Source organism: Streptomyces durhamensis (assembly GCF_000725475.1).
Classification (GTDB): Bacteria; Actinomycetota; Actinomycetes; order Streptomycetales; family Streptomycetaceae; genus Streptomyces; species Streptomyces filipinensis.
On the sequence record NZ_JNXR01000021.1, the window covers coordinates 1 to 168,262 of the forward strand.

129 protein-coding genes and 8 pseudogenes are annotated in these 168,262 nt (G+C 71.4%); 78 read left to right on the forward strand and 59 right to left on the reverse strand.

The window, feature by feature from the left end:
- Positions 1 to 434: 434 nt before the first annotated feature.
- The 14 genes from IO33_RS50585 to IO33_RS0129560 all read left to right on the forward strand — a co-directional run bounded on the left by IO33_RS50585 (position 435) and on the right by IO33_RS0129560 (position 14,964).
- The gene (locus tag IO33_RS50585) at positions 435 to 1,268 is read left to right on the forward strand and encodes a hypothetical protein (protein WP_157857928.1); all 834 of its coding nucleotides are present in this window, start codon (positions 435 to 437) and stop codon (positions 1,266 to 1,268) included.
- 532 nt (positions 1,269 to 1,800) lie between these two features.
- Entirely contained in the window at positions 1,801 to 2,655 is an 855-nt protein-coding gene (locus IO33_RS0129500; protein WP_245235915.1) for a diiron oxygenase, read from the forward strand.
- A complete protein-coding gene (locus tag IO33_RS0129505) occupies positions 2,652 to 2,900 on the forward strand; it encodes an acyl carrier protein (protein WP_229854548.1) in 249 nt (82 codons plus the stop codon). Before IO33_RS0129500 ends, IO33_RS0129505 begins: the two co-directional genes overlap by 4 nt.
- Positions 2,894 to 3,781, forward strand: coding sequence for an aminoacyl--tRNA ligase-related protein (locus IO33_RS53600; protein WP_031170765.1), 888 nt, complete (start codon positions 2,894 to 2,896; stop codon positions 3,779 to 3,781). Before IO33_RS0129505 ends, IO33_RS53600 begins: the two co-directional genes overlap by 7 nt.
- Positions 3,781 to 5,337, forward strand: coding sequence for a nitronate monooxygenase (locus IO33_RS51790; protein ID WP_051927037.1), 1,557 nt, complete (start codon positions 3,781 to 3,783; stop codon positions 5,335 to 5,337). The genes IO33_RS53600 and IO33_RS51790 overlap by 1 nt, the downstream gene beginning before the upstream one ends.
- Positions 5,324 to 6,196, forward strand: a complete 873-nt coding sequence (locus IO33_RS0129520) for an alpha/beta fold hydrolase (RefSeq protein ID WP_031170522.1) — start codon at positions 5,324 to 5,326, stop codon at positions 6,194 to 6,196. The genes IO33_RS51790 and IO33_RS0129520 overlap by 14 nt, the downstream gene beginning before the upstream one ends.
- Positions 6,189 to 6,443, forward strand: coding sequence for an acyl carrier protein (locus IO33_RS0129525; RefSeq protein ID WP_031170524.1), 255 nt, complete (start codon positions 6,189 to 6,191; stop codon positions 6,441 to 6,443). The genes IO33_RS0129520 and IO33_RS0129525 overlap by 8 nt, the downstream gene beginning before the upstream one ends.
- 14 nt (positions 6,444 to 6,457) lie before the next feature.
- Complete coding sequence (locus IO33_RS46120) at positions 6,458 to 7,024, forward strand: 4'-phosphopantetheinyl transferase superfamily protein (RefSeq protein ID WP_051927038.1); 567 nt, start codon at positions 6,458 to 6,460, stop codon at positions 7,022 to 7,024.
- Between the two features lie 79 nt (positions 7,025 to 7,103).
- Positions 7,104 to 7,331 (forward strand): acyl carrier protein, encoded by a 228-nt coding sequence (locus tag IO33_RS0129535; RefSeq protein WP_031170528.1) that lies wholly within the window; start codon positions 7,104 to 7,106, stop codon positions 7,329 to 7,331.
- Positions 7,328 to 10,114, forward strand: coding sequence for an aminotransferase class III-fold pyridoxal phosphate-dependent enzyme (locus IO33_RS0129540; protein ID WP_031170530.1), 2,787 nt, complete (start codon positions 7,328 to 7,330; stop codon positions 10,112 to 10,114). Before IO33_RS0129535 ends, IO33_RS0129540 begins: the two co-directional genes overlap by 4 nt.
- Positions 10,111 to 11,829 (forward strand): fatty acyl-AMP ligase, encoded by a 1,719-nt coding sequence (locus IO33_RS0129545; RefSeq protein ID WP_051927039.1) that lies wholly within the window; start codon positions 10,111 to 10,113, stop codon positions 11,827 to 11,829. The genes IO33_RS0129540 and IO33_RS0129545 overlap by 4 nt, the downstream gene beginning before the upstream one ends.
- Before the next feature lie 19 nt (positions 11,830 to 11,848).
- Positions 11,849 to 13,594 carry an APC family permease gene (locus IO33_RS0129550; RefSeq protein ID WP_063765797.1) on the forward strand — a complete coding sequence of 582 codons (1,746 nt, stop codon included), beginning with the start codon at positions 11,849 to 11,851 and terminating at the stop codon, positions 13,592 to 13,594.
- Positions 13,595 to 13,596: 2 nt separating this feature from the next.
- Positions 13,597 to 13,770 carry a hypothetical protein gene (locus IO33_RS50595; RefSeq protein WP_157857930.1) on the forward strand — a complete coding sequence of 58 codons (174 nt, stop codon included), beginning with the start codon at positions 13,597 to 13,599 and terminating at the stop codon, positions 13,768 to 13,770.
- 231 nt (positions 13,771 to 14,001) lie between these two features.
- Positions 14,002 to 14,964, forward strand: coding sequence for a chlorinating enzyme (locus IO33_RS0129560; protein ID WP_031170537.1), 963 nt, complete (start codon positions 14,002 to 14,004; stop codon positions 14,962 to 14,964).
- Positions 14,965 to 15,074: 110 nt separating this feature from the next.
- Here IO33_RS0129560 and IO33_RS0129565 read toward each other — a convergent pair whose 3' ends face one another.
- From IO33_RS0129565 to IO33_RS0129600, 8 genes are all read right to left on the reverse strand, one after another.
- Positions 15,075 to 16,073: a beta-ketoacyl-ACP synthase III gene (locus IO33_RS0129565; protein ID WP_031170539.1), complete on the reverse strand. Its 999-nt coding sequence runs from the start codon at positions 16,071 to 16,073 to the stop codon at positions 15,075 to 15,077.
- Positions 16,073 to 17,854 carry a fatty acyl-AMP ligase gene (locus tag IO33_RS0129570; protein WP_245235916.1) on the reverse strand — a complete coding sequence of 594 codons (1,782 nt, stop codon included), beginning with the start codon at positions 17,852 to 17,854 and terminating at the stop codon, positions 16,073 to 16,075. The genes IO33_RS0129565 and IO33_RS0129570 overlap by 1 nt, the downstream gene beginning before the upstream one ends.
- A 41-nt stretch (positions 17,855 to 17,895) precedes the next feature.
- Positions 17,896 to 18,855: an alpha/beta hydrolase gene (locus tag IO33_RS0129575; RefSeq protein ID WP_063765815.1), complete on the reverse strand. Its 960-nt coding sequence runs from the start codon at positions 18,853 to 18,855 to the stop codon at positions 17,896 to 17,898.
- Between the two features lie 21 nt (positions 18,856 to 18,876).
- Complete coding sequence (locus IO33_RS0129580; RefSeq protein ID WP_031170545.1) at positions 18,877 to 19,911, reverse strand: aldo/keto reductase; 1,035 nt, start codon at positions 19,909 to 19,911, stop codon at positions 18,877 to 18,879.
- A gap of 29 nt (positions 19,912 to 19,940) precedes the next feature.
- Entirely contained in the window at positions 19,941 to 20,936 is a 996-nt protein-coding gene (locus IO33_RS0129585) for a 3-oxoacyl-ACP synthase III family protein (RefSeq protein ID WP_209438933.1), read from the reverse strand.
- A gap of 8 nt (positions 20,937 to 20,944) precedes the next feature.
- A complete protein-coding gene (locus IO33_RS0129590; protein WP_063765799.1) occupies positions 20,945 to 22,012 on the reverse strand; it encodes a ketoacyl-ACP synthase III family protein in 1,068 nt (355 codons plus the stop codon).
- Between the two features lie 251 nt (positions 22,013 to 22,263).
- Complete coding sequence (locus IO33_RS0129595; protein WP_051927042.1) at positions 22,264 to 23,844, reverse strand: acyl-CoA carboxylase subunit beta; 1,581 nt, start codon at positions 23,842 to 23,844, stop codon at positions 22,264 to 22,266.
- A gap of 296 nt (positions 23,845 to 24,140) precedes the next feature.
- On the reverse strand, positions 24,141 to 24,845 hold the full coding sequence (locus IO33_RS0129600) for a TetR/AcrR family transcriptional regulator (RefSeq protein WP_209438934.1): 705 nt from the start codon (positions 24,843 to 24,845) through the stop codon (positions 24,141 to 24,143).
- Between the two features lie 132 nt (positions 24,846 to 24,977).
- Between IO33_RS0129600 and IO33_RS0129605 the strand changes: the two genes are divergently transcribed.
- The 8 genes from IO33_RS0129605 (at position 24,978) to IO33_RS0129640 (ending at position 36,292) form a co-directional block, all read left to right on the forward strand.
- Positions 24,978 to 26,426 (forward strand): MFS transporter, encoded by a 1,449-nt coding sequence (locus IO33_RS0129605; RefSeq protein ID WP_051927043.1) that lies wholly within the window; start codon positions 24,978 to 24,980, stop codon positions 26,424 to 26,426.
- 285 nt (positions 26,427 to 26,711) lie between these two features.
- Positions 26,712 to 27,302, forward strand: a complete 591-nt coding sequence (locus IO33_RS0129610; protein WP_157857931.1) for a response regulator transcription factor — start codon at positions 26,712 to 26,714, stop codon at positions 27,300 to 27,302.
- A gap of 1,111 nt (positions 27,303 to 28,413) precedes the next feature.
- Entirely contained in the window at positions 28,414 to 30,363 is a 1,950-nt protein-coding gene (locus tag IO33_RS0129615) for an AfsR/SARP family transcriptional regulator (protein ID WP_063765802.1), read from the forward strand.
- 53 nt (positions 30,364 to 30,416) lie between these two features.
- On the forward strand, positions 30,417 to 31,502 hold the full coding sequence (locus IO33_RS0129620) for a ParB/RepB/Spo0J family partition protein (RefSeq protein ID WP_051927044.1): 1,086 nt from the start codon (positions 30,417 to 30,419) through the stop codon (positions 31,500 to 31,502).
- A 366-nt stretch (positions 31,503 to 31,868) separates the two neighbouring features.
- The gene (locus IO33_RS0129625; protein ID WP_051927045.1) at positions 31,869 to 32,570 is read left to right on the forward strand and encodes a ScbR family autoregulator-binding transcription factor; all 702 of its coding nucleotides are present in this window, start codon (positions 31,869 to 31,871) and stop codon (positions 32,568 to 32,570) included.
- 70 nt (positions 32,571 to 32,640) lie between these two features.
- Positions 32,641 to 33,888: a cytochrome P450 family protein gene (locus tag IO33_RS0129630; RefSeq protein WP_031170565.1), complete on the forward strand. Its 1,248-nt coding sequence runs from the start codon at positions 32,641 to 32,643 to the stop codon at positions 33,886 to 33,888.
- The gene (locus tag IO33_RS0129635; RefSeq protein WP_031170567.1) at positions 33,885 to 34,730 is read left to right on the forward strand and encodes an SDR family oxidoreductase; all 846 of its coding nucleotides are present in this window, start codon (positions 33,885 to 33,887) and stop codon (positions 34,728 to 34,730) included. Before IO33_RS0129630 ends, IO33_RS0129635 begins: the two co-directional genes overlap by 4 nt.
- Before the next feature lie 80 nt (positions 34,731 to 34,810).
- Positions 34,811 to 36,292, forward strand: a complete 1,482-nt coding sequence (locus IO33_RS0129640; protein ID WP_078963950.1) for an FAD-dependent monooxygenase — start codon at positions 34,811 to 34,813, stop codon at positions 36,290 to 36,292.
- On the opposite strand, the gene IO33_RS0129645 is transcribed toward IO33_RS0129640, so the two are convergent.
- Positions 36,242 to 37,069: an AfsR/SARP family transcriptional regulator gene (locus IO33_RS0129645; protein ID WP_063765804.1), complete on the reverse strand. Its 828-nt coding sequence runs from the start codon at positions 37,067 to 37,069 to the stop codon at positions 36,242 to 36,244. The genes IO33_RS0129640 and IO33_RS0129645 overlap by 51 nt on opposite strands.
- 471 nt (positions 37,070 to 37,540) lie before the next feature.
- Between IO33_RS0129645 and IO33_RS0129650 the strand changes: the two genes are divergently transcribed.
- Positions 37,541 to 38,158: a ScbR family autoregulator-binding transcription factor gene (locus tag IO33_RS0129650; protein ID WP_051927047.1), complete on the forward strand. Its 618-nt coding sequence runs from the start codon at positions 37,541 to 37,543 to the stop codon at positions 38,156 to 38,158.
- A gap of 272 nt (positions 38,159 to 38,430) precedes the next feature.
- Positions 38,431 to 39,444, forward strand: coding sequence for a ScbA/BarX family gamma-butyrolactone biosynthesis protein (locus IO33_RS0129655; RefSeq protein WP_063765806.1), 1,014 nt, complete (start codon positions 38,431 to 38,433; stop codon positions 39,442 to 39,444).
- Between the two features lie 204 nt (positions 39,445 to 39,648).
- Here IO33_RS0129655 and IO33_RS0129660 read toward each other — a convergent pair whose 3' ends face one another.
- The 12 genes from IO33_RS0129660 to ccrA all read right to left on the reverse strand — a co-directional run bounded on the left by IO33_RS0129660 (position 39,649) and on the right by ccrA (position 69,038).
- Complete coding sequence (locus IO33_RS0129660) at positions 39,649 to 40,485, reverse strand: SDR family NAD(P)-dependent oxidoreductase (RefSeq protein ID WP_031170576.1); 837 nt, start codon at positions 40,483 to 40,485, stop codon at positions 39,649 to 39,651.
- A 49-nt stretch (positions 40,486 to 40,534) separates the two neighbouring features.
- Entirely contained in the window at positions 40,535 to 42,094 is a 1,560-nt protein-coding gene (locus IO33_RS0129665; RefSeq protein WP_209438935.1) for a class I adenylate-forming enzyme family protein, read from the reverse strand.
- Positions 42,091 to 43,317: a thiolase family protein gene (locus tag IO33_RS0129670; protein ID WP_031170580.1), complete on the reverse strand. Its 1,227-nt coding sequence runs from the start codon at positions 43,315 to 43,317 to the stop codon at positions 42,091 to 42,093. Before IO33_RS0129670 ends, IO33_RS0129665 begins: the two co-directional genes overlap by 4 nt.
- A 157-nt stretch (positions 43,318 to 43,474) precedes the next feature.
- Entirely contained in the window at positions 43,475 to 44,443 is a 969-nt protein-coding gene (locus tag IO33_RS0129675; protein ID WP_031170582.1) for a beta-ketoacyl-ACP synthase III, read from the reverse strand.
- Positions 44,444 to 44,516: 73 nt separating this feature from the next.
- A complete protein-coding gene (locus IO33_RS0129680) occupies positions 44,517 to 45,296 on the reverse strand; it encodes a thioesterase II family protein (protein WP_031170584.1) in 780 nt (259 codons plus the stop codon).
- A 59-nt stretch (positions 45,297 to 45,355) separates the two neighbouring features.
- Complete coding sequence (locus IO33_RS0129685; protein ID WP_031170586.1) at positions 45,356 to 45,553, reverse strand: ferredoxin; 198 nt, start codon at positions 45,551 to 45,553, stop codon at positions 45,356 to 45,358.
- 35 nt (positions 45,554 to 45,588) lie between these two features.
- A complete protein-coding gene (gene fabG / locus IO33_RS0129690; RefSeq protein WP_031170588.1) occupies positions 45,589 to 46,332 on the reverse strand; it encodes a 3-oxoacyl-ACP reductase FabG in 744 nt (247 codons plus the stop codon).
- Positions 46,329 to 52,049 carry a type I polyketide synthase gene (locus IO33_RS0129695; protein ID WP_245235917.1) on the reverse strand — a complete coding sequence of 1,907 codons (5,721 nt, stop codon included), beginning with the start codon at positions 52,047 to 52,049 and terminating at the stop codon, positions 46,329 to 46,331. The genes fabG and IO33_RS0129695 overlap by 4 nt, the downstream gene beginning before the upstream one ends.
- 5 nt (positions 52,050 to 52,054) lie before the next feature.
- Complete coding sequence (locus IO33_RS0129700) at positions 52,055 to 55,384, reverse strand: non-ribosomal peptide synthetase (protein WP_031170592.1); 3,330 nt, start codon at positions 55,382 to 55,384, stop codon at positions 52,055 to 52,057.
- A complete protein-coding gene (locus tag IO33_RS0129705) occupies positions 55,381 to 58,680 on the reverse strand; it encodes a type I polyketide synthase (RefSeq protein ID WP_037686273.1) in 3,300 nt (1,099 codons plus the stop codon). The genes IO33_RS0129700 and IO33_RS0129705 overlap by 4 nt, the downstream gene beginning before the upstream one ends.
- On the reverse strand, positions 58,677 to 67,376 hold the full coding sequence (locus IO33_RS0129710; protein WP_037686276.1) for a type I polyketide synthase: 8,700 nt from the start codon (positions 67,374 to 67,376) through the stop codon (positions 58,677 to 58,679). The genes IO33_RS0129705 and IO33_RS0129710 overlap by 4 nt, the downstream gene beginning before the upstream one ends.
- 318 nt (positions 67,377 to 67,694) lie before the next feature.
- Complete coding sequence (ccrA, locus tag IO33_RS0129715; protein WP_031170596.1) at positions 67,695 to 69,038, reverse strand: crotonyl-CoA carboxylase/reductase; 1,344 nt, start codon at positions 69,036 to 69,038, stop codon at positions 67,695 to 67,697.
- Between the two features lie 689 nt (positions 69,039 to 69,727).
- Here ccrA and IO33_RS0129720 point away from each other — a divergent pair.
- The 6 genes from IO33_RS0129720 to IO33_RS0129745 all read left to right on the forward strand — a co-directional run bounded on the left by IO33_RS0129720 (position 69,728) and on the right by IO33_RS0129745 (position 84,172).
- Positions 69,728 to 70,405: a hypothetical protein gene (locus tag IO33_RS0129720; RefSeq protein WP_031170598.1), complete on the forward strand. Its 678-nt coding sequence runs from the start codon at positions 69,728 to 69,730 to the stop codon at positions 70,403 to 70,405.
- Between the two features lie 545 nt (positions 70,406 to 70,950).
- Positions 70,951 to 80,265, forward strand: coding sequence for a non-ribosomal peptide synthetase (locus tag IO33_RS0129725; protein WP_051927048.1), 9,315 nt, complete (start codon positions 70,951 to 70,953; stop codon positions 80,263 to 80,265).
- Between the two features lie 96 nt (positions 80,266 to 80,361).
- Positions 80,362 to 81,552: a cytochrome P450 gene (locus tag IO33_RS0129730; RefSeq protein WP_031170602.1), complete on the forward strand. Its 1,191-nt coding sequence runs from the start codon at positions 80,362 to 80,364 to the stop codon at positions 81,550 to 81,552.
- Entirely contained in the window at positions 81,549 to 81,782 is a 234-nt protein-coding gene (locus tag IO33_RS0129735) for an MbtH family protein (protein WP_425347983.1), read from the forward strand. Before IO33_RS0129730 ends, IO33_RS0129735 begins: the two co-directional genes overlap by 4 nt.
- On the forward strand, positions 81,779 to 82,978 hold the full coding sequence (locus tag IO33_RS0129740; RefSeq protein WP_031170606.1) for an MFS transporter: 1,200 nt from the start codon (positions 81,779 to 81,781) through the stop codon (positions 82,976 to 82,978). The genes IO33_RS0129735 and IO33_RS0129740 overlap by 4 nt, the downstream gene beginning before the upstream one ends.
- Positions 82,979 to 82,996: 18 nt before the next feature.
- A complete protein-coding gene (locus IO33_RS0129745; protein WP_051927049.1) occupies positions 82,997 to 84,172 on the forward strand; it encodes an acyltransferase family protein in 1,176 nt (391 codons plus the stop codon).
- A gap of 66 nt (positions 84,173 to 84,238) precedes the next feature.
- Here IO33_RS0129745 and IO33_RS0129750 read toward each other — a convergent pair whose 3' ends face one another.
- The 3 genes from IO33_RS0129750 to IO33_RS0129760 form a co-directional block, all read right to left on the reverse strand.
- Positions 84,239 to 85,228 (reverse strand): transketolase family protein, encoded by a 990-nt coding sequence (locus IO33_RS0129750; RefSeq protein WP_037686279.1) that lies wholly within the window; start codon positions 85,226 to 85,228, stop codon positions 84,239 to 84,241.
- The gene (locus IO33_RS0129755) at positions 85,225 to 86,055 is read right to left on the reverse strand and encodes a transketolase (protein WP_107069403.1); all 831 of its coding nucleotides are present in this window, start codon (positions 86,053 to 86,055) and stop codon (positions 85,225 to 85,227) included. The genes IO33_RS0129750 and IO33_RS0129755 overlap by 4 nt, the downstream gene beginning before the upstream one ends.
- A gap of 181 nt (positions 86,056 to 86,236) precedes the next feature.
- On the reverse strand, positions 86,237 to 87,589 hold the full coding sequence (locus tag IO33_RS0129760) for an ATP-grasp domain-containing protein (RefSeq protein WP_078963951.1): 1,353 nt from the start codon (positions 87,587 to 87,589) through the stop codon (positions 86,237 to 86,239).
- A gap of 227 nt (positions 87,590 to 87,816) precedes the next feature.
- On the opposite strand from IO33_RS0129760, the gene IO33_RS0129765 reads away from it, so the two are divergent.
- A complete protein-coding gene (locus IO33_RS0129765) occupies positions 87,817 to 88,824 on the forward strand; it encodes an aldo/keto reductase (protein WP_031170617.1) in 1,008 nt (335 codons plus the stop codon).
- A 51-nt stretch (positions 88,825 to 88,875) separates the two neighbouring features.
- Here the strand turns inward: IO33_RS0129765 and IO33_RS0129770 are convergent, their stop codons facing one another.
- Positions 88,876 to 89,565: a response regulator transcription factor gene (locus IO33_RS0129770; RefSeq protein WP_063765811.1), complete on the reverse strand. Its 690-nt coding sequence runs from the start codon at positions 89,563 to 89,565 to the stop codon at positions 88,876 to 88,878.
- 483 nt (positions 89,566 to 90,048) lie between these two features.
- Between IO33_RS0129770 and IO33_RS0129775 the strand changes: the two genes are divergently transcribed.
- From IO33_RS0129775 to IO33_RS0129815, 9 genes are all read left to right on the forward strand, one after another.
- A complete protein-coding gene (locus IO33_RS0129775) occupies positions 90,049 to 91,143 on the forward strand; it encodes a fatty acid desaturase family protein (RefSeq protein ID WP_031170621.1) in 1,095 nt (364 codons plus the stop codon).
- A gap of 11 nt (positions 91,144 to 91,154) precedes the next feature.
- On the forward strand, positions 91,155 to 92,336 hold the full coding sequence (locus IO33_RS0129780) for an aminotransferase class V-fold PLP-dependent enzyme (protein ID WP_031170624.1): 1,182 nt from the start codon (positions 91,155 to 91,157) through the stop codon (positions 92,334 to 92,336).
- 17 nt (positions 92,337 to 92,353) lie between these two features.
- Positions 92,354 to 93,607, forward strand: a complete 1,254-nt coding sequence (locus tag IO33_RS0129785) for an ATP-grasp domain-containing protein (protein WP_031170626.1) — start codon at positions 92,354 to 92,356, stop codon at positions 93,605 to 93,607.
- Positions 93,604 to 94,830 carry an MFS transporter gene (locus IO33_RS0129790; RefSeq protein ID WP_031170628.1) on the forward strand — a complete coding sequence of 409 codons (1,227 nt, stop codon included), beginning with the start codon at positions 93,604 to 93,606 and terminating at the stop codon, positions 94,828 to 94,830. The genes IO33_RS0129785 and IO33_RS0129790 overlap by 4 nt, the downstream gene beginning before the upstream one ends.
- A gap of 14 nt (positions 94,831 to 94,844) precedes the next feature.
- Positions 94,845 to 96,158 carry an aspartate kinase gene (locus IO33_RS0129795; RefSeq protein ID WP_107069404.1) on the forward strand — a complete coding sequence of 438 codons (1,314 nt, stop codon included), beginning with the start codon at positions 94,845 to 94,847 and terminating at the stop codon, positions 96,156 to 96,158.
- 341 nt (positions 96,159 to 96,499) lie between these two features.
- Positions 96,500 to 97,453, forward strand: coding sequence for an MBL fold metallo-hydrolase (locus tag IO33_RS0129800; protein WP_078963953.1), 954 nt, complete (start codon positions 96,500 to 96,502; stop codon positions 97,451 to 97,453).
- Positions 97,454 to 97,684: 231 nt separating this feature from the next.
- The gene (locus IO33_RS0129805; RefSeq protein ID WP_157857932.1) at positions 97,685 to 98,686 is read left to right on the forward strand and encodes an aspartyl/asparaginyl beta-hydroxylase domain-containing protein; all 1,002 of its coding nucleotides are present in this window, start codon (positions 97,685 to 97,687) and stop codon (positions 98,684 to 98,686) included.
- 17 nt (positions 98,687 to 98,703) lie between these two features.
- Complete coding sequence (locus IO33_RS49610; protein WP_031170636.1) at positions 98,704 to 99,900, forward strand: peptidogalycan biosysnthesis protein; 1,197 nt, start codon at positions 98,704 to 98,706, stop codon at positions 99,898 to 99,900.
- Positions 99,897 to 101,150, forward strand: a complete 1,254-nt coding sequence (locus IO33_RS0129815) for an MFS transporter (RefSeq protein ID WP_031170638.1) — start codon at positions 99,897 to 99,899, stop codon at positions 101,148 to 101,150. The genes IO33_RS49610 and IO33_RS0129815 overlap by 4 nt, the downstream gene beginning before the upstream one ends.
- A gap of 66 nt (positions 101,151 to 101,216) precedes the next feature.
- On the opposite strand, the gene IO33_RS0129820 is transcribed toward IO33_RS0129815, so the two are convergent.
- Positions 101,217 to 102,554, reverse strand: coding sequence for a KamA family radical SAM protein (locus IO33_RS0129820; RefSeq protein WP_031170640.1), 1,338 nt, complete (start codon positions 102,552 to 102,554; stop codon positions 101,217 to 101,219).
- A complete protein-coding gene (locus IO33_RS0129825; RefSeq protein WP_051927051.1) occupies positions 102,551 to 103,837 on the reverse strand; it encodes an aspartate aminotransferase family protein in 1,287 nt (428 codons plus the stop codon). Before IO33_RS0129825 ends, IO33_RS0129820 begins: the two co-directional genes overlap by 4 nt.
- Before the next feature lie 349 nt (positions 103,838 to 104,186).
- Here IO33_RS0129825 and IO33_RS0129830 point away from each other — a divergent pair, with 349 nt between their 5' ends.
- From IO33_RS0129830 to IO33_RS51795, 5 genes are all read left to right on the forward strand, one after another.
- Positions 104,187 to 105,146 (forward strand): TauD/TfdA family dioxygenase, encoded by a 960-nt coding sequence (locus tag IO33_RS0129830; protein WP_037686282.1) that lies wholly within the window; start codon positions 104,187 to 104,189, stop codon positions 105,144 to 105,146.
- 17 nt (positions 105,147 to 105,163) lie between these two features.
- On the forward strand, positions 105,164 to 106,258 hold the full coding sequence (locus IO33_RS0129835; protein WP_245235918.1) for an alpha-hydroxy acid oxidase: 1,095 nt from the start codon (positions 105,164 to 105,166) through the stop codon (positions 106,256 to 106,258).
- 77 nt (positions 106,259 to 106,335) lie between these two features.
- Positions 106,336 to 107,277, forward strand: coding sequence for a DMT family transporter (locus IO33_RS0129840; protein ID WP_063765822.1), 942 nt, complete (start codon positions 106,336 to 106,338; stop codon positions 107,275 to 107,277).
- A gap of 161 nt (positions 107,278 to 107,438) precedes the next feature.
- Positions 107,439 to 107,774: a helix-turn-helix domain-containing protein gene (locus IO33_RS47925; protein WP_245235919.1), complete on the forward strand. Its 336-nt coding sequence runs from the start codon at positions 107,439 to 107,441 to the stop codon at positions 107,772 to 107,774.
- A gap of 287 nt (positions 107,775 to 108,061) precedes the next feature.
- Positions 108,062 to 108,376 carry a putative quinol monooxygenase gene (locus tag IO33_RS51795; protein WP_031170649.1) on the forward strand — a complete coding sequence of 105 codons (315 nt, stop codon included), beginning with the start codon at positions 108,062 to 108,064 and terminating at the stop codon, positions 108,374 to 108,376.
- 16 nt (positions 108,377 to 108,392) lie between these two features.
- Here the strand turns inward: IO33_RS51795 and IO33_RS51800 are convergent.
- From IO33_RS51800 to IO33_RS0129855, 3 genes and pseudogenes are all read right to left on the reverse strand, one after another.
- Positions 108,393 to 108,579 (reverse strand): annotated as a pseudogene (locus IO33_RS51800) (winged helix-turn-helix transcriptional regulator); the annotation flags it as partial.
- Between the two features lie 127 nt (positions 108,580 to 108,706).
- Positions 108,707 to 109,660 carry a PDR/VanB family oxidoreductase gene (locus tag IO33_RS0129850; protein WP_031170651.1) on the reverse strand — a complete coding sequence of 318 codons (954 nt, stop codon included), beginning with the start codon at positions 109,658 to 109,660 and terminating at the stop codon, positions 108,707 to 108,709.
- Positions 109,661 to 109,709: 49 nt separating this feature from the next.
- Positions 109,710 to 110,729 (reverse strand): aromatic ring-hydroxylating dioxygenase subunit alpha, encoded by a 1,020-nt coding sequence (locus tag IO33_RS0129855; RefSeq protein WP_031170653.1) that lies wholly within the window; start codon positions 110,727 to 110,729, stop codon positions 109,710 to 109,712.
- Between the two features lie 297 nt (positions 110,730 to 111,026).
- Between IO33_RS0129855 and IO33_RS0129860 the strand changes: the two genes are divergently transcribed.
- Both IO33_RS0129860 and IO33_RS0129865 read left to right on the forward strand, forming a co-directional pair.
- Complete coding sequence (locus tag IO33_RS0129860; protein WP_063765813.1) at positions 111,027 to 111,890, forward strand: 2-amino-3,7-dideoxy-D-threo-hept-6-ulosonate synthase; 864 nt, start codon at positions 111,027 to 111,029, stop codon at positions 111,888 to 111,890.
- Between the two features lie 22 nt (positions 111,891 to 111,912).
- The gene (locus IO33_RS0129865) at positions 111,913 to 113,022 is read left to right on the forward strand and encodes a 3-dehydroquinate synthase II family protein (protein ID WP_031170658.1); all 1,110 of its coding nucleotides are present in this window, start codon (positions 111,913 to 111,915) and stop codon (positions 113,020 to 113,022) included.
- Between the two features lie 80 nt (positions 113,023 to 113,102).
- Here the strand turns inward: IO33_RS0129865 and IO33_RS0129870 are convergent, their stop codons facing one another.
- Entirely contained in the window at positions 113,103 to 113,942 is an 840-nt protein-coding gene (locus IO33_RS0129870; protein ID WP_031170659.1) for a helix-turn-helix transcriptional regulator, read from the reverse strand.
- Positions 113,943 to 114,358: 416 nt separating this feature from the next.
- Between IO33_RS0129870 and IO33_RS0129875 the strand changes: the two genes are divergently transcribed.
- Positions 114,359 to 115,576, forward strand: a complete 1,218-nt coding sequence (locus IO33_RS0129875) for an MFS transporter (RefSeq protein ID WP_031170661.1) — start codon at positions 114,359 to 114,361, stop codon at positions 115,574 to 115,576.
- Here the strand turns inward: IO33_RS0129875 and IO33_RS0129880 are convergent.
- The 8 genes and pseudogenes from IO33_RS0129880 to IO33_RS0129915 all read right to left on the reverse strand — a co-directional run bounded on the left by IO33_RS0129880 (position 115,573) and on the right by IO33_RS0129915 (position 122,887).
- Positions 115,573 to 117,012 carry a purine-cytosine permease family protein gene (locus IO33_RS0129880; protein WP_051927053.1) on the reverse strand — a complete coding sequence of 480 codons (1,440 nt, stop codon included), beginning with the start codon at positions 117,010 to 117,012 and terminating at the stop codon, positions 115,573 to 115,575. The genes IO33_RS0129875 and IO33_RS0129880 overlap by 4 nt on opposite strands.
- Before the next feature lie 239 nt (positions 117,013 to 117,251).
- Complete coding sequence (locus IO33_RS0129885) at positions 117,252 to 117,452, reverse strand: ferredoxin (RefSeq protein ID WP_031170665.1); 201 nt, start codon at positions 117,450 to 117,452, stop codon at positions 117,252 to 117,254.
- Positions 117,453 to 117,457: 5 nt separating this feature from the next.
- Complete coding sequence (locus tag IO33_RS0129890) at positions 117,458 to 118,702, reverse strand: cytochrome P450 (protein WP_031170667.1); 1,245 nt, start codon at positions 118,700 to 118,702, stop codon at positions 117,458 to 117,460.
- Positions 118,703 to 119,157: 455 nt separating this feature from the next.
- Positions 119,158 to 120,033: an SAM-dependent methyltransferase gene (locus tag IO33_RS0129895; protein WP_031170669.1), complete on the reverse strand. Its 876-nt coding sequence runs from the start codon at positions 120,031 to 120,033 to the stop codon at positions 119,158 to 119,160.
- Positions 120,034 to 120,258: 225 nt separating this feature from the next.
- The gene (locus IO33_RS0129900) at positions 120,259 to 120,426 is read right to left on the reverse strand and encodes a helix-turn-helix transcriptional regulator (protein ID WP_031170766.1); all 168 of its coding nucleotides are present in this window, start codon (positions 120,424 to 120,426) and stop codon (positions 120,259 to 120,261) included.
- A gap of 714 nt (positions 120,427 to 121,140) precedes the next feature.
- Positions 121,141 to 121,356 (reverse strand): annotated as a pseudogene (locus tag IO33_RS52815) (helix-turn-helix domain-containing protein); the annotation flags it as partial.
- Positions 121,357 to 121,365: 9 nt separating this feature from the next.
- The gene (locus tag IO33_RS0129910) at positions 121,366 to 121,698 is read right to left on the reverse strand and encodes a hypothetical protein (protein WP_031170671.1); all 333 of its coding nucleotides are present in this window, start codon (positions 121,696 to 121,698) and stop codon (positions 121,366 to 121,368) included.
- Positions 121,699 to 122,293: 595 nt separating this feature from the next.
- Positions 122,294 to 122,887 carry a DUF4291 domain-containing protein gene (locus tag IO33_RS0129915; RefSeq protein ID WP_031170674.1) on the reverse strand — a complete coding sequence of 198 codons (594 nt, stop codon included), beginning with the start codon at positions 122,885 to 122,887 and terminating at the stop codon, positions 122,294 to 122,296.
- Between the two features lie 369 nt (positions 122,888 to 123,256).
- On the opposite strand from IO33_RS0129915, the gene IO33_RS0129925 reads away from it, so the two are divergent.
- Entirely contained in the window at positions 123,257 to 123,835 is a 579-nt protein-coding gene (locus IO33_RS0129925) for a type-2Aa cytolytic delta-endotoxin (protein WP_031170677.1), read from the forward strand.
- A 176-nt stretch (positions 123,836 to 124,011) separates the two neighbouring features.
- Here the strand turns inward: IO33_RS0129925 and IO33_RS0129930 are convergent, their stop codons facing one another.
- Positions 124,012 to 124,425 (reverse strand): hypothetical protein, encoded by a 414-nt coding sequence (locus IO33_RS0129930; protein ID WP_157857933.1) that lies wholly within the window; start codon positions 124,423 to 124,425, stop codon positions 124,012 to 124,014.
- A 96-nt stretch (positions 124,426 to 124,521) separates the two neighbouring features.
- Here IO33_RS0129930 and IO33_RS0129935 point away from each other — a divergent pair, with 96 nt between their 5' ends.
- The 3 genes and pseudogenes from IO33_RS0129935 (at position 124,522) to IO33_RS47940 (ending at position 127,540) form a co-directional block, all read left to right on the forward strand.
- Positions 124,522 to 125,862, forward strand: coding sequence for a hypothetical protein (locus IO33_RS0129935; protein WP_245235920.1), 1,341 nt, complete (start codon positions 124,522 to 124,524; stop codon positions 125,860 to 125,862).
- A gap of 149 nt (positions 125,863 to 126,011) precedes the next feature.
- On the forward strand, positions 126,012 to 126,359 hold the full coding sequence (locus IO33_RS0129940; RefSeq protein WP_031170683.1) for a VOC family protein: 348 nt from the start codon (positions 126,012 to 126,014) through the stop codon (positions 126,357 to 126,359).
- A 475-nt stretch (positions 126,360 to 126,834) separates the two neighbouring features.
- A pseudogene (locus IO33_RS47940) lies at positions 126,835 to 127,540 on the forward strand (IS5 family transposase).
- Between the two features lie 182 nt (positions 127,541 to 127,722).
- Here the strand turns inward: IO33_RS47940 and IO33_RS0129955 are convergent.
- The 3 genes from IO33_RS0129955 to IO33_RS0129965 form a co-directional block, all read right to left on the reverse strand.
- Positions 127,723 to 128,448: a nucleoside/nucleotide kinase family protein gene (locus IO33_RS0129955; protein WP_031170688.1), complete on the reverse strand. Its 726-nt coding sequence runs from the start codon at positions 128,446 to 128,448 to the stop codon at positions 127,723 to 127,725.
- Between the two features lie 175 nt (positions 128,449 to 128,623).
- Complete coding sequence (locus IO33_RS50600) at positions 128,624 to 128,776, reverse strand: hypothetical protein (RefSeq protein WP_157857934.1); 153 nt, start codon at positions 128,774 to 128,776, stop codon at positions 128,624 to 128,626.
- A gap of 40 nt (positions 128,777 to 128,816) precedes the next feature.
- Complete coding sequence (locus IO33_RS0129965; protein WP_031170690.1) at positions 128,817 to 129,638, reverse strand: lipase family protein; 822 nt, start codon at positions 129,636 to 129,638, stop codon at positions 128,817 to 128,819.
- A gap of 341 nt (positions 129,639 to 129,979) precedes the next feature.
- Between IO33_RS0129965 and IO33_RS0129970 the strand changes: the two genes are divergently transcribed.
- Positions 129,980 to 130,300, forward strand: a complete 321-nt coding sequence (locus tag IO33_RS0129970) for a PadR family transcriptional regulator (RefSeq protein WP_031170691.1) — start codon at positions 129,980 to 129,982, stop codon at positions 130,298 to 130,300.
- Positions 130,297 to 131,142 carry a hypothetical protein gene (locus IO33_RS0129975; RefSeq protein WP_031170694.1) on the forward strand — a complete coding sequence of 282 codons (846 nt, stop codon included), beginning with the start codon at positions 130,297 to 130,299 and terminating at the stop codon, positions 131,140 to 131,142. The genes IO33_RS0129970 and IO33_RS0129975 overlap by 4 nt, the downstream gene beginning before the upstream one ends.
- Before the next feature lie 196 nt (positions 131,143 to 131,338).
- Here the strand turns inward: IO33_RS0129975 and IO33_RS50605 are convergent, their stop codons facing one another.
- Together IO33_RS50605 and IO33_RS0129990 are read right to left on the reverse strand one after the other, a co-directional pair.
- Positions 131,339 to 131,746, reverse strand: a complete 408-nt coding sequence (locus tag IO33_RS50605; protein WP_031170698.1) for a hypothetical protein — start codon at positions 131,744 to 131,746, stop codon at positions 131,339 to 131,341.
- Positions 131,747 to 132,073: 327 nt separating this feature from the next.
- Positions 132,074 to 132,544 carry a hypothetical protein gene (locus tag IO33_RS0129990; RefSeq protein WP_031170700.1) on the reverse strand — a complete coding sequence of 157 codons (471 nt, stop codon included), beginning with the start codon at positions 132,542 to 132,544 and terminating at the stop codon, positions 132,074 to 132,076.
- A gap of 638 nt (positions 132,545 to 133,182) precedes the next feature.
- Here IO33_RS0129990 and IO33_RS0129995 point away from each other — a divergent pair.
- Positions 133,183 to 133,389: a hypothetical protein gene (locus tag IO33_RS0129995; RefSeq protein WP_031170702.1), complete on the forward strand. Its 207-nt coding sequence runs from the start codon at positions 133,183 to 133,185 to the stop codon at positions 133,387 to 133,389.
- 210 nt (positions 133,390 to 133,599) lie between these two features.
- On the opposite strand, the gene IO33_RS0130000 is transcribed toward IO33_RS0129995, so the two are convergent.
- Complete coding sequence (locus IO33_RS0130000; protein ID WP_051927054.1) at positions 133,600 to 135,072, reverse strand: sialidase family protein; 1,473 nt, start codon at positions 135,070 to 135,072, stop codon at positions 133,600 to 133,602.
- Between the two features lie 239 nt (positions 135,073 to 135,311).
- On the opposite strand from IO33_RS0130000, the gene IO33_RS0130005 reads away from it, so the two are divergent.
- Positions 135,312 to 135,851 carry an ArsR/SmtB family transcription factor gene (locus IO33_RS0130005; protein WP_031170706.1) on the forward strand — a complete coding sequence of 180 codons (540 nt, stop codon included), beginning with the start codon at positions 135,312 to 135,314 and terminating at the stop codon, positions 135,849 to 135,851.
- Positions 135,848 to 137,143, forward strand: a complete 1,296-nt coding sequence (locus IO33_RS0130010) for an MFS transporter (protein ID WP_031170708.1) — start codon at positions 135,848 to 135,850, stop codon at positions 137,141 to 137,143. The genes IO33_RS0130005 and IO33_RS0130010 overlap by 4 nt, the downstream gene beginning before the upstream one ends.
- Before the next feature lie 79 nt (positions 137,144 to 137,222).
- On the opposite strand, the pseudogene IO33_RS54190 reads toward IO33_RS0130010, so the two are convergent.
- A pseudogene (locus IO33_RS54190) lies at positions 137,223 to 137,363 on the reverse strand (aromatic-ring hydroxylase C-terminal domain-containing protein); the annotation flags it as partial.
- 452 nt (positions 137,364 to 137,815) lie between these two features.
- On the opposite strand from IO33_RS54190, the gene IO33_RS0130015 reads away from it, so the two are divergent.
- From IO33_RS0130015 to IO33_RS0130025, 3 genes are all read left to right on the forward strand, one after another.
- The gene (locus IO33_RS0130015; protein WP_031170710.1) at positions 137,816 to 138,307 is read left to right on the forward strand and encodes a DUF2975 domain-containing protein; all 492 of its coding nucleotides are present in this window, start codon (positions 137,816 to 137,818) and stop codon (positions 138,305 to 138,307) included.
- Positions 138,307 to 138,528, forward strand: a complete 222-nt coding sequence (locus tag IO33_RS0130020) for a helix-turn-helix domain-containing protein (protein ID WP_031170711.1) — start codon at positions 138,307 to 138,309, stop codon at positions 138,526 to 138,528. The genes IO33_RS0130015 and IO33_RS0130020 overlap by 1 nt, the downstream gene beginning before the upstream one ends.
- A 1,606-nt stretch (positions 138,529 to 140,134) precedes the next feature.
- Positions 140,135 to 140,611 (forward strand): hypothetical protein, encoded by a 477-nt coding sequence (locus tag IO33_RS0130025; RefSeq protein WP_031170713.1) that lies wholly within the window; start codon positions 140,135 to 140,137, stop codon positions 140,609 to 140,611.
- 38 nt (positions 140,612 to 140,649) lie between these two features.
- Here IO33_RS0130025 and IO33_RS0130030 read toward each other — a convergent pair.
- The 3 genes and pseudogenes from IO33_RS0130030 to IO33_RS46125 form a co-directional block, all read right to left on the reverse strand.
- A pseudogene (locus IO33_RS0130030) lies at positions 140,650 to 140,829 on the reverse strand (ATP-binding protein); the annotation flags it as partial.
- Between the two features lie 307 nt (positions 140,830 to 141,136).
- Positions 141,137 to 141,373 carry a hypothetical protein gene (locus IO33_RS50610; protein WP_157857936.1) on the reverse strand — a complete coding sequence of 79 codons (237 nt, stop codon included), beginning with the start codon at positions 141,371 to 141,373 and terminating at the stop codon, positions 141,137 to 141,139.
- Positions 141,374 to 141,781: 408 nt separating this feature from the next.
- A complete protein-coding gene (locus tag IO33_RS46125; RefSeq protein WP_051927055.1) occupies positions 141,782 to 142,243 on the reverse strand; it encodes a hypothetical protein in 462 nt (153 codons plus the stop codon).
- Between the two features lie 215 nt (positions 142,244 to 142,458).
- On the opposite strand from IO33_RS46125, the gene IO33_RS0130050 reads away from it, so the two are divergent.
- The 4 genes and pseudogenes from IO33_RS0130050 to IO33_RS51805 form a co-directional block, all read left to right on the forward strand.
- The gene (locus IO33_RS0130050) at positions 142,459 to 144,804 is read left to right on the forward strand and encodes an LPXTG cell wall anchor domain-containing protein (RefSeq protein ID WP_037686285.1); all 2,346 of its coding nucleotides are present in this window, start codon (positions 142,459 to 142,461) and stop codon (positions 144,802 to 144,804) included.
- Between the two features lie 389 nt (positions 144,805 to 145,193).
- The gene (locus IO33_RS0130060) at positions 145,194 to 145,649 is read left to right on the forward strand and encodes a VOC family protein (protein WP_031170723.1); all 456 of its coding nucleotides are present in this window, start codon (positions 145,194 to 145,196) and stop codon (positions 145,647 to 145,649) included.
- A 319-nt stretch (positions 145,650 to 145,968) separates the two neighbouring features.
- Positions 145,969 to 146,403 (forward strand): class I SAM-dependent methyltransferase, encoded by a 435-nt coding sequence (locus tag IO33_RS50615; protein WP_031170725.1) that lies wholly within the window; start codon positions 145,969 to 145,971, stop codon positions 146,401 to 146,403.
- 9 nt (positions 146,404 to 146,412) lie between these two features.
- Positions 146,413 to 146,526, forward strand: a pseudogene (locus IO33_RS51805) (IS5/IS1182 family transposase); the annotation flags it as partial.
- 361 nt (positions 146,527 to 146,887) lie between these two features.
- On the opposite strand, the gene IO33_RS0130070 reads toward IO33_RS51805, so the two are convergent.
- From IO33_RS0130070 to IO33_RS52820, 3 genes and pseudogenes are all read right to left on the reverse strand, one after another.
- Entirely contained in the window at positions 146,888 to 147,211 is a 324-nt protein-coding gene (locus IO33_RS0130070; RefSeq protein ID WP_209438936.1) for an LppU/SCO3897 family protein, read from the reverse strand.
- 73 nt (positions 147,212 to 147,284) lie between these two features.
- On the reverse strand, positions 147,285 to 147,692 hold the full coding sequence (locus tag IO33_RS0130075; RefSeq protein ID WP_031170729.1) for a VOC family protein: 408 nt from the start codon (positions 147,690 to 147,692) through the stop codon (positions 147,285 to 147,287).
- Positions 147,693 to 147,861: 169 nt separating this feature from the next.
- Positions 147,862 to 147,999, reverse strand: a pseudogene (locus IO33_RS52820) (VOC family protein); the annotation flags it as partial.
- A 233-nt stretch (positions 148,000 to 148,232) separates the two neighbouring features.
- On the opposite strand from IO33_RS52820, the gene IO33_RS0130085 reads away from it, so the two are divergent.
- Positions 148,233 to 148,559 (forward strand): TfoX/Sxy family protein, encoded by a 327-nt coding sequence (locus IO33_RS0130085; RefSeq protein ID WP_031170733.1) that lies wholly within the window; start codon positions 148,233 to 148,235, stop codon positions 148,557 to 148,559.
- Between the two features lie 20 nt (positions 148,560 to 148,579).
- Here IO33_RS0130085 and IO33_RS44610 read toward each other — a convergent pair whose 3' ends face one another.
- Positions 148,580 to 148,906 (reverse strand): hypothetical protein, encoded by a 327-nt coding sequence (locus tag IO33_RS44610; RefSeq protein ID WP_107069407.1) that lies wholly within the window; start codon positions 148,904 to 148,906, stop codon positions 148,580 to 148,582.
- 533 nt (positions 148,907 to 149,439) lie between these two features.
- Here IO33_RS44610 and IO33_RS0130095 point away from each other — a divergent pair.
- The 3 genes and pseudogenes from IO33_RS0130095 (at position 149,440) to IO33_RS0130105 (ending at position 151,410) form a co-directional block, all read left to right on the forward strand.
- On the forward strand, positions 149,440 to 149,838 hold the full coding sequence (locus tag IO33_RS0130095; RefSeq protein ID WP_078963958.1) for a DUF4232 domain-containing protein: 399 nt from the start codon (positions 149,440 to 149,442) through the stop codon (positions 149,836 to 149,838).
- A 79-nt stretch (positions 149,839 to 149,917) separates the two neighbouring features.
- Positions 149,918 to 150,325 (forward strand): annotated as a pseudogene (locus IO33_RS0130100) (transposase); the annotation flags it as partial.
- Positions 150,326 to 150,675: 350 nt separating this feature from the next.
- Entirely contained in the window at positions 150,676 to 151,410 is a 735-nt protein-coding gene (locus tag IO33_RS0130105) for a GNAT family N-acetyltransferase (protein ID WP_031170739.1), read from the forward strand.
- Positions 151,411 to 151,580: 170 nt separating this feature from the next.
- Here the strand turns inward: IO33_RS0130105 and IO33_RS47965 are convergent, their stop codons facing one another.
- Entirely contained in the window at positions 151,581 to 152,315 is a 735-nt protein-coding gene (locus IO33_RS47965) for an RNaseH domain-containing protein (RefSeq protein ID WP_078963959.1), read from the reverse strand.
- Between the two features lie 176 nt (positions 152,316 to 152,491).
- On the opposite strand from IO33_RS47965, the gene IO33_RS0130115 reads away from it, so the two are divergent.
- The 6 genes from IO33_RS0130115 (at position 152,492) to IO33_RS52825 (ending at position 158,883) form a co-directional block, all read left to right on the forward strand.
- Positions 152,492 to 153,076 carry an RNA polymerase sigma factor gene (locus tag IO33_RS0130115; protein ID WP_031170742.1) on the forward strand — a complete coding sequence of 195 codons (585 nt, stop codon included), beginning with the start codon at positions 152,492 to 152,494 and terminating at the stop codon, positions 153,074 to 153,076.
- Between the two features lie 150 nt (positions 153,077 to 153,226).
- The gene (locus IO33_RS0130120; RefSeq protein WP_051927059.1) at positions 153,227 to 153,697 is read left to right on the forward strand and encodes a hypothetical protein; all 471 of its coding nucleotides are present in this window, start codon (positions 153,227 to 153,229) and stop codon (positions 153,695 to 153,697) included.
- A 148-nt stretch (positions 153,698 to 153,845) separates the two neighbouring features.
- A complete protein-coding gene (locus IO33_RS0130125) occupies positions 153,846 to 154,577 on the forward strand; it encodes a prepilin peptidase (RefSeq protein WP_031170746.1) in 732 nt (243 codons plus the stop codon).
- A gap of 67 nt (positions 154,578 to 154,644) precedes the next feature.
- On the forward strand, positions 154,645 to 154,794 hold the full coding sequence (locus IO33_RS50620) for a hypothetical protein (protein WP_157857937.1): 150 nt from the start codon (positions 154,645 to 154,647) through the stop codon (positions 154,792 to 154,794).
- 1,902 nt (positions 154,795 to 156,696) lie between these two features.
- Positions 156,697 to 158,040 (forward strand): NsdA family TPR-like regulatory protein, encoded by a 1,344-nt coding sequence (locus IO33_RS0130145; RefSeq protein WP_031170750.1) that lies wholly within the window; start codon positions 156,697 to 156,699, stop codon positions 158,038 to 158,040.
- 453 nt (positions 158,041 to 158,493) lie between these two features.
- Positions 158,494 to 158,883, forward strand: coding sequence for an endonuclease VII domain-containing protein (locus IO33_RS52825; protein ID WP_051927060.1), 390 nt, complete (start codon positions 158,494 to 158,496; stop codon positions 158,881 to 158,883).
- A 359-nt stretch (positions 158,884 to 159,242) separates the two neighbouring features.
- On the opposite strand, the gene IO33_RS0130155 is transcribed toward IO33_RS52825, so the two are convergent.
- The gene (locus IO33_RS0130155) at positions 159,243 to 159,719 is read right to left on the reverse strand and encodes a MarR family winged helix-turn-helix transcriptional regulator (RefSeq protein WP_031170754.1); all 477 of its coding nucleotides are present in this window, start codon (positions 159,717 to 159,719) and stop codon (positions 159,243 to 159,245) included.
- Positions 159,720 to 159,829: 110 nt separating this feature from the next.
- On the opposite strand from IO33_RS0130155, the gene IO33_RS0130160 reads away from it, so the two are divergent.
- The 3 genes from IO33_RS0130160 (at position 159,830) to IO33_RS50625 (ending at position 163,198) form a co-directional block, all read left to right on the forward strand.
- Positions 159,830 to 160,912 (forward strand): substrate-binding domain-containing protein, encoded by a 1,083-nt coding sequence (locus IO33_RS0130160; protein WP_031170755.1) that lies wholly within the window; start codon positions 159,830 to 159,832, stop codon positions 160,910 to 160,912.
- A 303-nt stretch (positions 160,913 to 161,215) separates the two neighbouring features.
- Positions 161,216 to 162,913, forward strand: a complete 1,698-nt coding sequence (locus IO33_RS0130165) for a purine-cytosine permease family protein (protein WP_031170757.1) — start codon at positions 161,216 to 161,218, stop codon at positions 162,911 to 162,913.
- Positions 162,914 to 163,060: 147 nt separating this feature from the next.
- Positions 163,061 to 163,198 (forward strand): hypothetical protein, encoded by a 138-nt coding sequence (locus tag IO33_RS50625; protein ID WP_157857938.1) that lies wholly within the window; start codon positions 163,061 to 163,063, stop codon positions 163,196 to 163,198.
- 43 nt (positions 163,199 to 163,241) lie between these two features.
- Here IO33_RS50625 and IO33_RS50630 read toward each other — a convergent pair whose 3' ends face one another.
- Positions 163,242 to 163,430, reverse strand: coding sequence for a hypothetical protein (locus IO33_RS50630; RefSeq protein WP_157857939.1), 189 nt, complete (start codon positions 163,428 to 163,430; stop codon positions 163,242 to 163,244).
- 300 nt (positions 163,431 to 163,730) lie between these two features.
- Positions 163,731 to 163,895, reverse strand: a complete 165-nt coding sequence (locus IO33_RS54195) for a hypothetical protein (protein ID WP_425347985.1) — start codon at positions 163,893 to 163,895, stop codon at positions 163,731 to 163,733.
- Here IO33_RS54195 and IO33_RS47975 point away from each other — a divergent pair.
- A complete protein-coding gene (locus IO33_RS47975; protein WP_425347984.1) occupies positions 163,894 to 164,709 on the forward strand; it encodes a methyltransferase domain-containing protein in 816 nt (271 codons plus the stop codon). The genes IO33_RS54195 and IO33_RS47975 overlap by 2 nt on opposite strands.
- Positions 164,710 to 164,905: 196 nt before the next feature.
- Here the strand turns inward: IO33_RS47975 and IO33_RS0130200 are convergent, their stop codons facing one another.
- Complete coding sequence (locus IO33_RS0130200; RefSeq protein ID WP_031170763.1) at positions 164,906 to 167,290, reverse strand: DEAD/DEAH box helicase; 2,385 nt, start codon at positions 167,288 to 167,290, stop codon at positions 164,906 to 164,908.
- Positions 167,291 to 168,262 lie beyond the last annotated feature (972 nt).

Here is a 168,262-nt window from a genome sequence, read left to right on the forward strand (position 1 = left end):
CATGGTGGCGGTGTAGGGGGTGGGCTGTCCTGCCTTGCGGTGTGGGCTGTGGTGGTTGTGGAGGGTGTTGTCCGTTGGTTGTGTCGGGTGGTGTGGCCCGTTGTGTTGGGGCGTTGGTGTTTTCTTGGTTTTTGGTGGTGGGGTGTCGGGGGTGGGGGCTGGTTTTTTCAGGGGTGGTTGTGTGGAATGCATGGTGGGGTGTGTGGAGTGACTGTTTCGTTTTGTGTGTGGGGGGTTGTACGGTCGGGGTTGTTGGTTCTGGGTTTTGGTGTGGTGGTTGTCCGGGGAGGGTGGCTGTGGTTTTCAGGGGTGTGGTGGCGGGGGGTTCGTGGGGTGATGTCGCGGGGTTGGTGGAGTTTGTTCCGGAGGGTTTTGCGGATTGGTCGCGGCCGGAGTCTGTGGCGTGTCAGATGCTGCGGTGTGAGCCGGCTGATGTGGATGTGCTGGTGGGGGCGGGGTTGCCGTTCGAGTACCGGTCGGGTGTGCGTTGTTTCGATGTGAATGATCTGTACAACCTGGGGATGTATTCGGGGCGGTCGGATACGCAGCCGGAGCTTGCGTTTCGTATGTTGTTTCGTTTCGCGGGGCGTTCGGTGGCGGATTTGCTGGGGCCGCGGGTGTGGGATTTCCGGGTGCGGTTGGAATGCGAGGGGTGCCGGGGGGAGGCGCCGTGGCGTTTCGAGGCGCCGGATGTGGTGCGGTTCGGGGGGCGTCTTGAGGATGTGGTGGTGCCGGTGGCGGGGCGGGGGCCGGCGTCGTATGCGGCGCGGGTGACGTCGGTGGGGGCGAGGACGCCGTTGGTGTCGCCGGTGTTGCGGAAGCTGACGGGGGAGTATCTGGAGGCGGGGTATCGCTGGCAGATGGTTCCGGTGGCGATGCAGGCCGATTACGCGTTGGTGCACCGGCTGGGGGTGACGAGTTGTATCGCGGCGAGTCTGCTGCTGGCGGAGCGGTTCAGGGCGGCGGGGTATCGGGCCGAGGCGAAGCGGGGCTGGTTTTGCGGGGTGCTCGGTGGTGCGCTGGATCTGCCGCACGCGTGTGTGGAGGTCGAGGACGATGACGGGGTGTGGAAGACGGTCGATATCGCGAAGGCGCAGCTGGCGGCGCGTCTTTCTCCCGACACGGCTGATTTCCAGGACTTGTGTGTGGGGTCGGTCTACAACAAGGTGATTGCGTCCACCGCGTCGGGTAACGCGCCGTTCGCCTCTCACGCGTGCGGGTCTCAGCTGCCGGCCGAGGTACGGGCGGACATCCGTGCCGTGCGCTGACCGCCCGCCGTCCGCTGTCCTGACTGCGGGGATTTCGTCGCCCGCGCCGGCAACAGGGAAGGTGTGGTCCGCGGTCGCGGCATCAGGGATTTCGTCCGGCGCCGGTGCCGGGAATGCCGCCGGGTGCGGCGGTGAGGCCGGGAACAATCCGGTGCCGCATACATCCGGGACACGCAACGCGGGTGCGCCCCGGGCCCGCCGGGTGGGACAGGGTCCGGGTGCCATGGGCCCGCCGGGAGGGCGAACGGAGCCGGTGTGTCATGGGCCGGTCGTGACTGACAAAGACGGTGCGTCCGGGTGTGCCGGGCCGGACAAGGTCTGTGTGTCATAGGCCCGCCGGGGGTGAACGATGCTGGTGCGCTCGTGTGTGCCGGAATGAATGAATTCCGGGGTGCCGGTGTTCGCCCGGGGCGGCGGAAAAGGGCTCCGTGTGGGTGTGTTGCGCGGGGCGGTGGAATGTTCGTGTGGGTGTCGTCGTATAAAGCAGGGCCGGAGAGGGGTGTTGGTTGTGGTGGTGCGTGGGGTGGAGCCGGTGGTGCTGGATCTGGGCCGGCTGGAGAATCTGGCGGAGTCGGGTTATTACAATCCGTATTCGATGTTCGACTGGCCGGATGTGATCGAGCCGGGTCTGCCGTGGATGTCGGAGTCTTTGACGACGCTGGCGGGGACGGAGATGTGGGAGGGGTTGAGCCGTGAGCAGCAGGTGGCGTTGACGCGGTTCGAGGCGATCAATTTCTTCAGTCTGAATATTCACGGTATCCGTGAGTTGATGAGTGAGGTGGTGATGCGTATTCATGAGCGGACGTATGCGGGTGTGTCGGAGTTCTTGCACCATTTCATTGGTGAGGAGAACGAGCACATGTGGTTCTTCGCGCAGTTTTGTCTGCGGTACGGCGGGAAGCTGTATCCGGCGCAGCCGGCGTTGAAGGCGGGTTCGGTGGATCATCTGTCGCCGGTGGCGCGTGAGCTGATCGTGTTCGCGCGGATCCTGATCTTCGAGGAGATCGTGGATTACTACAACGCGCATATGGCGACGGATGCGTCGTTGCCGGCGATCGCGCGGGAGATCAACCGGGTGCATCACCAGGATGAGAGCCGGCATGTCGCGTTCGGCCGGATGATCTTCACGAATCTGCTGGGGCAGGTCGCTCAGCGGGATGCGGGGGAGGTGCCGGTGATCGCGGAGTATCTGGAGAGTTATCTGCAGTACAGCATCGCGACGCTGTACAACCCGCAGGCGTACCGGGATGCGGGGATCGCGGATGCGTTGGGGGTGCGGCGGCGGGCGCTGGCGCATCCGGTGCGTCGTGCGGCGCATGACGAGGTGCTGAAGCGGACGAGGAAGTTTTTGACCCGGGCCGGTGTGGGGCGGGAGGTGATCAAGTGAGTGTGGAGCCGATGCAGGCGGTCCGTGAGTTCATTGTGGGCCGTAATCCTCAGCTGGGTGAGTTGTCGGAGGAGTTGGATCTGATCGACAGCCGGGCTATCGATTCGCTGGCGTTCGTGGAGTTCATCTTCCTTCTGGAGGAGCTGACGGGGCAGGCGATCGATCCGGAGGATCTCGATCTCGATGATTTTCGCACGCTGAGGACTCTTCAGTTGCGATTCTTCACGAAAGAGGCGGCATGGTGACGGCAGCGACGACGCAGACGACGGCGGCGGCTACGGCGGCGGCGGGGGTGGTGCGTGAGAATGGTCTGGGGGTTCTCGATGGCAGCCAGTTGAGGCTGCTGCGGGCGGTCGACGGGGTGTTTTTGCGTCTGGCGGGGGACTGGCAGGCGCCGGAGTTCCGGTTCCCGTTCCTGATGCGGTGCAGGGATCTGGACACCTTCGACTACTACGACAACTTCCCGCATCTGGGGCTGGCCGCGGTCCGGTTGGATCCGGCGCGTCTGGGTGCGGTGCTGGGTGAGCAGGCGCGGCCGGTCGAGCGGATGCCGGCCGCGGTGATGGAGCCGGCCGCGTTCGCGTTGCCGTCGGCGGCGTGTTACTCGGTGTATGTGGACCTGGCGGGGTCGGTGCTGCCCGGTGAGGGGGTGCTGCGGACCACGGTGGGCACGTGTTTTCGTAACGAGGAGCATTACCGGGGGCTGCAGCGTCTGCTGGGGTTTTCCATGCGCGAGATCGTGTGTGTGGGCCCGGAGCAGACGGCGAAGGCGCATCTGGTGCGGGCCAAGCAGGCCGTTGAGGCGCTGTGTGGCGAGCTGGGGCTGGATCTGCGGATCGAGGCGGCCACCGATCCGTTCTTCGACAAGAACAGCGGCAAGGCGAAGATGCAGCGGCTGTTCCCGGTCAAGGAGGAGTTCGTGGTGGAGGGCCTGGCGATCGGCTCGGTCAACTACCACCGCAACTTCTTCGGTGAGCGCTGCGACATCCGCGTCGAGCAGGAGAGGGGGCAGGCGACAGCGCACACCAGTTGCCTGGCGTTCGGGCTGGAGCGGTGGGTGCACACCCTGACCGAGCGGTTCGGTGGCACGGACGCCGCGGTGCGCGCGGTGGAGAGTCTGAGCTGATGCGGACCACGGTGGCCCAGGCGCTGGGCTGTGAGGTGAGTCTGCTGCAGTCGGGCATGGGCGGGGTGGCGGGGCCGGAGCTGGCCTGCGCGGTCTCCGATGCCGGGGCGGCGGGCTGCGCGGGCGGCTACAAGCTGTCGGGTGCGCCGCTGTCGGCGATGCTTGAGCGGCTGGTGGCGCACACGGCGCGGGTGGTCGGGGTGAACCTGATCCCGGAGGTGGTCGGGCCCGGGCCGCTGGGCCGGCAGGTGGCGCAGGTGCTGGAGCAGACCCCGCAGCGGGTGTACCTGTCGTTCTTCGGGCTGCCGCCGGATGCGGTGCTGCAGCGGGTGGTGGGGGCCGGGCGCCGGGTGGTGGTGCAGGTCGGCACCGTCGAGGACGGTGTCCGTGCGGCCGGTCTGGGTGCGGTGGTGGTGGCGCAGGGGATCGAGGCGGGCGGTCACCTGCTGGGCGAGTGGCGCCGGGACGAGCTCGTGGCGGCGTTGCGGAGCCGGCTGCCCGATGCGGTGCTGGCCGCCGCGGGCGGGATCGGCTCGCCCGAGCAGGCCGGGCGGGCGCTGGCCGCGGGCGCGGACGGGGTGCTGCTGGGCACCGTGTTCGTCGCCGCCCGTGAATCACGCGCCCACCCCCGCTTCAAGGCGGCGGTGGCCGGCGCCGAGGCGGGTGACACCGTGATCAGTGACGTCTACGAGATCGGCTGGCCGGGCCGGCGCCACCGGGTGCTGGCCACGGCGGTGACCGCCGATCCGGGGCAGCCGGCGAGGTTCATCGGCCGCACGGTGGTGGAGGGAAAGCCGTATCTGGTGCCGCGGTTCAGCGCGGCGGTGCCCACCGACGCCACCAGCGGCCGGATCGAGGAGATGGCCCTGTACTGCGGCCTGTCCTGCAGCGCGGTGGCCGGTGAGGCGGCAGCGGCCGATGTCGTCGCCGCGTTCGCGCCCGTCCTGGCGGACGGCACAGGAGCCACCCCCACCCACCCACACACGGACCCGCGCACGGACACACACCCGCACGCGGACACACACCCGCACCCGCACGCGGACCTGCACCCGGACCCGCGCACCGGCACGGACCCGCATCTGCACCCGTGCACGGACCCGGACACACACCCGCACGCGGGCACGGGCACGGGCATGGACCCGCATCTGCAGCCGTACACGGACCCGGACCCGGACACGCACGCGCACGCGGACCCGCACCCGCACTTGGGCACGGACATGCGCACGCACACGGATCCGCGCACGGGCACGCACCCGCACATGGGCACGGGCACGGACATGGACCCGCACGCAGGCACGGGCACGCACGAGGGCACGCACCCGCACCCGCACCCGCACATGGACACGGACGCGCACGCGGGTACGGACATGGATCCGCACGCGGGCACGGGCACGCACGAGGGCACGCACCCGCACCCGCACCCGCACATGGGCACGGACGCGCACGCGGGCACGCACCCGCACGCGCACGCGGGCACGGGCACGCACGCGCACGCGGGCACGGGCACGGACATGGACCTGGACATGGAGAGGGAACTGAGCGATGCCGGCCGATGAGGCACACGAGGACTATCACCACGATCTGACCTACCGCGAGGACGCGCCGCTGGTCGCGACCCGGCCGGGTGTGGAACTGTACTGCGAGTCCACCGGCCAGGGTGTCACGATCACGACGCTGAACAACTTCTTCTTCTGCGCCCCGTTCTGGCGCGAGTACACCGACCAGCTGGTCGAGCACTACCGGGTGCTCAGCTACGACCTGTGCAACCACGGACGTTCCACCCGTACGCCGGCCGAGCCCACCTGGGCCGAGCACGCCGAGGACCTGATCCGTCTGCTGGACGCGCAGGGCGTGGACTCCACCTACCTGATCGCTTCGTCGGCCTCCACCCAGCTCGCCCGGGACGTGGCGCTGGCCCACCCGGACCGGGTGCGGGGCATGGTGCTGGCCGGACCGGTCATGGGCCCGCAGGGCATGCGCCGCCACCGGATGCTGCAGCGGGCCTGGCTGCGGACCCTGAACAGCCACGGCATGCCCGAGCTGTACAGCCACATGTACCCGGAGGTGATCAGCACGGACATGAACGAGTCCACCCGTACCCCGGGTTTCCTCGGGCTGCGCGAGAGTTTCCTGGCGATGTCCTCCCCGGAGGAACTCAACAACGGTCTGCGTCTGGCCCAGGAGGGCGATGCGAGTCCCGAGCTGCTCACCCGGATCCACACACCGACGCTGATCGCCCTGGGCGACGACGACATCCTGCTGGGTCCCACGGCCGGCCGTGAACTGGCCGCGCTGTTTCCCAACGGCCGCTGCGCCATCATGCCCAAGGCCGGGCACGTGCCCTTCCTCGACGACCCGGCCGGTTTCCAGGAGCTGGTGCGCAAGTTCATCGACGAAGTGGAATCACATGCCTGACACGGCAACCGATGTGCGCCGGCGTATCCGCGAGCTGCTGGCCGAGGTGTTCGGCGGATGGGGTTTTGTCAGCACCGTCCCCGCATCAGCCTCGCTGCGTGAGGCCGGCGTGCCGTCCACCGCGCTGGTCGCGCTGCTGGTCGCGATGGAGGACGCGTTCGGATTCGAATGGGACGACGACGTGCGCCCGGAGGTACTGCGTTCGATCGACTCGCTGGCCGGGCACATCCAGGCGCTTCACGCCTAGGAAGGAACCTGCGGATGCCGGCCCTGACGGCGGGCATGCCGGCCGCTGTGGCCGCGCAGATGTCCCTGGCCACCCATCCGGTGCCGGCACCCTACGGTGCGGCCCAGCAGTTCACGGCGGGCCGCCGCGCGGCCGCCCGGGCCCTGGCTCTGGCCGGCTCGGCCTGCCGGGCGGTGCCCCGCCAGGCGGGCGGCCGGCCGCTGTTCCCGCCCGCCTTCGCCGGCTCCATCTCCCACACCGGCCGTCTGGCCCTGGCGGTGGTGGTCCCCGGCGCGAGCGCGGTCGGCTGCGACATCGAAGACGCCGCCGTCACCGCCCGGATGACCCGGTTCGTCCTTTCCACCGCGGAAAGACGAGCGCTGCTGGAGCAGGCCGGCTACAGCGCACGCGATCTGTTCGCCGCCAAGGAAGCCGCGTTCAAAGCCCTCAGCGGCACGGCCGGCACCGGCCGGTTCTGGTTCTGGCAGATCCGCCTGAGCCAGGACGGCGGCGCACTGACAGCCGCCTATGGCGGCATCACGGTACCGGTGTGGATGAGCTCCAGGGCCGGCCTGTCCGTCGCCGTGGCGATACGGCACTGAACCACACGATCTGAACCTTAACCGCACGGGAGGGGACACCACCTTGAGGGGCCACGACATCCGTCAGACCGTCGATGACATGTTCCGCCGCGAACTGCACGTGGCACAGATCAGCCCCGACGTCCCGCTGGTGGACTACGGCCTGGACTCGATCAGGTCCATCAGCCTGGTCGTCGACATGGAGGCCACGTTCGACGTGCGTATCTCCGACGAACAGGCGGCCTCCATGCTCACGCTCGGCGACGTCGTGGACCGCATCACCGCGTTGCTGAGCGTGAACGCCGGTGCCGGGGAAGGGGACGCATGAACGCCGAAGGTGACTTCGAACGCTTCACCCGGCCCGAACTGGCCCGCCTGTTCCGGGCCCTGCACCTGGAGGTGACCTACCGGGCGGGCCGCGGCGACTACCTGATACGCCAGCGCGATGAGCACCCCCCCGGCCACACGGACACGGCCGCCGCCGGCACGGACACGGGCACGGACACGGGTGCGGCCGCGGGTAGGGGTGCGGATGTGATCCTGGATCTGGTGGGCGGCGCGGGCTCGTCCCTGTTCGGGCACAACCACCCCGACCTCCTCGCCACGGCCCGCCGGTGTCTGGACGAGCAGGTCCCCTTCAACGCGCAGATCAGTATCCGCCCGGCCACCGCGCACCTGGCCCGGCGGCTGTCGCAGACCGTCGGCGCCACCACCGGGGCACGCTATGTGGTCACCCTCGGCAACACCGGTGCCGACGCGGTGGAAGCCGCGGTCAAACACGCCACGGTCGAACACCGCCGCCGCCTGGCCGCTCTGCAGCAAGACGTCGAGACCACCCTGCGCCGCCTGCACCGCGACCAGCTGGCCGACACCCCCTGCGCGAGCGGACCGGCCGTGGGACGCCCCTGCCACACCGTGCTCGGCGAGGCGCTCACCCGCATCGAGGCCATGCGCCGCAAGGACCCCGTCTTCGTCTCCCTGCGCAACGCCTTCCACGGCAAGTCCGCCGGCGCCGGCACCCTCACCCACGGCGCCAACGTGCCCGGCGACCTGCACGTGCCCGGCCCTGGCCACCGCCGGCTGACCGACTGGACACCCCAGCGGGTGATCAGCGCCCTGGACGCCGACTTCGACTCCGTGTGCCTGCTCACCCTCGACACGGCCGGCCGCGCGCACTCGGCCGTGCGCCGCCTGTCCCCGGTGGCCGCCGTGTTCGTCGAACCCATCCAGGGCGAGTCCGGCGTCCACGAGGTACCCGCCGCCACCCTCGCCGCGCTGCGCGAGCTGGCCGACCGGCACGACGCGGCCCTGGTCTTCGACGAGATCCAGTGCGGCATGGGCCGCACCGGCACCTTCCTGGCCTCCGAACCCTCCCAGGTCAGCGCCGACTACTACCTCTTCTCCAAGTCCCTGGGCGGCGGACTGGCCAAGGTCTCGGCCCTGCTGGTCGACGAACGGCGCTACGTGCCCGAATTCGGCCGCCACCACACCTCCACCTTCGCCGACGACGACTTCTCCTCACTGATCGCCACCCAGGCCCTCGAACTCGCCCACACCTACCGCCAACGCATCACCGAAACCGGCGACCTGCTGCGCCGACGCCTTGAGCAGGCGGCCGCCCGCTGGCCCCAGGCGATCGCGGCCGTACGCGGCCGCGGCCTGCTGCTGGGCGTCGAGTTCGTCCTGCCCCAGCCCGCCTCGGGCCTGCTGCGCGAGGCGATCGACTCCGAGTCGCTGGGATACCTCATCGCCGGCCGGCTGCTGCACACCCACCGCATCCGGGTCATGCCCACCCTGTCCGCCCCCACCACCGTGCGCGTGCAGCCCTCGGCGCTGCTCGCACACGAGGAGATCGAACGCATCGGCGCCGCGTTCGAGGACGCCGCGGCCCTGCTGGCCCGCGGCCAGTACGCCACCTTGCTGCAGCACCTGACCGTGCCCGCCACCAGCCCGTGGCAGCCCAAAGCAGCCATCCCGCTGCCCCGCGGCCTCCACCGCGCCCCGCACCCGCCGCGCCGCACGCACCTGCCGCGGGTCGCGTTCCTCGCCAACATCGACAGCCCCGCCAAACTCGCCTCCCTCGCCCCCGAACTGGCCGCCTGGTCCACCGAGCAGTCCGCGGCGGCACTGGACCGGATGTGGGGCGAACTGGACCCCTTCGAAGTCACCCGGCACACCGTCACCTCCCACACCGGCACCCAAGCCGAAGTGATCATGGTGGCCGCGCCGTTCACCGCCGCCCAGGCCGGCGCCGCCCTCAGAGCCGGCCACGGCGCCTGGCTGCGCCGCACGGTCCTTGACAGCGTGGACCTGGCCGTCTCCCTGGGCGCCGAGGTCATCGGCCTGGGCGGCCACACCTCCATCGTCACCAACGCCGCCCGCGACGTCGTCGAAAGCGGCATCAAGGTGACCTCCGGCAACTCCCTGACCGCCGCCTGCGCCGTGGACCTCCTGCAGGCCCAACTGGCCGAATCCGGGCCCCGACGCCGCGTCGGCCTGGTCGGGGCGATCGGCAACATCGGCGCGGTGATGGCCGAACTCATCGCCCCGCACTGCGAGTCGATGGTCCTCGTCGGCCGCCCCGGCTCCCAACGACGCCTGGCCGCGGTCGCCGCCCGGCTCACCGGCTGCCTGGACATCCACATCAGCGAGGACATGTCCGACCTGGCCGACTGCCCGATCGTGATCAGCGCCACCAACGCGGCAGAACCGGTGATCTACCCCCACCACCTCGCCGACGACCACAAAGTCCTGCTGTGCGACCTGGCCGTCCCCGGCGACGTCCACCCCAGCGTGGCCCGGCTCGCGAACGTCACCCTCGTCTCCGGCGGCCGCATCCAGCTCCCCGGCCTGCAAACCCCCCACTTCCCGGGCCTGACCCTGCCCCCCGGCATCGTCTACTCCTGCATGGCCGAGACGATGCTGCTCGGCTTCGAGGCCGGCACCCGCAGCCCCTCCTACGGCGGCCTCACCGCCCCCGGCGTCCTGGCCGCCCGCGACCTGGCCGCCCGGCACGGCTTCCACCCCGCCCGCATCGTCTTCGACGACATCTGCGTACAGCCGTGGAACGCGGACCCCACCACCACCCCTACCAAGGAGCGCAGCAGATGACCGCCTTGCGCACACGGTCCGCGACCGTATGGCACGCACTGCTCCAGCACGCCGAACAAGGCCTGGACGCACCGACCATCACCCTGATCCCCGAACCCGGCCGCCAGCACAGCCTGCGCGTGGACACCCTCGTGGAACACACCCAGCGCGCAGCCGCCCACCTGGCCGAACACGGCGTCGGCCACGGCGACCGGGTGGTGCTGTGCCTGCCCACCGGCCAGGAGTTCCTCACCGCCTTCTTCGCCACCCAACTGCTGGGCGCCATGCCCACCGCGATCTCCCTGCCCATGCGCTTCGGCGGCGCGGCCGGCGTCGAAGGCCAGCTCAAAGACCTCACCGGCTACCTGCGCCCGGCCGCCGTCATCACCACCACCGACGTCATCCAGGCCCTGCCCCACCTCGTGGACACCTGCCTCATCGACGGCGAAGACCTCCTGGCCCGCGCCCACCGCGCCGACGCCCCCCAACACCCCCTGCGCCGGCCCCGAAGCGAGGACCTGGCCCTGATCCAGTGCACCTCCGGATCCACCGGCCGCCCCAAAGGCGTCATGATCAGCCACGCCAACATGGCCGCGAACTGCGAACAGTTCACCAGCGCCGCCGGCTGGACAAAGGCCGACACCACCGTCAACTGGGTCCCCCTCTACCACGACATGGGACTGTTCACCGGCCTCCTGTTCCCCCTGTACGTCGGCGCCGACACGGTGCTGATGCCGCCCAGCCGGCTGCTGCGCCACCCCGCCGACTGGCTTAGGCACATCAGCGACCACCACGGCGCCGTCTCGGCCGCCCCCAACTTCGCCTTCGGCTACGCCACCGCCCGCATCCGCGACGAGGAACTCGACGGCGTCGACCTCTCCAGCTGGCGCATCTCCATCTGCGGCGCCGAACCCGTCCAGCCGGCCACCATGGACCGCTTCTTCACCCGCTTCGCCCGCTGGCACCTGCCCCCCACCATGCCCCTGCCCTCCTACGGCATGGCCGAAGCCTCACTGATCATCACCACCACCCGCCCCCAGGCCGCCCTGCGTTTCGACTCCATCGACCGCACCCGCGCCGCCGTCGACCACCACGCCGTCGACGTCGACCCCCACAGCCCCCACGCCCTGCACATCGTCGACTGCGGCACACCGGTGGCCGGCACCGAGATCCGCATCGTCGACGACACCGGAACACCCCTGCCCGAAGGCCGCATCGGGCACATCCAGTTCCGCGGCCCCTCCCGCACCCTCGGCTACTTCGACCTGCCCGAGGAGACCGCCCAGGCCATCGACGGCCCCGGCTGGTGGAAGACCGGCGACCTCGGCTACCTGCGCGAGGGCGGCCTGCGCATCACCGGCCGCTCCAAGGACCTGGTGATCATCCGCGGCGCGAACTACTTCCCCTCCGACTTCGAACAGGCCGCCGAAACCGTGCCCGGGGTCCGCCTGGGCGCCGTGATCGCCCTCGGACACCGCCGCCCGGACGCGGACTCCGAGGAACTGCACCTGCTGGTGGAAACGGAACTGGACCGCCACCAGCACGAGGCGCTGCGCCAGGCCGTGCGCAGCTCGGTCACCTCCCGCACCGGCGTGACACCCGCCCAGGTGCACCTGCTGCCCAAGAAAAGCATCCCCAAGACCACCAGCGGCAAGGTCCAGCGGGCCAAGGCACGCCGGCTGTTCCTCGACCCCACGCCGCACACCGAAGCCGATGCCCGCCCCGCCGCGTCCTAGCCCCCAAGGAAAAACCCTCATGTCCCAGACCAGCTGCGCCCCGCCACCGGCGCCCGGGCGGCTCCAACCGACCCTGACCACCCCCAAGATCGTGTTCCTGATCATCGCGGCCGCCGCCCCCCTGGCCGCCATGGTCGCCACCGTCCCCCTGGCGTTCGCCCTCGGCAACGGGCCCGGCGTGCCCGCCCTGTTCGCCTTCGCGGGCCTGACCCTGATGTGCTTCTGCGTCGGCTACGCCGCGATCAGCCGCCGCGTCGTCAACGCGGGCGGCTTCTACACCTACATCTCCTGCGGACTGGGCCGCCCGCCCGCCGTGGCCGCAGGCCTGATCGCCGCCCTCGCCTACAACACCGCCTCCACCGGCCTGCTCGGCTCCTTCGCCTACTTCACCCACCTCATCGCCGCCCAGCACGGCATCAGCCTGCCCTGGCAGCTGTGGGCGGCAGCTGGCCTGCTCGCCATCGCCGTACTGGGCTACCGCCAGATCGACCTCAGCGTGCGGGTCCTGGGCCTGGCCATGTGCTGCGAAGTGGGGATCCTGCTCATCCTGGCCGCGGCCGTCCTCCTGCGCAACGGCCACCACGCCCTGCCCGCCACCTCCTTCAGCACCCACACCCTTGCCCACCCCGGCATCGGCGTCACGATGATGTTCGCGTTCATCTCCTTCATCGGGATCGAATCAGCCGCCCTGTACGGCGAGGAGAGCCACCACCCCGAACGCAGCGTGGCCCGCGCCACCTACATCGCCATCAGCCTCATCGCCCTGTTCTACGGATTCATCAGCTGGATCGCGGTCGGCGCGGTGGGCCCCGGCCACATCCGTGCCGTGGCCGGCCAGGAACTGGGCGACCTCTTCTTCCGCCTCAGCGACGACTACCTCACCTCCACCCTCACCTCCCTCATGCAGATCCTGCTGTGCCTGAGCCTGTTCGCCGGCTGGCTGGCCCTGCACAACGCCGCCAACCGCTACATGTTCGTCCTGGGCCGCGAGAAGATACTGCCCAGCGCCCTGGGCACGGTCCACCCCCGCCACGCCTCCCCCTTTCGCGCCAGCCTGGCCCAGACACTGTTCAGCCTGCTCTTGGCCACCGCCTTCGCGCTCGCCGGAGCCGACCCCTATCTCGGCCTGACCACCAGCATGCTGGGCATCGGCACCCTGGGCATCGTCCTGCTGCAGGCCGTGGCATGCCTGTCGGTCATCGGCTACTTCCGGCGCCGCCCGGACGCGCACTGGTGGCGCACCACCCTCGCCCCGGCGCTCGGCTTTCTCGGACTCGCCGCCGCCACCTTCCTCGTCGTGGACAACTTCGCCACCATGACCGGGACCGACAACCCGGTGGTGGGCCTGCTGCCGTGGCTGATCCCCGCCGTGGCCGTCGCGGGCATCGCCTACGCGCTGTGGCTGCGCCAGGCCCGCCCCGCACGCTACGCCCGCCTGGCCGGAGTACAAACACGCCAGGAGAACACCACCCCGGCCCGACACGAGCCGGCCCGGCACACCGAACACGCCGAGCACACCGAACCGCTCGAACACGCCGGACACACCGGGCAGGCCGGACGGGCCGTGCGGAGCGAGGCGGCCGAACATGTCGAACGGGCCGAACATGTCGAACCGGCCGAACATGTCGAGGCGGCCGAACATGTCGAGGCGGCCGAACATGTCGAGGCGGCCGGGCGGGCCGGACATGCCGGGCACGGGGAACCGGCCGAAGCGGCCGGGCAGGCCGGGCGGGCTGTCACCGGCCGGGCGAGGGCGGGGAGGTGACCATGGCCGCCATCACCGTCCAGCCGGAGCACCGTGACGCCGACCTTTTGGCCTGGGGCGTGTGGGACTTCGTGGCTCTTTTGACCACACCGACCTGCATACCGGCCCACGACGTCACGCTCGCTGCGCCACCGTCCCGCCAGCCGCCGCCCGCCCCGCCGGCACCCGCCGGGTGAGGCAGAGCAGGGCACGTGCACCCCAGCGGGAGACCTGCAGGAAACCGGCCAGCAACGCACCGCGCACCGCGGCGCCCCCCTGGCAAGCCCCCTTGAGCGCCTGCACACTTCCTCCCACCACACCCCAGGACGGTCCACGTGCCCGACACGGCACGTGGACACCGTCATTTTTTCACCCAGGCCGGGCTCACAGCCCCCACGCGAAGCCCCAGCCCGCATGCGAGGAGACACATGTTGCGACAGCCACACGACTTCCGGCTCACCGCACACGAGGTGGAGCAGTTCCACCACAACGGCTTCGCGGGCCCCTTCACGCTGTATGAGCCCGAGGAGATCACGCAGCGGTGGGAGCGCACCCGCCGGGAACTGATGGACCGCAGCGGCGCGGTGTACCGGGAGGACGACGACGGCGAGACGGCGTCGACCCTGTCCAACTACGACCGGCACCTGGACAACGCCTTCCTCGCCGACCACATCACCCAGCCGGGCATCGTGGACCGTCTCGCCGGCGTGCTGGGCCCCGACGTGCTGTGCTGGCGCAGCGACTTCTTCCCCAAGTACCCGGGCAACGAGGGGACCGACTGGCACCAGGCCGCCACCTTCGCCAACGCCTGCGGGCGCCCCCAGATCCGCTGGCCGCAGGGATCCGGCCGCCGCGGCACCCTCACCGTGTGGTGCGCGTTCAGCGACGCCACCATCGAGACGGGGTGCCTGCAGTTCATCCCCGCCAGCCACCGCACCCTGCACTACGACGAGACCAAGCCGATGCGCTACGACCCCGACCGGAACATCTCCGTGGTCAAAAACGGTGTCCGGCGCGGCTTTTTCGGCTACGACTACCGCGAGCTGCAGATCGACCCCGGCTGGCAGGTGGACGAGTCCAAGGCGGTGTCCGTGGAGATGCGGGCCGGGCAGTTCGTGATGTTCTGGTCGACGCTCCTGCACGCCTCGCACCCGCACGCCGGCCGCACCAAGAAGATGCGCATGGGCTACTCGGCGCGGTACGTGCCCACCTGCGTGGCCGTCTACCCGGGCCTTTCACAGGTCGAGGAGTACGGGGGCAGCGCACGCCTGGACCGCTACGCGACGGTGCTGGTCAGCGGCCGTGACGACTTCGGGCACAACCGGATCGCCCGGCACACCACCAAGGGCCATCCCTTCCGGCGCCGCGACGGCGCCGGCGCCTGGGCGTGAAACACCCCCGCCCGCGCCCGGATCCGCCCCCCGCCGCCACGACCACGGCGCCGCCCCCTCATCGAAGAGGGGGCGGCGCCGTCGCCATGGCGGAGGGGGCGGGGCGGGTGTCAGGGCACCACCACGACCTGGGCGGCATGGGTCAGCCCCGCCCCGAAGCCGACCAGCAGGGCCAGGTCACCGCTTGCCACCTGACCCCTGGACAGCAGCTGGTCCAGGGCCAGCGGGATCGAGGCGGCGCAGGTGTTCCCCGCGCTCTCCACGTCCCGGGCCACGACCGTGTGCGCGGCCAGGCCCAGGGAGCGGGCGGCGGCGTCGATGATGCGGGCGTTGGCCTGGTGCGGGACGAACGCGGCGAGATCGGCCACCGTGACGCCCGCCTTCTCAAGGGCCTGCCGGCCGACCTGCGGCACCACGCGGGTGGCCCAGCGGAACACCTCGGGCCCCGCCATCCGCAGATACGGCCAGGGCCCCTGCCCGCCGCGCAGCTCCAGCCAGCTGCGGTCATGGGCGATCAGACGGTGCTGCTCACCGTCGCAGCCCCACACCGCCGCGCTGATACCGGGCTCCTTCGACGGGCCCACCACCACCGCCCCGGCACCGTCACCGAAGAGGAACGCGGCACCGCGGTCCGTGGGATCGACGATGTCGCTCATCTTCTCGGAGCCGGCCACCACCACGAAACGCGCCTGGTCCGAGCGCACCAGCGCATCGGCCAGCCCCAGCGCGTAGGAGAAACCCGAGCAGGCGGCGCTGATGTCCAGGCCGCCCGCACCGCGGGCGCCCAGCAGGGCGGCCACCCGCGGCGCGGCGGCCGGCGCCTGCTCCAGGAAGGACATGGTGGCCACCAGCACCATCGAGACCTCGCCCGGATCGATGCCCGCCTGGGCCACCGCCTTGCGGGCCGCCTCCGCCGCCATCGTGATGACCGTCTCCTGCTCCCCGGCGAACCGCCGGCTGACGATCCCCGAGCGGCGGCGGATCCACTCGTCGCTGGAGTCGATGCGGGCACAGATCTCGTCGTTGCCCACCACCCGGGTGGGCCGGTACACCCCGGTGCCCAGGATCCGGGCCCCCGCCGCCTGCCCGGCCACACGCAGCACCCCCATCACGCCCCGCCCTTCACCGCGCCGCCGGCACCGACCGGCACCCCCACGACGGCCAGCTCGCCCCTTTCGTAGCGCTGCTTGCACGCCCGGCGCTGCACCTTCCCGCTGGAGGTGCGGGGCACCGCCCCGCGCCGCACCAGGACGACCTCCTCGGGGGTGATCCGGTTGCGTTCGGCCACGGCCTGCCGCACCCGGCGGCGTATGGCCTCACCGCCCAGCTCGCCCAGCAGCCTGCCGTCGGCCTCGACGACCACCACCAGCCGCTCGCGCTGTCCGTCGTCGCTGGAGAAGGCCGCCGCGCAGTTCGGGTGCGCCCCCGGCAGGGCCCCTTCCGCGGACAGCTCGATGTCCTGCGGATAGTGGTTGCGGCCCTTGCGGATGATGACGTCCTTCACGCGCCCGGTGACATACAGCTGCCCCTCGTGCAGGAAACCCAGGTCCCCGGTGCGCAGATGAACACCGCCGGCCTCCTGCCCCGCCACCCGCGCCCGGAAGGTCTCCTCGCTCTCCTGGGCCCGCCCGTGGTAACCGCCCGCCACACAGGGCCCCTGGACCCAGATCTCCCCGACCTGCCCGTCGGCAAGGACACGGCGCGCGCGGGGGTCCACGATCCGCACCCGGCTACGGCCGACCGCCGTGCCGCTGCTGACCAGCGGCACCGCGCCGCTGGTGTGCTCGCCCACCGGCTGCGCGGTGCCGTTGCGCAGGGCCTCGCCGGACAGCCACACCACGCGCGGCTCCTCGTCCTGGCGGCCGCCGGTGGCCTTGAGGGTGTTCTCCGCCAGCCCGTAACCGGGGCACATGGCCCGCGGATCGAAGCCGTGGGGCGCGAAGGCGTCGGCGAACGCCCGGACGGTGGCCCAGCGCACCGGCTCGGCGCCGTTGGCGGCCACCCGCCAGCTGGAGAGATCACCCACCGCGCCCATCCTGCCCTCCCGCGCCGCCCGCGCGCACAACTCGTAGGCGAAGCTGGGCGCGGCGGCATGCGTGCCGCCGAACCGGGCGATCGCCTCCAGCCACCTGGCCGGGCGGCGGATGAACGCCTCCGGCGCCATCAGGTACGAGGGGATGCCCGCCCACAGGGGCATCACCACCCCGAACATCATGCCCATGTCATGGAAGAGGGGCAGCCAGTTCACCACGGCGCCCCGCGGGGCGCACGGCCACAGCTCGTCGGTCTCGGCCGCGTTGGCCAGGAAGTTGGCGTGGCTGACCACGACCCCCTTGGGATCCCCCGTGGAACCCGAGGTGTACTGCAGCAGCGCCACGTCCTCAGGTTCCGCGTCCGCACCCGCCCCGGGCGCGGCCTTGACGCTCTGGGGCAGCGCGTCGGTGGCCAGCAGCCGCAGCCCCTGCAGCGCGGGCATACCGGCGAACCGCTCGCCCAGCTCCCGCATGACGTCCGTCGTGGTCAGCACGGTGGAGGTACCGGCGTCATCGGCGATCCGGCGCAGCCGCTCGACCTCCTCGCGGCGCCGGGGCACCTGCACCGGAGCACCGGCCACCCGCGCGTACATGCATCCCGCAAGAGCCCGTACGAACTCCAGGCCCGAGGGATACAGCAGCACCGCGCTGCGGCCCGCGAGCCCGGCGGCGGCGAACGCGGCGGCGCGCCGGCCGGCCTCGGCGTGCAGCTGGCCGTAGGTGAGCGACTCGTGCGGGTCCTCGCCGTTGCGCAAGAAGACATAGGCCCTCGCGTCGGGTTGCTCCTGGGCACGCAGCCGCAGGGCGTGGGCAAGGGTGCGCACGTGCGCGGTCGAATACGCTGCGGTGGTGGTCACGGTCGGATCTCCCAGATGTCGGACGTGAACAAGGGGCGAGGTCATCGCGGCGGGCAGCCGGCCCCGAAAGGGCGGGGCGCGGCCGCCGGGGGGGCCAGCAGCTCCTCCACCGCCGCCAGGACGTCCCCGGTCACCGCGGCGGCGGCGGGGACGATGTCGGCCATGAGGAGATATCCGTGCACCAGGCCCGGGGCGGGCACGTGCCGCACGGGCACCCCGGCGGCGGCCAGACGCGCCGCCAGCCGCACCCCCTCGTCGTGCAGCGGGTCGAATTCGGCGGTGCCGATCACGGTGGGCGCCAGATCGCCGAGGTCGGCGTTGAGCAGATCGACCGCCGCCTCGCTACGCGCGGCCGGATCGGGCAGGTACTGGTCGTAGTACCACAGCAGGTCGTCGAGTTCCGACAGGTAGCCCGAGCCGTAGCGGGCGACCGAGGGCGACTGCAAGGACGGGTCGGCCGGCGGGTAGACCAGCAGCTGCGCGGCGAAGGGGGCACCGCCGTGATCGCGGCGGTGCATCGCGATGCCCAGGGCCAGCGCCCCTCCCGCACTGTCGCCGGCGATCACGTGGGCGCGGCCGGGAAAGGCCTGCTCGGCCCACCGGGCCGCGGCGATGCCGTCGTTGAGCGGGCCGGGGTAGGGGTGTTCGGGCGCCCGCCGGTAGTCCACGGAGACGACGACCGCGTGCAGCGTGCCGGCGATACGACGGCACACGGGGTCGTGGGTGTCGACGTCACCGACCGTCCAGCCGCCGCCGTGCAGATAGGTCACCAGACGGCCCCGGTCGGTCTCGGGCAGGTACATCCGCACGCGGAAAGTACCGTCGCCGCCGTCGACCAGCCGGTCCGTGCTCTGGGCGACCGCCGCGAGCGCGGCACCCTGCCGCACCCGGGCCGCGTTGTCGGCGTAGCGGCGGCGCAGCTGATCCACACTCAGCGTGCGCGCCGGGGCCGGCCGGGCGGCGGCCTGCCACTGGATCAGCGCGTTCACGAAACGGTCCATGGCCACGTCGCTCTCCTTGCCTCACACCAGCGGAGGATTCAACGGCTTGAACCCCCGCAGCCGGCTGTACATGTGGTACGGGTAGGGCGCCGTGACGGAGCTGGCCTTGTCCAGCCGGGACAGCTGCTCGGCGTCCAGCTGCCAGCCGATCGCCCCCAGGTTGTCGCGCAGCTGTTCCTCGTTGCGGGCACCGATGATCACCGTGGCCACCGTCGGCCGGGTCAGCAGCCAGTTCAGCGCCACCTGGGGCACCGTCCTGCCCGTCTCGGCGGCGATGTCGTCGAGCACGTCGACCAGGTCGTAAAGACGTTCCTCGTCCACGGGCGGCGCCGCCGCGGCCGTGCGGTGCAGCCGGCTCGCCTGCGGCAGCGGCTGACCCCGGCGGACCTTGCCCGTCAAACGCCCCCAGCCCAGCGGACTCCACACCACCGCCCCCACCCCCTGGTCGTGCGCGAGCGGCATCAGCTCCCACTCGTAGTCACGGCCGGCCAGCGAGTAGTAGACCTGGTGCGCGACGTAGCGGGGCAGGGCGTGCCGGTCGGCGGCGGCCAGGGACTTCATCAGCTGCCAGCCGGCGAAGTTCGAGGCCCCCACATAGCGGATCTTGCCCGCACGCACGAGGTCGTCCAGGGCCGCCAGCGTCTCCTCGACAGGAGTGCCCGCGTCGAACAGATGCAGCTGGAACAGGTCGATGTGCTCCACCCGCAGCCGGCGCAGCGAACCCTCGACCGCCTTGATCAGCCTGGAGCGCCCCGTACCCCGCTCGCCGGGCCCGCTCCCGGTGGGCGTGCCCGCCTTGGTGGACAACAGCACCCGGTCCCGCCGCCCCGCCACGGCCGCCCCGAGCAGCTCCTCGGAGGCCCCTTCGGAGTACACGTCCGCGGTGTCGAACATCGTCACCCCCGCATCCAGGCAGATGTCGACCATGGCACGGGCCTGCTGCGCGTCGGTGTCGCCCCACGCGCTGAACAGGCTGCCGCGGCCGCCGAACGTGGCCGCGCCCAGACTCAGTACCGGAACGTGCAGACCAGAGGCCCCGAGCCGGCGGTATTCCATGACCGTCCCCTCTCCGTCAACTGCCCGGCTCACCAGTCGATCAGCGCCAGGGAGACGGAGAACCCGCCGCCCATGCCCAGCAGCAGGACCCGGTCCCCGGGCCGCAGCGCCCCCGAACGGGCCGCCTGATCCAGCGTCAACGGCACCGAGGCGGCACCCACGTTGCCGAACTCGCCCACCGTGCGGTGCAGCGTCGCCCCCGGCAGATCCAGCCTCGACCACAGCTCCTCGAGCATCCTGCCGTTGGCCTGGTGGGGGACCAGATGGGTGATGTCGGCCGGCAGCACCTCGCACTCGTGCAGGAACTCCTTCACCAGCCCCGGCACCGTGTTGACGATGAAGTCCCTGACGGTGCGCCCCTCCATCGAGAAGTACTGCAGGCCCGCCTCGTGCACCGCGGGGGCGTAGGGCTGCCGGCTGCCGCCCGCGGGCACCACGACGAGATCGGACATGTCGCTGTACATGTGGAACACGCTCCGGCGGATCCCGCGCCCGGGGCCGGCCGGCCCGATGACCGCCGCGCCGGCACCGTCACCGAACAGGATCACGGTCTTGCGGTCGGCCGGATCGAGGATCTGGGAGTACAGGTCGGCACCGATGACCAGCCCGTAGCCGCCGGACTTGGCGATCATCCCGTGGGCGACGTCGAGGGCGAAGGAGAACCCGGCACACACGGCGTTCACGTCGAACGCCGCCACCCCCGTGGTGGCCCCGCCCAGGTTCTGGTGCACGAAGACCGCCGTCGCCGGCTGCTTGTGGTCCGGTGTCGAGGTCGCCACGACGATCGTGGACAGCTGGTCCGCCGTGATCCCCGCGCTGCGAAGGGCGTTGCGCGCGGCGCCGGTGGCCAGATCGGAGGTGGCCTGGCCCGGCCGGGCCCAGCGGCGCTCCCGGATCGCCGTCTTGCGCACGATCCAGGCGTCGTCCACCCCGGCGTGCGCACCGGCCTCGGTGTTGGACACCACCCGGTCGGGGACGAAGGACCCGGTGCCGAGTATGGCGACAGGTGCAGCGGACACACTCATGGGCGCTCTCATTCCGTGACGTCGGCGGGCAGGGGGAAGTCCGTGGTGGCCTCGGGCCAGTGGGGCACCGACTCGATCTCGAGCACCGCCGCGGTCAGCGAGTAGCCGCCGCCGGCCGAGGCCAGGAGCACCAGATCGCCTTCGCGAACGAGTTTCTTCTCCACCAGACGCGCCACACCCGCGCTCAGGTCACCCGCACCCAGGTGCCCGGTGTAGCGGCCCCAGTCCATCAGCGAACGGTCGGCCGAGATGCCCAGCGGCTTGAGGAACTGAACGTCCATCAGCCCGTGCCCCATGTTGGGCATCAGGATCTTGGCGAAGTCGTCCAGGGTGTGACCGCTCTGCTCGAGCACCGAACGCACCAGCTCCTGCAGCGCCACCTCGCAGCGCTGCAGCACCGACTCCTTGCCGACCCTGGCCAGATAGGACTTCTTGGGCTCGCGCAGATCGTCGACCTTGGGCTGGGGGGAGGTGGTGAAGGGGTGGCTGCCCCGGTGCAGCGGTTCCAGGGAGGCGTCGGTGTACGACGCGATGGCCCGGACGCGGGCGAAACCGCCGGCGGTGGAGAGCACCATGGCCGTGGCCCCGTCCCCCAGGACGATGCCGTACGCCCCCCGCCACCGGTCCATGCCGGGCAGACAGAACCGGTCGGCGGTGGTGACCATCGCGCTCCTGGCACGACCGGACTGCAGCTGGGAGACCGCCAGGTCCATCGCCACCATGCCGCCGTTGGACAGCTGCTGCACGTTCACCGCGAAGGCACCGGTGACCGCCAGCTCACGCTGGATGTACGGCGCGCTGGTCCAGCAGTAGTCGCGGCCCTGGTGATACACCGAGGCGTGCACGAGCGCATCGAGCCGGCCCCCCACCACGTGGGCGGCCCGGTCCAGAGCGCGCCGCCCCGCGAACGCCGCCATGTCCGGGACCGACGTCTCGTCCGCGACGACCGGCAGGCAGACCATCTTGTTCTCTTCGAAATCCTCGGCGGCATACCTGCCGTCGGCCACCGCTTCCTTTGCCGATTCGGCGGGCGGAATCCAGGCGGCAGCCGACGTGATGTAGACAGGAGTGCTCATTCTTCGCTTCCTCCGAGTTCCATCCACCACGGGATAGGAAATGTTCGGGCAGTGAAATGCCAGGCCGGCCCGGATGCTTTTCCGGAATAAACTCCACGCTACCAGCGCCCCACCGATCGCCCGCATATTAATTTCTCACGCCTCGCCCTTAATAGTGCACGGCGGTGATACGGGCGGCGGCGTATTAGCGGACGCTCCTCACCGGCAATTGAACGGGCAAGGCGAAGGATGTTGCCGCGGCCGGCGACCGCTCACAGGGGGATGTTGCCCCGCCCGGCCCGCGGCGAGGGCAGCGCCTCGTTGCGCAGCGCCCGCAGGGCCCGGGCGACGTGCACCCGGGTGGACGAGGGCGTGATGACCGCGTCGATGTAGCCGAGCTCGGCGGCCACGTAGGGCGTGCAGTAGCGGTCCTGGTACTCCTGCTCCAGTTCCGCCCGCACCTTGTCCACGTCGCCGCCCTCGGCCTGCACCTGCGCCAGCCGGCGCCGGTGCACGATGCTCGTCGCGCCCTGCGCCCCCATGATCGCGATCTCCGCGCTCGGCCAGGCCAGGTTGACGTCGGCGCCCAGGTGCTTGGAGCCCAGCACGTCGTACCCGGCGCCGTACGCCTTGCGCGTGATCACGGTCACCATGGGGACGGTCGCCTCCGCGTAGGCGTAGATCAGCTTCGCGCCCCGGCGGATGATGCCGTTCCATTCCTGGCCGGTGCCCGGCAGGAAGCCGGGCACGTCCACGAAGGTCAGGACCGGCACGTTGAAGGCGTTGCAGGTCCGCACGAAGCGCGCCGCCTTCTCCGCGGCGTCGATGTCCAGGCACCCCGCGAAGTGCAGGGGCTGGTTGGCGACCACGCCCACGCTCCTGCCCTCGATACGGGCGAAGCCCACGATGATGTTCTGCGCGAACAGCTCCTGGACCTCCAGGAACTCGCCGTCGTCGACCACTCCCTCGATCGCCTCGTGCATGTCGTAGGGCTGGGTCGGCGCATCGGGCACGAGGCGGTCCAGCTTCTTCGCGAGCTGCGTGGGCGCACGGTCGAGCAGGGGCCGGCCCGCCGGGTCCAGGGCGTCGAAGACGGGGGCCTCGCCCGCGTTGTTGTCGGGCAGGTGCGACAACAGCTCCCGGACGTAGGCGATGGCGTCCTCCTCGTCGGCGCCCAGGTAGTGCACGTTGCCCGACCGCGTGCTGTGCGTCCTGCCCCCGCCCAGCTCCTCGAAGTCGACCTCCTCGCCGGTGACCGTCTTGACCACGTCCGGCCCGGTGATGAACATGTGCGACGTGCGGTCGACCATGACCACGAAGTCGGTCAACGCCGGCGAGTAGGAGGCGCCGCCGGCGCAGTAGCCCATGATCAGCGATATCTGCGGTATCTGGCCCGAGGCCTGCACGTTGCGCCGGAAGATCTCCCCGTACATCGCCTGGGACTCCACACCCTCCTGGATGCGGGCCCCGCCCCCGTCGTTGATGCCGATGAGCGGCCGCCCCGCCTTCATGGCCAGCTCCATGATCTTGAGGATCCGCCGGCCGTGGACCTTGCCCAGCGAGCCGCCCCGAAAGCTCGCGTCCTGGCTGAACACGCAGACGGTACGGCCGTCGATCTCCCCGTACCCCGTGATCACGCCGTCGCCGTAGCCGCCGCCCCCCTCCTCCTCGCCCTCGGGCCGGGCGAACGTGTCGATCTCGACGAAGGAACCGGGGTCCAGGAGGAGTTCGAGGCGCTCCTGAGCGGTGAGCCTGCCCTGGGGATGCTGCTTGCCGGCCATCCGGACCGATCGCCCGGCAATGGCCTCACGACGTCGGTACAGGTCGTCGATCGCGTCCCGAATGGTGCGCATGTGCCCCCTCCACTGGGTCGTCAAAGGTCCCAGTCACGCGACGTGCGGGCTAAACCCGGCGCGGAATCCAGCGAGGTGATTGGGATTCGGATGCTATATCTCGGAGTTCGCCGAGGGAACGCCGAAATGAATTCCCAACGCAGAGACGTGAGGAAATCACGCGATGATGTGTGATATGCATGCGGTGAAAAGCGGTGCGATATTTGTGCCGGCGCCCGCGGCGCTGCCCGGACGCGTTCAACTGCCCGTGCACGGCAGTTGAACGCCTTCGGGGGCCGCACGTGCGAGGGGACCGGTCAGCGCGAGGTCGCCTGCGGCGGTGTGGGCCGGGCCTGGGCGAGCAGGCCGTCGACGAAGGCCCGCAGCCCCTGGGCGTAGGTGTCCTGCCCGGCCAGCGCCCCCCACCGCTCGGCCACGGCGGCCAGGTGCGGAAGCCGCCCCGGGGTGTTCGAGGCGCCGAAGTAGGCGTTGAGGTGGGCGGGGTGCTCGTCCAGCCGCCGGCTGCGCGAGTGCGTGCGCACGAGGATCTCGCCGACCGTGTAGTACCAGATGCTGCGGAAGACGCGGACGGACTCCTCCGGCGTGCAGCCGTCCTCGACGGCCCCGGCCAGGATCGTCTCCACCAGCGACAGGACCGAGTCGCCGAGCCGGGCGATGAACCCGTCGGCGGTCAGGACCTCCGCCGCCCAGGGCCACGCCGCCAGGCCGTCGTGGATCGCGACGGCGGCCGTGACGATCCGCTCACGCGGCTCGCTGGGCAGCGGCGGATGCGGGATCTGCTCCGCGTACTCGTGGATCAGCAGGAACAGCAGGTCTTCCTTGTCGCGCACATGGGCGTACAGGGTCGTCGCCCCGACACCGAGCTCGGCGGCCAGCCGGCGGATCGTCAGCTTCTCCCAGCCGTAGTCGTCGATGAGCCCGCGGGCCGCGGCCAGGATCTGCGCACGGGAGGTCACGGGCGGCCGGCCGACGCGGCCGCGCGGTTCGTTGGATCGGGGCATCGTCCCATCATGCCCCGCGCCCGCCACCGCCCGCCCCGCGGTCCCCGGTCGACAGCGCACCGGCCCGCTGCTAATTTCAGAACGTGTTCGGAAACTCTATGGCGCGAGCAGGGGCAAAGGGGTTGGGTTGCAGTGGCAAGTACGCAGTTAACGGATGAGAAGGCGATCGTCACCAGCGGCGCCCGGCCCGGGGTCACCCTCGCCGCGGTGTCCGTCGTGCAGTTCATGGTGTCCCTGGACCTGTCGGTGGTGAACGTCGGACTCCCCGAGATCGGCAGCGGCCTCGGCTTCAGCGAGGTGGGCCTGACCTGGGTGATCCACGCCTACGCCCTCACCTTCGGCGGGCTGCTGCTGCTCGGCGGCAAGATCGCCGACCGGTACGGGCACAAGCGCGTGATGCTGTTCGGGCTCGGCCTGTTCGGCCTGGCCTCCCTCGTCGGCGGCCTCGCGCAGGCCCCCGGCCAGCTGGTGGCCGCCCGCGCCGCACAGGGCGTCGGGGCCGCCGCCCTGGCACCGGCCGCCCTCGCGCTGCTGGCCTCGACCTTCCCCGGCGGCCGGGAACGCGTGAAGGCCTTCGGCGTGTGGAGCGCGGTCAACGCCTCCGGCGGAGCCGTCGGCGTCCTCGCCGGCGGCCTGCTCACCCAGTACGCCGGCTGGCAGTGGGTGATGTACATCAACCTGCCGATGGCCGCCCTCGCGCTGGCCCTGGCCTGGCGCGGCATCGCCGCGGACCGGCCCGCCGCCCGCCGCGGCCGCCCGGACGTGCTCGGTGCCGTGCTGGCCACCGCGGGCGCCGCGCTGCTCGTGTTCGGCGTGGTGCGCACCGACCGCTACCCCTGGTCCTCGGCCACCACCCTGGGGACCCTGGCCCTGGCCGTCGTGCTGCTGGCGGCGTTCGTCTACGTGGAGAAGACCACCAGCCGGGACCCGCTGATCCGGCTCGGTCTGTTCGCCAACCGCTCCGTGGCCGGGGCCAACGCCTACACGCTGCTGTTCGGCGGCGCCATGGCCTCGGCCCTGTACTTCGTCTCCCTCTACCTGCAGCGGGTGCTCTCGGGCAGCCCGGCCCGCACCGGGGTGGAGTTCCTGCCGTTCGCGCTGGGCGTGGTCCTGGGCTCCACCCTCGCCGTCAAGCTCGGCTACCGCTTCGCCCCCCGCACCATCCTGATCTGCGGCGGCCTGCTGGCAGCGGCGGGCTTCGCCTGGTTCGGCCTGATGCGCGCCGAGGGCACCTTCCTCGTCGACGTCCTGGGGCCGTCGATCGTCTCCAGCGTCGGCATCGGCCTGTGCCTGGCGCCGGCCGTCTCCATCGCCACCGGGGGAGTGGCGCCCGGCGAGGCGGGCGTCGCCTCCGGCGTGCTCAACAGCACACGCCAGATCGGCGCCTCGCTGGGCCTGGCGGCCCTGGGCACCGCGGCCGCCGACCGCACCGGCCGCTCCGTCACCCCCCAGGCCCTCAGCGACGGGTACGCGCTCGGCATGACGGCCGGCGCCGTGATCCTCGCCGTCGCGGTCCTCATCGCCGTCGTCGTCCTGCCCCGGCCCCAGCGCCCCGGCACCGACAAGGCGGGCGTCGGCTGACGTCGCACACCCGCCCGGCGTGGTACCCATAGGACAGCACGGCGCACGCGGCCCCTGACGGTGAAGGTTGTCGAAGCCTTGACCGTGAACAGGGGCCGCGTTCGCATGTCACCGCCGCGCCGGCCCGGCCGGCGCCGTGCGGGCGGCACGCACGGCGCCCACCGGGCCGCCGGCACCGGATCCCTGACGGGCCGCCATGCAGACGACGTCCATATTTCACCCAGTCCGATTCCCCAGAATGGCGAGCGACGAGGAACTACATAGGGGGCTCGCGTGGGAATCGATGTGCTGGTGTCCGACGGCCTGCATCTGTCCCGTTTCGCGCTCGCTGCATTGCTGGAGCGGCACGAGGGGGTCCGAGTCGTCGGGTCCGCGGAAAACAACTACGCCGCCCTGGAGTTCGCCGAGCTGCACCGGCCCGACGTGGCGATCATCAGCTTCGAGGGCGAGGACAGCGAAGCCGTCTCCAGTGCGGAGAAGATCGCGAACCTGGGCTGCAGGAGCATGCTGCTGACCACCGCGGTGACGCGCTCGGTCGTCCGCCAGGCCTTCGCCACCGGAATCGGCGGTATCGTCGAACGGAGTGTGTCCCCACGCCAGTTCGTCGACGCCATCCACCGGGTGCACCAAGGCGAGCGGGTCTTCGACGCGGAACTGACGGTCGCCGCCCTGAACAACAGCGACTGCCCTTTGAACCGCCGTGAGTTCGCCGTCCTGGAGTATGTCGCCCGAGGCGACACGGTCGCCGAGATCGCGGCAGGCATGCACCTCTCTCAGGGAACCGTACGCAACTACCTTTCCTCCATGGTGGCGAAGCTGGGAGCACGCAACCGAATCGACGCCCTGCGCATCGCCAGGGATTCACGCTGGATCTGATCCATCACCCGCCCGCTTATGGGCGCAGACGTTCAACTGCCCACCGGAAATCAGTTGAACTCGTTTCCTCCCCGTCACGGTCCCACGACCGGCGGCCGGCGATCAATTGAGGCGGTCACCGCAGAGCGCGGCTAGTGCGCCAAACCGTTCTGTGTTTCTAATGGACGGGCCTTCGTCGGACAGTCGTGCACAGGCCCGTGCCGCGCTCGTGTCGCTCGTCTTGAGCCGCCCCGGTGAATCACCATGTCCCGCCATACCGGCTGATGTGATGCGCTCAGGATGGGATCTACGATGCCTACGCCACACCATGCAAAGACAGCGCGGCGACCGCCGTCGCATCGCGCGCGAAAAACGCCCGGCCATGCCGCGCACAGCCCTTCGCGCGGATTCGGCCGGCCCCCCGCCGCACCCGAGCCCGCACCCGAGCCCGCGCCGCAACCGGCCGCACCCGCACCGCCCGGTGCGATGTCCGCCGCCGGCGGCGCACACCCCCCGCGCGACACCGCCGGCCACCGCGGCCACCGCGCGCAGCACCCCGCCGCGCCCGCCCGCGCCCTGCCCGCCGGTGGCGCCCGCCCGGCCCTCGGCGCACGGCCGGCCCGCTCCCGCACGCCCGGGCCGCACGCGGCCGGCCCCCGCCCAACGCCCGGGCGGGCCCCGGGCGGCGCGGCACCCGCGGCACCCGCGGCACCCCCGGCACCCGCGGCACCCGCGGCACCCGCGGCACCCGCGGCACCCGCGGCACCCGCGGCACCCGTGGCACCCGTGGCACCTGTGGTGCCCCTTGCGTCCGGCAGCGGCCGCACCCCGGCGCGGGCCCCACGCGCCGCGCGGCACCCCCGTCCCGCACCGGACGGGCCACCGGCGCGGCACCCCCGTACGGCACCGGTGGCGCGGTGAAGCGCCCCGGCACACCCCGCCCGCTCCCCGGCACACTGCGCCGGCTCCCCGGCGGCGACGGGCCGGCCGGCTGGGGCGTGCGCCCCGGTCCGCGGGGCGGACGGCGTCCGGGTCCCGCGCCCGCAGGCCAGGGCGGTGCGCGCAGCGCCCCCGGTCCGGGGGAGCGGATCCACAAACGGGCAGAAACGGTACTTCAGGAGGTGAATGACTCATGGTGAGCACGGCCCTGCGCATACAGCTCCTGGGACCGGTGCGCGCGTGGTGGAACGAGGCGGAGGTGGCGCTCGGCCCGCCCAAGCAGCGCGCCGTGCTGGCCCTGCTCGCCAGCCGCGCGGGCGACGTCGTGGGCGTGGAGAACATCGTGGACGCCGTGTGGGGCGGCGACCTGCCGCACACGGCCGCCAACGGCGTGCACACCTACGTCGCCGGACTGCGCCGGGTGCTGGAGCCCGGACGCAGGAAGAGAGCGGCCGGCGTGGTGCTCGCCTCCGAATCGGGCGGGTACTGCCTGCGGGTGGACCCCACCGCCGTGGACGCCGTGCTGTTCACGCGAAGCCTTGGCCAGGCACGCGGCTCACGCGGCCAGGGCGACGCCCCGGCGACCCTGCGGCTGTACGAGCAGGCCCTGTCCCACTGGCACGGCGAGGCGTTCTCCCGCGTCCCCGGCCCGTTCGCGGCGATGGAGCGCACCCGGCTGCGCGACCTGCGCCTGGCGGCGGTGGAGGAGTGGGCCGAGGACATGCTGGCGGCCGGCCGGCACACCGAGCTGGTCACCGAACTGCCGCAGACGGTCTCCGAGGAGCCGCTGCGGGAGAAACTGCGCTGGCTGCTGATGCTGGCGCTCTACCGCAGCGGACGCCGGGTGCACGCGCTGTGGGTGTACGAGGAGACCCGGGAGCTGCTGATCAGGGAACTGGGCATCGAGCCCGGCGCCGACCTGCGCACCCTCTACCAGCAGATCCTGTCGGGGCACCCGGAGCTGCGCCTGCCCGGCCCGGACCTTCACCCCGCGCCGCCCGCCGAGCGGCCTCCCGCCTTCGGCGGCGCGCCCAAGCCGCTGCAGCTGCCGCCCCTGGCCCGCGGGTTCGTCGGGCGCGCCGGGCAACTCGCGCAGCTGGAGCAGTGGGTCGCCGGCGAGCGGGCGCGCGGCGGCGCCAGCACACCGGTCGTGGTGGTCGACGGCCCGGCCGGCGTCGGCAAGTCGGCGTTCGTGCTGCAGCTGGCGCACCGGCTCACCGACCGCTTCCCCGACGGCCAGCTGTACGTGGACCTGTGCGGCACCGGGCTGCAGGGGCGGCCGGTCAGCGCCGCCGACGCCCTGGCCCAGCTCCTGGGCGGCCTGGGCGTCGACGGCTCGCGGATGCCTTCGGGCGTGGCCGCCCGCGCCTCCCTGTACCGCAGCCTGCTGCACGGCCGGCGGATGCTGGTGGTCTTCGACGACGCGCACCACGCCGACCAGCTGCGACCGCTCATCCCCCGCGGCCCCTCCTGCGTCCTGGCCACCAGCCGCCAGCGCCTGAGCGGACTGGCGGCACGCGACGGCGCGCACCTGGTCACCATCGGAGCGCTGACCCAGGAGGAGGGCGCGCACCTGCTGATCCGCCTGAGCGCCGGACGCCTGAGCGAACCCGGCCCGCTCACCGACCGGCTGATCGCGCTGTGCGGCGGGCTCCCGCTGGCCCTGCGCATCGTCGCCGAACAGCTGGCCGTCACCCCCGACGTCCCGCTGAGCACCCTGGTCGAGCAGTACGCGAGCGCACCCGGCCGGCTGAAACGGCTGACGGTCAAGGACGACGCGGCGGCCGACATGCCCCGCATCTTCGAGGCCTCCTACCGCCTGCTGCCCGAGGACGCCGCGCGGATGTTCCGCTATCTGGGCCTGGACACCGGCCCCGTGACGGTGGCCGGCGCCGCGGCGCTGGCCGGAACGGACCCGGACACCGCCCGCAGGCTCCTCGAGCTCCTGGCCGCCCACCACCTGCTGGAGGAAGGACCGCAGAACGAGTACCGCTTCCACAGCCTCATCGGCATCTACGCCGCCGAGTGCGCCGAGCACGAACCGCCCGCCCTGCGCCGCGCGGCCCTCACCCGGCTCAGGCGCCTGCGATCAGGCCCGACGCCCCCGCCCCGCCCGCTCGAAACCAGCTCTACAGGCGCTTGAGCCCCGCCCAAATAAAACGGAGTAGTCGGTTTATTTTCAGTATCATCGGCGCCATGAAGCCTGAACCGGAGATGCCTCAGGAGGCGCTGATGCTCGACGCGTTAACGGCAGGCACGCCCAGATCACCGGCGCCCGGCGCCTGTCACCTGCCGGTCACCCAACTGGTGCCCATCGCGTCCCTGGTGACGTCGGACTCGCCGCGGATCGCGGGGGAGGACGCCGAGCACGTCGAGGCACTGGCCGAGACACGCAGTGCGCTGCCGCCCATCGTGGTCCACCGGCCGACCATGCGGATCGTCGACGGGGTGCACCGGCTGCGGGCGGCGGTGCTGCGGGGCGAGGACTCCATCGAGGTCCGCTACGTGGAGGGCTCGGCCGAGGACGCCTTCGTCCTGGCCGTCAAGCTCAACGCCGAACACGGCATGCCGCTCTCGCGCCGGGACCGGCTCTCGGCGGCCGAGCGGATCATCGACAGCCACGCCCACTGGTCGGACCGGCGCATCGCGGAGGTGACCGGCCTCGCGCCGGCCACCGTCTCCCAGCTGCGCCGGCGTTCAACTGTCCAGGCCGAGCAGTTGAACACCCGCACCGGACGCGACGGCCGGGCCCGGCCGGTCAACAGCGCCGCCGGCCGGCGCCGCGCCGGCCAGGTCATCGCCGAACGCCCCAACGCCTCGCTGCGGGAGATCGCCCAGGAGGCGGGCATCGCCCTGGCGACCGCCCGCGACGTCCGGCTGCGCATCCGCGAAGGCAAGGACCCGGTCCCGCCCAAACTGCGGGAAGCCGCACAGAAAGGAGACCTGCCGCAGCGGCCCGCGGTACGCAGGCCCGCCCCGGCCCAGGAATACGAGCGCGCCGAGCACAAGGGGCCGGAGCCGGCCCTCATCTCGGACGCCGGACGCCTGGTGAACCTGCGTAAAGACCCCTCCCTGCGTTTCTCCGAGGCGGGCAGGGCACTGCTGCAGCTCCTGGCCACCAACGCCCTCGACGACGAGAAATGGCGGTGGCTGATGGGCGCGGTACCGGAACACCGGTACGCCGATATCGCCCGGGCCGCCCGGTACTGCGGCGAGCGCTGGCTCAGTTTCGCCGAAGGACTGGAAAACGGCAGCGGCGCGCGCACGGGCCGGGCCGTGTGAACCCGGACCTGTCTTGCGCCGCCCAGTTCGGCCTGGGTACCGTCAATTCCGAAATCCCCCGGGCGAGTTCGCCGGTGAAGCGCAATGCTTCGTCGGCGAACTCGTTTTTCATCCCGCACCCGTTTCGACGCCGGCCCCGATGCGCCGGCGCCGGCGGACACGGGCCGCGCGGAAAAACCCCACCGAATTTCGCGCACGCCGCCCTGCGGCCCTTGCCCGGCGGCCCCGGGCGCCGGCCGGGCCGCGGACCGGCCGCACCGCACGGATCACCGCCCGGGCGTGAACACGGGCTGATAGCATACGAACTCGACGGTTTCTTTTTCTTCCCGGGTGTGGGGGACCCGGGTCAGGGTGAGGAGGTGTGGCGTGGCGCAGCAGGAACGGGCCTTTCGGACGCGGCGTACGATCCTGACCGCTGCGGCCGAGGTCTTCGATGAACTCGGCTACGAGGCGGCCACCATGTCGGAGATCCTGGGACGCTCCGGTGTCACCAAGGGCGCGCTGTACTTCCACTTCCCCTCCAAGGAGCAGCTCGCCAAAGAGGTGCTCCAGGAGAATGTGCAGGTGGTCCCGGCGGTCCCGCCGCAGCGGCTGAAGCTGCAGGAGGCCGTCGACCGGGGCCTGCTGCTCGCCTACCTGATGGTCCGCGACCCGGTGCTGCGCGGCGGCGTCCGGCTCGCCCTGGAGCAGGCCGGGCACGGCAAGGTGGACCGCAGCGTGCCCTTCCTGGCCTGGTCCCAGGAAAGCCGGCGCATGTTCGAACAGGCCAAGCTGGCAGGGGAACTGCAGCCCCACATCGACCCCGGTGAGCTCGCCGACGTGTTCGTCGGGGCGTTCGCGGGCGTGCAGCTGATGTCGCAGGCCCTGACCGGGCGGGCGGACCTGGACGAACGCGTGGCCGCGCTGTACCGCGTCCTGATGGCCGGTGTCGCCGTGCCCAGCGTCCTGGTCCAGCTGGACGTGGCCGTGGACCGCGGCGCCCGGGTGAACGAGGCCGTCGAACAGCAGCGGCACGGCAAGGGACAGTCCCCGCCCGAGCGCACGGGCCGCCTCGTCGAGCACGGTTGAGTACGGCCGGATCAGACCCGCGCGGCGATCACACACCACCGTGCGGGTCCACCCAGGACGGAGTGCATCAATGGTGGTATCGGCCTGCCCCTACGCCCTGGACCTGACGGGCAGTCACTTAGCGGAGGAAGCCGCCCGGCTCAGGCAGCACGGCCCCGCCGCCCGCGTGAGTCTGCCCGACGGCGTGCCGGCCTGGGCCGTGACGCGGCACTCCAGCGCCAGGCAACTGCTGGTGGACCCCCGCATATCCAAGGACGCCCGCCGGCACTGGCCGCCCTTCGCCGACGGGCGCATCGGCGAGGACTGGCCCCTCTACCACTGGGTCAGCGCACAGAACATGCTCACCGCCTACGGGCCCGAGCACACCCGGCTGCGCAGACTGGTCTCCGGGGCGTTCACCCCCCGCCGCAGCGCGGCCATGCGGCCCCGCGTCCAGACGCTGACCGCCGCCCTGCTGCAGGCGCTGGCAGCCCGCCCCGCCGGCCAGAGCGTGGACCTGATCGCCCACTTCGCGCTCGAGCTGCCCGTCCAGGTGATCTGCGAACTGTTCGGGGTCCTCGACGAAGGCGACCGGCACACACTGCGGCACGGGCTCAGCGAGTCCGTGCGCACCTCGGCGCGTGCCGAGGAGGTGCGCCAGGCGCAGACGAGCGTGCATCAGGCACTGGCCCAGCTCGTGGCCGTCAAACGCCTCGCGCCGGCCGACGACCTGACCTCCGCCCTGATCGCGGCGCGCGACGAGGACGGCACCCGGCTGAGCGAGAGCGAACTCGTCGACACCCTCATGCTGGTGATCGGCGCCGGCTACGAGACCACGGTCAACCTCCTGGGCAACGCCATCGTGGAACTGCTCTGCCACCCCGACCAGCTGCGGCAGGTCCGCGACGGCGCGGTGGGCTGGGACGCGGTGGTGGAGGAGACACTCAGGATGCGCGGGCCCGCCGCGTTCGTCCCCCTGCGGTTCGCGCTGCAGGACATCGACCTCGGCGAAGGAGTGGTCATCCGCCAGGGCGATGCCGTGCTGATCTCCTTCGCCGCCACCGGCCTGGACCCGGACGAACACGGCAGCGACGCCGCACGGTTCGACGTGACACGCGGCGAGCGACGCGACCACCTCGCCTTCGGGCACGGCGTGCACTACTGCCTGGGCGCCTCCCTGGCCCGCCTCGAAGCGGCCGTCGCCCTGCCCGCGCTGTTCGAGCGCTTCCCCGACATGCGCCTGGCCCGCCCCGTCCACGAACTGGAACCGACCGTGTCCTTCGTCACCAACGGTTACCGCAGCGTCCCGGCGGTCCTCACCCCGGAGCCCGGCCGGTGATCGCGGTGACCGGCGCGACCGGGACGGTGGGGGGCCTGGTGGCCCGGCTGCTCGCCGGCACCCATCCGCTGCGGCTGCTCGTGCGCCGCCCGCAGCGGGCCGGCGAACTGGGCCTGCCCGGCGAGGCGGTGGCGGCCGACTTCGACGACCCCGCCTCGCTCACCGGCGCACTGACGGGCGTGCACGCCCTGTTCATGGTCACCGCGAACCCGCTGCAGCCCGCACACGACCCCAACCTGCTCAGCGCCGCCCGCCGAAGCGGGGTGGGGCACATCGTGAAACTCTCCGCCCTCGCCGTGGCGGACGAACAGGCCGACGACCTGATCACCCGCTGGCAGCGGCACAACGAGGCCCTCCTGCGGGCCAGCGGAGTGCCCTGGACGATCCTGCGGCCACGGTCCTTCATGTCGAACTCCCTGGCCTGGGCCCCCTCCATCCGCACCCGGGGCGTCGTCCAGGCCCCCGTCGGCACCTCACGCAACGCCTGCATCGCCCCGCAGGACATCGCCGAGGTCGCCGTCCGGGCCCTGACCGGCGCCGCGGGCGAGGGCATGACCTACCCGCTGACGGGCCCGCAGGCACTGTCGGCGGCCGAACAGAGCGCGGTACTGGCCGAGGTCCTCGACCGGCCGGTGCGCTTTGTCGACATGACCCTCGACCAGGCCTACCAGGCCTGGTCGGCGCGCTATCCCGAGCCCATCGCCCAGGCCCTGCTGCACAGCGCCCGGCGCCAGCAGGAAGGCGCCAAGCAGCTCACCGACCCCACGCTCGAAAAGCTCCTGGACCGCCCGGCGCTGACCTACCGCGACTGGGCCCGCCGGCACCGCCACCACTTCACCTGACCCCACCCGCCCCCGCCCCCGCTCCCGCCCGCGGCCGCGCACGCACCGGCCCGACACCGACGCCGACGGAAAGGACGACCATGTCCAGCCTCCCCAGCGAAGTGGTGATCGTCGGCGGCGGCCCCGTCGGCATGCTGCTGGCCGCCGAACTCGGTGCCCACGACATCGCCACCGTCGTCGTCGAGGCACGGCACGGCACCCGCACGCACCCCCGGGCCGCCACCCTCCACCCCCACACCCTCACCAGCCTCGCCCGGCGCGCACCGGCCGCCGACGCCGCGCCCGCCGCCCCGGCCGGCCGGCCACCGCTCCTCACCCACCACAGCCAGGCCGGCCTGGAACGCCGCCTCGAAACCGCGGCCCGCCGATGCGGGGTACAGGTGCTGCGGGGCCATCGCGCCGTGCACATCGAGCAGGACCCCGACCAGGTCCACGTCCAGGTCCGGTCGGACGGCGGCACCCACCGGCTGCGCGCCTGCTACGTGGTGGGCGCGGACGGAGCCCACAGCACCGTGCGCGAGATGGGCGGCTTCGCCGCACACACCCGCCCCGCGACCGTCTCGGCCCTGAGCGGCCAGGTACGTTTCACCGACCCCGCCGGCGTGCCGCTGGGCTGGCGGCGCACCGAACGCGGCTGGACCTGCGCGAGCTGCGACGAACAGGGCGAGGGCCGGCTGCTCACCGTGGACTTCTCGGGGCCGCACCCCGCCCACGCCGCTGCGCCCACCCTCCAGGAGCTCAGCGCCGAGGCCGCACGGATCACGGGCCGCCCCGTGCCCCTGGCCGGCGCGGCCCACCTGTCCCGGCTCAGCGACTTCTCCCGGCTGGTCACCAGCTACCGCCGGGGCCGGATCCTGCTGGCCGGCGACAGCGCCCACACGCACTTCCCCGTGGGCGGCCAGGCGCTGGACGCCGGCCTGCAAGACGCCCTCAACCTGGGCTGGAAACTGGCCCACACACTCCGGGGCCGGGCGGGCAAGGACCTGCTGGACACCTACGACCGTGAACGCAGGCCCGCCGCGCAGCGCGCGCTCGACGACATGCGCACACGGCTCGCGCTGATGCGCCCCGACCCCGAACTGGCCCCGCTGCACGACCTCATGGCGGATCTGCTGCCGGTGCCCGAGGCCGGCCGGCCCGGCCGGATCACCGGCACCCGGGACCTTCCCCGCCGCCCCGGGCCCGCCCCGCGCTCACGGTGGCAGGGGCGGCTGCTGGCGAACCGCCCGCTGGCCGCCGGCGGCGACCTGGCCCAACTGCTCAGCCAGGGCCGGCCGGTGCTGCTGCTGAGCGAGCACGCCGTCTGCCCCCGTGCCGCACAGCAATGGACCCACGTCCTGCGCACCGCCCGGGCCGCCGCCGCGCTGCCGGGCGTCGACGCCATGGTCGTACGCCCGGACGGGCACGTGCTGTGGGCGTCCGACGGCGGGGACCTCGGCGCGGCGCTGGGGCAGTGGTTCGGCCGGCCGGCCACCACACCCCCGCCTGCCCACGGGGCCTCGCCTCAGCGCTCAGCCGACCTCAGCCGGTGCCTTATGGGCCTCACGCTGGAATTCCTGTGACACCTCCAAGGACGCCTTCAGGATCGACTGCTGCAGCCGCTGCACCGGCGCACTCGGCTCCAGCCCCAGCTCCCGCACCAAAGTGCCGCGCAGCCGCTGGTAGACCCGCAGCGCCTCGCCGGGACGCCCGGCCCGGTACAGCGCCAGCATGAACTGGCGGTACAGGCTCTCGTGCAGGTGGTACCGCTCGACCAGGACGGTGAGTTCGGGCAGCAGCTCGCGGTGCCGCCCCAGCAGCAGATCCACCTCGATGCGCCGGTCCAGCGCGCACAGCCGGGCCTCCTCCAGCCGCCGCGCCTGCACCTCCAGATGCCGGCCGGGCTGGATGTCGACGAACGCGGGCCCCGTCCACAGGGCGAGCGCCGCGTGCAGCAGGCGAGCCGCGCCGGTGTGGTCCCCGGCCTCCATGGCCCGGTAGCCCTCGGCGCTCAGCCGGTCGAACTCGCGGAAGTCCAGCGTGCCCGCGCCCGTCTCCAGCAGATAACCGCCCGGCAGCGTGACCAGCACCTGCTTGGCCGTGCGCCGCGGCGCGCCCGCCGCCCCCGGAAGGGCGGAATCGATCAGCTCCCGCAGCCGCAGGACGTACGTCTGCAGCGTGGTGCGGGCACTGCGCGGCGGCCGGGCGCCCCACAGTTCCTCCACCAGGACGGCGGCCGGTACCGGCTGGCCCGCGTTCAGGGCGAGCAGGGCGAGGACCTGACGCGGCTTCGGCGCGGTCGGCACGATCCGCGTGCTGCCCAGCCGTGCTGCAAAGCCGCCGAGTACTTCGATGTCCATCTCTCTCCCCCAGATCCGTACGCGCGGGGCCCGTCAGGGACGCGCGGGGTGTGGCGTAGCTCAGGGAACTCGGGACTTGCTTGACCACCAAATTAAACAGCATGGCCGGTTCTTTCTCCAGCGGAACCCGAGGATCCGTGCCGGCGCCGTGCGCGCCCGCCCCGCCGGGCGACGGTCCGCACGGACGTCCTCGCAGGTCTGTCCGTGTGCGGGGGTGGTGTGCCAGGGTGTGGGGGGAGACTCATTCCTCCTACCCGGCCCGGGGTTCCCGGGGGCCGTGGATTCGCGGGCTCCGGCCCGGCGCCTCCCGCGGGCCCATGTCCCGGAGCCCTAACAAACCGCTGATGCGGTTTGTTAATCTTGGGGGAGTTGCGGGCGCGTTCTGCTGCCGGGCAGAGCCGCTTGGACGGGGGTGTCATCTCCGTGGCCGTACGCGGCCACGGAACGGCTCGGGAGCTACGGAGCACCTCGATGGTCAAGCAGGAACGTGCCCTACGGACCCGCAACGCGCTGATCGCCGCTGCGGCCGAAGACTTCAGCAGGCTGGGGTACAGCCCTTCCTCGCTGCTGTCCATCAGCCGTCACGCCGGCGTGACCAGCGGGGCACTGCACTTCCACTTCCCGACCAAGGTCGCGCTCGCCTCCGCGGTCATGGCCGCCGCCAGCCAGCGCCTGCACCAGATCGTGGAGCGCTGCGAGAAGCGGATCCCCCCGGGCGGCGCGCTGCAGCTGCTGGTCGACGCCGGCCATGAACTGGTCCAGCAGCTGCGCGAGGACGCGGTGCTGCGCGCCGGGTTCGACCTGGAGGGCGACCCGGGGTGCCCGCGGGGCGTGGGGGAGGTGCGCCGCCACTGGCACCAGTGGGTGCAGGCGACCCTGCAATGCGCCGAGGAGGCGGGGCAGTTGCGCCCGGGCGTATCGGTCGAGCAGGTGGCCAGCGCGGTGTTCGTGTGCACGGTGGGCATCCAGATGCTCGGCAGGCGGGACACGCAGTGGGTCTCGCGCCGCACACTGAGCAGGTTCTGGTACCTGGTGCTGCCCCGGATCGCGGCCGGCGAGGGCGAACTGGACGCCGCGGGAACCTGCTGAGAGCCACCGCCTTCGCACGGACCGCGCAGGTCTCCCGCTTTTTTACCCAGAACCGCGCCGGCCGCTTGTGTGAATACAGCGTTTCACGGCCCGCCGAATGGCTTTACCGCCAGAAGCGGGCCTTCCGCTTCCACTCGAAACGGTTACCCGCCCGAGCGCAAATTTTTCTCCGTGGTCGCCCCAAACTAAACCGGTGAGCCCGTATATTTCGTGGGGACCCTTTCGAACCACGTCGTCATCCAACCTTTGAACCGTCGGGAAGAGGGGAACCCATGACCCTGCTCGTTCGCCAGCAAGAGCCCACCCGCGCTCCCGCCTGGCAGGGTGTCCAGGACCTGCCGCAGCTCACCACCACCGTCCCGCGGGAGTATGTGCACCGCGCCTCGCTCGCCGAGGTCTTCCTCACCGGATGCCGCCAGCTCGACGGCACCCGCTTCGAGCTCACGGGACAGTGGCCGCGCGCGCACACCTTCTTCACCAGCAGCGACGGGACGCAGCACGACCCCATGCAGGCGGCCGAAACCATTCGCCAGGTCGGTCTCTTCCTCGCCCACTCGGAGTTCGGCGTGCCGCTGGGGCATCACTTCCTGCTGCGGGACATGGAGTTCTCCGTGATCCCGGACCACCTGGGCATAGGGGCACGTCCCAGCGAGCTGACACTCCAGGCCGCCTGCACCGACGTGAAGTGGCGGGGCAACCGCCTCGTGCAGTTCGCCATGCGGATCACCATCGAACGCGACGGACGCCTCGCGGCCCGCGGCAGCGGGCACTTCACCTGCATCGCCCCCGCCGCCTACCACCGCCTGCGCGGAGCGGGCCGCACCGAGACCGGCACCGTGCCGATACCCCGGCCCCTACCCGTCGAGCCCTGGCGGGTGGGCCGCTCCAGCGTCGCCGACGTCGTGCTGTCGGCCACCGACCAGCCGGGCCGCTGGCTGCTCAGCCCCGACCCGCGCCACCCCATCCTGTTCGACCACGGCGGCGACCACGTACCGGGGATGGTGCTGATCGAGGCCGCCCGGCAGGCGGCCTGCGGGCTGCTGGAGGGCGGCACCTTCCTCCCGGTCAGAGCCATCACCGAGTTCCACCGCTACGCCGAGTTCGCCACCCCGTGCTGGATCGACGCGGTCCTCGCGCACCCCGAACAGCCGGGCACCCGCAGTGTGTACGTCACCGGGCACCAGGACGGCAACGAGGTCTTCCGCACCCGGCTGGACGGGGAGTGCGCCCCCCACGGCGCACCCCGCGATCAGCCGGCCGGGGCGGCACAGGACGTGGGGGCCTGAGACAGGACGCCGGGCTGTGCGCCGATGTCCTGACCGGGTGTGCGCAACTTCCCCCACCTCACCTCAACCCCGTCCGCCGTCGCCGGGCCGGCACGCCCCGGCACATCCGGCCGGCGTGTCCCTGGGCGCGGGGCCTCGGGCTGTGGCAGGCCTTTTCGGGCCCGGTCACCGCCCCGAGCCCCGCGCACGTGCGCCGGCTTCGGCTCACGGCCGCCGTGCCTCCCGCGGGCCGCCCGCGGAGGTCACCGACGGTGCGGCGCCCAGGGTCGCGGTCAGGCCGGCGTCGACGGGCAGCACGACCCCCGTGATCCAGCGCGACCTGGGGCCGGCCAGGAACAGCACGGCGTCACCGACGTCCCAGCCGGTGCCCTCGATCGCCAGCGGGGCCGCGAGCCTGCGCTGTTCACGGGCGTGGTCGTCGACGCCCTGGGAGTGGACCATCGGGGTGTGCACGTAGCCGGGGGCGAGCGCGTTGACCCGGATGCCCTCGTGCCCGTGGTGGGCGGCCATGGTCCGGGTGAGGCCCACGACCGCGGCCTTGGTCGTGGGGTAGGCCACCGTCGGGTGCCCCCCGGCGAGGCCGACCGCCGAGGACATGTTGATGATCGACCCCCCGCCGGCGGCGCGCATGCGGGGGATGGCGGCACGCGACATCAGCACCATGGAGCTCAGGTTCAGGCGCAGGCACCGCTCCCACGCATCGAGGTCCACATCGACCACGGTCCCGGGCGGGCCGGCGACACCGACGTTGTTGACCAGGACGTCGAGCCGGCCGAAGGCGCCCACCGCTTGCGCGACCACGTCCGCGCACGCGTCGGGGGAGGTCACATCGGCCGTCACCGCGAGCGAGCTGCCGCCGCGCTCGGCGATGAGCTTCTGCGTCTGCGTCATGTTCTCGGGCACGGAGTCGACCACCACCACGTGCGCCCCGGCGCCGGCGAGCAGCACGGCCGCGGCCCGCCCGTTGCCGACGCCCGGCGCGCGGGATCCACCGCCGGTGACGATCGCGACCTTGTCCTCGAGGCCGAAGCCGATACTCATGCTTGCCTGCCCTTCCGCACGGGTGACGGGGCGTCTCGGCCGCCCGCCTTCACACCTGCCGGGCCCGCCCGGCCCAGTACCGCTCGCGCAGGGTGCGCTTGAGCACCTTGCCGTTGGCGCTGCGCGGCAGCGAGTCGACGAACTCCACCAGCTTGGGCGCCCGGATGCTGCCCAGCGTCTGCTTGCACCACGCGATCAGCTCCTCGCCGCCGATCCGCGCACCCGGGTTGGGCTCGACCACCGCGGTGACCGCCTCACCCCAGTCCTCGTGCGGCACACCGATGACGGCACAGTCCTGCACGCCCGGGTGAGCCCAGATCACCTGCTCGATCTCACTGGGGTAGATGTTCAGCCCCCCAGAGATGATCATGTCCTTCTTGCGGTCGGTGATGAACAGATAGCCGTCCGCGTCGAGATGGCCGATGTCACCGGTGTGCAGCCATCCGTCGACGATGGTCTCGGCCGTCTTCTCGGGCGCCGCGTAGTAGCCCTTCATGACCAGATCCCCGCGCACGCAGATCTCCCCGGACCGCCCCGCGGGAACCGCGCGCCCCTTTTCGTCCTGGATCTCCACGGCGACCAGCGGGTAGGGACGCCCGCACGACGCCAGCCGGGAGTCGGGGGCCACCCTGCCGTCGGCCATGTGCTCCTCGGGCCGCATGAAACACACCCCGGCGAACGCCTCCACCTGCCCGTAGCACTCCATCATGACCGGGCCGAACAGGGCGATGGCACGCCGTAGCTTCTCGGCCGACATCGGGGCCGCGGCGTAGAGCAGATAGCGCAGGCACGACAGGTCGCGGCGCGCGAGCCCCGGCGTCTCCATCAGCCGGTAGACGACCGTGGGCGCCAGGAAGAGCTCGGTGACGCGGTACCGCTCGATCGCGTCGACGATCGCCTCCGGATCGGCCCTGGGAAGAAGGACCACCGTGCCGCCGCGCGCGGTGGCGGCCAGGCTGATCACACCCGACGCGTGGGTCATGGGCAGCGCCGCCAGGTCGACGATCGCCTCGTCACCGCGGTACTGGAACGCCATCATCAGATGGGCCAGACACGTCGACAGGGACCGGTGCGTGTTCATCACACCCTTGGGCGCACCGGTCGTCCCGCCGGTGGACGAGATCGCCACCACGTCGTCCATCTCATAGCGCACAGCGGGCCTGGTGTCGGGCAGGCGGGCCGTCCACTCCTCCAGCGACCGTGCCCCCACCGCCTCACCGTCCAGACACACATAGTGCGCCACCTTCGGCAGCGACGGCGCCAGCTCGGCCACCATCTGCGCCATCGAGCGGGGGAAGAACAGCACCTCGCAGTCGAACGCGTCGATCACACGCCGCAGGTCGCCCGGGGGAGTGGTCGGGTTCAGCGGCACCCAGGCCAGGCCGGCCCGCCAGATGCCCAGCACACTGATCCAGGCCCGCGCGTCGTTCGGGGACAGCACACCGGCCTTGGCCTCCCGGGCGAGGCCCGAGCGCAGCAGGGCGTGCGCGATCCGGCACGACAGCCGCCCCGCCTCACCGAACGTCCAGGACTGCCCACCGGACACATAGGCGACCGCCTGCGGGCTGTGCCGCCACCCCCGGTCGAAGAAGTCGATGATCGCCATCATGCCCCCAGCACCGTGACCGCCGCGACCGCTTCCTCACCGGCATAGAACCCGCCGCCGTTCTCCGCGACCGCGATCCGCGCACCGGGCACCTGCCGCACACCCGCCTCCGCCCGCAGCTGGCACACCAGCTCGTACACCTGGGCCAGACCGGTCGCCCCCAGCGGATGCCCCCTGGACTCCAGACCACCCGACGGGTTGACGGGCAGCCGCCCGCCCAGCGCGGTCACCCCCGCCTCCGCCGCCGCACCGCCGGCGCCCGGCTCGCACAGGCCGAGCAGTTCGCTCTGCTGGATCTCCCCGAACGCCGTGGCGTCGTGCAGCTCGGCCACATCGACGTCCTTGGGGCCCACACCCGCCTGCTCATAGGCCCGCAGTGCCAGCAGCCTGCCGATGTGCTGCTCCCACGCCTCAAGCGGATGTGCCACACCCGTACCGACCACACTCGCCAGCACCCGCACGCCGCGCCCGCGCGCGGCCAGCCGCCGCAGCCCGCCGCGCCCGCACACCACCACCGCCGCCGCCCCGTCGGTCAGCGGCGCACACATCGGCACCGTGAGCGGAAACGACAGCGCACGGGCCGACAGCACCTCCTCGACGCTGAACTCCTTTCGGTGCTGCGCCTTGTCGTTGTGCACCGAGTGCCGGTGGTTCTTGGCCGCGACCGCGGCGATCTGCCGCTGCGTGGTACCGAAACGACGCATGTGCGCGCGCGCCATGGCCGCGTAGATGTCCATGAAGATGCTGCGCTCACCGACGTGGGCGTCATCGGCCGCACCGCCCAGCGCGGTCAGCGCCGCCGTCAGAGCGGCCGGATCCGACACGTCGTAGGCGCCGTTGAAGACCGCCATCGCCCGGTCACGGTCGGCCACGTTCATCTTCTCCGCGCCGACCGCCAACGCGATGTCCGCACCGCCCGCCCGGACCTGACTGACCGCCAGGTGCAAGGCCGTGGCACCGGTGGCACACGCGTTCTCGACGTTGAACATCGGAATCCGCTCGAACCCCATACCGCGCAGCGCGATCTGGCCACCCACCATCAACTGCCCCTGGAGCGCACCCTGGGTGGTGCTGCCGAAGAACGCCGCCTGCACATCGCGCCGCTCAAGACCGGCGTCGGCCAGCGCGTCCCGGACCGCCTCGGCCGCCAGATGCGGCACGTCACGGTCGGTGTGGCGGGCGAATTTCGTCATCCCCACCCCGGCGATCCACACCTGCTCCGCCACGGGTCAACTCCTCATGTCCGAAGGAATTCCTCAATCAGCCCTGCCGCGCGAGGACGACACGAAAAAGATGTCCCACCCGCAGAAAAGCCGTCAATATTCGTTCTTCACCATGCGCTGGGAAAAGCAGCTGCCGCTTTCGGTGAAAAGACCGGGCCCGTCACGGGCAGGCGACCACCTGGGCCGCGTACGACAGGCCCGCACCGAAACCCAGCAGGAGCACGGGGGCACCGCTGGGCACCTCGGCGCGCTCCACGAGCTTGGACAGGGCCATGGGGACGCTCGCGGCGGAGGTGTTGCCGGAATCGACCACATCGCGCGCCACGACCGCGCCCGTGGCGCCCAGCTGCTTGGTCACGGCCTCGATGATCCGCAGATTCGCCTGGTGCGTGACCACCGCGGCCAGCTGGGAGGGGTCGATGCCGGCCCGCTGACAGGCCTGGCGGGCCACCGGGGCCAAAGAGGTCACCGCCCAGCGGTAGACGACGTGCCCGTCCTGCCGGAACAGGGCGGGCGGACCGGCCGGACCGGAGGTCTGCAGGGTGATCGCCGAGCCGCGCTGCGGCTGTGAGCCCCACACCACCGGACCCACGCCACCGGCCGTGCCGCCCTCGGTGGCCACCACGACCGCCGCACCGGCACCGTCACCGAAGATGACGCAGGTGGAACGGTCCTGCCAGTCCAGGAAATCGCTCATCTTGTCCGCACCGACGACCAGCGCGGTACGGCTGCTGCCGCCGCGCACGGCCAGATCGGCGGTGGCCAGCGCGTAACTGAAACCCGCACAGGCGGCGTTGAGGTCGAAGACGGCCGCGGCGGGGACCTCCAGGTGGCGGGCGACCCGGGCGGCGATGCTGGGCATGCGGTCCACGGCGGTGCAGGTCGCGACGATCACCAGGTCGATGCCGGCGGCGTCCACCCCGGCCCGGGCCACGGCCTTGGCGGCGGCACCGGCCGCCATGTCGGCGACGCTCTCGTCCTCGGCGGCGATGTGACGCGTGGCGATGCCCACCCGGGATCGGATCCACGCGTCGGAGGTGTCCACCAGGGCGGCGAGATCGTCGTTGGTGAGCACACGCGTCGGCTGGTGGTGGGCGAGGGAGAGTATCCGGCTGCCGGTGACGGTCACGAGTCCTCCAGAAGGTCACGTTCACAAGGGGCACGTTCGAACAAGCGGCGCGCCGCGGGGGCGGCCCCGGGCGTCAGGCCACGCCCCGGGGCACGGGGGGACGGGCCCCGGGCGCCTGCGCGGCCAGGGCGCCGGCGATCGTCGCCATCACGTCGGCCACCGCCGAGTGCACGAAGAAGTGCTCGCCGGGAAGCACGACCAGCCGCGCTGCGGCACCGCTGTGGCGCAGCCACCGGTGCAGCCTGCCGTGCGCCACCAGCGGGTCGGCGTCGCCGCCGAACACCGTCAACGGCATCCCCAGCGGCGGTTGCGCCTGGTACCGGTAGGTCTCCAGCAGCGAGAAGTCCGCACGCAGCGCGGGCAGTACCAGCTCCATCAGCCCGGGATCGTCCAACAGCTCGGCCGGCGTACCGCCGAGGAACCGCAGCTCCTCAAGCACATCGGCGTCCGGCGCCGCATGGATCGGCCGCCGGGTGCGCGGCAGGTCCGGAGCGGCCGAGCCGGAGACGAACAGGTGCACCGGCTGCGCGACACCCCGCCCGCGCAGGGTCCGGGCCAGCTCGAAGGCGATCAGGGCACCCATGCTGTGGCCGAACAGCGCATAAGGCCGATCCAGGTACCCCGCCAGGGCGTCGGCCAGCATCCCGGTGATCGACTCCATCCTCGCGACCGGTGTCTCCCCCCAGCGGGCGCCGCGGCCGGGAAGCTCCAGCGGATACACCCGGACATGCTCGGGAGCCAGATCCCGCCAGGCCCGGTACGCCGACGCGCTGCCGCCCGCGTACGGCAGGCAAAACAGGCGGACCCCGGCCTCGTCCTGCGGCTCTGCCTGGGCAAACCATGGGTTGCGCATGGGTGTTACTCCTTCGTCTCACGGTGGCTCACCGCGGCGCGGGCGCCGCCTCAAGGCGGTCAGTCGGTCAGGGACAGGGCACCCGAGGGGCAGTGCGCCACCGCCGCACGCGCGGCGTCGGCGGCCTCCGGCCCGCACACACCGGCCCCCAGCAGCACGACGGTCCCGTCGTGATCGCACTGGTCGAAGAGCGCGGGCGCCGTCAGCGCGCACATGCCCGCGCCGACGCAGCGTTGCGTATCAGCCTGGATCTGCAAGGTTCGTCCCCCCGGGTGCCGTGGTGTCCGTCCCGTCAGACGGCCACACCGCCGTCGATCTGGAAAGTCGTGCCGGTGATGTACGCCGCCCTGTCCGAGAGCAGGAACGAGACCAGGTCGGCGACCTCGTCCGGCTCGCCGAACCGCCCCAGCGGGATGCGCTGCGTGAACCGCTCACGCACCTCGGCCGGCAGGTCCATGACCGGATCGGTGGCGACGAAACCGGGCACGACCACGTTCGCCCGGATCCCGTACCGGCCTACCTCACGGGCCAGGGACTTGGTGAACCCGACGATCCCGGCCTTGGACGCGGCGTAGTTGGTCTGCCCCGCGTTGCCGTACAGACCGGCGATGGAGGACATCGTCACGATCGCCCCGCTCCTGCGCTCGATCATGCCGTTGATGACGGTCCGGCACACGTAGTACGTGCCGTCGAGATTGACCCGCTGGACCTCGGCCCAGTCCTCGTCCTCCATCGCCGCCAGCGGACCGTCGCGCAGCACGGCGGCCGAGGTGACCACCGCCGCGACGGGCCCGAGGGCGTCCTCGACACCGTCGATGAGTTCCTGGACCGCGGCGCTGTCGCCGACATCGCTCCGGCGCACGTACGCGCGCCGGCCCAGCGCACCGATCTCCTCCTCCAGGCTGTGCGCGGCGGCCGCGTTCGAGGCGTAGCACACCGCCACGTCGAAGCCGTCTTGTGCCAGGCGCAGCGCCACCGCGCGGCCGATCCCGCGTGAGCCGCCCGCCACCAGCGCCACCGGCGCGAGCCCGCTCATGCCACGCCCTCCTGGTCCTGCGCCGCGAGCAGACGGCGCAGTTCCGCCTCCACCTCGTCGTCGGACAGGTCCGCGAGCGCGTCCGGGTCCGGCTGCGTATCGTCACGGCTGAGCACCTCGATGGTGTTCTCCGCATCCGCCGCCGCCCCCGGGCCCGCCTCCAGCAGCTGCGCGGTGTGCGCGACGGTGGGCCGCTCGAAGAAGGCCCGCAGGTCGAGCTCCACGCCCAGGCGGTTCTTCAGGCGGGTGCCGATCTGTACCGCGGCCAGCGAGTGGCCGCCCAGCGCGAAGAAGTCGTCCTGGGCACCGACCCGGTCCAGACCCAGGATCTCCTGCCAGACCTCGGCGACCTCCCGCTCGCGCTCCCCGCGCGGCGCGAGGTAGGGCGTGTCCAGCTCCGGGCGGGGATGACTGCCGGCCGGCGGCGCGAGCTGCTGCATCTCCCGCTCCAGCAGCGCGGGCGTCAGCGAGCGGGCCAGCTCGCGCACCGCCGTGAAGTCCCGGTGCGAGACCACGAGATGAGCGGGCAGGGCGGGGGCGGCGAGCAGCCGGGCGAAGACGTCCTGGCCCTGCTGCTCGGTGATCCCCTCGGCCAGGGTGCGCAGCACCCCGCCGGGACGCTCCTGCCCGGCGCCCGCCGCGTCCTGCGCGGGCGCCTGGGCGGCACGCACGATCTGCTCGCGCAGGCCCTCCAGGTCGTTGATCCGCTTGATGGTGAAGTCACCGATCCGGGCCAGCAGCCGGCCGTCCGGGTCGAGGATCTCGATGTCGCAGGTACTGGTCTCGCCCGCGGAGTCCGCCGCCCCCTTCACCTCGACATACGCGTGCACGGTGCCGGTCAGGCCGCCGAAGACACGCAGACTGCGGTAGCTGAAGGGCAGGTAGTACGTGTCGGGCGCGTGGACCCGGGCGGTGCCGCCGGCCGCGTCGAGCAGCGCCGGATGCAGCAGGTAGTGCTCCAGGTCGCCGTGGAACTCCTCGTCGAGCCGCAGCGTCGCCATCACCCGCTCAGGACCGACCAGGATCTCCCGCATGCACTTCCAGCGCGGCCCGAAGGAGAACTCGATCGGGCCGCCCTTCTCGAACCGGTCCAGACGCAGCCCGAGCTTGATCGACTCGTCCGTGTCGAGGACCTCCGTCACCGCGCAGCGGGCGCGCAGCTCGGCCAGATCCCGCACCGTTCGGGGCGCGGGATCGTGGAAGTCGACGGTGCCGCGCGCATGGTCGGTCCAGGTCACCGCCCCGCCCGTCCCGGCCCGGCTCTGCACGGCGAAGTGCCAGCGGCCCTCGCGCTCCTCGATGGTGGTGAACACCTCGCGGCTTTGCCCGTCGGGAACGACGACCGGGATCATGTACTGCACGTCACCGATCTCGATGTCCCGCCCGGCGGCCTGCTCGGCGACGGCGGCCCGCACCAGTTCGAGATAGGCGGTGCCCGGCACGAGGCCGTGCTCCTGGATGCGGTGATCGGCGACGATCCAGCTCTCCTCGGTACTGAACACCGTCGTGTACGTACGGGACGTGGGCGTGGAGCGCACCAGACGCCGCAGCAGCGGGTGCCCGGTGAGCGGGGTGCCGGCATCCAGGCCGAAGCGGGAGCCGAGCCCGGCCGCCATACCGACGTCGCGCCAGGTGTCCCAGCCCACGGCGGTGACCGGCAGCCCGCTCTCGCGGCGCTTGTACTGCGCCCACGCGTCCAGGAAGGCGTTGGCGGCGGCGTAGTCGCTCTGCCCGGGACCGCCCAGGACGGCGGTCACCGACGAGCACAGCAGCATGAAGTCCACATCGTCCGCGCCGCAGACCGCGTCCAGGACGAGCAGTCCGTGCGTCTTGGCGGCCAGGACCTGACCGGCGTCGGCCGGGGACTTGGTGACGATCATGCCCTGGGAGGGCACTCCGGCGGCGTGCACGACACCGTTGAGCCCGCCGCCCGCCGCCCGCAACTCGCCCACGGCGCGCCGCATCTGCTCCTCGTCGGTGACATCGGCCTGCAGCACCACGACGCGGGCGCCGAGCGAGCCCAGCCGCCGCAGCCGCCGGATCCGCACGCTGGTGGCGTCGGTGCCGTCATGGGCGGCGAGGTGGGCGTCCCACTCGGCGGGCGCCGGGAAACCTGAGCGGCCCAGCAGACCCAGGACCGGCCGCTCGGCCGTGGCCGCGATCTGCTCGGCGAGCGCGAGACCGATGCCGCCGAGACCGCCGGTGATGAGGTAGACGCCGCCGTCGCGCAGCCCGGTGCGCTCGCCGCCGGCGGCCGCATCGGCCCACTCCACCCGGTCGAAGCCGCGCACCCACCAGTGCCGCCCGCGCAGGGCGAGCTCGGCCCCGGTGTGCGCGGCGAGCGCAGCGAGCACGGCGCGGACCGCGTCCTCGGCCGGGGCGTTCATGTCCGTGCCCGTCACGTCCAGGACCCGGCAGGCGGTGTTGGAGGTCTCCTGCGGGATCACCGTGGCCGCGCCCAGCAGCAGCGCGTGCTCGGGCAGCAGCGGCTCCTCGCCGGTGACGTCGTACACGCCGCGGCACAGCACGTCGACGGTGACCGGGGCCGGCAGCCGCTGCGCGCCCAGCGCCTGGGCGAGGGCGATCAGGCTGTCGAAGCCGCCCCGGCGCGCGGCCTCCAGCCGCTCCCGGGCGGGCGTGCCGTCCGCGCTGTCCCCGGTGGTGCTCCACAGGTGCACGAAGCGGATGCGCCGCCCGTCCCCGGCCGCGGTGGGGGGCACGGCCAGGGACCGGACGAGCGCGCACAGATGGTCCCGGTCGGCGGGATCCAGGCTCCAGGAGTCCTCACCGCTGTGCTCCAGGGCGGTGCCCGCGCCGACCCGCACGACGCGGTCGCCGCCCGCCGCCAGCCGCGCGGCAAGGGTGTCCGCGAGGGGAAGCCCGGCACCGAGGACGACCCAGGTGTCCCCGCTGCCGGCGGCCGCGGCGGGCAGGGCGAGCCGCTGCCAGCCGGGAGTGTAGAACCAGCCGTCCGCGGTGGCGACGGCGGGCTGCGAGGCACTCGGCCGTGCGGCGGGCTCGACCCAGTAGCGGCGCCGCTGGAACGGGTAGCCGGGCAGCCGCACCGGGCGGTGCCGGCCCGGGCCCTGGACTGCCGTCCACTCGACGGCGACACCGGCGCTCCATGCCGCCCCGAGGCCCGCCAGCAGGTGGGCGTCGTCCGCGACGTGCTCGCCGGGGTGGCGCAGGGAACCGACGACCCTGCGGTGCGCCGTCCACCGAGCATGGGCGCGGGCGAAGTTGGCCAGGTTCTGGCCGGGGCCCACCTCCAGCAGGACGAGCCCGGGGTCGGCGAGCAGCACGTCGAGGGCGTCGCTGAACCGCACCGGCCGGCGCAGATGCGCGCCCCAGTACTCGGGGCTGGTCGCCTGCTCGGCGGTGATCCAGGTGCCGGTGACGTTCGACAGGAACGGGATCGCCGGGGGCCGCAGCGCGATGGTGCGGACCTCGTCGACGAACGGGCCGACGGCGCCGTCCATGTCGGGCGAGTGGAAAGCGTGCGAGGTGTGCAGACGGCGGCAGCCCACGCCCTCGTCCGTGAGCCGCTGCTGGAGGGCGTCGACGGCCTGCGGGGAGCCGGAGACCACGCTCAGCGCCGTGGAGTTGACGGCGGCCAGCGCCAGGCCGTCGCCGAGCCGGGCGGCGACCTCCTCCTCGGGCAGGAAGACGCTGAGCATGGCGCCGTGCGGCATCTGCTGGACCAGCCGGCCGCGTGCGGCGACCAGACGTACCGCGTCCTCCAGCGAGAACACGCCCGCCAGGCAGGCGGCCACGTACTCGCCGATGCTGTGGCCGACCATGGCGCGCGGCTGGACACCCCACGACTGCCACAGCCGGGCCAGGGCGAACTCCACGCAGAACAGCGCCGGTTGGGCGAGCCGGGTCTGCCGCAGCCGGTCGGCGGCCGCCGGGTCGTCCGCACCGAGCACCAGGGCGCGCAGGTCATCTGCCACATACGCGTCGAACAGCTGCGCGCAGCGGTCGAACTCGGCGGCGAAGACACCCCCTTGGGCGTACAGGTCGCGGGCCATGCCGGGATACTGGGCGCCCTGCCCGGGGAAGAGGAACGCGACCGGGGCGTCGCCGGTCGCGGCGGCCGGGGCCGGGGCCGGGCCCTGCGCCAGGCGGCGCAGCGCGGCGACGGCCTCGCCGGCGGTGCGGGCGACGACCGTGCCGCGGTGGTCGAAGGGGGCACGGCGCTGAGCCAGCGTGTGGGCGACGGCGTCAAGGCAGACGCCGTCGTCGGCTTCCAGATGGTCGGCCAGCAGCGCGGCCGCCTCGGCCAGCGCGGGCGCGGACTTCGCGGACAGCGGCAGCAGCCGGGCCGGGGCCCCGGCCCGGGCGCCGGCGGGTTCCTTCGGCTGCTCGGCGGGCGCCTCCTCCAGGATGACGTGGACGTTCGTGCCGCCGATCCCGAAGGAGCTGACGCCGGCCCGGCGCGGCTCGCCCTGGCGCGGCCAGGCGCGCAGTTCGGTGTTCACGTAGAACGGGCTGCTCTCCAGCTGCAGGCCGGGGTTGGGCCGCTCCCAGTGCAAGGTGGGCGGGATCGCCTCGTGCTTGAGGGCGAGCACCGCCTTGATCAGGCCGGTGACACCGGCGGCGGCGTCGAGGTGACCGACGTTGCTCTTGACCGAGCCGATCGCGCACGTGCCCCGGGCGTCGGTGCCCGCACGGTAGGCGCGGGTGAGCGCGGCGATCTCGATGGGATCCCCCAGCGGGGTGCCGGTGCCATGGGTCTCCACGAAGCCGACACTGGCCGGGTCGACGTCGGCCAGGGCCAGCGCCTCGGCGACGACGTCGGCCTGCCCGTCGACACTCGGCGCGGTGTAACCGGCCTTCAGGGAACCGTCGTTGTTGACCGCACTGGCCAGGACGACCGCATCCACGCTGTCGCCGTCGGCACGCGCGTCGGCGAGGCGGCGCAGGACGACGAGGCCGACCCCGTTGCCGGGCACGGTGCCCTCGGCGTCGGCGTCGAAGGCACGGCAGGTGCCCTCCGGGGACAGGATGCCGCCCGGCTCGTACTGGTAGCCGCCGCGCAGCGGCGAGCTCACCGACACACCCCCGGCCAGCGCGATGTCGCACTCGCCGTTGATCAGGCTCTGGCAGGCCAGGTGCACCGCGCTCAGCGACGTGGAGCAGGCCGTCTGGACGGTGACCGCCGGACCCGTCAGGTCCAGCTTGTACGCGGCGCGCGTGGCCAGGAAGTCCTTGTCGGAGGCCAGCATCACCTGGTACATGCCCGAGGAGTCCAGGACCTGCTGGTTGTTCATGAGGTTGAACAGCAGATACGTGTTCAGGCCCGCGCCCGCGAAGACACCGATGCGGCCGCTGAAGCGCGTCGGGTCGATTCCGGCGGACTCCAGGGCGTGCCAGGCGCATTCGAGGAAGACCCGGTGCTGGGGGTCCAACAGCTCGGCCTCGCGCGGGCTGTAGCCGAAGAAGCCCTCGTCGAACAGGTCCGCGCCCTCCAGCACGCCCTTGGCCCCGACGTAGTCGTCCCGGGCGATCAGGGCGGGGTCGACGCCGCAGGCGGCGAGTTCCTCGTCGGACGAGACGGTGATGCCCTCGCGTCCCTGCGCGAGGTTGGTCCAGAAGCTGTCCACATCGCCCGCGCCGGGGAAGCGGCCCGCCATCCCGATGATGGCGACGCGATCGAGGTCCTGGTCCTGTTCCGGCGCCTGGGCCCGGACCTGGTCGTGGTGTGGCTGTGACACGTGGATCACCTGTCTCCGCGAGAGGAAGCCCGGCGTTCGGCCGCCTGTTGCCGCCGGTTACGGGACTGACGTCGGTTCTGTGCGCGCTGCCGGGCGCCGTGCGCGGCGGCCCCGGGCCCGCTGTCCGAGCCGCCGAGGAAGGCGGCGAGGGACTCGATCGTGGGGTGCTGGAAGAGCTCGACCATGCTCAGGTCGTGGCCGAGCGCGGCGGCCAGCCGGGTCCGGAACTCGGCCATCAGCAGCGAATGCCCGCCCAGGTCGAAGAAGTTGTCCCGCAGCCCGACGCGCTCGACGCCCAGCAGGGCGCGCCACATGAGGGCGAGCTCCTGCTCCAGGCCGTCCTGGGGGGCGACGAAGCGGGTCGTCAGGTCGGGGCGGTCGTACTGCGGCTCGGGCAGCGCCTTGCGGTCGGTCTTGCCGCTGGGGGTCAGCGGCAGGGCGTCGAGCACCGTGAAGGAGGCCGGGATCATGTACTCGGGCAGGTGCTCGCGCAGGTGCGCGGCCAGCTGCCCGGCCGTGGGCGCTTTGCCGTCGGCGGCGGTGACGTAGGCGGCCAGGCGGACGTCCCCCAGGGAGTGCTCGCGGGCGATGACGACCGCTTCACGCACCGCCGGGTGCCGGCTCAGCACGGCCTCGATCTCCCCGAGTTCCAGGCGCTGGCCGCGAAGCTTGACCTGGTGGTCCAGGCGGCCGAGGAACTCCAGAACCCCGTCGGCGCGGTAGCGGGCGAGGTCACCGGTGCGGTAGATACGGGCCCCGGCGACGAACGGGTCGTCCGTGAAGCGCTCGGCGGTCAGCTCCGGGCGGTTCAGGTAGCCGCGGGCCAGATTCCGCCCGCCGATGCACAGTTCACCGGGGACACCGGCCGGGACGGGACGGCCGTTGCGGTCCAGGACGTACATACGGGTGTTGGCGATGGGCCGGCCGATGGGCACCGGCCGCGGATCGTCGCCCTGCGGGCGGCAGTGCCAGAAGGTGACGTCGATGGCGGCCTCGGTGGGCCCGTACAGGTTGTGCAGCTCGGCCCGGTGCAGGTCCAGGAAGCGGTCGTGCAGGTCGCGGGGCAGTTCCTCGCCGCTGCAAAAGACGCGGCGCAGACCGGCCGACTGCTCGGCCGGCTCGGCCAGGAACAGCTGCAGCATCGACGGCACGAAGTGGACCGTGGTGATCTGCTCGGCGGCGATCGCAGCGGCCAGGTAGGCGCTGTCGCGGTGCCCGCCGGGCCGCGCCATGACCAGCGTGGCGCCGCACATCAGCGGCCAGAAGAACTCCCACACCGACACGTCGAAGGAGAACGGCGTCTTCTGCAGCACCCGGTCGGTGGCATCCAGAGCGTAGGCGTCCTGCATCCACAACAACCGGTTGCGCAGGGCCGCGTGGACGTTCATCACGCCCTTGGGCCGGCCCGTCGAGCCGGAGGTGAAGATGACGTACGCCAGATCCTCGCCGTCCACGGCGACACCCGGATTCGTCGGACACTGCCCGGCCAGCTCCGCGGCCAGGTCCTCCAGCCGCAGGACGGGGCAGTCCAGTTCGGGCAGCGCGCCGGCCTGCGCACCATGGGTGAGTACCACGGCCGGCCGGGCGTCCTCGGCCATGGCGGCCAGCCGGGCGGGCGGCAGAGCGGTGTCGAAGGGGACGTACGCCCCGCCGGCCTTGAGGACGGCCAGGAGGGCGACGACGAGATCGAGCGAGCGTTCCATGGCGACACCGACCAGGCCGTCCGGGCCCACCCCGCGGGCACGCAGCAGGTGGGCGAGGCGGTTGGCCCGCTCGTTGAGCTCGGCATACGTCAGGCACACGCCGTCGTAGCGGACGGCCTCACCGCCCGGGGTGCGGCGCACCTGCTCCTCGATGATCTCGTGCACCAGGCCGCCGGGCCACTGCCGTTCGGTGGCGTTCCACTCCTCGACGATGCGCCGGTGCTCTGCCGCGTCCAGGAGGTCCAGGTCGCCCACGGGCGCCTCGGGACGCACCACGACCTGCTCGACCAGGCGGCGGAAGTGAGCGGCGAGGCGGACGATGGTGGCCTCGTCGAAGAGGTCACGGTCGTACTCGAACCAGCCGGTCACCCCGCCGTCGGTGTCGAACGCCTGCAGTTCCAGATCGAAGCGGGCGCCGACACTGCGCACCGGGAGCCGGGTCAGCCGGGCACCGGCCATGGCGAGGGTGGGCACCGGTTCCCTGCCGTAACTGAAACTGACCTGGTACACCGGCGGACGGCTGAGGTCACGGGCGGTGTTGAGGTCGGCGACGATCAGCTCGAAGGGGACGTCCTGGTGGGCGTACGCGCCCAGGCAGGCGTCGCGGACACGGGCCAGGACCGCCTCGAACCCCAGATCGCCGGACAGTTCGGCCCTGATGGGCAGGGTGTTGACGAAGTAGCCGATGAGCGGCTCGACCTCGGCGTGCCCGCGCAGCGCGGTGGGCACGCCGACGACGATGTCGTCCTGGCCGCTGTAGCGGTGGAGCAGGATCTGGAAGACGGCGAGCAGTGCCATGTACGGGGTGGCGCCGTGCCGGCCGGCCAGCGCCGCCAGCTCCCCGACCAGGGCGGGCGGCAGGTCGACGGGGACGGAGCCGCCGTTGAAGCCCTGCACGGGCGGACGGGGCCGGTCGGTGGGCAGGTCCAGGACGGCGGGGGCGCCGGCGAGGTGCTCGCGCCAGTACGCCAGGCCCTGCCGCCAGCCGCCGTCATCGAGCTGCTGGTGCTGCCAGGAGGCGAAGTCACCGTACTGGACCGCCAGTTCGGGCAGCGGTGAGGGCCGGCCGGCGGCGAAGGCCTCGTACAGCTCGGACAGTTCGTTCAGGAACACCGCGAGGGACCAGCGGTCGGAGACGAGGTGGTGCATCGCGACGACGAGCACGGACCGGTCGCGGCCGGTGCGCAGCAGCCGGACCCGCAGCAGCGGGCCGGTGGCGATGTCGAAGGGTTCGGCCAGGGCCTCGTCGATCCACCGCTTCCGGTCGGCGTCGGTGTGGTGCGGGCCGCTGAGATCGGTCTCGGGGACGTCGACGGCCACCTGCTGGTGGACGACCTGGACGGGGGTGCCCGCACGCGACTGGAACGTGGTGCGCAGCGCCTCGTGGCGGCGGACGATCTCGGCGACGGCGGCACGCAGCAGGCCGGTGTCGAGGGGGCCTTCGACGCGGACCGCGCCGGGCACGATGTAGCCGGGGTTGCGGGGCCGCAGCTGTTCGAGGAACCAGGTGCCGCGCTGCAGGACGGCCAGCGGGAAGGTGTCCTCGGCCGGGCGCTTTGCGAGCAGGGCCTCGAAACGGGCACGCTCTTCGGGCGTGAGCGCGGCCAGCCGCTGGGCGAGGTCGTCGGTCACGAGCCTTCCTCCGCTGTGGGCACGGATGCGACGGAACCGGTCAGTTCGTCCAGCAGGGCCTTGGCGGCATCGGCGGCCCGGGGCATCCGCTGGATCGCAGCGGGAGCCCCGGAGCCGTCGTGCACGGTGCCCGTCAAGGAGGGTCCGCCGGTCGCGGCCAGCTTCTTGACGATGCTCCTGGCGACGCTGGCGATGGTCGCGCCGCCCAGGAAGTCGGTGATCTGCAGGGTCAGGCCGAGCCGGCTCTGGATCTCGTTGCGCAACTCCACGGCCATGAGGGAGTCCAGCCCGAAGCCGGTCAGCGGCTCGTCCACGCCGATGCGGGTGGAGGCGGAGCCCAGGACGTCCTGCACGCTGAGCACGAACTGGGTGCACAGGGTGTCCAGGCGCTCGGACTCGCCCAGCTCCAGCAGCTCGGCGGCGGTGGGGATGCGGCTGGCACGGCGCCGGGTGCGCGAGGCACGGCGGGCGGAGCGGGCCGGCCGGGTGCGCGAGCCCGCCGCTTCGCCGGCCCCGGCGTCCGCGTCGTCGGCGACGGCCGGGGCGGTGCCGTCCCAAGGACGCGGGGGCTGCCAGCAGCGCACCGGGTCGAAGGGGTAGGTGGGCAGCGGCACGCCGACACGGGTGTAATCACGGTCGAAGCCGGCCCAGTCGACCGGCGCGCCGGCCGCGTACAGCGCGGCGACCGTGGGCAGCAGCACCTCCCAGTCGTCCTGCTTGGGCCGCAGGCTGGGCAGCAGCAGGTCGTCGTGGCCGGGCGGCAGACTGTCGCTGATCACCCCCAGCAGGGTGGGAGCGGGGCCCACCTCGACGAAGGTGCGGTAGCCCATGGAGCGCAGGGTCTGCACGCCGTCGGCGAACCGCACGGTGCCCCGCACGTGCCGGCACCAGTAGTCCGGGTCCGGCGCCTGGTCCCACGGCCACAGCTCACCGGTGACGTTGGAGACCAGGGGGATGCGCGGGGCACGGAAGGTCAGCTTGTGCGCGGCGCGGCGCAGCGGCTCCAGGACGGGGTCCATCAGGGGGGAGTGCCCGGCGGAGGCGATGTGCAGCTGCTTGGCCTTCACCCCGCGGGCGCTGAACGCGGCGCACACGGCCTCGACGGCGTCACGCTCACCGGAGATCGCGATGTTCGCCGGGCCGTTGACCGCGGCGACGGCGATCCGGCCGGGGTGCGCGGCGATCTCGGCGGCGACCTCCTCCTCGGAGGCGAAGACCGCGGCCATGGTCCCGGGCAGCGAGAACTCCTGGATGACACGGGCGCGTTCCACCGCGAAGGCCAGGCCGTCCTCCAGCGACATCGCGCCCGCCACACAGGCCGCGACGCACTCGCCGAAGCTGTGGCCGAGGACGGCCGCGGGCGTGATGCCCCACGAACGCCACAGCTGGGCCATCGCGTACTCGACGACGAAGGTGGCGGGCTGGGCGTAGGCGGTGTCGTTGACCTGCCCGTCGTCGGGGTCGTCGGGGAACAGCACGGACAGCAGCGGCCGCGGGAGCAGCGGGCGCAGGATCTCGGCGCACGCGTCGACGGCGCGCCGGAAGGTGGGCTGCGTGTCGTACAGGCCGCGGGCCATGCCGGGGCGCTGGGCGCCCTGGCCGGTGAACAGGAAGACGACCTCGGTGCTGTCGGCCTCGCCCTGCACCCGGCCGGGGCCGTCCTCACCGCGGGCGAAGGAGGCGAGCTGGGCGGCGACCTCCTGGCGGGTGGCGCCGACGGCGGCCAGCCGGTGGCGGAAGTGGGAACGCCCGGTGCCCGCCGCGTGGCACAGGTCCGCCAGCGAGGCGTCGTCGTCGCCGGCCAGCCGCTCGGCGTAGCGGCCGGCGAGGGCGGCCAGGGCGCTCTCGCTGCGGGCGGACAGCGCCAGGACGGAGGCGGGCCTGCGCTCGTCCGGGGCGGGCGGCGCGGGCAGGGAGGGGGCCTGCTCCACAATCAGGTGGACGTTGGTGCCGCTCAGCCCGAAGCTGCTCACCGCGGCCGTGCGGCGGCCGGGGCCCTGCGGCCACGGGGTGAGGCGGGTGGGCACCTGGAAGGTGGTGCCGTCGAAGGAGATGTTGGAGTTCAGCCGGGAGAAGTGCAGGTTCGGCGGGATCTGGGCGCGCTCCAGGCACAGTGCGGCCTTGATCAGACCGGCGATGCCGGCGGCCGCCTCCAGGTGACCGATGTTGGTCTTGACGGCGCCGAGGTAGACCGGCGAGCCGTGGCCGCGGCCGTAGACGTCGGCCAGGGCCTCGGCCTCGATGGGGTCGCCCAGGCGGGTGCCGGTGCCGTGCGTCTCGATGTAGCCGACCTGGTCGGCCTCCACCCCGGCGGCGGCCAGGGCGCGGCGGAACACATCGCGCTGGGCCGCGCCGTTGGGCGCGGTGATGCCGGCGCTGCGGCCGTCCTGGTTGACCGCGCCGCCGCGTACGACGGCCAGGACGCGGTCCTGGTCGCGCAGGGCGTCGGAGAGCCGCTTGAGGACGACGACGCCGCAGCCCTCGCCGCGCACGTAGCCGTCGGCGCTGTCGGAGAACGTCATGGCGCGGCCCTGCCGGGAGACCGAGCCGAACTGCGACTGGGAGATCATCAGCAGCGGCGACAGCACCACGTTGACGCCGCCGGCCAGCGCCATGTCGCACTCTCCCAGGCGCAGGCTCTGGCACGCCTGGTGGACGGCCAGCAGCGAGGCGGAGCAGGCGCTGTCGACGGTGAGGTTGGGGCCGCGCAGATCGAGGAGGTAGGCGATGCGGGCCGGTATGAAGGACTGGGCGGCGCCGGAACTGGTGTAGGCGCTGACGTCGTCGGGGTGGCGCAGTTGGGCGGTGATGTAGTCCCAGGAGGCGGCGCCCATGAACACACCGGTGCGGCTGCCCGCCAGGCTTGAGGGGGCCTGGCCGGCGTTCTCCAGCGCCTCCCAGCACACCGTCAGGCTCAGCCGCTGGGCCGGGTCCATCGCCACGGCCTCGCGCTGGGAGATCCCGAAGAAGTCGTGGTCGAACAGCTCCAGGTCGTCGAGGAACGCGCCGGAGCGGGTGTAGATCTTCCCCGGCTTGCCGGCCTCCTCGTCGTAGAACGCCTCGTGGTCCCACCGTCCGCGGGGGATGTCGCCCACGGCGTCGGTGCCCTCGGCCAGCAGCCGCCAGTAGGAGGCGGTGTCGGTGACGCCGCCGGGCAGCCGGCAGCCGGCACCCACGATGGCGATGGGTTCGCTGCGGGCCCGCTCGTACTCCTCGACCTGGCGCTGGAGGCGGTCCATCGTCAGGTAGGCGCGTTTGAGCGTGTCGGCCGCTACCAGATCCTGTCCCGGTGTCATCGCTGGTCCCCCTCGTCGATCTGTGTGGTCTTGGCCATCAGGAGTGCCTCGAGTTGCGCGGCGGACATCGCGTCGAGGTCCGGCGGGCCGTCCGCGGCGGGCGGGCCCGCACCGTCGCGGGGGGCCGGCGCCGGCACCGTCACAGCGGGCGCGGCGGGTGTGCCGGCCCGGTCGCCGTCCGCCGCCTGGCCGGGCTCCAGCTCGATCTCCATGCGGTCGGCCAGGTACGGCACCAGGGCGTCGACGGTCGGGAAGCGCCAGGTGACGGTGGAGGGCAGCTGGATGTGCAGCGAGGACTCCAGGGACTTGCGCAGCTCCAGGGAGAGCAGCGAGTCGAAGCCCATGCTGCTGAGAGGGGCGCTGGTGTCGATCCTGGCGGGGTCCGTGCCCAAAAGGCCGGCGGCGGCCGCCCGGCAGTGCTCGCTCAGCACGGCCCTGCGGCGGCGGCCGGGTTCGACCGCGAGCATCAGCCGGCGTACCTCCTGGCGTGCTCCCGCCCCGCTCCCGGTGTCCTCGCCGGGCTCGTCGAGGAGGGTGCGCAGCAGGCCGTGGCCGGGGTGGTCGCGGAGCGTGTCGCGGTCCACCGGCAGCACGCACACCTGGGTGGCGCCCCCGCTCAGGATCCGGTCGAGGGCGGCGATGCCCTGCTCGGGGCTGATGCTCTGGATGCCGCGGGCGGCCAGGGTGGCGCCGCGGCCCGGGCGGGCGGCGAGGCCGATCTGCGACCAGGGACCCCAGTTGATGCTCAGCGCGGGCAGGCCGCACGAGCGCCGGTGGTGGGCCAGGGTGTCGAGGAAGGCGCTCGCGGCGGCGTAGTTGCCCTGGCTGGCCGAGCCGAGGACGGCGGCGGCCGAGGAGTACAGGACGAAGAAGTCCAGCTCGCGTTCGAGGGTGGCCTGGTGCAGGTGCCAGGCCGCGGCCGACTTGGGGCCCGCGACGCTGCGGAACCTGTCCCCGTCGAGGCCGGTGAGCAGGCCGTCGTCGAGGATGCCCGCGGCGTGCACGATCCCCGCCAGCGGCGGCAGGCCGTCGTCGATGCGGGCCAGCAGCTCCCGGACGGCGTCCGGTTCGGACACGTCGGCGGCGACGACCAGCACCTGGGCCCGCGTGCGCAGTTCGGCGAGGACGTCTTCGGCGTCCGCGCCGGGGGCGGCGCGGCCGACCAGGACCAGGTGGCGGGCGCCGCGTTCGGCGAGGTAGCGGGCGGTCTGCAGGCCGAGCGCACCGAGACCGCCGGTGATCAGGTAGGTGCCGAAGGGGCGTACCGGAGCGGCGCCCGCCGCGGTGGTGACGACTTCGCCGGCGGCCGGCACCAGCACGAGCTTGCCGGTGTGGCGGGCCTTGGCCATCGCGGTGAACGCGGCGGGGGCGTCACCGAAGGAGTGGACGGTGACGGGCAGCGCGGTGAAGTCGCCGCGGTCGAAGCCCTGGACGACGTCGGCGAACAGCTCGGCGATCCGTTCGGGTTCCTCGCGGATGGTGCGTTCCAGGTCCACGGCGAGGAAGGCGCGGTTGTCCTTGAAGAACTCCAGACCGATGTGGCTGTTGTCGTAGATGTCGCGCTTGCCGATCTCCACGAAACGCCCGCCGGGCGCGAGCAGCCCCAGGGAACGCACCAGCGTCTCGCCGGAGGCGGAGTTGAGGACCACGTCGACGCCGCGGCCGCCGGTGAGCGCCATGATCTCGTCGGCGAAGTCGAGGGTGCGCGAGTCCATGACGTGCTCGACGCCCAGGCCGCGCAGCAGCTCGCGTTTGGCGGGGGTGCCGGCGGTGGCGTACACCCGGGCGCCGCGGCGGCGGGCGACCTGCAGCGCGGCGAGGCCGACACCGCCGGTCGCGGAGTGGATGAGCACGCTCTCGCCCGCCCGCAGGCGGCCCAGCTGCTCCAGGCCGTGCACGGCGGTCAGGAACGCGATGGGCACGGCGGCGGCCTGCTCGTCGTCCAGGGACGGCGGGGCCGGGGCCACCAGGTCCTCGTCCAGGGTGATGAAGGCCGCCATGCTGCCGGGTCCGGCGGCGATGACCCGGTCGCCGACCCGGTGCCCGCCGACGCCCTCGCCCACGGCGGTGATCCGGCCGGCGCACTCGGCGCCGAGCGGCACGACGCCTTCGGCGCCGGGGTAGGAGTCGAGAGCCTTGAGGACGTCGCTGAAGTTCAGGCCCGCGGCGCTGACCTCGATCTCGACCTGGCCGGGACCCGGCGCGGTGCGCTGCCACCAGGTCGGGCGGAGGCTGGCCAGGCTGCCCGGGCGGGCGGCCAGCAGCTGGTGGTTGCCGTCACGCGCGGCGTCGAAGGGCCAGGCGGGCCGGTGGTCCTCGGCCGTGCGGCCGGCGGGTGTCCAGGGCTCCAGCGCGGGAGTCAGCCGCGCACCGGCCCGCAGGGCGACCTGGTCGTCGTCGCCGGGGCGCAGCACTTCGGCGAGCAGCTGGGCACTCTCGGCCGGCGGGCGGGCCGGGTCCAGGTCGACGACGGTGGTCCGCAGCTCGGTGTGTTCCAGCCCGATCACCCGGGCCAGACCCCACAGCGGCGCCTGCGCGACGGCCAGTTCGTCGCCGTCCACGACGCGCTGGGCACCGCGGGTGAGCAGGACCAGGCGGGGCGCGGGGTCCTGCCCGGCGCGGGCGAGTTCCTGCACGAGGTGGAGCACCGGCAGGCAGACGGCGTCGTGGGCGGCGGACAGCTGCCGGGCGCCGCCCTCCTCCTCGCCGAGGCCGGCGTCCAGCGGCCAGGCGTGGACGATCCCGTCCGGGCGGACGCCCGCGGCGGCCAGGTCGGCCAGCAGCGCGGCGACGTCCTCGCGCTCGGCGCCGAGTTCGTAGTGCGCCGCGTCGACCTTGCGGTAGGCGGCACCGGCGGTGACGGTCAGGCAGGTGGCGCCGCGCGAGCGCAGGGCGCTGCCCAGGCCGGCGGCGGCGGTGCCGGTGTCGGCGAACAGCAGCCAGGTGCCGGGCGGCCCCTGCGGGGCGGGGGAGTCGGCGGCGGGGCGCCAGGCGATCTCGAGCAGCGCCTCGCCGAGCGGGTCGGCGGCCTCGGCGCGGTCCAGGCGCCGCAGGGTGATGCCGCTGACCTCGCCCACGGCGCCGCCCGCCTCGTCGTACAGGACGACACGGGCGCCGGTGATCGTCTCGGCGCCGGGCTGCGGCGCGGTGACGGCGGCGTGCGCCCAGCGGGGTTCGCCGCCGTCGGCGAAGAGGGTGAAGGCGCCGACGGCCACCGGCAGGTACGTGCCCTCCAAGGGCGTCTCCTGCGCGTCGAGGGCTGCGCTGAGGACCTGCAGGGCGCTGTCGAGCACGGCCGGGTGCACCAGGTGCTCGCCGCGGTCGGCGCTCAGCGCGGTCCGCTCGCGCAGCCGGGCGACGGCCTCGGCCCGGCCCCGCCACAGCTCCTCGATGCCCTGGAACGCGGGCCCGTAGGCCAGCCCGGTGCGGCGCAGCGCGGCGTAGTGGTCCGCGGCCGCGGCGGCGGTGGTGCAGCGCGCCCGTACGGCACCGAGCGGTTCGGCGCCGGCCCGGGAGGGGGCGCGGCCGAAGCTTGCCCGCGCGGCCTCGCTCCACTGCGCGTCGGCGCCGGCGCGGGTGAACAGCCGCACCGTGCCGGTGTCGGCGGTGCCGGGCTGCAGGACGAGCTGCAGTGTGGTGTCGTCGGCCTGCTCGGGTACCACGGTGAGCCGGGTGAAGGCGACGTCGGCCAGGGCGGCGCCGCCACCGAGGTGCGCGCGGGCCGCGGCCAGTGCGGCGTCCAGCACCAGGGCGGCGGGCAGGACGGGGCTGCCCCCCACCTGGTGATCGGTCAGGTAGGGGAACTCGGCGAGGCCGACGGGCGCCGACCAGTGCACGGCGTGCGGCGGCAGCGCCGACGCGGTCCGCTCGCGCAGGACCGGGTGGCCCCGGTGCGCGGCCCGGCGCCCCGGCCGCTGCTCGTGCCAGCTGCGGGTGCGCTGCCAGGGGTAGGTGGGCAGGTCGGCCATGGGGCCGGCGGGGCCGTGGACGCGGGTGAAGTCGATCGGGTGGCCGCTGCTGTAGAGGCGGCCGAGTTCGGCGAGCACGGTGGCGCGGCCCGGCTGGTCCCGGCGCAGCGAGGAGACGGCGATGGCGCCGTCGTAGGACGACAGGCGCTCGGTGACGGCGTCGGTGAGCATCGGGTGCGGCGAGATTTCGACGAACGCGTTGTGCCCGGTGTCGGCGAGCGCGGTGACGGCGGTGTCGAACAGCACCGGCCGGGTGAGGTTGGACGCCCAGTACGCGGCGTCCAGGCGGTCTCCGGCAACCGGCTCGCCGGTGCCGGTGGAGATCATCGCGATGGCGCCGGCGCGGGGCCGCAGGGGGGCCAGCTGGCGCCGCAGTTCGGCGGCGACGGGCTCCATCAGGGGGCAGTGGGAGGCGAACTCGACGGACTCCAGGATCTTGCAGTAGAGGCCGTCGTCGGCCAGGGACTTGGCGAACTTCTCCAGGGCGGGGCCCTCGCCGGAGAAGACGGTGGAGTGCGGGCTGTTGGCGGCGGCGACCCACACCGGTCCCGGTTCGCGTTCGGCCAGCAGGGCGTGGGCCTGGTCCAGGCCGACGCCCGCGACGGCCATCCGGCCCTTGCCGGTGGCGGCGTGCAGGACGGTGCCGCGGTGCAGGGCGATCAGCAGGGCGTCCTCCAGGGAGACCGCACCGGCGACGTGGGCGGCGGCGATCTCGCCGACGCTGTGCCCGACGACGGCGGCGGGTTCGATGCCCCAGGAGCGCCACAGCCCGGCCAGCGCGATCTGGACGGCGGTCAGGGCGGGCTGGCCGACGGCGGTGTCGAGCAGCCGGGAGCGGGCGGGGTCGGCCGTGAGCTGGTCGAGCAGCGACCAGTCGGTGTGGCGGCGCAGCAGGGCGTCGGCCCGCTCCAGGACGGCGCGCACGGCCTTCTCCCCGGCGAGGTCACCGATGAGCAGGTCGGCGGCCAGCGGCCACCAGCGCGGCCCCTGGCCGGAGAAGACGAACACCGCCCTGGCCTGCCGGCCGGCCCGGCGCACACCGCAGCTGAGGCCGGTGGTGTCCTCGCCGCGGCCGAACGCGGCGAGCGCGCCGCGCAGTTCGGCGGCCGAGCCGCCGACGCAGGCCAGCCGGTGCTCGTGGTGGGTGCGCCGGACGGCGGCGGCGCAGGCGAAGGCGGCGACGGGCGTGGTGTCGGTGAGCTTGTCCGCGTAGCGGACGGCCAGGTCGCGCAGCGCCTGCTCGTCGCGGGCGGAGACGGTCAGCAGCACGGCGCCCTCGGACACGGTGGGGGTGCCGGCGGCCGGCGGCGGCTCCGCCACCACCAGGTGGGCGTTGGTGCCGCCGAAACCGAAGGAGCTGACGCCCGCGAGGGCCGGGGCGGGGGTGGGCCACGGCTGGAGGGTGTCGGCGACCCGCAGCGGCAGGTCGTCGAAGGGGATGTGCGGGTTGGGGGAGCGGTAGTGCAGGGTCGGCGGCACCATCCGGTGGCGGACCATGAGGGCGGCCTTGATCAGACCGCCGATGCCCGCGGCGGCCTCCATGTGACCGAGGTTGGACTTGACCGAGCCGATCAGGCAGGGCCGGTCGGGGGAGCGGCCGTCACCGAGGACCGCGCCGAGCGCCTTGGCCTCGATGGGGTCGCCGAGGATGGTGCCGGTGCCGTGGGCCTCCACGTAGCCGATGTCGGCGGGGCGCACCCCGGCCTTGGCATGGGCGGCGCGCACCACCGCCTCCTGGGCCTTCGGGTTGGGCGCCATCAGCCCGTTGCTCGCGCCGTCCTGGCCCACCGCGCCGCCGCGGATCACGGCGTGCACGGGGTCGCCGTCGGCCAGGGCCCGGCTGAGCGGCTTGAGGATCACCACGCCGGCGCCCTCGGAGCGCACGTAGCCGTCGGCGCGGGCGTCGAACGGCTTGCAGCGGCCGTCGGCGGACATCACCCCGGCCTTGCTGAAGTTGATGGCGAAGGCCGGGGACAGCACCAGGTTGACGCCGCCGGCGACGGCCAGGTCGCACTCGCCCCGCTCCAGGCTCGCGCACGCCTGCAGCACCGCCACCAGCGAGGAGGAGCAGGCGGAGTCGACGGCCATGCTCGGGCCGCGCAGGTCCAGCAGGTAGGAGAGGCGGTTCGCGGCGATGCTCAGCGCGCTGCCGGTGCCGGTGTAGGCGTCGATGGCGTCGAGGTCGCCCAACTGGCCGGTGGCGTAGTCGAAGGTGGAGATGCCGACGAACACACCGGTCTGCGAGCCGGACAGCGACCCGGTGGGCACGCCCGCGTTCTCCAGGGCCTCGAAGCAGACCTCGGCGAGCAGCCGCTGCTGGGGGTCCATCCGGGCGGCTTCCGCCTGCGAGATGCCGAAGAAGCCCGAGTCGAAGCGGTCGACGCCGTCGACGAAACCGCCCCAGCGGCTGTTGGTGCGGCCCGCGGCCGCGGGGTCCTCGTCGGTGAACTCCTCGGTGCTCCACCGCTCGGCGGGCACCTCGGTGACCGCGTCGCGGCCTTCGCTCAGCAGCTGCCAGAAGCTGTCGGGGCCGTCGACGCCGCCGGGGAAGCGGCAGCCGATGCCGATGACGGCGATCGGCTCGTTTGCGCCGGGCACGTCCGCGGCTGCGGGAGCCGCGGCGGGCGCCGGGGCCGTCAGGGTGGTGGCGGGCTCGTCGGCGGCCGTGGGCGCGGCGGGGCCGGCGGACGCCTGGGCCAGGTGGCCGGCGAGCTTGGCGGCGGTGGGGTACTCCCAGACGATGCCGGGGGCGAGCGGGATGCCGAGGCGGCCCTCCAGGTCACCGACCAGCGCGACCAGCTCCACCGACCGCAGCCCGTACCCGGCGAACGGCAGCTGCGGGTCGATGGTGTCGATGTGCCGCCCGGTCGCGGCGGCCAGCGCCTCGCGCAGCCACCGCTCGATCGTCGAGGCGTCCGGTGCGTCAGGCCGCGCCACGGCCTTTGGTACGCGCCGCGCCGCGGGCGCCTGCTGCGGCGCCGGGCCGGCCTGCGCCTCGTCCGCCCGCCACAGCGCCAGCGGTTCGAAGGTGCCGTCGAGGACGGCGCTGATGCAGGCGGCGCGCTGGAGCTTGCCGCTGGAGGTCTTCGGCACCGTCCCGGTGCGGGCCAGGGCGATGATGTACGCCTGCAGGCCGTGCTCGCGGGCCACCGCGGCGCGTATCGCGTCGATGACGTGGGCGCGGTCCTCGGGCGAGCGGCTGCCGCGGTACTCCTGGACGACGATGAGCCGTTCCTCGCCGTCGATCTCGCGGGCGCCGGCCACCCCGCAGCCCTGGCGCAGGCCCGGGGCGGCGCTCTCGACGGTGCGCTCGATGTCCTGCGGGTAGTGGTTGCGGCCGGCGACGATGACGACGTCCTTGATACGGCCGGTGACGTAGAGCTGCTCCCCGTCGGCGAACCCGAGGTCACCGGTACGAAGGAACGTTCCTTCCCCGGTGTCGAGGCGGGCCCGGAAGGTCTCCTCGGTGGCCTCGGGGCGGCGCCAGTAGCCGTGCGCGACGCTCGGCCCCGACACCCATATCTCGCCGACCCGGCCGTCGGGCAGCGCGGCGCGGGTGTGCGGGTCCACGATGACCACACGCTGGTCGTCGAGGGAGACGCCGCAGCTGGGCAGGTTGCGCGCCGCTTCGCCGGGGGCCGCGTCCTCGGCGGCACCCGTCAGGAGCGCCGCGGGCCGCAGGTCGCGGTGGACGGGCTCGGCGGCCGGGTCCCCGGTGGAGACCACCAAGGTGGCCTCGGCCAGACCGTAGGACGGGGCGTGGGTGGCGGGCCTGAAGCCGCACTCGGCGAAGGTGCGCGAGAAGCGCTCCATGGTCTGCCTGCGCACCGGCTCCGCGCCGTTGAGGGCGACGCGCCAGGTGCTCAGGTCCAGGCCCTGCCGGTCCTGTTCGGTGACCTTGGCCACCGCGAGGTCGTAGGCGAAGTTCGGGGCGGGGCTCGCGGTGGCGCCGGTGTCGGAGATCGCGCGCAGCCAGCGCAGCGGCCGCTTCAGGAACGAGTACGGCGACATGAAGGTCACCGGGTACCCGCCGTGGGCGGGGGTGAGCAGGCCCATGATCAGGCCCAGGTCGTGGAAGGGCGGCAGCCAGCTCACCATGTGCTGGTGCGGGTCGCCGGCGAAGAACTGCCGGTTCATCTCCGAGATGTTGTGCATCAGGTTGCCGTGGCTGACCATCACGCCCTTGGGGCTGCTGGTGGAGCCGGAGGTGTACTGCAAGAACGCGAGGCTGTCGCGGTCCGTGCCGGGCTCGCGCCAGTTGCCGGCGGCGGCGGTGTCGAGGTCGTCGACGGCGATCCAGACGATGTCCCGCAGCGCCGGGGCGTGCTCGGCGAAGCGGTCGACGAGGGCGATCGTCGCGGCGGGCGCGAGGACCACGGCGGGCTCGGCGTCCTCGACGATGGCGGTCAGCCGCGGCAGCGTGCGCATCGGGAACGCCGGGTCCGGCGGGTAGACCGGCACGGCGACGACGTCGGCGTACAGGCAGGCGAAGAACGAGGTGACGTAGTCCAGTCCGGCCGGGCACATGATCAGGGCCCGCTCCCCGGCGGGGAAGCGCTCCTGCAGCACCGCGGCGATCGTGCGGGCCCGCAGGTCCAGCTCGGCGTTGCCCAGGGGCTGCGGCTCACCCTCGCCGTCCACGAGGAACCGGAAGATCTGCTCCTGCGAGTGCTCGCCGAAGACCGTGCGGAAATGGTCGACAAGCGATCGTGCGTCCCGGCCCGGCATCCGACCGTCCTCTCCGTATCGAACGTGCGTGAACTCATGTCGAAGACGCGGATCGTGCCGCGCTTTCCTGCTGATTACTTCGTGTGTGCCGCGCCCGGCGAAGAGGCCGTAGGGCGGCCGGGAGAATCAGAGAACCTGATGCGAAAGAGGCGGTCGGGAAAACGTCGGCCGGTAGGTCGCCGACCGGAACTCCCGGTGGAATCCCGCCATTTACCGTCAGCATCCAACAGTTGCCGCCGGACCGTCAAGAAACAGCCGGTGCAGGGAAGTTGACGGTGTCTCGGGCCGCGGCGGCGTCGTTTTCGCGGCCGGATCCGTTCAGGTGCCCGCCGGCCGGGCGCGGAACCGGTTGATCGCCGGCTCGTGCCGGGCCCGCAGCTCGGGGTCGCTGACCCCGAGCCCTTCCCCGGGGGCCAGGCACAGCACCCCGACCTTGCCCTGGTGCAGGTTGTGGTGCACGTCGTGCACGGCCTGGGCGGTGCCCTCCAGCGGCACCACCTGCGACAGCGTGGGATGCACATGCCCCTTGGCGATGAGCCGGTTGGCCTCCCACGCCTCCCGGTAGTTCGCGAAGTGCGTGCCGATGATCCGCTTGAGGTTCATCCACAGATACCGGTTGTCATAGGCGTGCTCGTATCCCGAGGTGGACGCGCAGGTCACGATGGTGCCGCCGCGGCGGGCCACGTACACGCTCGCGCCGAACGTCTCCCGGCCCGGGTGCTCGAAGACGATGTCCGGGTCGTCGCCGCCGGTCAGTTCCCTGATCCGGGCGCCGAACCGCCGCCACTCACGCGGGTCCTGGGTCTGCTCGTCCTTCCAGAACCGGTAGCCCTCGGCGCTGCGGTCGATCACCAGCTCCGCGCCCATCCGCCGGCACACCTGCGCCTTGTGCGCACTGGAGACCACACACACCGGTGTCGCCCCTCCGTTGAGTGCCAGCTGCACGGCGTAGGAGCCCAGTCCGCCGGTGGCGCCCCAGATCAGCACGGTGTCGCCCTGCTTGAGGCGGGCGCCGGCCGGGGACACCAGCTGCCGGTAGGCGGTGGAGTTCACCAGCCCCGAGGCGGCCGCCTCCTCCCAGGTGAGGTGACGCGGCTTGGGCATCAGCTGGTTGGCCTTGACCAGCGCCAGCTCGGCCAGCCCGCCGAAGTTCGTCTCGAACCCCCAGATCCGCTGCTGCGGGTCGAGCATGGTGTCGGCATGCCCGTCGGGGTGGTCCAGCTCCACGGACAGGCAGTGCGCGACCACCTCGTCCCCGGGGCGCCAGGACGCCACCCCCTCGCCGCAGCGCAGCACCACACCGGACAGGTCCGAGCCCAGCACGTGGTAGGGCAGGTCGTGCCGGGCCGCCTGCGGCGAGGTGCGGCCGTAGCGGGACAGGAAGCCGAACGTCGGCACCGGCTCGAAGATCGACGACCACACCGTGTTGTGGTTGATCCCGCTCGCCATCACCGCCACCAGCACCTCGCCCGCGGCCGGTTCGGGGGTGGCCACCTCCTCCAGGTGCAGCGAGCGGCGCGGGTCCTTGTCGCGGCCCGCCAGCCCCTCGAACATCGTCGTCTCCTCGGCGTGCAGGACCACCCCTCGGTAGAACTCGGGCACCGGCAGGTGGCCCACCTCGTCGAGTTCGCCCGCGAGGACCGCGTCGAGAATCTTTTGCATTGTCTCCGGACCTCTTTCCGGCTCAGTCTGCAAAACAGGACGCGAGAGGTTCGCGTTTCCTGCGGGGAGAAACGTGAGGGAGCCATGTCGGGATGTCCGCTCCGCCGTCACCTGCCGAATTGCCGAGGCAAGCGCGGGATGCATGCTGGCACCCGGACCATGGCCGAGTCCAGTGGCCAGGGGTTCGCGCACGGTGTGCCGAAACGCGTGCGGTCACGGGTGCTCGCCCGGGATGTTCAACTGGCCGATACGAGCAGTTGAACGCCCCCCGGCGGCTTTCGCAAAACCCGCCGGCCCCCGGCGTTCACGGCGCCGGAAATCCCGGCCGGACGCCGGCCCGCACGCCGCGTCCGCCCCGCCGCCCCGCCGGTCCCGCGCGCGAGTGTTCAACTGCGCGATCCGCGCAGTTGAACACCTCCGGTAAAGCGGCGGGCGGGCATTTCTCCAGCGTGCAGGAGTTCGTAGGGGATATCCCTGGTATCCGTGTAGGGGATACCCCTGATGCCGGAGGGTCCTCGTCCGGTTACGGTGTGCCAGGTGGGCTGAACAGGGGATCTCCGGGTCGCCTTGCATCGGCCGTCCGTTCAGGAAAAAAGCACCGTGCACCCGGATTTGACCGCCCGGGTGACGAGACCGAGGAGGAATCAGTGACCGACAGGGGTGCCAAGGATTTCGTGGAGGGGGCGAATATGCGCACCACATCCGCCGGCTGGACCGCCGGGCGCATCGCCGCCGTCGTGGTCGGTGCGATGTTGTCCCTCGTGGCGCTGACGCTCGTCGGTGCGGGCGGCACCGCTGTGTACATGGCCTCCCACGACGGCGGCTACATCGATCTGGGCACCGGCCGCTACGCGCACCGCACCGACACCTACGCCATGACCACCGACAGCTGGCGCGCCGACAAGCAGATGGCCGGCCTGACCGACGACCTCCGGATCACCTTCAAGCCGGACAACCCCTCCGACCCGGTGTTCGTCGGCCTCGCCGACGAGGGGAAGCTGCGTCAGTACCTGAACGGCGTCCAGCACGTGACCATCCACGACTCCAGCGGCAAGGGCGACACCGAGAGCAAGCACCCCGGTGGCACGCCCGGCACACCGCCCGCCAAGGCCGGCGTATGGGTCGCCCAGGCCAGCGGGCGGGGTGCGCAGACGCTGAACTGGTCGGTGAAGTCGGGCGACGTCGCGGCGGTCGTCATGAAGGCCGACGGATCGCGCGGCCAGGCCGGCCATGTGACCGTGGCGGCGAAGATCGCCTGGCTGCCCTGGATCGGCGCCGCCTCGCTGGTCGCCGGCCTGCTCGTGCTGGCCGGCTCGGTGCTGCTGATCGTGCGGCCCCTGCGCCGGGCACGGGGGCGCACCGCCTGACCCGAGAGCGCGGACAGCGGACGGCGCAGGCACGGATCTTCCGTGCCTGCGCCGTCCGCTGTCCGCGCCCGCCACCCTCCACAAGGAACGTTCACCCTCCCCAACTCCGCGTTCACCGCAGGAAGTTGATTCACCGCGCCCGGCAGGGCGACCATCCCCTGACGCAGCTCGACCACATCCCGCGCACGACGCGTGGCCGGCCGGCGGACGCGGTGGCGAACATGGACACAGCGATCACCGGTGGGTAGACAAGCACGTGAAGCTCCGGGCGGAAGGCTGATCGTGGCCCCACACCCTGGCGGCTCCATCCCTTCTCAGGCACTCGCCCCCACCAGCCCCCGGCGCACCGACCGAGTCGAACAGGTCGCGACGCGGCCGGATCCGCTGCTCGCGGCCCCCCACACGCCGCGCACGCAACGGCCCGACGCCGCGGGTGCCGCCGCGGCGCCGGGCGCCCCACCGACGCCGGCACCGCGACCCGCCAGGGCGACAGCACAGGTGCGGGAACTCCTCGCCGCCGAGACCAACGATCAGGAGACTGGCGCATGACCGACATCGACCTGACCAGCCTCACGCCGGAGCAGAAGCGCGCGCTGCTGGCAGAGCGGTTGCGGCGCGGCAACGGCCACCGGCCACCGGCACGCGAACGGCGCTTCGCCGCATCGTTCCCCCAGCAGCGCATGTGGTTCCTCGACCAGCTCAACCCGGGCAGCGCCGCCTACAACATCCCGGCGGCGGTACGCGTGCACGGCCCGCTCGACGTGGAGCTCTGGCGCCGCAGCCTCGCCGAGATCGTCCGCAGGCACGAGTCGCTGCGCACCACGTTCGAGGAGGCCGACGGCGAGCCCGTGCAGGTCGTGCACGAGAGCGGCGAGCTGGAACTGACCGTCGAGGAGTGCGAGCACCTGCGCGGCCCCGAAGGCGAGGAAGGCGTCAAGGCACTGGCGCGCCGGGAGTTCGCCCGCCCCTTCGACCTGGGCACCGGGCCGCTCATGCGGATGAAGTTCCTGCGCCTGGCCGCCGACGAACACATCCTGCTGCTCACCATGCACCACATCGTCGCCGACCTGTGGTCGACCTCCGTGCTGTTCGGCGAGCTGGTCGCCCTGTACCAGGGCGCGGTCAGCGGCACCGGCGCCGAACTGCCGAAGCTTTCCGTCCAGTACGCCGACTACGCCGCCTGGCAGCGCAAGCAGCTGGCGGGACCGGGCTTCACGACCGAACTGGAGTACTGGAAGACGACCCTCGAGGGCGCCGCACCCATCCTCGAACTGCCCACCGACCGGCCACGGCCCGCGGTGCTCGGCACGGCCGGCGCGTCCCGGCCCTTCCACCTGCCCGCCTCGGTGATGAGCGGCGTGCGCGAGCTGAGCCGGCGCACCGGCACCACCGCGTTCATGACCCTGCTCGCCGCCTACGTCGCGCTGCTGCACCGCTACAGCCGCCAGGAGGACGTCGTCGTCGGCGTGCCGGTGGCCAACCGCGGCCAGTCCCAGGTCGAACACCTCATCGGCTACTTCGTCAACACGCTCGCCATCCGCAACGACGCCTCCGGCAACCCGACGTTCACCGAGCTCCTCGGCCGGGTACGCGGCGCGGCCCTCGGCGCCTTCGCCCACCAGGAAGTACCCTTCGAACGGCTGGTGGAGGAGCTGCGCCCGGAGCGCGACCTGTCCCGCTCGCCCATCTTCCAGGTGTCCTTCGTCTACCAGAACATCCCGGTGCCCGAGTTCGGCGCCGGCGGGCTGCGCCTGGAGCTGATGGACGTGGAGAGCTCCACCGCACGCTTCGACCTCGAACTGCAGGTGTTCGAGCAGGGCGAGGAGCTCAGCGGCTGGTTCGAGTACAACACCGAGCTGTTCGACGCGGCCACCATCGACCGCATGAGCGGCCACCTCAAGGTGCTCCTGGACAACGTGCTCGCCGACCCGGACCAGCCCATCCTGGACGTCGCGCTGCTGACCGAGGACGAGCAGCGCGCCCAGCACCAGGAACGGGCGGACACCCGCCACGAATGGCCCGACCAGCTGCTCACCCACCAGCGCATCGAGCAGCAGGCGGCGCTGCGACCCGACGCCGAGGCCGTGTACTGCCAGGGCCGCACCCTCACCTACGGCCAGCTCGACGCGGCCGCCAACCAGCTGGCCCGCAGGCTGCGCGGCCTCGGCGTCGGACGCGATGTGATGGTCGGGGTCTGCCTGGAACGCTCGCTCGACATGGTCGTCGCCGTCCTGGCCGTCCTGAAGGCGGCGGGCGCCTACGTGCCCCTCGACCCGAAACTGCCCAAGGACCGCATGGCGTTCATGATCGAGGACGCCGAACTGCCCGTCCTGATCACCCAGAGCTCGGTGCTGCCCAGCCTGCCGCACTCCGCCGCCACCACACTCTGCGTGGACGAGCTGCGCGAGGAACTCGCCGCCGAGTCCGCCGAGGCCCTCGACGCGCCCGTCGAGAGCCAGGACCTCGCCTACGTGATCTACACGTCCGGATCGACCGGACGCCCCAAGGGCGTCCAACTGCCCCACCGGGCCCTGCGCAACCTGTTCTGGGCGATGAAGCAGTGGCCCGGCATCGACGCCGACGACAGCCTCCTCGCCGTCACCACCCTGTCGTTCGACATCGCCACCCTGGAGCTGCTGCTGCCGCTCGTCGAGGGCGCCCGCGTGGTGCTCGCCACCCGCGAGGTGGCCACCGACGGCACCCTGCTGGCCCAGGAGATGGCCACCACCGGCGCGACCATGATGCAGGCGACCCCCTCCACCTGGCGGATGCTGCTCGACGCCGGCTGGCCCGGCCGCCCGGGACTGCGCGGACTGATATGCGGCGAGGCACTGCCCCCCGACCTGGCCCGCCGCCTGCTGGCCAAGGGCGTGGACCTGTGGAACATGTACGGCCCCAGCGAGACCACCATCTACTCCCTGGGCACCCGCATCGTGGACGACACGATCACCATCGGCCGGCCGATCGCCAACACCGAGGTGCACATCCTCGACCCCGAGGGCCGACCGGTCCCGCCCGGCGTCCCCGGTGAACTGTGCATCGGCGGCAGCGGACTGGCCCGCGGCTACATCAACCGGCCACAGCTGACGGCACAGCAGTTCATCGCCAACCCCTTCGACTCCGACCTCACCGACCGCCTGTACCGCACCGGCGACCTCGTACGGCGCCGGGCGGACGGCACCGTCGACTACCTCGGCAGACTCGACCACCAGGTCAAGCTGCGCGGCTACCGGATCGAACTCGGCGAGATCGAGTCGGTGCTGATGCGCCAGGAACAGGTCAAGGACACGGTCGTCGTGGTTCGCGAGGACCAGCCGGGCGACCAGCGGCTGGTCGCCTACGTGGTGCCCGGCCCGGCCCTCGGCGCGAGCGACGAACTGCGCCGCCACCTGCGCACGGCACTGGCCGAGAAACTCCCCGACTACATGGTCCCGTCCGCGTTCGTCTTCCTCGACGCACTGCCGCTGACCCCCAGCGGCAAGACCGACCGCGGCCGGCTGCCCGCGCCCGAAGGACAGGAGACCCGCACGGCGGCGGCGTACGCCGCACCCCGCAACGCCGAGGAAGAAGCCCTGTGCGAGGTGTTCGCCCAGGTGCTCGGCGTCCCCCAGGTGGGCATCGACGACAGCTTCTTCGCCCTGGGCGGGCACTCGCTGCTCGCCACCCGCCTGGTGGCCAGGATCCGCGGCGCACTCGGCGTCGAGCTGCCGGTGCGCGCCCTGTTCGAGAAGCAGACCGTGGCCGAACTGGCCGAACTGCTGCGCCAGGACGCGGGCCACGCACGGCCCGCACTCGGCCCCATGACCCGGCCCGACCCGCTGCCGCTGTCCTTCGCCCAGCGCCGGCTGTGGTTCCTGCACCAGATGGAAGGCCCCTCACCCACCTACAACCTGCCCGTGGTGCTGCGCCTGAGCGGAGCACTGGACGTCGACTGCCTGCGGGCCGCCCTCGCCGACGTCGTCGCCCGCCACGAGGCGCTGCGGACCGTCTTCCCGGACACCGGCGCGGTCGCCTGCCAGCAGATCCTCGACCCCCACCAGGCACGCCCCGCGCTGGCGGTGCGCGAGGTCGACGAGGCCGGCCTGGAGGAAGCGGTGACGGCCGCCGTCCGGTACTCCTTCGACCTGACCCGGGAGATCCCGCTGCACGCGGAGCTGTTCTCCCTCGGCGACGACGTGCACGTGCTGGCCGTCGTCGTCCACCACATCGCCGCGGACGGCTGGTCGCTGGCACCGCTGCGGCTCGACCTGGCCACCGCCTACCGGGCACGGCTGGCCGGCCACGCACCCACCTGGACACCGCTGCCCGCGCAGTACGCCGACTACGCGCTGTGGCAGCGGGACTACCTCGGCGACCAGGACGACCCCGACAGCACCTGGTCACGTCAACTGCACTACTGGCGCGGCGCGCTGGAGGGCCTGCCCGAACGGATCGCCCTGCCCGTCGACCGCCCGCACCCGGCCGAGGCCTCCCACGACGGGGACACCCTCACCTTCCAGTGGGACGCCCACCTGCACGAGGGCCTGGCCCGGCTGGCCCGCACCTGCGACGTCAGCATGTTCATGGTCCTCGACGCGGCACTGGCCGTACTGCTCAGCCGCCTGGGCGCCGGCCCCGACATCCCCATCGGCGTGGCGAGCGCGGGACGCGACGACCAGGCCACCGAGAACCTGATCGGCTTCTTCGCCAACACCCTCGTGCTGCGCACACAGGTCTCGGACCGCCAGACGTTCAGGGAACTGCTCGCCGCGGTACGCGAACGCACCCTGGACGCCCTCGCCCACCGCGACATCCCCTTCGAGTCCCTCGTGGACAGCCTGCGGCCCACCCGCTCGATGTCCCACCACCCGCTCGTCCAGGTCATGCTGTCCTGGCAGAGCGTCACCGACGAGGCCCTGGACCTGCCCGGCATCGAGGCGGCACCGGTGGTGCGCAGCACCGGCACGGCACGCATGGACCTGGTCCTGCTGGCACACGAGCACCTCGCCGGCGACGGCACACCGGGCGGCATCGACGGCGGCATCGAGTACAACGCCGACGTCTTCGACCCGGAGACGGTCCGCACCATGCTGCGCAGGCTGCGCCAGGTGGTACTGGCGATGATCACCGACCCGGACCAGCCGATCGGCGACGTCGACCTGCTCACCCCGGCCGAGCGGCACCGCGTGCTCACCCAGTGGAACGGCACCGCCGGCGAGCAGCCCACGGCCGGCCTGCCCGAACTGTTCCGGGCACAGGCGGCCCGCACCCCCGACGCCGTCGCGGTCAGCTGCGGCGACGAGCGGCTGACCTACCGCGAGCTCTGCACGCTCACCGACCGGCTCGCCGCCCGGCTGCGCGCCCGGGGGATCGGCGCCGACGGCGCCGAGGACGCGGTGTGCCTGCTGATGGAACGCTCCGTGCGGGTGCCCGTGGCGATCCTGGCCGTCCTCAAGGCCGGCGGCGTGTATGTGCCGCTGGACCCCCGCTACCCCGCCTCCCGCATGCGGCTGATCATGGCCGAGACCGGGGCGAGCGTTCTCCTCGTGGACGGCGAGCACCTGCAGCACCCCCACGCCGACGCGGTGGACGTGCTCGACGTCGCCGCCGAACTGGCCGCCGCCCCCCACGCGGCGGACGTCACCGGCCCGCCGCCCGCGGGCGGCCCCGACCGGATGGCGTACATCATGTTCACCTCCGGCTCCACCGGACGCCCCAAGGGCGTGGCGGTCACCCACCGCAACATCGCGAGCCTCGCCGCCGACCACGTGTGGCGCGGCGGCAACCACAGCCGCGTACTCATGCACGCCCCCACCGCGTTCGACGCCTCCACCTACGAGCTGTGGGTACCGCTGCTCAACGGCGGCGAAGTGGTCCTCGCACCGCCCGGAGAGCTCGACCCGGACGCCCTGGTACGCACCATCCGCGAACGCCACGTCACCTCGGCCTTCTTCACGGCCGCACTCTTCAACCTGCTCATCGAACGCGACCCCGGCGCCCTGGCCCAGATGCGCGAGGTGCTGGCCGGCGGCGAGGCGCTCTCGCCCCCCGTGGTCGCCAAGGCACTCACCGCCTGGCCGCAGACCGTGCTCACCAACGGCTACGGCCCCACGGAGACCACGACGTTCGCCGTGCTGCACAGCACCCGCGAGGTGCCCGAGGGCACCGTGCCGATCGGCACGCCGATGGACGACACCCGCGCCTACATCCTCGACGAGCGGCTGCGACCGGTCCCGGTCGGCGTCCCCGGAGAGCTCTACCTCGCCGGATCGGGCCTGGCCCGCGGCTACTTCGCACAACCCGGCCTGACCGCCCAGCGCTTCGTCAGCTGCCCCTACGGCACCCCGGGCGAACGCATGTACCGCACCGGTGACCTGGCGCGCTGGCGCACGGACGGACGGATCGACTACCTCGGCCGCACCGACGACCAGGTCAAGATCCGCGGCTTCCGCATCGAACCGGGCGAGATCGAGAACACCCTCGCCGCGCACCCCGCCGTGGCGAACGCCGCCGTGGTGGTGCACGACAAGCCCTCCGGCGGCAAGGACCTCGTCGGCTACGCCGTGCTCGCCGACGGCGCCGGCGCCGAGCCCGCCGAACTGCGCTCGTTCGTGGCCGAGCGGCTGCCGCAGTACATGGTGCCCGTGGCCGTGATGGTCCTCGACGCGTTCCCGATGACCGGCAACGGCAAGCTCGACCGCCGTGCGCTGCCCGCACCGGACCTGGGCGCCAACACCGTGTCCCGGGCCGCGCACACACCGGTCGAACAGACCCTGTGCACCGTGTTCGCCGAGGTGCTCGGGCTGGCGGAGGTCGGCGCCGAGGCCGGCTTCTTCGACCTGGGCGGAGACAGCATCCAGGCCACCCAGCTGGTCGCCCAGTCCCGCACGGCCGGCCTGGTGTTCACCGTCCGCGACGTGTTCACCCACCAGACGGTGGCGGGCATCGCCCAGGTGGCGCGGCTGGCCGACGAGGACGCCGCGGCCCGCGTCACGGACATCGGCACCGGCCCCATCCCCCCGCTGCCCGTCCTGGAACGCCAACGGCAGCTGGGCGGCTCGACGGCCGGCTTCGACCTGTCCGCGACCGTCGGTCTGCCCCCCGGCATCGACGAGGCCCGGCTGCTCACCACGCTCCAGGCGGTCGTCGACCAGCACGACGCCCTGCGCACACGGCTGGTGACCGCCCCCGACGGACAGTGGTCACTGCACGCGGACGAGCCCGGCACCCTACGGATCGCGGACGTCCTGCGCCGCGTGGACACCAGCGCCCTGTCCGAGACGGACACCCGGGAACGGATCGCCCAGGAGACGGCCGCGGCCAAGCGGCGCCTGGACCCGGCCACCGGCGCGATGCTCCAGCCGGTCTGGTTCGACGCCGGCCCCACCCGCCCGGGCCGGCTGCTGCTCGCCGTGCACCACTTCGCCGTCGACGGCGTCTCCTGGCGGATCCTGCTGTCCGACCTGGCCGTCGCCTGGGACGCGGTGGCCGCGGGACGCGAACCCCTCCTCGCACCGGTGACGACGTCGCTGCGCGGCTGGGCCCAGCGCGTGGCCACCGGCGAGGGCATCACAGGCCACCGCGCCGAGCTGCCGGTGTGGCAGGACGTCCTGCGCGACGCCGAACCGCTGCTGGCCGGGCAACTGGACCCGCAACGCGACGTCACCGGCACCGAGGGACGCCTGTCGCTGACCCTGCCCGCCCAGGACACCGCACCGCTGGTCGCACAGGTCCCCGCGGTGTTCCGCCGCGGCATCCAGGACGTGCTGCTGACCGCCTTCGCCCTCGCCGTCGGACGCTGGCGCGCCCGCCGCGGCCACCACGGCACCCCGCTGGTGCTGGACGTGGAGAGCCACGGCAGGCACGAACACCTGGTCGACGGCGCCGACCTGTCCCGCACCGTGGGCTGGTTCACCAGCGTCCACCCCGTCCGCCTCGACTGCGCCACACTGCCCTGGCACGAGGTGACGGCGGCGGGCACCGAGCTCGCGGCCGCCCTCGCGCACACCGGCACACAACTGCGCGCGCTGCCCGACAACGGCCTCGGCTACGGACTGCTGCGCTACCTGGACCCGCAGAGCGCGCCGCTGCTCGCCGCGCTGCCCGCCCCACAGGTGCTGTTCAACTACCTCGGCCGGGTGCCCGTCACCGACGAGGAGACGCCCTGGCTGCCGCTGCGCGACGACCACGCGCCCACCCCCACCGGTGTCCGCCCGCTGTCCCACCCGCTCGAAGTCAACGCCGTCACCCAGGACGGACCCGACGGCCCGCAACTGGTGGCCCACCTCAGCTGGGCGAGCTCGCTGCTCACCGAGGACGAGGTCCACGAGATCGTCACCGCCTGGTTCGACGCGCTGCGCGCCCTCGCCCGCTGCGCCGACGCCGTCGAGCAGGGCACCGTCACACCGGCCCGCGACGCCGACCCGCACGCCGCCGCCGCCGTCGGCGCGGCCGACCTGCTGCACGCCCCCATCCCCAAGGCCGACCGCAGCGACGGCACCGGCCTGTCCTTCGGACAGCTGGAGTTCCTGCTCCAGCCGGTCGGCCCCAACCACGCGCACCACGCCGTCATCACCGCCTTCCGCCTGCACGGGAAGCTCGACACCATCGCCCTGCGCCGCTCCCTGGACGACCTGGTGCGCCGCCACGACATCCTGCGCACCCGCTACGTCCAACGCGGCTCGGCGACCGTGCAGTTCGCCGACGGCCGCCCCCAGTGGCCGCTGCAGACGGCCGACCTGCGCGCCCACCACGGCCAGGACCAGCACGAACGGCTGCGCGACCTGCTCACCCGCCAGACCCAGCAGCCCTTCCGCATCGAGGACGGCAACCTGGTCCGCGCCCTGCTCGTACAGCTCGCCGACCAGGAACACGCGCTGGTCCTCGTCGCCCACCACATCCTGGTGGACCACTGGGGCTTCCTCGTGGTCTTCGACGAACTGTCGACGCTGTACGCGGCCCACGCGGCCGGCCGCCGGCCACAGCTGCCCGAGGTGCGCGTCCAGCACCTGGACTACGCCGCCTGGGAGCAGGGGATGCTGGCCGGCGGCGCCCTCGACGAGCACGTCGAGCACTGGCGCACCGAGCTCGACGGCGCCGCACGCGTCCTCGACTTCGAGGCGCCCGAGCACCAACTCGACGACTTCATCGAGGGCTTCAGCCACAGCGTCGTGGTCGACGCCGAGGTCATGGCGGCGGTGAAGGAAGCCGCCCGCCGCGAGGGCGTCACCCTGTTCATGATGCTGATGGCGGCGTTCCACGTACTGCTGCACAGCTACTCGGGCGCCACCGACATCGCCGTCAGCCACCCGCTGGCCGGCCGCGAACGGCCCGAGACCAAGACGATGGTCGGCCCGTTCATCAACATCATCCTCAACCGGTCGCGGATGGCGGACGACCCCACCTTCCACGAACTGCTCCAGCGGGTCCTGCAGGGCGAACTCGACGCCTACTCGCACCAGAACGTGCCGGTGCGCGCGCTCGTGCACGACGGCGTCGTCGGGGACGGCAACCAGCTGCCCCTGCGCGTGATGCTCAACCTGCTCGGCGTGCCCAGCAGGACGCTGACCCTGGACGGGCTCCAGGTGGCACCGCTGGGCGTGCAGGTCGGCGACGTGACCCCGCTCCCGGAACTGATCACCGCCATCGAACCGCACAACCTCGACCTCTACCTGGTCGCCCGCGACGTCGAGGGCGAGCTGCACGGCCTGTGGGTGTACTCACCCCACTACATCGCGCCGCCTGTCATGGGCGCACTCGTCCGCCAGTGGCCGCGCCTGCTCGAACTCGTCGCCCACCACCCCCAGCTGAGGATCTCCCAGCTGCGGACCCGGCTGCTGGCCGAAACACCGCACGACACCGACACCGGACACGACCACTGACACACCCCCGGCCGGCCGGACCCCGCTCCGACCGGCCGGCCCCATCCCACCCCCGGAACAGCCGTTGCACCCGACCGACGGCGGAATGCAGAAAAAATGACTGAAACCATCCATGCCGTCACCAACGGGCTGCCGACCCTCAGGGAACGGCCCCTCGACCCGCCCCAGGTGCTGCGCACCCAGGGCCCGATCGGCCGGATGACCTTCCCCGACGGATACCAGGGCTGGCTCGTCACCGGCTACGAACAGGGCCGGCAGATCCTGTCCGACAAACGGTTCAGCTCGGCCGCCTCGCACAAGCACCTGGCATTCCCCTCCGACCGCCCCTCCGATCTCGAGGCGGACATCCCCGGCCTGTTCGAGCACATGGACCCCCCGGACCACACCCGCTTCCGGCGGCGTCTGGCCGGCCAGTTCACCCTGCGCCGGATGCGCCTGCTCGCCTCCCGGATCGAGGAGATCACCGCGCAGTACGCCGACGCGATGCTGCACAAGGGCCCGCCCGCCGACCTGGTCGCCGACTACGCGGTGCCGGTCTCCTCCCAGGTGATCTGCGAACTGCTCGGCGTGCCGGTCGCCGACCGGGACCGGTTCGTGGGCGACTCGGAGAACCTGCTGCGCCTGGACATCGACCCGCAAAAGGCGCAGGCCGCACTGAAGGACCTCGTCGACCTCACCGGCGAACTGCTCCTGCGCAAGCAGGCCGAACCGGCCGACGACGTACTGAGCGTGCTGGTGGCGGGGGACGACATCACCCTGGAGGAGTCCATCGGCGCCACCCTGCTGCTCCTGGTCGCCGGGCACGAGACCACCGCGAACATGCTCTCCCTGGGCACCTACGCACTGCTGACCAACCCCGACCAGATGGACCTGCTGCGCGCGGACGAATCACTCGTCGAGAGCGCGGTCGAGGAACTGCTGCGCTACCTCACCGTCGTCCACGTCGGCGTGCAGCGCACCCCCACCGAGGACGTCGAGATCGACGGGGTGAGGCTGCGCAAGGGGGAGACGGTCCTGGTCCACCTCCCCACCGCCAACCGCGACCCCCGGCAGTTCACCGACCCCGACCGCCTCGACGTCACCCGAGGCGGCCACAGCCACCTCACCTTCAGCCACGGCATCCACCAGTGCCTGGGACAGCAGCTGGCCCGCCTGGAACTGCGCATCGGCTACACGGCACTGCTGCGGCGCTTTTCGAACCTGCGCATCGCCGCACACCCCCACGACATCCCGATGCGCTCCGACATGACCGTCTACGGCGTCCACCGGCTGCCGGTGACGTGGTGAGCGCCGGCAGCGACAAGGAGAGCACGATGGCCCACCCCTTCGACGACCCCGACGGCGTCTACCAGGTCCTGGTCAACGCCGAACAGCAGCACAGCCTGTGGCCCCGCCACATCCCCGTACCCGCGGGCTGGACACCGGTGTTCGGCCCGGACACACGCGAGGCCTGCGTCGACCACATCGACTCCCACTGGAGCGACATGCGCCCGGCCTCGGCACGGGCGACCCGGTGACGACCGCGACGGCGGTGCGCCCGCCCCTGCACAGCCGGCAGTTCCGCCAAGTCGTCGCCGCGGAGTTCACCTCCTCCGTCGGCACCCAGATGACCACCCTGGCACTGCCCTGGTTCGTCCTGATGACCAGCGGCTCACCGGCACGCATGGGCCTGGTGTTCCTCATCCAGATCCTGCCGGTGCCCCTGCTGAGCATGCCCGCCGGACTGCTCGTGGCCCGCTGGGGCGCCCGCCGCGTCACCATCGCCGGCGACCTGTGCAGCGCGGCGCTCACCGCGGCCGTGCCCACGCTGTACCTCGCGGACACGCTGCCGTTCTGGGCGCTCGCGGCGATCGTGGCCCTGGTCGGCTGCGTCGCCTCGGCCTACCTGTCCGCGCAGCGCCTGCTGCTGACCGAGACCATCGGCTTGGACGAAGGGGTCGTCACCGCGGGCAACGCCCTGTTCGAGACCGCCACCTCGACCGCGCGCCTGGTCGGCCCGGCGATCGCCGGCTTCCTGATCGCCCAGCTCGGCGCGCTCAACGTGCTGTGGATCGACGCCGCCTCCTTCGCGGTGTCGGCCGCCCTGCTGACCGGGCTGCCCCGCCACGCGCCGGCCCCCGCCCAGTCCTCGGCGCACCACATGGCCGACGGCGTGCGCCACCTGTTCAAGGACCCGGTGCTGCGCACCATGTCCCTGGCCGCGCTCGGCTACGGCACCCTCATGCCCGTCGTGATGCTCGCACTGCCCGTCATGGCCCAGAGCCGCTACCACGCCGACCCCCATGTGGCCGGCTGGCTGCTGGCCGCGTGGGGCGGCGGCACCGCGCTGGGCACCGTCGTGGTCGCCCGGCTCGCCCGCCGCATCCCACCCGTGCGGCTCGCCGCGGCGGGCGGCGCGGGCGCGGCGGCCGTGCTGTGGCTGCTGCCCTGGAACCAGCCGGTCACGACACTGGCGCTGACCGTCGCGGCCAGCTGCATGTTCCTGCCCGCGGTGACCGCGCCCGCCGTCGCACTGATGATGCTGCGCCCGCCACCCCACCTGCGCCCGCACGTGGTCCCGGTGTTCGGCGCCGCCGTGTTCGTGGCGAGCCCGATCGCCTACGGCGTGGGAGGGGTGCTGTTCGAGCACCTGAGCGTGGGCACCGTACTCACCGCGGTCGCCGCGGGGGCCAGCCTGTGCGCGCTGCTGCTGCTGAGCCTGGTGCGCCGCTGATTCACGAGAGGAACCATCATGCCGATCCAGCATGCCGGCGAGGTCAGACACAAACACAGACCGAAACTGCCCTCGCTCACCGGACTGCGGTTCCACGCCGCGGCGTTCGTCTTTCTCTACCACGCCTCCCGCCCCGAAATACTGGGCGTCTTCCAGGACGGGGCATTCGCCGACGGATACGCGCACACGTTCAGGAAAATCGGCTTCGCGGGAGTGTCCTTCTTCTTCATCCTCAGCGGATTCGTACTGGCCTGGTCGGCGCGGCCGAACGACACACTCCGCGACTTCTACCGGCGCCGGCTGCTGAAGATATTCCCCAACCACGTGGTGATGTGGGCCGTCGCGCTCTGGTACTTCTCCACCACGGCCCTCGCGCACCCCATGGTGTGGTGGCCCAACCTCCTCCTCGTCCACTGCTGGATACCCCGCCCGGACACGGTCGTCAGCCTCAACCAGCCCAGCTGGTCGCTGTGCAGCGAACTGCTCTTCTACCTTCTCTTCCCGCTGCTGTGGCGCGTGGTACGCGGCATCCCGGCCGGCCGCCTGTGGATGTGCTTCGCCCTCACCTTCGCGGCCCTGCTGGCCACCCAGATGAGCATCGACGCATGGGTCTCGCCCACCCCCCGCCTGCCGGACTGGCCGATGGGCCAGACACAGGCGTGGCTCGGCTACAACTTCCCGCCGCTGCGCCTCTTCGAGTTCGTCCTGGGCATGCTCATGGCCCGGCTCCTGGCGCAGGGACACCGCATCTCCTGGGGCATCGCGCCCACCCTGGCCCTGACCGCGGCCGGTTACGCGCTCACCCTGGCCGTGCCGTGGCAGTACGGCTTCAACGTGATCCTGGCCGTCCCGCTGTCCCTGCTGGTGGGGGCGATCGCGACCGCCGATCTCACCGGGCGCCGCACCGGCCTGCGAGGCCGCTGGCCCACCCTGCTCGGCGAGGTGTCGTTCGCCTTCTACCTGGTGCACTTCATGGTCCTCGTCGCCGTCCACGACCTGCTGCGGGGACGGACGTTCCACCCGGCGGCCGGGCTCGCCGTCATCGCGCTCGCCTTCGTCGCCGCCCAGCTGCTCAGCTGGCTGCTCTACGCGTGCGTGGAACGCCCCGTCATGCGCCGGTGGGCCGGCGGCGCCAGGAGCGGCGGCCACGACCCGGCGCCCACCCGGCCACAGCTGGTGGACCAGCAGCTGTGAGGTCCGCACCCCACCCAGGCCGCCCGCTGCCCGCCCGCGCCCCCGGCGAGCGGCGGGCGGGCCGCCTCAGGCCAGGACGTCCAGCGCCTGCGCGACCGCGTTGTCCACGTTGATCCCGGCGTGGTGCAGCAAGTACTCCTCCCCGCCCACCAGGTCGTAGTGCACGTCCGGCACCCCGATCCGCCGCACCGGCGGGCCCCCGGCCTCGGCCACCACCTCACAGACCGCGCCCCCCAGGCCGCCCAGGGCGCGGTGGTCCTCGATGGTCACCACGACCTCGGCGTTGGCGCTCGCGTGCAGCACGGCCTCACTGTCGAGCGGCTTGACCGTGTGCATGTTCAGATGCCCGGCACTCACGCCCCGCCCGGCCAGTTCGCGCGCCGCCCGGGCCGCGACCAGGTTGGGGTGGGGGCCGGTGGCGATGAACAGCACCCGCCCGCCCTCGCGCAGCACGCTCGCCCGGCCCAGCACGAACTCGGTGCGCTCCGCGTACAGCGCGGTCGTGGCCTGCCGCCCCAGCCGCAGATACACCGGCCCCGGATCCTCGGCGATCGCCACGGTGGCCTGCGCGGCCTGCCAGGCGTCCGCCGGCACCACCACCGTCATGTTCGGCAGCATCCGGATCACACCGATGTCCTCCAGCGAGTGGTGCGTCGGCCCGTAGTGACCCGACGCCAGGCCCGCGTGCGTCCCCACGATCTTGACCGGAAGGTCCGCGCCGGCCACATCGATCTTGATCTGTTCGTAGGCCCGGGCGATCGCGAACGGGCTCATGCCGTTGGCGAACACCGGCCGCGCGGACACCGTCATCCCGGCGGCGACACCGATCATGTTCTGCTCGGCGATACCGAGGTCCACGTGCTGGCGCGGCAGTTCGAGCGCGAAGTGGTCCTCGAAGTTCATGTCGGCGCTCACACACGCCAGGTTCGGGTTCTCCCGCCCGAGCGCGAGCAGCATCATGGCGTACGCGTCACGGCTCTGGATCGTCGAGCGGTTCTCCCAGACATGGTCGAGGACCTCCGCGACGGTGCGGCGCACGGCGATGTCGGAGCTCATGCCTGTCCGCCCTCCAAGACCGCCAGGGCCGCCCGCCGCGCCTGCTCGTCCAGGGTCGCCGAATGACTCTGCTTGGTGTCCTGCAGGCCGGGAACCCCGCGCGCCTTGACCGTGTCCGCGATGACCACCGTCGGCCGGCCCCGCTCCACCGGCCCGGTCAGGGCCGCACGGATCTGCTCGTGGTCGTGCCCGTCGACCGTGAGCACGCGCCAGCCGAAACCGGCCCACTTGCCGGCCAGCGGTTCGAGCGACATGCACTCGTCGGTACGGCCGCTGATCTGCCAGCCGTTGCGGTCGACGATCGCGATCAGGTTGTCCACGCCGTGATGCGCCGCCGCCATCGCCGCCTCCCAGTTGGAGCCCTCCTGCAGCTCCCCGTCGCCGAGGATCACAAAGGCCCGCTTGTCATGGCCGAAGCGCCGCCCGGCGAGCGCCACCCCCAGACCCAGCGGCAGCCCGTGCCCCAGCGCACCGGTGGAGAAGTCCACCCCCGGAAGACGCTTCATGGGGTGCCCGCCCAGCCGGCTGTCCTCCTCCGCGTAGGTGGCCAGCTCCGACTCCGGGATGACCCCCGTCGAGGCGAGCACCGCGTACAGGCCCGCGGACGCCTGACCCTTGCTCAGGATCAGGTGGTCACGGTCGTGCGAGGTCCCCACGCCCGCCGGGTCGCGCAGCACCTCCGCGTACAGCACGGCCAGCAGGTCGGCGATCGACATGCTGCCGCCGATGTGCACACCGTTGGGCGATGCGCTCATCTCGATGACCTTGCGCCGGATCTGCACGGCGAGTTGTTCCGCCACGGTCTGCGGTGGCGTCTGTGTGAGCATGCTTGATCCCTCCGAAAGCCGTCCGGTGTCTGTGTGCTGCGGCGGGCGCCGCCGCGCCTTCAAGGGCCGCGGGCGCCCGGGGCGCCGCACGCGAGCGCCGCCGGCCCGCGGCCGATCCGCGGTTCGCCGGCGACGCTCGCGCGCGGCCCCCGAAAGGGGGGTGCGCTGTCGTGGCAGGACGTCACACGACGCCGCACACCCTGCGCGGAGACGCGGTGCGGACCTCGAAGAGCGATTCCCGCACGGACTCGATGAACACGTAGTCCAGCTCCAGCGTGACCGGGTCCTCGTGCGTCAAGAACACCCGCAGCGGGCTGGTGAGCAGGTCATGGGTGGGCACGATGACGTCGCCGGGCCGGCGCTTGACCACGAGGTCCACCACCGAGGGCCGCTCGCGGATCTCCTCCACCAGCGCCTCGTCGACCGAGACCACCGTGCCCGACAGGGTCGTCGGCGCGTTGTACACGACGGCCGGCTGACGCCTGTCGTACACCCCGTCGCCGTACCGCGCGAGGAACTCCCCGGGACGCAGATAGGCCAGGGCCGTCAGATCGGCGCTGTTCACGCCGATCGCCGTGTCGTGGAACGCGGGGTGCAGGTGCCCGTTGACCCGCGCACCGACCTCCACCAGAGCCGGCCCCTCGTCGGTGACGATCAGTTCGGTGTGCGCCGGCCCGTTACGGATGCGCAGCACCTCCAGCAGGCTGCGGGTGTAGCCGATCAGCGTCTGGACCACGGGAGTGCTCGCCGGCAGCAGGATGTCGCGGTTGTACAGCGGCTTCCCGTTGGGCAGCAGCCGCTTTTCGTACTGCCACACACCGCACACGAAGGCATGGCCGTCGACGCTCACGGTGTCGACGATGTACTCCGTGCCCTCCAGATAACTCTGCACGAGCACCTCGGTGTTGGCCCCGTTGAAGACGGTCGTGCTCGACAGCACCGACCGGAACGCCGAGCGCAGCGTGTCGGCGTTGCGGCAGACGGTGACCCCGTCCGTGGAGGCGGAGGCCAGCGGTTTCGCCACGCACGGCCAGTGCCCGTTCGCCTCGGCCCACGCGACGGCCTCCTCGGCGTCGTCGGTGAGCAGCTGCCGCGCGGTACGCAGCCCCGCCGCCGAGACCGTCTCGATCATCTTGTACTTGTCGCGGCGCGCATCGGAGAACGTCGTGCCGTTGGTCCGCACGTCCAGCGCCTCGCTGAGCCGGTCCGCGAGCAGGACACCCGGCTCCTGGCCGGGCAGCACGAACAGCGGCTCGATCTCCTTGAGCGTCCGCTCGGTGCTGCCGTCCGCGGCGTAGACCAGCTGGTCGAGGTAGGCGGTGCGGTCCCACGGCTGCATACGGGTGATCGGTTCGGCGGAGCTCTGCACATGGATCACCTCCGCCCCCAGCCGGTTGAACGCCGCAGGCAGGTAGTTCCCGGTCCCGTAGGCGTCGACGAGGACACCGACCGCACGGCCCCTGGCCCTGCGCACCACCTCCGCGGAGCGCTCCGCCAGCTCCTCGGTACCCCTGCCCACGGTCAGCTCAGTCATCGGGTCCTCCCGCTGTCGGGTCATCACGGTCTGCGATCACCCAACGTAGGAACCGGGACATGCGGGGGAGCACCGGTCTACGACTTGAGTCACATGAGGTCACCCCCAAAGGCACACGCCCCGCGCCCCGGTGACCGGTTTTCACCCGAACACCGCCCGCCACCCCCCACGCCGGGTAGCGTGGCGGGCACTTCGCGGATCCCCCCACCCCCCTTGAAAGGTGCCCGATGTCCTACTCGGCCGACGTGAGCCGCTACGACCGCATGTCCTACCGGCGCGCCGGGCGCAGCGGGCTGCTGCTGCCACCGCTGTCCCTGGGGCTCTGGCACAACTTCGGACCCGACCGCCCGGCCGACACCCAGCGCGCCCTTCTGCTGCGCGCCTTCGACCTGGGCATCACCCACTTCGACCTCGCCAACAACTACGGCCGGCCGGTGTTCGGATACGCGGAGACCCGCTTCGGACAGGTCCTCAAGAGCGACCTGCACGGCTACCGGGACGAGATCGTCATCTCCACCAAGGCCGGCTACGAGGGCTGGCCCGGCCCCTACGGCATCGGCGGCTCCCGCAAGTACCTGATGGCCTCGCTCGAACGCAGCCTGCGCCGGCTCGGCGTCGACCACGTCGACATCTTCTACTCCCACCGCCCCGACGCGGACACCCCCGTCGAGGAGACCATGGGAGCCCTCGCGGACGCCGTACGCCAGGGCAAGGCCCTGTACGCGGGCATCTCCAACTACTCCCCGGACCAGACCCGCCAGGCCGCCCAGGCGCTCGCCGCCGGCGGCGTACCCCTGACACTGCACCAGCACCGCTACTCGATGTTCGACCGGACGCCCGAGCAGGGACTGTTCGCCGAACTGGAACGGCTCGGCACCGGCGCCACCGTCTTCTCCCCGCTCGCCCAGGGCCTGCTGACCGACCGCTACCTGGGCGGCACCGTGGCATCGGACAGCCGCGCCGCGACCAGCATGTTCCTGTCCGCCGACGACATCACCGACACCTACCTGCAGCGGGCCAAGGCACTCAACGCCCTGGCCGGCGAAAGGGGCCAGAGCCTGGCGCAGCTCGCCCTCAGCTGGGTGCTGCACCGGCCGCAGGTCACCTCCGCGGTCATCGGGGCCAGCAGCGTCGCCCAACTGGACGCCAACGTCGCCGCATTGGACGCCCCACCGCTGAGCGAGCAGGAACTGGCCGCCATCGAACCGTACGCGGTCCACAGCACCCAAGCGTGACCCTGTGCCGCGGCCCGGCGGGCCGGTGCCCGCCCGGGCCGCGGACGTCCTTCAGGTCGCCACGCGCAGCCGGCGCGCACCGGGGGTGTCACCGGGGTGGATGAGCCGCATGGAGGCGGCCTTGTTCACCGCGTCCAGCCGGCTGACCGCGCCGAGCTTCTCGAAGATGTTGCTCAGATGCCGCTTGACGGTGCCCTCCGCGATCCCCAGCCGGACGGCGATCTGACGGTTGCTCAGGGCCGCCGCCGCATGCGTGAGGACCTCCACCTCACGCGCCGACAGCTCCGCCCCGTACGCCGGGCCGGTGCCGGCCGCGCGCAGCGGGCCCTGGTGCAGCGGCAGCGTCACCGTCTGGTACAGGCGGGCCCCGCGCTGCGCGCGCACGGCGTCCACGACCGTGCCGTAGCCGATGCTCTTGTGCAGGTAGCCGTGGATCCCCAGATCCAGCAGGCACTGCACCAGACGCGGCTGCTCCAGCATGGACAGCACCAGCACCCGGCAGGCCGGTATGCCGTGCAGCAGGCGGTTGACGAGGGCCTCCCGGTCGTCGACGGGGGCCATCTGCACGTCGAGGACCACCAGGTCGGGACGCACCCGGGCGACCAGAGTGAACAGCTCCGCCACCTGACCCGTCTGGCCCACGACCTCGATGCCGGGCTCCGTGTCCAGCAGCGCGCACAGGGACTCGCGCAGCAGTCTCTGCTCGTCCGCGATCACAATGCGCAAGGATGCGTGGGGCATGGCAGGCAGCACTCCTGTTTTCCGAGTGAGTGGTCTGGTTTCGGCGTCGGCAATCGGCCCCATCGAATTGGCCATCGCCGGTGCCGGCAGGCCGGGGGCGGAATCCATTCGGGGTGACGGAAAATCCCGCGTCCCCATCGAAACCGTGGATTTCCACGTCCGCGGTGCGCCCGAATCACGTTAGTGGCGTCCACTACGCGGGCCTATACGCGCACATCACCAATACCTGTGAAAGGTTCCCGGATCGGTCCCGATCCGTCAACGGCAGGCGAGCGCAAGGGTATACGGCTGCGTCGTGACCGTGCCGGACCCGGCCGGCCGCCGCACCCGGATGTGCCTTTGAGCGCGGTGGCGTGTGCCGGAAGTCGTAGCACCGCCGGCCGGGACCGTTCAGGCGCCCTACGTTCCTGGAGTTCCCGGGCCGGCGAGGTCCGCCGATGACAGGGAGGAATGCCGATGGCGCCCTCGAGTCAATCTCCCACGATGCGAGGACACCTCGACTACGACTTCAGCAAGATCACCCCGGAGGTCCGCAAACGACTGCGGCCCCTGGGCACACTCGACAACTGGCACGCGGTCCTCGCGATCCTCGCGGACTACGCGGGCGTCGCCGTGGCGGTCTGGGCCTGCCTGACCCTGTCCTGGTGGCTGTATCCGCTCGCCCTGATCCTCATCGGCTCGACGCAGCGCGCGATGGTCAACCTGCTGCACGAGTCGTCGCACAAGGTGCTCAGCCGCAACCCCGTCCTCAACCTGATGCTGGGCACGGTCTTCTCCGGCTACCTGGTCTTCCACCTGTACTCGCCCTACCGGACCAGCCACATCGGCTTCCACCACCGCTACCTGGGCGACCCGGACAAGGACCCGGACTACGAGTTCCACCGGGACCTGGGCCTGTACGACCCGCACAAGTCGGACGGGCGGTTCTTCCTGGAGAACATCGCCTTCGCCGTCCTCGGCCTGCGCACCCTCGCGTACCTCAGGTACATCGTCCGCGACCGCATCTTCTACAAGGGCCCCCAGACCAACGTCTCCATGCCGATCAGCCTGCGGGCGGAACGGGTGGTCTTCGCCGCGCAGTGGCTGCTGATCACGGCCGTGTGCGCCGCCACCGCCACGCTCCACCTGCTGCTGCTCTTCTGGATCGTGCCGCTGTTCACCAGCGCGGTCGCGGTGGGCTGGCTGTCGGAGCTCGCCGAGCACTACCCCATGCCCGAGAGCGAGCGCAGCCAGCTGCTGATGACCCGCAACCGTCATGGCTGGGCCGTCGAGAACTACCTGCTCGGCCGGCACCACGACAACTACCACCTGGTGCACCACCTGAACATGAGCATCCCGTTCTGGAACATGAAGCGCGCCCACCGCATCCTGCTCGACGACCCCACCTACGCCCGCTGGGACGCCCTGTGGGGCGGCATCGTCACCCGCGCCAAGGACAGGGCCGGGGCGGAGACGGTGGTGACCTACGCCGCGAAGTACCGTGCCTGGCGCCGCGCCGGGGGCGACCCCCAGGCGGCCTCACCCACCTTCGCCGAGGTGCTCGCCCTCGCGCACACCCAGCCGGCCGAGAGCGTGTGAGGGAGGCGTCGGTGACCGGACAGACCTACACCACCGAGTGGCGTTCCTACCTCAACACGGCCGGCTCCGGCCTGCAGAGCCGCGAGACCCGCAAGGCGGTGGCCGACTACCTCACGCTGGAGGGGGTGATCGGCTCCTACTTCGCCGAACGCGCCTATGCGGAGGTGACCGAGGACGGCGTGTACCGCAGCCTCGCCGAGTTGTTCAACTGCCCGCAGGACGCGGTCGCGATGTCGGACTCGGCGACCCGCGCCTGGCACAGCGCCGTGGCCGGTCTGTCCCTGACCGAACGCGACATCGTGTGGACGACGCCGTACGAGTGGGCCGGCAACCTGCTCTTCCTGAAGAACGCGCAACGAGCGGCCGGCTTCTCGATCCAGGAGATCCCGCTCACCGAGGCCGGCGACGTGGACGTGGAGTGGTGCCGGCACCACATCGACGACCGGGTCGCCCTGCTGTCGCTGACACACATGCCCTCGTGCACCGGCGTCGTCACCCCGCTGGCACCGTTCTCGCAGCTCGTCCGCGACCGGCGCACCCTGCTCACCGTCGACGCCTGCCAGTCGGCCGGGCAGATCCCGATCGACCTGGCGGCCACACCGGTCGACCTGCTCACGGCCACCGGCAAGAAGTCACTGCTGGGCCCGCGCGGCACCGGCTTCGCGGTGATGTCCGAGCGCTTTCGCCAGGCGGCCGAACCGGTCAGCGTCGATGTGCACACCCATGCCTTCGTCCCCGGCGGCGACATCCGCCACCTCACCGGCAGCGCCCGCCGCTTCGAACTCGGCGAGAAGAGCGTGGCGTCCTTCGTCGGCCTCGATGTGGCCCTGCGGCAGGCCCGCTCCAACGACTTCGACCGGATGGCCGGCCTGTCGCGGCAACTGCGGGAGAGGGCCGGGCAGATCCCCGGACTGCGGGTGCACGCCCCCGGCACCCACCACACCGGCATCATCTGCGTCACCCACGCCCGCCTGGCCTCCGAGCCGCTGTGGCGGCAACTGTGCCGGGCGGGCGTCGCCTGCTGGCTGATCGACGGCGCGCACACCCCCCGCTACCTGCTGCGCCGCGGCATCCGCCAGGCGGTGCGGCTCGCCGTCGGCCCGCGCACGACGCCCCAGGAGATCGACTACGCGATCGGAGTCCTCGAAGAGATCGCCGGCCGTACGGCCGCGGTGCCCGTCTTGGCCCGGTGACAGGAGAAGAGGCCGACATGAAGAAGATCATCATTCTCGGAGTCAACGCGACAAGCGCCAAGTACGTACCCGCCGCGCTGCGTTCGGCGGGATTCGAACCCGTCTTCCTGGCCGACGCCGACGCGTTCGCCGGCGCGGCCGCACAAAGCCTTGGCGACTGCGCCTGCTACCCGGTGGACATCCAGGACCGGGCCGCGGTCCTGCGCCTGCTGGCCCACGACACGTCGATCACCGACGAGGCGTTCGCCATCACCGGCCTGTACGACGAGAAGTTCCCGCTCATCGCGCAGATCGCCGCCACCTACGGCCTGCACGGCCCGGAACCGGTCGCGGTGCGCCTGGCCTCCAAGGCCGAAGTCGCCGCGCTCATACCGGAGTTCAGCCCCCCGACCATCCGCTTCACCGGCGCCCGGGCGGCCCGGCTGGCCGTCGACCCGGCCGCCCTGACCCCGGCGCCCCACGGCTACGTCCTCAAGCCGGCCGAGCAGGCCGGCGGGCGCGGGGCGACGCGTCTGCCGCAGGGCGCCGGGCCCGTGGACGTGTGGAACGCGGTGGCCGCCACCGGCCTGGCACAGGACGCGGCCCAGCCCTGGGTGGTACAGGCGGACATCCGCGGACCGCTGTTCAGCCTGGAGGGCTACGTCAGCGACGGCCGGATCGTGTTCATCGACTTCTCCCAGCGCGGGCGCATCGCCTGGACGGAGGTGAGCAACCTGCTGCCCGCCGACCGCCGGCTGCCGCGCGGCGTCGAGGACCGGTGCAAGGCGGCGGTCACGGCGCTCGTCGAGCGCTCCGGCCTGTCCCAGGGCTACTTCCACTGCGAGTTCCTGGTCGACGGCACACGGCCGTACCTCATCGACGCCAACGTCGGACGCCTCGGCGGCGGCGCCATCGTCGAGCAGCTCGCGCTCTCCCACGGCCTGGACCCGGTCGAGATCCTCGCCCATGTGCTGACCCTGGGCCTGCCGGCCGCCGGGACCAGCCCGGCACCCGCCTACGGCACCTTGGGCAGCGGCCGGTCCACCCTGTCGTACTACTACGGCCTCGAAGGAGGCGGGCGCGTCACCTCGGTGTCCGTGCCGGACGACGGGAGCTGCCTGCACACCCAGGTCGTCCCGGACGGCCACCGCGTGGGCCCCGTGGGCACCGGCGACGCCGTCTGGATCGGGATGCTGACCGGGCTCACCAGCGACGTGGCCCGGGAGATCGAGAACGTCGTGGTCCACACCGACGACGGTCCGCGCCGGCCGGCCTGGGCGGCGCCGTCATGACCGGCCTGCGCGGCGCGCCGCCCGGCGGCTGGACGATCTACGTCGTCCGCTTCCTCACCTACAGCACCTGGGGCGTCCTGTACCCGTTCTTCACCGTGTGGCTGCTGGACCAGCGGCTGTTCTCGACCGCGGACTGCGGGCTGGTCACCGGCGCCGCGGTGCTGGCCAACCGGCTCGGCTCGCTGGCGTTCGTCCGCGTGCTGCCACCGGGCGGGGAGCGCCGCTCCATCATCGGTTCGCAGATCGCGATGGGGCTGGCCGCGGCCGTGATGTGCGCGATGGCGCTGCTCGCCGTTAGCTCCCTCATCGGCTGGATGCTGGTCTCGGCGGCCTTCGGCCTGGCCGGCTCGCTGGCCACGCTGGCCCAACTCACCCTGATCGTCCACCAGTTCGGCCCCCAGGAGGCCCGCCGGGCCTTCTCCTACGAGAACGTCGCACTGAACGCCGCCGGCGGCCTGGCCCCCTTCGTGTCCTCGCTGGCCTACGCCGCCACGGGCCGGCTGTACGCACTGGCCCCGATCGGCTTCGCCGTGCTCGCGGGCGTCCTGGCCACGCGCCTGGCCCCGGCCGCCGGCCCGGCCGCCCGGACACCCGCCACCACGCCGGACACCCCGGCCCTGCCGCGCGGCGCGGTCCTGCTGCTGGGCGCCAAGTTCCTGACCACCGTGACCTACGCGCAGTTCTACGGCCTGTTCGCCGCCTACGCGAGCCCGCGCCTGGGGCCGCAGAGCGTGGGTGTGCTCTTCGCCTTCGCCTCCGTCGCCATCGTGGTGCTGCAGTCACTGGTGACCCGGTGCTCGCGCGGCGCCGGGGAGCCGGCCCTCATCGTGGTCGCCAACCTGGCGTTGGGGGCGGGAACCGCGCTGCTCGTGGCCCCCGAGGGCGGCATGGCGCTGATGTTCCTGGCCGTGATCGCCATCACCATCGGCGAGATGATCTACGTCCCGGTCTACCAGGCGCTGGCGGTGGCCGTCGCCGGCGGCCGCACCAGCCTCGCCGTCGGCGCCCTGACCTTCGTCGCGGGCCTGGCCGAATCCCTCGCGGTGATGACGGGACTGTGGCTCATCGGCGCCGGCCTCGGCGCCGTGCCGTTCCTGGCCGGAGCCGGCACGGCCGCGGCCGTCGTCGTGCTCGCCGCCGTCTTCCACCACCGCTTCGCCGCCATGGCGGCCACCGCCGAGGCCGCGCCCGCGGCCCGGCGCACCGCCACCACCACTACGTGACAGGAAGGGGCATCGTGGCATCCGCACCCTCCCTCACCCAGCGCCCCGCCGGGCGACGGCCGATCCGCGTCCTGAAGTTCGGCGGGACCTCGATGGGGAGCACCCCCGAGCGGCTCGCCCGCATCGCGGGCATCGTCGCCGACGCGCACCGGCACGCCGGTGTCGTGGTGGTCGTCTCCGCCCGGGGGGACATGACCGACCGGCTCATCGACGAGGCCCGCACCGCGAGCACCGCACCGCCGGGCAGGGAACTCGACCAGCTGCTGGCCACCGGAGAAGCACGTTCGGCCGCCCTGCTGGCCATGGCCCTGCACGAGGCGCACGTACCCGCCGTCTCCCTGCTCGGGGCGCAGGCCGGCTTCGAGGTGTGCGGCAGGCACACCGACGGGCGCATCAGGCACATCGACACCGCCCGGGTCCGCCAGGTGCTGGAGCGCGGCGAGGTCGCCGTCGTGGCCGGCTTCCAGGGCCGCAACGCGGCCGGCGACGTCACCACCCTGGGCCGGGGCGGCTCCGACACCTCCGCCGTCGCCCTGGCCGTCGCGCTCGGCGCCGCCGACTGCGAGATCTACACCGACGTCGACGGGATCTACTCGGCCGACCCGCGCCTCGTGCCCGGCGCCCGGCTGCTGCCGGTCGTCCGCAACAGCGTCATGGCGGAGATGGCCTACGCCGGCGCCCGCGTGCTGCACACACGCTCGGTGGAACTGGCCGGCCGCGCGGGCGTCGACATCCACGTACGCAGCGCCTTCAACCATCGCCCGGGGACCGTCGTGGTCTCCGAACCGGAGGGAGCAGACACAGCCATGCTGGAAGCCGAAGACCGCGTGGTCGCCGTGTCCCACGAGCCGGGCAACGCCCGGATCACGATCGTCGCCGTGTGCCCGGACGCCCCGCTGCGCGGGACGGAAGTCCTCGCCCTGCTGGCCGACGTGTCCGTGCCGGTCGACGTGATGACCAGGTTCACCGACAGGTCGGGGCGGCACGGCTGGGACTTCACCGTCCCGGCCAAGGACGTCGAGACGGTGACGAGCCTGCTCACCACCCTGCCCGGCCGCCTCGCCGTCGACGCCGCCGTGGCGAAGGTGTCGCTCGTGGGCACCGGTTTGATGAGCGACCCGCGCACCGTCGGGCGGATGCTGAACGCGCTGCTCGCCAGGGGCATCGACCCGCTGTCCCTGGCCACCTCCCAGAGCCGTATCTCCGCGACGGTGGCCGAGGCGGACTGCGCCCGCGCCGTGACGGTCCTGCACGAGGAGTTCCTGTCCGGCCCCGTCCTGCGGGAGGCGCTGCTCCCGGCGACGGTCGCGGTCGGCCCGCGCGCCTGAGGCGGTGTCCGCGGCCGCGGGCGCGCGGCCACCCTGAGGCACCCGCCCGCCGGTGACGGCCCGGCCCGCGCACCGGCCCGATGCCCCGCTGCACGCCGGGGCGTTGCCGCACACCGCGGCGGCCGGCTCCACGCGGCCCGAGCCCGACGCCGAGGGGATCCAGCCGCCGCGCGCGTCGGTGCCGGCCGCACCGGATCACGGCCCGCGGCGCGGGCCCGCCCGCAAGGGGGCGGCCGCCGGGCCGGCGGGACAGGGCGGCGACGGCGCCGCCGAGGGGGTCGCCGGACACGTCCCGCAGCTTTCCAGTGTGCTTCCCCGCCCGTGGCTGAAAGGGGCCCTTCATGACCAAGCCGGAACTGCTGCGCACCGGGCACCGCCGCCACTCGCCGGTGCCGCAGGCCTGTGGGACCGAGATCGCCGACGGAGTGTTCGCCTGCACCCCGCCCGGCGAGGGCTGGTGTCTGAACAACGCGGGCCTGATCACGGGGCCCGAGGGGGTGACCGCCATCGACACGGTGGCCACCGCACCGCGCTCGCTGGCCCTGCGCGCGTTCACGGAGGCGCTGCGCGCGGGCCCGGTCCGCGCCGTCGTCAACACCCACCACCACGGCGGACACACCTTCGGCAACGCGCTCTTCCCCGGCGCGACCGTCATCGCGCACTCGCTGGCCCGCAGCGAGATGGCGGAGAGCGGCCTGGCCCTGACGCAGCTGTGGCCCGACGCGGAGTGGGGCGAGATCCGTCTCGTTCTGCCGTCGGTCGTCTTCGACGAGCGCCTGACCCTGTACAGCGGGGACCGCCGGATCGAACTCGTCTTCTGCGGACCGGCGCACACCACCAACGACGTGGTCGCGTGGCTGCCGGACGACGGGGTGCTGTTCACCGGGGACGTGGCGCTGTCCGGGGCCACCCCGTGCACCCTGGCGGGGTCGGTGGAGGGGGCGCTGCGGGCCGTGGCGACACTGCGGGCCTTCGGCGCCCGCACGATCGTCTGCGGACGCGGCCCCGTCTGCGGCCCGGAGGTCCTCGACGAGACGGAGGCCTATCTGCGGTGGGTCCAGATCATCGCGATGGAGGGCTGGCAGCAGGGGCTGACCCCGATGGAGACCGCCAGGGAGGCCGGAGCGGGCGACTTCGGCCATCTGCTCGACCCCGAGCGCACCGTCGGCAACCTGCACCGCGCCTACGCCGAACTCGACGGCGGCGCGCTGGGCCGGCCCCTGGAACTGCCGCCGGTCTTCGCGGAGATGGCGGAGCACAACGGGGGCGTCCTCCCCGCCTGCCTGGCCTGCTGAGCACCACCCACACCGCCCCCATACACAACCGGATGGTCGGTTTAAATAAAAGGGTAAATGCCTCCGAAGTTCCCGTCAACGCCCCGACCAGCGCGACCAGATGCCGGGCCGGCGCAAGTCGAACCGATTGACACAAACCACTTGGTTGGTTTTATGTGGGGTGGGTCGGTCGCCTCGAACAGCTATTTCACGAGCGTTGTCAGTCGCCAGAAGCGATGGAAGGAAACAGTCGTGTCTGCTCAAACCGTTGCGGATGCACAGGCCGGGATCCCCGATGTGGTCCGCCTGACCCCGAAGTTCGACGTGGCCAGCCTGGTACGCGACGTCAAGTCGCTGCGCACGGAACAGGCCGCCGACTGGAAACTGCAGAACACCTTCGTCACCGATGACCACCTGATCGAGACCGAACTCGACTGGCACATCATGCCGCTGCGCAGCACCGGCGGCGACAAGACGCGCACCGACCCCGGCGGCCCCGGCCTGGCCCCGTTCGCCGACACCGCCCACGTCCAGCACGCGCCCTACCTGCACTCGGTGATGCGCGCGATCCCCTCGCCGCTGCGCTCGGTGCGTCTGATGGCGCTGGGCCCGGACACCTACGGTCCCGACCACTTCGACAACAAGTACGCGCTCACCTGGGGCATCGCCCGCCTGCACGTGCCGGTGATCACGCTGCCGGAGGCGAAGCTGTTCTTCGGCGAGACCCCGTACGTGTGGGAGGCCGGCTCGCTGTGGTTCGGCAACTTCGCCCGCACGCACCGCATCGAGAACAGCGGCCGCACCCACCGCGTCCACCTCGTGCTGGACGTGCAGGTGACCGAGGAGCTGTTCGGCCTGTTCCCGGCACCGGTCCGCGCCGCCCTGCCCTTCGACAAGATCATGGTCAACCGCGCGGAGCAGCCGGTGCGGCCGGCCCCGCTGCACCAGGTCGCCTTCGAGGTACCCAAGTCCTTCACCGACTGGGAGGAGGAGGACGGGCAGTTCCTCAACGACCAGCCGACGGTCGGCGCCGAGATCAGGGCCCAGGACGACGGCCTGGTGCTGCACTACGACGGCGCGCCCTACGCGGGACTGGTCCACATCGGGGACAACGAGTTCCGCTTCCAGGGCTGGACCGACGAACGCACCGTCCAGGTCGTCGACGAGGCCGGGCAGCGGCGGGTGGTGCTGCGCACCAGGGTCGGCAAGCAGGTCCGCACGCTGGCACTCCCCGCAACCGCGCTCAGCGCGTGAACACGGGGGAGGGCGAGATGGCTGTGACGGTGAACAGGCCGCACATGACGGGCTTCGGCTGCCCGACCGAGGGAGTGGACACCGAGGAGTGGGACCGGCTGGCGGGCAACCACCTCTACGCCGCCAGCGGGTGGCTGGATTTCTGCGTGCACGATCCCGGCGGGCGCACGCTCACCGGGAACGTGCACGCCCGGCTGCCCGACGGCGGCATGGCGGCGGTCCCGGTCACGGCCGTCTGGGAGGAGAACAACGCCTTCTACCAGTGGAGCCGGCTCCTGGAGCGGGCCGGCCTGCCCCCGGCGGCCCCCCAGGGCCTGCTCGTCGGCCCCCACCGGGGCTACCAGACGAACCTGCTCGTCAGCGAGGGCACCGACCGCACCGAAGCGGCCGCGGCCCTGCTGGACGAACTCGCCGCACTGCGCAGACAGGCCGGCGCCCAGCGGCTGTTCGACGACGCCCGGCCGCAGAACATCCCGTGCCACGGCATGTTCCTCGACAGCACCGACGTACGGGCCCTGCGCGCGGCCGGGGTACGCGCCGAGCCCGTCCTGTGCGCCGCCGACGCCTGGATCCGGACCGAGGGCGAGGACTGGAACGGCTGGATGCGCACGCTGCCCTCCAAGCGGCGCGGTGAGCTGATCCGCCGGGACCAGCGGCGCTTCGACGACGCGGGCTACCACTTCCTCGAAAAGCCGCTGTCGGAGTGCTACGAAGAGGCGGCCCTGATGTCCCGCGGCACCCAGGCCCGCTACGGACAGCCCGCGGACGTGGAGGTGCTCGCCGAGTCCCTGCGCGTCCAGGCCGAGGCGATGGGCGACGCCGCGCGCGTGCTGATGTGCGCCCGTGACGGCGAGAGCCCGGTCGGCTTCCTGCTGTTCTACCGCTGGGGCGACGCGACGTACCTGAAGGGCGCCGGATTCCACTACGACCGGCTCGTCGGCGTCGCGGAGTACTTCAACCTCGTGTACTACGAGCCGATCCGCGACGCGCTGCGCGCCGGCCGGCGCCGGCTGCACGCCGGGATCGCCTCCACCGACACCAAGGCGATGCGCGGCGCCGAGATCCGCCCCCTGTGGATGATCGACGTGTTCGGCGACGGCACCGGCAACGACGCGGCGCGCGCCTACAACGCCGCGCAGCTGCGCGAGCTGACCGAGTCCTCCACGGCGGTGGCCAAGGCAGTGGTCGAGGACGACTGGTTGGAGTTCTGTTGAGTACCCGCCTGCTGCTCAACCGGGACTTCGGCCGCTTCTGGGTGAGCCAGGTGCTGACCAGCGTCGCCTCGAAGAGCATGACGATGGTCTTCCCGCTGCTGGCCACCCTCTCGTTCGCGGCCTCGCCCTTCGAGGTGGGGGTGGTCGCGGCCGCCCAGTACGTGCCGGTGCTGGTGGTGACCCTGTTCATCGGGATGTGGCTGGACCGGCGGCCCAGACGGCCCACGCTGCTGTTCACCGACGTCGCGGGCGGGGCGGCGCTGCTGGTCGTACCGGTGCTCAGCGGCCTGGACCAGTTCCGTATCGGCGTGCTCTACGCGGTCGCGTTCGCCTTCGGGTCGCTGGTCGCCATCGCCGAGGTCTGCGCGCAGGCGTATCTGCCCAGCCTGGTCGAGGAGTCCGACCTGGTCTCGGCGATCGGCCGGCTGGAAGCGGTGTTCACACTGGTCGTGGTCGCCGCGCCCGGCCTCGGCGGCCTGCTGATGAACTGGCTGGGCGGCTCCGGCGCGGTGCTGACCGGCGCGGTGCTCTACCTGATCGCCGCGCTGATCCTGGTCACCGTGACCAGACGCGAGCCCCCCGTCCTCGCACCGCCCACGCGTGAGCGGATCAGCGCCGAGATCGCGGCGGGAGCACGGTTCCTGCTGTCCGCGTCCCTGCTGCGGACCCTGATCGGGCAGGCGGCGCTGTTCAACTTCTTCGAACAGGCCATGCTCACCCTCTACACCGTGTACGCGGCCTCCGTCGTCGGTATCACGCCCGCGCTGCTCGGCCTGACGGTGACCCTCGGCGCCATCGGTTCCATGCTCGGCGCGGTCGCCGCCGCGCAGGCCGAACGCAGATGGGGGCTCAGGCGGGTGGTGGTGGCGAGCATGGCGATCGCGTCCCTGGCGCCGGTGCTGATCCCCCTCGCCGCCGACCCGACCCCGCTCACCGTGACGATCTGGTCGGCCTCCTTCGTGCTGTACGGCTTCGGCCTGACCGTCTACAACGTCTTCAGCACCTCCACCCGCCAGCGCCTGACCCCCGACCGGCTGCGCGGCCGGGTCGCGGCGACCACCCGGCTCGTCGCCTACGGGCCGCTCAGCGCCGGCACGCTGCTCGGCGGCGGCCTCGGTTCGCTCTTCGGCGCGCGCACCGGACTGTGGATCGCGGTGGCCCTGCTGGTGGCCGCGTTCGTGCGCTTCGCGGTGACGGTACGGCGCACACCGGTCCCCGACCTGCACAGCGAACCGGTACCGGCGAAGTGAGCAGGCATGACGAATGGCCCGGGCCGCACGGCCCGGGCCATTCGTCATGCCTGCCGGGTGTCCCTCCTACAGCGGCGCCCCGGCGCCGGCGGGCACGTCGCTCTGCCAGAACCACGGCTCGTCGAAGGCGGGCTTGAGGTCGTCGAACCACACCGCGTGCTCGTCGAACTTCGCGAAGAAGGGCCGCCCGACCCAGTCGGGGTTGCGTGCCTGCAAAAACCGGCAGCAGAAGACGTCCTGGCCGGCGACCTGGACGATGCCGTCGATGACCACCTTGCCCGGTGAGGCGGACATGACCGGCCCGCGTGCGGTGCGCTCCAGCCCGGAGACCTGGCTGATCGCGTCGCGGTAGACGGACACCGCCCGGTGCAGCGGCAGCTCGAAGTACTGGCTGGCCCCGGTGTCCCGCTCCACGAACATGTAGTAGGGCACCACACCGAGGCCGGTCATCGTCCGCCACATCTGTGCCCACACCGAGGCGTCGTCGTTGACGTGACGCACCAGGGGCGCCTGGGCCCGGATGACCGCACCGGTGTCCCGGATGCGCCGGATGGCCTGCCGGCAGGCGTCGGTCTCCAGCTCGCGGTGGTGGGAGAAGTGCGCCATCACGGCGACGTGCCTGCCCCGCGCGCTCGCCTGCTCCATGAGCCGCAGCAGATCCCCGGCGTCGTCGTCGGTGGTGAACCGGTAGGGCCAGTAGGACAGCGCCTTGGTGCCGAAGCGGATGTTGCGGATGTGCTCGAAGCGGGGCTCCAGCAGCGGCGCGAGGTAGGCCCGCAGCCGGTCGGTGGACATGATCATCGGGTCGCCGCCGGTGAACAGCACATCCGAGACCTCCGGGTGCTGGGCGAGGTAGCGCAGCGCCTGTTCCGGTCCGGACACGGCCTGCTTGAGTTCCGCGACGCCGATGAACTGGGCCCAGCGGAAGCAGTATCCGCAGTAGGCGTGGCAGGTCTGGCCCTGGCCGGGGAAGACCAGCACGGTCTCCCGGTACTTGTGCTGCAGGCCGTTGAGCGCCCCGCTCTGCGACCGGGGGACGTTGGCCTGCAGCTGATCCCCGGGATGCGGATTGAGCTGCCGGCGCGCCCGGTCGACCGCGCCGCGCAGTTCCTCCCGGCCGGCCCCCTTGCCGACCAGCGCGGCGATCTCCTCGTAGACCGGCTCCGGCAGCATGCCGCGGTCGGGGAAGGTGAGCCGGTAGAGGGGATCGTCCGGAGCCCGGTCCCAGTCGATCAACTCCTCCAGGACGTAGTTGTTGACTTTGAACGGCAGGACGGAGCTGACGATCTCGATGTCCCGGCGGACGGCGGCGTCCAGCCGCTGCACCTGCGGCAGCCTGGCCAGCCGTGCTCCGGGGACCGCCCGCATCTTCATCGGGCGCGTGGTGGTGGTCTGCACGTTCATGTTCGCTCCTTCGCCCGGTGCGCGTGGGGGAGTGGGGTGGCCGTGGCGACGGCCCGGCCAAGCGCCTGCAGGGCCTCGTCGACCTGGTCGGCGTTCACCGTCAGCGCGGGCAGCAGCCGCAGCACGTTGCGCACCGGCCCGCCGATCTGCAGCAGCAGCCCCTGGCCGATCGCCTCCTGCTGCACGCGCAGCGCCGCGGCGGCATCCGGCTGCCCGTCCGCGGTGGACAGCTCCCAGCCGAGCATGAGGCCGAGCCCGCGCACATCGCCGGTGATGCCGTTGTCGGCTGCGATACGCCTGAGGCCGTCGGCGAGCGCACGGCCCCTCAGGGCCGCGTTCGCCACCAGCTCTTCCCGCTCGATGACGTCCAGCGTGGCCAGCGCCGCCGCGCACGCCACCGCGTTGCCGCCGTACGTCCCGCCCTGGGAGCCCGCGGGTGCCGCACTCATCAGCTTGTCCGAGGTGGCCATCACGGACAGCGGAAGCCCGCTGGTCATTCCCTTGGCCGCCACCAGGATGTCCGGCTCGACACCGAAGTGCTGGTGCCCCCAGAAGCGTCCGGTGCGGCCGAAGCCGGTCTGCACCTCGTCCATCACGAGCAGGAAGCCGTGGCGGTCGGCGCGCTCGCGCAGCCCCTGCAGGAAGGCGGCGTTGGCCGGGATGAACCCGCCCTCGCCCAGCACCGGCTCCACGATGAGGGCCGCGGTGTCCTCGGGGGCCGTCACCGTCGCCAGCAGGAAGTCGAGCTCCTGCAGCGCGAAGCGGGTGGCCTCCTCCTCGTTCCAGCCGTACCGGTAGGCGGCCGGGAACGGCGCGATGTTCACCCCGCCCATCAGCGGCGCGTATCCGGTGCGAAAACGCGGGCTGGAGGTGGTCATCGACGCGGCGCCCACCGTACGGCCGTGAAAACCGCCGTGGAACACGATGACGTTCGCACGCCCCGTGGCCTGCCGGCACAGCCGCAGCGCCGACTCCATGGCCTCACTGCCGGAGTTGGCGAAGAACAGGGACTGCAGGTGTGCCGGAAGCACCTGCCCCAGCCGCTCGCACAGATCGAGCAGCGGGCGGTGCCGCACGGTCACGTACTGACCGTGGATCAGTTTGCCGGCCTGCTCCGCTATCGCGCTCACCACCGCGGGGTGGCAGTGTCCCGTGCTGGTGACGCCGATCCCCGCGGTGAAGTCCAGATACCGCTGTCCGTCCTCCCCGAAAACCTCCAGCCCTCTGGCACGGCTGACGGTCACCGGGGTCGCCTGTTTGAGAACGGGTGATAAGCGTGCCATGGCCTGGCCTTCCCCTCCGCGTCGTCGCACCCCTGTGGCGCTCCGCCGCCAGCTGACGGTAGTCAGACCGATCACAAAAGACAACCGGATAGTCGGTTTTAATACTGGGTCAGGGGAGGTTCACCGAGGATGCGCCAGGGTGGATACCGGCCGTTTCCGTCGTCGACGGCCCCGGAACGCCCGGAAGTACGCCGATCAAGTGTGCAGCACGGCCAGTTGACAGAACCACATGGTCGGTTTTCGATTGGTGGTCGGCCACCACGCCGCCTCACACCCACCCGCGGCATGGCACCAGGAGCACCCGTTGTTGACCACCTGCCGACGACGCAGGGGAATTGCGAGGCACCCGATGACTGCGCCGCTATTGGAACTGACCGACCAGGAACGCTCTGTCCTGTGGGACCGGGCCGAAGACGTCGTGCACCACGGCCCCCAGGCCGCCGGCGCCGACGCCCTGCCCCAACGGATCCGCCACACCGTCCAGCGCTTCGGCGAGGACTCGGGCAAGACGGGTTACCTGCTGCTGCGCGGGCTTGAGATCGGCCAGCTCCCGCCCACCCACCAGGGCGGCCACCCCGCCACCCTGCCGCACCACGGCACCGCCGGCCTGGGCATGCTCATCGCCGAAACCCTCGGCACCATGATCGGCTACGCCGACGAGAAAAGCGGTGAACTGGTCCACAACGTGCAGCCCCTGCCCGGCGAGGAACAACGCATCGAAGGCTCCGGATCGGTCGCGTTCGACTTCCACATCGAAAACGTCCACCACGCGCTGCGCCCCGACTTCATCGGCCTGATCTGCCTGCGACAGGACCACGACCGCGTCGCCGCCACCCGCATCTCCTCCTGCCGGGAAGCCGTCGAGCTGCTCAAACCCGAAACGCTGGAAACACTGCGGCAGTGCCAGTTCTACAGCAACTACCCGGGCTCCTTCACCAGGGACACCACCGTCGAACCCGCACCGGCCGGCCCCCACCCGGTCCTCTTCGGCAGCGCCGACAAGCCGTTCATGCGCTTCAACTCCCACAACACCGTCTCCCTGAGCAAAACGGGCCGCACCGCCCTGCGCGCGCTGACCGAGGCACTGGAGGAGGTCTGCCACGAAGTCATCATGCAGCCGGGCGACTGCGCCCTCCTGGACAACCACGTCGCCGCCCACGGACGCTCGGCGTTCACCCCCCGCTACGACGGACACGACCGGTGGCTGCGACGCTTCTACGCGATCAAGTCCATCCCCCGCTCGGTGCTGCACATGATGGACGGATCGCGCGTCATCCCGCCGATCCCGGCGATCAACGGCATCTGGTGAACGGGCAGGAGACACCGGTGAACGAACTCGACTCGCTGCTCTCGCTGGCCGACTTCGAGCAGCAGTGGATGGCCGAGGCCGACCCGCCCATCGCCCAGTACGTGGCGGGCGGGGCCGGCTCGGACGGCGCGGTCGCCGCCAACACCGCCGCGTTCGACGAGGTGTGGCTGCAACCGCGAGGGCTGCACGACGGCCCCGACGCACTCGACACCTCCGTCACGGTGCTGGGCCACACCCTCGCCATGCCGCTCCTGCTCGCCCCCACGAGCCCGCAGCGGCTGGTGCACCCGGACGCCGAACTGGCCACCGCCCGCGCAGCCGCCGGGCACGGCCTGCTCTCGCTCGTCAGCACCGACTCGCACTACCCCTACGCCGAGATCACCGAGGCGGCACCCGGACGCACCTGGTTCCAGCTGTTCGCCTACCGCTCCCGCAGGGACGTCGAGGCCACCTTGGAGTACGCCGAGACCTGCGGGGCCTCGGCGATCGTCGTCACCGTCGACGCGTCGTTCGCAGCGCGCCGGCTGACCACCCGCCGGGCCGGGTACCGGCTGCCCGGGACGGTCGACTACGGCACCCTGCGCACACTGGGCATCCTGCAGGGCGCCCCACCGGCCGGCGGACGGCACGACAAGCTCCCCCTCACCTTCGCCGACCTGGAGTGGATCCGCGGCCGCACCCGCCTGCCCCTGCTGGTCAAGGGCGTGCTGCGGCCCCTCGACGCCAAGCGCTGCCTCGACCTGGGCACGGACGCGACCATCGTCTCCAACCACGGCGGCCGCCAGCTGGACGGCGTCGTACCCGCCCTGTTCGCCCTGCGCGCGGTCGTCGAATCGGTACCGCAGGATCACCCGGTGCTCCTCGACGGCGGAGTCCGCTCCGGGACCGACCTCGCCAAGGCGATCGCGCTCGGCGCACGGGCCGTGTGCATCGGCAGACCCTACCTCTGGGGCCTCGGACTCGGCGGCCGGCACGGGGTGGAACGCGTACTGGACATCCTGCACGCCGAGTTCAGCGACGCGCTGCTGCAGCTGGGCATCACCACGGTGGACCAGCTGGACGAGACGTTCGTGACCGCAGCGCGCCGCCTGGCGCCCGTGGCCGCCGGCTGACCCGGCCCACGAAGACCCGAGGAAGCGACAGCGCGGTGGCGGCTTCGAAGACACACAGCGGTACACCCCCCTCGACCGTGGGCACCCGCGGCGAGCCCGAAGAGGGCCGGACCCTCCCCGGGCTCGCCCTGGCGGTCGCGGCCGCCGTCGCCATGGGCGGCGCGGCACCGGCGCTCAAGGCCCTGGGCGCGGCCGGCCTGTCGGCAGTCAACATCATCCAGGCCCGGGCGGTCGTGGGCGCCGCGCTGCTGATGCTCCTCGCCGCCGCGGTGCACCGCAGCCGCCTGCGCATCCACCCTCGTGACTGGTGGCTGGTCCTGCTGTACGGCGCGGTCAGCCTCGCCCTGAACCAGGTCGCCTTCACCATGGCCGTGACCCGGCTCCCGGTGGGCATCGCCCTGCTGGTGGAATACCTCTCCCCGGTGCTGGTCGCCCTCTGGGTACGGCTCGTCCAGCGCAAACAGCTCTCCCGCCTCATCTGGGCGGGCATCGCGCTCACCCTCGGCGGCCTGGCGCTGACCGGGAAAGTCTTCTCCGGCGGCGGCCCCGACCGCCTCGGCCTGGCGCTGGCCCTGCTCGCCGCACTGACCCTGGCCGGCCGCTTCCTGCTCGCCGAACGAGGCCTGCGCAGATACGAACCGCTGGTGATGTCGGCATGGGGCACCACCGTGGGCGCCGCGACCCTCACCCTCGTCGGACTCTTCGACCCCTTCCCCTTCGACGCCCTTGACCGCACCTCCCCCCTCAACGGCTGGTCCGTGCCCCTATGGGTGCTGGTGATCTGGGTGGGCGCGATCGGCATGGCCGCAGGACTGGCGCTCGCCGTCGCGGCACAGCGCCGCCTCCCGCCGACCTCGGCCAGCCTGATGCTCACCCTCGAAGTGGTGGCCGGAGCCGTCCTCGCCTACCTCGTCCTCGGCGAGGTCCTGACACCGGCACAGCTGATCGGATCCTCGCTGATGCTCGGGGGCATCGTGCTCGCCCAACTCGCCACCACCCGCCGCCGCCCGCCGCGCTGACCCACCCCGAAGCCCCGGCCCCGCCCCACCGGGCCGGCAGACGCCGCACCGGCCACACCAGCTTGGAGGGCTGAACCTTCGGCGGGTAGTGACGGCCGGTGTGCACGTCGGGATTCGCATTCCAGCGTGGTCACGTGAACCACGTATGTAGCGTGATCGTCATGCGGCTCAGGTACGGGTTTCGCCTGTACCCGAACGACGCTCAGCGCACCGCGCTGGCAAGGGCGTCCGGGTGCGCCCGGGTGGTCTTCAACGACGCGCTTCGCGCTCGTGAGGACGCCCGCGCCGTCCGGGCTGCCGTTCCTCACCTTGGCCGAGTTGTCCAGGCGGGACACCCGGCAGGCGATCCGCTTCACCGCGAACGCCGGATGGAAGGTCACGCCCGGCGGGAAGCTGCGTCTGCCCAAGGTCGGCGACGTGCGGGGCGGGCGGGACCGTCCTGGACCGGGACATCAACGCGGCGGTCAACGTCGCCAAGGCGGCCGGACTGGCCGTGACAGCCCGTGAGCGCAGGTAAGACCGGCACCCGTACCGGCACCGCGCGATGAAACAGGAACCCACCCGAAGCCGCACCGGGAAACGGCGCGGCAGGCGGGAATCGCCCTCCTTCAGGTGGGCGAGGATGTCAACGGCGCATCGGATACGTCCCGGTCGCCGAATGGACCGTGTACGACTTCTCCCACGCCACACCACAGACCGGTCCCGGCGGGTGCCTGGCATAGGGTGGTGCCGGCCCATTCGATCATGTCCGTGATGCGGACAGGCAGGAACCCGAGGAGCCTTCGTGCCCATCGTCGTCGCCACCCTGCGGACCAGGCCCGGCCGCCGGGAGGAAGTGCTCGCGGCGTTCCGTCGGCACGCTCCCGCCGTGCACGCCGAGCCCGGCTGCCTGCTCTACGCCGTCCACGCCGGCGAGGACCGTGTCACCGTCGTGGAGAACTGGGCCGACCAGGCCGCCCTCGACGCCCACTCGGCCGGAGCGGCGCTGGCCGCCCTGGGCGGGGAGATCGTCGACGCGCTGGCCGGCCCGACGGATGTCGCGGTACTGCAGCCGGTGCCCACCGGCGACCCGGCAAAGGGCCTGCTGCCCACCACCTGAGCCGGCCCCGCCCAACGAGCAGTCCGTCCCGCTCCAGCCGGCGCAGGTTGAGGGTGAGCATCCGCCGGCTGATGCCGTGGACGGAGCATTCGAGTTCGGTGAAGCGGACGGGGCCCGTGGGCTGCAGCGACCAGGATCCCGATGCTCCACTTGCCCGGCACGCGGTCGATTACCTCGGTGACCGGGCAGGCCTCGTCCCTCAGCGACCGCCGTCCGCCACAGTGCTTCGTCACGGTCCCGCCGCCGCTCGGGTCGCGGCCGGGCCGGCCACCGCCCGCCGCGGCACCCGGCACGGCACCAGCCCCGCCGCCCCGCGCACCGCCGGCGCGCTCACAGGTCCAGCACCAGGCGAGGGCCCAGGGAGCGGGAGACGCAGATGAGCATCAGGTCGCCGGCCGCCCGCTCCTGCTCGGTCAGCAGGCTGTCGCGGTGTTCCACGGCGCCCTCCAGCACGGTGGTCTCGCAGGTACCGCAGGTGCCCTCCTCGCAGGAGGCCAGCACGGCCACCCCCGCCGCACGGACCGCCCTGAGCACCGACGTCCCGGCAGGGACCAGCACCGACGTGCCGCTGCGCCTGAGGACGGCCTCGAAGCCCGCGCCGGCCCCCGCGGGCGCGGCGGCGGGCGCCGCGGCGGCGAACCGTTCGGTGTGCAGCGTCAGCCGGGGCAGGGCCGCACAGCGTTCCCGTACGGCGGCGAGCAGCGGCTCGGGACCGCAGCAGTACACGCGCGCCCCCGCAGGCGCCGGGGACAGCAGCGCGTCGATGTCGAGCAGGCCGCACTCGTCCTGCGGATGGACCGTGACACGCTCGCCGTAGGCCGCCAGTTCGGGCAGGAACGCCATGGACGCCCGGGTCCGGCCGCCGTAGGCCAGCCGCCAGCGGCTCTTGTCGCGCTCGGCCTGGGCGAGCATGGGCAGCAGCGGGGTGATGCCGATGCCGCCCGCGATGAACAGCAGGTCGTCGGCGGGCAGCAGCGGGAAGCGGTTGCGCGGGCCGACTGCCCGCAGCCGCATCCCCTCGACCACCTTGTCGTGCAGCTCCGCCGACCCGCCGCGCCCGCCGGCCTCGCGCAGCACGGCGATGCGCCAGGTGCCGGGCCGGTCGTCCCGGGCGCACAGGGAGTACTGGCGCACGAGCCCGGAGGGCAGCACCAGATCGATATGGGCTCCCGCCGGCGCGGCGGGCAGTGCGCCGCCGTCGGCGGCCACGAGCTCCAGGCCCACCACGCCCGCGGCGAGTTCGCCGCGTTCGCCGACCATCACCTCGAACGTGCCGTCGGCCATGTCCTGCTCCCACCCCTTCGAGGCTCCTCACCGGCCGTGCGCCGGCCGGCTACCGGCTGATCCTGCGGATCATCTCGCGTGCCGCCAGGCCGCCCGCGTCGATCGCGACGCTCAGTTCCTGCGTCCCCGCCGGCTCGCCGGCCACGACCTGTTCCAGGACGGTCAGGGCGTCCAGGTCCTGCTGCACCACTTCCCTGTTCATCGTCAGCAGCGCCTGGCTCACACCGTCGTCGTCCAGGGCGAAGTCGCGGACCACCGCCCAGAAGTCCCAGGTGCTGTTCTCGGTCTCGGGGGTCAGACCGTGCACGATCTTGACGTGGGCGCCGCCCTCGTCCCCCCCGGGACCGACCGGAGTGCCGTGCGGCGCGACCCGCACGTTGTTCACCCAGAACGCGGGCGGCTGGAAGAACACGTCCTGCCAGCGGTCGATCGGTGTGGTGTACCCGGTGGTCTTCTCGTAGAAGGGCGGGCACGCCACGGCCTCCATGTGGCGGGAGAACGTGACCTGGTCGCGCTCGTCGTCGACGCGGGTGGTGAACGGGGTGCGGGCGACCTCCGGTGTGCCGATCAGGTCGGCGTGCAGGTAGGTCTCGTGGGACAGGTCCATGAGGTTGTCCACCAGCAGGCTGTGGCGGAACGGCGAGTGCGCCATGTCCTCGACCGACGCCCACGCGGGATCGTCGAGCCAGTGCGCGTCGGGCACCAGGCGGGGGTCGGCCTCGCTCGGGTCGCCGATCCAGATCCAGATCCACTTGTCCCGCTCCACCAGCTGGTAGCGCGGCACCCGCGCGGTGCGCGGGACACGGTCCTGGCCCGGCACGAAGGTGCAGGTTCCGGAGCAGTCGAAGACGAAGCCGTGGTAGCCGCACTCGATGGAGTCGTCCGTGAGCCGGCCCAGCGACAGCGGGTAGCGGCGGTGCACACAGCGGTCCGCCAGGGCCACGGGCTGCCCGTCCCGGCTGCGGTAGAGCACGACCGGCTCGCCGCATATCGTCCGGCTCAGCAGCGTCCGGCCCACCTCCTTGCTCCAGGCGGCGACATACCAATAGTTCTGCGCAAACGCACTCATGGGGTCTCCTGCACGTCGTTTTCCAAACGGGCTGCCAATGGGGGAGGGGCGGCCAGTGCAGCGCAATTGGCAGGGACCAACGATACGGCTGCCGAGTACCGTGTCAATCGCCTCCCGGACGCTCAACTCGGCGCCATTGATGGGAACTTGACTTTCCTTAATCATTACGACTTCCTTGAGGCACGTCCCGTCGACCAGGCGTTCGTGCGCACTGTTCCGGGACGTTCTCGCATCCATCTGCCGCCGCGACGGCCTCAATTGCGCCACGCGGTCCTGTCCGGCGTGAGAGGAGTCCCCATGGAAGTGGTCCACCACTCCTCCGGAAAGAGCCTGCGGCTGAGCCGCCTGATCAATCCGGTGTCCGGCCGGACCTTCGTGGTGCCTCTTGACCACTCGGTCGCCGACGGCCCGGTCGCCTCCGCGCCGGCCTTCCGCGACATCGCCCGCGCGGTGTCCCGCAACGGCGGCGACGCCCTGCTGGTCCACAAGGGCCGCATCCGGTTCCTGCCGACCGACGTACTGCGCGAGACGGCCCTGGTGATCCACCTCAACGGCATCACCCGGCACGCCCCCGACGCCAACGCCAAGGTCCGGCTCGCCGAGGTCGAAGAAGCCCTGGAGCGCGGGGCCGACGCGGTCAGCATCCACATCAACATGGGCTCCGACACCGAGGCCGAGCAGCTGGGCGACCTGGCCCGGGCCGCCGACGGCTGCACCCGCTGGGGCCTGCCGCTGATCGCCATGGTCTATCCGCGTGGGCCCCGGGTGGGCGACCCGACCGACCCCGCGCTGGTGGCGCACGCCGCGAGCCTGGCCGCCGACATCGGCGCCGACATCGCGAAGGTCCCCTACACCGGCTCGCCGGTCACGATGGCCGAGGTCGTGCGCAGCTGCCCGATCGGCATCATCACCGCCGGCGGTGCCCCGGTGGGCGACCGGCAGCTGACCCGGACCGTCGGTGAGGTCGTGGCCTCGGGCGCGCTCGGTGTGGCCATGGGCCGCAACGTGTGGGCCTCGCCGGACGTCGCGGCCACCGTGCGCCGCATCGCCGCCGCCCTGCACCAGCCGGCCGCGCCCCGCACCGGCGAACGTGCCCACGCCCCCGCCGCCCCCGCCGCGCAGGTGCGCACCGCGCCCCTTCCCGAGCCAGTCCAGACCTGACCGAGTTGCCGAGGAGTTCGCAGTGAAGCTCACCTGGATCGACGTCCGTGGTCTCAAGGACATCACCGCCCCCGTGATCGAGGAGGCCGTGCACGTCGGCGTCGACGCCTTCGTCTCCGACGACCCGGAACTGCTGGTCTCGATACCGCCGAACAAGCGCAAGGTCGGCCTGATCCTCCCCGGCACCCCGAAGCCCGCCGCCGAGAAGCTGGCGCAGACCGCCGACCTGCTGATCGTCGACCACACCCTGGCCGGACAGTACGAGCCCGCCTCGCCCGACGCGCAAAAGGGCGTCTTCGTCACCGTCACCGGCGAGGAGTCCCTCGACGTGGCCTGCCAGGTGGCCTCCAGCGCCGCCTGGACGGTGGTGGAGTTCCAGCAGGACCCCAGCAAGATCCCCCTGGAGATCCTGCTCGGCGCCACCGACAAGGCCGAGGGCAACCTGATCACGGTCGTCACCGACCTGGAGGACGCCGAGATCACCCTCACCGTGCTGGAGCGCGGGCCCGAAGGCGTCCTGCTCAAGCCCGCCGCGGTGGGCGAGGCGACCCGGCTCACCGACATCTGCCAGGAGAGCACCGAGCAGCTCCAGCTGCAGGAGCTGACGGTGACCCGGCTGGCCCATGTGGGCCTGGGCGACCGGGTGTGCGTGGACACCTGCTCCCACTTCAGGCAGAACGAGGGCATCCTGGTCGGCTCGCACGCCACGGGCATGATCCTGGTGAGCAGCGAGACGCACCCCCTGCCCTACATGCCCACCCGCCCGTTCCGGGTGAACGCGGCCGCGCTGCACTCCTACAGCCTCACCCCGGCCAACCGCACGCGCTACCTCGCCGAACTGCGCTCCGGTTCCGAGCTGCTGGCCGTGGACACCGACGGCCGCACCAGGCGTGTCGTGGTCGGCCGTATCAAGATGGAGAGCCGCCCGATGCTGCTGATCGAGGCCGCCTCGCCCTCGGGCGCCAAGGTGAACGTGATCGCCCAGGACGACTGGCATGTGCGGGTGCTCGGCCCCGGCGGCAGCGTCCACAACATCACCGAGCTGAAGCCGGGCGACGTCATCCTCGGCTACGCGCTCACCGACCAGCGTCATGTCGGCTACCCGATCCGGGAGTTCCTGCACGAGCAGTGAACCCCCAACCCGCACCCCGGGCCCCCTCGACCGCACCCGGTCCGAGGGGGCCCTGCTGCGCTCCCCGTCGTCGCGCCGCGTCAACGCAGCAGCGCGAGCGCGTCCTTCGTCGCCTCGTCGGCCGGCAGGCGCACCAGCAGGTGGACGCGGGGGTCGTCCGCGACGATCAGCTTCGACTGGCGCAGGGTGAGCCGTCCTGCCCTCGGGTGCGTGAAGTGCTTGTGGACACTGCGGTAGTCGGCGACCTCGTGCCGCTGCCAGAACCGGGCGAAGTCGGGTGTGTGGGCCAGCAGATCGGCCACCACCGCCCGGTAGCGGGGGTCCGCGGGCTCCTCGTCGGCGCGCATCCGGAACTGGGCGAGCACCTGCGTGGCCTGGGCCTCCCAGTCCGTCATCAGGGAACGCGCCGGCGGCCAGCCGAAGATGACCCAGAGCATGTTGCGGCGCTCGACGGGCAGCGCGTCGAAGTCCGTGAACAAGGCCGCCTCCGCCGCGTTGAAGGCCACGACGTCCCAGTGGTGGTCCAGCAGCAGCGCCGGGTTGGGCTGCAGGGCGTGCAGCATGGCTTCGAGCTGCTCGTCGCGGCCGGGGCAGCCGCGCACCTCGCCGATGTCCGGGGGCAGTTCGTCACTGAGCCGGTACAGGTGCCGGATCTCCGGTGCGGACAGCTTCAGCGCCCGCGCGAGCGAGGCGAGGACCTGACGGGAGACCTTGATGTCCCGGCCCTGCTCCAGCCACGTGTACCAGCTCAGGCTCACCCCGGACAGTGAGGCGACCTCCTCGCGGCGCAGCCCGGGAGTGCGCCGGCGTGAGGAGTCGCAGATGCCCACCTCGTCGGGCGACAGACGCTCGCGCCGTGACCTGACGAACGCTCCGAGCGTACGGCGGCCGGTGTCCGCAAAACCCGTCATGGCTGCCATCGGCCCAGGCTAGCAGCCGAAGGCGGGCCGTCCCGGAACGCCCGGCACCGGGCCGAATCCGATCCGGCCAGGAGATTCATTCCGAAATACGCGGGCAGGGCCACCGAAAGCGTTCCGCACTTGTTCAAGTGTTCTTTATGAGCGGTTGAACAGCCCAGGCAGCCCGCAAGCACAGTGATTCATTGCCGAACGTTTGCATCGCTGTGGCGTGCGCTTTTGGCGAATGAATTCAGATGGCGCAAAAAAGGCGGATACCTGGCCGAAGCCGAACGGGCCCAGGACACCGGCCCGGTGCCCCTCGGCAGACCGCTTCCCACGACGCCGCAAGGCGGGGAGTTTTTGTCTCCTGGCTGTCCGCCCCCCGACACCCGACCCTTGAGTCAGCCCCCGAGCGCACGCCGCAGAAAGGCCCAGCGATGTCCCAGGACGTACAGCCCACCACGACCGGATCCGGCGCGCCGGCCGGCACGCCACCGCAGCCGCAGACGGCCGCGCGGGTGCCACCGGCTCTCGCCGCGGCCTGCTTCCTCAGCAACTTCGACCGCTTCGCCATCACCCCCCTGCTGATGGCCATCGCCACCGGATTCCACGTACGCCTCGGCCAGGTCGTACTCGTGGCAAGCGGCTACTTCTTCGCCTACGGATGCGCCCAGCCGTTATGGGGCATGCTGTCCGACCGCTACGGGCGCATGCGCGTCGTCCGCTTCACCCTCGGCGCCGCAGCCGTGTGCGCCCTGGCCTCCGCAGCCGCCCCGACCCTGACCGTCCTGGTGATCCTGCGCATCCTCACCGGGGCGTTCTTCGGAGCGGTCGTACCCGCCTCCCTCACCTACGTCGGCGACACCGTCCCCGCGGCCCTGCGCCAGCGGGCCCTGTCGGACCTGCAGGTGGCCCTCGCCATCGGCACCGCGGCCGCCACCGTGGTGGCCGGCGCGGTGGCCGCGGTGTCCAGCTGGCGGGCGATGCTCGCCCTGTCCGCCGTACTCGCCGTGATCACCCTCCTCGCCCTGCGCCGCCTGGCCGAGTCCCGCACCGCCACCACCCTGCGCCGGCCGTCCGAACAACTCGCCTCCGTGCTGCGGCTGCGGTGGTCCTGGCTGGTCATGGGCTTCGGCCTGATCGAAGGCGCGGTCCTGCTGGGCTGCTTCACCTTCCTGGCCCCCGCCCTGGAGAACCGGGGCATCGGCGCGCTGGGCGCGGGCGGCGTGACCGCTCTCTACGGCGCGGGCACCCTCGGCTTCTCCCGGCTCCTCAAGCGGGTGGCGCTGCGCCCGGCATGGCAACTGCTGGCCGCGGGCGGCGTGATGATGACCGCGGGCTTCCTGGTCGCCGCCGCCGGCTTGAACGTGGCAGGAATCGGCGCGGCCGCGATCCTGCTGGGCGGCGGCTGGTCCTTCTTCCACTCCTCACTGCAGAACTGGGCCACCACACTGGTGCCCGCGGCCCGCGGCACCGCCGTCGCCCTGTTCGTCGCCTCCCTCTTCGTCGGCAGCGCCATCGGCTCGGGCCTCGGCGGCCCGCTCGCCCAGCACGGCCACTACCCGCAGCTGTTCGTCCTCGCGGCCGCCACGGCCGTCCCCCTGACCGCCCTCGCCGCCTGGCTGCGCACCCGCTACACCCCGGCCGGCTCCTAGAGCTCGACGGGATCGGGCACGAAAGACTCCAGGGCACCGTCCTTTCCCCCGGGGACGGTGCCCTGGTCACGCCGTGCCACAAGCCAGTACACGAGGGCCGGCAGCACCAGGCCCACGATCCAGGAGATGTCCGCGCCACCGAGCCGTGCGACGAACGGCCCCGTGTACAACGCGCTGGACAAAAACGGCAGCTGGACGAGGACACCGAACCCGTAGGCCGTCAGCGCCCGCACGTTCCAGGCACCGTAACGGCCGCGGGGGTCGGCCAGCGCCTCGACGTCGTACCCCGTGCCGGACAGCACATAGAAGTCGACCAGGTTGATCGCACTCCACGGCGTGAAGAAGATCAGCAGGAACAGCAGGAACGTCGAGAACGACTCGAGGAAACGCCCCCGCCCCAGCAGCGCCAGCGCCGTCCCGGTGAGCATGATCGCGCCGACGCAGACGGCCCGGGCACCGGGCCCCACCCGGCCGATCCGGCGAAACCCGCCGACCCCGGTGACCACGCTCATGAAACCGCCGTAGGTGTTCAGCACATTGACCGTCAGCTTCCCGAAGGCGACCGCGAAGTACAGCAGCAAGGTGACGGCCGCCGACCCCGACATACCGACGACGCGCCCCACCTCGTCCCCCTCCCCGCCGCCCTGCCACGCCGCCGCCAGCGCCCCGAAGCCCATCGACCACTGCGCACCGAGCACACTCCCGCCCAGCGTCGCCCAGAACACCGAGCGCGGCGCGGTCGTGCGCGGCAGATAGCGGGAGGAGTCCGCGACGTACGGCCCGAATCCCAGCTGCCACGACGCGGAAAGCGACATCGCCAGCAAGAACAGCGGCGCCGAGAAGTGATGCGCCGCCAGGATCCGCCCCAGCGGCGCCGCATCGGCCATCCGCACGCCGAGGTAGAGGAAGGCGACGGCGCCGACCACCGCCGCGGCCTTGGCGACACGGTGGATCAGCCGGTAGCCGACCGCCGCCGTCACCGCGGTGGCCACAGCGAACACCACGATGCCGGCCGTCTCACCGGTGTGCGCGAGGTGACCCACCGCCTGCCCCGCCAGGACACTGCCGCTGGCGAAGAACCCGATGAACATCGTCACCGAGCACACCAGCGGCACCACCGCCCCCCGCACCCCGAACTGGGCCCGGGAGGAGATCATCTGCGGCAGCCCCAGCCGCGGCCCCTGAGCGGCATGCAACGCCATGACCGCCCCGCCCAGGAGATTCCCCGCCAGCAGCGCCACCAGCGACCACAGCGCATCGAGCCCGAACACCACGGCAAGCGACCCCGTCACCACCGCACTGATCTGCAGATTGGCGGCGAACCACAGACCGAACAGACCGGCCGGCCTGCCATGCCGCTCACCGTCGGGTATGAAATCGATGGAATGCCGCTCGACGAGCCCACCCGGCCGCTGTAACTTTTCATCCCTCGGCATGAAAACTCCACAGAAGAAATCCGGCGAACAGTGAGCGCTATGATGGCCACGTTCTCGACACGAGTGTCAAGAACCGGCCGAACTCAAACCGCCACCGCCCAGACGCATTTCAGCGGCCGCATGTGCCGCATTCCTTCCGGTGGAGAAAAGCGACAGCGGTGGCGGCCGGTGAGGAACCGCGAAGTCCCCGAACCGACAACACCGCCACCGCCACCGCCCGCCCGCAACAGGCGGCAGGCTCAGTCCTCGTCCAGCAGCGCCACCGCGCTCACCGGACAGGCCCGCACCGCCTCCCTCACCATCGGATGCTCCCCGGCCGCCGACTCACGGCCGGCCAGCACCTCGCTGAACCCGTCGTCGTCCTGCGTGAACACCTCCGGCGCCGTCAGCGCACACATGCCCGCGCCCACGCACCGCTCCCTGTCGACCTCGATCCGCACCGCGCTCACCAGGCCACGGGCAGTTCGAGCAGACCGTCGATCGTCGAGGTCGCGGGCTTGGAACGGACCTCCTCGACGGCGACCGCGAGCCGCAGCCCCGGCAGCCGCTCGAACAGGCAGCCCAGCGCGATCTCCAGCTCCAGGCGCGCCAGATTCTGGCCCAGGCACTGGTGCACCCCGAAGCCGAACGCCAGATGGTGGCGCGCGGAACGGTCCCAGTCCAGGCTGTCCGGCGCCGCGAAGACCGTGCCGTCCCGGTTGGTGATCGCCGTCATGATGATGACGCCCTCGCCGGCCCGGATCGTCCGGCCGGCCACCTCGATGTCCTCCACCGCCACCCGCAGCATCCCGTTCTGCACGGACAGATACCGCAGCAGCTCCTCCACCACGACGGCCATCGGCGTCCTCCCGGACCGCAGGGCCGCCAGCTGCTCGGGATGGCGCAGCAGCGTGAACACGCCGAGCGAGATCATGTTGGCCGTCGTCTCGTGACCCGCCGCCAGCAGCATCCCCGACAGCGCCACCAGCTCCTGACGGCCCAGAGGACCGTTCGGGGTGTCCATCCGCATCAGCTCGTCGAGCAGCCCGTCGCCCGGCTCACGCCGCTTGCGGTCGACCAACTCGCCCATGTAACGCTCGAGTTCCTGCCGGGCCCGGGCGACCTCCTCCACCGTCTGGCCGCGCAGCAGCCGCTCGGAGGCCGCCTCGAAGAACTCGTGATCGTCGTAGGGCACACCGAGCAGCGAGCAGATCACCATGGACGGCATCGGCAGCGCGAAGGCCGAGACCAGCTCCGCCGGCGGCCCCTGCCGCTCCATCGCGTCGAGCAGCTGGTCCACGATCTGCTGGATCCGCGGGCGCATCGAGGCGTTCTGCTTCAGCGTGAAGTGCGGGATCAGCAGCCGGCGCTGGGCGTTGTGCGCGGGGTCGTCGACGGAGATCAGCGGCACCCCCCGCGCCCTGACCTTGGCGAACTGCTCGCTCGGCGCCGGGAACCCGGGCTGTGTGCGGTCGCAGGACAGACGCGGGTCGGACAGCAGGTCACGGGCCAGCGCGTGCCCGGTGACGGCCCAGGCCGCCCGCCCGTCGTACAGCGTGACCCGGCCGATCGGATACGACTCGCGCAGCGGGCCGTAACCCGCGGGCGGCTGGTAGGGGCAGCTGCGGGCCTGCGGGAAGGGGACGGGAGTCTCCTGAGCGGCGGTGGCGCCGGGGTCCTGAATCCCCGTGTGCGTCGTGGACTGCGTCATGGCTCGGATCGCCTCGCAATTGCTCGGTAGGGGGGGGCGGAGTCGGTGGTTCCGTGCTCCCTCGACATTTGATGCTCGGTGCACCCATCCAGCACACCCGAAGAACCAGCCAGTTCCGCACCACGCGGGACAAGACCAAAACCGGCGGTGACGATGGCGAGGATTACGGCAACGCCGCACACGGTGACGGCGTCCGCTGCAGCAGATCTCCAACCAAAACCGAGCGGACCTCCAGAAGAAACCCAGACCGAGGTGCTATGGATCCAGACGAGAACCAGATATGCAAAGGAAAAGACCCCGCAGCAGTGCTCCTTCCACGGAGCCGTTTGGCGCATAACAGATCCGCCCGCCCCCCATTCAGCCCTTCTCGGACGACGTCGAGCGCTGTGCCTGACACAGGGCGCGCACCCCTTGCCGGACCGGGCCGGCCGGCGGCGGGCGGAGCCGGCCGCCCTTCAGCGCCTGGGGGAAAGGCTCGCGGTGCGGCGGGCGTGGAAGAGGCCCCAGCGCAGCAGTCCGCGGCGGGTGATGTCCGTCCACAGGGGCAGGTTGGCCAGCAGGTCGTCGAGGTAGGCGGCGCTGATGGCGCCGCGCAGCTCGGGCGTGCGGCGGCGCACCTCCTGCTCCAGGCGTGCGTAGTGGGTGGCGAGGTCTGCGCTGCGGTCCTCGAAGTCGCTCTTCAGACCGAGTCCGGACAGTGTCTCCAGGTAGGACGAGGGCGTTGCCAGGCTCTGCACGCCCAGTCGGGACAGCGCGGGCAGGATGGCCCCGGCCGGGGTCTCCTCGGCCGCCATGATGTCCGAGAAGACCAGCGCTCCGCCCGGTTTGAGGACACGCACGGCCTCGGCCAGCGCGCCGCCCCGCTCCTCGACATGGCACAGGACCTCCAGGGACCAGACCACGTCGAAGCGCCCGGCCTCGTAGGGCAGGTGGTTGAGGGAGCCGGTGACGACCTCGATCAGGCCGTCCAGCCCGCGCCGGGTGTTGGCCGCGCGGTGGCGCCGGTTGTGCCCCTCGCTGAGGTCCACGGCCACCACCCGGCAGCCGAACCGCTCGGCGAGCGCACGGGCCGAACCGCCGTACCCCGAACCGAGGTCGAGCACGGTGGCATCGGGGCCGAGCAGGTCCGCGACCCGGTCCGCGGCGTGCTGCACGGTGCGGTGCGAAGCGCCGGCGATCGCCTCTTGCGGGTGGGCGTACACGCCGACGTGGATGTCCTCACCACCCCAGACGGCGTCGTAGAAGGCGTCGACATCGCCGCTCTCGTAGTAGCGGCGGGTTGATTCCTCATGGTCCGCTGCGCTGCCGCCACCCCTGGTGTGATCACTCATGACGGCTGCATTCCCCGCACCGGCGAGCGCGATTCACCCCACCGGTGAGTGCCCGCGATCGGCGCATCGGCGCATCGGCGAGAGGCAGGAGCCGAAAGCCGGGTGTGCCCGGTGCCGCCACCGCCCAGGGCTCCGGCCCGCCCCGAGCGGCTCAGCCACCCGCGCGGCCAGGCATGCCGGAGCAGCAGGCGCGGTTTTGCGGCCGGCCGCTGCGAGTGTGCGGGCTCAGCCGTCCCTGCGCGCGCGGCCGCCCGGGCGGGAGGCGACCCAGGCACGGATGGTGTCGGCGTTCCAGCAGGGCCTGCCCCACTTGACGTGGTCGGGCGGGGGCAGCAGCCCGTGCTTGCGATAGGACCGTACGGTGTCCGGCTGCACCCTGAGGCGTGCCGCGATCTCGTTGTAGGACCAGGAGGAAGCGGTGGCGGCCCGGGCCGCTCTGGGCCGGCGCTGGTGGTGCGTGACGTCGTAGACCTCCGTAAGTCCGTCGACAATGCGCGAGATGCCGTCGTCTCGGGTGGGGTGGATGAGGGCCGCGAGGGTGACGATCAGCTCGGGAGTGACCGTCCCGTTGCGCTGCGCCTCGCGGCCGGCCTTGTGGGCCAGTGCCGTGACGAGCAGTTCCTCGACCGTGGCGGCCGGCAACCGCTTGACGATGGCGGCGGCCAGGCCGGTGAGCTCCAGCCGCTCGGGACGCCCCTCGACGTCCGGACCGAACCGGCCGCTCCGGCCGGAATCCCGCGGCGGGGGAGTGGGGCGGATGCCGCGCTCGGCGATGATGCGCTCGTAGGCCGTGACGTACGGGCACTGCTCGGCCGGGCCGATGCCGCAAGCGGCCAGGAACGTCACGAGCTGCTCGGCGGTGGGCGGCAGTTTCCTGCGCGCCACGATCCGCCAGGCGGTGGTGCGCGGCAGGGGCCTGCGCCCGGGGGTGAGGCGGGCGTCGCTCAGCGAGGGAGCGCCGGCCTGCTCGTAGGCGGCGGCCAGAGCGGCGCCGAGGTCGTCCTCGGTGTGGATGAGGTGGGGAGCCGGGGCCTTGAGGTGGCGGAGCCGGGCACGCTGGGCGGTGCGGCCGCGGGTGCGCAGAAGGCGCGCTCGCGCATGGTCGGCCGGGTTGCCCGAGCAGGCGCGCACGTAGGCGTCGAGAACGGTCGTCGACGGGGCCGCGGCGCCGGATTCGGCGCGCTGGACGGCACCGCGGGAGACGTTGGCGGCCTCGGCCAGGGCGCGCTGGGGCAGCCGTGCGGCCCGGCGCAGGGCGACCAGGTGTTCGGCGAGATGGGCGAAGGGGCGTTCCGGGGCACCCCCGGCGGGGGAACGGGCCACGGCGGCCGCCTACTTGCCCGTGCCGGAGCGCACGGCGGCCTCCACGAAGACCGCCGCCAGCCGCCGGCCGCCGCCCGCCGCGGCCAGGGTGGCCGCGCCGATCGCCCCGCAGCCGCTCAGCAGCGCGAACACGGTGTCCAGCGGGGTGCCGGCCAGGAACAGGCCGCTGCCCAGCGCGAGGAAACACAGGAGCAGGATCAGCGCGTGCGTGGGGCCGAACCGCACCGCGGCCGCGGTCGCTGCGGCGGTGCCCGCCTGCCCGGAGCCGGGGGTGCAGGAGCACGGCGGGCTGCTGTCGGCCGCAACCGGGCCGGCCGGGCGGGGGACGAAGAGGTTGGTCATGGTGCGCAGGAATCCGTCCTGACGGGGCCGCCGGCCGGACGCCGGGACCCGGGCTACTGGTCGCAAAAAAGGCGCGGCCCAGGGGCAGTTGGACCCTGCCGGTACAGCGGGCCGCGCGGCACACAGCCTTCCACGCACCGCCCCCGCCCCGCCTCACCCCGACTCCCCGTTTGCCCGTTATGGGAAGGTCCGGCCTTGTCGGTGTTCCCCGCACCGCCACTGAAGCGGCCACCCGGCCGGCAGACGAACCCCGCGGTGGCGACGACGCCTTCGGCGACTGCCGGGCCCGCGGCGGCCCACCGTTTGTTCCGGAGGACTTGCCATCCGGGCCCGATCGGCAGACGGTGGTGGACAGCACGACACCGACGGCGATCCGCCGGTGTCCTCCTGACGGCTACCGGTCGCAAGCCCGAACCCGTTCCAGGACCCCGGCAGGCGCGTTGGACCCGCGCCCGCCGACACGTCGAGCCGACACCGCCCTCGGCGTCGCCGGAGGAGCCGGTGAGTCCGGCCGGCGCTCATCGGGCAGGCCGGCGTTCGCGGCGCTCCCGCCGGCACGCCCGTGCCCAGGCGTCATCCCGGCGGGCGGACAGGCTCACCGACGGAGATGAGCCAGGGCCCCTTCGGCCACGGGGTAGGGGCGTTCACGGGGCAGGAGTTGCCGTGCGGCGTCCAGGTGTCCGTCCTGTACCTGTGCGTGGACGGTACGGGCGAGCGGGGTGATGTCGGTGATGGAGACGATCCACTCGTCGGCGTAGAGGCGTGCGGCTTCGCCGGCGAGGCCGAGCTGGAGCGAGCGGTGGGCAAGCGGCTGAAGGCGCAGGTCGCGCTCGGGGTCCCATTGCACCCGGGCCAAAGCCCGCTTCAACTGGCGCTTCCATGTGGCGTGATCGGCGTGGAGTCCGTGCTTGTAGTGGGACAGGCAGGCGTGTTCCAGCGCCCACTCGAAACCTTCCCGGGAGATCTCGACCGCGAGGACGGTCTCCTGCCCTTCCTTGGTGCCCCACCCGCAGCGGTACATCATCCACAGGAACGACGGCTTGATCCAGGTCATCCGGTCCCGCTGCCACACCGCCGGGAAACGGCCCTCCCGGGCCGCCGGCAGGCCGATCCTCGGGGCGTACGCCTGGTAGACGGTGACCGTGGAGTCCGTGTGCAGGGCTCGGATCTGGTACTTGGGTTCTGCCACAAGGACCAGGGTGGGCACACCGGTGCACGCGCGCCATCGAATTACCGCGATGCACGGCTCCCGGTCAGCGCTGCGCCCAGCCCCAGCGTGAGCAGCATTGCAGCCACCCAGATCGCCCCGACCATCGTGCGGCTCCTCGGCCTCGATGCGCGGGCCCTGGACGCCGTACGCACCGGGCACACCCCCGCCCTGCCCGCGCGCTGACCTCGCGCCATCAGGCGAAGAGAGAATCCGCCGCGGAATCCGGCTCTTCGATGTGCACGCCTTGCGGACTCCGGGACCGGCCGGGGTGGGCGGCCTCATGTGGTGGCGCACCGCTAGGGCATACTGACGCCCCACCCGTGCAACAAAATGTTTAAGGAGGGGCAGTTGGCAGCCTGTTTCAGGACGGTCACCGAGGTGGCAGAGGCCCATCTCGCCCAAGCGGACGCCCTCGGGCGCGCCTTCCAGGAGGCGATCGCCCCCGCCACCGTCAACTACGACTTCGCTCACATCCGCGACGCCGCCGCCCTGCTCCCCGACAGCGACATCGTCAAGGTCGTCCGTGGCTGGGGGCTCCAGGAGGAGGCACCGATCCTGGTGATGGCGCTCTCCCTCAAGGAAGCGGTCCGCCAGGCGCTCCCGCCCGAGGCGGCTCAGGCGTCGTTCTGGGACACCGTCGAACGCGGCCTCGTGGACGCCTTCACCCACCTCGCGGCGCAGGAGGGCGAACCGGGGCTGGCCTACTACGAGGAGGAACCGGACCGCACGAGCTACTACCGCGACCTGTTCTTCGCCCTCCAGGACGAGGAAGCCGGCGCGTACCTCTACGCCGTCGCCTTCTGCGCCGACGTCACCGTCGGCCTCGCCAAGTCCCGTGCGGGGACCCTGGACCTCATGGACACCGCACCGTTCGCGGTCCGGCTCAACGCGATCGTCGTGCGCCAAAAGCTCACGAACACGGTCTGACCCGCCAAGCGCAGGTCCCTACGACCAGTCACGGCCCGCCGTCCCGGGCCGCGAAACCGCACACCGCCGCGCGGCGCCGGCACACAAGGCTTCAGACGGTTGAGGCCCTGTTCGCGGAAGGCCGCGTACCGTCCGCGGGAACCGAGAGGGCACCGGCCCCCCGTACCGTCGGTCGTTCATCCGTTGCGGCTGATGAAGTCCCGCAGTCTGGCGCGGGGGTCGACGCGGTGCGGCTCCTCCCGGTGGCCGTAGAGCTGTTCCGCCCTGCGGATGCCGTCCAGGAGGAGGTCGCGCATCTGGCGGACCGCCTGGTCCTTCGCCCTGGCGATCCGCTCGCAGCTCTCGTCGGAGCCGGCGGTGGCGAGCGCCTCGGCCAGCTGCCGCTCCCAGGTTTCGAGTGCGGCCCAGGCGTACATCTCCATGTGTCCGGAACCGGAGTGCTGCAGGCCCACCAGCGCCCATCCGCGCGTCTGCGACAAGGCGGTCGTGGCGGAGACCCAGCTCGTGGCCACTTCGGCTGCTCGCCGGGCCAGCTCCTCGTCCGTCATCCGGGAAAGGTCGGAAGGCGTGTGCGGCGTAGGGCTGTTCATGATCCTCCTGTTATCGTCATGGAGACGATAAACGATGCGCGGCGACGGCACCAGGGCCGGGCCGGCCGCCGAGTGGGCGCGAAGGAGATGATCGCCGTGTCCGACACCGAACCGACACCCGGCTGCGAAGTCCGCACGACGCCGCGGGAGCTGGCGAGGGAACTCACCGTACTGACCGAGGTGGACTGGCAAAAAGTCTGGCCAGGAGCGGGTACGGGCTACGAACCGGACCCCGCATGGCTCGCCCGGTTCGACTGGAAGGTGGTCAACTTCCAGTGGCGGACCAACGACTGGGGCCCGATCACGGTCCAGACCCGCACCGGAAAACAGCACCACCTGTCCACCACCACATCTCACTCGCAGACGTACGCGCGCGCCTCCCACCGGCTGTGGAGCGGCGCCACCCCCGACCGGCGCGACGGGGCGCACGAGAGCGAAGCGGCACAGGCGGCCGACGTATGGGCCGAGTACCTCGTGGCCGCCCGGAGCGTACTCGGCACACCGACCTGGTCCGGCGCCTGGGACGGCGCGGACTTCCCCGTCGGCTTCGGCAGCAGATCGGGGCCGCTCGAAGAACGGCGCAGGTACAACCCGTACCGGCTCGCCGTGTGGAATCCACCGGGTCCCGAGTCCGCGGTCATCATCCTCACCGTCTTCCGCGACGGCTACGGCAGGCACTCCGTCGAGCTCGAACTCCTCGATCCCGCGAACATCGCCCTGGACGACGGCTACGCCGAAGTAGAGGCAAAGGTCCGCGCCGTCGGCCCATGGGGACCGGCCCCGCAGGACAGACCCCTCTACGGCGATCCCGAACCGGAAGACAAGCCGGAGACGACCTGGCAGGAGGTGGCCGCACAGCTCAAAGGGGTCTCCGCATGGGACTGGGACGCGATATTCGGCAGCCACTCGTGGAACCGGGCGTTCGCCACAGTCGGCGAACTGGAACGCTGGGCGCGGCGACTGGGCTGGACGGTGTGCGGCACCCACAGCTCCGCGTGCGTCTGCGTCACCACGCGGGAAGGGCTGTCCCTGTGGCTGCCGCCGCTGCTCCGGTATCCCGCACGCGTGAACTGGCTGGAGTCGAAGCTGTGGAGGATCAGCTCCAAGCCCTCCTCCCCGCACCACCGCAATGTGCTGGAACCCGCCGCCGCTCTCTGGGCGGACTGCATGAGGGCCGCCACCGAGAACCTCGGAGAGCCCGGATACCGCGGTCATCCCGACGACCCGGGCCTCCCCGAGGAATGGCACGGCTGGCGCCGGGAGACACGGGGCTTCAAGATCCGCACCCGGTGGCTGGCGCTCTGGCCCTCGTCCGGCGAACCGGCCCCGGCGATCGGGCTGTTCATGCAAGGCGGCTTCATGGAACGGGGCTACGACCATGAAGCCGCGCAGCTCGACCTGCGTATCTGGCGACCGGCAACACCCCGCACGATCTGACACCGCCGTTGCGCGAGTGAGCCCGATCGCGACATCCGGCTTCCTCCCACCCGGCCCCACCCCGTGGCCCGAGGTGCGTGCGAGGGCGGACTGGCCGTAGTACTCCTGGGCAGGCATGGAAACACCTCTGTTCTTCCCAGGAGTCCTTGATGGCCGTTCGCCGTGTCGTACCCAACATCCAGTCGCAGAGCGCGCACAAGAGCCGGGAGTTCTACGGCCTGCTGGGCTTCGAGGAGGTCATGAACCACGGCTGGATCATGACGCTCGCCTCCCCGTCCGGCCCGACAGCGCAGATCAGCATCATGACCAGCGACAAGACCGCGCCCGTGAGCCCCGACATGAGCATCGAGGTGGACGACGTGGACGCGGCCTACGCGGTCATGACGCACAGCGGCGCGGAGATCATCCACCCCTTGCAGGACGAGGAGTGGGGCGTGCGGCGGTTCTTCGTCCGCGACCCCGACGGACGGGTGGTCAACGTGCTCGGCCACCGCTGACGTCCCCTGATGACCGTACTGCTCAGAGCCACCGGCGGCAGGGGCCTGGCGCGCGGCCCCCGGGAGTGAGCGCCGCGTTCTCCTCGCCGGCGGAAGCTGTTGGGGCTGCTGGCGGGTGCTGGGGTGCGTTGCCGGACGGGAGCGCCTGTGCGCCCTGCACGCCCTCTCCACGAACACGGCCTGTGCGCCGCACGGTCAGATCGTGGGGGATACCTGGGAGCAGGAGTGTGTGGGGCGCGGTGACGGCAGCGGATGCCCGGATGCGGCCGTACTGACGATCGACGCGGGGATCGCGGTGTACCGGTGCGATGACTGCCGGCACTACTGGGAGCTGGACGAGACGGAGCCGGGACGCCGGGCGGACGGGGACGATGGGCGGACCCGGCCGCTCGGGGATCCGAGGGAGGCAGGGCCGGGAACAGCGGCCTAGGCCGTGTATCGAAAGTGGATCTTGAGCTGTGAATGATCTCGGTTCATGGGTCGGGGAGATCTCACGGACGAACAGTGGGCGGTGCTGGAGCCGTTACCCATCTGGCCTCGGCGGCAGTTGATCGACGGCATACGGTTCCGGGTCCGGACCGGTGTTCCGTGGCGGGACGTGCCCGTCGAGTACGGACCGTGGGGCCGGATCTACGACCTGTTCCGCCGATGGCAGCGGAATGGCACCTGGCACCGGATCCTCACCCGTCTCCAGTGCCTGGCCGACGCGGACAGCGCGATCACATGGGACCTGAGCGTCGACTCCACGGTGTGCCGAGCTCATCAGCATGCGGCCGGGGCCCGCAAGCAGGGTGACCTGCAGAAAGAACCACCGACCAAGCTGCACCTGGCTGTCGAGCACGGTCACGGCCGGTCAGCGCGGCGACTCGCCTCAGTTCGAGCCCGTGCTGGGGAAGATCCGCGTGCCTCGCATCGGGCCGGGCCGGCCACGCCTCCGCCCCGACCGGGTGCGGGCCGACAAGGCGTACGCCTCCCACAAGAACCGCGCCTACCTGCGCCGACGCGGGATCCGCTGCACCATCCCGGACAAGGCCGACCCGGCCGACTACCGCGAGCGTCACGCGGCCGAGTGCGGGATCAACCGCCTCAAGAGACATCGCGCTGTCGCCACGCGGTACGACCAGCTCGCCGTCCGCTACGAGGCGACCGTCCTCATCGCGACCATTAACGAGTGGCTGTGACCCGCGGTCTCGCGCAGCGGGATCCACGTTCCACGGCGCGGGCAGATCGCTCCCGCAGAAGACGCAGACGAAGTCGTCCTCACGCACGATGTTGCCTCGGCACCAGCCCGAGACCCCGGTCTCTGCCTCCTCCTCCCAGGGGCTGCGACAGCCCCTGACCGCAGGCCCTGTGCGCGGAGAGGTCACGACTCCACGATGCGCGGACTGGCGAACGACGAGTTATCGATGACGACGTCCATCATCGGGATCGGGTCGACTTCCTGAAGATAGAGACGTTCTGCCACCAGATACCGGTTGCGGTGGATCGACTCCGCATCGTTCCCGGCCCAGCCCTGATCACGGTCAGCACCTCGCTGAACGGACAGTTCCGAATCCACCTGCAACCAGAGACGGAAGTCCCAGTACCCGTTGATCTCCGGCCGGAAGGCGAAGACGCCGTCCACGATCAGCACCGAATCCGAAGTAAGGGGCGCCGCATCTGAGGAATGATCCTGCTGCGTCAGCGGGTCGATGCTGCACAGCACACACGAGGTCGCCTCCGGCGACTGGCAGGGTCCAAGCAGCAGCCGCTTGACCGCGTCATAGTCGAACGCGTTGCGGTAGTACCCCTCACCTGACTCCCGGTCATACAGGTGCCGGTCCTTCCATGGTTTCTTGAAGTCATCAAGAGTCGCCCGGAGCACGGGCCGTCCCGCAGCGCTGATCCACTCAGCCAGTTCGTGCCCGAAACTCGTCTTGCCCGCGGCGGTCAGACCGTCGATCCCCACCACCAGACGCCCCTGACCGAGAGCCAGGATCCGCTTCGCGACCCATTCGACCAGCGCACTGCGTTCGTCAGAGGTCGCCGCAGGACACGGCTGCTGCCAAGTCGAAACCGAATAATGCACGCCCGCCTGCTGCAGTCCCATGAGGTGAACCTACCGGCTCTCTCAACGCCGATAAAGATCACCCTGCCCGACCTCCTACGGAGACACAGGCAAGCGCATAGAGCAAGATCCAGTGCGACGGGACAGCTGGGCTCTCGGATGGGTTCAGAAGCAGGCACTGAACCCGCCCATGCATGTCCTGGCCGGTGTCGCCCGACTACACCGAAGCCTCCGCCCCTGCGCTGGGGGCGAACCCGCTCCCCTGCTCGGCGAACACCTTGATCGCGGCGCCCAGGAACTCCACCAACCCGGGGTGGTAGGAATCGGGCGCCGAGGCCCCGCCCGACACGGGGCCGGCGCCGACGGACACGCGGCGGCCGCAACGCCGCTGTGGCGTCGCTGTACCGGGGTCAGGTGAGGTTCTTCTCCAGCGCGGTCAGGTAGCTGTGCATGAAGTGGTCGCGGACGCCGTCGCCGGCGGGTGCCAGTGGGTCGGCGAGCAGGCCGGCGGCGTGGTCGGTGAGGCCGCCGATCAGAGGCATTGCTTCGCGGACCTTGCCGTGGGAGTCGATGTAGCGCAGCGCATCGACGTGGGTGTAGGGAGGCGCGGGCGGCATCTGGGGGACGATGTCGTTGTTGTTGACGAACCGGTACATCCGGTCCTTGAAGCCCTTGTTGTAGGCCTTCGCCAGGACGCTGTCGCAGGTGCGGGGCTGGCCGTAGGTGTAGACGCCGTCTGCGGCCAGGCGCGGGTCCTCCAGGTACATGCGGGCGCCGGCGAGCATGGCGAGGGCCCCGCCGAGGCTGTGCCCGGTGAACCAGACGGATTGCCCGTTGGTGCGCAGCTCGGCGTGGGTGTTCTTCACGTCGGGCCAGATCGACTCCAGCGCTTCGCCGAAGCCGTCGTGGACGTAGCCGGTGCCGGCCGGGCCGGTCCGGGGCGGGGTGGTGGCATCGGAGAGCCAGTCCTTGATCTGCTGCGGTTCTGTTCCGCGGAACGCGGTGACGATCATGTCGTCGCTGGCCATGGTGTAGGCCTGCGTGTCCTGCAGCGGGAACGGCGGTGTGAACCGTGTCTGGTGGTGCCGGACGGTGTCGAACCCCCACTGCCGGGACTGTGCCTCGATGGTGGCCTCGTCCTTGTACGCCAGGTCCGAGGCCAGTGCGAGCCAGTAGGCGCGCTTGAGGCTGTAGTCGGTGGAACGGTGATCGATCTCTACGGGTACGGCCACAGCGGCATCCTCCTGGCTCGGACCGGGCGTCGACGGGCCGGCCGCACGGGCGTCGGCAGCCCTTCGGCCGGACTTCGCCTCGCCGGAGGCATGTGCCTCCGGCGCTACAGCCCTTCCACGTCGAAACGCCGACGGCCTCACGGTTCACTCAGATGGAGAGAGCGCACCGGGCGGTGAGCGCGAGAACCTGCGCCGGCGCGCACCGTTGCAGCGGGTGGCGGAGCTCGGCGGGCGGGGCGCCGCGAGAGGCATCGTGTGCGGGTCCTGCCGCATCGGGCCACTGCAACGTACTACGTAGTATCGTATAACGTAGTAGTGGGGAGGAACGAAGGAGGTGCCTGATGCCGCGTCAACGAGACCGCGTCGGATGGGCCGAACCCGCGCTGCTGATCCTGGCCAGCCTGGCCGACGGACCCAAGCACGGCTACGCGATCACCAAGGACGTCGAGGAACAGACATCCATCAAGCTGGGACCGGGCACGCTGTATGCCGCCATCGCGCGGCTGGAGGAACGCGGCCTGGTCGCGCCGCTGGACGAGGACGAGCGCCGGCGGCCCTACCGGCTCACCGCGCAGGGCCAGACCGTGCTCGACGACAAACTCCGGGCGATGGCCCGCTTCGCACGCACCGGGTTGACCCGGCTGGGGGTGGCAAACGCGTGATCAACATGGCGGCCCGGATGGCCTTGCGGGCATACCCTCCCTCGTTCCGGGAGCGCTACGGCTGCGAGCTTGAAGCACTGGTCGAGGATACCGGCGCCGGCCCGAGCGTCGTCGCGGACCTCTTGGGCGGCGCGCTGCGGGCATGGCTTCGCCCGGTGATGCCCGATGAGTCCGCCGAACGGCGCCGCCGCCGCATGCAGGCAAGCGTCGCCACCACCTGGGTCACCTGGTGCGCCGCACTGTATGCCCTGCCGATGCTGCGCTTCATCCTGTCCGAGGAGCCCTGGCCGACTCCGGATTCGGTACGCCGACTGCTCGACGTCGCGCAGTACGCCATGTACGGCGCCGGCCTCATCCTGCTGGTCGGCGCCCTCGCACTCCTTGCGGAATCCTCCAGAACCGGCAACTGGACCGCGTGGCGCCCGCTGGTGGCTCTGATCCCGACGCTGCCCACGTGGCTGATCGCGCCGCTCCTCCTGGCATTCGCCTCCATCGATCCGGTCTCCTACTGGGTCGGGGCCCTGGGGATGCTCGGCCCGGCAGCGTTCCTCATCACCGCGGCGGTCACGCCGGCCGTCGTCGTCACCCGGTGCCGGCCATCTGCCAAGGTGTTGCGGCTGCTTGCCCTGTCCGGGGTCGCGGTGGCGTTCGCCGTGACGACGACAGGCATCGCCTGTGCTGCGACGCTGGCCATGAACACCGATGACGCAGCCCAGCTGGTCACGATCCCCCTACTCGCCGTCACCGTGGCCGCATCCGCAGCAGCCCTGGTCAGCTCCGGCCGCGGAGCCAAGGCCGCGCTCCACAGAGAGCATCCGGTGGATCTCGAGGCTGATGTGTGAGTGAGGCGGTGACGCTCTCACTCCAGGCGGGCGCAGGCCGGCTGCCGCCGCAGCTGTTCGGCGCCGGGCTTCACCCGCCGGCCCGCGCCCTCCTGCTCCGCGCGGCCGAGACGGCCGGGCTTTGCCCGCCCCAACCGCCCGCGGTCCGCCGCCAAGGCCCGTTCGAAGGTCCTGACGTCGATGCCGGGATGCGGCGTCAGGACCGGAGCCCGCATCCTGATGCGAAGTTCCGGGCCGTCGATCCGAGGTGAACAACCCTCCAGGGGGTTCGAGAACACCCCGCCGCGCCGCTTCCGACCTCGTCGTCGGCGCGGACGGGCTCCACTCCAACGTGCGCTGCCTCGTCTTCGGCGACGAGTCCCGCTTCAGCGCCTTCACCGGGGCCTACCTCGGAGTGCTGACCCTGCCGAACAGCGCCGCGCTCGGCGGCGAACTCCTTCTCCACGTCGGCGTCGGCCGCACCGCCGGCATGTACGGCGCGCCGCACCTCGGCGACGCGCGGGCCCTGTTCCTGTTCCGGAGCGAACGGGAAGTCGACCACCACCACCACCACGACAGGCCCCGGCAGCAGGAGCTGCTGCGCGGTGCGTTCGACGGCATGCACCCTGAGGTGGACCGCTGGCTGGACGAGCTCGACCGCACCCCGGCGTTCTCCTTCGACTCGATCACCCAGCTGTCCCCGGGCCGGGAGAAGGCGGCTCCGCCACCTGAGTGTGGATCAAGTCGAGGAGGTCACGGGGCCGGTGGAGGAACGTGCGAGTCGACGGCGCCCGCGTCAGTGTGCTCGGCCTGGCGTCCGTGCGGAGCGGCGGAGCCTGACACGGGTCCGGACCAGCAGGCCAGCCGGGACGCCGGCCCGCCACGGTCTGCCCGGCCGGCCACCTGCCGAGTTCGATGGACGGCCGGGACACGCGGCGGTGATCCCCCTCAGTCAGCGGTTGTCGGGGCTCAGCAGCGCGGCGGCAGCGGCGACGAAGGCCTCGGACGCTTCCTTGGCCGCGTGCCGCCGGGCGTCCAGCTCGGTGCGGCCGGTGGCCTTGCGCAGCGCGTACGTGGCATCTGCGGCCTGCTGGGCGGGGCCGGTCAGCTCGGGGACCAGGACCTGAAGGCGGATGTGGGGCGCGGTGATCGCCGCCCGGGTGTCGTGGGACCTCGTCTGAGCCTCCAGCTGGTGCTCGCTGCCCGCGTCGGCCAGGGCCAGACGCTCCCGGTGGAACATTGCCGAGCGGTGCGCGTCCAGGGCGGCCGCGAAGTCGGTGACGGCGCCGAGCTGGTCCTGGCGGTGGCTGTCGGCCCGCTGCTCGGCGCGCGCGGTGCGTGCGGAGCGGTGCTGGAGAAGTCCGGCGGTCAGGGCACCGGCGAGCGTACCGAGTACGGCAACGATCGAAGGCCATATGGACATCAGGTGCGGGGTCCTCTCGGATGGTCGGTTTCGGCAACACGTGTTCTCGTCGCTGCCGGGACCGTTCCCGGCAGCGACCAAGAACGTTTCCAGGTACTGCGCCAGGCCCGGGCGTACGCATCCAGGGTGCGCGGCGCACGGCCGAGGTCTTCCCACGCGTGCAGCCAGGCCGCTGAGTGCTCTGCCGCTGCGGTACCGGCCGCTTGGCCACGAGGGTCACCGAGCTGCTCAAGCCGCCCTGGAAAGCCCTCCCCGGCACAACTTGAGCGGTTAAGGGAAAATAGCGCCCGCAGCGTCCGACGGGGCTCGTTCGCCCCCTGCGACCTGCACTTTCCTGCGGACGCCGAGCAGAGCGTGTAGCGTCCGGCCACCCTCCGCTGCCAAGGGCGTGTTTCCGCACGTCAACACGGCTCTCAGCACGGAGCCGGTTGCGGACGCCGCCCCGTGCGGAACGACGAAGAGACCACCCGTCCTGCCGGGGTGGTCTCTTCGTGCCAGGCCTGTCCGACGGGCCGCGTCACCGACCCCGCACCCGACGGCACTGTCACCCGAATGGCGCAACATGACGTGCCACCCACATGGGTGAAGATCAAACTGGCTAGTGCCCCGACCGAGGCAATCCGTGAAAGGGGAACCACATGCGCATGCGACGAATCCTCGCCGCCGTCATCGCCACGGCGGCCCTCGCCGGACTCGGCCTCACAGGCGCTGCCACCGCCGCCGCCACCGCGAAGGGCACCCCCTCCTACGTCACCCCTTCTGAGTGCAAGCAGGGCGGCGGAACGGCCGATCTGACGGCCAACCTCTGCAGGGGTGGCACGCACGACGGGGAGAAGATCGACTGAACCTGCCAAGGCGCCCCGCAGCCACGCGCCGCGGGGCGCTCCCGTGCGAGCGTGGCCGGGAGAGCCGCAGGGACTGTGCCGAGCCGTCGGGCACGCCAGGTCCGCGTCGGCCTGGAAGCACGCGGTGTGTCCGGACGACGTACGAGTTCTGGGCGGACGGCAGGCCGGTGCAGCCGTCGGCGGTCGGCCGGGCGACGGCGTCCGCGGCGGTCAGGGGGTGCGGAGGCTGCCGGTGTACACGTCCGTACGGTTCTGTGGTGCGCCGGAGTGGGTCTCGGTGAGCACCGCCCGTACTCCCTTGCCGTCTGCCGCCAGGCCTTGGTAGTCGCCGAGGAAGTAGCCCCCGGCGAACGGCGCCTGCAGCCAGTCGAAGACCCGCGAGATCCGTCGTTCGGTCCGCAGCCTCGGGTCTCCGTGCCGCAGCGTGGCCAGTTGGTAGGCGGTGGGCACAGTGGTGGTGTTGCCGGGCCTGAGGAAACGCAGGTCGTAGTAGGTGAGCGCGACCGTGCCCCGCTCGGCGACCGCGATCGACGGTGAGAAGGCCGCAACGCCCTTGGGGCTGATCAGCTCCGGGGTCCCCCAGGTGCGTCCGCCGTCGGTGGACCGTACAAGCTGGACGGAGTCGAACTTCCCACCGGAGAAGTCCGAGCCCTCGTAGGCCATGTACAGGGTGCCTGTCCCGGGGTCGACGGCCGGGCTCGGCAGGGTGGCCGCGGCGCGCAGCAGTGTGGCGGGGTCGTTCGGGTCGACCTCCGGTACGGAGGTGTCCCGGGCCACCGTGACCGGGGCGCTCCAGGTCTTTGCGGCGTCGGTCGAGGTGACCACCTCGTAGCGGGCTTCGACGACGGTGCTCAGGTCGTCGGAGTAGGTGATCCGGTCGAAGAAGTCGTACAGGGTGCCGGTGCACCGGTCGGCGACGATCAGATGGCCGATGGTCTGGGTGTTGGGCACGGTGCTGGTGGCGACGAACGGCCGGGCCCTGCTCCAGGTGCGGCCGCCGTCGCGGGTGAGGGAGATGTAACCGGGACCGTCGAGGGAGCTGGGGCCGGGCGGGTCGTTGTCGAGGCGGTTCCAGACCTGGTAGGCGGTGCCCTTGCGGATCGGGTCGGCGGTGAGGGAGGGCTTGTCGTTGAAGAACGGCTGCTCGTCGACGTGCGTGGTGGTGAGGTTCTGCCAGGTGCGGCCGCCGTCGCGGGACGTGACGGCCAGGAGGGCGGTGCGCGTGCTCTTCGTGAAGTCGACGCCCTCCCCGCCGGCGTAGACCGTGCCGTCCGGTCCGGTGCTCACCCAGGGGTCGGTGGCCCGTTCGTAGTCCGCGCCGCCGGGGGCGCACAGGCTGAACGGCAGCGTGCTCCGGTGGAAGGTGTGGCCGTCCGTGGTCCAGCCGGCCGCCAGGCCCCGGGCGCCGCCGTCGTTCCAGCGGTCCTGCTGGAACACGGTGACCACGCGCTTGGGTTCGCGCGGATCGACGGACAGGTACGGCTCGACCTCGGTGCCCGGGTAGACGATGCTGCCGGGGGACCTCGCTCCGATGGTGCACTTCGCGTACGGGTCGCCCTGGGACACCTTGACCAGGGGTGTGCCGTCGGGGCTTTGGTCTGCTGCGGCGGCACTCGCGCCGGTGACCGTCACGAGCAGGAGCGCGGCGGTGGTGACGGCGGCCAGGGGCAGGAAGACGCGCATGCGGGATCTCCTCCGGGCCTGTCGGCCGGGTACGGGACCGCCGTCGTCGGAGCGGCCTGGGGCGTGGAGGCGTACCGGAACGCGAGGGTGGGCGACTCCGCTTGGTCCCTTTTCGGCGGTGCAGCCGGTGACCTTGATGGGCCGAACGGCGGAGTCGTCCCCGGGGTCGTCGAGGAGATTTCGAAGGTCCGCGCGAAAACCCCTTGCCCAATGGTCAAGAATCGTTGACCATTGCTCGTATGCCTACCGATGATCTTCCCGAGACGTTTCACGTCACCACGGACGACCAGTTGCGCGCCGTCTCCAATCTCACGCGCCACCGGATCATGGCCGTGCTCCGCTTCGAGCCGGCGACGATCACACAGATCGCCGAGCGGGTGGGCCTTGCGAAGGGGAGTTCCAGCTATCACGTGCGGCTGCTGGAGCGGGCCGGCCTGGTGAAGGTGGTACGGACGCGGAAGGTGCGCGGTGTCACCGAGCGGTACTACGCGATGGCCGCGCGGTCGATCGTGCTGCCGGATCCGGGCGAGGGAGGGCCCGATGTGCTGATGCGGCATGCGGTGGCGGACCTGGAGGCGTCGCCGGCGGAGGGCGAGCGGCACGTACGGATGGCGCATCTGCGGCTCACCGACGAGCAGTTCGCGCAGCTGGGGGCGCGGCTGCAGGCACTGGCGGACGAGTACCGGGAGCTGTCCGATCCGTCGCTGCCGGACGCGTCACTCGTCTTCGCACTGTTCCACCCGGCACGGGGCGAGCAGACCGAGGGGAGCGCCAAGTGACCTCGGACGTCCGGAAGTTGCCGACCGGGTTCGGACGGCTGTGGACCGCGCAGACGGTGTCCTCGCTCGGTGACGGGGTGTCGCATGCCGCACTGCCGCTGCTCGCGGTGACGTTGACGCGGGATCCGATGGCGCTCGCCGTCGTCACGGCCGCCGGGACGCTGCCGTGGCTGCTCTTCGGGGTGCTCGGCGGTGCGCTGGTGGACCGCTGGGACCGCCGGCGCACGATGTGGGTCATGGACGCGGCCCGTGCGGTGCTGCTCGCGATACCGGCGGCAGCGGCCGCGCTCGACATGCTGAGCATCCCGCTGCTCGCGGCCCTCGCCTTCCTGCTCGGCCTCGGCTCACTCTTCTTCGACACGGCCGCCACGGCCTATCTGCCGGATCTGCTCGGCCGCGACCCCGCACTCCTGGAGCGGGCCAACTCCCGCCTGCGCGGAGCCCAGACCGCCATGTCCGGCTTCGCGGGGCCGCCCGCGGGCAGTGCGCTGCTCGCGCTCGGGCGGGCGGTTCCGCTGCTCGCCGACGCGGTGTCGTTCATGTTCTCCGCACTGCTCGTACGGTCGCTTCCCGCCCTGCCCCGGCCCGCGCCGGAGATCCGCGAGACGCTGCTTCGGCAGGCGCGGGCCGGGGCCGCGTACGTCTTCCGGGACCGGTTGCTGCTCGGGCTCGCGCTCCGCCCGGCGGTCGGGAACATCGCCTTCCTCGCCGTGGAGACCGTCCTCGCCCTCTTCGCACACGACCGCCTCGGCATCGACACCTACGGCTTCGGCCTGCTCCTCACGGCGGAGGCCACCGGCGGACTGCTCGGTGCGGGCATCGCCTCCCACCTCGGCCGACGACTCGGCACCGGCACCGCACTGACCTGCACGGCCGCAGTCGAAGGGCTTGCCATCCTGGGCCTTGCCGCTGCCCCCAACCCGTACGCGGCCGGGCTGGCGCTCGCCGTCTGCGGGGCCGGCATGGGCGCCACGATGGTGCTCGGGCCCTCCCTGAGGCAGGCGATCGTCCCGGCCCACCTCATGGGCCGGGTCGCCTCCACCTCCCGCATGCTGGCCATGTGCGCCGCCCCCGTCGGAGCCTTCCTCGGCGGCTGGCTGGCCACCACCTACGACATCCGCACCCCGCTCTACGCCGCCGCCGTCCTCCTGCTGGCGATGACGGCCGTCACGGCATCCATGACCAGCAACCGCCGGGTCGAGGCGGCGCTGCGTGCCGCCGCCCCGGCCGGCGGTCCGGATCACCCGGCATCCGAGGAACCCGCCCGGGAGAACGCACCCGACGTGGTGTGACGCCTGCCGCGAAGGCGTCACGACACGTCGGGTGCCAGTTGGGGATGTGACGCGCAGCGAGGATGCGGAGCTGGGGCTGCTAGTCGGTGGTGCCGAACCAGCGGGTGGCGGCGCGTCCCGACTCTGCGAGGTCGGGGTCGCAGCCGTCGGCCCAGGCGATGACGCCATCCGGGCGGACGAGGAGGGCGCCGCAGCCCAGCTCGTTCTTCGCGCTGTGGGCGCGTACCGGATCACGTCCTCGCGGTCCGTGAGTGCGTCGGCGAGCCGGCGGCCGGCAGTGAAGTCGAGGGCGACGCCTTGCCCCTGGCGCATGTAGTCGCTGAGGCGGGCTCCGTCGGTGAAGTGGGAGTCGGGTGCGTCACGGCGGGGGTGCGTGCTGCCCAGGTCATAGCGCTGGGAGCCTGACGTGCGGTGGTAGACGTAGGTGGTTGCGTCGCGAGAGCGGTCGCCGTCTACGCACCCGAGCAGCGGCGCATGCCACGGCAACCGGCAGCGGGGGAGGGCAGCACACGTCAGCGCCGCCCCTGTGGCCCCCGAGCGGCCGCCGGCCGCGCCGCCCCCGGCCACGGACCCCGTGCTGCTCGTGGTGCTGGGGATCGTCATCGCCCTGACCCTTGCTTCATCTATCGAAAGTCGATAGATTCTCATCGTAATTCGATGGAAGGTTGGGTCGTGGGAAAGCTGACAGTGGGTGCGCTGCGCGCCGTGCTCGTGGTGGTGCTCGCCGGCACCGTGTTCGTACAGGCAGGGATGGTGTGGGCGTTGGTCAGCAAGAGCGACCCGGAGGACGGATCGCTCCCGCTGACCGCGCTGCGCGTGATCACGATCCTGGGCATGGTGTCGGCCCAGGTCGCCCTGGCCTGCGTAGGGCGGCTGGTGACGATGGTGCGACGCGGCACCGTGTTCTCCCACACCGCCTTCCGGTACGTGGACGGAGTGATCGGCGCGATCGTGGCAGCTGCCCTCATGTGGTTCACGGTCACGGCCCTCAACGCGCCGGGCCAGCGGGACGACCCGGGCGTCACCGTCATCATGGCCGGGATCGGCGTGGCCATCCTGGGCGTCGCGCTCATCGTGCTCGTGCTGCGGATGCTGCTCGCCCAGGCCGTCGCGCGCGATGTCGAAGCGGCACAGATGCAAGCCGAGTTGGACGAGGTGATCTGATGCCGATCGCCGTCGACATCGACGTGATGCTGGCCAGGCGGAAGATGTCCGTAGGTGAGCTCGCGGACCGCGTTGGGATCACGCCCGCCAACCTGGCGGTCCTCAAGAACGGCCGCGCCAAGGCGGTGCGCTTCGCGACACTCGCCGCGCTCTGCGAGGTGCTCGATTGCCAGCCGGGCGACCTGCTGCGCTGGGAGACCGAGGAGGCCGCGGGCGGATGACACGCCCGGGGGGCGTGAGAACGTCTGGCACCACCGGCCTGTGACAGGGCAGGCGGACCGCAGGGACGTGGATCACCGATCACCCGCAACGCCGCCCCCGCCCCATGGGTTGGCTTCCGGTCGACCTGCACCGCACCGTCCTGGTCGGCGACCGCGGCCTGCGAACGTGCCCCTCCGGCTGCCCTGGTCCGGTCTCGCCGTGCCCGTACCCGCCCGTCTCGGGTCCCGCCAGGAGCCCGGCCCCGGCCCCGCACGAACCCCGGCAGTGGGCTTCCCCGTTGGGGTGTTGGGGGTGCCGCGGTCCCGGTACGCGGCCGGGCCGGGCCCACGGTGTGACGAGGCGTCCGGACATCTTTTCGTCCGTGCGGGGCCGGCCAGTACTCGCTGCAGCGGACCGACGCCGGTATGGCCGCCTGTCCACAGGACTTCACGCGCGAGAGCGCGCTCGACGACCCCGTGCTCGGGCTGACCATCGACCGGGCGCGCTCGCGACCTGCGCGCAGGAGTGCCCGTCGCCGCCGCCACCCAGCGAGCCGCGCCGGCCGGAGATCACCCGGAATGCGGCGAAGGCCTTCAGTGAGCGTGGTGATGCCTTCGATGAGCGTGGGGTCGTCGAGGGCTGACGGTTCGTGATCCCTGCGGTACGCCGTCTGCATGAGGTGTGCGCGCGGCGGCGTATTCACCGCGGAGCGGCGGCCGTTCCGTGAACGACCGTGGTGGGCGGCGGCCGAGCCCTTCGTCCAAAGCGGTGGCACTGCCGGACCTCGTCCTGCCGCAGGCCGAGAGGAGACGTCGGTCCTGAACCTGGCCGCGTCACCCCTGCGGGTGGTGCCGGTGAGGCGCGGGCAGACAGGAGGGTTGCACACCGGCCAGTCTCCGCTCGGACCGGCCGGTCCGGGGGCGGGCAGGTAGGCCTGTTCATCCGGAGCTTACGGTTCGACGTGGTGTGCAGGTCGGCGGCGGGGCCCGACTCGGTCGGCTCCTCGCCGGGACACGGCCGATGAGGACTTGGTTGCCGCGGGCGCCGACTCCGCATCTCCGCCGAGCCGGCCGCGGACCGCTGCCCCCGCCGGCCTGGCCGACAGGCAGCGCAAATCCTTCGAGGGCCGTTGGCCAGACGTCACCGGCCCAACGGGCACCGTCTTCCGGCCTGTACGGGTGCCGCCGAAAGCCCGGCCCCAAGCGGAGGAAGGGAGCGCCGATCCTGATCCGCCTGATCGTCTTCGGATCGGTGTCATAGAGGCGAGGCGCTCTTGTCCAGCTCCCTGCGCCCGGCTTACGGAAGCCTTCGCCGACCGCCGCACCCTCAGCCGGCCTTCGCCGGGGGCCTCTGGCCTTGCTCCGCCCGGCGGATGCGCGGCACGAAGGTGCGTGCCGCGGAGTTGAGCACCTTCGGATCTGCGGCTGGAGTCGCGAAGGACCACCCCGTCTCGAGAAATCACAGAGCGTGGCTGCTCCACAAAAGGGGGACCAGAACCTGAATTGGGGCAGCGCTTGGTGATCAAGCCGCCGATCGGTGGTCACGAGTTCTGAAGCGCAGGGCTCCTCCGTGGGGGTCTGCCCGGCCCACGGAGTGCTGTCAGCGGATGGGGCTAGGGTCCCTGATGTGAGTGACCACTACGACCTGTTCCTGGCGGTGGACCTGCCGCCGGACCTGCCAGAGCCGGTGCTTGGGGAAGTGAGGTGGCTCCTGGGGCAGGCGGACATGCCGACAGAGCCGAAGTCGGCCGACTGGGAGTCATGGGGCGGTCCCTGGCAGGCCTTCGACGGTGGCTCGGCGAGCCACTCGTTCGACGGGGCCGATGTCTCCCTGCTGGTCCGTGCCACGGACAGGCCGAACCGGGACGGCAGCGAAGCGTGGGCCCTGACCGTCCGGACGTGTGTCCACGAGGACGACTTCGGGGTGACGATGGACGTCGTCGGATGGCTTCTTCGACACGCGACCACGCGAGGGTGGGTCGGGTTCGTCCGTGACTCCAGCCTGGGCCAGGTCCGACATCTCGTGCGCCACGAGGATGGCTTCGATCTTGTCGATGTCCGCCCGGCCGGCCAGCCGCAGCGTGTCCCCTGGTCATCGCGGTAGCCCGGCTCCAGGCGGGGCATGCGGAACGACTGAAAAGGTCAGCTGGCGGTGCTCTCGGCCCGGGCTCGGGTGGTGGCGAGGCGGTAGGAGGAGGTGCCGGTCTCGATGAGGGTGCCGTCGAAGGAGAGGCGGTCGACGATGGCCGCGCAGAGGCGGGGGTCGGTGAAGATTTTGGTCCAGCCGCCGAAGGACTCGTCGCAGGCGACGGCGACGCTTTGCTCGCCGGGACCTTCGGCGAACTGCGCGAACTCCACCACCCGGCCGCTGCGGAGCGGCGCGCATCTGCCGGTGCCACCGGCGAGCGCGGCATCGCCGGCACCTTCGAACCGAAGGCTGCCGACGGGTCACCTCCCGCTTGGTCCGCCCCTCGTCAGCGGCACCCCGGTTTGCGGCATGGCCGAAGGGCCGCCGCCCGCGCGGCGCATGGTCCGCGTTGGCACGCTCAGCCGGCGGCACCACGGGGCACCGGGGACGCCGGAAGACCCGGCCGGAGCCTGAAAACTCCGGCCGGGCTGACGGCCGTCGTCAGACGCTCCACATCTCCTTCATCGTCTTCACTTGGCCCTTGGCGTCCAGCGTGACGTCATAGATGTTGCCGAAGCAGCCGTAGGGTGCCTTCACCTTGGGGTAGTCCTTGGTGGGAGCCCCGATTTCCTCGGCCAGGCAGCGGTCGATGTGCAGCGACAGCTGCTCATGGTCGACCTGCTTCCACTTGCCGGGGCCGGCAGCGAGCGGCGAGAAGCGCAACCGTGCTGAGAGCACGGCGAGTTGACATCATTCTTCCATTCCCCCGAATGAGAGAGCTCGGTAACGTGATCATGGTTGATCGACGGAGCTTTCTACACCACGGAGTTGTTGAAAGGCCAATCGGCGAGGCCGGTAGCGATGCCCGTCAGGAGTGCCTGCGAGGACTTCGCCCGCCGCGACCAGCGCACCAGCGTCGCCCGCTCGTCCTCGGACAACACCGGCTAGCAGTGCTCCGTCAGGTTCTGCTTCTGCTGGTCGGCGGGGGCGGCCGCAGGTGGTGCAGGTGCCAGTACCTGCCGCGGCACCGAAGCAAACACATCGCCAACGAACTCCGATAACTCACCACGGAGCCGATCCACTTCACCCGGCCTCACACCACAAAGACGCCCACCGCCAGGCGAGATCACTCGACGTGACGGAGCACTACGAGAACCAGCCTTCGAGAGCGTCGCGGAGGTGGTTGTCGTCGTCGCGCAGGAACAGGGCCAAGATCTCGTCGCCGGGGCAGAGAACGGCCAGTTCCTCCTCCTCGCCCTCGTCGTCCAGCCCGATACCGCCGGTTCCTCCTGCCTGGATGACGAAGGGGAGATCGTCCGGGTCGCCTCCGGGACGCTGCTGCCACTCCATGCCGTGAGCGCGGGCGAACACCTCGCCGAGGTACCAGCAGGCGCCCTGGACGAACGCGGTGTCCTGAGCGGCCTCGATCTCACCTGTGGAGGAGAAAAGGGACCGGATCAGGGCCTCAAGGCGGTCCACGGACTCCATGGTGAAGTCCCAGCCGCCGCCCGCCTCGGCCGCCCACAGCTCGAAGGCGTCCTGCCGCTCGCTCAGCCACTGCTTCAGCAGCGGGTTGCCCGTCCACTCGTTCTCGTCGCCGGTGCTCATGGCGCCCGAGCATACGCAGCCCGTCTGATGGTCCAGTAACGATCCTGTGTGGAACGCCAGTTGAGGCCCGGCGCGCCGTGAAACAGTCATGACCTGAACATGGTGAGTCCTTTAGGGTGTGGGCTTCGGCGGCGCCAACGACCACGGGGGCCCCTGGCGCCCCGGGACCCTGAACACCTCTCACCCTTTTTTGGGCCCCTCACGGGAGAAGCTACGTGAGCCACCCCATACCCCGCCGCAGGCGCAATCTCTTGCGCGTCGCGGTCTCTCTCGCCTGCGCCGGCATCATGGCGTTCAGCGGTCTGCCGCAGCTGACCGGGCAGGCCGAGGCGGCGCGCCGGCCGCCGAGTCCGGGCAAGCCGTGCGACCAGAAGTTCGGCACCTCCGGCACACCGGCCGCGCCGGGCTCCCAGCCGTGGGAGACCGACGGCAGCGTGCGCCCGGCGATCGACTGGGACTCCTACGGCTACGACAACCCCCGCGAGTCCTTCGACGGCCTCACACTGCCCGACGACCCACAGGAACGCGACGCCTTCCTCAAGAAGATCGGACGCAACTACCGTAAGTACAAGGAGGACGACCCACGTCGCGTCTACGCCCGCTACAACCTCAACCAGCGCTCCGGCAAGCGTAAGGCGGCATCGTTCGACGAGTACCTGAGGAACAACTACATCGGTACCTACGGCAACAACCGCCGCGGTGACGCCTTCCACCGAAAGCTCGTCAACGACCTGAAGCTCCATGGCCCGGACTGGCTGTGCGAGGTCGAGATCGACGTCAAGGACCCCGACACCGGCAAGACGTACCGGCGGCGCCTGGACGCGCTCAACCACAAGACGGGCGAGTTCGTCGAGGCGAAGGCCGGAGGCCAGCACGACAGCAAGCAGAACGCCGCCACCCGGGCCCTGATGAAGGACCCGAGGTACAAGAACTACCGTATGCGGTACGTGTTCGGCGATGGGCAGTCCGGCGAGACGCAGAAGTTGATGAACAAGTTCCGGCAGGAGTTCGGCCGCAACAACCTCGGCCAGCGCCGCCTGACCACCTACGAACATCGCGCGCTGGGGCTCCCGCAGTACGAGCGCACCAAGTACTCGCGCGTGGACACCAACCTCGCGCCGCCCGGACGGTACTCCTACGCCGGCGGCGCGGCGAAGATCGTGGACAGCTCCCCGCCCACCCGCGAGATCGCCAAACGCGAGAACGCCTACGTCCGCAGCCTCGACCCGAACGGCAACCGCGTCCGGGGCCCGGGCGGCGTCGACTTCACCAGCCTCGAACTCAAGTACGTCGGCAAGCCGGTGAAGGGCAAGGGCATCGACTACGCGTTCTCCGCGAAGAAGAACCCCGACCCCGACGGCAACCCGTCCTTCGGCGGCAAGGCCAAGGCCAAGCTGATCTCGGACTCCTTCTTCGCCTGGCTCGCGCTCACGCCGGACAAGTTCTGGGTCAACCTCAACCCGGACCAGCCCGACCGGATCATGGACTCCACGTTCGCCTCCACCGACGCCGGCCGCGTGCTCCTGGAGGCCGATCTCCAGATGAAGCACGACTTCTTCAAGGCCATGGACCCCAAGACCGACCTCGGCAAACGCTTCTGGGCCCAGCTCCCCAGGGTCGACGGCCGCCCGTGCTTCACCACGATCCGCAACTGGATCGAACCCAAACCCGCGAAGGTCCGCGAGCAGGACGGCGGCATCTACATCCTGGACGCCCCGCTCCGCCTGAAGTCGGTCGAGCAGGACTTCGCCACCCAGCCCGGCGGCGGCGAAGCCGCCTGCCACCCCACCAAACCCCAGCGCGACCAGGCCCAGTCCGTCATCAACCGGATGATCGTCCCGGCGGTCGAGAAGACCATCAACACCGCACCCCAGTACGCGGACCTGCGGCGCGTCTACACCTCCCGCGTCGCGGCCGAGTGGATCCGCGTCCAGGACGCGAAGTCGCCCACCGATTACCACAGCATCATCAACAGCAACGACGTGAAGCGGTGGCCGCTGCGCGCCCCGAACCAGAAGTGGGACAAGAACGAGCTGTTCCAGCGGTACCGGAAAATCTACCTGAACGGCGAGTTCAAGTACAACGTCGACACCGACCAGGGCGTCGTGGTGTACATGGTCGGGGGAGTCGACTTCTCCAAGGCGCCCAAGCGGAACATCACCGCTCTCCGCTTCCGTGCGCAGCACCGCAACCTGCCGCGCACCACGAAGGACAGCGTCAAGGCGATGACGAACGACGCCGAGGACGCGAGCATGCTCTACCTCGGCGGCACCACCGACACCAGTGCTACGCCGCCCGGACCGAGCCCGACGCCGACGAAGCCGACTCCGGCGCCGTCAGGCAGCACCGGGCACCCGTCCACCCCCACGCCCGCCCCGTCCGGCAGCCACACGCCGAGCCAGCCGCCCGCCACACCGCCCGCCAGCGACGACGGTGACAAGGGCGGAGGCCTTGCTGACACCGGCGCCCAAGTGCTCACCGTCGCCGCCATCGCCGCGGCGCTCCTCGCGGCCGGCGTAGCGCTCGTCTGGTTCCGGCGCCGCCGCACCCACGGCAGCTAGCCTGTCCATGAAGTGACAGAAGTGCGGTAGGCGGCCCCCGCACACCCCGCGTCTTGAGGGTGTGCGGGGGCCGTCGCATATCCGCCCGACCTCAGCTTCCGCCAGGACGGACGCCGAAAATCCAAACGCGGATACGCTCCAGGAGCGCCCTCCACTCCCTCTCGCTCATGTCCCCCGGGTAGTCGTGGACCAGGACGGCTTTCCGCTGACCGGTCGGGTCCGGTGGGCGGCTGGTCTGCCCCGCATGCACTGCCTGGTCGTCGACGACGAGACCCGCCTGACCGATCTGGTCGTCCGCTACCCGCCGAGTACGGCCAACCGCGCACGAGGTCGTCAGGGCCTGTGGTGAAAGTGGAGGGTCTGTCAGACCTGCCTGGGATGCTCCGTGCATGGAGATGACAGTGCAGCTGACGATCGACTGCTCCGATCCGCAGAAAATGGTGACGTTCTGGGCTGAGGCGCTGGGCTACGTGCCTGAGCCTGCGCCGGGCGGGCACGGCACCTGGCATGCTTACTGGGCGGCGGTGGGGGTGCCCGAGGCAGAGTTGCCGGCCGGTGCCGGGGATATTCCGGAGTCCATCATCGATCCCGCGGGACGTGGACCGAGGGTGTGGTTCCAGCAGGTTCCGGAGCCGAAGGCCGCCAAGAACCGGTGGCACTTCGACCTGAAGGTCGGTGGGGGCCGTGACGTCCCCCTGGACGTCCGCACACAGCGGGTCAAGGCCACGGTGGAACGGCTGGTCAAGGCTGGTGCCACCGTGCTGCGGATCAAGGATGAGCCGGACACCGGGTTCTACGCCGCCGCCCTGCAGGATCCCGAGGGCAACGAATTCGACGTCGTCTGAGGGCCGTTGCGGCGGTGCTGGTCACAGCAACTCGTCCACGGCTGCGCCCGGCACCGTCGCCTCGTAGCGCACGGAGAGTGGCTTCGTTCATCTCTGGGAACAGCGATTGCCGTAGGTTGGCGGAGGCAGTTGGAGATCAATCGCCTCGTGAATCTCGACGAGAGATGACGTCACTTCGCGGCCACGGATGTGGGCCGGCCAGCCGCCTCACCGTCTTTGACCGCCTTGGACCAGGCCTGTGCCCCCACCCTGGGGTGTAGCTTGCATGTCCACCCCGGAGCGGATCCGTCCTCGGATGCCTGTCTGCTGAGATAAACCCGTGCCTGTCTCGTTGCCCCGCATCTGGCCCAGCCCCGACAGCAAGCCGCTCCCACCGGCGAAGACGGCTGAAGTCTTTCGTGTCTTCGCCCGCGACCTGGCAGCTGGTCGCCGTTCCTGGGACGGCGAAACGGCCCATTTCGTCGCCGCCCAGTTCGATCAGCGAGCCGCCGACTGGGACACCACCCGTGCCACCGGCCGAGACGAGCCCCTGCGTGATGCCCTGGACCGCGGCGGCCCTTTCCCTGATGGCGCTTGCCTGGAACTCGGATCAGGAACTGGCCTGTTCACCCGGTTGCTCCGCAGCGTGTTCCCTCGGGTGATCAGCGTGGACCTGCCCGCGGCAGACGTCGTCGCCGCCTTGCCTGGAGACTGGCAGGCCGTCGAGGCCAACGCCGGCTGGGGCAGCTGGGCCGTCTTGCGCCGTGCTCGCTGAGGTTGTTGGGTCAGCCGCTGCATCGACCGCTTGAAGCAGTGGAGCGGCCTGGCCATGCGAACCGACACACGCGCCATCACCCACCAGGCCGCACTCCACCTCGCCGCGATCCTCATGTGGACCCCGACGCCACCCACGATCCCGACGACATCATCGTCCACGGCGGCCAAGGCCATCGCGGCCAGTGCAACGTACTCATCCGCCGTTGTTGCTGTTGCCCGGCCCGGCACGCGCCAGGGGACACCGCCCAGGCCGAGGCTCCAGACGGCAGGCCCTTCAGGGACTGACCCACATCAGGCAGGCGTGGGAAGCACCCGGCACACCTCCAGAGTCCCCCCGCGCGACTCGGTACCCAGGACACCGACGGAGAGTGACGGCGGAGGCGGCCGTACCCGGCGGGTTGGTGAAGTGGTGCTTGACGACGGCGTACCCGCACGGTCGACGCCTGTTCCCGGGAACGGCGGTCGCGAACGGGACCAGAGGCTCAGAGCTTGGTGAAGCACATCGTGTGGCCCAGGCCCCGGCGGGTGACCTTGATGGCGTAGTCGTACTGGGATCCGCACTGCTGGCCCGCGACCACCAGGTCGCCCATCTTGTGCTCAGCCTCGGGAGAGTCGCAGGCGACGACCGTCGGTACCGGACTGCCCTGGGGATCCTGGACCTTGACGCAGTCACCGATGCTGGGATTGTGCGATGCCGCCTCGGCCTCCTTCTTCGCCTTGCCGCCGTTGGGGTCGGTGTTGTAGTCCCAGACCCAGTTGCCGAGGGCGCCGAACACCGCTATGACGATCACGGCGGACTTCAGCATCCGCCCCAGGCCGCCCGGCTGCGGTCGCTGCGGCCCACGGGGAGGCTGCGGTTGCTGGTGTCCAGAGCCCGGGTCAGGCGTATTTGCCGAGGTCGCTGGCCTGGAGGGCGGCTTGGTCGTTGATGCCGATGATGTAGCCGTCCGGGTCGCGGAAGTAGAACATGCGCTGGCCGGTGTGGTCGGTGTCGGTGTCCTTGATGATCTCGGCGTGCTGGGAGATGCGGTCGTGGGCGCCGTCGAAGTCGTCCACGCCGAGGTAGAACATGCCGGCGAAGCCGATGGGGGTGTCGGCCAGGACGGGCAGCCAGTTCTTCAGGTCGGCGTTGCTGTAGAGCATCGCGCAGAATGCGCCCTGGTAGAGCAGCATGTGGATGTCGTCGCCGGGGCGGGCGGTGCTGGAATCGATGTCGAAGCCGAGCTGCTTGTAGAACGCGATGCTGGCCGCGGTGTCCTTGACACTCAGGCAGGGAGCGAACGGCATGAATCCTCCATGATCGGGGTGCGGCCTTCATCAGAGTGCGAGGGTGGGGACCGGCATACGCCGGGCGCCCGGCGGTTCCTTTCTCCGCCGGTTGGGGCGGGCGTGCACTCCGGGGGCCGCCGTACTGGTGAGAGCAGCCGCTCTGAGCGGCCGACGGCTGGCGGCTGTGTCAGCGGGTGCTGCTGATGCAGAAGGGCTGGCCGGAGGGGTCGAGCAGGACGGTCCAGTGGTCCCCGCCCGGCTGGTGGGCGGGCTTGGTGGCGCCCAGCGCGAGGAGCCGCTTCTCCGCCGCCTGGACGTCGTCGAACTTTGCGGGCTCGCCTCCGCCATCGGCCCAGATCGCGTGCGAAAGGACCTTGCCGCTCACGGCGCTGCCGGCATGTGCGTCGCCCACGGTCTTCTCCTCTGGTGGGGGTCGGCTGGGGGCGGTTTCCGCCCTCTGAGGCCGAACGTAAAGAGCTGCTAGGACGAGGAATGCCCTATATGGCTCTCCTGGGCGCGTACGGGCGGGCGCCGGGGCGGGTGGGTAACGTGTGGGCCATGGCCTATGACGAGGTGCTGGCGGAACGGGTCCGGGAATCGTTGGAGGAGGGCGCCGAGGTCGTCGAGAAGAACATGTTCGGCGGACTCGTCTTCACGGTGCGGGGGAACACGGCGGTCGGTGTGGTCGGCGACGACCTGCTGGTGCGAGTCGCGCCGGATGATACCCCGCAGGCCCTCGCGCAGCCCGGCGCACGGCCGTATGAGTTCCGCGGCCGGATCTCGAAAGGCTGGATCCTGGTGGCAGGAGAAGTCCTCGACGACGACGTCCTGGACGACTGGCTGCAGCTGGGCCGGAAAGCCGCTGGGGAACTTCCGCCGAGGTAATCCGTTGGAATCAGCCCTGATCAGCCTGGCGACTTCTTCGACCAGCTGCCTGTGCGGGAGTTCTTGCGGGTGAGGCGTCGGGTCATCATGGTGAGGAGTGCCCCGTTCAGGTGGGCTTCGGAGCGCTGCGGGAGACGTTCGTGGTCGCGGGCGTCGCGGCGGGCGTTCATGCACCAGTCGATCGTGCGTTCGGCTTTCCAGTGGCGGGGTAGGACGACGAAGCCCTTGGGCCGGTAGACGATGCGCAGGGTGAGCCAGAGGCGTTCGCGGGCCCAGTCGACGAGGTCGCCGGCGTAGCGCGGTCGGCCCAGCTCGGGGTGATCTGAGGCTGGGTGAGGCGAGGGCACCAGAACACGTCGCGGTCCTGGGTGGCGCCGGGCGTCACCGTGATCATCGCGGGGAGGCCGAGTGTGTCCACGGCGTACATCGCTTGCGTTGATGGCGACTCTTGGAAACGGCCAGGGCTGCTCTTCGCCCCACTCGGTCCCCCTCTCAAGGGACTGGGGAAGTCCAGCGAGTGACGGGCCGTCGATGAGCCGGGGTTGTCTGCTTGTTCAGCGCCCGAGCCGGGGCAGCCCGTCAAAGGCGCCTGCAGCATCGCTTACACACGAGGGGTGCCGGTCTTCGCTGTGCGAGGTGACCTCGGCGGCGGGGTCCGGAGTGCCGATTCGAGTGAACGCCCACAGCACGAGCCCCAGGCACGGCTTCTGGCGCATCGGCCGCGACGGCGCCGTCCCGGACAACACCGTCCGGGACAACGTCAGCCGCGGCAACGCCGGCTGCGGCTCACACGGCTCGGGCCGGCAGTACCGGCACGAGTACCCAGGCGCAACCGGCCGGAACAGCGCACAGACGTACCGCTGCCTGCCCGACCCGTTACGTGAGCGCCAGACTGGGTGCCGCGGGCAGTGTCTACCAGGTGATCGACTTCACCAACATCTCCCAGACCACCTGCACCCTGTACGGCTACCCCGGGGTGTCGCTCGCCGGCGGCACCCCCGTCCGTCAGATCGGTCCGGCCGCCACGCGGAACACCACCACCCCCCGCGCGCTGGTGACGCTGGCACCGCGGGCCACCGGCAACGCGCTGCTGCGGATCACGGACGCCGGCAACTACCCCGCGACACAGTGTCATCCGACGGCCGCGCAGTACCTGCAGGTCTACCCGCCGGGCCAGACGACCCCGATGTACGTCTCCTACAACTCGACGGCCTGTGCCGGGACGGTCGGCATCCTGAGCGTCAGCGCGATCCAGCCGGGCCCGGGAAGTATGCCGTAGCACGCCGGCGCGCCGTCGCCCGGCGGGCAAAGTACCGCGCCGTTGGCCCGGCCCGGACGCCGGGGCCTGCCCGGACCGCTCGTTCTGCCACACCTCCGGTCGCGGCGACGCCAAGCACCAGATGATCCCCGGCTGGCCGTACTCGTTCGTCGCCGCGCGGCAGGCCGGCAGCACCTCCTGGACGGCGATTCTGGACACCATTCGACTCGAGCCCGGCGCCAACCTCGTCACCGTCACCACCGCCCAACTCCACGCCATGATCAACCGGTTGATTGACGCCGGGCAGTGGAAGGCGGACGATCCTGAGGCCCTGGTCGTGCTGGACGCCGGATACGACGCCCCGCGCATCGCCCACCTGCTGGCCGCGCTGCCGGTGCAGGTCCTCGGCCGGCTCCGCTCGGACCGGGTGATGCGCCGCCCGACCTCGCCTCGGGTCTATGACAAATCCATGAAGGATCACTGCATGAGTGATGGGTTGAGCTGCTGATCTAGTGATCGTTACGGGATTTCTGGTCGTCGTGCCGTATTGATCTGAGCTGGGGTTTCCGGGGAGTTGATCGTCTCGGAATGTAGTGATCGGCGCAGGATTTCTATGTGGCTGCGTGGTCTGGGTGGCTCGGTTTGCTGGTCGGGGACGGGGCTGGCGGATCGCGCCTGCGGCCGAACCGAAGAGAAGCAAGGGCACCCGCGGAGGGAACGGGCCGCGTGCTGTACAGGCGGGCCGACCACGACTCCCGACTGTCGAACTCACTGCGCCCAACTCGCTGTTCGAACTGCGTGGGAGGCGGAAGGCCCGGTCACCGGGTCCGGTGGCGAGACGGGGGGTAGTTCTCGGGGATGGCGAAGAAGAAGACGAAGAAGACGGGCTCTTCGGTGGGGCTGGTCCGGTTGACGCGGCAGCAGATGCTGGACGGGGTGCTCGGACCGGACGGGGTGCGGATCGGGTTTGCTGTGCCGGAGGAGGCTGGCACGGTCACGGCCTTGTTGAAGGCGGCCGCTGACGACCTGGAGACCGGTCATCTCGAAGCGCTCGCCCGGGGGCGGTGCGGGACGTGGCTGCTGGATGCCCTCGCGGGCGCTGACTTGGGCGAGCCGGTTGTACGGGCGGCGGCGGCCGGTGAACTCCAGTCCGCGGCAGCCGCATTGTCCCTGCCCTTGGTTGCTCGGGACGGCGACGGGCAGGTGACCGGAGCGCTACTGGGTGTCCCGTCCGGCACGGTCGTCTCCGGGTTATCCCGGTTGCCGGCGTCCCGGCAGCAGATCCTGATGTCGATGCTGACGTACGCGAAGATCAAGGCGGTCGCGGTGTCCGAGGACGCCCGCGGCCGCGGGATCGGGGCCGCGCTGCTCAAACAGTGCGTGCAGTTGTACGAGCAACTGGATTACACCCTGCTGTTCGGCGAGTTCGACACCGGGCGCGATCTGGGGCCGTACTACACACGGCAGGGCTTCAACGTGCTGCGGCCCGAGCAGGCCATCGACGTCGGGACCCTGCTCGCCGGCATACCGCTCCATCTTGGGGCGGGGCCGGGTCTGACGTTCTTCTACCGGTGGCGCGCACCCGGAAGGTGACTGCCTGACCGGGCATCCGCGAGCGGGCCGAGCACGGAACCGGACGGGGCTGCTGAGTAACGCGCGATGACACGCAATCACCGTTTGCAGCCCGCGCGGCCGGCCGACCCGGTCCTGCCGGTGGAGTCTGCCGCCACTGGTGGCCGCGCGCATGCATCGCTTCCGATGGGTCAGCCGGCGTCGTCGCTGTCCCAGTCGACGGTGCGCCGGTATTCGGGGTGGTTTTTGTCCATCTGGATGGCGGCGTCGATGGGCAGGGGATGCCGGGTGCGGCGTTCCCAGGTCAGGGCATGGTTGCACAGCCGCGCTGCGGTCAGAGCGTAGGGGAGGGCGTCGTCCTCGTCGGGGCACTGGATGACGGTGATCTCGGTCGCGGTGAGGTTGTGCCACGTCTCGGCCTGCTGTTCCTGGTCGTCACACAGCCAACGCCCCTGGGTGTGACCGGGCTTGGCCGACGGGGTCTTGCCGTCCATCTGGTGGGGGCGGCGGATCATGATGAATGTGCTGTCGGTGCCGTCGAGTTGGAACAGTGCATTGCTGGTCTTGTCGCCGTCGCTCTCGTTGCCGTGCTCGTCGATCTCGTGGAAGAGGGCGGGCAGGGGGATGCTCGGGTCGGCGCTGGAGGCGGTGCAGATGACGGCGCACGGCCGGTGGTCGGGCGCAAGGGTGGCTCCGGGCGGGCCGCCGGCTTGTTTCCGGCGCGCAGCCAGCTGGGGGGCGCACGCGTGGCTAAGTGCATACGGTACGTAAGAATTCCTGGGTCGGTGTGCACACTTGCCTCCTCGATTCGCTTGGCTGATGAGTGAGGGCGCTACCGCTCTTCCGTGTCGACGGTGGCGGTGGTCGGCAACGGACGCTGAACGGGAAGGATCTCGAGACAAGTGGATCTCGGTATGGCTGCTCACCTGCTGACGGGGGTGGTCGCGGTGCGGGTTTTCGCAGGTGACATCCGCACAGTGGGCAGGCGTCTACTGAGTGCAGGTGTACGGGTCGGGGCGGCGCAGCTCGCCGCCCAGTACCGGCGGGGAGAGTCCGTCAGCCGGCGCAGTGGCGCCGATGATGAGCGGCTGAGGGAGGCCCAGTGGGCGGTCAGCAGCCCGATCCGTGGGCGGATCAGGCGGTGCGCGATGACCTGGCCGCTGTACTGCCGACCACGTTCGTCGCGTTTTACAGCAGGCGGCACAAAGCGTATCTGCGTTACGCGCATGTGCAGTTGGACAGCCGTGAGCGCGCGGAGCAGGTCGTCGAAGACGTCTTCGTTCAGCTGGCGCGGGCGTGGACGCATGTGCTGCAGCAGCCCAATGTCGATGCGTACGCCTGGGCTGCTCTGAAAGAGGAAGTCGTCCGCCGTCTGGAGATACAGGGACGCGCCCTGGCCTTGGTAGAGACGGCCGCGTTCGCTGCCGTTCGCCATGCCTCCCGGTCCAGGTTCACCGTTCTGGAGTCCAAGCTGGGGCTGTATGCGGCGATCGCCCGGCTGCCGGAGCGTCAGTACGACGTGATTCTGCTGTGTTTCGTGCTCGGGCACCCTATGCGGCGGGTGGCGGAGCTGATGGGCATCTCCTACGGGACGGTCCGAAGTCACCTGCGCGGAGCGCGGCGGCGTCTGTCCCGCGAGCTGGGGATCGACTGGGCAGCGGAAGACATGGAAGAGGAGGAAGGATGAGCCGGGGGAGTACCAGGCGCTCGCGTATCGATGAGGTCCTGGCCGACGCTGAGATCCTGGCCGACGAGTACGAAGACTTCGACGAGCGCACCGCGCTGGACCGGATCGCCCGTCGCGTGGTGTGGGACAGCGCCACCGACCTCGAAGACCGTGGCTCTGGCGTTTGCCTGTCTGCTGTACCTGGCCGACCGGCACGAGGCCGCGCAGTTCTGGTGGCAGTTCGCCGCTGGTGCGGACTCTTCCACCGCCGCCCACTGTCTGTACTTGCATCACCTGCAGCACAGTGAACTCCGCGACGCCGGGCTCTGGTACGACCAGGCGCGGGAGCTGCGCCGGCTGGACGAGAACCCGATGTTGCAGGTCACGACCTCGCAATGGAGGGACAACGTGTGGCCGTGGTCCCCGAGGACCGTGACCTTCCTGACTGTGTACGAAGTCGACGACTCGGCAGCGGACCTCGATGATGCCAGCACGCCGCTGCTGGTGGTGCCGCTGTCCGATTCCCTTGCCGAGGCCGTACGACGGCTGGAGGTCGACAGTGACGTCGACTACGGCACCATTCCCAAGCCGGATCCCGATCTAGCAGCAGAACTGGAGGACTGCGTCGTCTCGGGAACCTGACGAGTGCACGCTCCAGCGTGGCGGAGCCGGGGGAGAAGGCGTTGCTTCGCTCCGCTGCTGTGCGCGCCCTCTCCATCGCGCCTGACGATCGAGGCTGCGCGGCTACCCAGACCCATGCGCAGACGAAGCGCGGCTTAAGCTCCGTTCGGTGGAGACCTTCTGGATCACCGCGGCGGCGGCCCTGTGGGGTGCCGCCGCAGGACTGCTCATACCGCGTGCTGCGTACCGGTTCTCGGTGTCCCCCGGGGAACCCTGGCGAACCGCGTGCCCTGCAGGACATCCACTCACCGGCGCTGGGGACGGATGGCTGGGGCGGGCCCGCTGCCCCGACGGCGAAGCGTACGGTCCGCGCGCGTCCGTTACCTCCGCCCTCTCATCTGGGGCCTGCATCGTTCTGGCTGCCGCCACCGGGGCCCGCCCCGAACCGATGGTCTGGCTGCTGCTCGCCCCGGCCGCCGTGCTGCTCGCCACCGTCGACTTCACGGCGCACCGGCTGCCCGACGTGCTCACTCTGCCGCTCGCTGCGGCCGCGCTCGTTCTGCTGGGCGTCGCCGCAGTGCTGCCCGGCGCCGGTGGCAGCTGGACGTCCGCGCTGCTCGGCTCCCTCGTTCTGGGGGTCTGCTACTTTGCGCTGTTCCTCATGAGCAAGGGCTTCGGGTTCGGTGATGTGAAACTCGCCCTCGTCCTGGGCGCTGTCCTGGGCTGGTATGGCTGGGCGATCGTCCTGGTCGGGACCTTCGCCGGGTACGTGCTCGGCGCACTGTATGGCATTGCCCTCATGCTTGCGGGCCGGGCACGACGGGAGACCAGGATCCCCTTCGGTCCGTTTCTTCTCGCTGGCGCGTTCGCCGGGGTGCTCCTGGGCTCCTGCGCCTCTTGAATCCGGCCGACGGGTCGGAGCGGACGACCGCCGCCCGGACTGATGGCTCCTCGCCCTGGTGTACGCGATGCTCACCGACCAGGAGCCGGAGGTACGCCCAGACCGTGCGGTGCTGCGGGCCGCCGTCGAAAGCGGCGATCAGAGCGCGGTCGACGTGTCCATGGAGCCGCTGGACCGGGCGGCGGCCCCCCGGCCCCCTGGACGACTGACAGACTGATGGCGATTCCTGAAAACGACCAGGGCTGCTTCTCGCCCCGCTTGACGAGCCAGCCGAGAAGGTCGAGGACTTCATGGAGGTGCGGGTCTCGGAGCGGGGAGGCACGCGGTCTGTCCACCGTAGAGATCCGCGTTGGAGGGACAATCCCCCAGGCGCGGGGAGCACGCACCTGATGACGCTGAGAACGGACGCGGGGGACCGTCCCCGCAGGCGCAGGGAACACAGCTTGGCGTGCAGGAGCGGCAGGTACTTGTAGGGACCATCCCCACGCGCGCGGGGATGGTCCCTACTGCAACCACGTTCGCGCGCTCATGGTTCACTCGCTCCCTGCACCCGCGGGGATGGCCCCGGGCGCCAGCCGCTGGGCCAAGGGGGTCAACCATCCCGCGCACGGTCTACGTACGCCCCACACAGGCCGCGAAGAAGAACCTGTTCGACAAGGTCCCCGTGCACCAACTGACGCCCGAAGGCGAGAACTGACGCGGAAGTCGGCCCGTTAGGCCCCTTCATGAGGGGATGGGCCGTAGCTTGGGTGGTGTCGCCTCCGGGGTGCCTCGACAGCTTCCCCTGAGGCGCCCTTGTTTCCGGCCTTGGCCGCTGCAACCTCTCGCACCTGGCCAGCCAGCTCCCTCACGGCGCGCGTCCTGGCATAGGGGGGCGAGGTCCTTGCGCAGCGTGGCGAAGTGATCGTCTCCGCGGACGGACGAGACGTGTTCGTACTCGAGCAGCGAGCCGGGGGAAGTGGCGTAGGCGGCCTGCGCCGCGCGGACCCTGTCCCGGTCACCGGCCACCGGCCACCGGCCACACCACGCAGCACGGAGACGAGGGACAAGGATCGAGTCCCTGGCGAACAGGTCCCGGTCGCCGATGCGGGCGCGGTGCACGTAGCCGGTGACCGAGGGGACGTGATCGCCGAGCGTCAGCGGTTCGCCGGGCCACAGGGCGGTTGCGGCGCGGTGGATGCGGTCGGCGCTGAGCGCGAACAGGTCCGCAGTCTGCGGTAAGGCGGGCAAGGTGTCTCCTTCGGACGGGTGGAGGTGAGGTGGTTCCTCTCGGGGTGAGGAACCACCCCGTGCCCGCACGGACGGTCTTGCCTGGCCATCACCGCACGGGGTTCTTCGGCCGTTCCGGAGTCAGGGCGGGTGTGGGAGGTCCGGGACGGAGTGGTGACCGGCGGGACCCGAGGGGGAACGGTCTCGGGCCCCGCCGGTGGTCTATGGGTGTGGGAGCGGTCTACGTGGAGGGCGGCCCGATCCGGGCTCGCGTCCGCCGGCGGACGGTCCGACTGCCCTACGACGGCCGGGACCGCGCGGGCTTGCTGCACCTGCATGCCTGACAGGACGATCCCGAGCACGTTTGCCGTCAGGAACAGAACTCCCGCTGTCCGGCCGTCATCGCTCGGGCCTAATCGCCGGTGCCTGCCGGCTCCGGGACGGGCGGTCACTGGTCGCTCCAGGTGCCGCGTCGGGCAACGAGTTCTATGGCCGCCCACGTCGTGCCTCACGAGGTCACCGCCGGGACGTCGTACATCCCCGCGCACGGCTCACACGCGAACAGATCCCCGACGGGGTACCTCGGTGACGCGGTCCCGGCACACCAGGCGCACGACGTACCCGCGCGCTGTCGATCCGTCAGCCGGTCGCGGTCAATGGTGGGAGCGTCCACCAGGCCCGGCATGGGGTGGGGGTTCGTGCTGCGTCTCGTCGTCATCGTCGGGCCTCTTCGTCCGTCTCGGCGCCCGCCGGTCCCCCTCGGGGGTGGAGGGACCGGCGGGCCGTCAACCGGTCGTCCGGGAACGATCACCGAACGGCCTGTAATCACCCAACACCTGTGCGCGACTGCAGGTAAGGCGCCACAGTGGACGGAGGGTTGAACTGGTTGAACGCACTCGGGGGTTCACCGATGGGACGACGACCGCGCACACCCAACACCGCACTTGCGGATCTCATGCAGGCAGGAGGAATCGGAAACGCCCAGCTCGCGCGACGAGTCAACGCCACGGGCCGCGAACTGGGGATCACCCTGCATTACGACAAAACGACCGTGTCTCACTGGCTCGCCGGCAGCACCCCGAAGCCGGAGGGGCGCCCTGCAGTGGTTGAGGCGCTCTCACGCCTCCTCGGGCGCCCCGTAACGTGTGCAGAGGTTGGCTGGGAGACAGGCCCTGGCGAGCCGCAGGACACGGTGGCTGAGGTGATCGATCTGAGCCGAGCAGACATGGACCCCTCACGCCGGGGCGTGCTCAAGGGCGGCATGTATGTTGCAGCGCTGGCAGTCCCGCGCTTCAAGGACGTAGCGGACCGTGCCACGCACGTCGAGAACGACCGGGCAGGCCGGACTGTCCATATCGGCGCATCTGACGTGGAGACCGTCCGCACGATGACGGACAAGATCGCTGACATCCTGGACCAGGTGGGCGCTGGTCACGCCCGGCCGATGGCTGCCGCGTTCCTCGCCAACTCCGTTGGCACGTACCTGCGCGCCTCTGGAACGGAGCAGGTACAGCAGGACATGATGGCCGCCGCCGCTGACCTGGTCTATCTCACGGGGTGGATGGCGATGTACGAGAACCGGCAGGGCCTCGGTCAGCAGTACTACCGGCGCGCTCTGGACCTCGCCGGCGAGGCGGGAGACCACGTCACCTATTGCCGGACGCTGCGGGGCATGAGCCTTCAGGCAACCCACCTCGGCTACGGCAAGCAGGGACTGGAACTCGCCGACTCCGCGGCCGAGGCAGCCCCCAGCGCGGGGCCCCGCCTGGTGGCTTTCCTCCGCGGCCAGCAGGCAGCTGCCGCGGCGATGACCGGTGACCGGAGTACCGCCCTCGCCCGGCTTCGTGAGACCGAGACTGCCCTATCTCAGGCCGACAACCGGCGAGACGCCGTTGGCGGTTACGACCAAGCCGCCTACTTCTTCCACGAGGCACACGTCAGGTGGCACCTGAAGGACCCGGAAGGATCCATCAAGGCATTGCGTCGGTCGAACTCGGCCCGGTCCCCGCTGGAGCGCCAAGGGCGTCTGCATTGCCTCGGGGTGATCGCTGAGCGGCAGTTCCACATGCGGCACGTGGAAGCCGCCTGCCAAACGTGGGAGGCGTTCCTGGACGAACACGCGATGATCAGCAGTGCCCGCGGCGACGAGCACCTGAAGACCATGCTCACGAACCTCCCGGCGTACCGCAGCGTAGGCGGCGTCCAGGAATTGGAGGAACGCGCCCGGCACGTGGCGGCCCTCAAAGCAGCCTGACCCTGAGGTGGGACCATGTCCCGACCGCCGTTGTCGAGCGGGCCCGCATCATGGCCCCCGCCGCCGGCGCGGCGGACCTGGACGCCCGGCAGGCGAGCTGCGCGAGCAGGAGCGCCGCCGCGCGGTCGCGCGGATCGCAGAGACGCTAGGCAGTATGACCGTTGCATCGCCCGTTGCCCGGGAGTCGCCATGCCCACCTCAAGTCGACCGCCGTGGTCACGACCTGATCTCCTCGCCGAAGTGATCGAGGCTGCTGTCCGCCGACGCGCCGGACGTCCGCCCTGCGCACCTGACACCCTAGAACTCCGGGACGAGCGCTACGCCAGACGGCCGTTGGACGGTTCGGACGGCTACCACTTGTGGAGCCCCACTCGTGGTCTCAGCACTCTCTACTGCCCGCACTGGCGCAGCCACCGGGCCGGTGGCTGGCAGGAGGAGGAACTGGGGCCTCCGATGCCCGCCACGCAGATCCCGCCCGACCAGCGGTGCGGCGGCTGGAAGGCCCCGCGGTATTTCCCTCGTCCGTGGCAGGGCCCGTTGCCCGAACAGTGGCCGGAGGAGAAGATCCCCCGCTGGTACGCGTGGTGGCGTCTCCACGACATTCAGGACGGCACCTGCGCCACCTGCGACGCCCCCGCCTACGCCATCGACCACGACCACAGCACCGGACTGGTCCGCGGCTTGCTGTGCATGTCCTGCAACCACCTGGAAGGCGAATGCGGGCGGAGCGCACAGGCCGGGGCCCATCCCGGCGAGCCATGCTTCCAGGCCTACTGGGACAAGCCGACGGCCGGGCCACTGCGCTGGCTCTACGGCAAGACGACCCTGGCCCACCTCAGCTGAAGCGGGCCAAGGCCATGCTGGAGCGGGCACCAGCCTGCGCCGCAGCTTGCTACCGCTGCCTGACAGACGGGACGGACAGCGAGTCACCCAGCCCCGCGTGACCAGCTGCACGGCAGCGTGGGCCTGGACCACAGGAGTGACAGCGATTCCTGAGGGCAGGGGCATCGTCGTCTTCCCCGGCCCCTGTCATCCCGCCCGCACCCTGGCCGCGCTCCCCCTCTGAGCGCGCGCAGGGCTTCACCCCTCCCGGCTGTCACGCCAACCAGGTCGTCCAACTCGCTCGCGCGACCGCCAAGACGCTGAAGCGCAGGGCCGACTTCGCCACACAGGGACGAGGCCGCGGCCATGGATCGAAAAGTTCAACGGTGCGGCCTGCTGGGCGCCACCGCAGGCAACCCGTCGACCGTTGCCGCGAGCAGAGGCAGGAGCTGGGCGAGTTTTCCCTGGTCACCGATGGCGTCGAGAAGCCGCGTCTGGTCGGAGTGGACGCGGTGGGCGGCGCGCTGCTGGAGGATGCGGCCGCGGGCGGTGAGGTGCAGCAGGACGCGGCGGCGGTCGCCGGGGTCGGGCCGACGGTAGACCAGGTTGCCGGCGACCATGCGGTCGACGAGCTTGGTCACAGTGGGCGCCGGCATGAGGGCGTGGTCGGCGATTTCGGACATCGGGTGCCCCTGCCCGTCGGCAACGGCCGACAGGACGCGCCACTCCTCCACCGAGCAGCCCTCCTCCACCGAGCAGCCCTCCTCGGCCAGCACCACGGCCAAGCGCCGGCCGAGGCGTCGCTCGGCGTGACTGAGGAGGTGGGCAAGGTCCGGGGAGGAGGGTTCGGACGGCATTGCCGGTGTCCTTCCGATAGGCCTGGTGTTCGGGCAGATCACAAGCCTCCGCGACGGCGCCGGGGCCCGGACCGGGATCCGCGCGCCCAGTGCCCTCACGGAGGTGGTCTGTGCGTCCGGTGCCGCCCACAGGGAACGGCGATCCGAACACGACACCGGTCGCGGCCCTGGTCGTGCCGCTGCAGGGACCCGCGGGGGTCTTCGGCCCGTCGTGCGAGCTGGCCGCACAACTGGCCGTCGAGGAACTGAACGCCGCGGGCGGCGTGCTGGACCGGGAGGTCCGCCTGGTCACGGTGGACGGCGGGGCATCGCCGCAGCGGGTGGCGGCCGAGGTCGAGGCCCTGGTGTCGCTGCGCGCCGTCGACGGCGTGGTGGGCTGGCACACCTCGGCCGTGCGCCAGGCACTGCTGCCGCGGATCGCGGGCCGCGTGCCCTACGTCTACACAGCCCAGTACGAGGGCGGCGAGCGCACACCCGGGGTCTTCCTGACGGGCGAGACCGATGCCGCACAACTGCTGCCGGCGATGCGGCTGCTGGCCGAGGCGACCGGCGCGCGACGCTGGTGCACGGTGGGCCACAACTATGTGTGGCCGCGCGTGAGCGCCCGCGCCGCACAGCGACACGTCCGGGCGTGCGGCGGTCTGGTGCGCGACGAGGTCTTCGTGCCGCTGGGGACACACGAGTTCGGGCCGGTGCTGCGCCGGATCGAGCGGTGCGAGGCGGACGCGGTGCTGATGCTGCTGGTCGGCGACGACGCGGCACGCTTCAACCGGGCGTTCGCCGCGCACGGCCTTCACCAGCGGTGTCTGCGGCTGAGCACCCATATGGACGAGAACATCCTGCTGGCCACCGGTGCCGAGGCCACCGACGGGCTGTGGGCGACGGCCGGCTTCTTCGAGACGCTCGCGACCGCCGAGAGCCTGGACTTCAGCGCCCGTTACGCGGCGCGGTTCGGTGTGCAGGTACCCGTCGTCGGCAGTCCGGGGGAGTCGTGTTTCGAGGGGGTGCGCCTGCTGGCGGCGTTGGCCGAGCGGGCGCGGTCGCTGGACGTGCGGGCGATGTGCACGGCGGGCGAAACGGTCTCCTACGAGGGCCCGCGCGGCGTACTGCGGCTGCGCGGCAACCATCTCACCCAACGGCTGTACCTGGCACGGGCAGATGCCTTCGACTTCCACATCGTCACCCAATTCTGACCCCGCTCCCCGCCGTTGACACCACCCTGACACAGAAATACTTTCTACGAGAAGCATCCGGCGGAGGCGAGGAATCCGTATTCAATCGGGCCCTTCACCCGCCGCAGTCGCCCATGGACGGGCCCCCCGACCCACGCGGTTCCGCTCCTGCTGGCCCGCTGTCTACGCGCGTCGAATAAAGGCCCGTTAAAGACCCTTTCCCTTAAAAGAAGCGAAACGTTCAAGAAACAGTGCGGCGTAACTCTTCCGTGCAATCACCCCGGGCCGCCCGGGTCATCCCCAGTGCTGGGAAGAGGGAATGCCGTGACGGAGACCGTCGACAAGGAAGCACCGCCGACGAGTACGGACGGACGGACATACAACAACTGGGCGCAGAACGACACGTTGGAGGACTACTCGCTGCGCTACGCACCGAAGTCCTTCCGCCGCTGGACCCCCTACGTGGTGGCCACCACGGCACTCGGCGGCATCGCCTACCTCGCCGACTTCGCCATCGGCGGCTCGATCGCCATCTCCAACGGCTTCTCCAGCGCCATGGTCGCGATCCTGGCCGCGGCGGTGGTCATCTTCCTGACCGGCATCCCGATCTCGTACTACTCGGCGAAGTACTCCATCGACATGGACCTGCTCACCCGCGGCGCCGGCTTCGGCTACCTCGGATCCACGCTCACCTCCGTCATCTACGCCAGCTTCACCTTCATCTTCTTCGCCCTCGAAGGCTCGATCATGGCCCAAGCCCTGGAACTGGGCCTGCACATCCCGCTCGCCGTCGGCTATCTCATCTGCTCGCTGATCATCCTGCCCCTGGTCATCTACGGCATGACAGCCCTGTCGAAGATGCAGGTGTGGACGCAGCCGGTCTGGCTGGTGCTGATGGTCGCGCCGTTCGTGTCCATCGCCATCCAGCAGCCGGACAAGTTCTCGCAGTTCACGCACTTCGCCGGCAACTCCCCCACCGGCTCCAGCATCAGCATGCTCGGCGTCGGCGCGGGCGCCGGCGTGGCCCTGTCGCTGATCGCCCAGATCGGCGAGCAGGTCGACTACCTGCGCTTCATGCCCGACAAGACACCCGAGAACAGCAAGAAGTGGTGGGGCGCCGTCCTCTCCGCCGGCCCGGGCTGGGTGGTGCTCGGCGCGGCCAAACAGACCGGCGGCGCCTTCCTCGCCTTCTACATCGCCGGCAGCATCGGCCTGTCCAAGGCCAACGAGCCCATCCAGCAGTACGTCCACGGCTTCAAGACCTTCGCCGCACCCGTCGCCCTGGGCCTGGCCACGTTCTTCGTCATCCTCTCCCAGATAAAGATCAACTCGACGAACGCATACTCCGGTTCGCTGTCCTGGTCGAACTTCTTCTCCCGCCTCACCCACCGCCACCCCGGCCGCGTCGTCTACATCTTCCTCAACGTCGGCATCGCACTGGCCCTGATGGAGGGCGGCGTCTTCAGCTTCCTCAACACCGTCCTCGGCTTCTACTCCAACGTCGCCATCGCCTGGATCGGCGCCGTCGTCGCCGACCTCGTCATCAACAAGCCGCTGAAACTCAGCCCCTCCTACATCGAGTTCAAGCGCGCCCACCTGCACCACTTCAACCCGGTCGGCTTCGGCTCCATGCTCATCGCCTCCGCCCTCTCCATCGCCGCCTACTTCCACGCCTTCGGCGACTACGGCAAGGCATACTCCCCCTTCATCGCCCTGTTCCTCGCCATGGTCCTCTCACCGCTGCTCGCGGTGCTCACCAAGGGCAAGTACTACATCGCCCGCCTCGACGACCTGCAGGAGCCGCTGCTCGGCGCGGACGGCCTGCCCTCCGCGGCCATACTGACCTGCACCGTGTGCACGACCGACTTCGAACGGCCGGACGTGGCGAACTGCCCCTTCCACGCCGGGGCAATCTGCTCCCTGTGCTGCAGCCTGGAGAAAGACTGCCACGACTCCTGCAAGAACGACTCCGGCACCGGACCGGTCGCCCTCGCCATGCCCACCTTGCGATCCGTGAACTGACCCCCATCACCTCCCCGAGTCCCGTTGGGCTCCGGCCCGCGTTCTCCACCGTGGGCCGGAGCCGACGTCATCAGTCGCTCAGGTCTGCTCCAGCGTCAAGGGCGGACGGGGCTTCAAACGGACATGCGCCGGTCAGCCCTTCGGCTGATGCCGCACAGGCAGGACACAAACGACACCGTCGCCGCCGGCGGACTGCCCCAGCCGCTGGTTCTCGACCTCCAGGACGCGCACGACCCGCACCAGTTACCGGAAGGCAGCACGCAGCCGGTCGCGCTCGACCCGTAGGCGGCCGATCTTCTACTGCAGCTCTTCATCGGCCCGCCTCAGGTCATCGACGACCTTCGGCCGCCAGTCCTGCATGCGCACCAAGGCGTAGAACAGGCCCTTCAACCCGGCTGAGTTCGTTGCGCTTGAGGCCCGCCTCCTGAGCGAATGACTTGATCGTCAGCTGACCGTCGGAGCGCAGCGGCGTCCCCACCAGGAACCAGACCATCGCGACGGTGATGACCTCGCTCACTACGGCACCACCAGGCCGCGAGGCGCTCGCTGCGGCGGCAGCCATCACGAGGACCCAGCCCACGGTCTCGGCGAAACCCCCGACCGCCCGTGCCGCAGCCGCACCACACTGTCGCTGTTGCTGCCCTGCCCGGTTAAGGCTGGTGCATCGTCTGAGGCTGTCATCATGTGCCGTCCTTGCCGGCGACCCGGTCTCGTGAGGCCACATGCTCCCGAATGAGCTTCTCTCTGCTGGCGCGGCACACATCGAGCCCGCAGCACAGCGGACAGGGCAGATGCGGGTCGGCCCAGCCGGCGTCGACTATGGCCGGTGGCTGGCTGCCACGTACTCCCACACGACGCTGATCACGCAGTACGACGGCGACGAACCGGACTGGAAGACCCCCACAGTGCGGCACGGCGGGACGCCGACCTCCTCGCCCACCCTGCCCTCGCTGATGGTGCACATGTGGGCGGACGCGGACATGGCTCAAGGCCACACGGCACTGGAGATCGGCACCGGCACCGGCTACTCCACCACCCTCGCGTACGAACGGCTCGGCTCGGCCGACGTCACGAGTATCGAGGCCGATCCGCACCGGCTGGAGCAAACGGCGAGCGCCCTGCACGCCTGCAGGTACACGCCCACCCTGGCGGTGGCGGACAGCCTGTACGGGTACTGGCCGGAGGCGAAGTTCGACCGGATCGTAGCCGCCTGCTCCTTCCGCACCGTCCCCCGGCCCACCTCGCCCAGACCCGGCCCGGCGGGAAGATCCCGCTCACTCCGGCTGGCTCTACGCATACGCCCGCCTCCTGCTCACCGTCGCCGAGGACGGCACCGCCCAAGGCCAGCTGCTGCCCGGCACCGTGTCCCTCATGCCCGCCCACACCCACGCGGCGCCGACGTTCGGCAACCCCGCCCACTGGGCCGCGGGCCTGCCGGAGACCGGCCGGGCGCCCCAGCACTCCCCGCAGCGGATCACAGCCGCCACCGAGGAGACCTTCCACCTGCGGTTCCTCGCCCACTGCGCGGCCCCGGACGCGCAGATGACCACAATGGGCGACGTGCTGCACCTGGTCGACGTCGTCACCAGCTCCGCCGCCATCCTCACCCCCCTCGAAAGCCGGCGGGAGGTCCACGAGGACGGCCCCGTGCGACTGTGGGAGCGGGTCGAGCGCGTGCTGTCCGCGTACGACGAGGCGGGCAAGCCGGGCCCGGAGACGTTCACCCTGCACGTCTACGACGGCGGCCAGCACCTACGGCACCACAGCTGCCCGGCCTGCCGCTACCCAGGCCCTGACAGGCCCAGGCACCCAGACAGGGAGAGCGACGGCTTCCACCCGGGTGCCTGGCAGCGTTCACCGGACCCACTCGTATTCGTCGTCCGCGTCCCATCCGGCGTCGCGGTCGTCATCGAGCAGGTCGTTGATCTCGTCCTCGGTGAGGACGTCGCGCGCATCATCCATAACTCTCATGACGCCGACAGCCCGGCCGGTTCAGGTGGCCCAGTCGAACCCGAGGGCGGCCAGCTGCTGGAGGCGTTCAGGGCTGAGTTTGGCACGCCGGCTCTTGCTATTACTGAGGAAGACCCCAAGCTTGACCTCGGTCCCGTCCTCCAGCCGCTCTACGTGGGCCCTGGGGACTTTCACGGAGCCCTCGCGGGCCTTGTACTGCGCCAGGGCCGCAATGCCCCGCTCAAAGGTGCTCAGAGGCGCTGTGAACGGTTTCGCGGGCACCTCCGGCTCCGGGACCAGCGGTGTGATGCCGAGCTGTTCCAGGCGCTCGCGTTGCCCATCCGTCAGGGCCTCCCAGACGTCCAGCTTGCGTTGCCGGGCCAGCCACTTGCCGATGTCCATGCCGTGAACGGTGAACCCGGGCAGCACCTCCGCCTGGCCCTCTTCGTCGGCCACCAGCTCACGCAGCGCGGCGTAGTGCCGCTGCCACTCCGCCGGCCACGACGGGTTCCAGTCCTCGTCCACGGCCTCCAGCGCGGCCTTCCACTCGGGATGACCGTCCAGCGCACCGGGACGGCGCAAATTGCTCAACCACTGTCCTACCGGCCTGGACAGGGCCACTGCGGATCTCGGAGCACACAGCGTCCAGCGCTGCTCGTAGTACGCCTTGACCGCTTCCAGGTTCTCCTGGAACCGCTCATCCGCTACCGACCACACCATGCCGAGCTTCTCCAGCCGCTGCGCGCGCTGCCCGCTCATCTCCCCGGCCGCGTAGGCACGCCGCTGCTCCGCCACCCACTGCCCAAGGGGTGTCGCACCCTCTCGGTGTCCGTACGGCACTCTCGCGTCCCCGACCCGCTCGACATACGCCTTCAGTTTCGCCCAGCCACGGGCCCAGTCCTGACGCTCGGTATCGATCACATTGAAGGACACCCAGTCCGCGACCATCACCGGATCCCTGGGGGCCGCGAAACGAAGCAGGAGACGGGATTCTTCCTCGCCTTCACCGGGCGCCACACCAATGCTCACAGAAGGCTGCGCGACGTCTTTCTGCGGCTCCTGCGGGATCGCGAGCAGCTCGATCGCCTCTTCATCGTGAGCGCGCAACCCTTCAAGGACCTTCACCAAAGGCCGATACGATCCCGAGGTGAACATGTCCTCCGGCTCTTCTCCCGGCTGCAGAAATACGGGAACGATCAAAGAGGCGAGTTTGCCTTGTCCGGGCTTCTGACGCAGCGCCCGGCCGATGGCTTGAACGATGTCGTGCGGCGCGCCCTTGGGGTCCAGCAGGGCCACGGAGTCCACGGCCCGGATGTCGACACCCTCGCCCAGGACGCGACAGTTCGAAAGGACGGCCCGCCGCGCCGTGGTCCCGAAGGAGGCCAGGACCTCTCGCCGGCGCTCGGGGACGTGCTCACCGCACAGCCAGTCCGCCCAGATCTTCGCCGGGTACTTCTCGGGCTCGTTGGCGTGCAGCTTCGCCGCGACGCGCTCCAATCCCTCCGCGTACGCCTGTGCCTCTATCGTCCGGTGGTGGAAGGTGATGCAGGTCTGGAGGCCGTACTGCGCCATGGTGTGCACGAGCGCGGCCTGGAGGGCTCCGAGGCGCTGTCCGCGGACTTCCTCGGTGTGCCGGTCCTCGCCCATCAGCCGCTCAGGCGTGACGACCGGGTCCTGGAGCTCCAGGACGATGATCTGGTACCGCGCCAGCAGCCCGCGCGAGACGGCCGACGCCAGGCTGAGCTTGTAGAGGACCGGCCCGAAGACCTTCTCGTCGTCCATGGAAGCCGCCATCTCGCGCGGCAGCGGATCACGCACCCCCTCCGCGACCTCGCGGCTCAGCCGCTTCTCCCAGATCCGTGGCGTCGCCGTCAGATACAGCCGTCGGTGCGACGGGATGACGCCCTGGTTGTGGACGTCGGCCCACGCCTTACCCATCGAGCCCGAAGTCCTGTGGGCCTCATCCACTACCGTCAGGTCCATTGGGGCCAACTGCTGCCCGTAGGCGCCCTCGAAAGCCTCCGCCAGGACCCCGAGCGAGGCATACGTCCCGAAGATGGTCACCGGCCCGGAACCGTGCCACAGAGCCAGCCGCACCGGGTTCGTGGTGGAGCGCACCTTCAGGTTCCACAGCTCCGGGTCGTCCTGAAGCGAGCACACCGCAACCGCCGGCCCTGCGTGCCCGGCTGCGCGCCACGCCTGCATGGTCTGGGTCAGAAGGTCTAGCGTCGGCACCAGCACGAGAATGCGGCCCCTCGGCACAAGCCGCTTCGCCGCCGCGGCAGCGATAATCGTCTTTCCCGTGCCACACGCGGCGTGCACCTGCCCACGCAGGCCGTTCCACGGAACACCGCCCGGCGGGACATCAAAGCCCCGCACAATGGCAGCCACGGCCTCGACCTGATGGGCACGCAGTTGCACAGCCATTCCAGGACTCTCCTTTTCGCGGAATGTGGCACGCAGTCAGCCGCGGAATCCCCGGGCGGGCGGACGTACCCCAGGGAGCCTGATGCCTGGTCCCAGACACTACACAGTGCATCACTGTGATGCATTACCCCTCTCAGCTGCCGACCTTCAGGGTGATACGCCGCCAGGCGTTAACCTGGTGGTTACCAGCTATCCTGTCGTGATGACAAGACGACAGGAGACTTGAGGCTCTTTCATCCCCTGTTTACACAGGTCAGAGATGTGCGGACGGTACAGACGAAGACGAATTCTGGTCCGACCCCCGGAGCACTCACCCGCTCGGATGCGCTCGGCGAGCAACTGATCACGAGGGTGTGCATGGTGAGAGCATGAACACTACACCTCACCCCAAGAAGGTCGTTCCCCGGCTCCCGCGAGCATTCGCGGTGAGCATCGCCGCCGGCATCGCTTGTGCGACGGGGGTGGCAACAGCCACATCCGCTGCGGCCGCGGCACCCGCCACGCACGTCGCCACAAAAGCCACCCCAGCCTACGGCCACGGCGGTGGCGGCGGGGACGACATGCAGTGCGGCAATGGCCTCCTTCCCATCCTCAACTTCTGCAACTGACGCACTCCGGGGGTAGTTTCCTGCCAGCCAATCACTCAACCGAACATTGACGAAGTGGTCATCACCCCAAGGGCGGTCAGGGAGAGGGATCCTTCCCCTCTCCCTGACCGCCCTTACCGCGTTGCGGCGAGTTGACGAACCAATACATTCGGGGTGAAGACGTGCCCCGTAAGCCCATCGCGATCGCCCCCTTACCGCAGCCTCAGCGCCCGCGCAAGCGCGGGCGCTCCCAATTCGCGCTTGCGCGAATTGGGCCGCTTTCAGAATTCCGCTTGCGGAATTCAATTACCCCGCTTGCGGGGTAATTTGGCGGAGCGTCAGCGAAGCCAAGGCCGGAGCGCAGCGGAGGCAGTCACTCTGCGGC

Coding starts and splice junctions, on each gene's coding strand:
- IO33_RS0129940 (WP_031170683.1), top strand. CDS start 126,012: ATGGCCGTTCGCCGTGTCGTACCCAACATCCAGTCGCAGAGCGCGCAC.
- IO33_RS0129860 (WP_063765813.1), top strand. CDS start 111,027: ATGGAAGTGGTCCACCACTCCTCCGGAAAGAGCCTGCGGCTGAGCCGC.
- IO33_RS0129785 (WP_031170626.1), top strand. CDS start 92,354: ATGAAGAAGATCATCATTCTCGGAGTCAACGCGACAAGCGCCAAGTAC.
- IO33_RS0129650 (WP_051927047.1), top strand. CDS start 37,541: ATGGTCAAGCAGGAACGTGCCCTACGGACCCGCAACGCGCTGATCGCC.
- IO33_RS0129720 (WP_031170598.1), top strand. CDS start 69,728: ATGCGCACCACATCCGCCGGCTGGACCGCCGGGCGCATCGCCGCCGTC.
- IO33_RS47975 (WP_425347984.1), top strand. CDS start 163,894: ATGGCTCAAGGCCACACGGCACTGGAGATCGGCACCGGCACCGGCTAC.
- IO33_RS0130070 (WP_209438936.1), bottom strand. CDS start 147,211: ATGCTGAAGTCCGCCGTGATCGTCATAGCGGTGTTCGGCGCCCTCGGC.
- IO33_RS0130145 (WP_031170750.1), top strand. CDS start 156,697: ATGGGACGACGACCGCGCACACCCAACACCGCACTTGCGGATCTCATG.
- IO33_RS0129955 (WP_031170688.1), bottom strand. CDS start 128,448: ATGGGACTGCAGCAGGCGGGCGTGCATTATTCGGTTTCGACTTGGCAG.
- IO33_RS0129765 (WP_031170617.1), top strand. CDS start 87,817: ATGTCCTACTCGGCCGACGTGAGCCGCTACGACCGCATGTCCTACCGG.
- IO33_RS52825 (WP_051927060.1), top strand. CDS start 158,494: ATGCCCGCCACGCAGATCCCGCCCGACCAGCGGTGCGGCGGCTGGAAG.
- fabG (WP_031170588.1), bottom strand. CDS start 46,332: ATGAGCGGGCTCGCGCCGGTGGCGCTGGTGGCGGGCGGCTCACGCGGG.
- IO33_RS0129710 (WP_037686276.1), bottom strand. CDS start 67,376: ATGCCGGGCCGGGACGCACGATCGCTTGTCGACCATTTCCGCACGGTC.
- IO33_RS0129580 (WP_031170545.1), bottom strand. CDS start 19,911: ATGGAATACCGCCGGCTCGGGGCCTCTGGTCTGCACGTTCCGGTACTG.
- IO33_RS0129520 (WP_031170522.1), top strand. CDS start 5,324: ATGCCGGCCGATGAGGCACACGAGGACTATCACCACGATCTGACCTAC.
- IO33_RS0129895 (WP_031170669.1), bottom strand. CDS start 120,033: ATGAGTGATCACACCAGGGGTGGCGGCAGCGCAGCGGACCATGAGGAA.
- IO33_RS0129545 (WP_051927039.1), top strand. CDS start 10,111: ATGACCGCCTTGCGCACACGGTCCGCGACCGTATGGCACGCACTGCTC.
- IO33_RS51790 (WP_051927037.1), top strand. CDS start 3,781: ATGCGGACCACGGTGGCCCAGGCGCTGGGCTGTGAGGTGAGTCTGCTG.
- IO33_RS0129910 (WP_031170671.1), bottom strand. CDS start 121,698: ATGACCAACCTCTTCGTCCCCCGCCCGGCCGGCCCGGTTGCGGCCGAC.
- IO33_RS0129585 (WP_209438933.1), bottom strand. CDS start 20,936: ATGAGTGTGTCCGCTGCACCTGTCGCCATACTCGGCACCGGGTCCTTC.
- IO33_RS0129640 (WP_078963950.1), top strand. CDS start 34,811: ATGTCCAGCCTCCCCAGCGAAGTGGTGATCGTCGGCGGCGGCCCCGTC.
- IO33_RS0129990 (WP_031170700.1), bottom strand. CDS start 132,544: ATGTCCATATGGCCTTCGATCGTTGCCGTACTCGGTACGCTCGCCGGT.
- IO33_RS0129800 (WP_078963953.1), top strand. CDS start 96,500: ATGACCAAGCCGGAACTGCTGCGCACCGGGCACCGCCGCCACTCGCCG.
- IO33_RS0129855 (WP_031170653.1), bottom strand. CDS start 110,729: ATGAGTGCGTTTGCGCAGAACTATTGGTATGTCGCCGCCTGGAGCAAG.
- IO33_RS0129760 (WP_078963951.1), bottom strand. CDS start 87,589: ATGACTGAGCTGACCGTGGGCAGGGGTACCGAGGAGCTGGCGGAGCGC.
- IO33_RS0129890 (WP_031170667.1), bottom strand. CDS start 118,702: ATGACGCAGTCCACGACGCACACGGGGATTCAGGACCCCGGCGCCACC.
- IO33_RS0129790 (WP_031170628.1), top strand. CDS start 93,604: ATGACCGGCCTGCGCGGCGCGCCGCCCGGCGGCTGGACGATCTACGTC.
- IO33_RS0129560 (WP_031170537.1), top strand. CDS start 14,002: ATGTTGCGACAGCCACACGACTTCCGGCTCACCGCACACGAGGTGGAG.
- IO33_RS0129565 (WP_031170539.1), bottom strand. CDS start 16,073: ATGGGGGTGCTGCGTGTGGCCGGGCAGGCGGCGGGGGCCCGGATCCTG.
- IO33_RS0130075 (WP_031170729.1), bottom strand. CDS start 147,692: ATGCCGTTCGCTCCCTGCCTGAGTGTCAAGGACACCGCGGCCAGCATC.
- IO33_RS0129850 (WP_031170651.1), bottom strand. CDS start 109,660: ATGGCCGACGGCACGTTCGAGGTGATGGTCGGCGAACGCGGCGAACTC.
- IO33_RS0129535 (WP_031170528.1), top strand. CDS start 7,104: ATGTTCCGCCGCGAACTGCACGTGGCACAGATCAGCCCCGACGTCCCG.
- IO33_RS0129880 (WP_051927053.1), bottom strand. CDS start 117,012: ATGCCGAGGGATGAAAAGTTACAGCGGCCGGGTGGGCTCGTCGAGCGG.
- IO33_RS53600 (WP_031170765.1), top strand. CDS start 2,894: ATGGTGACGGCAGCGACGACGCAGACGACGGCGGCGGCTACGGCGGCG.
- IO33_RS0129730 (WP_031170602.1), top strand. CDS start 80,362: ATGACTGAAACCATCCATGCCGTCACCAACGGGCTGCCGACCCTCAGG.
- IO33_RS54195 (WP_425347985.1), bottom strand. CDS start 163,895: ATGTCCGCGTCCGCCCACATGTGCACCATCAGCGAGGGCAGGGTGGGC.
- IO33_RS0129620 (WP_051927044.1), top strand. CDS start 30,417: ATGAAGCCTGAACCGGAGATGCCTCAGGAGGCGCTGATGCTCGACGCG.
- IO33_RS0129590 (WP_063765799.1), bottom strand. CDS start 22,012: ATGAGCACTCCTGTCTACATCACGTCGGCTGCCGCCTGGATTCCGCCC.
- IO33_RS0129970 (WP_031170691.1), top strand. CDS start 129,980: ATGCCGCGTCAACGAGACCGCGTCGGATGGGCCGAACCCGCGCTGCTG.
- IO33_RS50620 (WP_157857937.1), top strand. CDS start 154,645: ATGCTCACCGACCAGGAGCCGGAGGTACGCCCAGACCGTGCGGTGCTG.
- IO33_RS0129820 (WP_031170640.1), bottom strand. CDS start 102,554: ATGAACGTGCAGACCACCACCACGCGCCCGATGAAGATGCGGGCGGTC.
- IO33_RS49610 (WP_031170636.1), top strand. CDS start 98,704: ATGGCTGTGACGGTGAACAGGCCGCACATGACGGGCTTCGGCTGCCCG.
- IO33_RS0130155 (WP_031170754.1), bottom strand. CDS start 159,719: ATGCCGTCCGAACCCTCCTCCCCGGACCTTGCCCACCTCCTCAGTCAC.
- IO33_RS46125 (WP_051927055.1), bottom strand. CDS start 142,243: ATGAGCACCGGCGACGAGAACGAGTGGACGGGCAACCCGCTGCTGAAG.
- ccrA (WP_031170596.1), bottom strand. CDS start 69,038: ATGCAAAAGATTCTCGACGCGGTCCTCGCGGGCGAACTCGACGAGGTG.
- IO33_RS0130105 (WP_031170739.1), top strand. CDS start 150,676: ATGGCGAAGAAGAAGACGAAGAAGACGGGCTCTTCGGTGGGGCTGGTC.
- IO33_RS0130000 (WP_051927054.1), bottom strand. CDS start 135,072: ATGCGCGTCTTCCTGCCCCTGGCCGCCGTCACCACCGCCGCGCTCCTG.
- IO33_RS0129655 (WP_063765806.1), top strand. CDS start 38,431: ATGACCCTGCTCGTTCGCCAGCAAGAGCCCACCCGCGCTCCCGCCTGG.
- IO33_RS0129660 (WP_031170576.1), bottom strand. CDS start 40,485: ATGAGTATCGGCTTCGGCCTCGAGGACAAGGTCGCGATCGTCACCGGC.
- IO33_RS0129600 (WP_209438934.1), bottom strand. CDS start 24,845: ATGCCCCGATCCAACGAACCGCGCGGCCGCGTCGGCCGGCCGCCCGTG.
- IO33_RS0130020 (WP_031170711.1), top strand. CDS start 138,307: ATGCCGATCGCCGTCGACATCGACGTGATGCTGGCCAGGCGGAAGATG.
- IO33_RS0129775 (WP_031170621.1), top strand. CDS start 90,049: ATGCGAGGACACCTCGACTACGACTTCAGCAAGATCACCCCGGAGGTC.
- IO33_RS0129705 (WP_037686273.1), bottom strand. CDS start 58,680: ATGACACCGGGACAGGATCTGGTAGCGGCCGACACGCTCAAACGCGCC.
- IO33_RS0129540 (WP_031170530.1), top strand. CDS start 7,328: ATGAACGCCGAAGGTGACTTCGAACGCTTCACCCGGCCCGAACTGGCC.
- IO33_RS0129930 (WP_157857933.1), bottom strand. CDS start 124,425: ATGAACAGCCCTACGCCGCACACGCCTTCCGACCTTTCCCGGATGACG.
- IO33_RS0130005 (WP_031170706.1), top strand. CDS start 135,312: ATGCCTACCGATGATCTTCCCGAGACGTTTCACGTCACCACGGACGAC.
- IO33_RS0129725 (WP_051927048.1), top strand. CDS start 70,951: ATGACCGACATCGACCTGACCAGCCTCACGCCGGAGCAGAAGCGCGCG.
- IO33_RS0130200 (WP_031170763.1), bottom strand. CDS start 167,290: ATGGCTGTGCAACTGCGTGCCCATCAGGTCGAGGCCGTGGCTGCCATT.
- IO33_RS0129875 (WP_031170661.1), top strand. CDS start 114,359: ATGTCCCAGGACGTACAGCCCACCACGACCGGATCCGGCGCGCCGGCC.
- IO33_RS0129770 (WP_063765811.1), bottom strand. CDS start 89,565: ATGCCCCACGCATCCTTGCGCATTGTGATCGCGGACGAGCAGAGACTG.
- IO33_RS0129830 (WP_037686282.1), top strand. CDS start 104,187: ATGACTGCGCCGCTATTGGAACTGACCGACCAGGAACGCTCTGTCCTG.
- IO33_RS50625 (WP_157857938.1), top strand. CDS start 163,061: ATGCCGCACAGGCAGGACACAAACGACACCGTCGCCGCCGGCGGACTG.
- IO33_RS0129550 (WP_063765797.1), top strand. CDS start 11,849: ATGTCCCAGACCAGCTGCGCCCCGCCACCGGCGCCCGGGCGGCTCCAA.
- IO33_RS0129870 (WP_031170659.1), bottom strand. CDS start 113,942: ATGGCAGCCATGACGGGTTTTGCGGACACCGGCCGCCGTACGCTCGGA.
- IO33_RS0129755 (WP_107069403.1), bottom strand. CDS start 86,055: ATGCTCACACAGACGCCACCGCAGACCGTGGCGGAACAACTCGCCGTG.
- IO33_RS0129595 (WP_051927042.1), bottom strand. CDS start 23,844: ATGCGCACCATTCGGGACGCGATCGACGACCTGTACCGACGTCGTGAG.
- IO33_RS0129615 (WP_063765802.1), top strand. CDS start 28,414: ATGGTGAGCACGGCCCTGCGCATACAGCTCCTGGGACCGGTGCGCGCG.
- IO33_RS0130085 (WP_031170733.1), top strand. CDS start 148,233: ATGGCCTATGACGAGGTGCTGGCGGAACGGGTCCGGGAATCGTTGGAG.
- IO33_RS0129825 (WP_051927051.1), bottom strand. CDS start 103,837: ATGGCACGCTTATCACCCGTTCTCAAACAGGCGACCCCGGTGACCGTC.
- IO33_RS50595 (WP_157857930.1), top strand. CDS start 13,597: ATGGCCGCCATCACCGTCCAGCCGGAGCACCGTGACGCCGACCTTTTG.
- IO33_RS0129575 (WP_063765815.1), bottom strand. CDS start 18,855: ATGGACCGTTTCGTGAACGCGCTGATCCAGTGGCAGGCCGCCGCCCGG.
- IO33_RS46120 (WP_051927038.1), top strand. CDS start 6,458: ATGCCGGCCCTGACGGCGGGCATGCCGGCCGCTGTGGCCGCGCAGATG.
- IO33_RS0129645 (WP_063765804.1), bottom strand. CDS start 37,069: ATGGACATCGAAGTACTCGGCGGCTTTGCAGCACGGCTGGGCAGCACG.
- IO33_RS0129745 (WP_051927049.1), top strand. CDS start 82,997: ATGCCGATCCAGCATGCCGGCGAGGTCAGACACAAACACAGACCGAAA.
- IO33_RS0129525 (WP_031170524.1), top strand. CDS start 6,189: ATGCCTGACACGGCAACCGATGTGCGCCGGCGTATCCGCGAGCTGCTG.
- IO33_RS0129995 (WP_031170702.1), top strand. CDS start 133,183: ATGCGCATGCGACGAATCCTCGCCGCCGTCATCGCCACGGCGGCCCTC.
- IO33_RS0129665 (WP_209438935.1), bottom strand. CDS start 42,094: ATGATGGCGATCATCGACTTCTTCGACCGGGGGTGGCGGCACAGCCCG.
- IO33_RS0129630 (WP_031170565.1), top strand. CDS start 32,641: ATGGTGGTATCGGCCTGCCCCTACGCCCTGGACCTGACGGGCAGTCAC.
- IO33_RS0130060 (WP_031170723.1), top strand. CDS start 145,194: ATGGAGATGACAGTGCAGCTGACGATCGACTGCTCCGATCCGCAGAAA.
- IO33_RS0129750 (WP_037686279.1), bottom strand. CDS start 85,228: ATGAGCTCCGACATCGCCGTGCGCCGCACCGTCGCGGAGGTCCTCGAC.
- IO33_RS0129680 (WP_031170584.1), bottom strand. CDS start 45,296: ATGCGCAACCCATGGTTTGCCCAGGCAGAGCCGCAGGACGAGGCCGGG.
- IO33_RS47925 (WP_245235919.1), top strand. CDS start 107,439: ATGCGGCTCAGGTACGGGTTTCGCCTGTACCCGAACGACGCTCAGCGC.